At 62.4% G+C, this 217,858-nt stretch carries 241 protein-coding genes and 3 pseudogenes (2 of these 244 only partly in view); 132 read left to right on the top strand and 112 right to left on the bottom strand.

Going from position 1 to position 217,858, the window contains the following annotated elements; all coding sequences use genetic code 11:
• Positions 1 to 215, bottom strand: the 5' portion of a protein-coding gene (locus tag IVA95_RS17780; protein WP_346658021.1) for a putative glycolipid-binding domain-containing protein. The gene continues 412 nt to the left of window position 1, outside the view; only the first 215 of its 627 coding nucleotides appear in the window; the start codon lies at positions 213 to 215; its stop codon lies beyond the left edge, outside the window.
• Positions 216 to 327: 112 nt separating this feature from the next.
• On the opposite strand from IVA95_RS17780, the gene IVA95_RS17775 reads away from it, so the two are divergent.
• From IVA95_RS17775 to IVA95_RS17765, 3 genes are all read left to right on the top strand, one after another.
• Positions 328 to 678: a Lin0512 family protein gene (locus tag IVA95_RS17775; RefSeq protein ID WP_214490882.1), complete on the top strand. Its 351-nt coding sequence runs from the start codon at positions 328 to 330 to the stop codon at positions 676 to 678.
• 69 nt (positions 679 to 747) lie between these two features.
• Positions 748 to 2,463: a dihydroxy-acid dehydratase gene (locus tag IVA95_RS17770; RefSeq protein ID WP_247511632.1), complete on the top strand. Its 1,716-nt coding sequence runs from the start codon at positions 748 to 750 to the stop codon at positions 2,461 to 2,463.
• A gap of 109 nt (positions 2,464 to 2,572) precedes the next feature.
• Positions 2,573 to 3,082 (top strand): 2'-5' RNA ligase family protein, encoded by a 510-nt coding sequence (locus tag IVA95_RS17765; RefSeq protein ID WP_247511630.1) that lies wholly within the window; start codon positions 2,573 to 2,575, stop codon positions 3,080 to 3,082.
• Positions 3,083 to 3,123: 41 nt separating this feature from the next.
• On the opposite strand, the gene IVA95_RS17760 is transcribed toward IVA95_RS17765, so the two are convergent.
• Both IVA95_RS17760 and IVA95_RS17755 read right to left on the bottom strand, forming a co-directional pair.
• A complete protein-coding gene (locus IVA95_RS17760; RefSeq protein WP_247511629.1) occupies positions 3,124 to 3,759 on the bottom strand; it encodes an HAD hydrolase-like protein in 636 nt (211 codons plus the stop codon).
• A gap of 21 nt (positions 3,760 to 3,780) precedes the next feature.
• On the bottom strand, positions 3,781 to 4,653 hold the full coding sequence (locus IVA95_RS17755) for an SDR family oxidoreductase (RefSeq protein WP_247511628.1): 873 nt from the start codon (positions 4,651 to 4,653) through the stop codon (positions 3,781 to 3,783).
• A 78-nt stretch (positions 4,654 to 4,731) separates the two neighbouring features.
• Here IVA95_RS17755 and IVA95_RS17750 point away from each other — a divergent pair.
• Positions 4,732 to 5,447, top strand: a pseudogene (locus tag IVA95_RS17750) (glutathione S-transferase N-terminal domain-containing protein).
• Positions 5,448 to 5,479: 32 nt separating this feature from the next.
• On the opposite strand, the gene IVA95_RS17745 reads toward IVA95_RS17750, so the two are convergent.
• Complete coding sequence (locus tag IVA95_RS17745; RefSeq protein WP_247511627.1) at positions 5,480 to 6,097, bottom strand: TetR/AcrR family transcriptional regulator; 618 nt, start codon at positions 6,095 to 6,097, stop codon at positions 5,480 to 5,482.
• A 64-nt stretch (positions 6,098 to 6,161) separates the two neighbouring features.
• Here IVA95_RS17745 and IVA95_RS17740 point away from each other — a divergent pair, with 64 nt between their 5' ends.
• A complete protein-coding gene (locus tag IVA95_RS17740) occupies positions 6,162 to 6,575 on the top strand; it encodes a VOC family protein (protein ID WP_247511626.1) in 414 nt (137 codons plus the stop codon).
• A 75-nt stretch (positions 6,576 to 6,650) separates the two neighbouring features.
• A complete protein-coding gene (locus tag IVA95_RS17735) occupies positions 6,651 to 7,022 on the top strand; it encodes an ArsC family reductase (protein WP_247511625.1) in 372 nt (123 codons plus the stop codon).
• Here IVA95_RS17735 and IVA95_RS17730 read toward each other — a convergent pair.
• Positions 7,019 to 7,621, bottom strand: coding sequence for a PAS domain-containing protein (locus IVA95_RS17730; protein WP_247511624.1), 603 nt, complete (start codon positions 7,619 to 7,621; stop codon positions 7,019 to 7,021). The two genes, IVA95_RS17735 and IVA95_RS17730, sit on opposite strands and share 4 nt — an antisense overlap.
• Positions 7,622 to 7,995: 374 nt before the next feature.
• Between IVA95_RS17730 and IVA95_RS17725 the strand changes: the two genes are divergently transcribed.
• From IVA95_RS17725 to IVA95_RS17695, 7 genes are all read left to right on the top strand, one after another.
• Positions 7,996 to 8,751, top strand: coding sequence for an ABC transporter ATP-binding protein (locus IVA95_RS17725; protein ID WP_247511623.1), 756 nt, complete (start codon positions 7,996 to 7,998; stop codon positions 8,749 to 8,751).
• A complete protein-coding gene (locus IVA95_RS17720; protein ID WP_247511622.1) occupies positions 8,744 to 9,487 on the top strand; it encodes an ABC transporter ATP-binding protein in 744 nt (247 codons plus the stop codon). Before IVA95_RS17725 ends, IVA95_RS17720 begins: the two co-directional genes overlap by 8 nt.
• Positions 9,488 to 9,519: 32 nt before the next feature.
• Positions 9,520 to 10,740 (top strand): ABC transporter substrate-binding protein, encoded by a 1,221-nt coding sequence (locus IVA95_RS17715; protein ID WP_247511621.1) that lies wholly within the window; start codon positions 9,520 to 9,522, stop codon positions 10,738 to 10,740.
• 87 nt (positions 10,741 to 10,827) lie between these two features.
• On the top strand, positions 10,828 to 11,691 hold the full coding sequence (locus IVA95_RS17710) for a branched-chain amino acid ABC transporter permease (protein WP_247511620.1): 864 nt from the start codon (positions 10,828 to 10,830) through the stop codon (positions 11,689 to 11,691).
• A gap of 1 nt (position 11,692) precedes the next feature.
• On the top strand, positions 11,693 to 12,661 hold the full coding sequence (locus tag IVA95_RS17705) for a branched-chain amino acid ABC transporter permease (RefSeq protein WP_247511619.1): 969 nt from the start codon (positions 11,693 to 11,695) through the stop codon (positions 12,659 to 12,661).
• 152 nt (positions 12,662 to 12,813) lie between these two features.
• Complete coding sequence (locus tag IVA95_RS17700) at positions 12,814 to 13,458, top strand: DUF47 domain-containing protein (RefSeq protein WP_247511618.1); 645 nt, start codon at positions 12,814 to 12,816, stop codon at positions 13,456 to 13,458.
• 15 nt (positions 13,459 to 13,473) lie between these two features.
• A complete protein-coding gene (locus IVA95_RS17695; RefSeq protein ID WP_247511617.1) occupies positions 13,474 to 14,478 on the top strand; it encodes an inorganic phosphate transporter in 1,005 nt (334 codons plus the stop codon).
• Here IVA95_RS17695 and sugE read toward each other — a convergent pair.
• Entirely contained in the window at positions 14,470 to 14,793 is a 324-nt protein-coding gene (gene sugE / locus IVA95_RS17690) for a quaternary ammonium compound efflux SMR transporter SugE (RefSeq protein WP_247511616.1), read from the bottom strand. The genes IVA95_RS17695 and sugE overlap by 9 nt on opposite strands.
• Before the next feature lie 155 nt (positions 14,794 to 14,948).
• Here sugE and IVA95_RS17685 point away from each other — a divergent pair, with 155 nt between their 5' ends.
• The 7 genes from IVA95_RS17685 (at position 14,949) to IVA95_RS17655 (ending at position 21,958) form a co-directional block, all read left to right on the top strand.
• Positions 14,949 to 16,568, top strand: a complete 1,620-nt coding sequence (locus IVA95_RS17685; protein ID WP_247511615.1) for a peptide chain release factor 3 — start codon at positions 14,949 to 14,951, stop codon at positions 16,566 to 16,568.
• 270 nt (positions 16,569 to 16,838) lie between these two features.
• Entirely contained in the window at positions 16,839 to 17,564 is a 726-nt protein-coding gene (locus tag IVA95_RS17680) for a crotonase/enoyl-CoA hydratase family protein (protein WP_247511614.1), read from the top strand.
• 59 nt (positions 17,565 to 17,623) lie between these two features.
• Positions 17,624 to 18,181: a TetR/AcrR family transcriptional regulator gene (locus tag IVA95_RS17675; RefSeq protein WP_247511613.1), complete on the top strand. Its 558-nt coding sequence runs from the start codon at positions 17,624 to 17,626 to the stop codon at positions 18,179 to 18,181.
• A gap of 72 nt (positions 18,182 to 18,253) precedes the next feature.
• On the top strand, positions 18,254 to 18,856 hold the full coding sequence (locus tag IVA95_RS17670) for a hypothetical protein (RefSeq protein ID WP_247511612.1): 603 nt from the start codon (positions 18,254 to 18,256) through the stop codon (positions 18,854 to 18,856).
• Between the two features lie 87 nt (positions 18,857 to 18,943).
• Positions 18,944 to 19,528: an NnrU family protein gene (locus IVA95_RS17665; RefSeq protein ID WP_247511611.1), complete on the top strand. Its 585-nt coding sequence runs from the start codon at positions 18,944 to 18,946 to the stop codon at positions 19,526 to 19,528.
• A 1-nt stretch (position 19,529) separates the two neighbouring features.
• Positions 19,530 to 20,351, top strand: a complete 822-nt coding sequence (gene panB / locus IVA95_RS17660) for a 3-methyl-2-oxobutanoate hydroxymethyltransferase (protein WP_247511610.1) — start codon at positions 19,530 to 19,532, stop codon at positions 20,349 to 20,351.
• Positions 20,352 to 20,362: 11 nt separating this feature from the next.
• A complete protein-coding gene (locus IVA95_RS17655) occupies positions 20,363 to 21,958 on the top strand; it encodes a class I adenylate-forming enzyme family protein (RefSeq protein ID WP_247511609.1) in 1,596 nt (531 codons plus the stop codon).
• 8 nt (positions 21,959 to 21,966) lie between these two features.
• On the opposite strand, the gene IVA95_RS17650 is transcribed toward IVA95_RS17655, so the two are convergent.
• A complete protein-coding gene (locus tag IVA95_RS17650; RefSeq protein ID WP_247511608.1) occupies positions 21,967 to 22,824 on the bottom strand; it encodes a hypothetical protein in 858 nt (285 codons plus the stop codon).
• Positions 22,825 to 23,066: 242 nt separating this feature from the next.
• Here IVA95_RS17650 and IVA95_RS17645 point away from each other — a divergent pair, with 242 nt between their 5' ends.
• The 4 genes from IVA95_RS17645 to IVA95_RS17630 are packed head-to-tail and all read left to right on the top strand — an operon-like array spanning position 23,067 to position 26,956.
• Positions 23,067 to 23,720, top strand: coding sequence for a tetratricopeptide repeat protein (locus IVA95_RS17645; RefSeq protein ID WP_247511607.1), 654 nt, complete (start codon positions 23,067 to 23,069; stop codon positions 23,718 to 23,720).
• A 29-nt stretch (positions 23,721 to 23,749) separates the two neighbouring features.
• Entirely contained in the window at positions 23,750 to 24,268 is a 519-nt protein-coding gene (locus IVA95_RS17640) for a hypothetical protein (protein WP_247511739.1), read from the top strand.
• A gap of 55 nt (positions 24,269 to 24,323) precedes the next feature.
• Positions 24,324 to 25,706 carry a ribosome biogenesis GTPase Der gene (gene der, locus IVA95_RS17635; protein WP_247511606.1) on the top strand — a complete coding sequence of 461 codons (1,383 nt, stop codon included), beginning with the start codon at positions 24,324 to 24,326 and terminating at the stop codon, positions 25,704 to 25,706.
• Positions 25,703 to 26,956, top strand: a complete 1,254-nt coding sequence (locus IVA95_RS17630; protein ID WP_247511605.1) for a TCR/Tet family MFS transporter — start codon at positions 25,703 to 25,705, stop codon at positions 26,954 to 26,956. The genes der and IVA95_RS17630 overlap by 4 nt, the downstream gene beginning before the upstream one ends.
• Before the next feature lie 110 nt (positions 26,957 to 27,066).
• Here the strand turns inward: IVA95_RS17630 and IVA95_RS17625 are convergent, their stop codons facing one another.
• From IVA95_RS17625 to IVA95_RS17585, 9 genes are all read right to left on the bottom strand, one after another.
• Entirely contained in the window at positions 27,067 to 28,293 is a 1,227-nt protein-coding gene (locus IVA95_RS17625) for an ABC transporter substrate-binding protein (RefSeq protein ID WP_247511604.1), read from the bottom strand.
• A 353-nt stretch (positions 28,294 to 28,646) separates the two neighbouring features.
• Positions 28,647 to 29,387: an SDR family oxidoreductase gene (locus IVA95_RS17620; protein WP_247511603.1), complete on the bottom strand. Its 741-nt coding sequence runs from the start codon at positions 29,385 to 29,387 to the stop codon at positions 28,647 to 28,649.
• 151 nt (positions 29,388 to 29,538) lie between these two features.
• Positions 29,539 to 31,044 carry an amidophosphoribosyltransferase gene (purF, locus tag IVA95_RS17615; protein WP_247511738.1) on the bottom strand — a complete coding sequence of 502 codons (1,506 nt, stop codon included), beginning with the start codon at positions 31,042 to 31,044 and terminating at the stop codon, positions 29,539 to 29,541.
• Between the two features lie 32 nt (positions 31,045 to 31,076).
• Positions 31,077 to 31,706 carry a CvpA family protein gene (locus IVA95_RS17610; protein WP_213249979.1) on the bottom strand — a complete coding sequence of 210 codons (630 nt, stop codon included), beginning with the start codon at positions 31,704 to 31,706 and terminating at the stop codon, positions 31,077 to 31,079.
• 164 nt (positions 31,707 to 31,870) lie between these two features.
• Positions 31,871 to 33,340 carry a DNA repair protein RadA gene (gene radA, locus IVA95_RS17605; protein WP_247511602.1) on the bottom strand — a complete coding sequence of 490 codons (1,470 nt, stop codon included), beginning with the start codon at positions 33,338 to 33,340 and terminating at the stop codon, positions 31,871 to 31,873.
• A 104-nt stretch (positions 33,341 to 33,444) separates the two neighbouring features.
• On the bottom strand, positions 33,445 to 34,845 hold the full coding sequence (locus IVA95_RS17600) for an adenylate/guanylate cyclase domain-containing protein (RefSeq protein WP_247511601.1): 1,401 nt from the start codon (positions 34,843 to 34,845) through the stop codon (positions 33,445 to 33,447).
• A gap of 168 nt (positions 34,846 to 35,013) precedes the next feature.
• Complete coding sequence (locus IVA95_RS17595) at positions 35,014 to 35,898, bottom strand: prohibitin family protein (protein WP_247511600.1); 885 nt, start codon at positions 35,896 to 35,898, stop codon at positions 35,014 to 35,016.
• A gap of 132 nt (positions 35,899 to 36,030) precedes the next feature.
• The gene (locus IVA95_RS17590; RefSeq protein ID WP_247511599.1) at positions 36,031 to 36,753 is read right to left on the bottom strand and encodes a sulfite exporter TauE/SafE family protein; all 723 of its coding nucleotides are present in this window, start codon (positions 36,751 to 36,753) and stop codon (positions 36,031 to 36,033) included.
• 146 nt (positions 36,754 to 36,899) lie between these two features.
• Positions 36,900 to 37,628 carry an adenylate/guanylate cyclase domain-containing protein gene (locus IVA95_RS17585; protein ID WP_247511737.1) on the bottom strand — a complete coding sequence of 243 codons (729 nt, stop codon included), beginning with the start codon at positions 37,626 to 37,628 and terminating at the stop codon, positions 36,900 to 36,902.
• A gap of 160 nt (positions 37,629 to 37,788) precedes the next feature.
• Here IVA95_RS17585 and IVA95_RS17580 point away from each other — a divergent pair, with 160 nt between their 5' ends.
• Complete coding sequence (locus IVA95_RS17580) at positions 37,789 to 38,238, top strand: cupin domain-containing protein (RefSeq protein WP_247511598.1); 450 nt, start codon at positions 37,789 to 37,791, stop codon at positions 38,236 to 38,238.
• Positions 38,239 to 38,363: 125 nt separating this feature from the next.
• Complete coding sequence (locus tag IVA95_RS17575; RefSeq protein WP_247511597.1) at positions 38,364 to 40,628, top strand: fused MFS/spermidine synthase; 2,265 nt, start codon at positions 38,364 to 38,366, stop codon at positions 40,626 to 40,628.
• Between the two features lie 16 nt (positions 40,629 to 40,644).
• On the opposite strand, the gene IVA95_RS17570 is transcribed toward IVA95_RS17575, so the two are convergent.
• The gene (locus IVA95_RS17570; RefSeq protein ID WP_247511596.1) at positions 40,645 to 41,412 is read right to left on the bottom strand and encodes an exodeoxyribonuclease III; all 768 of its coding nucleotides are present in this window, start codon (positions 41,410 to 41,412) and stop codon (positions 40,645 to 40,647) included.
• Positions 41,413 to 41,461: 49 nt separating this feature from the next.
• Here IVA95_RS17570 and IVA95_RS17565 point away from each other — a divergent pair, with 49 nt between their 5' ends.
• Positions 41,462 to 41,683: a cysteine rich repeat-containing protein gene (locus IVA95_RS17565; protein WP_247511595.1), complete on the top strand. Its 222-nt coding sequence runs from the start codon at positions 41,462 to 41,464 to the stop codon at positions 41,681 to 41,683.
• Positions 41,684 to 41,899: 216 nt separating this feature from the next.
• On the opposite strand, the gene alr is transcribed toward IVA95_RS17565, so the two are convergent.
• Positions 41,900 to 43,129 carry an alanine racemase gene (gene alr, locus IVA95_RS17560; protein WP_247511736.1) on the bottom strand — a complete coding sequence of 410 codons (1,230 nt, stop codon included), beginning with the start codon at positions 43,127 to 43,129 and terminating at the stop codon, positions 41,900 to 41,902.
• Between the two features lie 54 nt (positions 43,130 to 43,183).
• A complete protein-coding gene (locus tag IVA95_RS17555) occupies positions 43,184 to 44,683 on the bottom strand; it encodes a replicative DNA helicase (RefSeq protein WP_213249998.1) in 1,500 nt (499 codons plus the stop codon).
• A gap of 566 nt (positions 44,684 to 45,249) precedes the next feature.
• On the opposite strand from IVA95_RS17555, the gene IVA95_RS17550 reads away from it, so the two are divergent.
• Entirely contained in the window at positions 45,250 to 45,456 is a 207-nt protein-coding gene (locus tag IVA95_RS17550; protein WP_247511594.1) for a hypothetical protein, read from the top strand.
• A gap of 20 nt (positions 45,457 to 45,476) precedes the next feature.
• On the opposite strand, the gene IVA95_RS17545 is transcribed toward IVA95_RS17550, so the two are convergent.
• On the bottom strand, positions 45,477 to 46,727 hold the full coding sequence (locus IVA95_RS17545; protein ID WP_247511593.1) for a cyclopropane-fatty-acyl-phospholipid synthase family protein: 1,251 nt from the start codon (positions 46,725 to 46,727) through the stop codon (positions 45,477 to 45,479).
• A 249-nt stretch (positions 46,728 to 46,976) separates the two neighbouring features.
• On the opposite strand from IVA95_RS17545, the gene IVA95_RS17540 reads away from it, so the two are divergent.
• The 3 genes from IVA95_RS17540 (at position 46,977) to IVA95_RS17530 (ending at position 49,172) form a co-directional block, all read left to right on the top strand.
• Positions 46,977 to 48,008 carry a hypothetical protein gene (locus IVA95_RS17540; protein ID WP_247511592.1) on the top strand — a complete coding sequence of 344 codons (1,032 nt, stop codon included), beginning with the start codon at positions 46,977 to 46,979 and terminating at the stop codon, positions 48,006 to 48,008.
• 97 nt (positions 48,009 to 48,105) lie between these two features.
• Positions 48,106 to 48,711 (top strand): TetR/AcrR family transcriptional regulator, encoded by a 606-nt coding sequence (locus tag IVA95_RS17535; RefSeq protein ID WP_247511591.1) that lies wholly within the window; start codon positions 48,106 to 48,108, stop codon positions 48,709 to 48,711.
• Positions 48,708 to 49,172: a PaaI family thioesterase gene (locus tag IVA95_RS17530; RefSeq protein ID WP_247511590.1), complete on the top strand. Its 465-nt coding sequence runs from the start codon at positions 48,708 to 48,710 to the stop codon at positions 49,170 to 49,172. Before IVA95_RS17535 ends, IVA95_RS17530 begins: the two co-directional genes overlap by 4 nt.
• Positions 49,173 to 49,211: 39 nt before the next feature.
• Here IVA95_RS17530 and rplI read toward each other — a convergent pair whose 3' ends face one another.
• From rplI to rpsF, 6 genes are all read right to left on the bottom strand, one after another.
• Complete coding sequence (gene rplI, locus IVA95_RS17525) at positions 49,212 to 49,811, bottom strand: 50S ribosomal protein L9 (protein WP_247511589.1); 600 nt, start codon at positions 49,809 to 49,811, stop codon at positions 49,212 to 49,214.
• Between the two features lie 55 nt (positions 49,812 to 49,866).
• Positions 49,867 to 50,838, bottom strand: coding sequence for a hypothetical protein (locus IVA95_RS17520; RefSeq protein WP_247511588.1), 972 nt, complete (start codon positions 50,836 to 50,838; stop codon positions 49,867 to 49,869).
• Positions 50,839 to 51,199: 361 nt separating this feature from the next.
• Positions 51,200 to 53,086, bottom strand: coding sequence for a TRAP transporter permease (locus IVA95_RS17515; protein ID WP_247511587.1), 1,887 nt, complete (start codon positions 53,084 to 53,086; stop codon positions 51,200 to 51,202).
• A 10-nt stretch (positions 53,087 to 53,096) separates the two neighbouring features.
• Positions 53,097 to 54,086 (bottom strand): TAXI family TRAP transporter solute-binding subunit, encoded by a 990-nt coding sequence (locus tag IVA95_RS17510; RefSeq protein WP_247511586.1) that lies wholly within the window; start codon positions 54,084 to 54,086, stop codon positions 53,097 to 53,099.
• A gap of 366 nt (positions 54,087 to 54,452) precedes the next feature.
• Positions 54,453 to 54,692, bottom strand: coding sequence for a 30S ribosomal protein S18 (gene rpsR, locus IVA95_RS17505; protein ID WP_002711478.1), 240 nt, complete (start codon positions 54,690 to 54,692; stop codon positions 54,453 to 54,455).
• Between the two features lie 5 nt (positions 54,693 to 54,697).
• Positions 54,698 to 55,168, bottom strand: coding sequence for a 30S ribosomal protein S6 (rpsF, locus tag IVA95_RS17500; protein WP_171579966.1), 471 nt, complete (start codon positions 55,166 to 55,168; stop codon positions 54,698 to 54,700).
• 336 nt (positions 55,169 to 55,504) lie between these two features.
• Between rpsF and IVA95_RS17495 the strand changes: the two genes are divergently transcribed.
• The 10 genes from IVA95_RS17495 (at position 55,505) to gmk (ending at position 64,726) form a co-directional block, all read left to right on the top strand.
• Positions 55,505 to 56,212 carry a TetR/AcrR family transcriptional regulator C-terminal domain-containing protein gene (locus tag IVA95_RS17495; protein ID WP_247511585.1) on the top strand — a complete coding sequence of 236 codons (708 nt, stop codon included), beginning with the start codon at positions 55,505 to 55,507 and terminating at the stop codon, positions 56,210 to 56,212.
• Positions 56,209 to 57,234 (top strand): fatty acid desaturase family protein, encoded by a 1,026-nt coding sequence (locus IVA95_RS17490; RefSeq protein WP_247511584.1) that lies wholly within the window; start codon positions 56,209 to 56,211, stop codon positions 57,232 to 57,234. Before IVA95_RS17495 ends, IVA95_RS17490 begins: the two co-directional genes overlap by 4 nt.
• 53 nt (positions 57,235 to 57,287) lie before the next feature.
• Complete coding sequence (locus tag IVA95_RS17485; RefSeq protein WP_247511583.1) at positions 57,288 to 57,914, top strand: LysE family translocator; 627 nt, start codon at positions 57,288 to 57,290, stop codon at positions 57,912 to 57,914.
• 111 nt (positions 57,915 to 58,025) lie between these two features.
• On the top strand, positions 58,026 to 58,979 hold the full coding sequence (gene fabD, locus IVA95_RS17480; RefSeq protein ID WP_247511582.1) for an ACP S-malonyltransferase: 954 nt from the start codon (positions 58,026 to 58,028) through the stop codon (positions 58,977 to 58,979).
• A gap of 22 nt (positions 58,980 to 59,001) precedes the next feature.
• Positions 59,002 to 59,739, top strand: coding sequence for a 3-oxoacyl-[acyl-carrier-protein] reductase (fabG, locus tag IVA95_RS17475; protein WP_247511581.1), 738 nt, complete (start codon positions 59,002 to 59,004; stop codon positions 59,737 to 59,739).
• 303 nt (positions 59,740 to 60,042) lie between these two features.
• A complete protein-coding gene (locus IVA95_RS17470; protein WP_008969609.1) occupies positions 60,043 to 60,282 on the top strand; it encodes an acyl carrier protein in 240 nt (79 codons plus the stop codon).
• Positions 60,283 to 60,378: 96 nt separating this feature from the next.
• Positions 60,379 to 61,644 carry a beta-ketoacyl-ACP synthase II gene (gene fabF / locus IVA95_RS17465; protein ID WP_247511580.1) on the top strand — a complete coding sequence of 422 codons (1,266 nt, stop codon included), beginning with the start codon at positions 60,379 to 60,381 and terminating at the stop codon, positions 61,642 to 61,644.
• 126 nt (positions 61,645 to 61,770) lie between these two features.
• Positions 61,771 to 63,054, top strand: a complete 1,284-nt coding sequence (gene mltG / locus IVA95_RS17460; protein ID WP_213250030.1) for an endolytic transglycosylase MltG — start codon at positions 61,771 to 61,773, stop codon at positions 63,052 to 63,054.
• A 127-nt stretch (positions 63,055 to 63,181) separates the two neighbouring features.
• Positions 63,182 to 64,069, top strand: coding sequence for a YicC/YloC family endoribonuclease (locus IVA95_RS17455; protein WP_247511579.1), 888 nt, complete (start codon positions 63,182 to 63,184; stop codon positions 64,067 to 64,069).
• A 3-nt stretch (positions 64,070 to 64,072) separates the two neighbouring features.
• On the top strand, positions 64,073 to 64,726 hold the full coding sequence (gene gmk / locus IVA95_RS17450; RefSeq protein ID WP_213250034.1) for a guanylate kinase: 654 nt from the start codon (positions 64,073 to 64,075) through the stop codon (positions 64,724 to 64,726).
• Between the two features lie 18 nt (positions 64,727 to 64,744).
• On the opposite strand, the gene IVA95_RS17445 is transcribed toward gmk, so the two are convergent.
• Positions 64,745 to 65,866, bottom strand: a complete 1,122-nt coding sequence (locus IVA95_RS17445) for a hypothetical protein (protein ID WP_247511578.1) — start codon at positions 65,864 to 65,866, stop codon at positions 64,745 to 64,747.
• 1,116 nt (positions 65,867 to 66,982) lie between these two features.
• Here IVA95_RS17445 and IVA95_RS17440 point away from each other — a divergent pair.
• The 3 genes from IVA95_RS17440 (at position 66,983) to IVA95_RS17430 (ending at position 70,270) form a co-directional block, all read left to right on the top strand.
• Positions 66,983 to 67,435 (top strand): hypothetical protein, encoded by a 453-nt coding sequence (locus tag IVA95_RS17440; RefSeq protein ID WP_247511577.1) that lies wholly within the window; start codon positions 66,983 to 66,985, stop codon positions 67,433 to 67,435.
• A 795-nt stretch (positions 67,436 to 68,230) separates the two neighbouring features.
• On the top strand, positions 68,231 to 69,121 hold the full coding sequence (locus IVA95_RS17435) for an SDR family NAD(P)-dependent oxidoreductase (protein WP_247511576.1): 891 nt from the start codon (positions 68,231 to 68,233) through the stop codon (positions 69,119 to 69,121).
• Positions 69,122 to 69,562: 441 nt separating this feature from the next.
• The gene (locus tag IVA95_RS17430; RefSeq protein ID WP_247511575.1) at positions 69,563 to 70,270 is read left to right on the top strand and encodes a GDSL-type esterase/lipase family protein; all 708 of its coding nucleotides are present in this window, start codon (positions 69,563 to 69,565) and stop codon (positions 70,268 to 70,270) included.
• Positions 70,271 to 70,469: 199 nt separating this feature from the next.
• Here the strand turns inward: IVA95_RS17430 and IVA95_RS17425 are convergent, their stop codons facing one another.
• Positions 70,470 to 70,691 carry a hypothetical protein gene (locus tag IVA95_RS17425; RefSeq protein WP_213250041.1) on the bottom strand — a complete coding sequence of 74 codons (222 nt, stop codon included), beginning with the start codon at positions 70,689 to 70,691 and terminating at the stop codon, positions 70,470 to 70,472.
• Positions 70,692 to 70,981: 290 nt separating this feature from the next.
• Between IVA95_RS17425 and IVA95_RS17420 the strand changes: the two genes are divergently transcribed.
• Entirely contained in the window at positions 70,982 to 71,173 is a 192-nt protein-coding gene (locus IVA95_RS17420; RefSeq protein WP_247511574.1) for a hypothetical protein, read from the top strand.
• Positions 71,174 to 71,522: 349 nt separating this feature from the next.
• Here the strand turns inward: IVA95_RS17420 and IVA95_RS17415 are convergent, their stop codons facing one another.
• Together IVA95_RS17415 and IVA95_RS17410 are read right to left on the bottom strand one after the other, a co-directional pair.
• A complete protein-coding gene (locus tag IVA95_RS17415) occupies positions 71,523 to 72,140 on the bottom strand; it encodes a hypothetical protein (protein WP_247511573.1) in 618 nt (205 codons plus the stop codon).
• A gap of 208 nt (positions 72,141 to 72,348) precedes the next feature.
• The gene (locus IVA95_RS17410) at positions 72,349 to 72,915 is read right to left on the bottom strand and encodes a LysR substrate-binding domain-containing protein (protein ID WP_247511572.1); all 567 of its coding nucleotides are present in this window, start codon (positions 72,913 to 72,915) and stop codon (positions 72,349 to 72,351) included.
• Between IVA95_RS17410 and IVA95_RS17405 the strand changes: the two genes are divergently transcribed.
• From IVA95_RS17405 to IVA95_RS17395, 3 genes and pseudogenes are all read left to right on the top strand, one after another.
• Complete coding sequence (locus IVA95_RS17405; RefSeq protein ID WP_247511571.1) at positions 72,824 to 73,024, top strand: DUF417 family protein; 201 nt, start codon at positions 72,824 to 72,826, stop codon at positions 73,022 to 73,024. The two genes, IVA95_RS17410 and IVA95_RS17405, sit on opposite strands and share 92 nt — an antisense overlap.
• Before the next feature lie 122 nt (positions 73,025 to 73,146).
• Positions 73,147 to 73,459 (top strand): annotated as a pseudogene (locus IVA95_RS17400) (carboxymuconolactone decarboxylase family protein); the annotation flags it as partial.
• A gap of 175 nt (positions 73,460 to 73,634) precedes the next feature.
• A complete protein-coding gene (locus IVA95_RS17395; protein WP_247511570.1) occupies positions 73,635 to 73,847 on the top strand; it encodes a hypothetical protein in 213 nt (70 codons plus the stop codon).
• 156 nt (positions 73,848 to 74,003) lie between these two features.
• Here the strand turns inward: IVA95_RS17395 and IVA95_RS38670 are convergent, their stop codons facing one another.
• Both IVA95_RS38670 and IVA95_RS38665 read right to left on the bottom strand, forming a co-directional pair.
• Positions 74,004 to 74,441 (bottom strand): LysR substrate-binding domain-containing protein, encoded by a 438-nt coding sequence (locus IVA95_RS38670; protein ID WP_346658020.1) that lies wholly within the window; start codon positions 74,439 to 74,441, stop codon positions 74,004 to 74,006.
• Entirely contained in the window at positions 74,438 to 74,971 is a 534-nt protein-coding gene (locus tag IVA95_RS38665; protein ID WP_346658019.1) for a LysR family transcriptional regulator, read from the bottom strand. Before IVA95_RS38665 ends, IVA95_RS38670 begins: the two co-directional genes overlap by 4 nt.
• 120 nt (positions 74,972 to 75,091) lie before the next feature.
• On the opposite strand from IVA95_RS38665, the gene IVA95_RS17385 reads away from it, so the two are divergent.
• Positions 75,092 to 76,147, top strand: coding sequence for a hypothetical protein (locus IVA95_RS17385; RefSeq protein WP_247511569.1), 1,056 nt, complete (start codon positions 75,092 to 75,094; stop codon positions 76,145 to 76,147).
• Positions 76,148 to 76,205: 58 nt separating this feature from the next.
• Here the strand turns inward: IVA95_RS17385 and IVA95_RS17380 are convergent, their stop codons facing one another.
• Positions 76,206 to 76,805 carry a TetR/AcrR family transcriptional regulator gene (locus tag IVA95_RS17380; RefSeq protein ID WP_247511568.1) on the bottom strand — a complete coding sequence of 200 codons (600 nt, stop codon included), beginning with the start codon at positions 76,803 to 76,805 and terminating at the stop codon, positions 76,206 to 76,208.
• 202 nt (positions 76,806 to 77,007) lie between these two features.
• Here IVA95_RS17380 and IVA95_RS17375 point away from each other — a divergent pair, with 202 nt between their 5' ends.
• Positions 77,008 to 77,388, top strand: a complete 381-nt coding sequence (locus IVA95_RS17375; RefSeq protein ID WP_247511567.1) for a tautomerase family protein — start codon at positions 77,008 to 77,010, stop codon at positions 77,386 to 77,388.
• A gap of 84 nt (positions 77,389 to 77,472) precedes the next feature.
• Here the strand turns inward: IVA95_RS17375 and IVA95_RS17370 are convergent, their stop codons facing one another.
• From IVA95_RS17370 to lptF, 7 genes are all read right to left on the bottom strand, one after another.
• Positions 77,473 to 78,531: an alcohol dehydrogenase gene (locus IVA95_RS17370; RefSeq protein ID WP_247511566.1), complete on the bottom strand. Its 1,059-nt coding sequence runs from the start codon at positions 78,529 to 78,531 to the stop codon at positions 77,473 to 77,475.
• Between the two features lie 25 nt (positions 78,532 to 78,556).
• Positions 78,557 to 79,423 (bottom strand): 16S rRNA (adenine(1518)-N(6)/adenine(1519)-N(6))-dimethyltransferase RsmA, encoded by an 867-nt coding sequence (gene rsmA, locus IVA95_RS17365; protein ID WP_247511565.1) that lies wholly within the window; start codon positions 79,421 to 79,423, stop codon positions 78,557 to 78,559.
• Complete coding sequence (pdxA, locus tag IVA95_RS17360; protein WP_247511564.1) at positions 79,420 to 80,451, bottom strand: 4-hydroxythreonine-4-phosphate dehydrogenase PdxA; 1,032 nt, start codon at positions 80,449 to 80,451, stop codon at positions 79,420 to 79,422. Before pdxA ends, rsmA begins: the two co-directional genes overlap by 4 nt.
• Complete coding sequence (locus IVA95_RS17355; protein WP_247511563.1) at positions 80,451 to 81,392, bottom strand: SurA N-terminal domain-containing protein; 942 nt, start codon at positions 81,390 to 81,392, stop codon at positions 80,451 to 80,453. The genes pdxA and IVA95_RS17355 overlap by 1 nt, the downstream gene beginning before the upstream one ends.
• A 72-nt stretch (positions 81,393 to 81,464) precedes the next feature.
• A complete protein-coding gene (locus tag IVA95_RS17350; RefSeq protein ID WP_247511735.1) occupies positions 81,465 to 83,861 on the bottom strand; it encodes an LPS-assembly protein LptD in 2,397 nt (798 codons plus the stop codon).
• Between the two features lie 98 nt (positions 83,862 to 83,959).
• Positions 83,960 to 85,057: an LPS export ABC transporter permease LptG gene (gene lptG / locus IVA95_RS17345; RefSeq protein ID WP_213250089.1), complete on the bottom strand. Its 1,098-nt coding sequence runs from the start codon at positions 85,055 to 85,057 to the stop codon at positions 83,960 to 83,962.
• Positions 85,054 to 86,223, bottom strand: coding sequence for an LPS export ABC transporter permease LptF (gene lptF, locus IVA95_RS17340; RefSeq protein ID WP_247511562.1), 1,170 nt, complete (start codon positions 86,221 to 86,223; stop codon positions 85,054 to 85,056). Before lptF ends, lptG begins: the two co-directional genes overlap by 4 nt.
• Before the next feature lie 348 nt (positions 86,224 to 86,571).
• Between lptF and IVA95_RS17335 the strand changes: the two genes are divergently transcribed.
• The 3 genes from IVA95_RS17335 (at position 86,572) to IVA95_RS17325 (ending at position 89,235) form a co-directional block, all read left to right on the top strand.
• Positions 86,572 to 88,074 carry a leucyl aminopeptidase gene (locus IVA95_RS17335; protein WP_247511561.1) on the top strand — a complete coding sequence of 501 codons (1,503 nt, stop codon included), beginning with the start codon at positions 86,572 to 86,574 and terminating at the stop codon, positions 88,072 to 88,074.
• 14 nt (positions 88,075 to 88,088) lie between these two features.
• Positions 88,089 to 88,541 (top strand): DNA polymerase III subunit chi, encoded by a 453-nt coding sequence (locus IVA95_RS17330; RefSeq protein ID WP_247511560.1) that lies wholly within the window; start codon positions 88,089 to 88,091, stop codon positions 88,539 to 88,541.
• Positions 88,542 to 88,698: 157 nt separating this feature from the next.
• On the top strand, positions 88,699 to 89,235 hold the full coding sequence (locus IVA95_RS17325; RefSeq protein ID WP_247511559.1) for a hypothetical protein: 537 nt from the start codon (positions 88,699 to 88,701) through the stop codon (positions 89,233 to 89,235).
• A gap of 219 nt (positions 89,236 to 89,454) precedes the next feature.
• On the opposite strand, the gene IVA95_RS17320 is transcribed toward IVA95_RS17325, so the two are convergent.
• The 5 genes from IVA95_RS17320 to IVA95_RS17300 all read right to left on the bottom strand — a co-directional run bounded on the left by IVA95_RS17320 (position 89,455) and on the right by IVA95_RS17300 (position 93,981).
• Positions 89,455 to 89,961 (bottom strand): SCO family protein, encoded by a 507-nt coding sequence (locus IVA95_RS17320; RefSeq protein ID WP_346658022.1) that lies wholly within the window; start codon positions 89,959 to 89,961, stop codon positions 89,455 to 89,457.
• 119 nt (positions 89,962 to 90,080) lie between these two features.
• Complete coding sequence (locus tag IVA95_RS17315; protein ID WP_247511733.1) at positions 90,081 to 91,202, bottom strand: MBL fold metallo-hydrolase; 1,122 nt, start codon at positions 91,200 to 91,202, stop codon at positions 90,081 to 90,083.
• Positions 91,203 to 91,405: 203 nt separating this feature from the next.
• A complete protein-coding gene (locus IVA95_RS17310; protein ID WP_247511558.1) occupies positions 91,406 to 93,268 on the bottom strand; it encodes an ABC-F family ATP-binding cassette domain-containing protein in 1,863 nt (620 codons plus the stop codon).
• 69 nt (positions 93,269 to 93,337) lie between these two features.
• Positions 93,338 to 93,511 (bottom strand): hypothetical protein, encoded by a 174-nt coding sequence (locus tag IVA95_RS17305; protein ID WP_247511557.1) that lies wholly within the window; start codon positions 93,509 to 93,511, stop codon positions 93,338 to 93,340.
• Positions 93,512 to 93,711: 200 nt separating this feature from the next.
• Positions 93,712 to 93,981, bottom strand: coding sequence for a sulfur globule protein precursor (locus tag IVA95_RS17300; RefSeq protein WP_213247734.1), 270 nt, complete (start codon positions 93,979 to 93,981; stop codon positions 93,712 to 93,714).
• 325 nt (positions 93,982 to 94,306) lie between these two features.
• Between IVA95_RS17300 and ndk the strand changes: the two genes are divergently transcribed.
• Complete coding sequence (gene ndk, locus IVA95_RS17295; RefSeq protein ID WP_225669291.1) at positions 94,307 to 94,729, top strand: nucleoside-diphosphate kinase; 423 nt, start codon at positions 94,307 to 94,309, stop codon at positions 94,727 to 94,729.
• 83 nt (positions 94,730 to 94,812) lie between these two features.
• On the opposite strand, the gene IVA95_RS17290 is transcribed toward ndk, so the two are convergent.
• Positions 94,813 to 94,980 carry a hypothetical protein gene (locus tag IVA95_RS17290; RefSeq protein WP_247511556.1) on the bottom strand — a complete coding sequence of 56 codons (168 nt, stop codon included), beginning with the start codon at positions 94,978 to 94,980 and terminating at the stop codon, positions 94,813 to 94,815.
• Positions 94,980 to 95,900 (bottom strand): non-homologous end-joining DNA ligase, encoded by a 921-nt coding sequence (ligD, locus tag IVA95_RS17285; protein ID WP_247511555.1) that lies wholly within the window; start codon positions 95,898 to 95,900, stop codon positions 94,980 to 94,982. The genes IVA95_RS17290 and ligD overlap by 1 nt, the downstream gene beginning before the upstream one ends.
• 801 nt (positions 95,901 to 96,701) lie before the next feature.
• Here ligD and IVA95_RS17280 point away from each other — a divergent pair.
• Complete coding sequence (locus IVA95_RS17280) at positions 96,702 to 96,941, top strand: hypothetical protein (RefSeq protein ID WP_247511554.1); 240 nt, start codon at positions 96,702 to 96,704, stop codon at positions 96,939 to 96,941.
• A gap of 129 nt (positions 96,942 to 97,070) precedes the next feature.
• Here the strand turns inward: IVA95_RS17280 and IVA95_RS17275 are convergent, their stop codons facing one another.
• The gene (locus IVA95_RS17275; RefSeq protein ID WP_213247808.1) at positions 97,071 to 97,343 is read right to left on the bottom strand and encodes a hypothetical protein; all 273 of its coding nucleotides are present in this window, start codon (positions 97,341 to 97,343) and stop codon (positions 97,071 to 97,073) included.
• A 1,180-nt stretch (positions 97,344 to 98,523) separates the two neighbouring features.
• Between IVA95_RS17275 and IVA95_RS17265 the strand changes: the two genes are divergently transcribed.
• The 7 genes from IVA95_RS17265 (at position 98,524) to IVA95_RS17235 (ending at position 103,551) form a co-directional block, all read left to right on the top strand.
• Entirely contained in the window at positions 98,524 to 98,919 is a 396-nt protein-coding gene (locus IVA95_RS17265) for a response regulator (protein WP_247511552.1), read from the top strand.
• Positions 98,920 to 99,162: 243 nt separating this feature from the next.
• A complete protein-coding gene (locus IVA95_RS17260; protein ID WP_247511551.1) occupies positions 99,163 to 99,399 on the top strand; it encodes a hypothetical protein in 237 nt (78 codons plus the stop codon).
• 22 nt (positions 99,400 to 99,421) lie between these two features.
• Positions 99,422 to 99,634: a hypothetical protein gene (locus IVA95_RS17255; RefSeq protein ID WP_247511550.1), complete on the top strand. Its 213-nt coding sequence runs from the start codon at positions 99,422 to 99,424 to the stop codon at positions 99,632 to 99,634.
• A 113-nt stretch (positions 99,635 to 99,747) separates the two neighbouring features.
• Positions 99,748 to 102,096: a xanthine dehydrogenase family protein molybdopterin-binding subunit gene (locus tag IVA95_RS17250; RefSeq protein WP_247511549.1), complete on the top strand. Its 2,349-nt coding sequence runs from the start codon at positions 99,748 to 99,750 to the stop codon at positions 102,094 to 102,096.
• Positions 102,097 to 102,319: 223 nt separating this feature from the next.
• Positions 102,320 to 102,634: a helix-turn-helix domain-containing protein gene (locus IVA95_RS17245; RefSeq protein ID WP_028346460.1), complete on the top strand. Its 315-nt coding sequence runs from the start codon at positions 102,320 to 102,322 to the stop codon at positions 102,632 to 102,634.
• 2 nt (positions 102,635 to 102,636) lie between these two features.
• Positions 102,637 to 103,101, top strand: coding sequence for an SRPBCC family protein (locus tag IVA95_RS17240; protein WP_247511548.1), 465 nt, complete (start codon positions 102,637 to 102,639; stop codon positions 103,099 to 103,101).
• Between the two features lie 33 nt (positions 103,102 to 103,134).
• Positions 103,135 to 103,551 (top strand): GFA family protein, encoded by a 417-nt coding sequence (locus IVA95_RS17235; protein ID WP_247511547.1) that lies wholly within the window; start codon positions 103,135 to 103,137, stop codon positions 103,549 to 103,551.
• A gap of 90 nt (positions 103,552 to 103,641) precedes the next feature.
• Here IVA95_RS17235 and IVA95_RS17230 read toward each other — a convergent pair whose 3' ends face one another.
• On the bottom strand, positions 103,642 to 104,598 hold the full coding sequence (locus IVA95_RS17230) for a LysR family transcriptional regulator (protein ID WP_247511546.1): 957 nt from the start codon (positions 104,596 to 104,598) through the stop codon (positions 103,642 to 103,644).
• A gap of 123 nt (positions 104,599 to 104,721) precedes the next feature.
• Here IVA95_RS17230 and IVA95_RS17225 point away from each other — a divergent pair, with 123 nt between their 5' ends.
• The 4 genes from IVA95_RS17225 (at position 104,722) to IVA95_RS17210 (ending at position 109,943) form a co-directional block, all read left to right on the top strand.
• Positions 104,722 to 105,678, top strand: a complete 957-nt coding sequence (locus tag IVA95_RS17225; protein ID WP_247511545.1) for a hydroxymethylglutaryl-CoA lyase — start codon at positions 104,722 to 104,724, stop codon at positions 105,676 to 105,678.
• Positions 105,675 to 106,892, top strand: coding sequence for a CaiB/BaiF CoA-transferase family protein (locus IVA95_RS17220; protein WP_247511544.1), 1,218 nt, complete (start codon positions 105,675 to 105,677; stop codon positions 106,890 to 106,892). The genes IVA95_RS17225 and IVA95_RS17220 overlap by 4 nt, the downstream gene beginning before the upstream one ends.
• An 80-nt stretch (positions 106,893 to 106,972) precedes the next feature.
• Entirely contained in the window at positions 106,973 to 107,968 is a 996-nt protein-coding gene (locus tag IVA95_RS17215) for a tripartite tricarboxylate transporter substrate-binding protein (RefSeq protein ID WP_247511543.1), read from the top strand.
• A gap of 7 nt (positions 107,969 to 107,975) precedes the next feature.
• Positions 107,976 to 109,943 carry an aconitase family protein gene (locus IVA95_RS17210; RefSeq protein WP_247511542.1) on the top strand — a complete coding sequence of 656 codons (1,968 nt, stop codon included), beginning with the start codon at positions 107,976 to 107,978 and terminating at the stop codon, positions 109,941 to 109,943.
• A gap of 23 nt (positions 109,944 to 109,966) precedes the next feature.
• Here the strand turns inward: IVA95_RS17210 and IVA95_RS17205 are convergent, their stop codons facing one another.
• A complete protein-coding gene (locus IVA95_RS17205) occupies positions 109,967 to 110,329 on the bottom strand; it encodes a hypothetical protein (protein ID WP_247511541.1) in 363 nt (120 codons plus the stop codon).
• A 301-nt stretch (positions 110,330 to 110,630) separates the two neighbouring features.
• On the opposite strand from IVA95_RS17205, the gene IVA95_RS17200 reads away from it, so the two are divergent.
• Positions 110,631 to 110,861, top strand: a complete 231-nt coding sequence (locus IVA95_RS17200; RefSeq protein ID WP_247511540.1) for a hypothetical protein — start codon at positions 110,631 to 110,633, stop codon at positions 110,859 to 110,861.
• A gap of 17 nt (positions 110,862 to 110,878) precedes the next feature.
• On the opposite strand, the gene IVA95_RS17195 is transcribed toward IVA95_RS17200, so the two are convergent.
• Complete coding sequence (locus IVA95_RS17195; protein WP_213247709.1) at positions 110,879 to 111,082, bottom strand: hypothetical protein; 204 nt, start codon at positions 111,080 to 111,082, stop codon at positions 110,879 to 110,881.
• Positions 111,083 to 111,216: 134 nt separating this feature from the next.
• On the opposite strand from IVA95_RS17195, the gene IVA95_RS17190 reads away from it, so the two are divergent.
• Positions 111,217 to 111,951, top strand: coding sequence for a Crp/Fnr family transcriptional regulator (locus tag IVA95_RS17190; RefSeq protein WP_247511539.1), 735 nt, complete (start codon positions 111,217 to 111,219; stop codon positions 111,949 to 111,951).
• 210 nt (positions 111,952 to 112,161) lie between these two features.
• Positions 112,162 to 112,377: a hypothetical protein gene (locus tag IVA95_RS17185; RefSeq protein ID WP_247511538.1), complete on the top strand. Its 216-nt coding sequence runs from the start codon at positions 112,162 to 112,164 to the stop codon at positions 112,375 to 112,377.
• 21 nt (positions 112,378 to 112,398) lie between these two features.
• Here the strand turns inward: IVA95_RS17185 and IVA95_RS17180 are convergent, their stop codons facing one another.
• The 5 genes from IVA95_RS17180 to IVA95_RS17160 are packed head-to-tail and all read right to left on the bottom strand — an operon-like array spanning position 112,399 to position 114,381.
• Positions 112,399 to 112,857 carry a DUF1801 domain-containing protein gene (locus IVA95_RS17180; protein ID WP_247511537.1) on the bottom strand — a complete coding sequence of 153 codons (459 nt, stop codon included), beginning with the start codon at positions 112,855 to 112,857 and terminating at the stop codon, positions 112,399 to 112,401.
• A 16-nt stretch (positions 112,858 to 112,873) separates the two neighbouring features.
• Positions 112,874 to 113,344 (bottom strand): DUF1801 domain-containing protein, encoded by a 471-nt coding sequence (locus IVA95_RS17175; protein WP_247511536.1) that lies wholly within the window; start codon positions 113,342 to 113,344, stop codon positions 112,874 to 112,876.
• A 25-nt stretch (positions 113,345 to 113,369) separates the two neighbouring features.
• A complete protein-coding gene (locus tag IVA95_RS17170) occupies positions 113,370 to 113,576 on the bottom strand; it encodes a hypothetical protein (protein ID WP_247511535.1) in 207 nt (68 codons plus the stop codon).
• Positions 113,577 to 113,629: 53 nt separating this feature from the next.
• Positions 113,630 to 114,061, bottom strand: a complete 432-nt coding sequence (locus IVA95_RS17165) for an SRPBCC domain-containing protein (protein ID WP_247511534.1) — start codon at positions 114,059 to 114,061, stop codon at positions 113,630 to 113,632.
• Positions 114,058 to 114,381 carry a metalloregulator ArsR/SmtB family transcription factor gene (locus tag IVA95_RS17160; RefSeq protein ID WP_213247700.1) on the bottom strand — a complete coding sequence of 108 codons (324 nt, stop codon included), beginning with the start codon at positions 114,379 to 114,381 and terminating at the stop codon, positions 114,058 to 114,060. Before IVA95_RS17160 ends, IVA95_RS17165 begins: the two co-directional genes overlap by 4 nt.
• Before the next feature lie 292 nt (positions 114,382 to 114,673).
• Between IVA95_RS17160 and IVA95_RS17155 the strand changes: the two genes are divergently transcribed.
• Positions 114,674 to 115,309: a class I SAM-dependent methyltransferase gene (locus tag IVA95_RS17155; RefSeq protein WP_247511533.1), complete on the top strand. Its 636-nt coding sequence runs from the start codon at positions 114,674 to 114,676 to the stop codon at positions 115,307 to 115,309.
• A 21-nt stretch (positions 115,310 to 115,330) separates the two neighbouring features.
• On the opposite strand, the gene IVA95_RS17150 is transcribed toward IVA95_RS17155, so the two are convergent.
• Positions 115,331 to 115,735 carry a four-helix bundle copper-binding protein gene (locus IVA95_RS17150; protein ID WP_247511532.1) on the bottom strand — a complete coding sequence of 135 codons (405 nt, stop codon included), beginning with the start codon at positions 115,733 to 115,735 and terminating at the stop codon, positions 115,331 to 115,333.
• Between the two features lie 221 nt (positions 115,736 to 115,956).
• Here IVA95_RS17150 and IVA95_RS17145 point away from each other — a divergent pair, with 221 nt between their 5' ends.
• The 14 genes and pseudogenes from IVA95_RS17145 to IVA95_RS17090 all read left to right on the top strand — a co-directional run bounded on the left by IVA95_RS17145 (position 115,957) and on the right by IVA95_RS17090 (position 126,055).
• Positions 115,957 to 116,328, top strand: a complete 372-nt coding sequence (locus tag IVA95_RS17145; RefSeq protein ID WP_247511531.1) for a hypothetical protein — start codon at positions 115,957 to 115,959, stop codon at positions 116,326 to 116,328.
• A 77-nt stretch (positions 116,329 to 116,405) separates the two neighbouring features.
• The gene (locus IVA95_RS17140) at positions 116,406 to 116,813 is read left to right on the top strand and encodes a FixH family protein (RefSeq protein ID WP_247511732.1); all 408 of its coding nucleotides are present in this window, start codon (positions 116,406 to 116,408) and stop codon (positions 116,811 to 116,813) included.
• Entirely contained in the window at positions 116,810 to 118,213 is a 1,404-nt protein-coding gene (locus tag IVA95_RS17135; RefSeq protein ID WP_247511530.1) for an efflux RND transporter periplasmic adaptor subunit, read from the top strand. Before IVA95_RS17140 ends, IVA95_RS17135 begins: the two co-directional genes overlap by 4 nt.
• Positions 118,210 to 121,398 (top strand): efflux RND transporter permease subunit, encoded by a 3,189-nt coding sequence (locus tag IVA95_RS17130; protein WP_247511529.1) that lies wholly within the window; start codon positions 118,210 to 118,212, stop codon positions 121,396 to 121,398. The genes IVA95_RS17135 and IVA95_RS17130 overlap by 4 nt, the downstream gene beginning before the upstream one ends.
• A gap of 98 nt (positions 121,399 to 121,496) precedes the next feature.
• Positions 121,497 to 122,054 (top strand): sigma-70 family RNA polymerase sigma factor, encoded by a 558-nt coding sequence (locus IVA95_RS17125; protein WP_247511528.1) that lies wholly within the window; start codon positions 121,497 to 121,499, stop codon positions 122,052 to 122,054.
• A complete protein-coding gene (locus IVA95_RS17120; protein ID WP_247511527.1) occupies positions 122,051 to 122,692 on the top strand; it encodes a DUF1109 domain-containing protein in 642 nt (213 codons plus the stop codon). Before IVA95_RS17125 ends, IVA95_RS17120 begins: the two co-directional genes overlap by 4 nt.
• Before the next feature lie 113 nt (positions 122,693 to 122,805).
• Entirely contained in the window at positions 122,806 to 123,060 is a 255-nt protein-coding gene (locus IVA95_RS17115; RefSeq protein WP_247511526.1) for a hypothetical protein, read from the top strand.
• Between the two features lie 135 nt (positions 123,061 to 123,195).
• A complete protein-coding gene (locus IVA95_RS17110; RefSeq protein WP_247511525.1) occupies positions 123,196 to 123,432 on the top strand; it encodes a hypothetical protein in 237 nt (78 codons plus the stop codon).
• A gap of 46 nt (positions 123,433 to 123,478) precedes the next feature.
• Entirely contained in the window at positions 123,479 to 123,610 is a 132-nt protein-coding gene (locus tag IVA95_RS38810) for a hypothetical protein (protein ID WP_256470230.1), read from the top strand.
• A 134-nt stretch (positions 123,611 to 123,744) separates the two neighbouring features.
• Complete coding sequence (locus IVA95_RS17105; protein WP_247511524.1) at positions 123,745 to 124,323, top strand: cytochrome c family protein; 579 nt, start codon at positions 123,745 to 123,747, stop codon at positions 124,321 to 124,323.
• 96 nt (positions 124,324 to 124,419) lie between these two features.
• Positions 124,420 to 124,506: pseudogene (locus IVA95_RS17100) on the top strand (DUF411 domain-containing protein); the annotation flags it as partial.
• A 2-nt stretch (positions 124,507 to 124,508) separates the two neighbouring features.
• On the top strand, positions 124,509 to 124,634 hold the full coding sequence (locus tag IVA95_RS38805) for a hypothetical protein (protein ID WP_256470216.1): 126 nt from the start codon (positions 124,509 to 124,511) through the stop codon (positions 124,632 to 124,634).
• Positions 124,635 to 124,786: 152 nt separating this feature from the next.
• Positions 124,787 to 125,278: a hypothetical protein gene (locus IVA95_RS17095; RefSeq protein WP_247511523.1), complete on the top strand. Its 492-nt coding sequence runs from the start codon at positions 124,787 to 124,789 to the stop codon at positions 125,276 to 125,278.
• A gap of 165 nt (positions 125,279 to 125,443) precedes the next feature.
• The gene (locus tag IVA95_RS17090; protein ID WP_247511522.1) at positions 125,444 to 126,055 is read left to right on the top strand and encodes a class I SAM-dependent methyltransferase; all 612 of its coding nucleotides are present in this window, start codon (positions 125,444 to 125,446) and stop codon (positions 126,053 to 126,055) included.
• Positions 126,056 to 126,120: 65 nt separating this feature from the next.
• Here IVA95_RS17090 and IVA95_RS17085 read toward each other — a convergent pair whose 3' ends face one another.
• Positions 126,121 to 126,750, bottom strand: coding sequence for a cation transporter (locus IVA95_RS17085; RefSeq protein WP_256470226.1), 630 nt, complete (start codon positions 126,748 to 126,750; stop codon positions 126,121 to 126,123).
• Positions 126,751 to 126,859: 109 nt separating this feature from the next.
• Between IVA95_RS17085 and IVA95_RS38800 the strand changes: the two genes are divergently transcribed.
• The 3 genes from IVA95_RS38800 (at position 126,860) to IVA95_RS17075 (ending at position 129,200) form a co-directional block, all read left to right on the top strand.
• The gene (locus IVA95_RS38800; RefSeq protein ID WP_256470215.1) at positions 126,860 to 126,988 is read left to right on the top strand and encodes a hypothetical protein; all 129 of its coding nucleotides are present in this window, start codon (positions 126,860 to 126,862) and stop codon (positions 126,986 to 126,988) included.
• A gap of 437 nt (positions 126,989 to 127,425) precedes the next feature.
• A complete protein-coding gene (locus tag IVA95_RS17080) occupies positions 127,426 to 128,499 on the top strand; it encodes an FAD-dependent monooxygenase (RefSeq protein WP_346658018.1) in 1,074 nt (357 codons plus the stop codon).
• An 89-nt stretch (positions 128,500 to 128,588) separates the two neighbouring features.
• Positions 128,589 to 129,200 (top strand): class I SAM-dependent methyltransferase, encoded by a 612-nt coding sequence (locus IVA95_RS17075; protein ID WP_247511520.1) that lies wholly within the window; start codon positions 128,589 to 128,591, stop codon positions 129,198 to 129,200.
• A 5-nt stretch (positions 129,201 to 129,205) separates the two neighbouring features.
• Here IVA95_RS17075 and IVA95_RS17070 read toward each other — a convergent pair whose 3' ends face one another.
• The 4 genes from IVA95_RS17070 to IVA95_RS17055 all read right to left on the bottom strand — a co-directional run bounded on the left by IVA95_RS17070 (position 129,206) and on the right by IVA95_RS17055 (position 134,046).
• Entirely contained in the window at positions 129,206 to 131,314 is a 2,109-nt protein-coding gene (locus tag IVA95_RS17070; protein WP_247511519.1) for a HAMP domain-containing methyl-accepting chemotaxis protein, read from the bottom strand.
• A 254-nt stretch (positions 131,315 to 131,568) separates the two neighbouring features.
• Positions 131,569 to 132,318 (bottom strand): carbonic anhydrase family protein, encoded by a 750-nt coding sequence (locus IVA95_RS17065; RefSeq protein ID WP_247511518.1) that lies wholly within the window; start codon positions 132,316 to 132,318, stop codon positions 131,569 to 131,571.
• A 44-nt stretch (positions 132,319 to 132,362) separates the two neighbouring features.
• On the bottom strand, positions 132,363 to 133,592 hold the full coding sequence (locus tag IVA95_RS17060; RefSeq protein WP_247511517.1) for a biotin/lipoyl-binding protein: 1,230 nt from the start codon (positions 133,590 to 133,592) through the stop codon (positions 132,363 to 132,365).
• Positions 133,585 to 134,046: a hypothetical protein gene (locus IVA95_RS17055; protein WP_247511730.1), complete on the bottom strand. Its 462-nt coding sequence runs from the start codon at positions 134,044 to 134,046 to the stop codon at positions 133,585 to 133,587. Before IVA95_RS17055 ends, IVA95_RS17060 begins: the two co-directional genes overlap by 8 nt.
• A 438-nt stretch (positions 134,047 to 134,484) precedes the next feature.
• Between IVA95_RS17055 and IVA95_RS17050 the strand changes: the two genes are divergently transcribed.
• From IVA95_RS17050 to IVA95_RS17040, 3 genes are all read left to right on the top strand, one after another.
• Positions 134,485 to 135,588 carry a TRAP transporter substrate-binding protein gene (locus tag IVA95_RS17050; protein WP_247511516.1) on the top strand — a complete coding sequence of 368 codons (1,104 nt, stop codon included), beginning with the start codon at positions 134,485 to 134,487 and terminating at the stop codon, positions 135,586 to 135,588.
• A 101-nt stretch (positions 135,589 to 135,689) separates the two neighbouring features.
• Positions 135,690 to 136,253, top strand: coding sequence for a TRAP transporter small permease subunit (locus tag IVA95_RS17045; protein ID WP_247511515.1), 564 nt, complete (start codon positions 135,690 to 135,692; stop codon positions 136,251 to 136,253).
• Positions 136,250 to 137,674: a TRAP transporter large permease subunit gene (locus IVA95_RS17040; protein ID WP_247511514.1), complete on the top strand. Its 1,425-nt coding sequence runs from the start codon at positions 136,250 to 136,252 to the stop codon at positions 137,672 to 137,674. The genes IVA95_RS17045 and IVA95_RS17040 overlap by 4 nt, the downstream gene beginning before the upstream one ends.
• 101 nt (positions 137,675 to 137,775) lie before the next feature.
• Here IVA95_RS17040 and ppx read toward each other — a convergent pair whose 3' ends face one another.
• The 4 genes from ppx to IVA95_RS17020 all read right to left on the bottom strand — a co-directional run bounded on the left by ppx (position 137,776) and on the right by IVA95_RS17020 (position 142,950).
• Positions 137,776 to 139,278 (bottom strand): exopolyphosphatase, encoded by a 1,503-nt coding sequence (ppx, locus tag IVA95_RS17035; protein ID WP_247511513.1) that lies wholly within the window; start codon positions 139,276 to 139,278, stop codon positions 137,776 to 137,778.
• A 12-nt stretch (positions 139,279 to 139,290) separates the two neighbouring features.
• Positions 139,291 to 141,489, bottom strand: a complete 2,199-nt coding sequence (locus IVA95_RS17030; protein WP_247511512.1) for an RNA degradosome polyphosphate kinase — start codon at positions 141,487 to 141,489, stop codon at positions 139,291 to 139,293.
• A 147-nt stretch (positions 141,490 to 141,636) separates the two neighbouring features.
• Positions 141,637 to 142,314 (bottom strand): DnaA/Hda family protein, encoded by a 678-nt coding sequence (locus IVA95_RS17025; protein WP_247511511.1) that lies wholly within the window; start codon positions 142,312 to 142,314, stop codon positions 141,637 to 141,639.
• A gap of 93 nt (positions 142,315 to 142,407) precedes the next feature.
• Positions 142,408 to 142,950 (bottom strand): CDP-alcohol phosphatidyltransferase family protein, encoded by a 543-nt coding sequence (locus IVA95_RS17020; protein ID WP_028346428.1) that lies wholly within the window; start codon positions 142,948 to 142,950, stop codon positions 142,408 to 142,410.
• Between the two features lie 149 nt (positions 142,951 to 143,099).
• Here IVA95_RS17020 and purM point away from each other — a divergent pair, with 149 nt between their 5' ends.
• The 3 genes from purM (at position 143,100) to IVA95_RS17005 (ending at position 145,619) form a co-directional block, all read left to right on the top strand.
• A complete protein-coding gene (gene purM / locus IVA95_RS17015; protein WP_247511510.1) occupies positions 143,100 to 144,173 on the top strand; it encodes a phosphoribosylformylglycinamidine cyclo-ligase in 1,074 nt (357 codons plus the stop codon).
• Positions 144,170 to 144,823 (top strand): phosphoribosylglycinamide formyltransferase, encoded by a 654-nt coding sequence (gene purN, locus IVA95_RS17010; RefSeq protein WP_247511509.1) that lies wholly within the window; start codon positions 144,170 to 144,172, stop codon positions 144,821 to 144,823. Before purM ends, purN begins: the two co-directional genes overlap by 4 nt.
• 64 nt (positions 144,824 to 144,887) lie before the next feature.
• On the top strand, positions 144,888 to 145,619 hold the full coding sequence (locus IVA95_RS17005) for a glutathione S-transferase family protein (RefSeq protein WP_247511508.1): 732 nt from the start codon (positions 144,888 to 144,890) through the stop codon (positions 145,617 to 145,619).
• A 63-nt stretch (positions 145,620 to 145,682) separates the two neighbouring features.
• Here the strand turns inward: IVA95_RS17005 and IVA95_RS17000 are convergent, their stop codons facing one another.
• A complete protein-coding gene (locus tag IVA95_RS17000; protein WP_171580371.1) occupies positions 145,683 to 145,886 on the bottom strand; it encodes a cold-shock protein in 204 nt (67 codons plus the stop codon).
• Between the two features lie 540 nt (positions 145,887 to 146,426).
• Between IVA95_RS17000 and IVA95_RS16995 the strand changes: the two genes are divergently transcribed.
• Complete coding sequence (locus IVA95_RS16995) at positions 146,427 to 147,386, top strand: autotransporter outer membrane beta-barrel domain-containing protein (protein WP_346658017.1); 960 nt, start codon at positions 146,427 to 146,429, stop codon at positions 147,384 to 147,386.
• Between the two features lie 134 nt (positions 147,387 to 147,520).
• On the opposite strand, the gene rnd is transcribed toward IVA95_RS16995, so the two are convergent.
• Complete coding sequence (gene rnd / locus IVA95_RS16990) at positions 147,521 to 148,669, bottom strand: ribonuclease D (protein WP_213247652.1); 1,149 nt, start codon at positions 148,667 to 148,669, stop codon at positions 147,521 to 147,523.
• Positions 148,670 to 149,383: 714 nt separating this feature from the next.
• Positions 149,384 to 150,856: a protein adenylyltransferase SelO gene (locus tag IVA95_RS16985; RefSeq protein WP_247511506.1), complete on the bottom strand. Its 1,473-nt coding sequence runs from the start codon at positions 150,854 to 150,856 to the stop codon at positions 149,384 to 149,386.
• Positions 150,857 to 151,048: 192 nt separating this feature from the next.
• On the opposite strand from IVA95_RS16985, the gene aspS reads away from it, so the two are divergent.
• Entirely contained in the window at positions 151,049 to 152,824 is a 1,776-nt protein-coding gene (gene aspS / locus IVA95_RS16980; RefSeq protein WP_247511505.1) for an aspartate--tRNA ligase, read from the top strand.
• 12 nt (positions 152,825 to 152,836) lie between these two features.
• Here the strand turns inward: aspS and IVA95_RS16975 are convergent, their stop codons facing one another.
• The gene (locus IVA95_RS16975; RefSeq protein ID WP_247511504.1) at positions 152,837 to 154,819 is read right to left on the bottom strand and encodes a hypothetical protein; all 1,983 of its coding nucleotides are present in this window, start codon (positions 154,817 to 154,819) and stop codon (positions 152,837 to 152,839) included.
• A 254-nt stretch (positions 154,820 to 155,073) separates the two neighbouring features.
• Between IVA95_RS16975 and IVA95_RS16970 the strand changes: the two genes are divergently transcribed.
• Together IVA95_RS16970 and IVA95_RS16965 are read left to right on the top strand one after the other, a co-directional pair.
• Entirely contained in the window at positions 155,074 to 157,383 is a 2,310-nt protein-coding gene (locus IVA95_RS16970; RefSeq protein WP_247511503.1) for an NADP-dependent malic enzyme, read from the top strand.
• A gap of 288 nt (positions 157,384 to 157,671) precedes the next feature.
• Positions 157,672 to 158,124: a DoxX family protein gene (locus tag IVA95_RS16965; RefSeq protein ID WP_247511502.1), complete on the top strand. Its 453-nt coding sequence runs from the start codon at positions 157,672 to 157,674 to the stop codon at positions 158,122 to 158,124.
• A gap of 7 nt (positions 158,125 to 158,131) precedes the next feature.
• On the opposite strand, the gene IVA95_RS16960 is transcribed toward IVA95_RS16965, so the two are convergent.
• From IVA95_RS16960 to IVA95_RS16930, 7 genes are all read right to left on the bottom strand, one after another.
• Positions 158,132 to 159,550, bottom strand: coding sequence for a TRAP transporter large permease subunit (locus IVA95_RS16960; protein WP_247511501.1), 1,419 nt, complete (start codon positions 159,548 to 159,550; stop codon positions 158,132 to 158,134).
• On the bottom strand, positions 159,547 to 160,140 hold the full coding sequence (locus tag IVA95_RS16955) for a TRAP transporter small permease subunit (protein WP_247511500.1): 594 nt from the start codon (positions 160,138 to 160,140) through the stop codon (positions 159,547 to 159,549). Before IVA95_RS16955 ends, IVA95_RS16960 begins: the two co-directional genes overlap by 4 nt.
• Before the next feature lie 75 nt (positions 160,141 to 160,215).
• Complete coding sequence (locus IVA95_RS16950) at positions 160,216 to 161,337, bottom strand: TRAP transporter substrate-binding protein (RefSeq protein ID WP_247511499.1); 1,122 nt, start codon at positions 161,335 to 161,337, stop codon at positions 160,216 to 160,218.
• 131 nt (positions 161,338 to 161,468) lie between these two features.
• Entirely contained in the window at positions 161,469 to 161,978 is a 510-nt protein-coding gene (locus tag IVA95_RS16945) for a dihydrofolate reductase (protein WP_247511729.1), read from the bottom strand.
• Positions 161,979 to 162,044: 66 nt separating this feature from the next.
• Positions 162,045 to 162,986, bottom strand: a complete 942-nt coding sequence (locus IVA95_RS16940) for a polysaccharide deacetylase family protein (RefSeq protein WP_213247637.1) — start codon at positions 162,984 to 162,986, stop codon at positions 162,045 to 162,047.
• Positions 162,987 to 163,141: 155 nt separating this feature from the next.
• On the bottom strand, positions 163,142 to 163,714 hold the full coding sequence (locus IVA95_RS16935) for a glutathione peroxidase (protein ID WP_247511498.1): 573 nt from the start codon (positions 163,712 to 163,714) through the stop codon (positions 163,142 to 163,144).
• Between the two features lie 73 nt (positions 163,715 to 163,787).
• Positions 163,788 to 165,353 (bottom strand): L,D-transpeptidase, encoded by a 1,566-nt coding sequence (locus tag IVA95_RS16930; RefSeq protein WP_247511497.1) that lies wholly within the window; start codon positions 165,351 to 165,353, stop codon positions 163,788 to 163,790.
• 347 nt (positions 165,354 to 165,700) lie between these two features.
• On the opposite strand from IVA95_RS16930, the gene IVA95_RS16925 reads away from it, so the two are divergent.
• Positions 165,701 to 166,249, top strand: a complete 549-nt coding sequence (locus tag IVA95_RS16925) for a CreA family protein (protein WP_247511496.1) — start codon at positions 165,701 to 165,703, stop codon at positions 166,247 to 166,249.
• Between the two features lie 51 nt (positions 166,250 to 166,300).
• Here the strand turns inward: IVA95_RS16925 and IVA95_RS16920 are convergent, their stop codons facing one another.
• Positions 166,301 to 166,594, bottom strand: a complete 294-nt coding sequence (locus tag IVA95_RS16920) for a hypothetical protein (RefSeq protein WP_247511495.1) — start codon at positions 166,592 to 166,594, stop codon at positions 166,301 to 166,303.
• 385 nt (positions 166,595 to 166,979) lie between these two features.
• Here IVA95_RS16920 and IVA95_RS16915 point away from each other — a divergent pair, with 385 nt between their 5' ends.
• The 3 genes from IVA95_RS16915 (at position 166,980) to IVA95_RS16905 (ending at position 168,292) form a co-directional block, all read left to right on the top strand.
• Positions 166,980 to 167,141, top strand: a complete 162-nt coding sequence (locus IVA95_RS16915; RefSeq protein ID WP_213247631.1) for a hypothetical protein — start codon at positions 166,980 to 166,982, stop codon at positions 167,139 to 167,141.
• A 44-nt stretch (positions 167,142 to 167,185) separates the two neighbouring features.
• Positions 167,186 to 167,614, top strand: a complete 429-nt coding sequence (locus tag IVA95_RS16910) for a hypothetical protein (RefSeq protein WP_247511494.1) — start codon at positions 167,186 to 167,188, stop codon at positions 167,612 to 167,614.
• Positions 167,615 to 167,842: 228 nt separating this feature from the next.
• Complete coding sequence (locus IVA95_RS16905) at positions 167,843 to 168,292, top strand: ester cyclase (RefSeq protein WP_247511493.1); 450 nt, start codon at positions 167,843 to 167,845, stop codon at positions 168,290 to 168,292.
• Between the two features lie 36 nt (positions 168,293 to 168,328).
• Here IVA95_RS16905 and IVA95_RS16900 read toward each other — a convergent pair whose 3' ends face one another.
• Both IVA95_RS16900 and IVA95_RS16895 read right to left on the bottom strand, forming a co-directional pair.
• Positions 168,329 to 168,589 (bottom strand): DUF6719 family protein, encoded by a 261-nt coding sequence (locus tag IVA95_RS16900; protein ID WP_247511492.1) that lies wholly within the window; start codon positions 168,587 to 168,589, stop codon positions 168,329 to 168,331.
• Between the two features lie 87 nt (positions 168,590 to 168,676).
• A complete protein-coding gene (locus IVA95_RS16895) occupies positions 168,677 to 170,182 on the bottom strand; it encodes a PLP-dependent aminotransferase family protein (protein WP_247511491.1) in 1,506 nt (501 codons plus the stop codon).
• A gap of 76 nt (positions 170,183 to 170,258) precedes the next feature.
• On the opposite strand from IVA95_RS16895, the gene IVA95_RS16890 reads away from it, so the two are divergent.
• The gene (locus tag IVA95_RS16890) at positions 170,259 to 170,984 is read left to right on the top strand and encodes a pyridoxamine 5'-phosphate oxidase family protein (protein WP_247511490.1); all 726 of its coding nucleotides are present in this window, start codon (positions 170,259 to 170,261) and stop codon (positions 170,982 to 170,984) included.
• Between the two features lie 54 nt (positions 170,985 to 171,038).
• Entirely contained in the window at positions 171,039 to 172,316 is a 1,278-nt protein-coding gene (locus tag IVA95_RS16885) for an ArgE/DapE family deacylase (RefSeq protein ID WP_247511489.1), read from the top strand.
• Positions 172,317 to 172,435: 119 nt separating this feature from the next.
• On the opposite strand, the gene IVA95_RS16880 is transcribed toward IVA95_RS16885, so the two are convergent.
• Positions 172,436 to 173,221 (bottom strand): cobalamin-binding protein, encoded by a 786-nt coding sequence (locus IVA95_RS16880; RefSeq protein ID WP_247511728.1) that lies wholly within the window; start codon positions 173,219 to 173,221, stop codon positions 172,436 to 172,438.
• Positions 173,222 to 173,344: 123 nt separating this feature from the next.
• Here IVA95_RS16880 and IVA95_RS16875 point away from each other — a divergent pair, with 123 nt between their 5' ends.
• Complete coding sequence (locus tag IVA95_RS16875) at positions 173,345 to 173,743, top strand: PaaI family thioesterase (protein WP_247511488.1); 399 nt, start codon at positions 173,345 to 173,347, stop codon at positions 173,741 to 173,743.
• A gap of 2 nt (positions 173,744 to 173,745) precedes the next feature.
• Here the strand turns inward: IVA95_RS16875 and IVA95_RS16870 are convergent, their stop codons facing one another.
• The 3 genes from IVA95_RS16870 to IVA95_RS16860 form a co-directional block, all read right to left on the bottom strand.
• On the bottom strand, positions 173,746 to 174,795 hold the full coding sequence (locus IVA95_RS16870) for a phenylacetaldoxime dehydratase family protein (RefSeq protein WP_247511487.1): 1,050 nt from the start codon (positions 174,793 to 174,795) through the stop codon (positions 173,746 to 173,748).
• 28 nt (positions 174,796 to 174,823) lie between these two features.
• A complete protein-coding gene (locus tag IVA95_RS16865; RefSeq protein WP_247511486.1) occupies positions 174,824 to 175,837 on the bottom strand; it encodes a carbon-nitrogen hydrolase family protein in 1,014 nt (337 codons plus the stop codon).
• A gap of 163 nt (positions 175,838 to 176,000) precedes the next feature.
• Entirely contained in the window at positions 176,001 to 176,954 is a 954-nt protein-coding gene (locus tag IVA95_RS16860; RefSeq protein ID WP_247511485.1) for a helix-turn-helix domain-containing protein, read from the bottom strand.
• A gap of 254 nt (positions 176,955 to 177,208) precedes the next feature.
• Between IVA95_RS16860 and IVA95_RS16855 the strand changes: the two genes are divergently transcribed.
• Complete coding sequence (locus IVA95_RS16855) at positions 177,209 to 177,841, top strand: GNAT family N-acetyltransferase (protein WP_247511484.1); 633 nt, start codon at positions 177,209 to 177,211, stop codon at positions 177,839 to 177,841.
• A 79-nt stretch (positions 177,842 to 177,920) separates the two neighbouring features.
• On the opposite strand, the gene IVA95_RS16850 is transcribed toward IVA95_RS16855, so the two are convergent.
• Together IVA95_RS16850 and IVA95_RS16845 are read right to left on the bottom strand one after the other, a co-directional pair.
• Positions 177,921 to 178,223, bottom strand: coding sequence for a hypothetical protein (locus IVA95_RS16850; RefSeq protein WP_057851384.1), 303 nt, complete (start codon positions 178,221 to 178,223; stop codon positions 177,921 to 177,923).
• Positions 178,224 to 178,365: 142 nt separating this feature from the next.
• On the bottom strand, positions 178,366 to 179,052 hold the full coding sequence (locus IVA95_RS16845; RefSeq protein ID WP_247511483.1) for a DUF2161 family putative PD-(D/E)XK-type phosphodiesterase: 687 nt from the start codon (positions 179,050 to 179,052) through the stop codon (positions 178,366 to 178,368).
• Positions 179,053 to 179,244: 192 nt separating this feature from the next.
• Here IVA95_RS16845 and IVA95_RS16840 point away from each other — a divergent pair, with 192 nt between their 5' ends.
• Positions 179,245 to 179,958, top strand: a complete 714-nt coding sequence (locus IVA95_RS16840) for a hypothetical protein (protein ID WP_247511482.1) — start codon at positions 179,245 to 179,247, stop codon at positions 179,956 to 179,958.
• Here IVA95_RS16840 and fabG (IVA95_RS16835) read toward each other — a convergent pair.
• Complete coding sequence (fabG, locus tag IVA95_RS16835) at positions 179,955 to 180,635, bottom strand: 3-oxoacyl-ACP reductase FabG (protein WP_247511481.1); 681 nt, start codon at positions 180,633 to 180,635, stop codon at positions 179,955 to 179,957. The genes IVA95_RS16840 and fabG (IVA95_RS16835) overlap by 4 nt on opposite strands.
• A gap of 258 nt (positions 180,636 to 180,893) precedes the next feature.
• On the opposite strand from fabG (IVA95_RS16835), the gene IVA95_RS16830 reads away from it, so the two are divergent.
• Complete coding sequence (locus tag IVA95_RS16830; RefSeq protein ID WP_028346392.1) at positions 180,894 to 181,094, top strand: hypothetical protein; 201 nt, start codon at positions 180,894 to 180,896, stop codon at positions 181,092 to 181,094.
• Between the two features lie 70 nt (positions 181,095 to 181,164).
• Positions 181,165 to 181,851: a hypothetical protein gene (locus tag IVA95_RS16825; protein ID WP_247511480.1), complete on the top strand. Its 687-nt coding sequence runs from the start codon at positions 181,165 to 181,167 to the stop codon at positions 181,849 to 181,851.
• Positions 181,852 to 181,863: 12 nt separating this feature from the next.
• Here IVA95_RS16825 and IVA95_RS16820 read toward each other — a convergent pair whose 3' ends face one another.
• The gene (locus IVA95_RS16820; RefSeq protein WP_247511727.1) at positions 181,864 to 182,610 is read right to left on the bottom strand and encodes a tyrosine-protein phosphatase; all 747 of its coding nucleotides are present in this window, start codon (positions 182,608 to 182,610) and stop codon (positions 181,864 to 181,866) included.
• A gap of 86 nt (positions 182,611 to 182,696) precedes the next feature.
• On the opposite strand from IVA95_RS16820, the gene IVA95_RS16815 reads away from it, so the two are divergent.
• Positions 182,697 to 183,014 carry an MliC family protein gene (locus IVA95_RS16815; RefSeq protein WP_247511479.1) on the top strand — a complete coding sequence of 106 codons (318 nt, stop codon included), beginning with the start codon at positions 182,697 to 182,699 and terminating at the stop codon, positions 183,012 to 183,014.
• Positions 183,015 to 183,108: 94 nt separating this feature from the next.
• Here the strand turns inward: IVA95_RS16815 and IVA95_RS16810 are convergent, their stop codons facing one another.
• Positions 183,109 to 183,309, bottom strand: coding sequence for a DUF2735 domain-containing protein (locus IVA95_RS16810; protein ID WP_247511478.1), 201 nt, complete (start codon positions 183,307 to 183,309; stop codon positions 183,109 to 183,111).
• Between the two features lie 570 nt (positions 183,310 to 183,879).
• On the opposite strand from IVA95_RS16810, the gene IVA95_RS16805 reads away from it, so the two are divergent.
• From IVA95_RS16805 to IVA95_RS16790, 4 genes are all read left to right on the top strand, one after another.
• Entirely contained in the window at positions 183,880 to 184,917 is a 1,038-nt protein-coding gene (locus IVA95_RS16805; protein ID WP_247511477.1) for a glutamine synthetase beta-grasp domain-containing protein, read from the top strand.
• A gap of 193 nt (positions 184,918 to 185,110) precedes the next feature.
• The gene (locus IVA95_RS16800; protein ID WP_247511476.1) at positions 185,111 to 185,815 is read left to right on the top strand and encodes a GrlR family regulatory protein; all 705 of its coding nucleotides are present in this window, start codon (positions 185,111 to 185,113) and stop codon (positions 185,813 to 185,815) included.
• Positions 185,816 to 185,821: 6 nt separating this feature from the next.
• Entirely contained in the window at positions 185,822 to 186,508 is a 687-nt protein-coding gene (locus tag IVA95_RS16795; RefSeq protein ID WP_247511475.1) for a substrate-binding domain-containing protein, read from the top strand.
• A gap of 32 nt (positions 186,509 to 186,540) precedes the next feature.
• Positions 186,541 to 187,365 carry a tetratricopeptide repeat protein gene (locus tag IVA95_RS16790; protein WP_247511474.1) on the top strand — a complete coding sequence of 275 codons (825 nt, stop codon included), beginning with the start codon at positions 186,541 to 186,543 and terminating at the stop codon, positions 187,363 to 187,365.
• A gap of 12 nt (positions 187,366 to 187,377) precedes the next feature.
• On the opposite strand, the gene IVA95_RS16785 is transcribed toward IVA95_RS16790, so the two are convergent.
• Positions 187,378 to 187,821: a DMT family transporter gene (locus tag IVA95_RS16785; protein WP_247511473.1), complete on the bottom strand. Its 444-nt coding sequence runs from the start codon at positions 187,819 to 187,821 to the stop codon at positions 187,378 to 187,380.
• Between the two features lie 152 nt (positions 187,822 to 187,973).
• Positions 187,974 to 188,186: a hypothetical protein gene (locus tag IVA95_RS16780; RefSeq protein ID WP_247511744.1), complete on the bottom strand. Its 213-nt coding sequence runs from the start codon at positions 188,184 to 188,186 to the stop codon at positions 187,974 to 187,976.
• Positions 188,187 to 188,191: 5 nt separating this feature from the next.
• Between IVA95_RS16780 and IVA95_RS16775 the strand changes: the two genes are divergently transcribed.
• A complete protein-coding gene (locus tag IVA95_RS16775; protein ID WP_247511472.1) occupies positions 188,192 to 188,896 on the top strand; it encodes a GrlR family regulatory protein in 705 nt (234 codons plus the stop codon).
• On the opposite strand, the gene IVA95_RS16770 is transcribed toward IVA95_RS16775, so the two are convergent.
• The 3 genes from IVA95_RS16770 to IVA95_RS16760 are packed head-to-tail and all read right to left on the bottom strand — an operon-like array spanning position 188,893 to position 192,467.
• Positions 188,893 to 189,093: a hypothetical protein gene (locus IVA95_RS16770; RefSeq protein ID WP_247511471.1), complete on the bottom strand. Its 201-nt coding sequence runs from the start codon at positions 189,091 to 189,093 to the stop codon at positions 188,893 to 188,895. The two genes, IVA95_RS16775 and IVA95_RS16770, sit on opposite strands and share 4 nt — an antisense overlap.
• Positions 189,090 to 190,193, bottom strand: coding sequence for a PepSY-associated TM helix domain-containing protein (locus tag IVA95_RS16765; RefSeq protein ID WP_247511470.1), 1,104 nt, complete (start codon positions 190,191 to 190,193; stop codon positions 189,090 to 189,092). Before IVA95_RS16765 ends, IVA95_RS16770 begins: the two co-directional genes overlap by 4 nt.
• A gap of 57 nt (positions 190,194 to 190,250) precedes the next feature.
• Entirely contained in the window at positions 190,251 to 192,467 is a 2,217-nt protein-coding gene (locus IVA95_RS16760) for a TonB-dependent siderophore receptor (protein ID WP_247511469.1), read from the bottom strand.
• A 756-nt stretch (positions 192,468 to 193,223) separates the two neighbouring features.
• Here IVA95_RS16760 and IVA95_RS16755 point away from each other — a divergent pair.
• Complete coding sequence (locus tag IVA95_RS16755; RefSeq protein ID WP_247511468.1) at positions 193,224 to 194,123, top strand: S1C family serine protease; 900 nt, start codon at positions 193,224 to 193,226, stop codon at positions 194,121 to 194,123.
• A complete protein-coding gene (locus IVA95_RS16750) occupies positions 194,120 to 194,497 on the top strand; it encodes a helix-turn-helix transcriptional regulator (protein WP_247511467.1) in 378 nt (125 codons plus the stop codon). The genes IVA95_RS16755 and IVA95_RS16750 overlap by 4 nt, the downstream gene beginning before the upstream one ends.
• A gap of 34 nt (positions 194,498 to 194,531) precedes the next feature.
• Here IVA95_RS16750 and IVA95_RS16745 read toward each other — a convergent pair whose 3' ends face one another.
• The 5 genes from IVA95_RS16745 to IVA95_RS16725 all read right to left on the bottom strand — a co-directional run bounded on the left by IVA95_RS16745 (position 194,532) and on the right by IVA95_RS16725 (position 196,234).
• Positions 194,532 to 194,756: a hypothetical protein gene (locus tag IVA95_RS16745; protein ID WP_213247583.1), complete on the bottom strand. Its 225-nt coding sequence runs from the start codon at positions 194,754 to 194,756 to the stop codon at positions 194,532 to 194,534.
• A 4-nt stretch (positions 194,757 to 194,760) separates the two neighbouring features.
• A complete protein-coding gene (locus IVA95_RS16740) occupies positions 194,761 to 195,267 on the bottom strand; it encodes a hypothetical protein (protein ID WP_247511466.1) in 507 nt (168 codons plus the stop codon).
• Entirely contained in the window at positions 195,264 to 195,488 is a 225-nt protein-coding gene (locus IVA95_RS16735; RefSeq protein ID WP_247511465.1) for a hypothetical protein, read from the bottom strand. The genes IVA95_RS16740 and IVA95_RS16735 overlap by 4 nt, the downstream gene beginning before the upstream one ends.
• A 16-nt stretch (positions 195,489 to 195,504) precedes the next feature.
• Entirely contained in the window at positions 195,505 to 195,687 is a 183-nt protein-coding gene (locus IVA95_RS16730; protein WP_247511464.1) for a hypothetical protein, read from the bottom strand.
• Between the two features lie 97 nt (positions 195,688 to 195,784).
• A complete protein-coding gene (locus tag IVA95_RS16725; RefSeq protein WP_247511463.1) occupies positions 195,785 to 196,234 on the bottom strand; it encodes a DUF2267 domain-containing protein in 450 nt (149 codons plus the stop codon).
• A 261-nt stretch (positions 196,235 to 196,495) separates the two neighbouring features.
• On the opposite strand from IVA95_RS16725, the gene IVA95_RS16720 reads away from it, so the two are divergent.
• Entirely contained in the window at positions 196,496 to 198,118 is a 1,623-nt protein-coding gene (locus IVA95_RS16720) for an ABC-F family ATP-binding cassette domain-containing protein (protein WP_247511462.1), read from the top strand.
• Positions 198,119 to 198,131: 13 nt separating this feature from the next.
• Here IVA95_RS16720 and IVA95_RS16715 read toward each other — a convergent pair whose 3' ends face one another.
• The 3 genes from IVA95_RS16715 to IVA95_RS16705 all read right to left on the bottom strand — a co-directional run bounded on the left by IVA95_RS16715 (position 198,132) and on the right by IVA95_RS16705 (position 201,831).
• Positions 198,132 to 198,500, bottom strand: a complete 369-nt coding sequence (locus IVA95_RS16715) for an avidin/streptavidin family protein (protein WP_247511461.1) — start codon at positions 198,498 to 198,500, stop codon at positions 198,132 to 198,134.
• Between the two features lie 101 nt (positions 198,501 to 198,601).
• The gene (locus tag IVA95_RS16710; RefSeq protein ID WP_247511460.1) at positions 198,602 to 199,576 is read right to left on the bottom strand and encodes a glycerophosphodiester phosphodiesterase family protein; all 975 of its coding nucleotides are present in this window, start codon (positions 199,574 to 199,576) and stop codon (positions 198,602 to 198,604) included.
• Positions 199,577 to 199,746: 170 nt separating this feature from the next.
• On the bottom strand, positions 199,747 to 201,831 hold the full coding sequence (locus IVA95_RS16705; RefSeq protein ID WP_247511459.1) for a HAMP domain-containing methyl-accepting chemotaxis protein: 2,085 nt from the start codon (positions 201,829 to 201,831) through the stop codon (positions 199,747 to 199,749).
• 158 nt (positions 201,832 to 201,989) lie between these two features.
• Between IVA95_RS16705 and IVA95_RS16700 the strand changes: the two genes are divergently transcribed.
• Positions 201,990 to 202,745 (top strand): NAD(P)H-binding protein, encoded by a 756-nt coding sequence (locus IVA95_RS16700; protein WP_247511458.1) that lies wholly within the window; start codon positions 201,990 to 201,992, stop codon positions 202,743 to 202,745.
• A 433-nt stretch (positions 202,746 to 203,178) separates the two neighbouring features.
• Here IVA95_RS16700 and IVA95_RS16695 read toward each other — a convergent pair whose 3' ends face one another.
• Positions 203,179 to 203,436, bottom strand: a complete 258-nt coding sequence (locus IVA95_RS16695; RefSeq protein ID WP_247511457.1) for a hypothetical protein — start codon at positions 203,434 to 203,436, stop codon at positions 203,179 to 203,181.
• Positions 203,437 to 203,587: 151 nt separating this feature from the next.
• Between IVA95_RS16695 and IVA95_RS16690 the strand changes: the two genes are divergently transcribed.
• Positions 203,588 to 203,893 (top strand): hypothetical protein, encoded by a 306-nt coding sequence (locus IVA95_RS16690; protein WP_247511456.1) that lies wholly within the window; start codon positions 203,588 to 203,590, stop codon positions 203,891 to 203,893.
• A gap of 19 nt (positions 203,894 to 203,912) precedes the next feature.
• Here IVA95_RS16690 and IVA95_RS16685 read toward each other — a convergent pair whose 3' ends face one another.
• Positions 203,913 to 204,347: a hypothetical protein gene (locus tag IVA95_RS16685; RefSeq protein ID WP_247511455.1), complete on the bottom strand. Its 435-nt coding sequence runs from the start codon at positions 204,345 to 204,347 to the stop codon at positions 203,913 to 203,915.
• Between the two features lie 154 nt (positions 204,348 to 204,501).
• On the opposite strand from IVA95_RS16685, the gene IVA95_RS16680 reads away from it, so the two are divergent.
• Entirely contained in the window at positions 204,502 to 205,290 is a 789-nt protein-coding gene (locus tag IVA95_RS16680; RefSeq protein WP_247511454.1) for an SDR family oxidoreductase, read from the top strand.
• Between the two features lie 106 nt (positions 205,291 to 205,396).
• Here the strand turns inward: IVA95_RS16680 and IVA95_RS16675 are convergent, their stop codons facing one another.
• Both IVA95_RS16675 and IVA95_RS16670 read right to left on the bottom strand, forming a co-directional pair.
• Entirely contained in the window at positions 205,397 to 205,555 is a 159-nt protein-coding gene (locus IVA95_RS16675) for a hypothetical protein (protein WP_213247558.1), read from the bottom strand.
• A 9-nt stretch (positions 205,556 to 205,564) separates the two neighbouring features.
• Positions 205,565 to 205,798 carry a hypothetical protein gene (locus IVA95_RS16670; RefSeq protein ID WP_247511453.1) on the bottom strand — a complete coding sequence of 78 codons (234 nt, stop codon included), beginning with the start codon at positions 205,796 to 205,798 and terminating at the stop codon, positions 205,565 to 205,567.
• A 248-nt stretch (positions 205,799 to 206,046) separates the two neighbouring features.
• Here IVA95_RS16670 and IVA95_RS16665 point away from each other — a divergent pair, with 248 nt between their 5' ends.
• Entirely contained in the window at positions 206,047 to 206,232 is a 186-nt protein-coding gene (locus IVA95_RS16665) for a hypothetical protein (protein WP_213247554.1), read from the top strand.
• A gap of 56 nt (positions 206,233 to 206,288) precedes the next feature.
• On the opposite strand, the gene IVA95_RS16660 is transcribed toward IVA95_RS16665, so the two are convergent.
• Both IVA95_RS16660 and IVA95_RS16655 read right to left on the bottom strand, forming a co-directional pair.
• The gene (locus IVA95_RS16660) at positions 206,289 to 207,392 is read right to left on the bottom strand and encodes a hypothetical protein (protein WP_247511452.1); all 1,104 of its coding nucleotides are present in this window, start codon (positions 207,390 to 207,392) and stop codon (positions 206,289 to 206,291) included.
• Positions 207,393 to 208,028: 636 nt separating this feature from the next.
• Positions 208,029 to 208,262, bottom strand: coding sequence for a hypothetical protein (locus tag IVA95_RS16655; protein ID WP_247511451.1), 234 nt, complete (start codon positions 208,260 to 208,262; stop codon positions 208,029 to 208,031).
• A gap of 323 nt (positions 208,263 to 208,585) precedes the next feature.
• Between IVA95_RS16655 and IVA95_RS16650 the strand changes: the two genes are divergently transcribed.
• The 4 genes from IVA95_RS16650 (at position 208,586) to IVA95_RS16635 (ending at position 210,662) form a co-directional block, all read left to right on the top strand.
• Positions 208,586 to 208,930 carry a hypothetical protein gene (locus IVA95_RS16650; RefSeq protein ID WP_247511450.1) on the top strand — a complete coding sequence of 115 codons (345 nt, stop codon included), beginning with the start codon at positions 208,586 to 208,588 and terminating at the stop codon, positions 208,928 to 208,930.
• Positions 208,931 to 209,271: 341 nt separating this feature from the next.
• Positions 209,272 to 209,862 carry an NAD(P)H-dependent oxidoreductase gene (locus IVA95_RS16645; RefSeq protein ID WP_247511449.1) on the top strand — a complete coding sequence of 197 codons (591 nt, stop codon included), beginning with the start codon at positions 209,272 to 209,274 and terminating at the stop codon, positions 209,860 to 209,862.
• A 149-nt stretch (positions 209,863 to 210,011) separates the two neighbouring features.
• Entirely contained in the window at positions 210,012 to 210,362 is a 351-nt protein-coding gene (locus IVA95_RS16640; protein ID WP_247511448.1) for a hypothetical protein, read from the top strand.
• Positions 210,363 to 210,482: 120 nt separating this feature from the next.
• Complete coding sequence (locus IVA95_RS16635; protein WP_028346363.1) at positions 210,483 to 210,662, top strand: hypothetical protein; 180 nt, start codon at positions 210,483 to 210,485, stop codon at positions 210,660 to 210,662.
• Between the two features lie 111 nt (positions 210,663 to 210,773).
• Here IVA95_RS16635 and IVA95_RS16630 read toward each other — a convergent pair whose 3' ends face one another.
• The gene (locus tag IVA95_RS16630) at positions 210,774 to 210,998 is read right to left on the bottom strand and encodes a hypothetical protein (RefSeq protein WP_247511743.1); all 225 of its coding nucleotides are present in this window, start codon (positions 210,996 to 210,998) and stop codon (positions 210,774 to 210,776) included.
• 124 nt (positions 210,999 to 211,122) lie between these two features.
• Between IVA95_RS16630 and IVA95_RS16625 the strand changes: the two genes are divergently transcribed.
• The gene (locus IVA95_RS16625) at positions 211,123 to 211,302 is read left to right on the top strand and encodes a hypothetical protein (RefSeq protein WP_247511447.1); all 180 of its coding nucleotides are present in this window, start codon (positions 211,123 to 211,125) and stop codon (positions 211,300 to 211,302) included.
• Positions 211,303 to 211,321: 19 nt separating this feature from the next.
• On the opposite strand, the gene IVA95_RS16620 is transcribed toward IVA95_RS16625, so the two are convergent.
• Positions 211,322 to 212,230 (bottom strand): 2-dehydropantoate 2-reductase, encoded by a 909-nt coding sequence (locus IVA95_RS16620; RefSeq protein WP_247511446.1) that lies wholly within the window; start codon positions 212,228 to 212,230, stop codon positions 211,322 to 211,324.
• 247 nt (positions 212,231 to 212,477) lie between these two features.
• Here IVA95_RS16620 and IVA95_RS16615 point away from each other — a divergent pair, with 247 nt between their 5' ends.
• Positions 212,478 to 213,062: a septal ring lytic transglycosylase RlpA family protein gene (locus IVA95_RS16615; protein WP_247511445.1), complete on the top strand. Its 585-nt coding sequence runs from the start codon at positions 212,478 to 212,480 to the stop codon at positions 213,060 to 213,062.
• Positions 213,063 to 213,131: 69 nt separating this feature from the next.
• On the opposite strand, the gene pdxY is transcribed toward IVA95_RS16615, so the two are convergent.
• On the bottom strand, positions 213,132 to 213,977 hold the full coding sequence (gene pdxY, locus IVA95_RS16610; RefSeq protein WP_247511444.1) for a pyridoxal kinase PdxY: 846 nt from the start codon (positions 213,975 to 213,977) through the stop codon (positions 213,132 to 213,134).
• A gap of 109 nt (positions 213,978 to 214,086) precedes the next feature.
• Between pdxY and IVA95_RS16605 the strand changes: the two genes are divergently transcribed.
• Complete coding sequence (locus IVA95_RS16605; RefSeq protein WP_213247535.1) at positions 214,087 to 214,356, top strand: DUF2312 domain-containing protein; 270 nt, start codon at positions 214,087 to 214,089, stop codon at positions 214,354 to 214,356.
• 531 nt (positions 214,357 to 214,887) lie between these two features.
• Positions 214,888 to 215,157 carry a hypothetical protein gene (locus IVA95_RS16600; RefSeq protein WP_247511443.1) on the top strand — a complete coding sequence of 90 codons (270 nt, stop codon included), beginning with the start codon at positions 214,888 to 214,890 and terminating at the stop codon, positions 215,155 to 215,157.
• A 301-nt stretch (positions 215,158 to 215,458) separates the two neighbouring features.
• Here IVA95_RS16600 and IVA95_RS16595 read toward each other — a convergent pair whose 3' ends face one another.
• Complete coding sequence (locus IVA95_RS16595; RefSeq protein WP_247511442.1) at positions 215,459 to 215,803, bottom strand: tRNA-binding protein; 345 nt, start codon at positions 215,801 to 215,803, stop codon at positions 215,459 to 215,461.
• Positions 215,804 to 215,970: 167 nt separating this feature from the next.
• Here IVA95_RS16595 and IVA95_RS16590 point away from each other — a divergent pair, with 167 nt between their 5' ends.
• The 3 genes from IVA95_RS16590 to IVA95_RS16580 all read left to right on the top strand — a co-directional run.
• Positions 215,971 to 216,615, top strand: coding sequence for an FMN-binding negative transcriptional regulator (locus tag IVA95_RS16590; RefSeq protein ID WP_247511441.1), 645 nt, complete (start codon positions 215,971 to 215,973; stop codon positions 216,613 to 216,615).
• 220 nt (positions 216,616 to 216,835) lie between these two features.
• Positions 216,836 to 217,582 (top strand): ROK family protein, encoded by a 747-nt coding sequence (locus IVA95_RS16585; protein ID WP_247511440.1) that lies wholly within the window; start codon positions 216,836 to 216,838, stop codon positions 217,580 to 217,582.
• Between the two features lie 201 nt (positions 217,583 to 217,783).
• A protein-coding gene (locus IVA95_RS16580) for a tripartite tricarboxylate transporter substrate-binding protein (RefSeq protein ID WP_247511439.1) crosses the window boundary here: on the top strand, positions 217,784 to 217,858 show its start. The gene runs 924 nt beyond the window's last position; only the first 75 of its 999 coding nucleotides appear in the window; it begins with the start codon at positions 217,784 to 217,786; the stop codon falls past the right edge of the window.

Here is a 217,858-nt window from a genome sequence, read left to right as displayed (position 1 = left end):
AGTCTCCATCGGTGGTCGAGGCGAAAGCCGCCGTCCTCCACGCAGATCACGGTCGATTCTGCCAAGACCACGTCAGCGGAAATATGGAGCATCAATCGCTCCAGGCCGGTGACGTCCGTTCGGCGCCAGAATAAGATCTCGGAGTCGCCTTGCAAGATTGATCCTCGAATTGGACTCAGACCGAAAACGATTTTAGCCGATATCGGTTCCTGCACGCACCTATCGGTGCGGGGTGCATTCAGATTAATCTTGCCTCGACTGTCGCTCGCGTGAAACGCCGACGGCTGATATGTCTCTCACTCGAACGAAAATAAGATAGGAAATGCCATGGCACGCGTGCGCTGTATCACCGAAATGGGCATGGGCGTCGACGTTCACGGACGCGATGCGACCAAAGCCGCCAAGCGCGCCGTCTCGGACGCCATCCGACACTCCAGTCTCGGCTTCTTCCGGATGCTCGGAAAGACCGCCAACGACATGTTCGTGGAGGTTACCGTCGCGGTGCCGGACCCGAGCGGGGTCGATACGGCAGCCGTTGCCAAGGAACTGCCGTACGGGACGGTGAACGTGACGGCGGTGAAGGGTGGGCTGGAAGTTCCTGCCGAGAGCGGAAGCGACTCTATCATCATCGCCAACGCTGCCGTGATTGTCAGTTTTGACGACGGCAAGACGGGCTGAATTCGTTTCAGTGCCAATCAGGCCGGACGCCAACGTCCGCACGATCAATCAGAAGATCTGGAGCACCCGATGACAACGCAGGACAGCAGCACCTATTGGAAGCGGTCGCGTGTCGAGTTGCGCGCCGCCGGATTTGATCCGGACCGCGCTGCGGAAACCAGTGCGGTGGTGACCATCGCCAGCGCTTACACCAACGCCCATCGCTGCAACAACCGCGTGCGCGCCATCACCGACCTCCTGGTCGAAATCCTTGCCGAGCGCGGCGGGCAGGGGTTGATCGTCGGGGCTCCGGCGGTATCGGATGCGCTGACACAGGGCACGCCGACGGCGGGCTATAGCCTCGCATCGCGCGATGTCGTCGCCGACTGTTTTGAGATCGGTCATTACGCGCACCACGGCGATGCGATGATCGTGATCTCTGGTTGCGACAAGACGGGAGCCGCCGCGCTGATGCCGCTGGCGCGGACGAATGCTTTCGGCCTCGTGCTCTATCCCGGCACCAGCACGCCGGGCCGCGTCTCCTTCGGGGCATGGGCGAGCAAGGGTAACAATCTGACGATCATGGATTACGCCGAGGCGCGCGCCGCCAACGAGTCCGGCCGCTTGTCCGCCGAGGAGCTGTTGGAAGTCGAGCGCAACGTGATGCCCGGCAGCGGCACCTGTGGCGCGATGTTCACGGCCAACACCATGAGCACGATCGCAGAATCAATTGGCATGATGCTGCCGCGCGGCGCCTCGCATCCCGCTGACTACAATGCCGGCAGCGATATTCACGCCGATGTCCGCGCCCAGGCCCGCGCCTCGGTCGAGGCCCTGTACCGGCTGATGCAAGCCGGCATCCGGCCACGCGACATCATGACCGAGCGCGCGTTCGAGAATGCGATCACGACCGTCTATGCGATGGGCGGCTCGACCAACATGTATCTGCATCTGCTCGCCGTCGCGCGCGAGGCCCAGGTGCCGATCACGATCGAACGCATCCAGCAAGTCGGCGAGCGCGTGCCGCTGCTCGCCAATTTGCAGCCGCACGGCCCCTTCGCGATGGGCAGCCTGCATGCGATCGGAGGCGTGCCTGTGGTCATGAAGGAACTGCTGCGCGCGGGCCTTTTGCATGGCGATGTTATGACGGTAACCGGCAAGACGCTGGCAGAAAATCTCGCCAATGTGCTGACGCTGGAGCAGATGCCGCCGCAGGAGATCGTTTTTCCGGTGTCGAAACCGATCGCGCCGGCGAACAATCACATCAGCGTCTTGAAGGGCAATCTCGCACCGGAGAGCTGCCTGCTCAAATTATCGGGCAAGACCCTCGAGAAGGGGCAATTTCGCGGCACCGCGCGCGTATTCGAGTCCGAGGCCGACACGATGGCCGCGATCCGCGCCGGCGAGATCGTGCCGGGCAACGTCATCGTCGTGCGCAATGTCGGCCCGGTGGGCGGTCCCGGTATGCCGGAAATGGTAATGCTGACCATTCAGTTGCAAGGACAGGGTCTCGGTGAGGACGTCGCGCTGATCACCGACGGCCGCTTTTCCGGCGTCTCGCACGGCATCCTGATCGGCCACGTCTCGCCCGAAGCCGCGCGTGGCGGGCCGATCGCCGCGGTGCGAGACGGCGACACCATTGTCATCGACCCAACCGCCCGCTCCGTGAATCTCGAAGTGTCAGCGGACGAGATCTCCCGCCGCATGGCCGGCTGGCGCGCGCCGGCGGCCGCTGTGCGACCGGGATCGGTACACGACAAGTACATCCGGCTGGTGTCGTCGGCGCACCATGGCTGCGTGCTGTGAGGCTGCGGGAACCTGCCGAACGAGTTGTATTCGGGCCTTGCCACAATCTTCTGTTCATGGTTTGTTCTGCGTTATCATGGACGAGTTTACAAGCTCTAGTAGTGGCCGATTGTTCCTCGCGGCTCTTCCCGACGCGGGCACAGCAGAGCGAATTCACCGGCTGGCGGGCGTGCTCAAGCGCGCCCATTGTCTGAACGGCAAGCTCATTGCGCCAGACCGGCTGCACGTTTCGCTATTTTCGCTGGGTGGGTTGCCGAACCGCCAGCTTTGCGCCGCCCGCGAGGCGGCCACGGAATTGCGGACCGAACCGTTCGAGGTCTCGTTCGATCGAACGGCAAGTTTCCGCGGGCGGCCGGGCAATCGTCCGTTTGTCCTGATTGGCGAGAAGGGATTGCGCCGGCTGCAGTCATTTCGGCAAATGCTTGGTGTCGCGATGGCGCGCAGAGGATTAAGGCGGCTCGCCAACACGAATTTCACGCCGCACGTAACGTTGCTATATGACGCGCGCAGCGTGGACGAGTATCCGATCGAACCGGTTGTCTGGACTGTGACGGAGTTCGTGCTCGTGTACAGCCAGAGGGGCCATCGGCATCTCGCGCGATGGTGCCTATGCGCGTGATAGCCACCGGCAGTGAAATGCAGCAAAAGCTCCCAGCGGCATTATTTCGCCGCAGCAAGGCTCTGCGTGATCTCCTCGATCGAGTTGAACAAATACGTTGGTCCTGCCGCTTGCAGCGCGGCGGGGATGGCATAGCCCCACGCTACCGCGCCCGAATCCATACCGGCCGCCTTCGCTGCTTCGATGTCGCGGATCTCGTCGCCGATGCAGATCGTGTGCGCCGGCTTCGTTTCGAGTATTCGCGCGACCCGTCGAAATTTCCAATGCTTGCCGAATACCGCGGCGCCGCAGTCGAACCGGGCAATCAGGGCGGTGGCGGGACCGAGCACTTGCCGGACGGAGGCCTCGCTGTCGGAGCTGACGATCGCGGTCTTGATACCGAAACGCTGAAGGTCGGTCAGCATCTCCGGAATGCCGGCAAACAGCGACGTCTCACTCGCCGCGGCGAGCTTGCGCTTTCGCATGTCGTTCACGATGGCTGGAAGCTGCCACATGGACACGCCAAGACGCGCCATGATTTCCCGCGCGGACAGCCCGCGCATTCCTTCCAGCTCCTCCGGCGTGACCGGTTTGAGATCGAAGCGTGCGATCGCGTCATGAAAGGAGGTGCGAAACCAGTCGATCGTGTCGGCAAGCGTGCCGTCGAAGTCGAAGATCGCAAGGCGATAGCGTGTCATGAGAGCCCAGCTTTCAGCGTATCACTTGTCGCCGCCGCTGAAATAGGCGGGCTTGCCGGTGGTCCACGTCTCGCCCCAGAGCTGGCCGCCGCCGTCGACGGTCAGCGTTTCGCCGGTGACGAATTTGGCTGAAGGACCAGCGAGAAAGACAGTGGCTTCGGCGACATCCCAGGGCGAGCCTGTGCGCATCATCGGGTTCGAGCGCGGGTAGGCAGCGCGGGCCTCCGGCGAATAGATGTTCCAGCCTTCGGTTTCGATCGCACCGGGCGCCACGCAATTGACCCGGATGTTCAGCGGCGCCCATTCGACTGCGACGGCGCGCGACAGCCCGATGACGCCGCTCCGTGCAGCAATCGTGTGCGCGATGCCGTAGAGGCCATGCGTCGTCACGACCACGATGTTGACGATGCTGCCGGGATACTTGTGGTCGCGCCAGCGCTGCGCGGCGGCCTGCATCATGTACCAGGTGCCGTTCAAATTGGTGTTGATGACCGCATTCCAGCCCTTCACGGAGAAATCGATCGCAGCTTGCGGAAATTGCCCGCCGGCGCTGTTGATGAGGCAGTCGACGCGGCCTTGCGCGGCCCAGATCGTATCGAACAGGGCGTTGACGGCGTCGGGCTCCCTGATGTCGGCGACATGCGCGGATGCCTTGAGGCCGCGGCCCGTCAATTGGGCGACGAGCGCGCCGAGCTTGCCGCCGTCGCGCCCGACCACGGCGACATGCGCGCCGAGCCGCGCGAACAGCCAGGCGATCGCCCGCCCGATGCCCCCGGCGCCGCCCATTACGACGGCGACGTGACCCTTCAGCGCATCGGTCGCGAACATGGTCGGGTGAGCCGCAAGCTCCTCATCAGTGAGGCCGAGCTTCGCCGGAGACGGTTGATCGGTCATGAACGGCGCGAACCCTTGTTATGTGCGGCATTGGCCGTACATTAGCCACGCAGCAACAACCATGCAAAACGAGTTTTGATGTCCGATCTTTCCGCCTTCCCGATCACCAAACGTTGGCCCGCCAAACATCCCGACCGCCTTCAGCTCTATTCGCTGCCGACGCCAAACGGCGTGAAGGTTTCGATCATGCTCGAAGAGATTGGCTTGCCTTACGAGGTGCATCTGGTCGACTTCAACAGGGACGACCAGAAGACGCCGGAATTCCTGTCGCTGAACCCGAACGGCAAGATTCCCGCAATTCTCGATCCCAATGGGCCGGGAGGAAAGCCGCTTGCGCTGTTTGAGTCCGGATCGATCCTGCAATATCTCGCGGAGAAGACCGGCAAGCTTCTACCAGCCGATCCGGCGCGGCGATACCAGACCATCCAGTGGGTGCATTTCCAGATGGGCGGGATCGGGCCAATGTTCGGGCAGGTTGGCTTCTTCCACAAATTCGCTGGCAAGGAGTTTGCCGACAAGCGGCCGCTCGAGCGTTATGTCGCCGAATCGAAGCGCCTGCTCGATGTGGTGGAGACGCATCTCGCCGGACGGCAATGGATCATGGACGACGAATAACCATTGCCGATATTTCCATGCTCGGATGGGTGCGCAACCTGATCGGCTTCTACGGTGCGCGCGATCTCGTCGCGTTCGACGACTTTAAGAGCGTATCGGCCTGGCTTGATCGCGGCCTGGCACGACCCGCGGTGCAGCGCGGGTTGGAGATTCCGAAGCGGCCACAAGCGGCCGGTTAACATCGATCGGCCGCGCGAGTGAGATGCCTCGTTCACGCGGACAGATGGCTGGTCGAGGTCGACCTCTCGGCGACAAGGCCATCCATCAGTTGCTTCAGCGCCATCTCGTAGTCGGAAAAGTTGCCGCCTGCAGCGATGGCGATAGCCGCCCGGTCGAAGGCCGCAGAGAGGATATTGACCACGGCGATGAGCGAGGTTTCGGGCGAGGGGCGGATCACAGCTTCCAGGCCCTCCAACAAAGTTCGGCGGCTATGTTTGGCGTCGATGGCATCGACGGTTTCAAAACCCAGAACGGCGGGCGCCTCGATCAGGATCAGGCGTGTTCGTCCTTCCTTCTGCATCGCGCGCAAGTACGCTGAAGCGCCCGCATGGAGCATCTGCATCGGAGCGTCCGTCGCCGAAGCAGCGTCCTCGATCTCGGCGGCAACAGCGGCGGACTCAGCCTCGACCAAGGCGAGATAGAGGGCCCTTTTATCCTCGAAATGATGGTAGACCGCACCCCGGGTCACTCCCGCTTGCGCGGCAATCTCGGGGGTCCCGGTGGCGGCATATCCCTTTGCGATAAAAAGTGTTTTGGCCGCTTCAAGCACCCTCCCGCGGGTGGTCGCGCTGCGGTCGATGTTGCTCCTGCGTCTTTTTACCACTTGCATGCATGCAGCCTGTATGTTTATAGATACGTACACACTGTATGTTTTTAGATCGCGGAGAACAAGGATGCAGATCACGAGCTATTACCCGGTGCTGATGGTCGACAACGTCGCTGCGACCTCTGCATTCTATCGAGCGCACTTTGATTTCGAGCCGGCGTTCGAGGCGGACTGGTACGTGCATCTGCGGTCGAAGGTGCAAGAGAACGTTGCCTTGGCGATCCTGGCGGGCGATCACGACACGATCCCCGCGAAAGCGCGCGGCACCACGCGCGGTGTTCTGATCAATTTTGAAGTTCAAGACGTCGATGAGGTCTACGGCAAGCTTCGTGCGGCCGGGCTGCCCATCCTGCTTCCGCTCCGCGATGAGCCCTTCGGTCAGCGGCACTTCATCACTGAAGACCCCAACGGCGTATTGATCGATGTCATCACGCCGATTCCACCATCCGCCGAGTACCTGGAATCTTATACTAGGAACTGAGCCGCTCCGGATGCAAAGAATCTGGCGACACCCTACAATAGGCGACCGAACTCCACGATTCTGGAATGAACCTGAATGCCCATCACCATCTACGGCATCAAGAACTGCGACACCATGAAGAAGGCGCGCGCCTGGCTCGACAACCACGGCGTGGCTTACGACTTCCACGACTACAAGCTTGCCGGCATTGGCAAGGACAAACTCAAGCAATGGTCCGACGATGTTGGCTGGGAAACGCTGCTCAATCGCGTCGGCACGACGTTCAAGAAGCTGCCCGACAGCGACAAGGAAGGTCTCAACGAGCGCAAGGCGCTGGCGCTGATGCTGGCGCAGCCCTCGATGATCAAGCGGCCGGTGCTCGACCTCGGCGGCAAGTTGCTGGTCGGGTTCAAGCCGGATATCTACGCGACCGAGGTCGCGTCGAAGCCGCGCGGGCGGAAGGCCTAATCGAATTCGAGTTCGTCGCCCGATGGAATGCGGCCGGGCGCGCGATGGAAGAGATCGCGGTCGATGATGGTGCGAAGCTTCGGCACCGGCAGTTTGTCGTTTCCGCGCATCAGATTCTTGATCTCGAAGCCGCCGTCCTCGCTGATGGTTTTCAGCGAAGCGATGATATGGGTGACGCTGCCGTCATCCGAGAACGGCAGCAACAGCCGCTCATAGGCGACGATTCGCCCGTAGATGTCGTCGATATTGGCGATGGTATAGGCAGGAAGGCGGCGCGCGATGCATTCATGATAGACGGGCATCACCATCGGAGCGAGCCTTGCGCCCAGATACTCGTCGAGATAGCGGCCCTTGCCGGTATTCCCATAGGCCGTCGACATCCGCGTGCCGTCGCTCTGGATGGTCAGGCGCGGCGGCTGTGGGCTGGTATCGACGGTGTAGAGTACAAGGTCGGGAAGTTCGTCCTCGATCCGTGCCGGCTGATATTCCGCCGTGCGTGGAATCGATTGGTCGCGGGCGTATAGCCGCAGCCAGGTGTTCAGCAGGTCGCGCTGCTTGATAGATTTGACGACCGACGGTCCGGCGCTTTCAAATTCCAAGACGGCAATTCCTACGCGATCTAAATCGCGAGATGATGCGCCTGAGGGGAAAATATTGTATGAAAGCGCGCCGGATTGCAGCAAAACACCGTTAACGATGGCTTGCCGGGCGCGAGATTACGGTTGAGCGCGGCTCGTGGCCCGCCGAGCCGCGCCGGCGGCACCATTCGACTTATTGCGCATCCGGAACCGCAAGCGCGCGGTTGGGCGTGGCAGCATTCCACCTTGCCTAATCCATCGCGTTGACGGCATATTCCGGCCGGAGGCGGCGGGCTCGGGACGGTTTCCAGGACGTCCAGGAGAGCCTGCCCGAACAGGGAAAAATTGGTCGCGCGCGGGCGAACTCGCGGAGACGGCTGACGGGGGAAATTTGTTTGGCTGAGGAGTTCATTCTCGAGACCCACGGATTGACCAAGGAATTCGCGGGTTTCTTCGCCGTTCGCGATGTCGCCCTCAAGGTGCGTCGCGGCAGTATTCATGCGTTGATCGGGCCGAACGGCGCCGGCAAGACGACGTGCTTCAACCTCTTGACCAAGTTCCTGAAGCCTTCTGCCGGGCAGATCCGGTACAAGGGACAGGACATCACCGCGATGGCGCCGGCCGATGTTGCCCGGCTCGGGCTGGTGCGTTCGTTCCAGATTTCGGCGGTGTTTCCGCATCTGACCGCGCTGGAGAACGTTCGTGTCGCGTTACAGCGCCAGCATGGCAGTTCGTTCGATTTCTGGCGCTCCAAGCGCGTGCTCGACCGATTCAACAGCCGCGCCCTCGACCTGCTGAACGACGTGGGCTTGAGCGAATTCGCCAATACACCGGCGGTCGAGATGCCCTATGGACGCAAGCGCGCGCTGGAGATTGCGACGACGCTGGCGCTCGACCCGGAAATGATGCTGCTCGACGAGCCGATGGCGGGCATGGGTCATGAAGACATCGACAAGATCGCAGCCCTGATCAAGCGCATCTCGGCGAGGCACACCATCCTGATGGTCGAACATAATCTCTCCGTGGTCGCCAACCTGTCCGACATCATCACGGTGCTGACGCGCGGTCAGGTGCTGGCGGAAGGCAATTATGCCGAATTGTCCAAGGACGAGCGCGTCAAGGAAGCCTATCTGGGGGCCGGTCATGCCTGAGTTGAAAATGGCCGAAGCCACCGCCAAACCGGCGGGCGCGGAGATTCTTTCCGTTTCCGACCTGCAGGCCTGGTACGGCGAATCCCACATCCTTCACGGCATCAACTTCAATGTGAAGGCGGGCGAGGTGGTGACGCTGCTCGGCCGCAACGGCGCCGGCAAGACCACGACTCTGAAGTCGGTGATGGGAATTATCGGCAAGCGTACCGGTTCGATCCGTTTCAACGGTCAGGACATCACCCGCGCCTCGTCCGACAGGATCGCGCGCCTGGGCGTCGCATTCTGTCCCGAGGAGCGGGGCATCTTCGCAAGCCTCGACGTGCGCGAAAACCTGCTGCTGCCGCCGATCGTGCGCAGTGGCGGGCTGTCGCTCGACCAGATATTCGAATTGTTTCCGAATCTGAAGGAGCGTCTCAATAGCCAGGGTACCAAGCTCTCGGGCGGCGAGCAGCAGATGCTCGCGATCGCCAGAATCCTGCGCACCGGGGCGCGCTTTCTGATGCTGGACGAGCCGACCGAAGGTCTGGCGCCCGTTATCATCCAGCAGATTGGTCACACCATTGCGCGACTGAAGTCGGAAGGCTTTACCATCCTGCTCGTCGAGCAGAATTTCCGCTTCGCCTCGACGGTGGCCGACCGCTACTACATCGTCGAGCACGGCAAGGTTATCGACGGTTTTGCGAATTCGGAGCTGTCGGCCAATATGGACAAGCTCCACACCTATCTAGGCGTTTAATCAGTACTGCACTCTGGATTAATGGAGATACTATGAAACATCGGATTTCAGCTCTCTTCCTCGGCACGGCTCTGGCGCTGGCCGCAGGCGGCGGCGCCATGGCGCAAGACAAGACCGTCAAGATCGGCGTGCTCACCGACAATTCCGGCCTTTACTCCGACCTCGGCGGCGCCGGCTCCACGCTCGCCGCCCAGATGGCGGTTGAGGATTCCGGCCTCGCGGCCAAGGGCTGGAAGATCGACGTCGTTTCCGCCGACCACCAGAACAAGCCCGACATCGGCACCACCATCGCGCGTCAATGGATCGACGTCGAGAAGGTCGACATCTTCGTGGATGTGCTGAACTCCGGCGTGGCGCTGGCGGTCAACAATCTGGTGAAGGAGAAGAACGCCGTCATGATCAATACCGGCGCGGCGACGTCGGACCTCACCAATGCACAGTGCTCGCCGAACACGATTCACTGGGTCTACGACACCTACATGCTCGCAAACAGCACGGGGCAGGCGCTGGTGAAGGCCGGTGGCGACACCTGGTACTTCCTGACCGCGGACTACGCTTTCGGCCACGCGCTGGAACGCGACACCGCCGCGGTCGTCGTGAAGTCGGGCGGCAAGGTAATCGGCACCGTCAGGCATCCCCTGAATTCGTCGGATTTCTCCTCGTTCCTGCTGCAGGCGCAGGCTTCCAAGGCGAAGATCATCGGCATGGCTAACGCCGGCGGCGATACCACCAATACGATCAAGCAGGCGTCGGAATTCGGCATCGTGGCGGGCGGACAGAAGTTGGCCGGGCTGTTGCTGTTCATCAATGACGTCCACTCCCTCGGCCTCAAAGTGGCTCAGGGACTGAACTTCACCGAAACCTTCTACTGGGATCTGAACGACGGCACCCGCGCGTTTTCCAAGCGCTTCTCCGAGCGCATGAAGAACAAGGCGATGCCGTCGATGGTGCAGGCCGGCGTGTATTCGGGCCTGATCCACTATTTCAAGACGATTGATGCCATGGGCGGCAATCCGCATGACGGCGTCAAGGTGGTGGCGAAAATGAAGGAAGCGCCGACCGATGATCCGCTGTTTGGCAAGGGCACGATCCGCCCCGACGGCCGCAAGCTTCATCCGGCCTACCTGTTTGAGGTCAAGAAGCCTTCCGAATCCAAGGGACCGTGGGACTATTACAAGCTGGTTGGAACGACCCCCGCAGATCAGGCATTCCGGCCGCTGTCGGAAAGCGTCTGCCCGCTGGTAAAGAAGTAATACGATCGCCCGCCGGCACTCGTGCCGGCGGGCGCCTTCTCGCGTCACAACGCGATTTGCGTCACAACGAGATCGAGTGCGAAGCCGATGCAAGCTCTTTACGCCCAGCTTTTGGTGGGGTTGATCAACGGGTCGTTCTACGCGCTGCTCAGTCTCGGGCTGGCGGTGATCTTCGGCATGCTCAACATCATCAATTTCGCCCACGGTGCGCTCTACATGATGGGCGCGTTCTGCGCGTATTTTCTGTTGAACATCGCCGGCATCGGCTATTGGCCGGCGCTGATCATCGCGCCCATAGCGGTCGGCATTTTCGGCATGATCCTGGAACGGACCATGCTGCAATGGCTCGCCGGCCTCGATCATCTCTATGGATTGCTGCTGACATTCGGATTGGCGCTGATTATCCAGGGCATCTTTCAGAATTATTTCGGTTCGTCGGGGCTACCCTATGCGATTCCCAGTGAACTGCAGGGCGGCATGAACCTCGGATTCATGTTCCTGCCGATTTACCGCGGCTGGGTGGTTGTCTTCTCGCTCGTGGTCTGCCTTGCCACCTGGTTCCTGATCGAGAAGACCCGGCTCGGCGCCAATCTGCGTGCGGCGACTGAAAATCCGACCCTGGTGCGTGCGTTCGGCATCAACGTGCCCAGGATGATCACGCTGACCTATGGGCTTGGCGTTGGCCTCGCGGCGCTGGCCGGCGTGCTGTCTGCGCCGATCAACCAGGTGCGGCCGCTGATGGGCGCCGACCTGATCATCGTCGTGTTCGCGGTGGTGGTGATCGGCGGCATGGGATCGATCATGGGATCGATCATCACCGGATTTGCGCTCGGCGTGATCGAGGGGTTAACGAAGTATTTTTATCCGGAGGCTTCCAACACGGTGGTCTTTGTACTGATGGTGCTGGTATTGCTGGTGAAGCCTTCTGGATTGACGGGACGGGCGGCCTGACATGACGGCAATGACGGACGACACATTAAAGGTAACCCCGCGCACTTTACGCGACGAGATGATCTTGTTCGTCATCATGGCGGCGTTGCTGGCGATCGTGCCCTTGACCGGCATCTATCCGTTCTTCGTCATGCAGGCGCTGTGCTTTGCTCTACTCGCCTGCGCGTTTAACCTTCTGATCGGTTATGGCGGTCTGCTGTCGTTTGGCCACGCGATGTTTCTGGGCACAGCAGGCTATTTTACGGCGCATGCGCTGAAGGTCTGGGGCTTTACGCCGGAGCTTGGAATTCTGTTCGGCACCGCTGGCGCGGCCGGGCTTGCCGTGATCACCGGCGTCGTCGCCATTCGTCGCCAAGGCATTTATTTCGCGATGATTACGCTGGCGCTGTCGCAATTGCTGTACTTCGTCTATCTGCAGGCGCCGTTCACCCATGGCGAAGACGGTATCCAGGGTATTCCGCAAGGCTATCTGTTCGGAATCTTCAATCTCGCGAAGCCGACGGTGCTTTATTACGTCATCCTCGCCGGGTTCCTGTTCGGCTTTCTGCTCATTTTTCGCACCATCAACTCGCCGTTCGGCGAGGTCCTGAAATCGATCCGCGAGAACGAGCCGCGCGCGATCTCGCTGGGTTACAAGACCGACCAGTACAAGCTTGTCGCATATATCCTCTCCGGGACCATCGCGGGCTTTGCCGGCTCGCTGAAGGTGTTCGTGGCGCAGAACGCCTCGCTCACCGACGTGCACTGGACGATGTCGGGTGAAATCGTGCTGATGACGCTGGTCGGCGGCCTCGGCACGGTGTTCGGTCCGGTCGTCGGGGCCTTCGTTATCATTGCCATGCAGCAATATCTGGCCGGTTTCGGCCAATGGGTGACGGTGATCCAGGGCGTTATCTTCGTGGCCTGCGTGTTGACGTTCCGCCGGGGCATCATCGGCGAGATCGCGCATTATTTCCGCCGATCCCTGTAAAAACGGCGGGTTTTGGCGCAGTTTTCGGCTTCACAAAGCGGTGGATGACCCGGTCCCCGGGACCCGCCGTCGCGCGCTTTTCCCTCGAATGGTCTATGACAGTTTTGTGACAGATCGCTCCGCGGCTGTTTCTGAACAACGGAAGATTACCCATGCTGCGTTGGTTTCGTGCCTTTTTGCCCAAGGAGGAGCGGTTTTTTGATTTATTTGCTCGCCACGCCCAGACGGTCGTGCAGGGCGCGCTGGCGTTGCAGGACATGATGCGCGGCGGCGAGGAGACGCCGGTATTCTGCCAGCGCGTCAATCAGTTCGAAAACGACGCCGACGGCATCACCCGCGAGGTCCTGACCGCCGTCCGCCGCACTTTCATTACTCCGTTCGACCGCGGCGACATCAAGAATCTGATCACGTCGATGGATGACGCGATCGACCAGATGCAGCAGACCGCGAAGGCGGTGGTGCTGTTCGAGGTCCGAACGTTCGAGCCTCCGATGCGCGAGATAGCCACGCTGTTGGTCGAGTGCGCCAATCTGGTCAGCCGCGCGCTTCCCCTGATGAAGTCGATCGGGAGTAACGTTGCAATGCTGACCGCCATCACGGAGGAAATCGGAAAACTGGAGGGCCGTATCGACGATCTCCACGATATCGGATTGAAGGAGCTGTTTCTCAAGCACCGCAACGGCAATTCGATGGATTTCGTCGTCGGCGCCGAGATCTACAAGCATCTCGAAAAGGTGTCTGATCGCTTCGACGACGTCGCCAACGAGATCAACTCGATCGTGATCGAACAGGTATAGGGCAGGGCCAATTCAGTGGACGCCACCCTGGCTTTTCCAATCCTGGTCTTCTTAATTGGCGTCGCGCTGTTGTTCGATTTCCTCAACGGCCTGCACGACGCCGCCAACTCAATCGCCACGATCGTATCGACCCGCGTGCTGCGCCCGCAATATGCGGTGTTCTGGGCGGCCTTCTTCAATTTCATCGCCTTCCTCTTCTTTGGGCTGCACGTCGCCAACACGATCGGCAAGGGAATCATCGAACCGGACGTCGTCGATGCGGCTGTGATCTTCGCTGCGCTAATCGGTGCAATTGTCTGGAACCTGATTACCTGGGGGCTTGGCATTCCATCCTCGAGTTCGCACGCGTTGATCGGCGGACTGGTCGGCGCCGGCGTGGCGAAGGCCGGGATTTCGGCCGCGGTCTGGAGCGGGCTGTCCAAGACGCTCTTGGCGATCGTGCTGTCGCCGCTGGTCGGGTTTCTGCTCGCGCTGGTGCTGGTTGCGATCGTATCTTGGCTGTCGGTGCGCTCGACGCCGTTTGCGGTCGATCGCGCCTTCCGCATTCTGCAATTCGTCTCGGCGTCGTTCTATTCGCTCGGCCATGGTGGCAACGATGCGCAGAAGACCATGGGCATCATCGCGGTGCTTTTGTATTCGCAGGGCTACCTCGGGGCGGATTTTGCCATCCCGTTCTGGGTCGTGATTTCCTGCCAGGCGGCGATGGGGCTCGGCACGTTGATGGGGGGCTGGCGGATCGTCCGCACCATGGGACTGCGGATCACCAAGCTGACGCCGATGCAGGGCTTTTGCGCCGAGACCGGTGGGGCTGCGACCCTGTTCATGGCCACCTATCTCGGGGTTCCCGTATCAACGACCCACACCATTACCGGCTCGATCATCGGGGTCGGCGCGGCGCGGCGCGTCTCGGCGGTCCGCTGGAACGTGGCGAGTTCGATCGTCTATGCCTGGGTAATCACCATTCCGGCGTCCGCGATTATCGCCGCGCTGACCTATTGGGCGGTGTTGTTGCTACGCTGATCCGGTGACGAGTTTGAGCCCGACAATACCGGCCACGATCAGTCCGATGCAGGCGAGGCGGGCGGCGGTCGCAGGCTCGCCGAACAGCGCGATGCCCAGGATTGCTGTTCCAACCGCGCCGATACCGGTCCATACCGCGTAGGCGGTTCCGATCGGCAGAGCTTTCACGGCAAGACCCAGCAGGATGATGCTGCCTGTCATGCAGGTGAGCGTCAGGACGGATGGAACGAGCCGTGTAAATCCCTCGGTATATTTGAGGCCAATCGCCCAACCCACTTCCATGAGACCGGCGACGAACAATACGATCCAGGCCATGACAACCCTCCGAACCAGGCAGGGTCGTCCCCGCGGATGAGCTGTGAAATCGGAAGGTCGTCCTTCCGCAGCCGATATGGGACTGGCTAGCAGCGTCCGCAACCACCAAATGAGGCTTGATTAGCCCGGTTTTCCCTGCCAAACGCTCGAGCCTCATGTCCGACATTGCCGTCACCGCCGAATCGCCGTCCCGATCGCCGCTTGCCGATGAAGTGGCGCGGCGGCGCACATTTGCGATCATCTCCCACCCGGATGCCGGCAAGACCACGCTGACCGAAAAGCTCCTGCTGTTCGGCGGCGCCATCAATCTGGCGGGGCAGGTCAAGGCCAAGGGCGAGCGGCGCAACACCCGTTCCGACTGGATGAAGATCGAGCGCGAGCGCGGCATCTCGGTCGTGACCTCGGTGATGACGTTCGAGTTCGAAGGCCTCGTCTTCAACCTGCTGGACACGCCGGGCCACGAAGACTTCTCGGAAGACACCTACCGCACGCTGACCGCTGTCGATTCCGCCGTCATGGTGATCGACGCCGCCAAGGGCATCGAGGCGCGCACCCGAAAACTGTTCGAGGTGTGCCGGCTGCGCGACATTCCGATCATCACCTTCATCAACAAAATGGACCGCGAGAGCCGCGACACGTTCGAACTGCTGGATGAGATCGAAAAAACATTGGCGCTCGACACCACGCCGATGACCTGGCCGGTCGGCCGCGGCCGCGACTTCCTCGGCACCTACGACGTCGTGAACGGCGGCGTGCGCCTGCTCGAAGGCGGCGGTGCCAAGACCGGCGCGACCGAGCAGATTGATATCGCCGATCTCGCCGGCCGCAACCCCAATCTCGACGTCGCCGAGATCAAGGATGAGCTCGCCCTGGTGTCGGAAGCCTGCAAGCCGTTCGAGCTGGAGGCGTTTCGCGAGGGCCACCTGACGCCGGTCTACTTCGGCAGCGCGCTGCGCAATTTCGGCGTCGGCGACTTGCTGGAAGGTCTTGGCAAGTTCGCGCCAGCGCCCCGCGCGCAGGACAGCAATTTGCGCAAGGTCGAAGCCGCCGAACCGCGCATGAGCGCCTTCGTGTTCAAGATCCAGGCCAATATGGATCCGAACCACCGCGACCGCATCGCGTTCGCGCGGCTCTGCTCCGGCAAGCTCAGCCGCGGCATGAAGGCGAAGCTGGTGCGGACCGGCAAAAACATGTCGCTGTCGTCGCCGCAGTTCTTCTTCGCGCAGGACCGCTCGGTGGCCGATGAAGCCTTTGCCGGCGATGTCGTCGGTATTCCGAACCACGGCACTTTGCGGATCGGCGACACGCTGACCGAAGGCGAGGACATCACCTTCGTTGGCGTCCCGAGTTTCGCGCCGGAAATCGTCCGCCGCGTGCGGCTGACGGATGCGATGAAGGCGAAGAAGCTGAAAGAGGCGCTGCAGCAGATGTCGGAAGAGGGCGTGGTGCAGGTGTTCCGGCCCCGCGACGGCGCACCGGCGCTGGTCGGCGTCGTCGGTCCGCTGCAGCTCGACGTGCTGAAGGCGCGGTTAGATGCGGAATATTCGCTGCCGGTGGAATTCGAGGTTTCGGAATTCCAGCTCGCTCGCTGGGTCTCGTCCGACGACCGCAAGAAGCTCGATGCCTTCATCGCGGCCAACGGTTCGGGCATCGCCGACGACGTCGACGGCGATCCCGTGTTCATGGCCAAGAATGAGTTTTACCTGGGCTATACCAGGGAGCGGGCCGAAGGGATCACCTTCTCCAACGTCAAGGACGTGAAGAAGAAGGCGTAGGGCGGCGCGTTCGCGCCAACCTCCGGCGTCGTCCTCCGCGAAAGCGGGGGACCCAGTACGCCGTGGCTTATCGGTAAATCACTGACGTCTCTGGAATAGTGGATCGTCCGGTCGAGCCGGACGATGACAGCCAGTGTGACGTTGGTCGCTCACCCCACATATGCATCCAGTGGATGCCTGCATGCATTCCGAGTCCGGAAAAATCGCTTGCGCCGCGATGTGGCGTGCAGAAGTATCCACTGGATGCTTATGAACAAAGGGAGACCGTCCATGAATGATCTCGCAACCTATTCCCGTTCCGGCCCAATCGGCACCATCGTGATCGACGACGGCAAGGCCAATGTGATGTCGCTTGCCATGCTCGACGCCCTGCATGCGGCATTCGACCAGGCGGAAAAGGACAAGACGGTGGTCATCCTGAAGGCCCGCGGTAAGCATTTTTCAGGGGGATTCGACCTCAACGTCTTCGCCAAGGGCAGCGCCCAAGACCAATATCTGATGGTGAAAGCGGGCGCGGAACTGGCCTTGCGCATCCTGTCGTTCTCGACGCCGGTGGTGGCGGCCTGCCAGGGCAACGCCTATCCGATGGGAGCCTTCCTCATCATGTCGAGCGACCACCGCATTGCCGCCGAGGGCGACTACCGGATCGGCATGAACGAGGTCGCGATCGGGCTCACGGTGCCGCGTTTTGCGATCGAGATCGCACGGCAGCGGCTGACGCCGGCCTATTTCAGCAGGGCGGTAATGACCGCGGAGATGTTCGGCCCAACGGAAGCCGTCACCGCCGGCTTCTTCGACCGCGTCGTTCCGGCGGATGCGCTGGAGCACAGTGCCGCGGAGACCGCGCAGGCGCTCGCCACGATCAACATGGCCGCCCATGCCGCCACCAAGGCGCGGGCGCGCGGGGCGGTGATCAAGATGATGCGCGACATGATCGACGAGGACATCACGCCGCAGTATGGCGAGGACCGTGTTGCCGGGCGGGCATCCGCCTGACGGAAAGCTTCGGCCGCCCGGCAGTGGCGTTGCATCTCACGCCTTTGTATGAAGGGGACATGACCGCAAAGCCGCGCCGGGCGACCTACCGCCACGGCAATCTGAAATCCGAAGCGCTGAAGGCCGCGACCCGCCTGGTCGCCTCGGCCGGCCATGAGCAGTTGAGCCTGCGCGAGGTCGCGGAGGCCGTCGGCGTCGCGCATCGCTCGCTGTACAATCATTTCGCTGACCGCGAAGCGCTGCTCGACGCGGTCGCGGCCGAGGCCTACACGCGGCTCGCCGCCATCCTCGTCAAGGCGGAGACGCCACAGGACTACACCGCGAAATATGTCCGCTTCGCGCTCGCCAACCGCGCGCTTTACGCCCTGATGACCAGCCGCCCGCACGCCACCATGAAGCACAATCCGCCGCTGCAGGCCGCGGTTCATAAGGTCATCGCCCAGGCCATGCGGATATTCTGCCAGGATATCGAAAGCCCGGCCGAGCGTCGCCGCGCGGTGATGAAGGTCTACATTACGCTCTATGGCGGCATTTCGCTCTATACAGCCGGCGTCCTCGACCAACCCAGCGAGAAGGCCCTAATTGCGGAACTATCAGCCATGAACGCAGGGATGTGATCACCGTCCGCCTTGATACGGGACGAAGCGCGCATCAGCTTAGTTGGGTCGCCTTTCAGGACTTTGGGCCGCATGTTCCGGTGCATCATTGTCTGCCTGATCACCACATTCATTGGGATGAGTGCCGCCGGCGCCCAATCACGGCGCCAGATCGACGCCACGCCGTTTTCGCACGCGCCCTGCAGCGTGCTCGACGGCCAGCCGTGCACGCCATCGTTCTGCAGCATATTCAACGATGGCCCGTGCATTCCCGAGATCGATTATCCCTACGGCCAGAACCTGCAACTCACGATCGAAACCGTGCCGCCGCAGGACCAGGCCGCGAAATACCGGAAGCCGGATCATGATCTCGATACGATCGGCGACCTCTTTGCGGCGCTGCGCTCCTGCTGGGCGCCGCCGCCTTCCGAGGTCGCGCGCGCGGGCATGCAGATGTCGGTTCGCTTCAGCTTCAAGCGCTCGGGCGAGATCATCGCGGCGCCCCGCGTGACCTATGCCACGGCAGGCGTTCCGGCCGACACCCGCGCGGCCTATCTCAACGCGATCAATGCATCGCTGGCGGCCTGCACGCCGTTGAAGTTTTCCGGCGGACTTGGCGGCGCGCTTGCCGGGCGACCGATCGCGATCCGCTACGTCGATAACCGCGATTTAGGCAAACAGGCGGAGAAGCCGTGACGGCAGCCGCGTGGCGCATTGCGCACCGAGCCCTTAAAATGATACGCGGATAATCTGGAAAACCAGCCGCGCAACGGGAGGCACGTCATGGGACTGCTGGTGTTGATCCTGGGCCTGATCCTGTTCTTCGGCGTCCACACGCTCACCACGCAGCGCAAGCTGCGCGCGCAGGTGATCTCCGCAACGGGCGAGAGCGGCTACAAGATCGGATACGCGCTGGCTTCGTTCGCTGGTCTGGCGCTGATCATCTGGGGCTTTGCGACGTATCGCGCGACGGGCTGGATCGACGTCTGGTATCCGCCGGTGGCGCTCAAGCACATCGCGGTCGCCCTGATGCTGCCCGCGATCATCATGGTGGTCGCGTCCTACATCCGCGGCCGGATCTATACGACGCTGAAACATCCGATGCTGACGGGCATCAAGCTGTGGGCGGCGACGCACCTGCTCGCCAATGGCGACCTCGGTTCGATCATCCTGTTCGGCTCGTTTCTCGCATGGGCGGTGTATGACCGCATTTCGCTGAAATATCGTTCCGACGCCGGCGCCCCGCCGATTCCCGTCGGCGGTCCCGGCAACGATTTGATCGCGATCGCGGTCGGTCTCGTCGTCTATCTGGCGCTCGCCTTCGCGTTCCATCCGGTCGTGATCGGCGTCCCCGTGGTTGGAGCCTAATATGTCTGTGCAATCTGCCATCAAGCGCAAAACGGCGCCGGACATCCGTGCGCGCAAGAACGGCGAGCCGATCGTGATGCTGACGTCCTACCATGCGCATACCGCGGCGCTGGTCGATCGACACTGCGACGTCATCCTGGTCGGCGATTCCCTCGGCAACGTCATGCACGGTTTCGAGACCACGGTGCCGGTGACGCTCGATATGATGATCCTGCAGGGCCATGCGGTGATGCGCGGCTCGAAGCATGCCCTCGTGGTGGTAGACATGCCGTTCGGCTCCTATGAGGCCTCGAAGGAGCAGGCGTTTCATTCCGCGGCGCGGATATTGAAAGAAACCCACTGTGGCGCGGTGAAGCTCGAAGGCGGCGTGCGCATGGCGGAAACCGTCGCGTTCCTGTCCGAGCGCGGCGTGCCGGTCATGGGCCACATCGGACTGACGCCGCAATCGATCAACACGCTCGGTTCGTTTCGCGCGCAGGGCCGCGACGAGGGCCGTTGGGATCCGATCCTGAAAGACGCCCAGGCGATCTCGGATGCCGGTGCGTTTTCGGTCGTGGTCGAAGCGGTCGCCGAGCCGCTCGCGCGCAAGATCACGGAAACCGTTGCCATTCCGACCATTGGCATCGGCGCCAGTGCGGCCTGCGACGGCCAGGTGCTGGTGCTCGAGGACATGCTGGGCCTGTCGCCGCGGACGCCGAAATTCGTGCGCCGCTATGGGAATCTCGGCCCCGCCATCGAAGCGGCGATCCAGGGCTACGCCAACGACGTGCGATCGCGCGCCTTCCCGGGACCCGAGCACGTCTACGAGATGAAGAAGAGCTGAGCGGGCGCGCCATGGACTGGTCCCAGCACTCCATTCCGGCGATGCGGCTCGAGCCGCGCTTTGGCGACCGAATCGTTCCGGTCTTTTGTGAACGGCCCAAGAGCATTCCGGCGATGGTGGCCGAAGCGGTTGCAACCAACCCGGATGGCGAGGCGCTGGTCTGCGGCGCTACGCGAATGACATGGCGCGAAGTGGCGCAGCAGTCCGCGCAAATCGCAGCGGGATTTCTGAAACTCGGCCTGCAGCGCGGCGACCGCGTCGCGCTACTGCTCGGCAACAGAATCGAATTCGTGCTCACAATCTTGGGCGCGGCCCATGCCGGGCTGGTGACAGTGCTGCTTTCGATCCGCCAGCAAAAGCCCGAGATCGCCTACGTGCTCACCGATTGCGGGGCAAAGTTCCTGATCCACGAGGCCTCGCTGGCCGACCGCGTGCCCGATGCGGGCGATATCCCTGAAGTCATGCATCGGATCGTAGTCGACGACGATCCGGCGCTCTCGCGTTTTTCCGAACTCGCTGACAACGCACCGCTGGTCGCACCAATCGAGGTCGGCGAAGAGGACACTGCCATGATCCTCTATACGTCGGGTACCACGGGGCGGCCAAAGGGCGCGATGCTTGCCCATTGCACCATCATTCATTCGGCCATGGTGTTCGTCTCGTGCCTGAAGCTCACTGCCGCGGATCGATCGATCGCCGCAGTGCCGCTCGGGCATGTCACTGGCGTAGTCGCCAACGTCATGACCATGGTCCGTTGCGCCGGCGCGCTGATCATCATGGCGGAGTTCAAGGCCGCGGAATATTTGAAGCTCGCCGCGCGCGAGCGCGTCACCTACACCGTGATGGTGCCGGCGATGTACAATCTCTGCCTGCTGCAGCCGGATTTCGACAGCTACGATCTGTCGAGCTGGCGGATCGGCGGCTTTGGCGGCGCGCCGATGCCGATCGCCACGATTGAGAAGCTCGATGCCAAGATTCCCGGCCTGAAGCTGATGAATTGCTACGGCGCGACAGAGACCACGTCGCCTTCGACCATGATGCCGGGCGAATTGACCGCAGGCCATATCGACAGTGTCGGCTTGCCTTGTCCCGGCGCGCAGATCGTCGTGATGGATGCCGAGGGCCGCGAATTGCCGCGCGGCGAGATCGGCGAAATCTGGATTCACGGCGGCTCCGTGATCAGGGGTTACTGGAACAACCCGAAGGCGACGGCGGAGAGTTTTACGGCCGGCTTCTGGCATTCCGGCGATCTCGGCTCGATCGACGAAGAGAATTTTGTCCGCGTGTTCGATCGGCAGAAGGACATGATCAACCGCGGCGGGCTCAAGATCTATTCCGCCGAGGTCGAGTCGGTGCTTTCAGGCCATCCCGACGTGGTCGAGAGCGCGATCATCGCAAAACCGTGCCCGGTGCTAGGCGAGCGCGTTCATGCCGTCGTCGTGACGCGGAATGCCGTTAGCGGCGAAGCGCTGCGCGCCTGGTGCGCCGAACGGCTGTCGGACTACAAGGTGCCGGAAACTATGGATCTGCGGACGGACCCGTTGCCTCGCAATGCCAACGGCAAGGTGATGAAGCGGCAGCTCCGCGAGGCTTTCACGGCGGGCTGAGCGGCGGCTTAGAGCTTCGGCGCGCTGCCTTTGGGCATCGCGCTCTCGCTATGACCGGCGGCGAGCGCGGCACTGTCGATCGTGGCGGCGCTGACGAGTTGCTTGACGTCCAGCAGAGTGAATTGCGCGATACCGACACGGTCGGCCAGCGTGCCCGGAACGAGCTGCACACTCAACACGCCATCGCAGTTCGCGCCCTTGGCCTCGGTCAGCATGGCGCCCGGTTCCTTGGCTTTGGCCTGCGCGCGCTTGACGACCGCCACGCAACTGCCGCGCACGGTGTCGCCGTTGAGCTTGACGGCGGCCCTTGGGTCGAGCGGCTTGCCGATCGCCTCGAGCGCGGTCGCTTCCTTGTACTTGCCGCCGACAGACATGATCGAGCCCTTGCGGTAGATGTAGTACAGATGTTGGTCGCCGACGATGGTCGGCACGCCGTATTTGCCCATGATCTCCTTGATCATATCCGCTTTCGACGGCTGCTGATCCGGTGCGAAGGTCAGGTTGCGGGCGACGAAATAGGCGCGGTTGGCGCTCGCGGGCGAGGAGAAGCTGGTCGAGAGCATCTCGCCGTTCTGTTTCGAACCGGCAGGGAGGCTGAAACTCAACGCGGAGACGTAGCTGGCACCGCCGAACTTCTGTTGCTGGATATCGGTCTTGGTGTCGGTACGTCCTTTGAACAGGGAATCAAAGGTGGCGCGCGCGAATTCGGCGTTCGATTCGGTCGAGATGCCCAAAATGTCGGGGCGCAGCTTGCCCGAGAATGCCGTTTCGGGCGCCTTCGGCTTGAAGTCTTCGGCCAGTGACGCTGCGGCCAGGGATACCAGGCCGATGGCAAGCAGCATCGAAACCAGCGCGTGGCGAGGCATGAAACACCTGAAAAAAGGGTAGGATCGACAATGGAAGCGGCCGGGATTACGCCAAGTTTTGAACCGCGATGTCAACATCGCCAGCCGATTTCGGAGGCGTTTGGGAGCCGCTGTTAACGCTTTGATCCGCCTCGCTTTGCCTTGCCACCGCCATATCGATAGGCTACGCCCCGGCGATGCGGGGATCGGCCGCGCGATACTGCTGCCGAAGTTGCGGTTCCTCGGGGATGGGATACCTTTAAGTGTCTGAATTATTTGATGAAGTAGACGAGGAGGTCCGTCGCGAGCAGCTCAAAAGGCTGTGGGACCGGTATTCGCTTCTGATCATCGCTGGCCTGATTTTAATCATCGCCGCCGTGGGCGGCTGGCGCGGCTACCAGTATCTGGAGGCCAAGAAGGCGGCCGAGGCGGGGGCGGCGTTCGACAAGGCGGTCGAGCTTTCGGAAGCCAACAAGCACGCCGAGGCTGAAGCAGCGTTCGCCGATCTCGTTGCGAAGGCGCCGTTCGGCTACCGCGTGCTGGCGCGGTTGCGCCTGGCGGCAGAGATTGCCAACCGCGATCCGCAGGCGGCGGCAAAGATGTTCGACGAGATCGCGGCTGACCGCAGCGTCGGCGTTGCCGAGCAGGATCTGGCGCGGATTCGCGCGGCCCAGTTGTTGTTGGAAAGCACCAGCTATCCCAACATGAAAGAACGCCTCGAAGCCGCTGCTGCGCCGGGCTCGACCTTTCGCCATACCGCGCGCGAATTGCTGGCACTGTCGGCCTGGCGTGCCAACGATGCCGCAGCGACGCGGCAATGGCTGGATATGATCGCCAATGACGGCGAAACGCCGCCGAGCCTGCGCTCGCGTGCCGAGGCCTTGCAAGCTCTGCTTCCGCCAGTCGCCAAGAGCTGACGGAGAACGAGTTGAGTGGGAAACCGACCATGCGCCGCCCGCAACGTTTGATCGCAGCCGCCATTCTCGTCGCGCTTTCCGGCGCACTGGCAGGCTGCGGCGGTGGCGGCTTGGGTAATTTCGATCCCACCGACATGCTCGATTTCCTCGACACCAAGAAGAAATTGCCCGGTGAGCGCAAGCCGGTGTTCCCCGAAGGTGTGCCGGGCCTTGAGCAGGGCGTGCCGAAGGATCTCTACAGGGGCGCCAACCAACAGGTTGAAGACCCGAACGCCCAGGCTGCCGCTGCGGCTCCGCCGGAAGAACTGAAATCGAAGCGTGGCGCGAAATCCAGGAGCAAGCAGGCCGCCGCACCCGCCGCTGCGGACCCTGACGCCGCGCCCGAGGAAGAGGGCAGCACGGCCGCCGCGCCGCCAGCCCCCAAGCCGGCCAAGATCGTGCGCAAGCGCACCACGGCTCCCCCGCCCGATCAATCGGCCGCGCCGGCGCAATCCTCGCAACGATCGGCTTTCCCGGCTCCGATGCCGAGCGGCAGTTTCTCGCGCTAATTTGTTGTTTTCGTTCGATTGACACGCCCTTCAGAAACGGGCGTTTGGATCATTTATGTCCTTTACGATCGCCATCATCGGCCGACCCAACGTCGGCAAGTCGACGCTGTTCAACCGGCTGGTCGGGCAGAAGCTCGCGCTGGTGGATGACGAGCCCGGCGTCACGCGCGACCGCCGCGAGGGCAGCGCGCGTCTCGGCGATCTCGAATTCACCGTGATCGACACTGCAGGCCTCGACGAGGGCGCCAAGGGCTCGCTCACGGCACGAATGCAGGAGCAGACCGAAACCGCGATCAGCCTGGCCGATGCGCTGATGTTCGTGATCGACGCCCGCGCGGGCCTGACGCCGAACGATCGCGCCTTTGCCGATTTCGCACGCCGCGCCAATAAGCCGGTGGTGCTGGTCGCCAACAAGAGCGAGGGCAAGCACGGCGAAATCGGCGCGATGGAATCCTACGCGTTGGGGCTCGGCGATCCCGTGCAGATTTCGGCCGAGCACGGCGAGGGCATGAGCGATCTCTACGACGCGCTCGCCGCACTGATGCCCGAGCCAGCAGAAGAGCGGGAAGAGTTCGACGACGACGATGTTATATCCGACGAGGATCTCGCCCAGCGTCCGATCCGCGTCGCCATCGTCGGCCGCCCCAACGCCGGCAAATCTACGCTAATCAATCATCTGCTCGGCGAGGAGAGGTTGTTGACCAGCGCCGAGGCGGGCACCACGCGCGATTCCATTTCGGTGGAGATCACCTGGCAGGGACGCGATTTTCGCGTGTTCGATACAGCGGGCTTAAGGCGGCGCTCGCGGATCGAGGAGAAGCTAGAGAAGCTGTCGGTGGCTGACGCACTGCGCGCGGTGCGCTTTGCCGAAGTCGTCGTGCTGACGATGGATGCGCAGAACCGGTTCGAGGAACAGGATTTGCGCATCGCCGATCTGATCGAACGCGAGGGGCGGGCGATCGTGCTCGCGGTCAACAAATGGGATTTGATGGAGCGCAAGCCGCATCTGATTTCGGCGCTGCGCCGCGATGCCGATCACTGGCTGCCGCAGGTGAAAGGTGCCCCCATCGTCGCCGTGTCCGGCTTGATGGGCGAGGGCATCGATCGCCTGATGACCGCAATCCAGGACGCCTACGCAGTCTGGAACAAGCGCGTGCCCACGGCCGCGCTCAATCGCTGGTTCGAGCAGGCAGTCGATGCCAACCCGCCGCCCGCCGTGTCGGGCCGCCGGCTGAAGCTGAACTATATCACGCAGCCCAAGGGACGTCCGCCGAGCTTCGTGCTGTTCTGCTCGCGGGCGGATGCCGTGCCGCAATCCTATTTGCGCTACCTCACCAACAGCCTGCGTGAAGCGTTCGACCTGCCGGGCACGCCGATCCGCATTACGCTGCGCGAAAAGGCCAATCCGTTCGCGCACAAGCGCAAGCGGCCCTCATGAGCGAACAGGCGTCCACCGCTGCTGCCGACGATACGCCGCCGGTGCGCAGCGGCGCGGCGGCCTTTATCTTCGTCACCATCCTGCTCGACATGCTCGCGCTCGGCCTGATCCTCCCGATCCTGCCCAAGATCGTGGAGAGTTTTGTCGACAACGACACCGCGACGGCCGCGCAGATATTCGGTTTGTTCGGCGCTGCCTGGGCGCTGATGCAGTTCCTGTTCTCGCCGATCCTTGGCGCGCTCTCCGACCGGTTCGGCCGTCGGCCGGTGATACTGCTATCGAATTTCGGGCTGGCGCTGGATTACCTGTTGATGGCGCTGGCGCCGTCGCTAACCTGGCTGTTTATCGGGCGAGTGATCTCAGGCATCACCTCGGCCAGCATCTCCACGGCCTTTGCCTATATTGCCGATGTGACGCCGCCGGAACGGCGCGCCGCAGTGTTCGGCAAGATCGGCGCGGCCTTCGGCGCCGGATTCATTCTCGGCCCCGCCATCGGCGGCCTGCTCGGCGGCATGGATCCGCGTCTGCCGTTCTGGGTCGCGGCAGGCCTGAGCTTTGCGAACGCGCTATACGGCTGGCTGATCCTCCCCGAGTCGTTGCGGCAGGATCGGCGCGCGCCGTTCCACTGGAAGCGCGCCAGTCCACTCGGCGCGCTGCACTTGCTGCGTTCCAACCGGATTCTCGCGGGATTGTCGCTGGCGAATTTCTTTGGCCAGGTCGCGCATGTGGTGCTGCCGTCCACCTTCGTGCTCTACGCCACCTATCGGTATGGCTGGGACACGACAACAGTGGGGCTCACGCTCGCGTTGGTGGGCGTGTGCGCCATGGTGGTGCAGGGTGCGGGCGTTGGGCCGATCGTCACGCGTCTTGGCGAACGCCGCGCGCTGCTGCTCGGGCTTGCCTGCGGCGGGCTGGGATTCTTCATCTATGGCGCGGCCCCGACCGGACCGTTGTTCTGGACTGGCATTCCCGTCATGGCGCTGTGGGGCGTGGCAGGCGCGGCGATCCAGGCCCTGACGACGCAGCTCGTTGCGCCGGATCAGCAGGGCCAGTTGCAGGGAGCGACCAACAGCGTCAACAGCATCGCCCAGATGGCGGGTCCGTTTCTGTTCACGCTGACCTTTGCTTATTTCATTAGCGATCAGGCGCCGGTGAAAATGCCGGGCGCGCCGTTCCTGCTAGCGGCAGCGTTGCTGGGGCTCGCGCTGGTGATCGCGTGGCGGACGTTGGCGATGACGCCCAAGCGCTGAATTGTAGGGTGGGCAAAGGTAGCGTGCCCACCACTTCTAGTCTCAAACCGGAGAGATGGTGGGCACGGCGCTAGCGCGCCTTTGCCCACCCTACGCGATCCGCTACGCCGTCACTTCTTCACCAGCGGACACTCGCTGGCCTCGAGCGGCTTGGCGGCATCTTCCGCCGAGATCGTGGCGATCTGCTTGTAGTAATCCCACGGTCCCTTCGACTCTTCCGGCTTTTTCACCTCGAACAGATAGGCCGGAATGAGACGGCGGCCGTCGGCGCGCAGCGGGCCCTTGCCGAACAGCGGATCGTCGGTCGGCAATTCCTTCATCTTGGCGACGACCTTGGCGCCGTCACGCGGATTGCTGCCGAGCGCTTCCATCGCCTTCAGATAATGCAGGATCTCTGCATAGAGGCCGGCGACGGTCATCGAGGGCATCGAGCCCTTCGGCGACAGTTTCTGGAAGCGCTTCGACCATTCGCGGGTGTTGTCGTTGAGATCCCAGTAGAAGGATTCCGTGAAGGTCAGGCCCTGCGCCGTCTTCAGGCCGAGCGCATGCACGTCGTTGATGAAGAGCAGCAGCGCGGCGAGCCTCTGGCCACCTGCGACGATGCCGAATTCGGAGGCCTGCTTGATCGAGTTGGTAGTGTCGCCACCGGCATTGGCTAGGCCGATGACCTTGGCCTTCGAGGACTGCGCTTGCAGCAGGAAGGAGGAGAAGTCCGAGGTGTTGAGCGGATGCCTGACCGCGCCCAAAACCTTGCCGCCGGTCTGGGTGACGACATTGCCGGTGTCACGCTCCAGCGCATGGCCGAAGGCATAGTCGGCGGTGAGGAAGAACCAGGTATCGCCGCCGGCCTTGGTCAGCGCCTTGCCAGTGCCGTTGGCGAGCATGTAAGTATCGTAGGTGAAGGAGATGGTGTTGGGATTGCAGGCCTTGCCGGTGAGGTCGGCGGTGGCGGCGCCCGAGTTGAGCAGCACCGAGTTCTTTTCCTTCACCAGATTGCTCACGGCGAGCGCAACGCCTGAGTTCGGCGTATCCGCGATCGCGTCCACCTTGTCGGCGTCGATCCATTGCCGCGCTATATTCACGCCGATATCGGGCTTGTTCTGGTGATCGCCGCTCACCACCTCGATCTTCCAGCCTTTCTTGGTAAGGCCGGAATCCTCGACCGCCATCTTGACCGCCGCCACCGAATTGGGACCACCGATGTCGGCATAGAGGCTCGACATGTCGTTCAACACGCCGATCTTGACGGTCTTGTCCTGGGCCAGTGCTGGCGTCGCGAGGGCGAGTGCGGCAAGCGCCGCGGAAGCGGCGAAGCGCAGGGCAATTCTAGTCGTCATGGTATTCCTCCCGAAATGTTGTTCGCCGGCTCTCTTTTCGGAACCTGCCAGCACCTTTGCGATAGTCCTTCTCGGAACCGCACGCAATGCACCTAACGTCGCGCGTCCCCGACGTCAGCTTGAACTTCTCATTTCGTAAAACCATTCCTTAACGAAGGTTCCATCTTTCCTGAACACCTGGATGGGGTTGTTCATGCGATCGCAGACATAGGGCAACCGTCGTTAGCGAGCTTCACGCAATGCACGGTGTTGGCGAATTCATGTCTCAACAAGCGGCTGAATGGATTGCCTTCCGCCTTCACTAAAGCTTCGGCCAAGTCGCTCCGCTTACAATGCGAGAGTTCGTAAGATGCTCAAGCCGGCGGATGAAAACTCATCAGCGTGCGCGTCTTGTAGTCGTAGAGCTTGCCGGTCTCGTTCCAGTCCGGCGCGCACATCGGCACGATGAATTCTGCCGCTTGCTCGGGCGTGTCCAGCGTCATCGGATCTTCGCCCGGAAACACGCTGGCGCGCATGCGGGTGCGGATAGGGCCGGGGCTGAACAGGTTGACGCGGAGTTTCGTGCTCGCGGTCTCGTTGGCCCAGGAGCGCACCAGCGTGTCCAGCGCCGCCTTCGAGGCCGCGTAGGGACCCAGATAGGCGTTCGCCTTGCTGGCGGCGCCGGAGGTCACGAACACGGCGCGGCCGGCGTCCGAGACTCTTAGCAGCGGATCCATGCAGCGGATGAGCTGGAAGTTCGCGGTGACGTTCACGGCCATCACGTCGTTCCAGGGCTTCAGCTCGATATGCCCGAGCGGCGAGGAGGGGCCGGCGACGCCGGCATTGCCGACGAGAATGTCGAGCTTGCCATGACGCTCATGCAGCGCCGCGCCGAGCCGCGCGATGCCGTCGAAATCGGTGACGTTGAGCGGCACCAGCGTGGCGCTGCCGCCATCCTTGCGGATCTCGTCGTCGAGTTCCTCAAGGCCGCCTTGCGTGCGTGCAACAGCGACAATATGCGCGCCGGCGCGGGCGAGCGCGCGCGCCGTGGCATAGCCGATGCCGCGGGAGGCGCCCGTGACGAGCGCAATGCGGGAGGCGAGGGGTTTGGTCATGTCGTGCCACTTTCGTCATGCCCGGACAAAAGCGCGAAGCGCGTCTTCGCGCCAGACGTCCCGGGCATCCACGTCTTTGCGGCGGGTTTTACAGACGTGGATGGCCGGGACAAGCCCGGCCATGATGGAAAAATGGGTTATTGGCCGCGCCTCAGCTCGCTTCCGCCAGCAGCGACAATTGCCGGGGCTGCGGCTCGACCTGGGTCTGGTCGGTGAGGTGGGTTGGATAGGCACCGGTGAAGCAATGGTCCGAGAATTTCGGATTGGCGGGGTCGCGTCCCGATTCTCCCATCGCGCGGTACAGGCCGTCGATAGACAGGAACGCCAGCGAATCCGCGCCGATGATGTCGCGCATCTCTTCCAGCGTATGGGTGGCCGCGAGAAGCCCGCCGCGGTCCGGCAGGTCGATGCCGTAATAGTCGGGATAGAGGATCGGCGGCGAAGCGAGCCGGAAATGCACCTCGCGCGCACCGGCGTCGCGCATCATCCGCACGATCTTCTTCGACGTGGTGCCGCGCACCAGTGAATCGTCGATCAGGATGATCCGCTTGCCCTCGATCGCGGCGCGGTTGGCCGAATGCTTCATGCGCACGCCGAGCTCGCGCACGCTCTGGGTCGGCTGGATGAAGGTACGGCCAACATAGTGGTTGCGGATGATGCCGAGCTCGAACGGCACGCCGGAATACTGGCTGTAGCCGACCGCCGCCGGTACGCCGGAGTCCGGCACCGGCACCACGACGTCGACCTCGACATGGCTTTCGCGGGCAAGCTGCGCGCCGAAGGCCTTTCTGACCTCATAGACCGAACGGCCGCCGACGATCGAATCCGGCCGTGAGAAGTAGATGTATTCGAAGATGCAGGGCCGCGGCGGCTTTGGCGGGAACGGCTTGTGGCTGTTGGCGCCCTTCTCGTCGAATACGATGATTTCGCCGGGCTCGATGTCGCGGACATATTTGGCGCCGATCATGTCGAGCGCACAGGTTTCCGAGGTCAGGATCGGACGACCGTCGAGATCGCCGAGCACCAGCGGTCGGATGCCGAGCGGATCGCGCGCGCCGATCAGCTTCTTGTTTGTCAGGGCCACCAGCGAATAGGCGCCCTCGATCGCGCGCAGCGCCTCGATGAAACGGTCGATGAAACGGTTGCGCTTGGACTGCGCAACCAGATGCAGGATGACCTCGGTATCGGTGGTCGACTGCATCATGGCGCCGCCCTTCACCAACTCGCGGCGCAGCGTCAGGCCATTGGTGAGGTTGCCGTTATGGCCGACCGCGAAACCACCGGCATTGAGCTCGGCGAATAGCGGCTGCACGTTGCGCAGGATGGTCGCGCCGGTGGTGGAATAGCGGACATGACCGACCGCCATGCTGCCGGGCAGGCGCTCGATCACCTCGCGGCGGGAGAAGGTATCGCCGACCAGGCCAAGGCGGCGTTCAGAGTGGAAGCGGCTGCCGTCGAAGGAGACGATGCCTGCGGCTTCCTGGCCGCGATGCTGGAGGGCGTGTAGTCCGAGCGCCGTGATGGCGGCGGCCTCCGGGTGGTCGAAAATGCCGAACACGCCGCATTCCTCGCGTAGCGTGTCGCCTTCGAGATCGTCCTGCAACTCGATGCCAAGATTTAGATCGAGTTGGCCGGCGGGATCGGAAGGGTTTTGCATCGCGTCCATCGCCTCTCTATTTTGGCCAGAAATTAGCGGCCCGCGGGTTTCTCGATCAGCTTTTTAAGGCTGTCGCGGGCAGGTTTACTGTAGCCATCGCCGGATGCAGGCGCTGCCTGGTCGGCGTCAGTTTGATCGTCTTCCGGTTTATTCTTCTTGAATCTCTTTAAGATGGTGTTCTCGGGGTCGTCAGGCAAGAGCGACATTAACCAATCCCCGGTTCCCTGCAGCACCACCCGGGATTTTGCACCGGTGATCCAGTCCGGCCGCTGCTTGTCCGGGACCAGCCAACTAAAGAACAGAAAGGCGACCACCACGATCAAAAGGCCGCGACCCAACCCAAACAAGAATCCAAGCGTGCGATCAAGCGCGCCGATCCGAGAATCCAGGATCATGTCCGAAATCCGCACCGTGATGACGGAGACCACGATCAGGGTGCCGATGAAGGTGCCGGCAACGACCACCACGGCCGCGATCGTCTCGCTGCCGAAATAGTCCCTGGCAGATGGCATCAACTTCGAGAAGGCATACAGCGTCACCAGCGCCGCCGCGCCCCAGGCCGCGATCGACAGGATTTCGCGCATGAAGCCGCGCACCATGGCGAGCAGCCCCGAAATCAGCATCACTCCGAGCAGGACGAGATCGAGTATCGTTATCGGCATCGGCTGGTCAGGTCCGCTCGTAAGTCCTTAGGCAGCGAATCGGCGGCTCGGCGTTCACCCCAACTGAGGGGCAGACGGCGCATCCCGCAAGGCCGGAAATCGTGCATCCCGCCCGCCTTTCGCGCGCGTTGTATAGCGGCGAGGGGCGGGCGCGTCACGCCGCTTTAGCTGTTTTCACGACGGAATCGCGCCGGTGTGGCATTTTTCTCTGCCGCACCCTCGCGACTGGCGTCCCGGTTGCCGCCCCCGGTGTTTTTTGGGCTGCCGCGCGCCGCGATTTCAGCCACCAGGCTGGTTAGTCCGCCGATGCTGTTCAGCGCAAGCCCGCTATCGCCGCCGACCTCTCCGCGCGCCGATTCGGGCAGAACGGCGCGGCCAAAACCCAGTTTCGCGGCCTCCTTCAATCGGGCGGAGGTCTGCGCCACCGGCCGGACTGCGCCGGAGAGCGAAATCTCGCCGAAATAGACCGCATCCGTCGGTAACGGCGCGTTTACCAACGAGGATACCAGTGCGGCTGCTGCCGCGAGGTCGGCCGCGGGCTCCTGGATCCGCAAGCCCCCCGCCACGTTCAGATAGACGTCGTAGCCGGACAATTTAACCCCGCAATGGGCTTCCAGCACCGCCAGCACCATCGACAGCCGGCTCGGATCCCAACCCACGACGGCCCGCCGGGGAGTGCCGAGCGTGGTCGGCGCCACCAACGCCTGCAATTCCACCAGCACCGGCCGGGTGCCTTCGATGCCGGCAAAAACTGCCGTTCCCGGGCTGCCCAGATCGCGTTCAGAGAGGAACAATTCCGAGGGGTTGGAGACTTCGCGAAGGCCGAGGCCCGTCATCTCGAACACGCCGATTTCATCGGTCGGACCAAAACGATTCTTCATCGCGCGCAAAATGCGGAAATGCTGCGAGCCTTCGCCCTCGAACGACAGCACGGCGTCGACCATGTGCTCGACCACGCGGGGGCCCGCGATCTGACCATCCTTGGTGACGTGGCCGACCAGAATGATCGCAGCGCCGGTTTTCTTGGCGAAACGGATGAGCGCCTGTGCCGAGGCGCGGACCTGCGTCACCGTTCCCGGCGCCGACTCCACCGTGTCGGTCCACATGGTCTGGATCGAATCGATCACGATCAGCCGCGGCACCGCGCCGTCGGACAGAGTCGAGACGATGTCCTCGACGGAGGTTTCGGCGGCGAGTTGCACCGGCGCATCCGCCAATCCGAGCCGCTCGGCGCGCAGCCGCACCTGCGCCACCGCCTCTTCGCCCGAAATATAGACCGCGCGGTGGCCTGCGCGCGCCAGCATGCTGGTGGCCTGCGTGAGCAGCGTCGATTTGCCGATGCCGGGATCGCCGCCGACCAGAAGCACCGAGCCACGGACAAAGCCGCCGCCGGTGACGCGATCAAGCTCGGCCATCCCGGAGGACAGGCGCGGGGCGTCATTGCTTTTTCCGGTCAGCGATTCCAGCGCAAACGTCCGGCCCTTGCGCCGGGAGCGCACCGACACCGGCACGCTTCCGGTCGTGTCCTCCTCGGCCAGTGTGTTCCACTCACCGCAGGACTCGCACTTGCCCTGCCAGCGATTATACGCCGCGCCGCAATTCTGGCAGACGAAGGAGAGGGTGGGTTTGGCCATGGAGGGGAAATAGCAGTCTCGGTGGAACGGGCGGCGACTCATAGCATGAAAAGAAGCTGAGGGGCGCGATGAGTGCCAAGGCATCCATCGCGCGATTCTGGGCGTCATGGAGCGACATTCGCACACGTCCAGATGCCAACCGGTTGCTCGAGACCACGAATGATCTGTGCCGGCTGCTCGACAAGCAACGCGAAGTCGGCGCTCGAGTTCGATTCGGCCCGGGCCTGCCGCACCAGTACGTCGCTGACGACGATGGCGCATCCGAATTCGCGGGTAAGCGACTCAAGCCGGCTCGCCGCATTCACGGTGGTGCCGATCACGGCGAATTCGAGCCGGTTGAGGCCGATATCCCCCAGCACGACCTGGCCATAGTGCAATCCAACGCTGACCTGGATCGGCGGCTCGTTGCGATCGTGCCGTTCTCTGTTCAATTCGGCGATCGAGGTGATCATACCCCTCGCGCAACGCAAGGCGCTCAGCGCGTCGGAATCGCCGGCGAACGGCGTGCCGAACGTCGCCATCAGGCCATCGCCGAGGTATTTGTCGAGCGTTCCGCCGTGCTGGAACACTTGCCTTTCCATTCGCTCATGAAATTGCCGCAGCGTGTCGATGACCTCTTTCGGGTCTCGTCCATCGGCGTAGGCGGTGAATCCCACGATATCGGCAAACAACACCGCGACGTCTTGGGTGCGAACCCGTGTCAGCGGCTCGTCATTGCCCGACAATTCATCGACGACATTGGGTGAAAAATAACGTGCCAGGTTGGCGCGCTCGCGTTCGATCCCGGCGTGGCTGATCAGCAGGGCGTTGGAGCGGCGTACCGCCAGCGCCAACGTCATGGCGACGATCAGGAATACCGTGATTTCCTGGAATCGCACGGGAATGCCGATCGCTGCGGGGTTGATGATGTCGAACATTCTGACGTCGGAGCCGACGGCGGCCCGCACGCGTTCCGAGAGCTCCGCATGGGTTTCGGGCTGCAGATAGGCCCAGCCGACGCCGATCGCCCATACGGCCGAGGTCCAGAATCCCATCGCGAATACCGTTCGCCACGAATAGGCAAGGGTCCCGGTTGCCAGGAAGACAAAGAAATAGATGAAAGTCTCGAACCGGAATTGCATGCCGACCGGCCAGTTCTCGGCACTGAACGGATTGGGCACGACGGTGAGGAAAGTAAGTAATGCAAGATCGCAAAAGATCAGGAAAAGCTCCGGCCGCGAACGGCCCACTTTGCCGACCTTGAGCTGGGCCCAGCCGATCACGGCAAAAAGGCCGAGCATCACGACGTAGTAAATCACGTCCCAGTTCGGGTTGATGATCGGCAAGGTAGTGGCGATCACTGCCAGCGCGACCCAGCGGGCCCGGACAGCGAGCAGCAGCCCTTGGCGCTTGCTCTCCGCAATGGCCGCTTCGGCGAATTTCTGGGTGTCTTGCTGGGCGTCGGTTCGCCCAGCGGCTTCGCTTCGGAGATTTGTGATATCGGCCGTTTCCACCAATCCGCTCAAGACACTCGTCCCCAAACTAAATGTATCGGATGATGCATCATGCCACGGCTCCCGGCGCCGTTCACGCCAGCATGATACCACCGGAGCGCGTGCGTCCTAGCCATTTGAAAAAGTGAAGTGCGCCGCTTCGACGTCCAACCAGGAATGCGCCCGCCACGCGATTCGGCTCTATTTCACCGATACGAACGGCACCGATGAGCCCGGCACCATCGTGGTCGGCAGCACGCCGTTCCAGCGTTCGGCCTGCACCAGTGTGACGAGGTTCGGGTTGGTGCCGAGCGCCTTGGCGCGCGCCTCGATGGCGGCGGCTTCCGCTTCGCCGGTCAGCTTGATGTTGGTCGCCCGTGCTTCGCCGTTCAGCCGCAGCGCGTCGGCCGCAGCCTGCGCCTCGGCGCGGACGGCGTTGGCCTTGGCGGTGGCCTGGGTGACGGTGATCTGAGCCTGCACCTTTTCGCGCTCGGCATTCTGCTGCAGCTTCTGCACCTCGACCTCGGCCAGCATGCGCTGTTCGATCGAGTGCAGATAGTTCGCGCTGAATTCGATGTTTTCGAGCTGGACGCTTTCGATCGTGATCATCGGATCGTCCTTCAGCGAAGCGGTGATGGCGTCCTTGATCGCGGAGTTCAGCGGCCCGCGCTCCTGGATCGCTTTCACGGCCGTGTAGCGGCCGAACACGATTTTGACCTGCTGGTTGACGGCCGGGCTGACCACTTGTTTGACCGCGGTGTCCAGCCCACCAAACTTGGCATAGAGATCGGCAACCTTGTCCGGTGAGGCTCGCAAGGTGACGCTGATCTTGAGGTCGGCCGGCTGCTGGTCGTAGGAATACGAATTCATCTTGTCCCAGGTATAGGTGAAGGTCTTGACGCTGACCTTTTCGACGCTGTCGATCAGCGGGACCTTGAAGCCAAGGCCTGGCTGCGCGGTGCCGATGACCGCGCCATAGCGCAGCTTCACGCCGCGCTCGGTCTGGTCGACGGTGTACCAGCTTCCCGCAGCGATGATGGCGACGACAATGATGGCGACGATGGCGCCGATGATTCCCCTGGGCATTTTAAGTCTCTCCAGACGTGGGTGATGCGAATCCATGTCCGGCATTGATCTGTGGTCACCTGCGGACTGGATGTGACACGCGTCACTTGGTCGGCCATTGATGGGGAATGGTTCAGGCGGTGCGCCGAATACTTACGAAAATGCCGTCCATAGCAGGGTGAGACCGGCGGCCAGCATGATGCCATCCATCAACAGCCGAAAGACGTCGGGCTGAAGACGCAGCACGAAGCGCTTGGCGATGAAGGCACCGAACATGAGGGAAGAGCCCGCAATCAGGCCCTTCAGAGCGATATCCGCCGTCAGCGCGCCGAAGCGTTCGAACGTGACCGACTTGCTCAGGTAAAGCCCGAGCGAGCTTGCGGCCTCGGTGGCGAGGAAGGCTCCCTTAGTTAGACCGTAAAACAGAAATAGTGGCACGCTGAGCGGCCCGGTCGAAACCACGATGCCCGTGAGATAGCCGATAACGGCGCCACCGACCGCCAGATGCCAGAGCTGCGCTTTGAGCTGATGGCCGGCCAGCCAGTGCCGAACCGGTACCATCGCGATGAGAAACAGGCCGATCGCGATGTCGACGGCGTGCGAGGGCAGCGCCAGCAACGTCCGCGCGCCAAGCGCGGCGGCGGGAATCCCCGTGGCCGAATAGGCGAGGCAGGCGCGCCAGTCGACCTCGCGCCACCAGGCGAGGATGCGCGACAGGTTCGCCATGACGGCGGCGACCGCCATGATCGGAACGGCTTCCTTCGGCCCATATTGATAGACCAGCACGGGCATCAGCATGATTGACGAGCCGGTGCCGACGATGCCCGAGATGATGCCGGCGACAAGGCCGACTGTGAGGACGAAGAGGAAGCCCAAGCTGCAGTCTTTCGCGATTCCCTGATGCCGACATCATGGTGGCAGCAGGCTCGGGTAGCGAGGTCTAGATATTACTCGGAAAGGAGTCGATCGTGCCAATCGAGGGAAGCTGCTATCGCGGTGACCAGGAGAACCGCCAGCTCACGCTAGGCGGCGTAGAGCTCGATCGGGACGTCGAATCCCTTGAGCTGAAATGCCTTCGACGGGCTGTCTTTCAAATCCGGTTGGGCGCGGTCAAACACCGCCTTTGTCACCAGGATCTGGTCGGCTTCTGCAACCGACTGGGCCCGGGAGGCGGTGTTGACGACGGTGCCGATCGCCGTCAGGTCCCGGTGAGATCGGCCGAACTCGCCAAAACTTAGTTCGCCGGAATGGATGCCGATGCCGATCCCCAGCTTGTCCGCGGTGAGGCCATGCGCTTCGACAAGCGTTTGACGCCGCTTGCGCCAGTTCGTCTGAATTTGCCGCGCCGCCAGCACGGCGTTTCTGGCATGCTCCTCCCGATGCAGGGGAAAGTTGAACACCGCCATGACAGCGTCGCCGATCGTCTTGTTGAGGAGCCCGTCGTGCTCCCAGATCGCGCCGGCGCATTCATCATAGAATGCGTCGAGCAGTCCTGAGACGGCATCGGCTGACTGCGATTGCGACAGGCTGGTGTAGCCGCGCAGATCGGCAAACATGATGGTTGCGTCGATGGTGATCTTGCGGGCCCGCATCACCTTCGTGAACATCAGTTCGCAGATGGTGCACGTATTGGGATTCATCCGGCTCGGACGAATGCCGAACGCGCGAAATGGCGCGGAGATCACGCCGCGAAGCGGCACCGGAACATGCATCTGCTCCCAGCACCCCTTGCAGAATCTTGCCTGTTGCAGAGCCGCCATTCTTCATCCGTACATTGCGCGTTTGGCTGGCTGGTCGATCCTACAGTCGGCCGCAGGTGCGGGCAAGGACGCCGCAGCGCACACCTGCCGGCTGACGGCGAGAGGCAAAGCTGCTAGGATCGCGGCAAAACAAGCAGAACGGAGGATCGCCATGGACGCTGCGACGCCGGCAAATGCGCAGACTGCAGACACGCATTCCCATCTGGTTCGACCCGACAGTATGGAGTGGCAGAAGACCCGCTTTCCCGGCTGCGAGGCCAAGACCCTGCTGTTCGATCGCAAAACCGGCCTGATGACCGCGCTGATGCGGTTCGCGCCCGGCGCGGTGTTGCCTGACCACGAGCACGTCAACATCGAGCAGACCTACGTGCTCGAAGGCTCTCTGGTCGACAAGGAAGGTCCGGCGAAGGGCATCGAATGCAAGGCCGGCGAATTCATCTGGCGCGAAGAGGGCAGCCGCCACGTCGCGTGGTGTCCACAGGGCGGGCTGATGCTCGCAATCTTCCAGGTGCCGAACAAGTTCTTCGAGGCCGATGGCCGCGTCATCGATGCTGCGGGCGAAGACTGGGACGCGGCGTGGGGTCACACGCGAAAGGGATGAGCGGGCTCGTCCTGCCCGGATCAAGGCGACGTTTACCATTGCGTCCGCCATTCCCGGCCATCTTTTAAGCCTTGTTTAGGGGCGGCTCGATACCGTGCTGGCAATTGCCGGTGCCGGAGATATCGATGTCGCTCTTCCAAGCTTCGGACCGGGTATCGCCTGCAGTCGATCCGCAGGCTGCCAGCGTCCGGCTGATGCCGTTGCTCTACGGGCTGACGCTGTTCGTCTCGGCGCTGCTTCTCTTCTCGATCCAGCCGATGTTTGCAAAGATGGTGCTGCCGAAGCTCGGCGGCGCGCCGGCCGTGTGGTCGGTTGCGATGGTGTTCTTTCAAACCGTGCTGCTGGCGGGATATGCCTACGCCCATTTCCTGAACCGTCTGCTGCGGCCCGGCCGGGCGGCGATGGTCCATCTGCTGCTGGTCGGGATAACGGCGATGACCCTGCCGATCGCCGTCGCGCCAGGATGGATAGCTCCGCCATCGGATGGAACGGCGCTGTGGCTGTTCGGATTGTTTGCGGTCTCGATCGGGCTTCCGTTCTTTACGCTGTCGGCCAGTGCGCCACTGCTGCAAAGCTGGTTTGCCGCAAGCGGGCACAGGCGGGCGAGCAACCCCTACGTTCTTTACGCAGCTTCCAACCTCGGCTCGTTTGCCGCGCTGTTCGCCTATCCCGCTATTATCGAGCCGATCCTGACGCTGAAGACGCAGACCACGGCTTGGTCCGTCGGATTTGCCGTGTTTGCCGTGCTCCTGGTTATCGCCGGCTTGTTTACTTCGCGTGCGGCGGCGATCGACGCGCAGGCCGGCCCGCTTGATGAAGGTAGCGCGAGCGCTGGCGAACGAATGCGTTGGGCCGCTCTGGCCGCGGTGCCTTCCGGCCTCGTCATCGCCGTCACCGCATATCTGACGACCGACATTGCCGCTGCGCCGTTCCTGTGGGTGGTCCCGCTGGCGATCTACCTGCTCACTTTCGTGGCCGTATTCCGCGAAAGGCCGTGGATCGCGCATGCCAATGTCGTCTGGCTTGTTCCGTTCGCAGTGGCGCCGCTTGCGGTGAGCCTGATCGGCGGCGATAAGGTGTTCTGGGTGACGATGATCATCCTCAATCTCGTCGCGTTCGCACTGCTGACGCTGATGTGCCACGGCGAACTCTACGCGCGGCGTCCGGCTCCGCAGCGGCTGACGGAATTTTACCTTTGCACCTCGTTCGGCGGGGTCATCGGTGGAGTGTTTGCGGGCTTGTTGGCGCCCCAGATATTCAACGGCAACTATGAGTACCCGATCCTGATTGCGCTGACGCTGTTGTGCATGCCCGGCGTCTTCACGAGCGGTTTCAGCAAGGCGGTGGCTGAACTTTGGCCGTGGTTGCTGCTGAGCGCGGTCCTGGCGGCCGTCTCGTGCGTCACCGCCGTACAGCTGCCCGCGACCCTGGAATTGCCATTTCAAGTTCTGCTCGCGCTAATGGCGGCAGCGATGCTGTTTCAACGGCAGCAGCCGATGCGCCTCTTCGGACTTGTCGTCCTGAGTTTTGCCATTACCGCGTTTTGGCGGCCGGGAATTGCGCCGATCGAGACGGCGCGCAGTTTCTTCGGTGTTCACAGGGTGGCCGAAATCGCCGACGGCAAGGCGCGCGCCCTCTATCACGGCACCACAATCCATGGCGCTCAACGCTTGCGCAACGAGGACGGCACGGCAGTCGACGGGGTGCCGACGCCATTGACTTATTATTATCCGGAAGGTGCGTTGGCCGAAGCGATCCGAGCCGCTCGCGCCGCCCATGGCGGCTTCGAGCACGTCGCCATCGTCGGGCTCGGCACGGGATCGCTGGCCTGCCACCGCAAGGCCGGAGAGCGCTGGGCGTTTTTCGAGATCGATCCGGAAGTAATCCGCATGGCTCGGGATCCAAATCTCTTCACTTTCCTGTCGAATTGCGCGCCGGACGCACCCGTCGTTGCCGGAGACGCGCGCCTGACGCTGGAAGCGTCACCCGATCGCTATGACTTGATCGTTCTGGACGCCTTCTCGTCTGACAGTATTCCGGTGCATCTGCTGACGCGCGAGGCGCTCGCGGGTTATCTCTCGAAGCTTTCCGACCGCGGCGTGATCATTGCGCATATTTCCAACCGCCACCTCGATCTCGCGCCCGTGGTGGCCAATGTCGCCTGGTCGCAGGGGTTGGTTACCTTTCTCCGCGAGGATGACCGCGCCGGCGATTTCATAACGACGTTCGCGGCCAATGCCCGCGTCGTCGTGATGGCGCGCGACGCGGGCGATACCGGACGTATTGCGGGTAGCTGGACGCCGTTACCCCCTGACCAGACAAGCGCGCTATGGACCGACGACTATTCCAACATTCTCGGCATCATGTTGCGCAGGAAGTTCGGCGGGTAGGAGAACTGCGGCCGCGCTAACTCAGGACGATCCATGCCGGCGCGTGGTCGCTGGCGCCTTCTTCTCCACGGACTTTCCGGTCCACGCCGGCCTCAGTCAGGCGCGGCGCTATTGACGGGCTCAGCAGCAGATGATCGAGCCGCAATCCGGCATCGCGTGGCCAGCGGTTGCGCTTGTAGTCCCAGAACGTGAACATCGGTTTAGACGGATGCAGCGTCCGGATCGCATCGGTCCAGCCTTGATCGACCAGCGCCTTGAACGCGGCGCGGCTCTTCGGCTGGATCAGCGCGTCCTTGTCCCAGGACTTTGTCGGGTAAATGTCGAACTCAGTCGGCGCGACATTGTAATCGCCGGCCAGCACCACGGGGATATCCTGCTTGAGCAGCTTGCCGGCGTGGGACCGCAGTCGTTTGAACCAGTCGAGCTTGTAATCGAATTTTGGCCCCGGCTGCGGATTGCCGTTCGGCAGATAGATGCTGGTGACGAGGATGCCTTTAATTGCGGCTTCGATATAGCGGGCCTCGACATCCCCATTGCCGGGGAGCGCGGTCCGGGTCAATACCGGCTCGGCATTCCGCGCCAGGATGGCGACGCCGTTCCAAGTTTTTTGTCCGCGCCAAACCGCGCCGTAGCCGGCTTTCTCGATTGTCCGAATCGGGAACTCGGCGTCGGTCGATTTCAATTCCTGCAAGGCAACGACGTCGGGCTTCGCCGCGCGCAGCCAGCGCAACAGGTTCGGCAGACGGCGGTTGATATTATTAATGTTGAAGGTCGCGATCTTCATGTAGAGCTAGCTGGGCATCACTGTGCTTCGCCTGACGCTTGGAGATTCCATGTCGAAACTACGCTTTGCCATTCTCGTGCTCGCCATTGGATGCTCCGGGTCCGCAGTTGCTCAAGCTGTCGAGCAGCGCGGCGCCTGCAAGACGGACTATGACAAATATTGCGCCGGTACGCTGCCCGGCGGCGGCCGTGTCGTCGCATGTCTGAACAAGCAGCATCACCAGCTCAGCGACGCCTGCAAGCAAGTGTTGGCTAGCCGGAAGAAACAGTAGGACAGGGCAACATGCCAGCATCGGGTTTGCAGCTGTTGCTTTGATTGTCGCGTCCTCGCAACTCGGAGGCCTTCAAGCCTGACTTCGTGAAGTCGTTCGGCGGCTGAGTGCCGTCCGCCGAACGCTGCGTTTTGGACGGTCCGATCGGTAGCGCTTGCAAATGGCCGGGGAGAACCGCGACAAGAAACGCCGCGAAGCAACACTTAAAAGCAAGAACTAGCTGGAAGGAGCAGTCGGCTCCGCTGACGGCGGAGCAGGGGATTCTGCAGTGGCATTGCCGCCCTTGTAAACCCGCGCATAGCGCTTGCCGAGGCTGGTCAGCACTTCGTAGCCGATGGTGCCGAAATGATGGGCGAGTTCGTCGGCCGTGATGCCTTCGCCGATCAGCGTCGCCCAATGGCCGCGCCGCACCGCATTCTTGTCGAGATCGGTGACGTCGACCGCCGTCAGGTCCATCGAAATCCGTCCTGCGATCGGGCAGCGCTTGCCGGCGACTATCACCTCGGCGCCTCGGGTGCCGTCATTGGCGCTGGCCGCGCGGAAATACCCGTCGGCATAGCCCGCGGAAACGACCGCTATTCTGGTCGGACGCCGCGCCGTCCAGGTGCCACCATAGCCGACGGTATCGCCGCGCTCGACGTTGCGGATCTGCACGATGCGTGCCTTCAGCTCGACGACCGGCTGCATCGGGTTGTCGGCTTCGGGCGTCGGATTGATGCCATAGAGAGCGCAGCCCGGCCGCACCAGGTCGAACTGGAATTGAGCGCCCAGGAAGATGCCGGACGAATTTGCCAGCGAGGCCGGGACGCCTGAGAACAGGCTTGCGATCTCGCGGAAGCCCGCGAGCTGCCTGGCGTTGGCGGGATTGTTGAGCATTTCCGCGGAGGCGAGATGGCTCATCACGAGCGTGATGCCGTGATCTCCAGCGTTGATGCGTGGGATGATGCCCTGCGCCTCGGTGACGGTGAGGCCAAGCCGGTTCATGCCGGTGTCGATGTGAATGGCAGCGCCGCCGGACCAGCCGGAACGGCGGCAGAACACGTCCCATTCGGCGAGTTCGTTGAGGTCGCCGATGACGGGCTTGCAGTCAAACTTGGCGTAGGCGTCGCCGGTGTTCTGGAAGAAGCCGCCGAGCACGTAGATGGCGGCCGCAGGCGCCGCGGCGCGAACCACGCGGGCCTCATCGAGGGTCGCGACGAAGAACGTCTTGCAGCCGGCGCCCGCGAGGGCGCGCGCGACCTGCTCGGCGCCGCAGCCATAGGCGTTCGCCTTGACCACGGCTGCGCATTCGGCCGGCACGGCCGTCTTCTCGAGCTTGCGCCAGTTGGCGACGATGGCGTCGAGATCGACCGTCAGCACGCCGGTTGCGGTCGCAAGCGCGGCCGCCTGGTTCGCCTCGGGCGAGAGCAGGGTGCCTTGCGGAATGGATTTGGGATCGGGGGCAATGTTCATGCCGCAGTTTTACGCGGCCAAACGCGGCGGTTCAACTGCGCCCGGCGCTCAATAGCCACGATCCGGCAGGCTGCCGTCCTGCGCCAGATCGCTGAACCGGGTGAACTGGCCCTCGAACTGCACTTCCACCGTTCCGGTGGGGCCGTGGCGCTGTTTGCCGATGATGATTTCGGCCTTGCCGTGCACCAGTGACATATCGAGCTGCCATTTTTCGTATTCGGGGGTGCCGATCCGCGGCTCCTTGTTAGCGAGGTAATACTCCTCGCGGTACACGAAGATCACCACGTCGGCGTCCTGCTCGATCGAACCGGATTCACGCAAGTCGGCCAGTTGCGGGCGCTTGTCGTCGCGGTTTTCCACCTGACGCGAGAGCTGCGACAATGCGATGATCGGAACGTTGAGTTCCTTGGCAAGTGCCTTGAGGCCCGTGGTGATTTCAGTCACTTCCTGCACGCGATTGTCCGAGCGCTTGCCCGAGCCCTGCAGCAACTGGATGTAATCGATGACGATCAGGTCGAGGCCCCTCTGCCGCTTCAGCCGGCGCGCACGCGCCGTGAGCTGCGAGATCGACAGACCGCCGGTCTCGTCGACATAGAGCGGCAGCGACTGCAGTTCGATCGAATAATCGCGGATCTTCTCGAAGTCGGCCTCGGTAATGCCGCCGCGTCGGATCATGCTGGAAGCGATGCTGGTCTGTTCGGCCAGGATACGGGTGGCGAGCTGTTCGCCGGACATTTCGCAGGAGAAGAAGCCGACGATGCCGCCATTGACGGTCTTCATCTTGCCATCGGCCTGAACCTCGGCGCGATACGCCTTGGCGATGTTGTAGGCAATGTTGGTGGCGAGCGACGTCTTGCCCATGCCGGGGCGGCCGGCGACGATGATCAAGTCGGACGCCTGCAGCCCGCCCATCTTGCTGTCGAGGTCGCGCAAGCCCGTGGCGATGCCCGACAGACTTCCGTCACGCTGGAAGGCTTTGGCCGCCATGTCGACGGCGGTCGTTAGCGCCTGCGAAAAGCGCTGGAAGCCGCCGTCATAACGGCCGGATTCGGCGAGTTCATAGAGCTGGCGCTCGGCGTCCTCGATCTGCGCGCGCGGGGCAAAATCCACCGGCGCATCGAAGGCGACATTGACCATGTCCTCACCGATCCGGATCAGGTCGCGGCGCAGCGACATGTCGTAGACCGTGCGGCCATAGTCCTGCGCGTTGATGATCGTGGTGGCCTCGGCCGCGAGACGCGCGAGGTACTGACCAACCGTCATGCCGCCGATATCGGTATCGGCCGGCAGGAAGGTCTTCAACGTCACGGGCGTTGCGACCTTGCCCATCCGGATCAGGCTGCCGGCGGTCTCGAAAATGGTCTGATGGATCGGCTCGAAGAAGTGCTTCGGTTCCAGGAAGTCCGAAACGCGGTAGAACGCGTCGTTATTGACCAGGATGGCGCCCAGCAGGCTCTGTTCAGCCTCGATGTTGTGCGGCGCGCTCCGATAGACCGGAGTTCCCGCGTCGGGAGCGAGCTTGAGAACGTTCGAATCAGTCAGAGCCATAGTTTGTAATGATCTTTAGGTTTTTGGTTTTTGTCAGGTCGCTTGCGGAAGTTGGGCAGCGATAAAGCGCCACGTGCAGGCGATCCGAAAGTCCGAGTAGGCCTTATGCCCGATTCACACAATGCCCCGTGTGAATCCTGAGCAGGCCCTTGACGGAGTTGGACCAGAAGCGGCGCCCGTCCGGGAGCGCTTTTGTGAAAATGCCAGGCAAGATCTTAGGGGAGTCTGAACCTTGGCGCGACTTGGGCCGACATATGCGAAGGCAGGAGGCGTTTCGAGCCCTTATCTTAAGCGTTGATCAAACCAGGATCAGATAGACGAACGCGAACAGGGCGGCAGCCACGCCGATGGCGATCAAGGCATAGTCGATCCTGATGTCGGAATCGAACGGGGCTGGGTAGGTATGCCGGCTCATGAGCGGAGATGTACGACGGACCGCCGATGGACTCTGTGAAGTAGATCACATCGGGTGTGATTTTCTTTGCTGCAGGATGGATTGGTTAGGAAATCGGGAACGGGCCGGCGATTTTCGAGTTGCCAGTTGCACCGACCAAAAGGAACAGGCGATGGGTCAGCGACTCCAGGAATGGCGATCGGCACGTGCCCAGCGTTTGTGGCTGTCGATGCTGATCAACGCCATGGAAGAGGTTTCGCGGCCGGAACGGCGTGACGAACCCTGTGATGCCCAGTTGCTCGCCGCGTTGCGAGCCCAGCTCGCCCGCCCGCCATTGGCCAACACGCTTTACGCCTCTGCCTATAGCCTGAGAAACTGACCCACTGCCTTTGCGACGGCCTATTCGCCGGCCAACTGCAGCCGCGGCTGCTTTCCGATTTCGATCCCGCGCAGCCTTGCTTCTTCCCGGGCGATGTAATCGCGCGTCATCGGCACAATTCCCTGACGCCTGGTGAGCTGGATCTGGAAATTCATCAGGTTCTGCTTCCGGAACGCCATTTCCGACGCCGCCAGATAAAATTCCCACATCCGCGCAAAACGCTCGTCATAAAGACGTACCGCCTCTTCTCGCCGCGCCATGAAGCGCTCCCGCCAGGCCTTGAGCGTTTCCGCATAATGCAGCCGCAGGATTTCGATGTCGCAGACCAGAAGGCCGGCTTTCTCGATCGCCGGGATGACCTCTGACACGGCGGGGATATAGCCGCCTGGGAAGATGTATTTCGTGATCCATGGGTTTGTCACATCGGGCCCGGTGGAGCGGCCGATCGAGTGCAGCACCATGATGCCGTTGTCGCTGAGAAGTTCGGCGCAGCGCCGGAAGTAGGTTTCATAGAAGTCGATGCCGACATGTTCGAACATCCCGACGGACACGATCCGATCGAACGGGCCGACGCTATCGCGGTAGTCGCTCAGCAGGAATCTTGCCGACCCCGTCAGGTTCTTCTCAGCGGCGCGGGCATTCGAGGCCTGCAATTGTTCCGACGACAGCGTGATTCCGGTAACATTGGCGCCCGTCATTTCGGCCAGGTAGAGACCAAGGCCACCCCAGCCTGAGCCGATGTCGAGCACGCGATCGCCGGGCCCAACGAGAAGCTTGGCAGCAAGGTGACGCTTTTTGGCGAGCTGGGCGTCGTCGAGCGTCATATCCGGCGCTTCGAAATACGCGCAGCTATATTGCCGGTCGGCGTCGAGGAAGAGCGAGTAGAGCCGACCGTCCAGATCATAGTGATGGGCGACATTGTTTTTCGCCCGGCCCCGCCAATTGAACTGTCTCGCGTGCCTACTGAAATAGCGCAGCCACCATTGCAGCTTGGCCCAGCGTGGCAGCATGTCGGGCTGGCCGAGCAGGATTTCGAGTGCGTCGGCGATCGAGCCGTCCTCGACCACGAACGAGCCGTCCATATAGGCTTCGCCAAGCGCCAGTTCGGGATTGAGAAGAATCCGGAGTTGCGTCCGCTCACTCAGGAACCGCACAGACACCGGGCGGCCGGTTCGATCCCCGCAGGTAAACTTTGCCCCGCTCGCGGACGTGAAATTCATCGTGCCGCGGCGAATGAACTGACCCAGGAAATAACGCAACAAACGATCCATCGAAGCACCAATGGAACGACCGGCCCGTTACACCAATGCACCTCGGAAAGGACGGTTCCATGTACACCAGGAACATCATAAGTATGGTGATGCCGCAGCGCTACTGCGTTGGAGTCAAAGCCGATATTCTCAAATGTGGCGATCACGCAGATGCGCAATAAGCCTGCTTCCATTCGCGTCATAATCGGCTAAAAGGTGGCCCGCGTTGTGCGACGCAGGCCGCGATTCCACGTCTGGAGAATGCAGGGAATGTTGAGCCGAGCGCTCAGTTTAGCGACGGTGATCCTGATCGGCTGCTTCGCAGCAGGCGTGGTGCGGGCGCAAAATCTCGACGCCGGCAAGAGCCCCTCCCAGATATTCTCCGGTACTTGCAGCGCGTGCCACAAGAGCCCGCGCGGCCTGTTGAAGAACACGCCGGTTTCGTCGTTGCCGGGCTTTCTGCGCCAGCATTATACCACCGGTTCCGACATGGCCTCGGTGCTTTCCTCCTACCTGATAGCCAATGGGGCTGCCGACCCCCGATATCAAGCTAAGGATCAGCCCAGGCAGAAGGACGGCAAGCAGGACGGAAGGTCGGATCAGCCCGACCGATTCGGCCGCCGGCAGCCGTCCCAGGAGGCTTCCCGGCCGGGTGCCGACGGAGCACCGCCGCAAGGCGAGGGCGCGCGTCCGGGCCGCGACGCGAAGCGGCTCGCACGGCCGCACACGGCGCCCGAGGCTGCTAAACCCGCCGATGGGCAGGTCACTACTGACAGCAAATCGGGTGTCAGACAGAAGCAGGGCAGGCGTGGCAGGCCCGCCGCCGAAGAACCGCCGAAAGCCGAGGAGGCCGCCCGCGGCGACGCCGCAAAGGAAGATGCGTCTCGGGATGCCGCCAAATCCGAAACTGCGAACCCCGGAACTGCCAAGCCTGATCTGGCCGAGCCTGATCGTGCCAAGCCTGATCCCACCAAGACCGATTCTGGCGGGCCCGATCCGGCCAAGCCTGATGCCGACAGGGCCGACTCCGCCAAGGGTGAGGCCGACAAGCCGGCCCCGGAGGCCGCGAAGCCGGCCGGCGAGAGCGGGTCCGAGACCGCCAAGATCAATGCTCCCAAGGAGAGCGCCGACAGCGAGCCGACCCCGCCCCGGCCTGACCCGGTGACGCCTGCGCCGTCAGCTCCCGCCGCGAACGTCCCTGAGCCCCACGCGACGGCACCCGCGACGTCTCCGTTGGTGACAGCGCCCGCAACGCCGGCGGCCGTGCCCGTCGGCCCTCCCGCGCCACCCATCTCGCGATAGGATCTCAGATTTCCAGATGCCGACCGGCGCCGTCGCTTGACCGTCGCTAGAGTATCACTCTAGAGTAGCGATCTAGTGGATCGAAAGGCGGCGCAGAGTGGCTACGGCACGGAACGATCTGCTGGCGGCGGGGTTGGCGGTTTTCGACCGCGATGGTTTCGAGGGCGCCACGGTGGCCGCCATCAGAACTCGCGCGCGAGCGTCCAACGGCAGCTTCTTCCATTTCTTCGGATCGAAGAAGGAGCTGGCCGGCACGCTGTTCCTGGAAATCCTCGCCCGTTATCACGCTGCCGTCGTAGCGGCGGTTGATGAATCTTGCGCCGCGCGGGAAGGCGTGGCTCGGCTGATCCGCGCACATCTGGACTGGGTCGTGAATTCCCGGCGCGAGGCGCGCTATCTCTTCGAGATTTCGCGCAGTGAATGGACCGAGCAGATCCGCGGCGCGCAACGCGCGCAGAATTCGCGCCTTGCGGAAGCCGTCGAACAATGGCGCGCGCCGCTCGTCGCGCGCGGCGAATTGCTGCCGATGACGTCGTTGGTGTTCTTCAGCCAGATCATCGGACCGGCCCAGATTTTTTGCCGCGCATGGCTGTCGGGCCGCGACCGCACCGATCCGCGAGAGCAGGCCGAAATCCTGATCGCCTGTGCCATCCGCGCGGTGGTTGCGCCCGATACGATCCACAGGCCCGGAGAAACAGTATGAGTGCGGATGACAATGCCGAGTTCGCGCCGATCGCGACCCGCATCCGCGATAATGTCGGCCGCCAGGGCTTTATGACCCACATCGGGGCGGAACTATCCGAGCTGACGCGTGGCACGTGCACGCTTGCGGTCGACCGCCGGCCCGAACTGCTGCAGCAGCATGGCCTGTTCCACGGTGGCGTTACGGCTTTCCTGGTCGACAACGCCACCACGATCGCGGCCGCGACATCGCGCGGGCAATCGGCGCTGACGGCGGAATATAAATTGAATCTGCTGTCGCCGGCGATCGGCGATCGGTTGATTTGTCGGGCGCGCGTGATCAAGCCCGGACGTCAGGTCGCCGTGGTTGCGGCCGACGTGTTTTGCGTAACCGATGGCGTCGAGAGGCATACCGCAACTGCGCTGGCCTCGATCGCAATGCTCGACGAGAAGGCGGCCGCCAGAATCTCAAGCCTGGCCTGATTGAGGCCGGGCTTGAGGTCTTCTAGAGCGATACGCTCGTTACTTCTCGGTTGCAGCCGGCACCGGCGCGACTTCCTCGTGCTGGGCTTCCGGATCGAAGAACTCGCCGGCGGCGGCGAGTGCCTCGGCGGCGGCGTCCTGGTCTTCCTGACGGGTCGAGATGTCCTCGCCGCGGTTGATGCGCTCGGCTTCATCGGCGCTGCGCGCGACGGTGACGCTGACGGTGGCTTCGACTTCCGGATGAACGGCAATCAAGACCTCGTGCTTGCCGATGGTCTTAATCGGGGCGTCGAGCAGGACCTGGCTGCGGTTGATGGTGACGCCGTCGGCCTCGAAGGAGGCGATGATGTCGCGAATGCTCACCGATCCGAACAACTGGCCGGATTCCGAGGCCTGGCGCAGCACGATCACGTTGCGCCCGTTGATCTTCTCCGCGACCTTGGCTGCTTCGCCCTTGGCCTTGAGATTGTTGGCCTCGAGTTCGGCCTTCATGCCGTCGAACTTGGCGCGATTCTCGGCGGTGGCGCGCAACGCCTTGCCGCGCTTGAGGAGAAAGTTGCGGGCAAACCCGTCTTTGACGCGGACGACCTCGCCCATCTGACCGAGCTTGACGACGCGTTCCAGCAAGATGACTTCCATTTTCGTTCTCCTTATTTCGTGTTCAGTCTCGAGTTTGGGGTGAATGGTTGGATTTTCAGGCTGCGGGCAAGGGCGGCGGCTTTCGGCGCAAGTAACGTTCGCGCAATCCAAAGATTGCTTCCGTAAGGCCGAGGGCGATCATCAGAACGACCGTCCATGGCAACAGCACCAGGATCCCGTAGGTGCAGCTCAGCAAAACCGCGCGGCTTTTCAGCGCCAGCGTTAACGTGTGAACGGCGGCAAGACCGACGAGCGCGTAAGCCATGAAGAGCGCGGCTGTCATGATCTGCGCCGCTATCGAAAATCCTCCGCCCACGAAACAGAATGCCAATGTTCCGCAGAGTGCTACGAGCGTCATCGGCGGCAACGCGGTGCTTTTCAAGTCTGGCCAGGGGCGACGCAGCCGGCCGGACATCGCTGATATCTTTGCGGCGAGCCAAAGGTTGAGCGTAAGCGTCGTCACGACGAGCATCGTCGACAAGCCCCGGAAGATCGTTACAAGCGCGTCAGCCAACCGCTCGATGTCGCTCGACGATAACCCCTCACGGCCAGAAAGAACCTTCGTCAGCCCGCTTCGCAGGGCCGCGGCGATGGCATCGGCATCCTTGCCGAAGACCAGCCACGACGCGATGGAGGACAGAATGGCAAAGCCGACGATCCAAAGCAGGATCCGTCCGATCGGATACCACTCGAGGTTTTCCACTGTAGGATTCGTGCTGTTGCCGGTTCCGACAGCCGCCGCTTGCCGTCCCAGCAACGCGAGATGGCCAAGCCACCAGGCTGGCAGCGCCACCGCAACCGCGAAAGCGACGCAGAAGCGCAGACCGAAAATTGCACCGAAGGCGGACGCCGCAGCGATGCCGCCGATGGTCGCGCTGAGCGGTCCCCAACTGAGTGCCGTCACCATCAGCGGTAACGGCGCCAACAAAGAGAGCAGCAATGAGATCGGCGCGCCCGAGACGATCGAGACGAACATCAGCGCCGACGCGCAGCCGGCCGCAAGACCAATGAGGATAACTGCGATCATCAGCTGTCCCGCTCCTTTCGAGCGGTTAGATAGAGGTCAGCAAAAATGCCGCCTTTACCAACTAGTTGGAGATTCGAGGGGAGCTGTCGGTACCAAGATACCGGAGCCCATCGTGCCCCTCAAAACGTTCACGGCCCGCTGGGGCCGTGATGACCGGCCTTTTAGATCAGTAGCATTGGTTGATCAAGGGTCCGTCGCCGGAACGTGCCGGCAAGTTCCCGGCGTTCATGCCTGTAGCGGCATGGTGTGTGACGTCCCGGGTCGATCCGGGCCTAGGCGTAGATCCGCAGAACGCCGAAGGCTACCGTGCCAATGATCAGCGCAGTAGCAATAAGCGTCAGCGCGGCCAACTGGGTGTGGGTCACGTGGTGGTTTCCGGTGCTATCGTTGGTCGTATCGTCCGTAGCTTTTGCACCAGCACGCCGATGCCAAGCAGGCCCAAGCCGATGACATCGGTGATAGCATTGGGGTCGATCAGCAGCATTGCGGCAACAAAGAAGAGCATCCGCTCGAACCACGTAGCAACACGCAGGAAGTAGCCTTCAAGACTGGCTGCGAGGGCAATGACGCCGATGGTGCCGGTCACCACCGCGCGAAGAATTTCCGGCCATGGCCCCTCGAACAGCAGCGCCGGGTTGTAAACGAAGAAGAACGGCACGATGAAGCCGGCGGCAGCGAACTTCATCGCCTGCAGGCCTGAGGCCCACAGGCCGGCGCCGCCGATTGACGCCGCAGCATACACGGCTAGCGCCACGGGCGGCGTCACTGCCGACAGGCAGGAGAAGTAGAACGCGAACATGTGCGCCGCCATGGGCTCGACACCGAGCTTCATGATCGCGGGCACGAGCAGCGCCGCCTGCATGATGTAGGCGGGAGTGGTAGGCATGCCCATGCCGAGAATGACGCCGGCGACCATCGTGATGAGCAGTGCGGGCAGCAATGAGCCATAGGTGAAGTCGATGAGAAAGGCCGTGAACCGCAGCGCCAGCCCGGTTTGCAGCACGATTCCGATCACGATACCGGCGGACGCACAGGCCATCGCCACCGGCACGGTTTGCACCGCCCCGTCGCGCAGGCCTTCGAGGCACGCGCGCCAGGTAAGCCCGGTCGAAGGCCGCAGCCACGAGATGCCGACCAGCGCGATCGTGGCGATGATCGCGCCATAGGTCGGCGTGAAGCCGTACAGCAGCAGCGTCAGCAGCACGATGACCGGCAGGAACAGGTGGCCCTGGCGCAGCATGATGTAGCCGAATATGGGCAGTTCCTCGCGCGGCAAGCCTTTGAGCCCCGAACGCACGGCGTTGAAATGGATCGCAGCGAACAGCGCTCCGTAATAGAAGAACGCGGGTATCGCCGCGGCGATCATCACCTGCGTGTAGCTGACGCCCTGAAACTCGGCCATCACGAACGCCGCTGCCCCCATGATCGGCGGCATGATCTGCCCGCCCGTGGATGCCACTGCCTCGATGGCGGCTGCCGCCTCCGGCTTGAAGCCGGTCTTCTTCATCATCGGAATCGCCAGCCAGCCATCGATCATGACGTTAGCGACAGCGGAGCCGGAGATCGTGCCGAACAGGCTGGAGGAGACCACCGCCACCTTGCCGGGGCCGCCGCGCGCGCCGCCGGCGATCGCGTTTGCGAAGTTCATGAAGAACTGGCCTGCACCGGATTTCTCAAGAAACGTGCCGAAGATGATGAAAAGAATGACGTAGGTCGCGGCCACCGTCATCGGCACCCCGAAAATTCCCTCCGTGGTGAAATAGGCCTGATCGATGGTGAGCTCGAGGCTGAGACCTCTGTGGTAGAGCCAGCCATACAGCCAAGGGTCCGCGAACCCGTAGAGCAGGAAGACGATTGCCACGATCGGCAGCGACGCGCCGATTGTGCGTCGCGTCGCCTCCAGAACCAATAGGGTGGCGGTAATTCCAACCGCCATGTCCATTCGGGTGAGCGACTCGGCGGTGGGAAAACGGTTCACGATGTAGTCGTAGTTCGCGAACATGTAGCCAATGCACGCGAGCGAAAGACCTGCCAGAGCGAGATCCTCCCACGGCACGCGACCCAGTGTTGCGTTCTTGCTGCGAGGCCACAGCAGGAACGACAGCACCAGGCTGAAGGCCAGCGTTATGTAGAGCAGGGCCTGCTGATCGGGCGCGTATACCGTCAGTCGCGCGTAAACGTGGTACACGGACATTGCGACGGCAACCACTCCGACGACCAGGCCCGCGTAGCCGGAGAGTTTGCGCACGGCACGCCCTCTACTGCTTGAGCAATCCAGCTTCGCGGTAGTATTTCTCCGCGCCGGGGTGATACGGCATGCCCAGGCTCTCAGCCATGTCGGACGCCTTCACGCCCTTCATTTCGCTGGTGACGTTACCGAACTCGTCCCGCCCTTCGACAATGGCTTTGGTGATCTTGTAGATCACGTCGGGAGACGTCTTGGAGGACGCAATGAGCACGGTGGGCGACTGGAAGGTTTGAACGGCCTCGGTCACGCCCTGGTCCTTGTAGGTCCCGGCCTTGATGGTGTAGCGGACAAAGCCCGAATTGAGCTTGCGCAATGCAGCGAATTCCTCGTCGCTGACGGGAAGCACCCGCAGCGGCATCGCCGAGCCAAGGTCCAGGACGAAAGATGCCGGCACCACGGTGAACCATCCGGCCGCCATCGCCTGCCGGTTCTTCACCGCTTCTGCATTTGATGACACCGGGCCGTAGCTCTTCGCGCCCAGGTCGTTCAGCGTCATGCCGTTCACTTTAAGCAGGTACTCCCAGCCGGCCGCCAGGCTGGTGTTGCCGCGTGCCGGCAGCGCCACCGGCTGCCCCTTTAGATCCTTGACACTTTTGATGTCGCTGTTCGCGGGCACCACCAACTGCCAGACGTTAGGATAGAAATTGGCGACGAAAAGGCCCTTGTCGGTGGCCTTGCCGGCGAACTGGCCCTCGCCCTTCTGGGCATCGGCCATGACGGTCGTCATGGACCAGCCGATATCGGCCTTGTCGTTGCGGATCTTCTCCATGTTGACGAGGGCCGCGCCCGGCTCGACCTGCACATTCAACTCGGGATATCGCTTGTTCACGACCTGCGATGCGGCCGCCGCCATCGGCGTCCAACTGCCGCCGGTCGGACCGGCGCTGAAGATGACATCGGTTTTCTGTTGAGCTTCGGCTGCGCCTGCCGCAGCGATGGTCAGCGCCGAAATAGCGGCCAGGCGTACGACTTGCCGCAGACCACGGATGTGGACGGACATCGTTTGCACTCCCTTTGGCGGTTGCGCTCGTTGGCGCCGCTTATTGGGGCTCGTGTCCGCACGTGGTCGGCGGTGACTTCGACACCCGTAGCATGCGGGAATTTGCCATCCGCTCCTGCTGCCGGGCAGCGTACGTGCCCGCCGCAGCGATTGTCAACGAGGTGTGCTTCCGACTACCGCAGCGCGCCTGGCGGAACGCGGGCGTTCAGACCCGACACCAACAGCCGGCATAGGATGCATTGCAATACGGGAAAACTGCGGGTTCGACGGGCGGTCAGAGGTCGTTTCGACCAACCATCGGCAGTCGGACCGCCTGGAAATGAAGAGCAGCGACCGGCGGCGCGAACGCCGCCGGCCGAAGATGTCTTAACGAATGACGTAGGGCAGCAGGCCGAGGAAACGCGAGCGCTTGATGGCGCGCGCGAGTTCACGCTGCTTCTTGGCGGACACAGCGGTGATGCGGCTCGGCACGATCTTGCCGCGCTCGGAGACGTAACGCATCAACAGCTTGGAATCCTTGTAGTCGATCTTCGGCGCATTCGGACCCGTGAACGGACAGGTCTTGCGGCGACGGAAAAACGGACGGCGTGCACCAGCTTCAGCCATGATTCTTACTCCTCTACCGCTGCTGCGTCGTCTTCACGCGGACGGCGCGGGCCACGGTCGCCGCGGAAGCCACCGCCTTCACGATCGCCACGGAAGCCGCCTTCGCGGTCGCCGCGGAAACCGCCGCCGCGATCGTCGCGCTCGCGGTCACGATCGGCCTTGCGCATCATTGCCGAGGGACCCTCCTCGTGCTCTTCGACGCGGACGGTGAGGTAGCGGATAACGTCTTCAGAGATCCGCTCCTGCCGCTCGATCTCGGTGACCGCGGCAGACGGCGCATCGATGTTCATCAGCACGAAGTGCGCTTTGCGATTCTTGTTCATGCGATAGGTGAGGGAGCGTACGCCCCAGTTTTCGGTCTTGGTAACCTTGCCGCCGAGCCCTTCGACGATGCCCGTCATCTGGGTGGTCAGCTCTTCGACCTGCTGGGTGCTCGCATCCTGGCGCGCGAGAAAAACATGCTCGTAAAGAGGCATGGGTGTCCTTTCCTAGTGTTGGCGCGGTCCCCGGCGGCAAGCCCTTCGAGGCCTTCGGAAAGGACTCGGGGATAAGCTCAGAAGGCGGAAGCACGGGACGACGGGCCAACTGGCCCTGCCACATCAATAACGCCTGCAAAGGTGAGATTGCTGAGACCGTCCGTTCAGCTCCCGGCCGGGATCCACGGATGCGCGGTTTATAAGGATTTTCAGCGTGCTGGCAAGGCTTCTTGAGCAGGCCTGAAAGGGAGTCCTGGCGTCAGCGCGGGAGGCGCAGGCCCAAGGGTTGACGTATTTGTTTGTACATCATACAAGTAACGGACCGGAGGGCAAACGATGGCTCCGAAGTCCGTTCAGACAGCGCCAGAAGCGCCCAGCGATCCCAAGCACGCCGCCCGCGCCACGCGCACGGCCGGGCGCCAGATGCGCTCGCGGCTGCTCGACGGCGCCAGCCAATTGTTTAAGGAGCGCGGCCTCGCTGGAACGTCGATCTCGGACATCGCGGCGGCGGCCGATGCCTTTCCGAGCCAGATCACCTACTACTTCCGCACCAAGGAAGCTCTGTTCGTCGAAGCTGCCTGCCGCGACATGCTGTACGTGGCGCGCGCGGCCGAGGAGGCGGCGTTGCAGGCCCGTACGCCGCACGACTACACGCGCGCGCTGGTCGAGACGGTCACGGCAACGGATTCGGTCGCCTTCTTTACCGAAGCCCTGACACTCACCCGCCGCCGGCAGGATCTCGCGCCGCTGGTGGAACGCACCATCGAGCGGCTGCACGGCGAGGGGATGCGCGCCTATGCCGGCCAGATCGAGCGGCACGGCTGGAAAAGCCTGCGCGATCCCGACGCCAGCTCACGGCGATTCTGGGCGCTGGCCATCGGCGTGATGGTGGAGGGCTACGCCATGGGCCGTTCGGCCGAGGAATTGTGCAGCGAGATGCTGCGCGTGCTGGGCGATCAGGCCACGACAACATCAGCGGCCGACAGCGCCAGACTGCGCCTGGTTGGCGACAACTATGAACCCGACGGGGAGAGATCAGCATGACCGCGCTTCGCATGCGTGCCCGCGACTTTCTGACCGAAGATCAACTGGTCGCCGTGCGCCAGCGCGTGACGTGGAAGGGTGCAGCCCTGATCGCGCATGCGTGGGCGCTGATATTGGGATCGATTGCGCTGGTAGCGTGGTGGCCCAATCCGCTGACCTTTCTGCTCGCGGTCGGCGTCATCGGCTCGCGCCAGCTCGGGCTCGCCATTCTGATGCATGACGGAGCGCATGGATGCCTGTCGGCAGATGAGAAAATCAACCTGACGCTCAGCCAGTGGTTCTGCGCCTATCCGATCTTCGCCGAGACCCGCGCCTATCGGCGCTACCATCTGCAACATCACGCGCGCACCCAGCAGGATGACGATCCCGATCTGATTTTGTCGGCGCCGTTCCCGATCACCAAGATGAGCTACCGCCGCAAATTCTTCCGCGATATCACCGGGCAGACCGGCTATCAGCAGCGCAAGGCCCAATTATTGAATGCGCTTGGCCCAAAGGAATGGCCGCTTGCGCAACGCGCCGCGCATTTTTGGGAAAAGCTCGGCCCGCAATGTGTCGTCAACGCCCTCATGTTCGCGGGCCTCGCCGCCGCCGGCGTATGGTGGGCCTATCCGTTACTGTGGCTGTTGCCGCTGCTCACCTGGCAGATGGTGATCACGCGTATCCGTAACATCGCCGAACATGCGGTCGTTCCCGACTCGAACGATCCTCTGCGCAATACCCGCACCACACACGCGAATTTCCTCGAGCGGCTATTCATTGCGCCGTATTATGTCAACTACCACCTCGAGCATCACCTGCTGTTCTACGTGCCCTGTTATAACCTGCCGCGCGTACACCAGATTCTCTTTCAAAGCCGGCATGCGGATCGCATGGAGGTGCAGCCGAGCTACGCTGCCGTGCTGCGGCTTGCGACCGCCAAGCCCGACCACGAGGACCGACCCGGCAAGTTGGTAAGCAGCGTACGCCGCGCGCGGGCCGGCGCCGAAGTCGGTGGCGACCAGGCGGCGGGCGGCTTCTAGTGCGCTGATCGATGGTGGTGTAGCTTCCGTCGGCGACCAAGCGGAGCCAACGAATGATCGATCCGACCACTTTGATTACATATGTCGCGGTCGTGCTCGGCTTTGTATTCATCCCGGGCCCCGCGACGCTTCTCACGGTTGCACGGGCGACGGCTTCAGGCACGACGGTCGGCATTGCCACGGGTGCCGGGATCGCGGCCGGCGACATGATTCACACCTTTATGGCGACCGTCGGCATCTCGGCGATCATTGCCGCTTCGGCGACGCTGTTCAGCATCATCAAGTATCTCGGCGCGGCCTATCTCCTTTACCTCGGCGTCCGTGCCGTCCTCGAAAGGACGCCAGTAAATCTTGCGGCCGGCGCACTGCTGATTTCAGCAGGAAAGGCATTCAGGCAAGCGATTTTGGCCGAGGTGCTGAACCCGAAGACGGCGCTTTTCTTCCTCGCGTTTCTCCCCCAGTTCGTACGGCCCGAAAATGGTTCGGTCATGCTTCAGCTCACGATTCTGGGGATCATCTTTGTCTTATTGGGGTTCGTCAGTACGGCGGTTTTTGCGCTAGGCGCCGGAAGCCTCGGGACCTTCCTCCGCCGCAATCCTGCGGTGCTGAAATGGCAGGGGAAGGCAATCGGCGGTCTCTACTGCGCTCTGGGTATCCGGCTGGCGCTACAAGAACGCTGACTGGCTCCGGCGCATTTATGATCTTGGCAACGGCCCGGCGATACCGCACCGCGGCTTGACATCCCGGCCTGCGTCAGTGTCTTACGGCCCCAATCTTACGAGGGAGCGCCGATGACGGCTGCATTTACATTTCCGGGGCAGGGTTCCCAGGCGGTCGGTATGGGCAAGGCCCTCGCGGAAGCCTTTCCGGCCGCGCGGGCGGTGTTCGACGAGGTTGATTCTGCGCTCGGCGAAAAGCTAACCGCGATCATCTGGGATGGCCCGGCCGAAACCCTCCAGCTCACTGAAAATGCCCAGCCGGCCCTGATGGCGGTGTCGATTGCCACGCTACGTGTGCTGGAGACCGAGGCGGGCTTTTCCGTTGGACGGGATGCGGCCTTTGTTGCCGGCCATTCGCTCGGCGAATATTCTGCGCTGGCTGCTGCCGGCAGCCTCAGCATCAGCGATACCGCGCGCCTGCTGCGCACCCGTGGTCTTGCAATGCAAAAGGCCGTACCGGTCGGCGCCGGCGCGATGGCGGCACTGCTTGGGCTCGACTATGACGCGGCGATGGCCGTCGCCACCGAAGCTGCCCAGGGGCAGGTCTGTCAGGCCGCCAACGACAATGGCGGCGGGCAGGTGGTGGTGTCCGGCGACAAGGCGGCAGTCGACCGCGCCGTGGAAATCGCCAAAGCCAAAGGCGCCAAGCGTGCGATGTTGTTGCCGGTATCAGCGCCTTTCCATTGCAAGTTGATGCAGCCTGCCGCCGATGCGATGGCAGAGGCGCTTGCAGGTGTGACGATCAAGACGCCGGCCTCGCCGCTGGTGGCGAACGTGCTGGCCGCGCCGATCACCGATCCCGACGAGATTCGCCGTCGCCTGATCGAGCAGGTCACCGGCACCGTGCGCTGGCGCGAGTCGGTGGCCTATATGGCGGCGCATGGCGTCACCCGGTTCTTCGAAATCGGTGCCGGCAAGGTGTTGAGCGGGCTGGTTAAGCGGATCGCCGACGGCGCCGTCGGTGTGGCGATCGGAGGACCCAACGATATTGCCGCCGCGAAGGGCGCATTGGCGGCGTCGGCCTAAAAGCTCCCGGAAGGAGACATTGATGTTTGATTTGACTGGCAGGACGGCGCTGGTGACCGGCGCGACCGGCGGTATCGGCGGTGCGATCGCGCAGGCGTTGCATGGTCGGGGCGCGACGGTCGCAATTTCCGGCACGCGTCGCGAGGTGCTGGATTCGGTTGCCGGCAAGCTTGGCGAACGTGTCCATGTGCTGCCGTGCAACCTTTCCGACAGCGCGGAGGTCGAGGCGCTGGTGCCGGCGGCGGAAGCCGCGATGGGGCAGGTCGATATCCTGATCGCCAATGCGGGCATCACGCGCGACAATCTTTTCGTCCAGTTGCGTGACGAGGATTGGGACGACGTCATCAACGTCAACCTGACGGCGACCTTCCGTCTTGCGCGCGCCGCAACCAAGCTGATGATGCGCAAGCGCTTCGGCCGGATCATTGCGATCACCTCGATCGTCGGCGTGACCGGCAACCCCGGCCAGGCCAACTACACCGCGTCGAAGGCCGGAATCATCGGCCTGATCAAGACGCTGGGTGCGGAATACGCCAAGCGCAATGTGACGGCCAATTGCATCGCGCCGGGATTTATCAAGACGCCGATGACCGACGCGCTCAACGACAAGCAACGCGAGACCATCCTGGCGAAGGTTCCTGCGGCGCGGCTGGGGACACCGGAGGACATCGCGGCGGCAGCCGTCTATCTCGCCTCCAACGAGGCGGGCTACGTCACCGGCCAGACGATTCACGTCAACGGCGGGATGGCCATGATTTGAGCGAGTTATTGCCCCGATCTATGCGGCCAACGGCCGTTTTCCGGGGCGGGTGAGGCTTGTAGTCAAGGCTTGGGAAGTATGGTAACCGAACCCCCGACGGATGGGCAAACAAGGCCATTGCAGGATTTTGAAACCCTGTATATTGGCGTGGCGACGCCTGCCGTTCGCCGGGGCTTTGTCGGCTACCACCGGGCCGAATCAAGACTATGCGCGACAGCGAAGGAAGTTTAACGACCACGATAGCTCGTAGCGTCTCTGTAGCGTCTTGGGGTCGGGTCCAATGGAACAAGCACGAGGTTAAAGATGAGTGAGATTGGCGAGCGGGTTAAGAAGATTGTGGTCGAACACCTCGGTGTTGAACCCGATAAGGTTGTCGACAACGCAAGTTTTATCGACGACCTCGGCGCCGACAGCCTCGACACCGTCGAGCTTGTGATGGCATTTGAAGAAGAGTTCGGCTGCGAGATCCCCGATGACGCCGCCGAGACGATTTTGACCGTCGGCGACGCGACGAAGTTTCTCGAGAAGAACGCTAAAAGCTGACGTCCCGGGCGGGTAGAGACAGAGCCGGACGGGCCGTCGTCGAACGGTCCCCCGGTTTCTTGTTTTGGGCCGCTGATTTCGGGCTGGAGTTTTGACATGAGACGGGTTGTCGTCACGGGGCTGGGCATGGTTACGCCGCTCGGCTGCGGCGTTGACACAACGTGGGCGCGTATCATCAACGGCCAGAGCGGCGCCAAGAAGATCGACACATTCGAAGTCGCCGATCTCGCCAGCCAGATCGCCTGCGTGATTCCCCGCGGCGACGGCTCTGACGGGACTTTCAATCCCGACCAGTGGATGGAGCCAAAGGAACAGCGCAAGGTCGACGACTTCATCATCTTTGCGATGGCTGCGGCACGCCAGGCGCTCGACGACGCCAACTGGCATCCCTCCACCGAAGAAGACAAGTGCGCCTCCGGTACCCTGATCGGCTCCGGGATCGGCGGCCTGTCCGGCATCGCCGAGACGTCGCTGCTGTTAAAGGAACGCGGGCCGCGCAGGGTATCGCCGTTCTTCATTCCGGGACGGCTGATCAATCTCGCTTCCGGTTATGTCTCGATCGAGCACGGCCTCAAGGGTCCCAATCATTCCGTTGTCACGGCCTGTTCGACCGGTGCGCATGCGATCGGCGACGGTGCCCGCCTCATTGCGCTGGGCGACGCCGACGTGATGGTCGCGGGCGGCACGGAATCGCCGATTTGCCGGCTGGCGATGGCTGGATTCTGCGCGGCGCGCGCGCTGTCGACCGGCTTCAACGAGGCGCCGCAAAAGGCCTCGCGCCCCTATGACAAAGACCGCGACGGGTTCGTGATGGGCGAGGGCGCCGGTGTTGTGGTGCTCGAGGAATATGAGCACGCGAAAAAGCGCGGTGCGCGAATCTATTGCGAAGTGATCGGCTATGGCCTGTCGGGCGACGCCTATCACATCACCTCGCCGTCGCCGGATGGTGATGGCGGCTTTCGCAGCATGAGCGCGGCGATCAAGCGCGCCGGCATAGCGGTATCGGATATCGACTACATCAACGCCCACGGAACTTCGACCCAGATCGGTGACGAGATCGAACTCGGCGCGGTGGAGCGGCTGCTCGGCAACGCCACCTCCAAAGTGTCGATGTCCTCGACCAAGTCGTCGACCGGGCACCTGCTCGGCGCTGCCGGTGCAATCGAGGCCATTTTCAGTATCCTTGCGATTCGCGATAACATTGCTCCACCCACTATCAATTTGGAAAATCCGTCGGTGCAAACGGCGATCGATCTGGTGCCGCAGACCGCGCGGAAGCGCGAGATTAACGTCGCGCTTTCGAATTCCTTCGGTTTCGGGGGGACCAACGCCTCCGTGATCGTTCGGCGCGTGGCCGACTAGCAAGTGTTTGGAACGACTCCACCGTTTTGCCGTATTCGGCGATGACTTCTACATGCGGGCGTATGCTATCGGCTGGGCAAGGGATTGCCGAGTCGCGATTGAACCGACAGGATTCAGGTTGCATCGATGAGTGAGAGGCCGCCCATTTCACCACGAAGTCCGCGCGCTGCGTTGGAGCCCGAGCAGGTGCCGCCGCCGCCGAAGCGGTCGGAGCGTGCCCGCAATCCATTCGTGGTGGTCGGCAACGCCATCTTCACCATCCTGATCATTCTGATGATCGGGGCGGGAGCGGTGTACTACTACGGCAGACAAATCCTGGAAACGCCCGGTCCGCTGAAGGAAGACAAGATCGTCAACATTCCCTCGCGTGCCGGAAAGCGCGACATCGCCGACGCGCTGCTGCGCGAAGGCGTGATCAACGTCAATCCCTGGGTGTTCATCGGCGGCGTGTTTGCCCTCAAGGCGAGCTCCGATCTCAAGCCCGGCGAATATTCCTTCCAGAAGAACGCCAGCCTGCGCGACGTCATAGCCACCATCGTCGAAGGCAAGGTGGTGCAGCACGCCGTCACTATTCCGGAAGGTCTGACCTCCGAACAGATCGTGGCGCGACTCCTCGACAACGACATCTTCGCCGGCTCGGTGCGGGAAATACCCCGCGAAGGCACATTGCTGCCCGAAACCTATAAATTCCCGCGCGGCACCACGCGCGAGCAGGTGATCCAGCGCATGCAGCAGACGCAAAAGCGGGTGCTCGCGGAAATCTGGGAGCGCCGCAATCCGGACGTCCCGGTCAGGTCGCTGGAGCAGCTCATCACGCTGGCCTCGATCATCGAGAAGGAAACCGGCCGGGCCGACGAGCGCAGCCGCGTCGCCGCCGTATTCGCCAATCGGCTGCGGCAGAGGATCAAGCTGCAGTCGGATCCGACCATCATCTACGGCCTGGTTGGCGGCAAAGGAACGCTGGGCCGGCCGATCAAGCGCTCCGAGATTACGCAGCCGTCGCCCTACAACACCTATGTGATCGACGGTTTGCCGCCAGGGCCGATCGCCAATCCCGGCCGCGCATCGCTCGAGGCAGCCGCCAACCCGGCACGCACGCGCGACCTGTTCTTCGTGGCTGATGGAACGGGTGGGCACGCCTTTACCGAGACCTACGACCAGCACCAGAAAAACGTTGCCAAGCTGCGGGCGCTGGAAAAGCAGATTCAGAACGACACCGTCGAGCCGTCCGAGGATGCGCCGCCGCCGACGGCGGCCGGAGCACCGGCCGATACCAATCCGACCGCAACCACGCCACGGCCGGCAGCGCCGGCGAAAAAGCCGCCCGCCCGTCCTGCGGCGCCCGCGACGGCGCCGGCCCGCCAGGGCGAGGCGCAGTCGACCACGACGCCGCCGGTGGTTCAGCGCTGACGCCGGCCGGTTCGAAGGCGTTCCTGGCTCGCAGCCGGAACGCAATTCCACTTTGGCGGAAATCGGCTTATGGTCCCGCCGTTCATTCCGAGTCTCGAAATCCCTGTCTTTTGGAGAGTGTTACGCGATGGCGCTATCGAGCATGACCGGTTTTGCCCGGAGTCACGGCGCCAGCGGCTTCTACACGTTCGAATGGGAACTGAAGTCCGTCAACGCCAAGGGCTTTGACTTGCGCTTGCGCCTGCCGCCCGGCTGGGACGAACTCGAGGCCTTTGCCAAAAAGCGCGCCGGCGAGGTGCTGTCGCGGGGCACGGTGTACGCCAACCTCAACGTCAAGCGCGCCAACGCGGTCTCGACCGTGCGCATCAATGAAGACGTGCTCGCCTCGATCGTGAAGGTCGCGGGCGTGCTCGCCGGCAAGATCGACGCGGTGGCGCCCAGCATTGACGGACTGCTCGGCATCAAGGGCGTCATCGAGGTCGTTGAGCCCGAAAGCGACGAGGCGGAGGACAAGGCGGCAAAGGATGCGGCGGCGGCCGCCTTCGAGCAGGCGCTCGGTCATCTCGTCGAGATGCGGCGCCGCGAAGGCGTGACGCTCGGGCAAATTCTGATCCAGCGCATGGATGAAATCGAGAGGTTGGCGAAAAAGGCCGAGGCCGCGCCCGGCCGCAAGCCGGAGGCGATCCGGGCGCGTCTGGCCGAGCAAGTGGCTGCGTTGCTGGAGACTTCCGAACGGTTCGATCCTGACAGGCTGAATCAGGAAGCGATCCTGATCGCAACCAAGGCCGACATTCGCGAAGAGCTCGACCGCATCGCCTCGCATGTCGCGCAGGCGCGCGAGATGATCGGCAAGGGCGGCCCGGTCGGGCGGCGGCTCGACTTCCTCGCCCAGGAATTCAACCGCGAGGTCAACACCTGCTGCTCCAAATCGAACGATCTGGAATTGACCCAGACCGGGCTCGAGATGAAAAACGTGGTCGAGCAATTCCGCGAGCAGGTTCAGAACCTGGAGTGACCGATGACGGCTGGTGGTTTCGACGGAGTTGAACGGCGCGGGCTGATGTTCGTGCTGTCCTCGCCCTCGGGCGCGGGCAAGACCACGTTGTCGCGCCTCCTGATCGAGCGGATGCCGGGTTTGAAAATGTCGGTGTCCGCCACCACGCGGCCGATGCGGCCGGGTGAAGTCGATGGCCGCGATTATTTCTTCGTCGACAAGCCCAGATTCGAAGCGATGGTCGCGCAGGGCGAATTGCTGGAATGGGCGACCGTGTTCGACAACCGCTACGGCACGCCGCGCGCACCGGTCGAGGCTGCCTTGTCGGCCGGGCAGGACGTGCTGTTCGACATCGACTGGCAGGGTACGCAGCAATTGCGGGAAAAGGCGCGCGCCGACGTCGTCAGCGTGTTCATCCTGCCGCCGTCGGCGGCCGATCTCGAGAAACGGCTGCACACGCGTGCGCAGGATTCGGATGAGGTCATTCGCGGGCGCATGAGCCGCGCGACCCATGAACTCAGTCACTGGGCGGAATACGACTACATCGTGGTCAATCACAACGTCGATGACGCGTTCGCCGAAGTGCAGTCGATCCTCAAGGCCGAGCGGCTCAAGCGCGAGCGCCGCACCGGCCTGACCGAGTTCGTTCGCAAGCTGCAGCGCCAGTTGGAAAAATAGCCGCCGCTTGGGCTTCGGTTACGTCTGCGCGCTGCGGGCGAGCCGGGCCAGCATTTCCGTAACCTGCTGATCGCGCTCTCGCTCCTGAGGGACACGCACTCGTTCTTGCGGCACACGGACTCGTTCTTGCGGTACCCGCACTCGCTCCTGAGGCGCGCGCACTCGTTCCTGCGGTACGCGGGCGCGCTCCTGAGGCACGCGGGGCCGCTCCTTGGGCACGCGGGTATGCTGCACAGGGCCGGCGCCGGCGTGCCGCAGCCGGACGTCTTCATCGTGGAACACCGGCGGCGCGGGACGCTTGGTGCGGGCCGCATCCCACATCGCGCGCCGCTTGCTTCGCATGGCGCGGCGCGCCCGCATGCGGCCGATCCTGACGATCGCGCTGACCGTGAGGCCGGCAAGCGCCAGCGCGGCCAACATGACCAGGAGCAGCATCTGCAGTGATGCGGTCGGCTTTGGCGGCGCCGCGTCCGCTGCGGCGAGCGCAACCTGATCTGCTGCGGGCTGCTGCACTTCGTCGGCCTGCGGCGGCTGGTTTGCGGGCGTGGCGGCGGCAGCGACTTGTTGATCGGGTGGGTTGGTCGAGGAGCTTGCGCCGGGAGCGTCGTTCCATCGCATGCTCGCCAGCGGCGCCGGTGCGAGCACGCTCGGCATGGCAGCGCCTGGTCCGTGCTGAGCGGCGGGCGCGGGAGCTGCGCCAGCCATTCGCGGCTCGGCTTTGTCCAGCGAACTTGCCGCTGCGCGGTTTTGCTGGGCAACCCATTCGGCGCGCGCGTCGTCGAACGATTTGCGCGTCTCCGCTCGCGCTGGCGCTTCAGCCGAAGGCGACGCCTGGGCCGGCGCGGACTCCGGCGGCGCGGCGCGCGCGAACTTGTCGTCAGTCTTCTCGCTCTCCTCGCGGAGATACCAGCATTTGCGTTTCGTCGCTCGATCGATGCGATAGTACCAATGGCTGCCCGAGGGGGTCGCGCCCTTCGGCGCCGACAGGCAATTGTCTGCTGCGGCCTGGTTCGCTTGCTTACCGGCTTCGACACCTTGCTCGGTCGACTGCGCGCGGAGATCCGTCACGGTGGCCAGATTTGCACCTGCCACGATACCGGCAAGCAGAGCCGGGATGAATTTCACGGAACGGTACGACATCTGCATCCCCGGCAACGCTACGCTATGCGACGCTTGATGCCCCCAATCTGGTCAGAGACTTGGGTCGCAATGAGCCGCAATTTCGGAGCGGATGGGGTATAATTGCGGCTCGCGCGCCGCCTCATATGTGGCGGCCTAAGCTATTGAAAACCCGACCCAAAACAGAGGTCTTTCTGCGGGTCGAAAGCGCTATTGTTTGGAAGCGTTCTAGCGTTCGGAACAGCGGTCCAATCGCGCGAATGAACCGGGAGCCGATGCGCTCGATAGATGCGGTCGGCGCTGGATACGACATGGCGCTCTCGCGGCGCGGGTAGCGCCCGAAGTTATGCATTGACGAAACCCTCGGGAAATAGAGGGCGCAGGGAAAGCCGGGTGCCCATGACACCCGCAGTCGTGCGCAAGAATGCACACGGTGGACCGCAGGTGCGCCGGAACACCCGGCTTTCCCAGCGCAGTGGTTTTAACGGCTTATGCCGCGTTCTCCCCGGAGCCGAATTCCTCTGGCCTCCGTCGCCGACGGATTGGCGATTGAGCGAAGCCCGGTTGGGCCCCGACAATCTCCATCGGCTTGACACCAGCAACGGGTACCAGGACCGCGCGGTTTTGCCGTCCACAGCTTCCCCGGGCCAAGCGCTTCGACCGGCCCGTATGCTGCCGGAAGAAGTTTTGGCCGAGGCGTTTAAGCGCCGGTCGTCTGCGCAGGCCGTGTTCGTTCACGGAAAGACCCGCCCTGCGAACACCTCTCGCGCCCGACGCTGCCGCGTCCACCGCAACCTGTCCCAACGTCAGTGACGCTGGCCAACGCCCCTCTAGCGGGACAGGATAGCGGGAGTTGTAGGTTTGATTTGGGTGACGGGTTAAGCGAAAAATTTTGAGCGGGAGTGAAATAAGTTTCTTGCCAGGTGGGGCAAATCAGTGGAAGGGCGGCGGAGAAAATCGGTGCAGCATAAAGCGGCGGTTAACTGCATTATCATTCGGGCAGCTTTTCCATAACGTCAGGTTTTGAACCAACGCGAACTGCGGCAAGGGGCCGGCCATTGGGTGGCTATGTTCAAGCTTGCGAAGCTTTAAAAAAAGTGGACATTCATCGCCGGATACAGGCGCAGAGCGGCGGAAATGACCGATCAGCTTGAACTTGCTACACTTCATCGGGTCGGCAGCACTAGTCCTTTGAAAAAGGCGAGGTATACATTCGACTTTGTCGTCAATGGAGCATCCCTCTTCAAAGCTACTGAGGCGTCCAGCCTTGATATGTGTGGGTGCCTTTCGGACCCGCGCTTCGAGCCTGAGGTCGCCGATCGCTTCAACGGCGGAATAGCAAGCCTGTTGACCTCAGATGTCCCCGTCGGGGGAGGTCACCGTGCGTCTCTGTTTGTTTGCTCCGAGTGTGGCGATCTCGCTTGTGGAGCTATCACCGTTCTTGTCGCGCGAAACGACCTTGTCGTGCAATGGTCTGATTTCGCATATGATAACGGATACAAGGCCGGAACCAAGCTTGCGCATGTGGGCCCCTTTGAGTTTGAGTGGGCCGCGTACTTGGCAGCAATCAGACGGGCAGATGCCGATTGAGGTGGCTCTTGGCCGACGCTGAAGCGCTGCCTCGAATTATAACCTCCGATTGCAGGTTAGATCGGACCAGCTTATCGGGAGGAAGCGCGCACTTTGAATTCCTCCCAATGACGGGACATCCATTCATCCTGTTCGCTCACCGTGCCGACCGCAGTGATATCTTCTACGGGATCGAACGTTCCAACCAGTTGATCTCTGCTCGATGCCGGTTCTCCGAACCTGTGCGCCCAGCACTTCCAAGCGCCAGCATCGCGCGACATGCCCGATGGGCAGACATTCGGTCGTGCTCCCTGACAAAGAGCGCGAAATCCCTCAGGTTCGATGACACGTCGAAACGCACGAAGGCACTCATACAAATCCGGTGCGTCGAAGTCGCGTTCTAGGCCGCCGACAGGCCAGACGACCGCGAGCCGGCAATATCTCGGTCTAGCTCTGTCAGCTTCAGCCAAACGCCGATCTTGTCACTTCCGGGCCGCTGAATGTTCAGCAGTATGATCTCTGGATCCATTTGCTTCGGTGCACTCAATTGAGACGTTATGGCTTCGTTGGCGTCGTTAGCAAATTCAGTGCACTGTCACCGCGATTTCGCGGTGAAATCGGGCATCTGGTGGTGGAACTGAAAGACGAAGCCCCGTGGGCGACCGGCCTGGGGAAGAACCCGAACGACTGACGTCCTCATCTCCCCACCTCATGCCCTTGGTAATCTGGCTTTGCTAAAGGGAAAATAGCGCCCCCAGCATTTGGTATCGCGGTCGCACGGAGGGGCGTTGAATCTCGTCGGAAGAGGATGGCGACATGACTGAACGAATTTCGTTGGAGGGGAAGGTCGCGGTTGTGACCGGGGCAGGCCGCGGGCTCGGGCGGGCATACGTTGAACTTCTCGCCGAACGCGGTGCCCGGGTCGTGGTGAACGACCTGGGGACCGACGTATCGGGGTTCGGCAAGGACTCGATGATCGCAGAACAGGTGGCCGACCTCATTCGGTCACGTGGAGGCGAGGCAATCGCGAATGACAGCGATGTTTCCACCCCTGAAGGTGGCAGTGACCTGATCGCGACGACCGTCGAACATTTCGGGAGAATAGACCTTCTCGTGAACAACGCAGGTATCTGCGGAAGCCAGCTATTCGAGGACGCCACACTTGACGATTTCGATCACTATTGGCGCGTGCACCTCGGCGGGCCGGTTAATACGGTGAAGGCTGCCTGGCCGTATATGGTCGCACAGCGCTATGGGAAGATCATCCTCACGACGTCAGTCAGCGGTCTGTTCGGACTGCGTGGCCAAGCCACTTATGCGGCGGCCAAGTGCGCAGTAGTCGGATTGATGCGCATTCTTGCAATTGAAGGTGCTGAGCATGGAATTCTGGTGAACACCATTTCGCCAGTCGGGTACACGAGGATGCACCCAGCCGCGGGATCCCGCTTGGCTGAAGCAGATGGAAGAGCCAGCATGCCGGTTGAGGCTGTTGCGCCAGCGATCGTCTGGCTGGCAAGCGATAGTTGTTCGGAGACGAACCGCATCTACAACGTGGCAGCCGGAGCAATCCAACGTATCGCTATCGTCATGGGACCCGGCTTCTACGATCCACATCTGACACCCGAGAGCATCGCCGAGAACTACGCAAAGATCGAATCGATCGAGGGCTTCTCCGAACCGAATGCGTTCGAGCCCAGCGGTGCGTAGATACGGATTCCTGGAACGGCGAAGTCTTGAGGAATTACGTTAGGTCATGGAGACGTCGACTGGTAGCAGACACGGTGCCCAAAGACTTTGTCGCGCAGCGCCGCCGGGTTCCTCGCCGGGCACTTCAGTTCTCGGGATTACGGTGACAGTGCACTTAATGGACGTTACGGCTTCTTCGGCAGTTAAGTGCACTGCCAGCGTATTTTAATTGTCGTGCCGCTGCCGGCGTCACACCCAATTCATTGCAACGATGTGAGACGCGTCGCTTCAGTCTTCAGCACGATACGCCCGACAATGAAGACTGTTTCATCGGAGGGACGACGGCATCACCGTACTGAAACCTATAGCGATCGCTTGCCTCCGGCTAGGCGATCTCGCCGTGGCGCGCTATTCTTCTTCTTCCACCCCACGTTGTCTCGGCTGCGAACAAACTGGTGACCCATGGACAGCGATCCCTCACGGACCCCGGTTGAGCCAATTCCATTCGAGCACGGCCTGACCCACTTTGCGGAGAGTCTCGCCCGAGGACAGGCCAAGATCGTCGCGATAGGCTCGTCGACGACGGCGGGTAGAGGCGATATCACGGCCTATCCGGGGCGCCTGCTGTCGTTCCTCCAGAACGGATATCCGAAGGCCAACATCGCCATGGTCAACAAGGGAATCGGCGGCCAGGAAGCGCCGATCGAACTTCAGCGGTTCGATACCGACGTCATCGCCGAGAGGCCCGATCTGGTGATCTGGCAGGTCGGAACGAATGCAGTCTGGCAAAGCCCGGACCAGCGTCCTCCCTCCTTCGACGAAATCACCAGCGCCATCCGCGAAGGACTCGTCAAGCTACGTGAGGAAACGCAGGCCGACGTCATCCTGATGGACCTCCAATATGTCCCGGCCGTGCTGACGCCGGCCAAGAAGGATAAAGCGATCGCGATGGTCGACGCGATCAGCGAACTGGCGCGGGACGGCGGCGTCAATGTGTTCCGCCGCTTCGCATTTATGAAGGGCTTGTATCAGGTTGAGCAGGTCTCGTTCGACCGGATGGTCGACCCGACGGATGAGCACAGGCTGCACGACAGCGACTGGGTCACGCACCGTGTGGCGTGGGCGATGAAGCTAGCGATCGTCGGCGGCGTCGATAAGGCAACACCATGACGAAGATTTTCGCCAGCGGGTGTGATGCTGATCCCGACTGACGGCATCCAAGAACGCGAGAAGAGCCCCAGCGCTTACCCTGAGGCCCTTCTTTTGCGGGAACGATGTCACCGGGGGAGTGCGACATCGCACCAATTTCTGACCTACCTACCGGTCGGTCCAGCATCCCAGCCGGACCCTACTGCCGTCGAGCGCGTGCTTAGTCGCAGATACGCTCGCGGATCCTGACGCGCTCACCAAAGCGGTTGGTGCGTTCGCGGATAACGATCCGACAGTCATCTCTGTAATCACGGTAGTAGGGGCGATCATAGCCGGGACCAACATAGACGCCGCCGGGACCGACGCCGAACTCGATAGCGTTGGCCGAGGCGATGGTTCCGACCGTAAGCAGTGTCGCAATCGTCAAGGCAGATAGCTTCATAGATACCTCCTCTTGTCGATCAGAATCAAAGGATTCGGAAAGCATTCGTTCCGCTTGGCGGAGATTTTGATGGCGTTGTCATCTTCGGTTCCGCCAAGGAAACATTGAAGCGAACCGTCTCGGTTTCGATCGCAATCGGCCATCGTGGTACCGGCAGAGCCCGTCGTTATTGTCGTACTCGATGCAGGTTTCACGCCAGTGGTTGCGAGCGGAGGAACTTGACGCCGATCTGAATGGTTGATCGATTTGTCTTCCGCACCCCTCCCGTTCCGTATTCGGACGAGGACACCATGACTTCACTTGCGAAACTTCTCACTCGGAAGCAGCAACTGCTGGCCAGGTTGGAGGAGGACCCGGGGCCCAATGAGCGCGCCGAACTGGAACGCATTTTGGAGAAAGTCGACGCAGCCTTGCATTCACTGGAGGCTGCGCCCAGCGACATCGCCGAGGATCATGACAGCCGTTCCAGGCCCGGCTGCTAAATAACAAGGCGACTTCGCTTTCCGCGGCCTGCAAGCCGATCCGGTGACAGCACTAGACTGCAATTTAGGATCGTCGCCTGCCGCGCGGACAAGGCCGCCGCCTGAACTAGAGCATGATGAAATTGGGTTTGATTGCGACCACGAAGAAGGTGCGCTCCCTCTCCCGCTTGCGGGGGAGGGCTGGGGTGGGGGTGTCTCCGCGGGCGACACTGCCCGAGTGGAGAGAGCCCCCACCCGGCGCTTTGCGCCGACCTAAGAGCGAGCTTCGCTCGTCTCGACTCCCGCAAGCGGGAGAGGTGAAGCGCGTCTGCGGCCAAATCGATCTAACCAAAAATCATCATGCTCTAGACTAGCCGTTTCGAACAAATCGGAATTGCTCGGTGCCACGTTCCTGAGGATCGGAGCTACGTTCAATCATACGGTAGCCCTGGTGCGCGGCGAGGAACGCCTGCGCCGGTACCCAATTTCGTTCGTACTTCACCAGCTTGTCGCTGGCGGTCGGCAGCCGTCCTGGGCCGTTATCGCTGAGGAATGACGTCTGCACCTCGCGCTTTTGCGCCTCGCCATCGCTGGTTGGAACGCGCTTCCACAGCATGACTGCGGGCCGTGTCGCGCAGAGAGATCTGACGGTCTCGATGGCATCGGGAACATACTGGATCGCACCATCTGAGTGCATAAGCTCGACATCTCCGAGCCAATCGGCAGCCTGTTCGATGTCGCTGAAGAACATCAGCCTGTCCGTTGCCAGTTCGAGAGCGCGGCGAGCCATAGCCTGAGTTTCCACGACCGCCCAGCGGATGTCGGGGTTCTGCAGACGAGCGAGCTTGTAATGCAGGCCAGCGCCACCGCCGAAATCGAGCACCGTCCTTATGTCAGACACGAGCGGCCAATCGCCTCTCGGCTCGTAGGCTACTGTCTTCCGGAAGATCGTATCGACCAGCTCTTCATTCTCATAGCCTTCGATCACTTGGTCCGGCGGAAAGAGCTTTCGCCTGAGACGTCCTATCAGGCTCATACGCGTTTCCTTTTGATAGCTGGTGGCACACCGAAGACTCCTGGACATGCTTTTGAAGGGGAATTCACCTAGCGCGGCTTCATTCCGAGTCTTGCGCCGCACATGCTGCCATAAGTGCACTGGCACCGTAAGTCCTCACCGTAAGTCAGTGCTTGTTCATCTAAGCGGAGCGGCCAACTCGCCCTCGCGGGGTGGCACGTTTCGGCAGATCGGCAATGCGTGCCTTGAGGCGTGGTGGCGCGAAGTCCAGGAAGGCGCGCAGCTTGACCGGCATGAAGCGATTGGGCGGGTACACGAAGCTGACGGGTATCGGCGGCGGCTCGAAATCTTGCAGCAGCAGCGCAAGCTCTCCGGATTTGACCGATTCCGCTACTTGATAGGAGAACACCGTTGCGATGCCCATGCCGCTGCGCGCGGCTTCGCAAGTCGATTCAAGATGATTCAACACCAGTCGCGACCGCACCGGTACGACGTAATCGATCTGGTCTTTCTTGAACGTCCATTCGGTTGGTGACTGCAACGGTACGAAACTGATGCAGTCGTGCTTGGAGAGGTCGTAAAGGGATCTCGGCATCCCGCGCGATTTCAGATAGGCCGGGCTCGCGCACAGCATGCGGCGGATTTCGCCGATCCGGATGGCGATCAGGCTGCTGTCGGCCAGCCCGATCTTTTCTGCAGCAGGCGGTCTTCTCTCGGCCGGACTCTTCGTCACCACGGTCAGCTTCATGATCTCGACGCCGGGCGTCGTAGTGCCGGAGCTCGGGCTGCCCGCGATCACGGTCGCGCCAGGGCAGTTCCTTCTGAAGGATGTCGGCCTGTTCGCCGCTTCCTTCTGAGTATTCGTCGACTCGCTCAAGGCGATGGTTCGCAGGTGAGCAGGCGCGCAGCGTCCTCGGAAGAAAGGGACTACTTCCGTTGAGCAACATTCGTCATCAAGGAGCAAGCAATGAGCAAGCGCGCCTACTGCCTCGACATGCACACGCGCGACCTGCTCAAGAAGGGAGAGAAGATCGAAAAACTCGCGCTGCTGCAAGCGTGGGCGGAAGCCGGCAATCTCTTCGACGAGCGCGAACGCGCCGCGCTTGCATGGGCCGAAACGGTGACGCGCGTCGCCGATACCGGCGTGCCGGATGACGCGTATCAGGCCGCGCGCGCCGTGTTCGAGGAGCGCGAGCTCGTGGACCTCACGATCGCGATCGGCCTGATGAATGCCTACAACCGCATGGCAATCAGTTTTTCGCAACACGCCGCAGGCGGCGCTCGGGAAGTAGGACCAGTCGCCGCATCCCATCCAGTGGCCATGATCGTCCCGGGAAGTGTACGGCACATCGCCTCTCGGCGAGGTGCCATCCTCTATTCCGCTTTTTCCCGAAAGTGTTATCATCCAATGGTCGTGGTACTCGCAAGGGATGTCGGTTGGCTTTGAGCACCCGGAGAGGTGGTGTCGTGGCTAAATTGGATGATCGCACGATGGCAAACATGGAAGTTGCGTTGGAAAAGGCCTGCCGCCGCTTTCCCAACGGCGGCGATCATGAAAGCCGCAAGTACATCGCCCGAAAGCTGATGCAGAGTGCGGAGGAGGGAAACACCACCCTGGGCGGATTGGACGTTGTCGCGCACCGGGCCGTTCAAGAACTGTCGAAGCCAAAGTCGGCATAACGATCCATCGCGCAAATGATCGCTGGCTTAGTGGCTCTTTGGAACGGGAAGCGTGGTCCGGATGAGCGAAGCGATATCCGGGGCCTTTACGTCCAGCGGTCCCGCATATCGCATGCGCCCATGCGGGCTACTTGCTTCGTGGCTCTTAGCTGGCGCCTACACAATCCGCTTGCCCGGCGTGCCCGCTGATCCCCTGGGATTGACGAACGGAGCGAGCAGGGTCTGCGGGTCCGATATCAGGTCGGGATGACCGCGCAGATGCTCGAGCATGAAATTCACGAAAGCCTTCACGCGAGCGGCTAGATGTTTGCGGCTGACATAGTGAACGAAGATGCGTGCGGGTTGTGACACGGATTCGGGCAACACCGGCCTTAAGGCCCCGGCACGAAACAAGGGAAGGACAAACGGAAGCGGAGCGAACACCAGGCCCTGACCGTGCACTGCTGCCGTGACCAGTGCGGGGATATCGTTTGCCAGGAAATTGCCGTTGATGGGCGGCGCTTCAGAGAGGTGTCCCGGGCCTAGTCTCCAGGGCACAGATTGAGAGTCCCGGCCGCGCAGCCGCAGACAATTGTGTCGCGACAAGTCGCTCACCGAGAGCGGAATGCCGCGCTCGCAAGATAGGAGGGTGCTCCGCACACGACAAAGTGCAACGGCGCAACCTCGCGCATCACCATGGTGCCGTCGCGTGCCTCGCCGGCGCGGATGCCAACATCGAAGCCTCCGGCGATCATATCGGTGACTGTATCGTCGAGATGCAGCTCCAGTTCGATGCCCGGGTAGCGGCGACTAAAGCCGGGAATAAGGGGCAACACGTAGACTCGCCCGAACGGCGACAGGCACGTCACTTTGAGCGCACCTGTCGGAGACTTTCCTCTTTCCGTGATGACCGACTGCGCATTTTCCAATTCGCGCAGCGGACCGCAGCAGCGCTCGTAGTAAGTCCGCCCTTCCTGTGTCAACGAGAGCTTGCGCGTGGATCGCTGCAGCAGACGCACGCCAAGTTGCCGCTCCACGTTCTTGCTTACGGCAACCGGCGTAACGCCCAACTTCTTGGCCGCGCCGGCGAAGCTTCCCGCCTCGACGGCACGCACGAAACCGACCACACCGCGGATGCTCTTCACGATCAGCCAATCCCAAACTTTTGGTTAGCAATGATAGGAGCCCGGCTGATCTAATCAAGGGTGCGTTTTGCTGCCAGTGTCCGCGCAGCGCAAACCGCAATCGAGCAAAGGTCCAACGGCATGAAGACTGTTTTGCTGGCCGCCGCGATGGCTTGTGCAGGGCTGCTCCTCGGCATGACGTTTCACGCCACAGCAGGGCTTGCAGGTGACAGCGTCGTCGGGACCACGACGCTTGAACTGCAGCACGCAGCAGCCGGCCGCAAGGTCATTACCGAGCTTTGGTTCAAGGCCGCTCCCGACGCAACGATCGAATGGTTCTCCCCGCGCGTGCCGCTGCGTCCAATCCCCATCGCCCGCAAGGCGGAGCCACAGCCAACTCCAGAGAAGCGCCCGCTGATCGTGGTTTCGCACGGCAACTGGGGATCGCGATTCTCGCAGGGCTGGCTCGCGCTTGAACTGGTCAAGGCTGGCTACGTGGTCCTCTCCACCTCGCATCCGGGAACGGTCGGCGACGATCAGACCGTCGCAGGCCGCTACCGCCTGTGGGACCGCCCTCGCGATGTGTCATTTGCCCTGGACGAGGTCTTCAAGAGCCCAAAATGGGCCGCGCTTGTCGATGCTGACCGTATCGGCTTCGTGGGCCACTCGTTCGGCGGTTGGACGGGCGTCAGCCTGGCCGGTGGCAGGTATGACCCCGCTCAACAAAGAGCCTTCTGTCAGGCAGCCGAGGACAAGGACTTCTATTGCCAGGGCACGCTCAAGGACGACATCGCAGGGGTGCCGGCGCAGGACGCGGGACAATCGTTCAAGGACGCGCGGATCAAGGCCTTCTACATCATGGGCACGGGGCCGGGGCAGGGCTTCATGCCCGACTCGCTCTACTCGATCAGCGTGCCGTTTGTGGTCGATACGGCGCAATTCGACGAGATCCTGGACCCGGTGTCGAATTCCACCAATCTGGCCCGGCAGATTCCGGGCGCTCGGGAGGTGGTGCGCGCCGTCGGGCACTTCGCCTACGTGCCCGAGTGCCGCTCGTTCATAGGCCCGATACTCACGCGCCTGGCGGGTCTGCCGCTGTGCGATGACCCCAAAGGCGTGGATCGCAGGCTCGCGCACGATGCGGTGGCACGCGAAGTCGTTACGTTCTTTGATGGGACTTTGGCGCGAGCGCCTTGAGGCCAAGCGGATGCGTATCGAGTTGTAAGTCGTATGAAAGGATCAAGCCTGGATCTGCCTAGCGGCTCTCCCTGCCGAGCACGAGATCGACCGTGTGCTTGGCAATCTTCCGAAGCTGGGCTTCATCGCTGAAGGCACGCTCCAGCACGGCCAATCCGCGCGTCACGGTGACGATGTGTAATGCGGCGATCTCGGGGGCTCCGTTGAACTCGCCACGCTTGATGCCCTCGGACAAAGCTTCCTGAACGAGACCGCTGATGCGGCTCATCAGGTCCGCGAAGGCTTTCCGCGCGTTTTCATCGAGCCCTTCACCTTCGGCCGATCCCAGCTCCATCAGTCCTCGCGTGGTAGGGCATCCGCGGGGCGGCGAGCCGGAACAGAAGTTCTTGATAGTCATGTCGAAAAACGCCGTAAGGCGCGCTCGCAACGTGCCAGAGCTGAGCGCCTTTTGAAGAGTGCTTAGATATTCGCCCGCATAGCGCTCGTAGGCGCAGAGAAACAGCGCTTCCTTGTTGCCAAAGGCATTGTAGAGACTGCCGCGCTGGACGCCCGCGTCGCGCGCGATGTCCGAGAGCTGTGTTCCACGCACCCCTTTGCGCCAGAATTGATCGAACGCGATGCGCAAGACGTCGTCGTGGTTAAACTCTCGCGGCCTCAAAATATCTCTCCTGTACTCTGAGGGTTCGGATCCCTGCGCGACGCGGCCAAATAGTATTTGACATAGCGTCAAGAATCGCTTCTAAACATCATGTCAAAAACTAATCGGCGTAGATAGCGTAGTTCGTCAATGGCGTGAACCACCGGTGCGGGTCCGCCATGGCCCGCCTCCGTGTGTTACCGGCTTTCGAAAGGGATCCGCGATGCCGCTCGTTCACGTCTCACTGCGCACCGGAAAGCCGGAGGTCTACCGGCAGGCGATCTTCGACAGTCTTTACCGCGCAATGCGCGAAACGCTAGGCGTGCCCGAAGACGACCAGTTCATGACCATCAGCGAGCATGAAGCGGCGAACTTCCGCTACGGCGCGTCTTGTTTTGGAATCACCCGGAGCGACGATGTCGTGTTCATCCAGATCACCGTGTTCAACACCCGCACGCCGGAACAGAAGAAGGCGCTGTTCCAGCGGACCGCGGAGCTGCTCGGCGAAAGCCCCGGCATCCAGCCGGAGAACGTGTTCGTGAACGTTCTCGAGGCCGCGAAAGAGAATTGGTCCGTCGGCCACGGCCTCGCGCAATTCGCTTAAGGCATGTGCGTGAAGGTGCAACGTCCGGCGATGCGGGGCGCGTCACCGCAATTCAATCCATTGCAGTGACATGCGTGCACCGCCTCAGTTCTTCAGCACGATACGTCCCACGACCTTGCCGGAGCGCAGTTCGTCGATCCATTTCTGGACGTCGGCCATCGGTTCCTCTTTCATCGGCGTCGGCTTGATCTTGCCGGCGCGGGCGAGTGCCATCAATTCCTTGGCCTCGGCGAGGGTGCCGACCATGAAACCTTCGATGGTCATGCGCTTGTAGACCCATTGCACCATCGGCAGGCTGAAATTGCCGCCCATCAGGCCGGACACCACGATCTTGCCGCCGCGTGCGACCGTCGCAACGGCGAATGCCATCGATTTCTCGTTGCCCGCGAAATCAACGACGCCGTCGAAGCCGCCCTCGGTCTCCTTCAGAATGCGCCTGATGATTTCGGGCTCGACCGGGTCGTAGGCGACGGCGGCGCCGTTCTGCAGCGCGGTCTCGCGCGCGGCGGGACTGAGATCGGCGACCGTGATGTTCTGCTTGAACATCGCCTGCGCGAACGAAAGCCCCATCATGCCAACGCCGCCGAGCCCGATCAGCAAAAGGTTGCGCTGCCGCGGACGGTCGACCAGCCGCTTCAGCGCGCCATAGGCGGTGACGCCCGAGCACATCAGCGTTGCGGCCTGATTGACGGGCAGCGGATCGTAATCCAGCAGATATTTGGCGTCGGGCACCAGCACGTGAGTGGCGAAGCCGCCATCGATCGAGACGCCGAGGAAGCGCTGCTTGACGCAGAGGTTTTCATCGCCATTGGCACAGTCGCGGCACTGGCCGCAGCCGATCCAGGGGAATACCGCCTGCTTCTTTCCGATCAGCTCTTTCGAGACATCGGGACCGACTTCATCGACGACGCCCGCGATCTCGTGCCCGAGCGTGAACGGCAGCGTCATGCCGCGCGTGGTGTCGAGCCGCTTGCCGCCGCCGAGATCGGCATAGCCGTCCTGGATGTGCAGGTCGGAATGGCAGAGCCCACAACGTTCGATCCGGACGAGGACTTCGCTGCCTTTCGGCTTCGGCGTGTCGACGATGGTTTCGCACAAGGGGGCATCGAACTTGACCAGCGACTGGCGACGCATCAGCGCCATGGCATCATCTCCTCGAGCGGTTTCTTCACGGCGTTTGAGTTTTTATGCTTCGTATATCGGTCAATTCGCGAGCCATGGCAACAAAGCCCGAAATCGGAATGGTTTCGGCGCGCCTGGTCGCGTCGATATGTGCGGCCTCGGCCAGGCGGGCCGGATCGACCGAGAGCGATTTCAGGCTCTGCCGGAGCATTTTCCGGCGCTGGCCGAAGGCCGCGGCCGCCACCTGCTCGAGGGCCCGGCGGTCACACGGCTCGGGTGTCTCGCGCGGCACCAGCCGCACCACCGAGGAGGTGACTTTTGGCTGCGGCACAAACGCGGCGGGGGAGATGTCGAACAGGATCTTGGTTTCAGTGCGCCAGTTGGCGAGCACCGCGAGCCGGCCGTAGGCCTCGTCGTTCTCTGTTGCGACGATCCGCTCGGCGACTTCGCGCTGAAACATCAGCACCATCATGTCATACCAGGGCGGCCATGGCTCGATCGAGAGCCAGTCCACCAGAAGCGCGGTCGCGATATTGTAGGGCAGGTTGGCGACGATTTTTGCCCGCTCGCCGCCGAGCATCGGGCGGGGATCGAAGCGTTGCGCGTCGGCATGCACGATGTCCAGCCGGCCGGGATAGCGCTTGGCGATGTAATCGAGCGGGGCCAGCGCGCGCTCGTCGCGCTCGACCGCGATGACGCGTTTGGCGCCGAGCGCCAGCAGCGCGCGCGTCAGCCCGCCGGGGCCGGGGCCGACCTCGATGATGGTGGCGCCTTCGAGCGGGCCGGCGGCGCGCGCGATCCGCGCGGTGAGGTTGAGGTCGAGCAGAAAATTCTGGCCGAGCGATTTGCGGGCCGACAGGGAATGTTCGCGGATGACCTCGCGCAGCGGCGGCAGATCGTCGATCGCGCTCATGCCGGTTTGGTCGTCGCCATGCGCGCGGCGAGCCGCAGCGCCGCGGCGAGACTCGACGGGTTGGCCTTGCCGGTGCCGGCAATGTCGAAGGCGGTGCCGTGGTCCGGCGACGTCCGGATGAACGGCAATCCCAGCGTGACGTTGACGGCGTCGTCGAATGCAATCGTCTTGATCGGGATCAGTGCCTGGTCGTGATACATGCAGATCGCGCAGTCATAGGTCTTGCGCGCCGCGGCGTGGAACATGGTGTCCGCGGGCAGCGGACCTCTGGCGTCGATGCCTTCTGCGCGCAGCGCTTCGACGGCGGGTGCTACGATATCGATATCTTCGCTGCCGAGCGAGCCGTCTTCGCCGGCATGCGGGTTGAGGCCCGATATTGCAAGGCGCGGCTGGGCAAGGCCGAAGTGGGCCTTCAGATCCGCAACCGCAATCCGGACCGTCGTGACGATCAGCTCGGCCGACAGCCGGGCCAGCGCCTCGCGCAACGAAAGATGGATGGTCACGGGAACGACCGCGAGCGCCGGCGACCACAGCATCATCACCGGCTGCGGCACGGGGCCGCCATCGGCGGCGAGCTCGGCGAGAAACTCGGTGTGGCCGGGATGGCGGAATCCGGCGCGGTAGAGCACACCCTTGGCGATCGGGTTGGTGACGACGGCGCCGGCGCGTCCGGTCCTGACATGGTCGACCGCATGGCGAATGGAGGCAAGCGCCGCGGTCGCGCTGGTCTGATCGGGCTGCCCGGGGCGCGCGGTCGCGATTTCGCCGGTCGCGACCACTGGCAGGGCTCTCGCAAATGCCGCGCTCGCTTCCTCGGGCACGGCGTCGGCGAGATCGACCGACAATCCCAGGATTTTCGCCCGCTCGGCGAAGAATGCGCGGTCGCCGAGCAGATAGAACGGCGGGAGGTCCAGCTCACCGCGCCGCCGCCACGCTTCAAGGGCGATGTCGGGACCGATGCCCGCAGGCTCGCCGGATGTCAGCGCGAGCGCCTTGGCTGGAGCCTCCGGCTTCGGATCCTCGGCCATCAACGATATTCGATCATCGCGGCTTTGCGGATGTCGGCCAGGTAAGCCTTCGACTTTGCCTCGTATTTCTGCGTGTACATCTTTTCCCGGATTTCTCGCTTCTTCGGCGTGTCGATCTTGGTCGGCTTGCGTTCGCACAATGCCACCATCTCGACGCCCTGTTTGGTGATTTCGGGCGGGGTCAAGCGACCGACCGGCGTCTTGTCCAGGAGTTCGCGAAGCGGGCCGGGAATGTCGGCCGAAGTCTTGGTGACGATGCCGCGGATCGCGGCATTCTGCATCGACTTGAAGTAAGAGTTGGCCTGCTCGCAGCTCTGGACGCGCTCGCGCAAGGACTCCGCCTCCTTGCGCCGCAAGTCGATCGCGCCTTGCGCCGAGCCGCGCGGCACGATCAGCACGATCGGCTGCAGCCTGTATTCGAACGCGTCCGTCTGGGCAGGTTCGCCGGCTTGCTGGGCGGCGTCGGCAACGTCTTTCTCGCCGACCTGGAGGCTCTCCTTGAAACGGCCGCGCACCAGGCTGCCCCAGACCATCTCGGCCTTGAGGCGGGCCTTCAGCGTTTCCGGCCGGACACCGGCGCTCTCCAGGGATTTGGTGAGCTGCTCGGGCGACAGCCGCATCCGCTGGCTCATGCCCGCATAGGCCTGATCGATATCGCTCGCCGTAGGGTCGACGCCGAACCGCTTGGCTTCCTTGACCTTCACCTTTTCGTCGATCAGTTCCTCGATCACCTCCTGCCGCGGCATCTGCTTCCGCGTGGTCAGGAAGTTGAGCTTGGTGCGCTGCTCGATATCGAGACTGGTGATGGGCTCGCCGTTCACCATCACCACCACGGACTGCGCTTGCAGCGGTGAAGCGCCGCCGGCCAGCACGGCAAGCGCGACGGCACCGCCAGCGATCAGAGACCAAAATCGGCGAGGAAGGAGCTTAATGGTCGTCATGGTCATGTCAGTCGTATCAACCAATTCGTACCGCGCGGCGCTGGGTACTCTCCGGCAAGATCGGGCCTCACGCTACTGAATGCCGCTGCTGCCCGAGGACGAGGACGTATTCGCAATAGTCCGCAGGCCGATCTGCACCATGAAAGCGTGATTGAGCACCGGCGGCGTCGTCCCGGCGGAGTAGGTATAGGACGTGACGTAGTTGGCGGCCAGCACGAAGCAATCGTCCACATAGCCGGCGCCGATGATGTACTGATTCAGCTTGTTGGCTTCAAGATCCCAGCGCGCGGCTCCCGAAACGACCCAGTTCGACGCCACCTTGAGGGATGCGCTGCCGAGCAGGCCTTCGCGCCGGGTCAGGTACCCGAGTTCCGGCTGGGCGGCATAGTTGCCGTACATCATGCTGACCGACCAGCGGTCGAACGAGGCGCGTCCTTCGGCTTCGAAACGATTGACGTTCATCGTCGCTTCATCCATGCGCGAGCGCACACTGAACGTATAGGTCCGGTTCGGCGAATAGTTGACGCGGGCGACGTAGTCGGAGCGGGTGTTCTGCAGGCCGGAATTCAGCGCCGTGTTGGTGGCGTCCGCCACGGCGAACGAGTTCAGGCCGAACAACTGGTAGGATTGGCCGAACAGCACATTGACGCTGCCGCCGCGATCGAACTGCGTGGTCGCCTGCACGCCGACATTGGCGCGGCCGCCGCCCTCGACGCGGTCGTAGCCGGAGAACTTGTCGATCGCGAACAGGTTGCTGGCGTCGAACACCATGCTCTGCGCGTCTTCGTTCGGCAGCCGGCCGGCGAAGGTCTCGTTCGGGCGAGCGATGATCTGCGCGATCGGCTCGATCGTGGTGGTGCCCCAAGGCTGAACGTTGATGAAGGGGTAGCGATATTCGAGGCCGACCGTCGGCATCAGGCGGACCGCCTGCGTGTCGCCCACGGGGAGGAAATTCGAAACGCCGGGCTGGTTCGAGATCGAGGCGTCGATGGCGTCGGCGCGCATGATCGCAAACGGCGTCCAGATCTGACCGATCGGATCGGTGTACGAGCGCCGCCACTGCGCTTCGGCCGTCAGCCGCGTGTAGGTGCCGGGCATGCCGCGCAGCAGGCACTGCGAGGGAATCCGGGCCAGCGGATCGGCCGATGCGGTGAGGCACAAGCCGTTGGTGTTGGCCAGCGTCGTGATCGGGTCGAAGGCCGCGGTCGTGCGCGAGAGACTGGTGAAGTTCGTCTTGTAGCTGACCTCACCGCCGAGGATCGGGTGGTTGATCACGTTGGAATAGTCGACGACCGGATGGATCACCGGCACCTTGTCTTGGTTCCCGGAGAAGGAGAGGTAATGGATCGTGCGCGCATCGAAGAAGCTGCGATTGCCAACACCGGTCAGATAGAGCTGTGAAATCGCTTCCGTCGGCAGGCTCAGGAACGAGCCCAGCGGATCCCTGTATTGGGCCAGCCGGTAGTCCGAGAAGAAATAATAGTCCGACAGCAGGACACCGTCCCAGCCCCAGACCCATTTGTCGTTGATGGCGAACTGGCCCTTGGTGTCGATGCCGCCGCGGAAGTCACGGTCGCCGGGCTGACCGGCGAACGCGCCGGGATCGAGCTGATTAATGCCGTAGCCGCGGATCTGGTACGAGCCGTTGATCAGCCGCTGACGGAACTCGCCCTGGAACAGCACGCCTTGCCGCGTCGTGAAGCGTGGATTGAACGTTGCGTCATAGTCCGGCGCGATCGCCCAGTAGAACGGGGTTTCGACGGCATAGCCATAGGTCGAGTTGGAGCTGTAGGCGGGCATCAGGAAGCCCGTCTTGCGCTTGACGGTCGGATCGGGCGTCGAAAAATACGGCAGATACGCCATTGGCACGCCGAAGAATTCGAGCTGCGCGTTCTCGAAGTACAGCATCTTGTCGGTCTGGTCATGGATGATGCGCGCACCCTTGACTTGCCACAGCGGGGGCTTCTTCGGATTGTCCTTGCACGGCGCGCAGGCGGTATAGACGCCGTTTTCGAACACGGTGTAATTGCCGGCGGAACGGTCGGCGCGCGTCGCCGCCATGCGCGTTTCGTCAGCCGTATCGACGCGCAGCGAGTCGACGAAACCGTCACGGTAGTCGTCGCTCAGATCCATGATGTTGGCGTAGGTGACTTTGCCTTCCGCATCCGTCAGGCGGATGTTGCCTTCCGCATGCAGCCGCTTCGTCTTCTGGTCGTAAATGACCTTGTCGGCCTCCACGCTGGTGCCGTTATAGAACATCTGCACGTTGCCGACTGCCGACACGCGCTGGTTGTTATAGTCGTAGTCGACCTCGACGGCTTGCACGAGCATTTTGCCGTCGTTGTTGACAGGGCGCGGCGGCGGCTTGGGCGGGCGCGGATTGTAGGTGAAGCTTTGCGCCGCGGCGGGAGCCGTCAGGGCAAGCTCGATCGTGCCGCCGAAAACCAGCCCGGCGAGCAGGGCAATCATGGGGGCGCCAACGGCGGCCAAGCGGGCTCGATAGCGGCGCACGGTGGTGCGCCGCCTGAACGCAGGCGACCTCAACTGGCGGGCGGCGACAACGGCCACTACCCGTCCTCCTGGTACAACAAGGCCAAAAAGCCGGTGAGGCCACCCACACAGACGGGCAACCACGCCGCAGCGATGGGATGCATCAACTCAGCCTTGCTCAAATCCTCAGTAACTTTCGATAGAACGTAGAGCAGAAAGCCCGCGCCCACGCCACTCAAAACCATCTTTTGCACGCCGCCCATCCGGAAGAAACGAAGGCTGACGGAAGCCGCCAACATCACCATTGCAGCCAGCAAAAACGGCTGTGCGATGAGCTTATGGTACTGCAGACGGTAGCCCGCGGTCGCGAAGCCGGAGCTTTCGGACGAGCGGATATAGCCGGGCAGTTGCCAAAAAGACACGGTTTCGGGGGTGGAGAAACTGTTGCGAACCTGGGCTGGGGTCAGGGTGGTTGAGAGGTAATAGTTCTCCTGGTCAACCGGAGGTTTATCCAGGGAGTATCTTCGTACCGATTTGAAGGCCCAGCGGCCCTCTTCGAGGGAGGCTTCGCGCGCCTCGATTCGCTCCTTGAACTGGAGATCGGTATCGAACCGGAACACGGTCAGCCCCGTCAGCCGGACACCCTGCTGCTCGCTGCGGGCTGCATTAATGATCGACTGGCCGTCGCTGTTGATCTGGTTGAGCCAGAAGCCGGATGCATCCTGAATGCCGCCGCCGGGCGCCGAGCCGAACAGTTCGGCCTCCATCCGCTTGGACAATTCGCGCAGGTTGGCCGACATCGGGTTGTAGGCAACAGTCGCCAGGGTGCCGAGGATGATCGAGCTTGCCAGCGCCGGCGAAATGAACTGCCAGGCGGATACGCCGGCCGCACGCGCCACCACCAGCTCCAGCCGCCGCGATAGCGCGAGGTAGCAGGTCATCGCGCCGATCAGTACACAGAACGGCATCAGCTTTTCGAGCAATTGCGGCACCCGGTAAAGCGACGTCTGCGCCACCGTAATCGCCGATGCCGACACCAGCCCGGATGTCTTGCGGACCATTTCGATGTAATCGACCAGCACGAGCAGCACGAAAATGCTCGCAAACACGCCCACCGCCGAGACCAGGAAGCGGCCGGCGAAGTAGCGCCCGAGCGTGTTGGTTACCATGCTCATGCGGTGGCGGGCCGTCCAAAGAGCCGAGCGAGGCGTGCGTTCGACCTGTTGATGGCCTCCATCAGCGCGGCCGGCGGCTCCACCACGATGCCGCCGATGATCATCCACAGGCCGACACCGATCGCGCCGAACAGCATCGAATACTGCACGAGAGCCATGCTCGGCGTCTTCACCGTCATCACCGAGCAGGCGAATCCCGCCATGCGCAGGCCGAACACCGCCAGGATGGAGCCGCCGATCGAAAAATTGCGGCTCTGGCGCGTGGTGCGAGGCGTGCCGAGGAAAGCAAACGTCAGCACGGCGAAGGCGAAGGGATAGACCGGCGCCAAAAAGCGGTCATGCAGTTCGGCGTGAACCTGTCCGGACAATTGCTTGAAAACCGGATCATCCTCCGGGGGCGAGATCAGCTCCCAGAGATAGCGTTCGCGAATCCCCAGTGCGACGTCGCGGCCGCGATTGGAGAATTTCGACATGTCGAACGCGTAACGAACGAACGCCACAAAGGCCGGATCGCGCTTTCCGGTCTCGAAACGTTCGAGATTGCCGTCTTCGAGCACCAGATAGGAGCCGCTCTCGTTCTTCAGCACCGTGCCGTGGTCGGCAATGATGGTGACGCGCTCCTTGGGATCGCGGCGGTCGTCGACGAAAATGCCGGCGAGCACGCCGCCCGGCTGGCGCTCGCGGATCCGAATCGTCAGGTTCTGGTCGAGCTGTGCGAAGCGGCCGGGCTGCAGGATATTCGTCAGCACGTCGGCCGTGATTTCGGCATCCCATTGCTTGATCCGGCGCATGCCGTCGGGCGCGAGATAAGATCCGATGAAGGCAACCATCAGCGCCACCACGCAGGTGGCATAGAAAAATGGGCGGAACAGCCGGAAAGGCGAGAAGCCGGCGGCGTTCATCACGATGATTTCAGAATCGGTAGCGAGCTTGTTCAGCGTATGGGAGATCGCGATCATCAACGCGATCGGGGCGATGATCAAAACCAGCGCCGGGATCACCAGGCTGGTGATGCCGAGAAAGGTGATGATGGTCTGGCCTTGGCTGGTCATCAGGTCGATGCCGCGCAATGCCTGCGTAATCCAGATCACGCCGGTGAGGCTGACCAGAACCAGCGCAAACGACGCGAGCGTCGTGCGGAAAATGTACCTGTCGATCGACCCCATCGTTACCGCACAATCCCACCCTAGCACGCCCAAAGGGCAGCTTCCGACCAATCCCTCTTTGAGGGTCCCCATTGGTCGGGCCGCCAATCGTCAGCCGTCTACATTCTCACTACCATCCCTTTGATCCGTCAACAAAATGGCCGGGCCGTGGCGTGCCCTCGATACGGTTAATAATTCGCCTCATGTGGCGTTGCGGCCACTGCAACGCTTGGCAGTGGCGCGGCAGACAGGCCATAGTGTCGAAAACATCAGGTCCCGAGCGATTTGGGCCGTTACCGAAGAGAACATTCCATAATGCGGGCCGATTCCGGCCCCGCAAGACAGCCCTGAATTCTGGAGGATTTACCCATGACCGACGCCGTCAAGGTCGGCTTTGTCGCTTTTTCCGCTCCGCCCCGCGGCGTTCTCGTGGTGTTTTGCGATGAGGCATTGAAGTTCGGCGAGGTGACGCGGAAGGCGCTCGGGAAGGCGGCCGATACGGTCAAGCGGGCGGCGGCTGCCAACCAGTTCAAGGGCAAGAGTGGATCGACGCTCGACATCCCGGCGCCGGATGGAATCAAGGCAGAGCGCCTGATCATCGTCGGCGTCGGCAAGGCGGCCGATATCAAGGAGAAGGATTTTCTCAAGTTCGGTGGGGTGACGGCGGGCAAACTCAACACCGCCAGCACAGCGGTCACTGTGATCGCCGAACTGCCTGAGGGGGCGATGCAGCCCGATTCGGCCGCCGCGATCGCGTCGGGCATCCGGCTGCGCGCGTATAAGTTCGACCGTTACAAGACGAAGAAGAAGGACGGCGAGAACGGCGCGATTCGCGCCGACGTTTCGATTGCCGTCGAGGATGTCGCCGCCGCGCGAAAGGCGCTTGCGCCCGCGTCCCATGTCGTTGACGGCGTGATCATTGCGCGCGAACTCGTCAATGAACCGCCGAACGTCTTGTACCCAATAGAATTCGCGCGCCGCGCGAGCCAGCTCAAGAAGCTCGGTGTCGATGTCGAGGTGCTCGATGTCAAGGCGATGAAGAAGCTCGGCATGGGCGCCTTGCTCGGCGTCGCGCAGGGCTCGACCCAGCCCGGCCGCACCGTGATCATGCGGTGGAACGGCGGCAAGAAGGGCGATCAACCCGTTGCTTTCGTCGGCAAGGGCGTCTGCTTCGATACCGGCGGGATCTCCATCAAGGGTGCCGCCAGCATGGAGGACATGAAGGGCGACATGGGAGGCGCGGCCTGCGTGGTCGGGCTGATGCATGCGCTCGCGGCGCGAAAGGCGAAGGTCAACGCGGTCGGCGCCATCGGCCTGGTCGAGAACATGCCCGACGGCAACGCCCAGCGTCCCGGCGATATCGTCACCTCGATGTCGGGCCAGACCATCGAAATCATCAACACTGATGCCGAAGGCCGGCTCGTGCTGGCCGACGTGCTCTGGTACGTGGCGAAGAAATTCAAACCGAAATTCATGGTCGATCTCGCAACGCTCACCGGCGCGATCATGGTCGCGCTGGGTACCGAATATTCAGGCATGTTCTCCAACAATGACGAACTGGCTGATAGGCTGAGCAAGATCGGAAATGAAACCGGCGAGCGCGTCTGGCGCATGCCGCTCGGTCCCGAATACGACAAGCTGATCGATTCGCAGTTTGCCGACGTGAAGAATACCGGCGGGCGCCACGGCGGCTCGATCACGGCCGCACAGTTCCTGCAGCGATTCGTCGACAACACGCCGTGGGCGCATCTCGACATCGCTGGAACCGCGATGGGCGCGCCGAAAAGCGACATCAACCACAGTTGGGGATCCGGCTACGGCGTTCGTCTGCTGGACCGGCTGGTCGCAGAATATTACGAAGCCACGAAATAACTCGGTTGCAGGCGATGACGGAAGTCCTGTTCTACCATTTGCAGGCCATGTCGCTTGAAAGCGTATTGCCGCCGCTGTTGGAAAAATCGCTCGAGCGCGGCTGGCGCGTGGTGGTGCAATCGACTTCGCCGGAGCGCACCGAGGCGCTCGATGCGCATTTGTGGACCTACAGCGACGATTCGTTCCTGCCGCACGCCACATGGCGCGCCGGCGATGCCCAGGACCAACCCATCATTCTCTCGATCGAGGAGAGCAATCCGAACGGGGCCAACGTCAGGTTCCTGATTGACAACGCGCCGTTGCCGGCCGACTGCGACAGCTACGAACGGGTAGTGTTGGTCTTCAACGGTGACGATGCCGATGCGCTGACGGCTGCGCGCGGGGCCTGGGCCGGTTGCAAGGCGCGGGGATTCGAGGTGACCTACTGGCAGACCGACGAGCGGGGCCGGTGGCAGCGGCGGCAATAGAGATGCTTGGAAAACTACCGATCCTTGGAAATTAGCGATCTCTGGGAATTAATGATAATCTGTGGTTTCGGCGCCGGACCTTGCGAGCAGCCATGGTCGTGCCGCAAAGTGATGGTCGGACAAGTGGTTACAGTAAGGGTGGGGGCCTGGGTTTAGCGTGCGACGCGGAACAATCAATCGAAAGCCACTGCTGACATTGTTGCTGCTCGGACCTGCGCTTGCGGGCTGCTCGGGTGCAGACCTGCTGTCGAAGGATGCGGACTGGTTTTCGCGCTCCGGACGCGTGTTCATCCGCAACGTCTCGATCGAAACGCCGCCGCTCACTCCGACCAAACCGGTCACGCCGGATGAACTCGTCAGTGCCGAGGGCGCTTGTCCCGGCATGGCAGCGCCGGGCACCGACGCCACCGCGCTGGCGAATGGCGCTGCGGGCAACCCGCCTCCATCGACGACGGGAACGGTGGCGCTCGGCCATACCGAATGCGACGTCGTGCGCGGCATCGGTGCGCCCGACAATGTCAGCCTTTCCAACAACCCGCGCGGCGACCGCGTGGCAGTCGTCAGCTATTCGCGCGGCCAGCGGGCCGGCATCTACACCTTCACCGCCGGACGCCTGACGTCGATTGAGCGTGCACCGGAGCCGGCGGCGCCGGCAAAAGGCGCAAAGCCGAAGAAGAAGCCGGCTGCGACGTAAGCTCTGCGCGCTTGCGCGCCTCGCGTTGGCTATAGCGTTTTCGAGCGAGGTAGATGCCGGTTAGCGTTAAGAAAACGCGTCAAAGCCCGCTACACTGATGTCCGAATTTACTTTCGCTTTCGGCGGCATAGCGGACATGGCCGGACTTGCCACTGGCTCGCCTCGATCGCGAATGGACCCGGAGCGGACGCGCGATTGCAAAGGACTTGGCCATAGACGTTATCTCTTTGTCCTATCGGAAAGATGCAGAGTGATCATTTCTATTATGCGATCGGCCGCGGTGCCTGACGGAAAGAAGCCGATATATTTCCCGCCTTTGTCGACCAAGCACACGAACGAAGAATGGTCGATGACGTAATTCGGGCCATCAGGCGGATGTTTGGCGTAGTAGACCTTGTAAGCGAGCGCCACGCGCCGAATCTGCTCCGCGTCGCCGGTTAGGCCGATTAGCCGCGGGTGGAACAGCGGCACGTACTCGGCGAGGTGCGCAGCGGTGTCGCGTTCGGGATCAAGGGTGATGAAGATCGGCTGGACCGCGTCCGCTCCGGCGCCTAATCCATCGACCGCCAGACCGATCTGCTGCAGATCGGTCGGGCACACGTCCGGGCAATAGCTGTAACCGAAGTAGATCAGCAGAAGTTTGCCGCGAAAATCCTCGTCCGTGCGCGGTTTGCCGGTGTGGTCGATCAAAGCGAACGGTCCGCCGATCGGGCCGCGGTTCCACATCAGGTCGTCCATCAGCCGCGCGGCCGAAGTCGCCTCGGACGACTGCACTCGCGACGACCGTCCTGGGCCGGCCAGCAGGAGACCGGCCGCGAGGCCGAGAAGGCGCCGCCGGGTCGCAATCACGCGACGCCGAAATTGAGCCGCGCCGCCGCCGAGGCCAGCAGCAGCTTGTCCGGCATGATCTTGCGCACGGAATCGACGAAGGTCAGGCCGCTACAGTGCATCGGCACTACCACGTCCGGCTCGAACGTCTTGAGTTCGCTGACGACCTGATCCGCATAGTCCGGCGTTGCGGGCCCTAGATGGAAGCCGCCGATCAGGGCGTGCAGCTTCTTGATGCCGGATACCTCCTGCGCCTGCCGGATGGTGTTGAGAATGCCGACGTGGCCGCACGAGGTGATGACGACGAGGCCGCGGTCCTTCACGTTGAAGCAGGTCGCGTGCTCGTGGGTATGCTCGTCCGGGACGATCTTGCCCTGCAGCTCCGCCGCGGTGAAATGGATGTACTGGGTGGCATCGCAGCCGAGCCCGTCCTTGATCCCGTACTCCACCATGGTGTTGGGCAAGACCTTCTCGATGCCGGAACGCCTGATCTGCCCGGTGGTGAAGGCGTGGCCGGCAATCACGGTCGGGTGCTCGCATAGAACAGTCGCAACCTTCTGAGCAGCTAGAGCGCGCCGGTCGAGCGTGCCGTAGTCGGTCAGTTGGCCCGGCGCCCCGGCCAGGCGATGGCAGAAATTGTCCTCTCCGCCGGCGTAGAGCTTCACGTCCGCCGGCAGTGCGCCACGGTACTTATCGAGGAATCCCATCAGGCCGCCGAAATGATCGAAATGGCCGTGGCTGAGGATCAAGGCGTCGACCTTCTTCACGTCGACGCCCATGATGCCCATGTTGGTGATAAGCACGTCCGGCGTGTAGCCGTAATCGAGCATCAGGGTGCGGAGCTCGTTGCCGCGCTGGGATTCGAGCCAGAGCGACAGGCCCCATTGGGTGTGAATCACATTCGGAAACCCCGTCTGGAGGGGAGTCGGCTGCACGCTCACGCCGTTGACCGTGCGGGGGCGCAGGAAAAGATCGTGGGTGGAGTCGACGAGCACCCTGATTGACAGCTTATCGACCATCGGCACCTCGATCGGTGCCGCCGAAGCGAATTCGACGCACATGAAGCCGCTACCCACCGCCGCCCCAGCGAGCGCCGCAGAGCCTGCGAGGAAGTCACGCCGTCCCAATATACGGGTCATGTCGGCCTCCATACTGTGCTTTGAGGCCCCCCCGACTGGCGCGCAGCATAACAAACTTCGCGACTGCCCGGAAGTCAGGCCCCACGCTGGGGCGGCCAAACGCTAACTTCCGGTTTTGGCACACCGCGTAACTTCGCTGCGCCGTGGAATTTGGTCGCTATCGGGTCAAGCAAGCCGTCCACGGCGATTTACGGGTTCATGGCCTAGCCCGCCGCTTCATCGTATTGTGAACTAGCTTCCAGCCAATCTTCCTCGGCGCGCCGCAGCGCGCTTTCGGCGCCGGCGCGCGCCTTGCTTAATTGGGCGGCCTGCTTGGGATCGCGGGTGAACAGATCCGGCAACGCGAGGGCAGTGTCGATCTTGGCGATGATGCCGCTGATCCGCTCGATTTCGGCCTCGGCTTCGGCGATCCGCTGCTTCAGCGGTGATCGCCTTTCGTTCCTGGCGCGCTCGGGCTTCACGCTTTCCTTGACACGCTCGCTGCCGCGCTCGCGCTTATCCCCGATCGACAATACCATTCGCCTGTAGTCATCGAGGTCGCCGTCATAGGTTGTCACCGTCTGATTGGCGACGACCCACAATTGATCGGCGCAGGATTCGATCAAATAGCGGTCGTGCGAGACCATGATGACGGCGCCGGGAAAATCGTTGATCGCTTCAGCCAGCGCCGCGCGGCTATCGATGTCGAGATGGTTGGTCGGCTCGTCGAGGATGATCATGTTCGGGCCGAAGAATGTGGCGAGCCCGAGCAACAGCCGCGCCTTCTCGCCGCCCGAAAGGCTCTTGACCAGCGTATCGCCGGCCTTTCCGGAAAATCCGATCGCGCCGGTGCGCCCGCGCACCTTGGTTTCCGGCGCATCGGGCATTAGCCTGCGAACGTGGTCGTAGGGCGAGGCATCGAGGTTGAGTTCGTCGACCTGGTGCTGCGCGAAATAGCCGACCGAGAGCTTTTCCGCCCGTGTGATCCGGCCCGAGAAGGGTTGCAGCTTGCCCGCCAACAGCTTGACCAGCGTCGACTTGCCGTTGCCGTTGGAGCCGAGCAGGGCGATGCGGTCGTCGGTGTCGATGCGCAGCGTGACGCGGCTGAGCACCGGCTTTTTCGGGTCGTAGCCGACCGAGACGTCGTCGACGGCGATGATCGGCGGCGATAGCATTTTCTCCGGCATCGGGAACGTGATTTCACGCACGTCCTGGGTCACCAGCGCGGTAACCGGCTTCATCCGCTCCAGCATCTTGACGCGGGATTGCGCCTGTCGGGCTTTCGAGGCTTTCGCCTTGAAGCGATCGACGAAGGCCTGCAGCCGCTTGCGCTCGTCGGCCTGGCGCTTGGCATGCTTGGCATCGAGCATCTCGCGCATCGCGCGCTGTTCCTCGAACGAGGAGTAGGTTCCCTTGTAAAGGGTCAGCTTGCCGCGATCGAGGTGCAGGATCTGGTCGACCGAGGTGTCGAGCAGGTCGCGGTCGTGGCTGATGACGATGACGGTGCGTGGATAGTTCGCAAGATGGTCTTCCAGCCACAGCGTGCCTTCGAGGTCGAGATAGTTGGTCGGTTCGTCCAGCAGCAACAAATCCGGCGCCGAGAACAGCGTCGCCGCCAACGCCACGCGCATGCGCCAGCCGCCGGAGAATTCCGAGCACGGCCGTGCCTGGTCCGCGGCGGAAAATCCGAGGCCGCTCAGGATTGCCGCGGCGCGCGCCGGCGCGGAGTGCGCGTCGATGTCGACCAGCCGGGTCTGGATGTCGGCGATGCGGTGCGGATCGGTGGCGGTTTCGGCTTCACGGAGCAGCGCGTCGCGCTCCAGATCGGCCTTCAGCACGACATTGATGAGACTCTCCGGGCCGTCCGGTGCCTCTTGCGCCAGGCTGCCGACGCGCCAGCGCGGCGGTAGCGTAATGCTGCCGGACTCGACCGGCAGGTCGCCCCGGATCGCGTGAAATAGCGTCGATTTGCCGACGCCGTTGCGCCCGACGAAGCCGACGCGAGCGCCCGGCACGATCTGCACTGTGCTGTTGTCGATCAGGAGCCGCCCGGCAATCCGGATCGAAATATCTGTGATGGAAAGCATGCGGGGTTGTCACCGGAGCCGGTGCCAAACGCAACTCATTTATCGGTCAAATCAGCTACCCAGCGGCCCTCAATGCAGCTCGTTGTCGCGGCGGCGCAGCTCTTCGACGAGGTCTCGTAGCCGCGGTGGCAGTTCAGTTTCGGGGCGCAAATTTTGCTGAAGCCGTTCGCCGATGGCGTCGCAGATCGATACGCATGTCTTGTGATCGATTAGTTCGAAGTCTCTGATGATTCGGCCATCCATCGGCGGTCTCTTGCCGAGTTCCACCTCGCGTCCTCGCGAGGCTGAATGATGATGGATCAAGTCACAGTCGCGAAATTGGTTTCCGTGCAGAGCCATGCATTCGCGTGCAAGTGGTCGAATCACGGCTGGCTGTTCGCTTCCGCGCAAAAAAGCCCCGGCGCGGCGGCCGGGGCGTCATTCAGGAGGAAGCTCAAACCAGCTCAGTAGCAGCGGTTCACCAGCCGCCAGCGCGGGCCCCAGGGGGTCGGAACCAGCCGCCGCACGTAACAGCCACCATAGCCACCGAAATAGGCAGGGCCGCCGATGATGACGCGCGGGCGCCAGCCGTGATGGTGATGATGCCAGCCGTGATGGTGATGATGATGGTGCCAGCCGTGACGCCAGCCGCCGGCCGAGGCCGATGTCGGCGCCAGCGCAGCCGCGCCCAGCGAAGCCGCGGCCACTGCAACGAGCGAGAGTTTGCGTAACATGATCGTCTCCTCAAGGTTTAGGCGCGGGGTGCGCGCCATCGGTGAGATCGCCTCCCGTAACGCGCCGGACCTCGCGGATGCGGGCCCGGTGTCCGATCGTCGGAAAGTCTACGGGCGCTGAGCTGAATGGCGGCGTGACGCAGGTTACAGAGTGGGTTCACCTTCCTGAAATTGCCGCAATCTTCGCCCCCACGGGGTGATGTGCCGCACGAAAGGGCGCCCAAAAGGGGTGGCAGACGCGTTACCGGGTGGCTTGCCGTCGCGAGGTGGCGCCGATATAAGCCCCGCAACTCTCCAACCGGCGTGTTTTGCAAGGACGTAAACAATGGCGATTGAACGCACTTTCTCGATCATCAAGCCGGACGCGACCGCGCGCAATCTGACCGGCGCCGTCAACGCGTTGATCGAGAAGGCCGGCTTGCGGATCGTCGCCCAGAAGCGCATTCGCATGACCCGCGAACAGGCGGAAACCTTCTATGCCGTTCACAAGGCGCGTCCGTTCTTCGGCGAACTGGTCGACTTCATGACCTCGGGCCCGGTCGTGGTGCAGGTGCTGGAAGGTGAGGGCGCTATCGCCAAATACCGCGACGTCATGGGCGCCACCGATCCGTCGAAGGCGGCGGAGGGCACGATCCGAAAGCTCCATGCTAAGTCGATCGGCGAGAACTCGGTGCACGGTTCGGACGCGCCGGAGACCGCTGCGATCGAAATCGCGCAGTTCTTTTCCGGTAACGAAATCGTCGGCTAATCGATCTCGCGGCGCACGTTGCGCCGCAGCGGCTTCTCGTCCGATAGGTCATTTTCAGTCGTGTCGGGTATGGCTTGGGGATTTCATTTTCCCCGCCATTGCCATACCGCCTCGTTGACCTTGTCACGATCGCGCCGCTGGTCCGGCGTCAGCCGCATGATGGGCTCGTGGATCGCAGCCGGGATTGTGAGTTTGCTGTCAGGCGGCTTCTCGGACCACTCCCACCATTGATCGAAGGCGTCCTTGGGCATCACAGGTCCTCGCGCAGGCCCTTGAAGAACGGATGCCGGACTTTGCCCTCGGCCGATTTGGCCCGGTATTCGACCTCCACCAGCAGCTCTGGCTCAACCCAGATGCCCTTGTGCGCGATCCTCTTGGTGTAAGGCTGGCTCTTGCGGATCAGCGGCGTGAGACGCTTGCGCAATTCGCCGGCCGAGGTCCTATCGAACCCGTGGTCGCACTTGCCGGCATAGACCAGGTCGTTGCCGCTGCGGCGGCCGAGATAGATGCCGTCCCAGTCATTGCCGTCGAGTGCAAAGCCCGCGATGGTCAGCGTCTCGCGTTGCGCGCAGGTCTTCTTGACCCAATCGTTGACGCGGCCGGAGATATAGCGGCTGTCGCGCACCTTGGAGACGACGCCTTCGAGCCCGACCTTGCAGGCGTGCGCGTACATCTCGCTGCCGTCGATCTCAAAACTTTCGCTGAACTGGACGTCGGTGCCGGCGATGGTTTTTCTCAGAAGCGCCTTGCGCTTCTGCAGCGGCAGCATCCGCAGGTCGTGGCCGTTCAGATAAAGCAGGTCGAAGGCAACCAGCACAATCCGTTTGGATTTTCCCTTCAGTTCGTTCTGCAGCACGGAGAAATCGGTGGTGCCGTCCTTGGAGGGTACGACGACCTCGCCGTCGAGGATCGCGCTGCCGGCAGCGACATGCCAGGCGTCGTCGGCGATCTTGCGCAATCGCCTGGTCCAGTCGTTGCCGCGGCGGGTGAAAACTTTGATGGCGCCGTTGGCGAGATGGACCTGTACCCGGTAACCGTCGAACTTGATCTCGTGAATCCAGCGATCGCCGCCCGGCACTCTCTCGGTCGAAGCGGCTAGCGCGGGCTCGATGAAGCCCGGATAGGGCGCCTTGGTCCCGATCGCCGCCGGCTTCTTGCGCTGAAACGCCACAATAAAAACTCCACGCCACAACGCGGATTCAAAGCGATTTAAAACCGTTGGTTCATTTCGATTGCCATTTTTTCCTGGCCGATCAGGGCCGGAACTCAGCAGTGCCAACCGGAATGGATCGCGGAAGGAAAAGGAAGCGGGAATGTAACGGCAACGGCCATCGGAGACCATCGCGGCCCGCGGCTAGTTGTGGTACGGGGCGTCAGTTAAATCGCGACCTTTATGCCTATCTATTGGCTGGACTGATATTCGACTGGAGTACCGTCGAGATGTCCGCTCACGACAATTCCGGCCATAGACGTGACTGCGAAGGTTGCGATCGCCAGAAGTAAGCCGATCCTTTTCAAAGCATGTGCATCCGCCATCGTACGTTCTCCTCCCTTAGGCAACGCGGTGGCCGCTGTCGGGTTGCCGCATTGCCGGTCTTTCCCGATTCATCGATAGAAAGATCGACGCGTCACAAAACGCATTGCCGAGTGGACACTGGACGAAGTCACGCGCGGATTGGCCGCCGCCGCAATTCGGAAACTTGAGCAGCAAAAGAACGCAGTTCACCCGGAACGGCGGGACTAAAAGCGGCCGCCAGTGAACTCAGTTCCCGGAACACCGTCTTCTTTCGTCCGTTTTATACATGTTAGAAGGAGGAGGAGATCATGCCAGTGCTACTGCTCTGGGCCGTCCCGACCGTCATCGTAGTCGGTGGTCTCGGCTATTATTTTCTTCGTGTAGTCCAGTAGTGGATTGCGGCGGCCCGCGCCGGGAAACCGGCCGGGCCTTTTCGCTATGTCGGAGGCGTTTCTAATGAAATGCGCTATCGCGGGAATGGCTGTACTCGCCACGTTGGTCGGGCCGGCTCTAGCAGATCCATGGAAAGACGAAAGCGGCAATGGCCGGTGGAGGCACGATCGTGGCGCTCACCGCGCCTACAATTACGACCGCGATTACAAGCAGGAGTTCTACCGAGGCCCCTGCAAGATCGAGCGCAAGTGGGAGCGCAACGGCGAATACAAAGAAGAAATGAAGTGCAAGGGCTACCGCTAGATTAGTTGAGCAGGCCCTTTAGGGTCGCTCTAATTTGCGCCCCGAAGTTGGGGCGGCTTCAGCCGTGCTGCGCCCCCTGCTCGTTGACCGCACTGCGAGAAATCTCACTCTACAATCAGGAGTAGTCAGTTAAGAGCCACGCTTCTCCCGCGCGTAAAGGTCTTTCGTAGCCTGTTCGGTGATCTGCTTTTCAGCGCGCGTCCTGCGTCTGTTGCGCATGATGCCGTAAGCCAGCACCAGACCGAGCACACCCGCGCCGATGAACCACAGTGCCACTGGAAGATGGGAGGCAGTTTCGACGGGCTGTCCTTGCGCCGCAAGCTCGCCCGGGAACAGGGTGAGGGCGGCCAGCATGGCTGCGAGTTTAGCAGTCGTTCGTTCGCCAGATGAAATCGAAAACATCTCATGATCCTCCGCGTGGAGAAGGATCAATTTCGGCCATCAGCCCAATGTTCCTGAAAGGCCCGGATTCGATCTCGGAACACGGACCCAATCACCTTGACACAGATGATTTATCACCCTGCCGTTCTTTTCCAAGGCGTTCTTCCGGCTCAGGTTGGCGCTTGCAGTCCTGGCGATGTAAGCCACTCTTGAATGTGTACGGCTGTCTCAGCCTGCCTGGCTTTCCGGATTAGCCGCTCCCGCGCGAGCCCCGGTGGGGTGCCTCGCGCTTCCTTTCGAAGACGTTTCGCCTCTTCGGTCAATCGCTCGACCAGTGATGTTGTTTGTTTGAATCGGCGGCGTCGTTGCATTCGCTGTTCCTTTCCTTGCAGGGAAGGCGGGAGCGCAACTGGCGTTCTCGTCATCGATAACTGCCGGATACCTTGCGGTGATGTGCAACAGCTTACGTTCTCTTACCGCCGCTGTCGGTGCAGTAGTGCACACTTCCCCCGGCTGGGGCCATCCTCATGCTGCGACATCTTCCGCGCTGTCGCCGCGCAACAGTTTCTCACCCATCACCTGCTAACAGTCGGTGCAAGACCCATCCATGGTGGTGCATCAGACATCGCCCTCTATGCCCGTTGGACTGCCTAACCTGCGGCGGCCATTTTCCGATTGCGAACGAGCAGCGCAGGAACGAAGTTCATCCTCCCGGTTTGAGTCGGCGCTGGCTGAGGCGCGTAACATGAACACCCCGGATGAAGACGTCGTACTGAGGGCCATTGAAGATGCCCGGCGCATCCTTGGGGAATACATCGCGCCGGAGCCGCCCGGGGACGTAACGCGGACGATAGAGCGGCTGTTAGCCGTTCTCGATCGAGAGGAGGTTGTGCATGCTCTCGATCGTATGACAAGGCGCCGAACGCATCGGCTCGTGGAACGAAACGGCCCCAGCGCCCAGCGGAAGAGCGTCGAGGCCGCGTTCCATGCTTCAGATGACCGGGGATGAAACCGGAAGCCTCAAATCTGACGCATGGGGGGACCGATGGTTCCAGTGGGACGGTGCCGCGCCCTCACTGCTTGCATTCGCCGTGGCTGATCAGACTTAAGTTCGGTTCTGAGCTCTTGTAGGAACAGAAACAGATCGCGCGTTCTTAGTCCTGCTCAGCGCCCCAAGGCGTGTGGCGCGCGGGAGACGGGCGTGCGGAACGAACCGATCGTGATCCTGGTCGTCGAGGATGATCAGTCGATCCAAAGTGTGATCGAAGAGGCTCTTTCGGACGGCGGTTTTGAAGTAGCGATTGCAGCCACCGGCGAGGAGGCGGTCACGCTTTTGCAAAATCGACAAGACGAGTACCGCGCCCTGGTGACAGATATCAATCTCACAGGCCGGTTCAACGGCTGGGAGGTGGCCAAGCGCGCCAGAGAGATGCATCCGCAGATGCCTATTATCTACATCACCGGCGCGGCCGCCGATCAGTGGGCATCAAACGGGGTGCCTGACAGCATCCTTTTGAACAAGCCCTTTGCTCCCGCGCAGATCGCGACAGCCGTCGCTCAGCTTTTGAATCAAGCCCCTCCTGCTGCGCAGCAATAAATCGATCACCTCATGACTTTTGTTATGGCGACTTGGCTACATCAGCCGCACGCTTTGAGCGTCACCGTCAGATCCCCCGGCAGTTGTCGGTGATGAGAACGCCAGTTGCGCTCCTGTCAATCCTCGAAGGAGAGCGTCTGGTGCGAAAAGTCCGTCAAATCGAAGCGGCGTCCCGTGTGATCGAATGGCTTTGGTCGCCGGTTGCGAGCGCCGTCAGCCCGCTTCGCCGGGAGGAATCACGCCATGAATGACATGGAGGCGCAACTCGAAAGGCTGCGCACCGATGCGGAGGATTGCGCATTGATCAGCAAGTTGGCGACCAATCCTCACAAACGTGAGTTGTTCGCAAGACTAGCCGATCACCTGGCCGTCCTAGCCGACGAGGTCGAGCGCGCGATTGGTGAGCGAGGTGGAAAACGCGAAGCTCAGGGAAGACGGACAGCATCAATGTCAACGTCGGCTGGGCAATTGTCAGAATAGAATCCGTCGAGTGAGGTACGGAATGATCAAGCTGGATCAGCGAACGGCTGCGAAGATGGGCGTCGCCCTGGAAGAGGTGTGCGGGGGTCTGCCGTATGGCGGTGACCACGAGACTCGCAAGCATATCGCCAGCCAACTCGTCAAAGCCGCAAGGCGAGGCAACGATACGCTGGAAGGATTGAAATCTGTTGCCGAGCGTGCGCTGCAGGAGTTATCGAGCTGCAAGTCTGCCTAACGCTGGCTAGCCGATGGGCCGGCATCCAGTGAGCGTGCATCCGCCGATAGATGCGGGTGCAGTGGTGGGCTAGCGATTTGCCTTTTCCGCCGGCTGGCTCCATACAGCTTCACATGACCGAGCTGTTATTGGGGCGTAGCCTCGACCGCCTTGAAGATGTGCGCTTCGTGCAGGGGCGCGGACGTTACGTCGCCGATCTCGCGGCGCCGGATGCGCTTCATGGCGTCCTCGTTCGCTCGCCGCACGCGCATGCACGCATCACCGCGATCAGCATCGAGGCGGCGCGCAGCATGCCTGGCGTCGCGGCCGTGCTCACGGGAGCCGAATTGGCATCCGACGATATCGGTCCACTGCCGTGCGCGGTGACCAGCATCCCGATGACCACGCCGCTCGTGGTGCCGCCCTATCATGCGCTGGCGCGCGGCGTCGTACGCCATGTCGGCGAGCCGGTCGCGTTCGTGGTTGCAGAAACCGCCGAAGCCGCGCGCGATGCCGCCGAGGCCGTCGTGGTCGACTATGAGCCGCTGCCGCCGGTCGTCTCGATCGCAGCGGCGATTCTGCCGGACGCGCCGTCGATCTGGCCGGAGGCTGCGGGCAACATCGCGTTTCAGTTCAACCGCGGCGAGATCAGCCCGGTGGAAGCGGCGATCCGCGCCGCCGCCCACGTCGTGGAATGCGAGCTGGTCAACAACCGCGTCGCCGCCGCGCCGCTGGAGACCCGCGGTGCGATAGGGGAGTTCGATGCCGCAAGCGGCCGGCTGCACCTGACCGCCTCGGCCGCCGGCGCCCACGCCATCCGCGATCTGCTCGCGGATCGTGTCTTTAGTGTAGGCCGAGACAAACTTCGCGTCAGCATTCCCGATGTCGGCGGCGGCTTCGGGATGAAGAACGTGCTCTATCCGGAATGGGTGCTGGTGCTGTGGGCGGCGCGCCGGCTCGGCCGTCCCGTCAAGTGGATCGGCGATCGCAGCGAGGATTTCACCGGCTCCGCGCATGGCCGCGACAGCATCATTAGGGCCCGTCTGGCCCTCGATCGCGATGGTCGCTTCCTGGCGCTCGACACCAAGGTGTTCGCCAATCTCGGCGCCTACGTCTCGACAGTGGCGCCGGCCGTGCCAACCATGGCGATGGCAAGCGCGATGGGCGGCGTCTACGACATTCCGCTAATCGCATTCGAGACCAAGGGCGTGTTCACCAATACGACGCCGGTCGATGCCTATCGCGGCGCCGGCAAGCCGGAGGCGAACTATCTGATCGAGCGCTGCATCGACATCGCAGCCCACCAGCTCGGGATGGATGCGCTGAAGCTGCGGCGCAAGAACATCATCCGTCGTTTTCCTTACAGCAGCGCGATGGGACTTTCGGTCGAGCAGGGCAGCTTTGCCCACGCGATCGATCACGCCGCCGCTGCCGCAGAGGGCTTCAAGGCGCGCCAGAGAAGTTCGCGCAAGCTGGGCCGGCTGCGTGGCCTTGGGATTGCCTGCTTTCTCGAAACAGCGCGCGGCCAGCCCAATGAAGTGGCTGAGGTGAGTTTCGGTGAGGACGGCTTGATCGACCTGAAGGTCGGCACGCATTCCAATGGCCAAGGCCATGAGACCACCTACGCCCGGATCGCGGCCGACGCGCTCGGCCTGCCGCTGGAGCGCTTCCGGTTTCGGCAGGGCGATACGGACGATCTTGATTCCGGCGGCGGCCATGGCGGGGCGCGCTCAATGCACCAGGGCGGCACCGCGCTTTTGATAGCGGCGGAAGGGCTGATCGAAAAAGCGCGGCGGCTTGCCGCGCGCCTGCTGCAGGCCGGCGTGGATGCGGTTCAGTATGAAGCAGGCCAGTTGCGCGTGGCTGCGACCGGGCAGGACATCAGCCTCGATGAGGTGGCGCGCGCTTCCTATCAGCTAGCCGGCGACGACTTCGCGCCCGGCCTGGCACACCGGGCGACCCATCTCTGCGATCGCTACACTTTTCCCAACGGCTCCCATGTCGCGGAGGTCGAGATCGATCCTGCGACCGGCGAGGTGAGGCTCGACCGCTACGTCATCTTTGACGATTACGGCCGCCTGCTCGATCCCCGCCAGACGCTGGGGCAGGTGCATGGCGGCGTGGCGCAAGGTATTGGGCAAGCGTTGTTCGAGCACGCGCTGTTCGATGCGGAGACAGGACAGATTCTATCGGGCTCGCTGATGGATTATGCGCTGCCGCGCGCAGGCGATCTTCCGTCGTTCGAGGGCGATCTCACGCCTGATTTTCCAAGCCGCGCCAACCGGCTCGGCGTCAAGGGAAGCGGTCAGGCCGGCGCCATCGCAGCACCCGCCACGATCATGAATGCCGTGATGAACGCGCTCGCGCCGCTCGGCGTGCGCCATCTCGACATGCCTGCGACGCCCTCGCGCATCTGGCACGCGATCCAGGCGGCAGAAGCGCGATCGCGTCAGCGCACGGACACGACGTCCGCCGATCAATAGTCCCAGTACACAGCCAGGCCTGGAATCCACAACCAGCCGCTGATGATTGCTGCGATGGCCTATGGAAGCGTGGCCGCAACAGCCATATCCGGTCGCGATCCGTTGCCAGTCCTGATCGACCGTCCCTCATCACAGCAAGGTGACGAATGACTTGATGGCGGGTTTGCCCGCTTGCTTGACATGCAGGTATTTACCTGCATATTGTGTTTATAGAGTGAGACCGATGCAGGCCGACAAGGTTTTCAAGGCGCTGGGCGACCCGACACGCAGAAAGCTGCTTGATCTTCTTTGTGAAAAGAACGGGCAGACGCTCGGTCAGCTTTGCGAAAACTTGGACATGGCCCGGCAATCCGCCACGCAGCACCTGGAAATCCTGGAGGCGGCCAATCTGGTGAGCACGGTCAGGCGCGGCCGCGAAAAGCTGCATTTCATCAACCCCGTGCCGCTTCATGAGGTTTACGAGCGGTGGGTACGGAAATTCGAACGACAGCGGCTCAGCCTGCTGCACGATCTTAAGAAAGAGCTCGAAGGAGAATAACAATGACCAAAGAGACGACCAGTTTTGTCTATGTGACCTACATTCGCTCGACGCCGCAAAAGGTGTTCGAGGCCATCACGAAGCCCGACATCGCGCGGCGCTACTGGGGCCACGAGAACGTCTCCGACTGGAACCCCGGATCCAAATGGCAGCACGTCCGTGCCAATGATCAGCGGACTGTCGAACTGGTCGGCAAGGTCATCGAGGTCTCGCCGCCGACCCGTCTCGTCATCACCTGGGCGAATGCGTCGCAGGCCTCCGATCCTTCAGCCTACAGCCGGGTGACGTTCGAGATCGAGGAATACGAGGAGATGGCCCGGCTGACGGTCACCCATGACGAACTCGAAGCCGGCAGCGGGATGGCGAATGGCATCAAGAAAGGTTGGCCGGTTGTCCTCGCCAGCCTGAAATCCTTGCTGGAAACCGGCCACGGCCTCGACGTCTTCGCCAAGCCGAAATCGGCCTGATCCCTTCAAGAGTCTGCCAGCGGGAGAATGACAATGACCAGGTCCTATGCCGGCGGATGCGCGTGCGGCGCGATCCGCTATGAAACGAGCAGCGAACCGATCTTCGAGAACCACTGCCAATGCCGCGATTGCCAGAAACGAAGTGGCACGGGGCATGGATCCTATCTGACCTTCCCCCAGCGAGCCGATGTGACGATTGCGGGCGAAGCGAAAGAATGGCGGGTGGCGGACGACAACGGCAATGAAAAGGTCCACGCCTTCTGCCCGACCTGTGGAACGCCGGTCTACCTCACATTCGTCGCCAAGCCGGAGCCGATAGCGGTCCACGCGACCAGCCTGGACGACCCTGGCCAATTCAACCCGGAGGTGGTCACATACACCATCCGCGGCCATGCGTGGGACACGATGGATCCTTCGTTGCAGAAATTCGAGCGAATGCCGCCCGGATAATCCCGCGGGCAGCCATCCGAAGCTGCCGACAATATCAGGTACGACAGCCCAGAGCTCGTGCTGCTGAGACTCGTATTGCAGGGGTCTGATCTAGATCGCGGCGCGCTTGCTCCGCCGGCCGTTTCCCTTAGCAGGCCATCGCCCTGCGCTGACGGCTGAGCGGACCACCTCGACCATTGTCTCGCGAACCTCGATGAACGCCTTGGTCCGCGGCCGGTCCGCCAGCGAAACCAGCGCGCACGAGCGCGTCAGCGGCGGATCGATGATGCGCCGTGCGTGATATTTCTTCGCCGCCAAGTCGGCGAGAACGGTTGCGCGGGAGAGGATCGCGCATCCTAAACCAGCCTCGAGCGCCATTCGCAATGCCGACAACGAATCGACCTCGAGCGTTTCGCTCGGCGTGATCTGATTGCGGAGAACCTGGGTCTGGATGATGGCCCGCGATGCCGGCATTGGCGTCAGTCCAACCACGCTTCGTTGCGGAATGGCGGAGAAGGCGATCGGACTGGATGATCGGCCGATCAAGCTCGGATGCCCGACGAGATAGAGGTCTTCCTCCTGCAGCCACTCGACGTCCAGGCGGGCATCCCGGGGCGGATTGTAGGTGAGTGCGAGATCGACCGTGCCTGAGAAGACGCGCTCGATCAGCGCCGGCGACAGCGCCTCGACGACCGTCAGGTGTACGCCAGGGGAATTTTTTCGCACCGCCTTCATGACGTCGAGCGCGACCATGGAGATCGCGGTATGGCTGAGGCCGAGGTAAACCGGACCGGTCGCGGCCTCATTGAAAGTCCGCACATCCTCTTCCGCCTTGCCGAGCGCCGAAAGCACGGCGCTGGCGTGCTCGTAAAGCCGTCGGCCGGCTGCGGTCAGCGCGATCCCGCGCGGCCTGCGCTCCAGCAGCTTGATGCCCAGATCGGCTTCGAGCGCGGCGACGTGATGGCTCAACGCCGACTGCGCGACGTTGAGCGCCTCCGCGGCCCGCGACAGCACGCCGGCATCGGCGATGGCGATGAAATAGCGAAGCTGCCGCAATCCAAGCGCCATAGAACCCGCCCTTGCCATCTAGTTTTTAGAACAAAATGATCTTCATGTTATATTTGTCAGATACCGATGCACACGGCAAGCTCGCCCGCAAACAACAAGGACGACCCGGAGGAGCGCCGGCGCATGGACCTGCCTGATAGCGTCGTCATCTGCGAGGAGGGGCCCCGCGAAGGCTTTCAGATCGAGCCGGGCCCGATCGCGACCGCCGACAAGATCGCGCTGATCGACGCGCTCTCCGCGTGCGGCCTTCGCCGGATCCAGATCGCCTCTTTCGTCAATCCCAAGCACGTCCCAGGTTGGGCTGACGCTGAAGCCGTAATTGAAGGATTCACCCCGCGGGAAGGCGTCGAATACTCCGCATTGTGGTTCAATGAGAGCGGCTTACGGCGCGCGCTGGCGTTCGGGGACAAGCTGACCCTTGCCGGGTTCATCTCGCTGAGCGCATCCGAGCCGTTCGCGATCAGGAACCTCAATCGGGACCGCGCCGGACAGGTCCAAGCCATGCGCAAGTATGTGCGCTTGCACCGCGAAGCCGGCGTGCCGATTGCGAAGATCATCGTCATGGCCGCGTTCGGCTGCAACTTTGCAGGCGACGTCTCGCCGGCAGAGGTCGTTGCGACGGTTTCGGACGCGCTCGCTATTGCGCGCGAAGCGGACATCGAGGTCCGCGACGTTGCGCTGGCGGATTCCATGGGCTGGGCCACGCCCAGGCGGGTCGCGGCAGCGGTCGGTGCCGTTCGCGAGCGCTGGGACGGCTTGCGGATCGCGCTTCATCTTCACGATACGCGCGGACAGGGCATCGCCTGCGCCTATGAGGGCTTGCGGCTCGGAGTCACGGCTTTTGATGCGGCGGTGGCAGGGCTCGGCGGCTGTCCGTTCGCCGGCCAACCCGGCGCGCCAGGTAACATCGCCACCGAAGAGCTCGCTTTGCTGTGCGAGGAGATGGGCATCTCTACCGGCCTGAATATCGAGGCGCTGATCGAGGCCGGGCGGCTTGCCGAACGGATCGTCGGACACCGGCTGCCGAGCGCAGCACTGCGATCGGGAACGCTCGCCGCATTCAGGAGGCGGGCAGCATGACGACTTCCTCCAGGCCGTTAACGGGACTGAAGGTGCTCGACTTCGGTCACACCATTATGGGGCCGTGCGCAGGTGTCCTGTTTGCTGATCTCGGCGCCGACGTGGTGAAGATCGAGCCGGCCGACGGCGATCCGACGCGCCGGTTGCCGGGTTTCGCCGCCGGCTTTTTTGCGACCTACAACCGCAACAAGCGTTCGATCGCGATCGACCTGAAGCGGCCCGAGGGACAGGCGATCGTGCATCGGCTGGTGAAGGACGCCGATATCGTGCTGGAGAATTTTGGTCCGGGCACCATCGAGCGGCTGAAGTGCAGTTGGGAGGATCTGCACAAGATCAACCCGCGTCTTGTGTACCTCTCGATGAAAGGCTTTCTGAAGGGGCCCTACGAGAACCGCGGTGCGCTCGACGAGGTGGTGCAGATGCAGTCCGGGCTTGCCTATATGACCGGGCCGCCCGGCCGGCCGCTCCGCGCCGGCGCGCCGGTCATCGACATTCTTGGCGGTGTGTTCGGCGTCGTGGCCGCGCTATCGGCACTGCGCGAGCGCGACGTCACCGGCGTGGGACAGAAGGTTGCGAGTTCGCTGTTTGAAAGCGCAACCTTCATGCTCGGCGCGGTCGTCGTCGGCAGCGCCGTCACCGGTGGGCCGATGCCGCCGATGCCGGCACGGAAAAATGCTTGGGGCGTATACGATGTTTTCACCGCCTCCGATGGCGGTCAGGTCTTCATCGGCTGCACGTCGGACGGACACTGGCAGCGCTTCTGCGACGCGTTCGGCTTCGATGATTGGCGCGATGATCCGAGGCTCGTTGGCAACGCCAATCGTTGCGAGGCGCGCGAGTGGATGCTCCCCGAACTGGAGCGGCGGATCACGAAACTGCCGCTGAACGAAATCCTCGAAAAGTGCGAGGCGGCGCGGGTCGCCTATTCGCGCGTGGGGCGGCCCGACGAATTGTCGACCGATCCGCATCTGCTTGCCCATGGCGGCCTGCTCGCAACTGCCGTATCGGCTTTCGGCGGCGGACCGCTGGTTGGAATTCCGGCGCTGCCGGTGGAGTTCGGTGAGGCCCGCGAACGGCCGGGCCTCGCACGCCAGCCGCCGCGGGTCGGCGAGCACGCCGATGAAATTTTGCAGGCGGCCGGATATTCGGCGCACGAAATTGCCGATCTGCGCGCGGCCGGTGTGCTGGGCGCGGCTGTGAGCGTGCCCGCATAGAAGCGAACAACAAGAAGCGAACAATGAAAAGAACAGTCCAACCGTCTTCATAACGCTAGTGGTCAGGGAAGAGGCGGAACATGATTTCCGACAGATTGTTTCGAGCGAAGGCACGTATTCTTGGCGGGGCAATCGCTGCGATCGCGCTGATGGCGATGGTGCTCAACGCCAACGCGCAACCATACCCGTCGCGGTCGATTACCATCCTGGTCGGCTATTCCGCGGGCGGACAGGCCGACGCGCTGGCCCGGACCATCGGCAAGCAACTTGGCGAGAACCTCAAAACATCCGTGGTCATCGAGAACAAGACGGGCGCCAACGGCATGATCGCGGCGCAGGCGGCGGCGCGCGCCGAGCCTGACGGATACACGATCCTGATGGTGACGGATGCGATGGTCACTATCGATCCACACCTCGCCACCAGCAACCATTTCGACCTTTCGACCGCGATGGAGCCGGTCGTCAACGTCGCGTGGTCGCCGCTTTTGCTCGCCGCGGCCAACAATGTGCCGGCGAATTCGGTTGCGGAGTTGGTCGCGCTGGGCAAGCAGAAGGCGCAGAATTTGAGTTTCGGCAGCTCCGGCAGCTCGACGCCGCACCGCCTCGCCGGCGAGATGCTGCAGAAATACGGCGGCTTCACCATGACCCACATTCCGTACAAGGGAACGGCGGCGTCAGTGAATGATCTCTTGGGCGGCCAGATCCCGCTGTTGTTCGGTGCACCCACGGCAGTGGAGCCGCTGGCTGCGGCCGGTAAGATCAAGCTGCTCGGCGTCACGTCAGAGAAGCGCTTCCCGTTGCTGCCCAACGTTCCCGCCATCAGTGAAACCTTCGCAAGGTTCAAGATCATCAGCTATATCGGGTTCATGCTGCCGAAGAAGACCCCGACGTCTGTCATCGCGACGTTGAACAAGGAAGTGAACCAGATCCTTGCTACCGACACGATGCGCGGCTGGCTGGACAAGCAGGGCATGGTCGCCGTTGGTGGCACGCCTGATGATTTCAAGCGCCAGATCGCGGTCGACTATCAAGCGCGGGGTGAACTTGTCCGCGCCCTCGGCATCACCGGCGAGTGAGCCTGTCATGGTCACGCCATCGAACGAACAGGTGCGATTTGACGGCCGTGTCTTGTTCCTCTCCGAAGACGCTGACGTCATGGAGAGGCAGTTGCGGGGTGAGGACGTTTCGCGAGCCGACGCATTGCCGCTGCGGAGCGACGTATCGACCGACGAGATCACGCCGGCCTGGATCTGCTATTACTATGACGAAAAGCTCGGGGAATATCCCCATATCGGGCTGAAATGCGGCCAGCGGTTGCCGGTCTCAGCAGGCAGCGTCAAAGCCGGTGGGTTCGGCATCACGGTAGCGGGGCGCCGATACGGCAAGGGCTCGTCGCGCGAGGCCAGCCCTTATGCCGAGTGGTGTGCCGGCATCCGGTTGGTGATCGCCGAGAGTTTCGAGCGCATCTACCGCCAGAACTGCCGTAATCTCGGCATCTACACCTCGACCGATTTCGGGCTGATCGAACGAATCCGCCGCGGCGAGAGCGTTCCAATCAGCGAGTTCACCCAAGGCGAGGACGAACTCACCGCCGAGCTCATTCGCCGGGGAGGGCTGTTCAAGCTGACGCGCGCACGGCAGAACGGATGGTCGCAAACCGTGCGTGCCGCGGCACCACGGCCGATGACCTATGCCGAAAAAATCATCGCGCGCGCTAGCGCAAGCGAGGCCGGAGCGGTGCGTCCCGGGGACGCAATCTTTGTCAGGGCAGACTGGCGCTACGCCCATGAACACGTGTCGCCGATGTGCATCAGCTTTCTCGAACGTGAGATGGGCAGCGGGATCACGCTGCATGATCGCGCCAGCATCGTCTGCTTCGGCGATCACTTGCCCTTCATCCACCGGAGCATGTCACCCGAACGGCGCGCCCGTGGTCTGCTCGAAGCGGCGCAGGCGCTGGCCAAGGTTCAAAAGCAATTCTGCGAGGCGCAGGGGCTGCGTTTGCACGGTTACCTTGCGGACCGCGACGGATCGGAAGGCATCAGCCACTCGATCATGGCCGAACGTTACGTGAAGCCTGGTCAACTGGTCGTCGGCACCGATTCCCATACGCCCCATTGCGGCGCCCTGGGTGCATTGGCATTCGGCATCGGCACCACGGAAATGGCGAATGCCTGGATGACGGGAGAGGTGCGCGTCGAAGCGCCCCGGATGTGCCGCGTGCGGCTCAACGGCCGGCTACCGGCCGGTGTTGAGGCAAAGGACATCGTCCTGCACTTGTTGCGGTTGCCCTATGTGCGCGAGGGAAGAGCCATTGGGCAAGTAATCGAATATTGCGGTGAAGCCTTGTCCAGCCTGTCCACGGATGAGCGGGCGACTCTGACCAATATGGTGGCGGAGATCGGCGGCTTCACCGGCATTGTGGTGCCTGACGAGGAGACGCGCCGCTTCTTGAAAGAGCGCCGTGACATCGACATGCAGCTTGAGCCCTGGATGTGCAGCGACGAGGGCGCTGAGGTGGCTCATCTCATCGATGTCGAATGCGACCGGCTCGAGCCGATGCTGGCGAGGCCCGGTGATCCCGGTCACGGCATCGCCATATCGGAATTGGCGGAGACAGTACGGATCGATATCGCCTATGGCCGTTCCTGCACCGGCGGCAAACGCGAGGATCTGTTGCATTACCATGCCGTGCTGCAATGGGCCGCGCAGCGCGGCATGCGGGTCGCTCCCGGCACCCGCTTCTTTCTTCAGTTTGGCAGCCAGGATGTTCGCGACTACTGCCTGCGGAGCGGGATGCTCGACGTGTTCAACCGCGCGGGCGTCGAGCTGATAGAGCCGGGATGCGGCGCCTGTGTGAACGCTGGTCCCGGCGTTTCCGAGCGGGCCGATCAGGTGACGGTGAGTGCCATCAACCGCAACTTTCCAGGTCGCTCCGGGCCGGGACAGGTTTGGCTGGCGAGCCCGTCCACCGTTGCGGCCAGCGCGATTGCCGGTCGGATCGTGAGCTTCGCAGGCTTGCGCGGAACGGTGGAGGAAACCAGGCGATAGGCGTCAGCGCCGAAAAGCCAGTCCTAGTACAGCCGCATCGGCAGCGGCAACTGGATGTCCTGATAGCGGCCCTCGTAGCGATCGACAAAATCCTGCAGGAAAAACGGAATATCGCGTAGCTGGAGGTCGCAGCGTCGCCGCAACTCGTGTGCGACCTCCGCAGAGGCGTCACGACACCACCCCCCGGCGACATTGAAAGCAACCACCCGGATCGGGTTGGTGTACTGGCCGGTGAGCAGGTCCATTACAACCGGCTCAAATCCCGTAGCCTCGGAACTGACCTCTGCCCAGACCTGGCCGTGTTCCACGGACAAATGCTCGACGATATAGACGTCGTGCTCGTCACTGTGGGGCACAATCGACGGACCCGAGCCGGCGTTACGCATCACCAACTCCCAGACTGCAGAACCGCGAATCAAGCTGGCTTTTTTTCAATTCGTTCCAAATTCGGCAGAGAGGCGAACGGCCGCATAGCGCGCCGCTGTCTTTGCTCTCGCTACCGCACATCGCGCGGCGGCGGCTCCATTCTGGCAGGAACATTTGGCGAGGTCATGACTTCCTTACTATGTCATGCAGCCAACACAGGAGACGGACATGGCGGTGAGGCAACCGTCCCGAAAGAAAGCGGCCGCGAAGTTCAAGGGCGTACGGATCGAAAAGAGCGCCCCACATTAAGGAACAGTCCGCATGCCGCGTTACTTCTTTAACGTGTATCACGACAGGGCTGAACTGGACGAGGAAGGCGAAGAACTGCCCGACCTGCAAGCCGCCTGGCGGGAGGCGACCGTGACGGCGGGGCAGATCATTCAGGATCTCGATGGAAGGCTGCGTCCGGGAAAGGATTGGCGGATGGAAGTCACCGACGAGTTTGCAAATCCGCTGTATGTCATTCACGTCTGCGCCGGCAAAACGAGATAGGCCGGAAGACCGCAGCGCTATTTCGGGCGCTGCAATCCAGGTGACGTCAACCAACGTTCGAGGGCGGCTGCCGACTCGGTTGCGACCGCCGCCCGTATCAGGCGATCACGCTCCTGTCCTGGAGGTGAGCCCTCGGCCTTTTCGCGGGCGCGAAAGGCAATTTGTTTGAGGCGCTCCTGAAGCGGAAGTGCCGGGCGGCTGCGATTGCGCTTTTTCTTCATGGACGGATCTCCTTGCTGGCTTCGACCCTTCCACGTTTGGGCAACCGCATCCTTAACCTTTGTTTGGAACCGGCATCGGGCAAGTTTTGTTTTCATCAGAGGCAGGAGATCATTCAATCGAACGGGACAGGCGCGTGGATCGGGATTCGGTGTTGGCAAGCTTGTTGCGGCGGCTCGATACCGTCTCGAAACTCGATCCGGCTGATATTGCCGCGATCCGTTCGCTTCCGATTGCCGTTCGCCACTGGGAAGGCGGAAGAGCCATCGTATCCGACGGCGAACGTCCGTCGGAATGCTGCCTGATCATCGAAGGCTTCTGTATCCGCTCCAAAACGACGGAGGCCGGCCAGCGGCAGATTCTCTCGATTCACATCCCCGGCGAGATTCCTGACCTTCAGAGCTTGCACCTGCACAGGATGGATCACGATCTCTCCACGCTGGTACCCTCGACGCTGGGGTTCATCAGCCATGCTTCGCTGCTCACCCTGACGCATGCGAGACCGAACGTTGCGGATGCGCTCTGGCGCGACACCTTGATCGATGCCGCGATATTTCGGGAGTGGATCGTCAATGTTGGGCAGCGGCCGGCGCCGGCCCGGCTTGTCCATATCGCGCTCGAACTTCGCGAGCGTCTCCTCGCAATCAGGGGAGGCACGGAGCCTGCCACGTTCGAATTCCCGCTTACCCAGGAGCAGATTGGCGAGGCGCTGGGCATCACGCCGGTGCATGCGAACCGCATCATCAGGCAACTGCGCGAGGACGGGATCGTCGACGTCAGCCGGGGGCAAGTGCGCGTGCTCGACGAAACAAGGCTCGCGGAATTGGCGCAGTTTGACGACCGTTACCTGCACCAGGATCCGGCCGCCTGAAGCGTCCGATCGTGCGGTGGCGGCGGTCCAGCCGCTGGTCCAGCCGCTTGGGTCGATCGGACGCAGCGATTTTGTTCGCGTCATTGGAACGATTCAAGCTCGGGAAAATTATGCAATCTGTGTCAGGGATAGACACATGAACTCGAGCGGCTGCCGATGCAGTGCCGTTTACATGGCGCATCGGCGACCGCTTTCTTTTAGCCGCGGGCCATGAAGGATTTTGCAAACGCGTCGTTCCCGCCCGAGGTCATCTCGGTGATGGAGCAGGCGCTTGACGCCGCCGTCGCGACGCTCCCGGAGCCCGTCCATTCCCACTACGTTCAAGTGATCGCGGAAGCGATCCTGCGCGCCGCTCACAGCGGAGAGCGTGACCCGGTTGTCCTGCAACGGCTCGCATTGCTGGAACTGCAGCTTCTTTCCCGGTAGAAGCGAGCCGCCTTCGTCTGCTCAAGCGCTCTTTGATTTCCGAGCACCGGCGGAACGAGCGGCTGCTCGTTTCGAGCTGTTCAGCGCCACGGCCTCGCGAATGAGCGCCTTCAACGCCTTTTCGTCGATCTTGTCGCCCTCGTGAAAATCGATGGCGCGCCTGGTGTTGCCCTCCAAGCTGGAGTTGAAGAGGCCTGACGGGTCCTCCAGCGAGGCGCCCTTGGCGAAGGTCATCTTCACGACCGCCTTGTAGGTCTCTCCGGTACAGATGATGCCGTCGTGCTCCCACACCGGAACACCCCGCCACTTCCACTCCTCGATCACTTCGGGGTCGGCCTGCTTGATGATGCTTCGGATGCGCGCGAGCATCTCGCCGCGCCAATCGCCCAATTCCTTGATTCGCGCATCGATGTGCTGAGAAGGAGAGCTTCCGCCTTTTCTTTCGCTCGCGCCGCTCTTCTTCACTGTTGCTTTCTTCATGGCTGTTGTCATTCGCTTACAATCGTTCGCCGGGCAATTGGCTGGCTTGCCTTATCCAAGCGGCGAGTTGGGCTTCATCAAGGTCGTCCTCATGGATGTCGAGATAGCGCACTTCCTTGTGCTTGGATTCGCCGGGTGGAAGAGGGCGCAGTGATGTTCCGCGGAAGAAGGTCACTTTGATGTACTTCGTGAAGCAGTGAAAGGCGAGGAACCAGCCGCCCTGATCCTCGACGCCATAAAAGGGCGTATTCCATTTGACCGCCTTGTGCACGCCGGGGACGGTGCGCACGATGAGCGCGTCGAGGAGGCGCCCAACGTCTCGTTTCCAACCCGGCATGGCCGCGATATAGGCCTGCACGGGAGCGTCGCCGTCTCCCTTTGCGATCTGAGGATTGCCGCCTGAGAGCAGGACGGGCTTTGCGGTAGCCTGCTTGGCGGCGGCCTTCTTTGCGATCTTCGCCGGCCTTCTCGACGTCGTTTGCGCCATTGTGTTAGCTCCTGTCGCCGGTACGTCAGCCACTGCGCCATTTGGCGGCGTAGGGCAGCACGAACATGTACAGGCCGGTGAACATCAGTAAAAAGAGCGGCGGCAATGGGGAGTATACCACCAGCGGGGAAGGCTCCCCCAGTCCCATGGCAATGAAATTGGCGACGACGGTCACCATGAAGGCAATCGACAGCCAGCGGTGAATCTGCCGAATCCACATGTTCCAGTTCAATGAGACCTCCTTTTGCAGACTTTTGCAGACGAGCCGGAGCGTAACGCGGCGTTTCAATCCGTCCGCGCCACGAGCTCTTCCAGCTTGGCGAAGAATTGCTGCCATCCAGCGTGGGCGCCGCCATAGGCCTGCTTCTGATCCGGCCGGAAACCGGTCTGCTCCATGCGCAGGAGGGTGCCTGTGGGCGTTGGCGTCAGCGTGAAAGTGACCACACTTTCTAGATTGAAGGCCGCATCGTCGTGCTTGAAATTCCAGGTGTAGGACAGCGTCTTGTTTGGCTCGATGGCGAGGACCTCGCAGTCCAGCACGCCGCCCCATTCGCCGCGAAGATTGAAGCGATGACCCACGGCCGGCTTGAAGTCGTTCTTCATCAGCCACTCCTCCATCAAGTGGGGTTGCGTGAGCGCGCGCCAGAGCTTTTCCGGCGGATGCGACATTTCGCGTTCGACGACGACGGTGCGAGTTTCGGCGGCGGTATTTGTCATTGGTCCATCCGTTTGAGCAGGTCTTCGAGGTTGTCGAACCGGTTCTGCCAGAAGCCATGCATCTGGCTCGCCCAGTCGATCAGCGGGGCGAGAGCGCCGAGCTGCGCGCTATAATGCGTCTGGCGGCCTTCGTGGCGGTCGCGCACCAGCCCCGCCTGTTTCAGAACGCCAAGATGCTTCGAGACGGCCGGTTGCGAGATCCCGGCCCGGGCCGTCAGCGCCCCGACCGTCTGCTCTCCTTCGCGGCACAGCCGCTCGAAGATCGCCCGACGGCTCGGGTCGGCGAGTGTTCTGAACAGCACATCATGAGCGTTGGGCATTCGAAATCGATAACTCGCTGGTTATTGATGATACATAACCGCCGGGATATGTGTTAGTCAAGCGGGAATGCAGAACGGCGTGGGCGATCTTCCGCGCCGCAAACGATGCAATTCGACGTCAGTAAGCTACCGCTGAACGCATGCCGTACAGGTTATGCATTATCTTTGGCCCGGTGCCCCTTCCTTGCGAAGCAGGGCTGCGGGTGCGAGCGCCGACGGCATGGTCGCTCGTTGTCGAGGACGAGAGGGATGACCACATGTTCAGCGTCACATAAAGCGAGGGGAGAGTCCTATGGGAGATGCCGGCCGGCAGGCCCATTGGGAAAACGTCTACACGACAAAGGCTGAGAACGAGGTTAGCTGGTTTCAGCAAAGCCCGGCTCCTTCGCTCGACTTGATCGTGCAGGCAGGGGCTACGAGCAAGTCGGCCATCATCGACATCGGCGGTGGGGCCTCGCGGCTGGTCGACAGTCTCGTCGAGCAGGGATTTGAGGATATCACCGTGCTCGATCTGTCCGCCGCGGCGTTGGCCGCTGCCAAGAGCCGCCTCGAGAGCCGCTTTGGCACCAGCGCCGAGCGGGTTAGCTGGGTCGTCGCCGACGCGACGACCTGGGAGCCGGTCAAGGCCTACGACATCTGGCACGATCGGGCGGCGTTTCACTTTCTCACCGACCCAGGCGATCGCGCCGCCTACATTGCGCGCCTCCAGCGGAGCCTGAAAATCGGAGGGCAGGCCATCATCGCCACCTTCGCGCCCGACGGCCCTGAAAAGTGCAGCGGCCTGCCGGTCGCGCGCTACGATAGCGAGAGTCTCGGACGGACGCTCGGCGCCGCGTTCAAGCTGATCCACGCGCAGCGGCACGAGCACGCGACGCCGTGGGATTCCCGGCAGGCTTTTCAGTTCAGCGTGTTCCGGCGCGAGGCCTGATCTGGACCCGCACTCGCCGTGCTAATGCGCCATGCCGCGTGAGACCTCCTGGCAAGCTTCCATGCAGCGGCGGCAGCTTTCCGCACAGATGCGGCAATGTTCGTGCATGGCTGCGTGCCTCTGGCATTCCTCCGCGCAAAGCCGGCAGGCGGCGGCGCAGACGCTGAGCATGCGGCGCATCACCTCGTCATCGAAACCCGTCCTGCGGGTCATGATGCGACCGGTGATGTTGCAGATATCGGCGCAATCCAGGTCAAGCCGGATGCACTGGGTCAGCTCCTGTACCATGCGCTCCGACAAGCAGGCGTCGGCGCAGGAGGTGCAGGTCTGGGCGCAGGAGTAGCACTCCTCGATGCAACGGATCACGGCGTCGCTGATCTGGCCCTGGACGGCCGGGTGGGTGCCAATCATTTCGCGGGCGTACATGGCTGGGCTCCTTCCTGAGGAAAGACCACCGCCGGGGCGGTCGCTAGCTCAAGTCGCAGCGTTGAAAAATGTTCTGGGCTGCCCGCTAGAATGAATTCGGGGTCGCGGGGGTTGATTCATCGCAATGCGGTCTTCGTCCGCCGGCATATGTTAAGCAAACCCGCGGTTTCGTGATGGAACTCCGCTTCCCATCAGGGGCCCGGCTGTGCGAGACTGGACCCGTGAAATACTCGATTCACCTTTGCCGGCTGCTGGCGACTTTTGTGATCGTCGGCCTCGTTCTCGCCCCGCTCACGGCGCGGGCGAATACGGGCGCCATGGCACCAATGGCCATGGCGGCGATGTCCCATGATGCAACCGCCATGTCGGACGACATGCCGTGTTGCCCGGAGAAATCCGCGCCGGTCGATTGCGACCAGTGCCCGTTGATGGCGCTTTGCGTATCCACGTTGCAGGCGCCGCTGCCGGCCGGCATTGCCGAAATCCAGCCCGTGACCCTTCGCACGCTGCTGCCCGGCAGCGATCCGGAAGTGGAAAGCCTCGGGTACTCACCTCTGCCAAAACCTCCCCGATCCCTGGTCCTTTCGGCGTAACGCCGGAGTCCCGCGGCGCCTTGTGGCGTCCGCGCCATGCCGCCATGGCGGCTGACCAGTAAATCGAGGACACCATGATGAAGGCTATTCAGTTTTCGCGCGGCCTGCGGGTTGCGCTGACCGGCGCTGCCCTGACATGCGCCGAGACCGTCGCACTCGCCGATATCAAGAACTACGAGTTCAAGCTCGTCGAGCCGGCCGTGAAGACCGGCCCCGACCAGACCATCGCCGTGAAGCTCATCGATAAGACGACCGGCAAAGCCATACCGGACGCAGTCATCTTCGCCACGCGGCTCGATATGGCGCCCGACGGCATGCAGGAGATGGTGACCAAACTCACCCCGCTGCCGGCATCGGAGCCCGGCACCTACCGGTTCAAGGCAAATTTCAGCATGGCCGGCCGCTGGCAATTGTCGCTCGGCGCCAAGGTGCAGGGTGAAACCGGGACGGTCGAAAACAAACTCATTATTCAGGCCGACAAATGAAATGGTCAGTCGTGATCGCCATCGTAACTGCCGCAATTGGGGCGGCGGCGGTGGCCGGAATTGTCGCGCGTCCATTCATCATGTCGGGTGGAGAGACCAAGCACGCCCACATCGTGGCGCGGGCCGAACCGGCTTCTGCTGCAATCTACTATCAGGACCCCGACGGCAAGCCGTTCTATTCGCTGACGCCGAAAAAGGCGCCTGATGGCCGCGACTACCGTGCCGTCCCGCCAGGCGCCGACATCAGTTTTGACGATCCGCCGCAGGAAAGCGCGGCGGCTCCGCCGGCCGACCGAAAGGTCAAGTATTACCGCAATCCGATGGGCCTGCCGGACGTTTCGCCGACGCCCAAGAAGGATTCGATGGGGATGGATTACATCCCCGTCTATGAGGGCGAGGACAGCGACGACGGATCGGTCAAGGTCTCGCCCGGAAAGATACAGCGCACCGGCGTCAAATCGCAGCCGGCCGCCACCCGCCCGATCCGGACGGTCGTGCGGGCGCCAGGCACGATCCAACTCGACGAGCGTCGAGTCTCAGTTATCGCGATGCGCGCGGAAACCTACCTGCAATCAGTTGCCGACGTCACAACTGGCACCTTTGTCAAGAAGGGGCAGCCGCTGATGCAGGTCTACAGTCCGGCAGTTTCCAGTGCGGCCGCAGAGTATGTGACGACATTGACGTCCAAGACTACGGCGGGCGAACCGTCCTACGGACGCGGTTCACGGCAGCGGTTGATGAACCTTGACGTGCCCGAAGCGATAATCAGCGAGGTCGAGAGAACGAAGGTCGTCCCGGTAACTGTCGCCTGGTCGGCCCCACGGGACGGCATCGTGCTGGAACGCAACGCCGTCGAGGGTATGCGAGCTCAACCGGGCGACGTGCTCTTCCGCGTCGCGGATACTTCGGTGGTCTGGGCGATAATTGACATAGCCGAACGCGATCTCGGCTCGCTTGCGGTCGGACAAAGCGTAACCGTGCGCGCGCGCAGCTTCCCGGGGCGGGACTTCTCCGGAAAGATCTCGGTCATCTATCCCCAGGTCAACCGCGAGACACGGACAGCCCGCGTTCGGATCGAACTCGCAAATCCCGATCTCGCATTGCTGCCGGACATGTATGTGGACGCGGACGTCGAGATTGGCGGCGCGGAGCCTGTTTTGGCCGTTCCCGACAGCTCGGTGCTCGATACGGGAGCGCGCCAGGTCGTTCTGGTCGACAAGGGCGAGGGACGATTCGAGCCCCGCGACGTCAAGATCGGCCGTCGGGGAGACGGACTGGTCGAAATCCGCAGCGGGCTGAAAGACGGCGAGCCGGTTGTGGTTGCGGCCAATTTTCTGATCGACGCGGAGAGTAACCTGAAGGCGGCTCTCAAGGGCTTAGCCGAGGGAGCTCAGCAATGATAGCCCGCTTGATCGCCTGGTCGGCGCGTAACCTGCTACTGGTGCTGTTCGGCACCGGCTTCGCTGCCGCGGCCGGCCTCTATGCGCTCGTCCATCTGCCGCTGGACGCCATCCCCGACCTCTCTGACACGCAAGTCATCGTTTACACGGAGTACCCCGGTCAGGCGCCGCAGGTCATTGAGGACCAGGTCACCTATCCCCTTACGACCGCGATGCTAACGGTACCGAAGTCGAAAGTCGTTCGCGGCTTCTCGTTCTTCGGCGTGTCGTTCGTCTATGTCATCTTCGAAGACGGCACGGACATTTATTGGGCGCGCTCGCGGGTGCTCGAGTTCCTGAACGCCGCGACCTCACGCATTCCCGCCGGCGTGACGCCGACCATCGGCCCGGATGCGACCGGCGTCGGCTGGGTTTACCAATATGCTATCGTGTCGAAGGAGCTGAACCTTTCCGACACGCGCACGATCCAGGACTGGAATCTGAAGTTCGCGCTCGCCAAGGCTGAAGGTGTCGCCGAAGTGGCAAGCGTCGGCGGCTTCGTCAAGCAGTACAATGTGATCCTCGATCCGCAGCGCATGCGCGATCGCGGCATCACCATGCAGAAGATGCGCGAGGCGATCCGCGCCAGCAATGCCGATGTCGGCGGCCGCACTGTCGAACTGTCCGAATTCGAATACGTCATCCGTGGCAAGGGCTACCTGAAGAGCATCAACGACCTCGGCAACGTCGTGCTGAAGGTGAGCAATGGCACGCCGGTGCTCGTTCGCGACGTGGCCCGGGTGGAGCTCGGCCCCGACGAGCGGCGCGGCATCACCGAACTGAACGGGGAGGGCGAGGTCGCAAGCGGCATCGTGCTGCAGCGCTTCGGCGTCAACGCGCTCGATGTGATCCAGAACGTCAAGAAGCGTTTCCAGGAGATCGCCAGTAGCCTGCCGAAATCGGTCGAGATCGTGCCGGTTTACGACCGCTCGAACCTGATCTACGCGGCCATCGACACGCTCAAGCACACGCTGTTCGAGGAAAGTGTCGTCGTTGCGCTGGTCTGCATCGTGTTCCTGCTGCACGTCCGCAGTGCGCTGGTTGCGATTCTGATGCTGCCGGTCGGCATATTGATGGCGTTCGGCGCCATGAAGCTGTTGGGGCTCGGCTCCAACATCATGAGCCTTGGCGGCATTGCGATCGCGATCGGCGCCATGGTGGATGCAGCAATCGTCATGATCGAGAATGCCCACAAGCACCTCGAACGAGCGGAGCCCGGAAAGTCCCGGGTGGCCATCCTGATCGAGGCGGCCGCGCAGGTCGGTCCGGCGCTGTTCTTCAGCCTCTTGATCATCACCGTGTCGTTCATGCCGATCTTCACGCTGGAGCAGCAGGAGGGGCGGCTGTTCAGCCCGCTGGCGTTCACCAAAACATTCGCCATGGCCGCCGCCGCGCTGCTTTCGGTGACGCTGGTGCCGGCGCTGATGGTGATCTTCATCCGCGGCAGAATTGTTCCTGAGCACAAGAACCCGATCAATCGCTTCCTGATCTGGATCTACCGTCCCGTCATCAAGGGTGTCTTGCGCGCCAAAACACTGGTCGTCCTGCTCGCACTCGCGATTCTGGCCGTGAGCGTCTGGCCGGCGCGCCAGCTCGGCACCGAGTTCATGCCCAACCTGAACGAGGGCACGCTGCTCTACATGCCGACGACATTGCCGGGCATCTCGATCACCAAGTCCGCCGAACTGATGCAGACCCAGGACCGGATCATCCGGTCATTTCCGGAAGTCGAATCCGTTTTTGGCAAGGCAGGCCGCGCGGCGACCGCAACCGATCCGGCGCCATCGGAAATGTACGAGACCGTCGTCAATCTCAAGCCGAAGCAGGAGTGGCGGGCGGGCGTAACGATCGACAGCCTGATCGCGGAAATGGACAAGGCCTTGCAGTTTCCTGGCGTCTCCAACGCCTGGACCATGCCGATCAAAGCCCGCATCGACATGCTGTCGACCGGCATCCGCACCCCGATCGGCGTCAAGGTGATCGGCACCGATCTGGTCGAGATCGACAAACTTGCCAAGCAGATCGAGCAGGTCCTGAAAGCGGTGCCCGGCACCTCGTCCGCCTACGCCGAGCGTGGCATCGGCGGCTACTATTTGGAGATCACGCCGGACCGCGAAGCGATGGCGCGCTACGGCATCATGGTCCAGGACGTCCAGGACACGATTGCAACGGCGCTTGGCGGGCAGACGGTCACGACGACGGTCGAGGGTCGCCAGCGCTTCTCCGTCAACATGCGCTACCCGCGGGATCTGCGCGACAATCCGAAGGCGATTGCAAGCGACGTGCTGGTGCCGATGCCGGCCGGCGGCGCCGTCCCGCTTGGCGAAGTCGCAAAGGTCGCGCCGGAGAGGGGACCGTCATCGATCCGCACCGAGAATGGCCAGTTGGCGACCTATATCTACGTCGACATCCGCGACCGCGATCTCGGCGGCTACGTGGCCGAGGCGCAGCGCGCCGTGCAAGCCAGCATCCAGTTTCCTCCGGGCTACTATGTGATGTGGAGCGGCCAGTACGAGTACCTCGAGCGCGCCACCGCAAGGCTCAAAATCGTCGTTCCCGCAACGCTGCTCATCATCTTCCTGCTGTTGTATCTCAACTTCCGATCGATCACCGAGACGCTGATCGTGATGCTGTCCTTGCCATTTGCGCTGGTCGGCGGATTCTGGCTGATGTGGTGGCTCGGCTTCAACCTTTCGGTGGCGGTCGCGGTCGGCTTCATCGCGCTCGCCGGCGTTGCCGCGGAGACCGGCGTTGTAATGCTGATCTACCTGAACCAGGCGCTCGCCGAAATCAGGACCCGCCGCGACGCTGAAAACCGGCCGCTGACGAAGCGCGATCTCTACGACGCCATCATGGAAGGCGCCGTGGAGCGCGTGCGGCCGAAAATGATGACGGTGGTAGCCATCATGGCCGGGCTGCTGCCGATCATGTGGAGCAGCGGCACCGGCTCGGAGATCATGCAGCGTATCGCAGTGCCGATGATTGGCGGCATGATCTCGTCCACGCTGCTGACGCTGATCGTGATCCCGGCGATCTTCGGACTCGTGAAGGGATTTGGGCTGAAGGATACGGGCGATTCCGCCAAGCCTCCGCAGTCGATCGCTTCCCCTGTCGCACCCCGAAAAGTTCCCGAGCTTGCTGAATGAACAAAGTGGACAAGGAACTCCCGGCCCCGGATTTTTTCGGCTCGATGCTGAGACTGTAACCAAATCCGCCGGATCGTCGAACTAACGAGATAGCAGGCATGGCGACCCTCGAAATCGAACTCAAGGCTCTCATGCTTGCGAGCCTGGCCGGTAACGCAGCGTCGCGCCGCTCGCTGCTCGATCGGCTGAGCCGCCGCCTGCGTGCCTATTACAAGGCCAAGCTCGTTGCGGTCGGCAGGGGAATGGCGGAGGCGGAAGATTTGGTCCAGGAAGCCATATTGGCGATCCACCTCAAGCGGCATACCTATGATCCGCGGGAACCACTCACGCCTTGGGTACACGCCATCGCGCGCTACAAACTAATCGATTTTCTGCGCCGGAGTCGCGCGTCGCTCGCCGAGGTGCCGATCGACGAGGCCGATGAGGTCATGGCACACGATGACAATGCCGACACCGAAAGCACGTATGATATTAGGCGGCTGATGGAGCGGCTGCCGGAAGGCATGCAATGCGCGATCGGAGCCGTGAAACTCGATGGGCTGAGCGTAGCTGAAGCCGCGAGGCGATGTGGTCTCTCGGAGTCGGGCGTAAAGGTAAATATTCATCGCGGGCTCAAAACACTCGCTGCGTTGATTGCCCGGGAAACGCGAAGATGAAGACGGATGATCTGGTTGCGCTTCTGAGCACGAACCTTGAGCCTGTCGACAGCAAGGCGGTTGTCCGAACGCTGTGTGTCGCAATTGCCGCGGCGGCGATCGCGGCCCTCGGCATAGCTTTTACCAGCCTAGGCTTCCGCCCCGACCTGACGACAGGTCACGCGCTGATCTATCTCACGATCAAGCTGACGTTCGCGATTGGGGTCGTCGGTCTCTCTCTGGTTTACTTGACGAGGCTGGCGCGTCCCGGCGGAGAACGAAAAATCTCGCCCCTCCTAGTCGCTGTGCCGTTTCTCGTCGTTCTGGTTCTTGCCGCTATCAGCCTTGGATCCGCACCCCAGTCGCATTGGGAGCGGATGATCGTCGGCGATGAATGGCTGGAATGCCTTCTCTCCATTCCGGTCATTGCGATCGTTCCCTTTGCCGTTTCAATTTGGGCCGTGCGAAAAGGTGCTCCCACCAATCTTTCGCGAGCCGGCGCGTTCGCAGGCCTCATCGCGGGAGGCGTCAGCGCCATGGCTTACGCGCTCCATTGCACCGACGATTCGCTGCCGTTCATTGCCGTCTGGTACGGCGGAACGATTGTGCTGTGTACGCTAGCGGGCGCAGCATTGGGACCACGACTGTTGCGTTGGTGAATGATGTAGCGGTGTTTTCACGTCAGCGTGAGCCTGTAACCGGCTGACAGTTGGCCCCGAACTCATGGTTGGAAGCGCACATCACGGCGCTTCCACAATCATGGAGCCGGAACATGTCAACCAAACACCTTCTCGCGATCTTCCTGCCGCTCGTGGCGGTCTCCGCGACTGCACAGGCAGGCTCGACCATTACCGATAAGAGCTACTGGCCAAGTGAGGCCATGCAGAGCACGCCGTTCAGGGCTAGCGCGCGAACCGACGCATATTCTGCGTTTGCCTACGATCGAGCAAAGTCGCGTTTTGAGCCCGCAACCACCAACAGCGGCGGATCGGCATTCCGTTATCAGGGCGGTCCGAAGGGCCGTTGATGTTGCGCGGGCGCAGTACCGCCGCGCGAGGGTAGCGGCCGACGCCCATTGACACGACCTGAAGCACAAGAGGTTGCGGATGATCATTTACCTTCCGCAATCCTCCGCGTTTCGCCGCGGAAAGAGAGCATTCCAATGACCTTATTCCAGCACGACGGCACACCGATGGGCGGGACCTCACTGAGCACCACTTTGGGCGATTATTTCGCCCGCTATCGGATGGTGCTGTATCTTGTCTTTGCAGCGGTGGTTTCCTTGAGTGTCGCCTGGAACTGGAGTTGGCTGACAGGCGCCGAGATATTTCGCATCATGGCGTCTCTGCCGTGCGCGTTCATGATGCTCATGTGCATGAAGCGAGCGGCGTGCAAGTAACCTCCAACAGGTGATTGCTCCTCGCGATATCTGAGGTGAGCGAATGATGGACAATATGATGCCTGGAATGATGTGGGGCATGGGGTTCGTCTGGTTATTGGTCGTGATCGTCTTGATCCTGGCGGCCGCGGCACTGATCAAGTATCTTCGCACCGGGAGCAAGGACGGTCGGCAATGAACAAACTCATTGTCATTGGGCTTTCGACGATTGCACTGTCATCTCCGTCGTTGGCCCAGCACGGCGACGCCGCGCGGGGCCAGCGGGATTTCGGCATGTGCGCGCCATGCCATTCGCTTGAGCCGGACCAAAACATGACCGGGCCGAGCCTTGCGGGTATGTGGGGACGGAAGGCCGGATCGTTGCCGAGCTTCGAACGCTATTCCGATGCCCTCAAATCCTCCGGCCTCATCTGGGACGATCGTTCGCTGGACGCCTGGTTGACCGATCCCGATCGCATGGTGCCGGACAATGACATGCCGTTTGACGGCATCAAGGATCAGCAGCGCCGTGCAAACCTGCTCGCCTTTCTGAAGGAAGCAACCAAACCGGGAGCCGCGCCGCAAATGAGCGCTCAAGGGCAAATGGGAGGCATGGGCGGGATGATGGGTGGAATGATGGGCGGCGGCCGCGTTCCCAATTTGAAAAGCCTGGAGTCGAACATGCAGGTGAAGACGATCACCTACTGTCGCGACACCTATCGGGTGACCACGGCCGATGGCAAGACCCGCGCCTTTTGGGAGCGCAATCTGCGCCTGAAAACCGATTCCGGAAAAGATGGTCCGCAAAGCGGTGCACCAGCGCTTGTGCCCGCGGGAATGATGGGTGACCGGGCAGACGTGATCTTTGCCGCACCGGAAGAGATCAGTAAGGCGATCGAAGCGCGATGCTGAGAGGCCTGGTATTGGCAGCCGGCGGCCTCGATATGCCGAGACCCCGGCGAAGCGCGTACTAATCGCGTACGAATGATGGCATTCTACAGTGATGCCGTCGACGGTCGTGTGCCGGTGGAGGTGGTGCGCAAGCTCTTGTCCGAGCGACCGGTGATTGCCGGGATTACGCTTCCAGGCATGCCGAGATGACGGTGCAGTTCGAAAGGGCGGGCAGCATCGCTGTGACGGTATCGATCAAAAAAGTCGGCGCCATGGGGCCCGGAAACATGGGTTCGATGAAGCAAACGCCCGACCACACAATGAAGAAATAGGCGCATGAAGCTTTTAGTGATCGCAGTCAACAAGCAAGGCAAGTACGTCGCTTTCCACCGCGCGCTCGATCGGGTGCGTGGGGAGGTCAAATGAGATTTGATCAAAATCGATCTCGGGGAGCCCGAGTGGGGCAAAGATGAGGAGAAGTGACATGAGCACCAGAACTCTTCTTTTGGCGTCAGTTGTTGTCGCGAGCGCTTCGGCGGTTATGGTCGAGCCGTCAACTGCGCAAAGTATGCACGGCCAGATGGGGCCAGGCATGATGCAGGGCATGGGCGAGCAGCCGAAGGGTCGAGGAATGACACAAGGGAGCATGGGTTCGGACATGATGTGCCCGATGATGCGATCCGGCATGATGCACGGCGGGATGATGGGTACTGAAATGATGGGCTCCGGTATGATGCGCAGCGGGACGAGCGCCTTGTTCGGATCGCGCGTCACGCCAGTGATGAATCTATCGGTCGACGACGTGCGCAGCTATCTTGCATCGCAGCTCGAGCACCTCCACAACAAGCGACTGAAGGTCGGAGACATTAACGCTGGGGATGGCACAATCACTGCCGACATCGTTACCGTCGACAATTCGCTCGTCCAACGACTGAAGGTCGATAGGCGCACTGGTGCAATAGCATATGAGAATTGACACTTGCGCGTATATGCTCGATCCGTGGTCGGCGAAATGCATGCCGGAACGCAATGCACGACTTGATGATGCGTGCAGGATGGGAAGAGCGATCAACAGAGGTAATGGGGTTTCGTAGGTCCTACGTTCCGCGCACAAGATCTCGGCGAACGCGGGCATAAATTGATGGCCTTCTATAATGACGTCATTCTGCCAAGGCTCTGCGATCTTGCGATGCGCAACAAACGCCTCGTGCCTTATCGCGAGCGCGTGATAGGCGCGACCGAGGGGCGTGTGCTTGAGATCGGAGCGGGCTCAGGCCGCAATCTGCCGTTCTATGGACCATCTGCGAAACAGATATTGGCGCTCGAGCCGTCTCCAAAACTTGTGGCCATGGCGCGTGGCGTTCCGCATCATGCGATACCCGTGACGTTCCTTGAGGCTTCCGCTGAAGGGATTCCGCTCGACGACGGCACGGTCGATACCGTCGTGACGACCTGGAGCCTTTGCACTATTCCGCAAGCCGACACCGCGCTCGGCGAAATGCGCCGTGTGCTTCGACGCGGCGGCAGGTTGCTCTTCGTGGAGCACGGGCTGGCGCCGGACCAGGGCGTTCGATGGTGGCAGGACCGGCTGACACCGGCATGGAAATCCATCAGCGGCGGCTGCCATCTAAACCGGCCGATCCAGCCGCTGATCGAAGGGGCGGGATTCGGAATTGATCGAATCGAGACCGGCTATATGCCCGGGCTGAAGCCGATGACCTTCATGTACGAGGGCCGCGCCCGGCCCAACTGACCCGCGTTCGCCGGCTCTACCGGGTGGGAGCAAGACGAGCAGAACCGGAAAGGAGGCCAGTCAAACTAGACCAAGCGAGCTCTCAATTCGGTGGTCGACTGGCGCACCACCAAGAATGCGCCTTGAAGCGCAAGGCCGGCCATCGAAGCGGCGACAATCACATCCGGCCAGCCGGTCCCGGTGCCAAACACGCCGAGCGCAGCAAGCAGCACTGCGAGATTGCCGAGCACGTCATTCCGTGTACAAATCCAAGCCGAGCGCATGTTGGCATCGCCGTTGCGATAGGCCCATAAAAGTCCGAACGACACGATGTTCGCCGCAAGGGCCGCGACGCCGACCGCACCCATGGCGAAGGCACTTGGCAGCGTGCCATGCATAGCGTGCCAAATTACCATACCGATCACCCACAAGCCGAAGGCTCCCATGGTGACGCCTTTGGCAAGCGCTGCGGACGCGCGATAGCGAAGCGCCATACCCACAACGAAAAGGCTGATGGCATAGTTCGCTGCATCACCGAGGAAATCTAGCGCATCGGCCTGGAGCGAGGCCGATCCAGCCGCAAGACCTGCGCCGATCTCGGCGAGAAACATGACGGCATTGATGCCAAGAACCGCGCAAAGAACGCGGCGGTAAGTCGGATCACCGCGATTCTGGTCGAGATTCAGGGGCGGCGGTATGCAACAAGCGTCGGCCATATGGGCAAGATAGGAGTTAGGCCCCGGTGACACAATCACAGGAAGGGGTTGATCGAATTGCGACGGCGGAAAACTAACCTCGTGTCTCGCGGTACCGATGATCGGCGGCATGATCTCCTCGACATTGCTGGCGCTGATCGCGATCCCGGCGATCTACGCGCTGGTGAAGGGGGCGGGGCTTGGAAAGGTGTCTGTGACGAAAGCGGAGCCCGGACCAGCGAGAGCCAGTGTAATCTAGGCGCTGTTTGCAACCGGGTTGAGGTGATCTCCTGGAGGTAGGTTCCCACCCCAATTTGTGACGCCTTTCACCGTCGCCCAAGAAAAGATCAGATAAGCTTGGTTTGCCCGAAGCGACTTGCGCGGGGCGTATGTGTCCGTCGATCCGTTTTAGATCCCATTTGACATACTCCGTCCCAGGAGGAACAGATGTCAGATCTTGCAAGAAGTCATGCCGTAGTTATTGGCGCCGGCATGGCCGGCCTTACGGCCGCTCAGGCTATCTCCAGGCATTTCCGGAAAGTCACGATCATCGAGCGGGACGTGCTTCCCGCCGAGCCCGCGCCGCGAAGCGGAACGCCGCAGGCCCAACATGCCCATATGCTGCTCGCGGGCGGGCTGAAGGCCCTGCAGACCTTGTTTCCGGGATTTGAGAATGATCTGGCGGAAGCCGGCGCCGTGAAGATCCGCACCGGCAAGGATATCCGGTGGGAGCGCCCCGGGTTTGATCCTTTTCCGATCCGCGATCTCGGCTTCGACATTTTCAGCATGTCGCGTCCACTGCTCGAAGCCGTTACTCGAGGACGCGTTCTCGAAACCCTGAACATCGGCATTTGCATGCGCTCCCGCGTGACCAAGCTTATCGCATCGCACGATACGATGCGGGTCGAGGCGGTCCGCTATGAAAGCGAGGATGGTCCTGCTGTCACGGTGGAAGCCGACCTGGTTGTTGAAGCCTCCGGCCGCTGCGGCCTGACGCTGCAACTGCTCGAAGAGCTTTCTTTGCAGAAGCCCGAAGAAACCGAGATCGGCATTGATCAGGCGTATGCGAGCACCATTGTAGAGCGGCTCGATCACAATGCCGACTGGCTGGGCAATATCGTCCTGCCGTCCGCACCCACCAGCAGCCGCGGAGCGTTCTTGTTTCCGATCGAGAAACAGCAATGGTTGCTTTCCATCGGAGGTAATCACGGCGATGCGCCTCCGGGCGACCGCGCGGCATTCATGGATTTCGTCAAGAGCATGCGCACTCCGACAATCTATGACGCGATCAGGGACGCCCGACCGCTGACTGATATCGTCCGCTATCAGCTGCCTTGCAGCACGCGGCGGCATTTCGAGCGCCTTGAATCCTTCCCGGCAGGGCTGCTCGCGATAGGCGATGCCATCTGCCGCTTCAATCCGGTGTTCGGCCAGGGCATGAGCGTGGCAGCACAGGAAGCCGTGATCCTGGACCGCTTGCTGGCGGAAGGTGTTCCGATTGAGCGCCTGGCGCGCGACTTCTTTGCCGCCATCCAGGACACCATCGCGACTCCGTGGGCCGTTGCCGTCACCGATTTCGTCTACCCGGCCACGCGTGGCGTTCGCCCCGCCGACCTCGCCCAGCGCCTGCAATACGGTGCAGCCTTGACCAGGCTCGCCGCTGAGGATCCCGAGGTGCACCGGCTGACCGCGGAAGTCTCACAGCTACTCAAACCGCAGGCGGCGCTTCGTGAGCCAGCGCTCGCGGCGCGCGTGATGTCGCTGATATAACAGGCAACGCGGCGAGGCCGCAGTGGACTTGTTACCGTCATTGCCGCTCGGCTCGAAAAGTGACAGGTTGCGCCCGAAGGAAATGAGCAATGGGCTTCTACAACGATGTCATCTTGCCGAGGGTTTGCGATCTCGCGATGCGAAACAAGCAGCTTCGGCCGTATCGCGAGCGGGTGATCGGCGCGGCCGAAGGTCGCGTGCTTGAGATCGGGATCGGTTCGGGCCGGAACTTGCCGTTCTATCGGCCGCCGGTGAGGGAGCTCTTGGCGCTGGAGCCGGCCCCGAAACTCATCGCAATGGCCCGCGACGCTCTACATCCGGGTACGCCGGTCAACTTCATCGAAGCTTCGGCGGAGGCCATTCCGCTCGATGACCGCAGCGTTGATACCGTTGTGACGACCTGGACCTTGTGCAGCATTCCGGATGCCGCCATGGCGCTCACCGAAATGCGTCGCGTGCTTCGCCCTGGCGGCAAGCTTTTGTTCGTGGAGCACGGCATGGCGCCGGACAGGAATGTGAGGCGATGGCAGGACTGGCTGACGCCGGCCTGGAAATGCATCAGTGGCGGCTGTCACCTCAACCGACCCATCAGCACGATGATCGAAGCTGCGGGCTTCAGGATCGATCGGGTGGACACCGGCTATATGCCTGGACCCAAGGCGATGACTTTCATGTACGAAGGCAGCGCTCGACCCAACTAGCCAGGCTATGCCGCGCGCACCTGGCCAAGAAACGCGTCGACCTGCTCGCGCAATTGCTGCGACTGCCGCGACAGGTTGCCGGCGGCGGCCTCGACCTGGCTTGCCGCCGCGCCGGTTGCTACCGCGCCCTCGGTGACGCCGCCGACATTGGCGGACACTTCCTGGGTGCCGGCCGCGGCCTGTTGCACATTGCGCGCGATCTCCTGGGTCGCCGCGCCCTGTTGCTCGATGGCAGAGGCGATGGTTGTTGCGATCTCGCTGATTTCGCCGATGGTCTTGCCGATCGCCTCGATCGAGACGACGGATTTCTGCGTGGCTCCCTGGATCGCGGCAATCTGGGAGGCGATCTCCTCGGTGGCCTTCGAAGTTTGCTCGGCCAGGCTCTTCACCTCGGCCGCGACGACGGCAAAACCCCTGCCGCTGTCGCCGGCACGGGCCGCTTCGATGGTGGCATTGAGCGCGAGCAGATTGGTCTGCGAGGCGATGTTGTTGATCAGCTTGACGATGTCGCCGATCCGCTGCGCCATCGCTGCGAGGCCCTGAATCTCGGCGTTGGTTCCCTGCGCTTCCTGCACGGCCTTTGCCGCGATCGCCGCAGACTGGCTGACCTGCCGGCTGATCTCGGTGACGGAAGCGGACAGTTCCTCCGTGGCGGTAGCCACCGTCTGCACGTTGCTCGACGTTTCCTGCGCGCCCGACGCCACGGCCGAGGTCTTGTTGGTATTTTCGGTTGCGACCGCTGCCATCCTTTCGGCGGTGGCGCGCATTTCGACGATCGATGTCGCGACGGCATCGAGCACGCGGGTGGCGCTCTGGTCGAAACCTGAAGTCAACGTCTCCATCACCTGTTGACGTTGCTCTTTCTTCTGTTGTTCCGCTCGCTGTTCGGCAGCCAGTGCGTTCGCCCTGACGGCATTGTCGCGGAACACCGCGACCGATCGCGCCATCTCGCCAACTTCATCAGCCCGCGCCAGCGCAGGAACGTCGATCGCCAGATCGCCGCCGGCAAGGCGCTGCATGGCGGCCGTCATGGCGGTCAAGGGGCGGATCACGCGCCGGGACAGCACCCAGATCGACCCCATGCCGACAACGATACCGAGCAGCGTGACGAGGGCAACGAGGATGAGTTGAGTTCTTGCCGCCGCAGCCTTGGCGGCCGCGTGGAGGTTGGTGACTTCGACCGCGGCATCCTTGATCCGGACGATGGATTCCAGCGCAGGGTTCGACGCGTCATACCATTGCTGGACCGTCATCGGATAGCCGGCGCCCGCGATGCATGCCTTGTAGACCGTATCGGTTTGGACCCTGAAATTGCCGAGGAAGTTTTGCTCGGCCGCGGCAACGGCAGAGACAAGCGGCGACGCCGCACCGGCGGTTAGATCGCGTATCGTCTGCCAGTTCGACTGCACCTGCCCGCGCCAGTTGGCGATGTCGCGCTGCTGCTCAGCCGATAGCGCGCGGCCGGCCGAGATGTTGCCGGCATGAACGGCGCGCTCGCGGCCGGCATATTCGCGCATCAGAAACGCGCTCTGCTTGATCATCGTAAGCTCGCCGACAATGGCGTCTTCCCTGCTGATCTCGCGCGAGGCTATGGTCCAGAGCGATTGAATCCGGGTCAGGAAGTCCGAAACAGTGGGGTACCAGGACTTCAGCAATTCGGCATCGCGCTGCTCCTTCGCAGACTGAAGGGCGGAATCGGCGCTGCGGCGGAACTGCTTGACACGTTCATAGGCCTGCTCGATTTCGGCAATCAGCTTCTTGCCGTCAGGCGTCGCGGTGGCGGCAATCTGCCGGAGCGCCGGGGCCAGCGCGGCATCGCCTTGCGAACGGCGCTTCTGGATCACTTCGCCGGTCTGAGCATTTGCCGGGGCAGGCGCCTGCAGGGCCGTATTGGTCTGACCACGTTCAAGCTGAATGTTCTCCAATCCTTTGAGCAGGTGATCGGCGTTTGCATTCACCTCGGCAACGCGGACGGCGGCCATGTAGCTGCGCCAGGCATCTGCGCCGGTAATGGCGCAGGAGATCAGGACCAGCACCGCGAGCACCCCGACGATGACGGCGAGGGTGGTTTTGACGGTGAGCGTGCCCGAAAGGGCCTCGCGCTTCGAATGCATGGGGATACCTTCCGGCTGGCGGCCCCTTGATGATGGCCTCTCCGTTCCTACCAGCCGGCCGTTACCAAGCCGCTAATCCTGGTGCGCCGGGTTGCAGTACCAAGGCTCTGTTTCAAAAGCCTTTTCGACATTTTCTGATACTAGTGCGTACGCGCCTCACACTCCAAGTTGCAGGCGCGAGCGGGGGTGCCGAACTGCGGCGCGGGGATGAAATCTTGGGTTCTCAACCGCAAGCTCCAGACCTGCCGGAGCTCTCAAGCGAAGAACTCCACCGCGCCCGTCTCAAGGTTGTACATCGCGCCAGTCAACTTGATCCCGCCCTTTGCCTCGAGCTCCGCAAGTACGGAGCTGTCCTTTCGGATATCGGCAACGGTCATCTCAACGTTCTTTCGCGCGACAGCATCTACGAAGCCGTAGTTCTTCGCCGAGCGCTCGCCCGTATAGGCCGTCGCCTCTATCGCGGGTCTGATCTTGGCCAGCAATCCCGTCAGATTGCCCAACTCGGCATTGTCGATTGCGCCCTTGATGGCGCCGCATGCCGTGTGGCCCATTACAAGCACCACCTTGGCGCCTGCCAATTTGCACGCGAACTCCATGCTGCCGAGGATGTCAGCATTTTTGACGTTCCCCGCAACCCGACAGTTAAAAATGTCACCGATTCCAAGGTCCATGATGACCTCCGCCGGCGCGCGTGAATCAATGCATGTCAGCAACACGGCCGCGGGATATTGTCCCTTGGCACTCGCTTTTTGCTCGCGAAGGTAATGACGCTCCTTCCTCTCGCCCATGCGAAAACGCTTGTTCCCGTTCTTCATCGCCTGGACAATTTGCTCGGGTGTCATCTTGTCGCGCAGCTCCTTCGTGAGAGCGTCTGCGCGTGCCCGATCTGCAAGGAAGATGCTGCTTCCGCTCACTGCGATCGCCGTTGCACCGCCCGCCACCTTGAGAAAATTTCTGCGGCCCAGGCAATTGCAGTCGAGAGGATGTCCGGATTTCTGACGCATGTCGCTCTCCCTTTTAGGAATTGCATCGTCAAGAAGCACGAAGTCTAGTGTCCGCTCAGCACCAGCGTTTTGACTGGAAGCAGCAGCGCCTGGATACGCAACAGCATCGCGTGAACAATTCCGATGGCGTCGACCGCATGCAGCGCGAGACCCTTGAGTGCACCGACCTCCTTTGAGGCGATCCGATCATGGTTGCTGGTATAGGCGTTGACGATGCAACTGCTGCCGGGCGTCACGTCCGCAAGGCCGCCCTGGTAGATGGGCTCCAGGAAGGTGACAATGGTGCCGGGAGCCCGCACCTGCTGCGGGTCGATGAGTTGCTCGCCGCCCCGGAACTGCCCCGCCGCGATGTAATCCTGCACGCCCGTGACTACCAGTGGAATAATTGTCCATGGCTTCGATATGCACGTGGCCTCGGCGACCATCCCGACCTTCATGACCTGCGCCTCGATTTGTCCGAAGCCGGCGGAAAGCACCCGTCCTGCGTTGGCCGGGATGAGAACGCCGGCAGGCCGCATCACGGGATTGACCATATCTCCCGCGCGCAACGTGAACTGTTCCACGCGCCCATCGACTCCGGCGCGAATGGTGGTCCTGTCCAGATCCACTTGTGCCTCGGCCAGCGCCGCCTCGGCGCTCGCCTTCTCCGCCGGGAGCAGTGCGGTTACCCGCGTCATCGCGGATTGTTTCGCAGCCGTTGCCGAATCAAGCGTGCCCTGACGACCGGCGAGCAGCACCTCGAGCTTTTCGATGTCGCGCTGGGGGACGATACCGGGATTGCGCTTCTGCAGTTCGCGCTTGGTGTCGAGTTCATCCGACGCCTGCTGATAGGCGCCCTTGGCTTCCTGGATCTGTCCTTCCGCCTTGAGAATATCGGCCTGCGCGGCCGGGACTGCGGCATCGACTTCGGCAATTTTGCGCCGGGCCCTTTCTAGTGCGGCTTCCTGCTTGGAACTGTCCAGCTTGAAGATCACGTCGCCCTTCTTGACGGGCGCGCTGAATTCGAGGCGGACTTCCGACACCCGGCCGTTGATTTCCGGAACGATCGGAACGGACCTGTAGAACAGAGTCGCCGTCGTAGTGGAGGGATGAAAGTAAAAGATGAGCGTGATCAGAGCGACGGTCAGCATCAGACAGGTAATGATGCCCCATCTGAGTTCGAACCACACCGAGTAGAATGTGATCTCTTTTCCGAGGCGCTTTCCCTGCCCGTAGCGGCGATAAAGATAGTCCGGCAGGATCGTCAACATGGAGCAGAGCAGCAGCTCAAGCATGGCTCGGCACCTCGCTCTTGGCAGTGCCGGCTTTCGTCTTATCTTGCACTTCGGCGGTGACCGCGTGAGCGGTGGCTTCACGGGTCGGCTCGATCGCTTCGTCGTCCGGCGGAACGCCGGCGATTTTTTCCACCGATCCCGCGATCCGGCGCAGAGGGGTGCCGAAATCGGGCAAATCAATCATGGCAAGCAGCAGCGCTGCGATCCAGAAAAGGTGGATGTGCGTAAACAGCGCCAGCAAGCCCAAAACCGCCACGATCTCGAATTGCAGCTTTTGCGACTTGTGCGCCATCCGCTCCGGCAAGCTATGCAAACGAAGGTAAAGATTACCGACCATCAGAACGGCCGCGATCAGCACGATGCCGACGACGACCATCAGGATATCGGTGTCACCGGGAGCGGTGATGAAACCAGGCAGCTGATGGGGCGCATTTGGATGAAGTGAATTGTTCATGACGAACTCCAATTCGAATGTGGCCAGCCTGGCAGGCGGCAATCGGTTTCGCCAGATGGTTGCATATTTGCACAATGCTTGAAGTTGGCAAGGCTGAACTGGCCGGCCAAACCATGGCCCGCTGGTCTTCAAGGTTTTGGCTGCTTCGTGCGCCGACACCTCGTTCGAAGGGGGCGCAATTTGATGAGATCAGCTCCGCACGATCGAGCCGGCGCGGCCGACGAGCCGCGCCAGTTGCTTGAGGCGGCTACCGACGCGGTCGGCACACAAGGTTTGAGTTCGCGCGCAGCATGCCGGCTCTGCTGCGGCCAGAAAGCAAGATGACAACTTGAGGCGATGGTGGCAGAATGGTGGCAGACGTGGTTTCAAGCTTGGCGACAACAAGAAACGAAGAAAAGCGATCGCCAAGGTCACGTCGTCCAAGGGAGGAGATAACTCATGAAACGCTTGTTTCTGGGATTGATCGCCGTTGCCTTGATCGCTTCGGCGTTTGTCGGATCCACTACAGTCATGGCGCAGACGAAGGTGCTGAAGATGCAGGCCACATGGCCGGCGTCGCTCACGCTCTATGATAACTTCACCTACTTCGCCGAGCGGGTGAACAAACTATCGGCCGGCGCGCTGAAGATCGAGACGATGCCCGCCGGCCAAGTCGTGCCGGCGTTCGAGGTGCTGGATGCGACCCACAAGAAGGTGCTCGACGGAGCGCATGCGTGGGCCGGCTACTGGACCGGCAAGAACAAGACCGCGATCCTTTTCACCGGCGGTCCCGGCGGCACGTTCGGCATGGACTTCATGGACGTGATGGGCTGGCTCTATCACGGCGGCGGCCTCGAGCTGTACAACGAGTTCTATCAGAAGGAGCTCAAGCTCAACGTGATCGTGTTCCCCATCCTGCCCGCAGGGCCGCAGGCGTTCGGCTGGTTCAAGAAGCCGATCCAGACGGTCGAGGATATGAAGGGCATGAAATGCCGACAGACCGGCATGGCCGGCGAAGTGTGGCAGGCGCTCGGCTTCACGGTGGTCAACATGCCCGGCGGCGAAATCATTCCCTCCGCGCAGCGCGGCGTGATCGATTGCGCGGAATGGGTCGGCGGCATCGAGGACATGCAGCTCGGCTTCCACAACGTCTGGAAGTACCACTATTCGCCCGGCTTGCATGAGAACGTGACTGTCGGCGAAATCGTGATCAACGGCGATGTGTGGAAGGAGCTCAGCGCGCAGCATCAGGAGATCATCAAGTCGGCGGCCAACGAGACGTTCCTCGTCTGGTGGACCAAGTGGCAGCGCCAGAACGCCGATGCGCTGATCGAGATGCAGCAGAAGCACGGCGTACAGATCCTGCGCACGCCGACGGAGATCCTGCTGGCCTTCATCAAGAAGTGGGACGAGATCGCGGCGGCCGAGAGCGCCAGGAACCCGTTCTTCAAGAAGGTGCACGACTCGCAGAAGGCCTATGCTAGCGCCGTGGTGCCGTACAAGCGGTCCTATTTCCCGCCATACTCCTTCATGGCGAACTACTACTTCCCCGTCGAGAAATAGGACTTGGCCGAGGGCGGCCGGTTTCAGCCGCCCCCATTCACGCGCAGCCGGGCTGCGTCGCGCCGCAAGGCGCGCCGCACACGTCGGCGGTAGGGGGAGGGATGGCTGAGACAACTGACAGACAGTCGCCGGTGCTGCTGGCAGCAATCCGGGTCATCGACGGCTTCACCGACCGGACCGGCACGATCATCTCGTGGCTGGCGGTGCCGCTTGTTCTGGCCGTCGCCTACGAGGTTACAGCTCGCTATTTGTTCAACGCGCCGACCATTTGGGCTTACGACGCGACCTACATGCTCTACGGCTCGCTGTTCATGCTCGGCGCCGCTTACGCGCTGCACAAGGGCGCTCACATCCGCACCGACTTTTTCTGGGAGAAGTTCTCCATCCGCAGGAAGGGCTGGATCGACACGATCTCCTATATCGTCTTCTTCTTCCCGAGCCTGATCATGCTGTTGCTGATCAGCTGGAACGAGTTTCACTACTCCTTTCAGATCAACGAGACTTCGGACCAGACACCGTGGCGGCCGGTGCTGTGGCCGTTCAAGTTCGTCGTGCCGTTCGCCTGCCTCTTGCTGCTGATCCAGGGCGTGTCCGAGTTGATCAAGAGCATCTACATGGTGCGCACCGGCGTCGAGCTCGAGCACAAGGAGAAGGTCAAGGTATGACCGCAGAAGCGCTCATCGGCCTCATCATGCTTCTGGTCCTGCTTGGAGCGATCTTCATCGGCGTGCCGATCTCGTTCACGTTGCTGTTTCTGGCCTTTGCCTTCGGTTACGTGGGCATGGGCGCGACGGTCTTCGACCTTGCCTACTTCCAGACCATCGGCCTGATGAAGGAGGAACTGCTGGCCGCCGTGCCGCTGTTCATCTTCATGGGCTTCATCACCGAGCAGGCGGGGCTCATGGAGCGCCTGTTTACGGCATTCCGCATGCTGCTTGCGCCGGTGCGCGGCGCACTCTTCCTCGTCGTCATCCTGACTTCGACCGTGTTCGCGATGGCGACGGGCATCGTCGGAGCAGCCGTTACCGTTCTTGGCATCATGGCCTCGCCGATCATGACGAAGGCGGGTTATGACGCCAAGCTTTCAGCGGGCACCATCACTGCGGGCGGCACGCTAGGCATTCTCATTCCCCCGTCGGTCATGCTGATCGTGATGGGGCCGGTGCTCGGAGTTTCAGTCGCCGATCTCTATGCCGCAGCCTTCGGGCCCGGCTTCCTGCTGGCCGGCATGTACATCGCCTATCTGATGGGCCGCGCCTTCGTGAATCCCAAACTCGGGCCGCCGGTGCCAATGGACGAGCGGATCTACTCGGCTTGGTATATTGCGCGCGAGGTGATCATCGGCACGCTGCCCCTGCTCGGGCTTATCACGGCAACGCTCGGCTCGATCATCGGCGGTCTTGCGACGCCGACGGAGGCCGCCGGCATCGGCAGCGTCGGCGCACTGATCCTGTCCATCGCATATCGCAGGTTCTCGCTCAGTGGACTGCAGCGTGCGCTGATCTCGACGATGGCGACGTCGAGCATGGTCCTGCTACTGGCGGTCACGTCGAACATTTTCGGTGCGGTGTTCGCCCGCCTCGGCTCGGCGCACTGGATCACCGAGACGATGCTCGGCCTCCAGTTGCCGCCCAGCCTGATGTTGATTGTCGTGCTGTTGCTCATTTTCCTGTTGGGTTGGCCGTTTGAGTGGCCAGCCATCATTCTGGTGTTCCTGCCGATCTTCTACCCCATTGTGAAGGGCATGGGCATCGACCTCATATGGTTCGCAGCATTGGTTGCGGTGGTGCTGCAGACGGCCTTCCTGTCGCCGCCGGTCGCCATGTCAGCGTACTATCTCAGGCAGGTGGTCAAGGGCTGGAGTCTCGCGACGATCTACGCCGGCATGTTCCAGTTCATGATCCTGCAGGTGATCTGTGTTGGGCTGATGATCGCCTTCCCCGGCTTTGCGACCTGGTTCCCGCACACGCTGAACGAGGCATCCCGCAGTCAGGTCATCCCCGAGGAGTATAAGAAAATCCTGGAACAGCAGAAGCGGGCACCGGGCCTGGAAGACGAAGACTGGCTCACACCAAAAAAGAAGTAGCTGGGTCTTGTGCGTGCCGAGTGACGTCCGCGGCTCCGAAAGCAAGCTGTGGCGGAAAGGGCGACAAACGGAAAGCGCGTTGTGAACGCTGCTTTTCCGTTTTACTTCCGCACGATCGAGCCGGCGCGCCCGACGAGCCGCGCCAGTTGCTTGAAGCGGCTACCGACGCGGTCGGCGACGAGATCGACCATGCGATGCTCAAACACCAGCATCAACTTGCGGCCCTGGGTGCGGAAGTGCGTCGCGGGCAACACGCCGGTGCGCGCCGCCGATATCAGATGCGCGACGCGGAAGGCCGCGCCGAGAACGCGGGCCCGCTCGTCCATTGCCGACGGCACCAGGTCGCGGACGCGCTCCGGCGGCTCGTTCTCTTCGCTTAAGCCCGCGTAGCGATAGAACACCGACAGCGCGACGAAGGCGCGGCCCTGATGGCTGATCGAGCCGTAATTGCCGTTGGTGATCAGGCTCAGCGTTTCCTCGCCGCGGTGGTCGGGATGCACCCGCCAGCCGATGTCGGAAAGCAGACAGGCGGCATGGCGCAGGCGGCGGTCCTCCTCGGTTTCGCGCAGCTTCACAACCCTCACCAACCGATCGGTCCATGCGACCAGTTCCTCGGCGTGGCGTGCGGAGCGCGACAGCAATCCGTTCAGGGTTTGGGCTGCGCAGATGAATCCGTCCTTGGCGCGCTCCGGCGGCGGCAGCATCTCGTAGAGCAGGCCTTCGCGGACGCCGAAGGTGGAAAACACGATCGTCTTCGGCTGGCCGACGCGGATGATGTATTCGAGCACCAGTGCCGCATAGGTTAGGAGCGGACGCCGTGCATCCGCGACGATTTCGATATCGGCGAGCATGTTGGCGGCCACCAGCCGGCGCAGGCGGCGGGCGAAATCGAGCGCGTCGGCGGCAGGTACTGAATAGCCGTGCATCACGCGCAGCGGATATCCGCTCTGGACGATGTGAATACGCGCCAGCGCGCGCCAGGTGCCGCCGACCGCATAGAAAGTGCGGCCATGGCCAGCCTTGAGTTGCGCGACGTTGGACAGATCATCGCGAACGATGCGCTCGGCGCGTTTCAGGGATTTGTCCGAGAGATCCTGCAGCGCCAGGCTTCCCAACGGCAGCGTGACGCCGTTGCGGACCCGGTTTTTCTGTACGTCGATCAATTCGAGCGAACCGCCGCCGAGATCGCCGACGATGCCGTCGGGATTGTGGATGCCGGAGACGACGCCGAGCGCGGAAAGCTTTGCCTCGCGCGGACCGGACAGGATCTGAATCGGCGTGCCGCAGATGCGCTCGGCCTTGGTGATGAAGTCGGGACCGTTCTTGGCGTCGCGGCAGGCAGCGGTGGCGATGGCGAAGACGCGGCTCACCTGCTGGATGCGGCACAGCGCCCGGAAACGCCGCAGCGCGGTCAGCGCCTTGGTAACGGCGTCCTCCGCCAACAGGCCGGTGCTCTGCACCTCGCGGCCGAGTCCGCACAACGCCTTCTCGTTGAAGATGGTGACGAGACTGCGCGCCATCGTCTCATAGACGACGAGACGAACCGAGTTCGAACCGATATCGATGACTGCGACGCTGGAAGCGCGCTTACGCGGCCGCTTCACAGCCAAGACCCCTTATGATGATTGCTGACGCTCGGTACGGCGCGTGAGGCGGCGCGGCGAAGATTCCTTGAGAGACTTTCCACGGCCTGAGAGACTCGGATTCGTCATGAAATAGTTGTGCAGGTTGAAAGGCTCTTCGCCTTTCGCGGCCTTCATACGCGTTGATGATCCATCCGGCAACAATTGCCAGCTTTGCTCTGTATCCTTCAGATTCGCGACCATGATCTGTTCGAGAACCTGCTGATGTACCGTGGGATTTTGCAATGGACAGAGGACTTCGACGCGGCGGTCGAGGTTTCGCGGCATCATGTCGGCGGACGAGATATACACAGCCGCCTTCGGCCCGGGCAGACCTTGCCCCATACCAAAGCAGTAGATTCGGCCGTGCTCCAGGAAGCGGCCGATCACCGATTTGACGCGGATGTTGTCTGATAGCCCGGGCAGGCCGGGCCGCAGGCAACAGATGCCGCGCACCACCAGTTCGATCGACACGCCGGCCTGTGAGGCCTCGTAGAGCGCGTCGATGATGTCGGGGTCGACCAGTGAATTCATCTTCATCCAGATCGCGCCCGGCTTGCCGTGCCTTACGTGATTGGTCTCGCCCTTGATGTGTTCGATAATGCGCTTGCGTAGCGTCAACGGCGACACCGCCATCCGCTCGATGTCGCTCGGCTCGGCATAGCCGGTGATGTAGTTGAACACCCGCGCCGCATCGCGGCCGATGATCGGATCCGAGGTGAAGTAGGAAAGGTCGGTATAGATGCGCGCGGTGACCGGATGATAATTGCCGGTGCCGGTATGGACGTAGGTCGTCAGGCTACCGCCCTCGCGCCGCACCACCATCGACAGCTTGGCATGTGTCTTCAGTTCGAGAAAGCCGTACACCACCTGCACGCCGGCACGTTCGAGATCGCGCGCCCAGCGGATGTTGGCTTCCTCGTCGAACCGCGCCTTCAGCTCGATCAGCGCGGTCACCGATTTGCCGGCTTCCGCAGCCTCGGCGAGCGCACGCACGATCGGCGAATTGCTCGAGGTGCGGTAGAGCGTCTGCTTGATGGCGACGACGTCGGGGTCGCGGAGGGCTTGCTGCAGGAATTGCACGACGACGTCGAAGGATTCGTAAGGATGGTGGACGATCAGGTCCTTCTGCCGGATCGCGGCGAAGATGTCGCCGCCATGGTCGCGCACCCGCTCGGGATGGCGCGGCACATAGGGCGTGAATTCGAGGTCGGGCCGGTCGAGCCGAGTGAGCTGCGAGAGCTCGTTCATGGCCAGCACGCCGTCGACCAGAAATACTTCGTCGTCGGCCGCCGAAAGCGCCTGGCGCACGAAGCCGCACAGCGCTTCCGGCATCTTGGCTTCCATCTCGAGGCGGATCACCGAACCCCGCCGCCGCCGCTTCAGCGCGGTCTCGAACAGGCGAACCAGATCTTCGGCCTCTTCCTCGATTTCGAGTTCGGAGTCCCTGATAATGCGGAAGGCGCCCTGGCCCTTGACGGTGTAGCCGGGGAACAGCCGGCCGATGAACATCCCGGTGGCTTGCTCCAGCGGGATCAGGTGCACCGTGCCGTCCTTGGTCGCCGGCATCCGGATGAAGCGGTCGATCTTGCCGGGCATGCGGATCAGCGCGTTCATCGCCTTGCCGTCGGAAGTTCGCAGCAATTGCAGCGCGATGGTGAAGCCTAGGCTCGGGATGAACGGGAACGGGTGCGCGGGATCGATCGCCAGCGGCGTCAGCAGCGGGAAAATGTTGCGGAGAAAGTGATCCTCGAGCCAGCCGCGCTCCGCCTTGGTGAAGTCGTGACCATCGACGAGCCTGATGCCGGCATCCGACAGGGTGATGCGCAGATCGCGCCAGATCGCCTGCTGGTCGGAAGCGAGTTCCGAAACCGTCCTGTTGATGAGAGTGAGCTGCTCGGACGGCGTCAGGCCATCGGGGCTGCGTTCGGCGATGCCTTCACGGACCTGCGCCTTGATGCCGGCGACGCGAACCATGAAGAACTCATCAAGGTTATTGGCTGAAATCGACAGGAATCGCACCCGTTCCAGCAACGGATGGCCCAGATTCACCGATTCCTCGAGCACCCGGCGGTTGAAATGCAGCCAGGATAGTTCCCGGTTGATGAATCGCTCCGGGCTCGCGGCGATCGTGGGCGGAGCCTCGGCAATCGGTTCTTTTTCTTTTTGTTCAACAGCTTGTACCAATTCCATAAGGCTTTGATCCATCGCGAACGAGGCAGGGCCGACTTTAAGGGAATGCGGCCCCCAGCATGTGATACGCCGATGACGTTTCAATGACATTGATGTTCCGTGCAGAGCCGGCGTCAAGGCGGCAGGACGCAGCAGGAGCTGCCCCGATCAGGCGTTGCGCAAGAGTTCCGCGGCCAGCGCCCGGGTGACCGGCCGGCCGAGCCGCAGCGCCTCGGTATCGAGGAGGTCAACCGCCTGGCGAGCAGCGGCATAGGAGCGCTCGATCCGGGTGGCGAGGTAGCTCACGACCGTCTCGTCGATGCTCAATTGGCGGTCCGCGCAGAATTTGACGATCAGGCCACGAAACAAGAGATCATCCGGCGGCAATAGCGAGACGACGGGTGCGGCGCGCAGCCGCGACCGGAGATCACGCAGTTCGATCTCGAACGCCGCCGGTGGAACGCGTCCGGTGATCAGGACGAAGGCCCCGTCCTCGCGCGCCAGGTTCAGGAGGTGAAACAAGGCGCGTTCGTCGAAGTCCGCCAGCCTCAGATCCTCGACCACCAGCGCCCCGGTGGCGAGTGCGCCGGGGACGGCCGCAGCGTTAAGCGCGTGCGCCGAGATCGAGCGCGCGCCCGCCTGTTCGGCCCAGATGGCGGCGAGATGGCTCTTGCCGGAGCCCTCCGGCCCCGCCAGCAGCATGATGCGGTTCGGCCAGTCGGGCCAGCTTTCGATCAGCGAGAGTGCGGCTTCATTGGCCGGACCCTCGAGGAAATTGTCGCGCGTCAAGCTCTCCGCATGCGGCAGCGCAAAGGCAAGCTGACGAGGTTGAACGCGAACTGCCACGCAAATCTCCAGGCCGGGATCTTCAGGCCATCATAGCTTTTCGAGCGAAATCGGCACCGATTCGCGAAGCAACGCGTCAAATGAACGAAAAACTTAGCGCGCTTCGATCGTGCTCATGTGCCGCACCCACTCGACGAGATAGAGCGAGACGGAAACCAAAGTAAAGACCGTAACAAAACCCATCAGGATCACGTCATAGGGCGCCGGCTTGAAGTTGAAACCGAGCGACGCCAGCACCAGCGCCGCGAACGCCACCTGCGCCACTGTGTTGAGCTTCGACACCATCAGCGGCTTCATCGGGATCGGCTTGTCGAACAGCCATGACACGATCACGGCCGTGACGATCATGATGTCGCGCGACACCACGAGGATGACGAGCCAGCGCGGCACCGCACCCCAGATGCCGAGCGCCACGAAGATCGAAACCAAAAGCGCCTTGTCGGCAAGCGGGTCGAGCAGGGCGCCCAGTTCACTCGACATGTTGAAGCGCTTGGCGAGAAAGCCATCGACGGCGTCGCTGACCCCTGCAATGACGAAAATCGCGAAGGCGATTTCCATCTGGCTGGAAACGATCGCCCAGACGATGACTGGCACCAGGATGATGCGCCCCAGCGTAATGATATTTGGAATGCTCAACTCGGTCGCTTCCCGGCTCCCGGCCTAGATCCGGCCCCTGGCGGGTTTAGCCGGCTGTTATCTACATAGTATATGCGCCGAGCGCTTGCGAGCCATTGCAGGATCGTGGAATTCCTCGTAACCAGCCGTCATCATACTGGAATTTGGGCATGAACGACCGCAAAAACGGGCTGACCTACGCGGATTCGGGGGTCGATATCGATGCGGGCAACCGCCTGGTCGATCTCATCAAGCCGATGGTGCGCGCCACCGCCCGGGCCGGCGCCGATGCCGAAATCGGCGGTTTTGGCGGCCTATTCGACCTCAAAGCGGCGGGTTTCAAGGATCCGGTGCTGGTGGCGGCGACCGACGGCGTCGGCACCAAGGTCAAGATCGCAATCGAGACCGGCCTCCATGGCGGTATCGGCATCGACCTGGTGGCGATGTCGGTCAATGACCTCGTCGTGCAGGGCGCGGAACCGTTGTTCTTCCTCGACTATTTTGCCTGCGGCAAGTTGGACCCCGAGGCCGCGGCGGCCATCGTGGCCGGCGTCGCCGAGGGCTGCCGGGAGTCCGGCTGCGCCCTGATCGGCGGCGAGACCGCCGAGATGCCGGGGCTCTACAAGGATGGCGATTACGACCTCGCGGGCTTTGCGGTCGGGGCTGCCGAGCGCGGCACGCTCCTGCCGAGCGCGGACATTGCCGTGGGCGACGCCGCGATCGGACTGGCTTCGTCCGGCGTTCACTCCAACGGCTTTTCGCTGGTCCGCAAGATCGTCGCACAATCCCGCGTGGCTTTCGATGCGCCGGCGCCGTTCTCGCCGGTCATGACGCTGGGCGGCGCGCTGCTGGCGCCGACGCGGCTCTATGTGAAATCCTGCCTCCGCGCGATCCGCGAAACGGGCGCGATCAAGGGGCTTGCCCACATCACCGGCGGCGGCTTCACCGACAACATCCCACGCGTGCTGCCAAAGCACCTCGGCGTCGGGATCGATCTGGCGCGGCTGCCGGTGCTGCCGGTATTCAAGTGGCTGGCGGAGCAGGGCGGCATCGCCGAACTCGAATTGCTGCGCACCTTCAACTGCGGCATCGGCATGGTCGCCATCGTCAAGCCTGATGCTGTCGAGAAAGTGACGGAGATCCTGACTGAAAGCGGCGAGACCGTCGCCTTGCTCGGCGAAGTGATCCCGGCTGCGGGCGAACATCGCGTGGTCTACAACGGCCATCTCGATCTCGCGCAATGAAGCGCCGGGTCGCCATCCTGATCTCGGGGCGCGGGTCGAACATGGCCGCGCTGATCGATGCGGCGAAGGCTGCGGATTTTCCGGCCGAGATCGTCGCCGTCATTTCCAACCGGGCCGATGCGCCCGGGCTGGAGAAGGCAGCCGCGAGCGGCATTCCGACGAGGGTCATCGAGAGCAAGCCGTTCGGCAAGGATCGCGCGAGCTTCGAGGCGGTCCTGCAGCGGACGCTGGAGGAAGAAAATGTCGAGTTGATCTGCCTGGGCGGATTCATGCGGCTGTTCACCGCCGAGTTCGTGCAGCGCTGGTACGGAAAAATGCTCAACATCCATCCCTCGCTGCTGCCATCCTTTCCGGGTCTCGATCCGCACGGGCAGGCGTTGCAGGCCGGGGTCAAGATCTCGGGCGCAACCGTGCACTTCGTGATTCCCGAAACCGACGCCGGCCCGATCGTGATGCAGGGCGCGGTGACAGTGACCGACGACGATACGGCAGAGACGTTGGCGCAGCGTATTCTCGGCATCGAGCATCGCATCTACCCCGAAGCGCTGCGCTTGCTTGCGAGCGGAAAGCTTCGCCTCGAGGGCGACATCTGCAAGGTCGCCGACGGAGCCGACCGCGATAGCACCCTGATTTCGCCGCGGACGATCTGATATTATCCGCCGGTGTGCGCGAACGAGCGCGGCGACCGCGCTCCGCAAGATACATCGAGGTTCCATGATCACCCTCTATGGCTCCGGGCCCAATTTCGGCCTTCCCGACGCAAGCCCGTTCGTGACCAAGGCTGAGACCTTGCTGCGAATGTCGAAACTGCCGTTCAAAAAGGCGCTGATGAGCTTTTCGAAAGCGCCCAAGGGCAAGATTCCCTACATCGAGGACGACGGCCAGTTGCTCGGCGACTCCACGCTGATCCGCTGGCATCTCGAAAAGAAATACGGCATCGATTTCGATCAGGGCCTTAGCGCCGAGCAACTCGCCATCTCCTGGGCCTTCGAGAAGATGGCGGAAGACAATCTCTACTGGGCGAGCGTCTACTTCCGCTGGATGATTGAGGACAATTTCCGCAAAGGTCCCGTCAATTTCTTCAAGGCGGTGCCGGCGCCGGTCAGGCCGGTCGTCGTTTCGATGATCCGCCGCCGCCTGCGCAAGACGCTGCACGGCCAGGGAATCGGCCGTCACTCCGAGGACGAGATCACCGCGATCGGAATCCGCTCGATCGACGCGATGGCGGCCTATCTAGGCGACAAACCGTTCTTCATGGGCAGGGAGCCCGCCGGCATCGATGCCACGATGTTTGCCTTCGCGGTCAGCGCGATTTGTCCGCTGTTCGAGTCGGATTTGCAGCGGGCGGCCGCAAGCCATGCCAACTTACGGCGGTATGTCGGCCGAATGACCGCGCGATTCTATCCGGAACTCCGCGAGATCGCTGGCTGCGAGGCGGCGGCGTGAATTCCAGGGCAAGGCGCAAACAAATCCCCCGGCGATGCCGGGGGTAATCAGCGTGGACGAAGTCTAGGTGACCTTGAGGTTTTCCGCTGATGTCTTGCCGCGGTTTTCGACAAGGTCGTACTCGATGTGCTGGTTCTCGTTGAGAGTACTGAGTCCTGCACGCTCGACGGCCGAGATGTGGACGAACACGTCCTTCTCGCCGACTGCCGGCTTGATGAACCCATAACCCTTGGTGGGGTTGAACCACTTGACGGTGCCCTTGTGCATCGCCATCGCCTGTCTCCAAGTTTGGTCTAGATACAAAAAAGACGCGGCCACGTTTTCCACGTGCCACGCCACAAACGGGCTTCCCGGTAGCTGCTAGATTTCCTGCTCGCGAAACGCACAGTCGAACGGCCTGAATCCGATTGCGCTTGGGATTGCAACACGAAATTTGGACGTTCGCAAGGTTCTGGCGGGCTTCCGGAAATCGTTCTCGTGTCGCGGGGCTGTGGCAGCCGAACCACAACAGCGCGTATTCAGCAGCGCGCCGATTGACCGGTTGCACGAACTAGGGGCAAATCGTTACGGTTTATCGGCATTTGCGCATTTTTCGGGCTGGCGCTTTCGCCCTCTGGAATGGACTACATGCGCGGCTCACGGCGGCCTTCGCGAGCATGGACAATCGGAACCGGGCAGGCGCTTGCATGTCTGGCCGCGATTGCGTTCGCTGTCATCTCCGCCATGTCCGCCGCCCACGCGCAATCGCCGACGCCCACGCCCACCCCGACACCCACGCCTTCGCCGACGCCTAGCCCGACTCCGACCGTGATCAATTCGACGGTCTCATCGGGCGCGACACTGACCAATCTCGGCAGCAATTTCCTGGAAAGGCTGGGCAGCCAGTCGAACAATGGCTTCAACCGCCTGCAGCGGACCAATCCGGGCGGCGGCGGCGCCTCCGAGAGCACGGAAGCGCCGCGCTACCGGACCTGGTTCGAAGGCTACGGCAACTGGACCAAGAACGGCGCGGTCGGCGATTTCGTCGGCGACAGCAGAAGGACCTGGGGCGGCGTGGCCGGGATCGGCGCGCGGGTGGCGCCGGGCATCAATGTCGGCTTTTCGGTCGACCAGAGCCGCTCGGCAATCGACATTCCGCTGGCGCTGCAATCGGCCACCATCGACCTCACTCAGTTGGGCTTCACGGCCTCGGTCGACAGCGGGCCGTGGACCTGGGCCAGCGCGGTCGTGCATGGTTTCGGTAACATCAATTCGCGCCGGGACACGGGGCTCGGGATTGCGACCGCCGGATACAATGCGCGGCTCGACGGCGTGTTGAGCGAGATCAGCTATTACTGGTCCAAGGACCAGGGCCGCGTCGTGCCCAAGGCCGCATTCGAATATGTGCGCGCGCGGACCGGATCACTGCAGGAGATCGGCGGCCTCGATCCCGTGGCGGCAACAGGCGCCACCGTGCAGCGTGCGCGGCTGCTGATCGGCGCGGAGATCGGCCACTACTGGATCTTCGACGGCAAGATTTTCGACCTGTCGGGCTACGGCAAGTTCGTCGATAATGTCGTGCAGAATTTCTCCGACATCACCGTCACCCTCGGCGCCCAAAGCCTCACGCTGCAGGGCATCGGCGAGAGCCGGTATGGTGCCGATGCCGGCGCCTCGGCATCGCTGAGCCTGACCAATACCGCACGGCTCTACGTCAACTACGACGCCAAACTCCGCGCCGCGATGCAGTCGCATCAGGGCACCGTGGGGCTTGAGTTGAAGTGGTAGCCCAGTTCGTGTCCCGGACGCGGCGCAGCACGCAGTGATGCGCTGCAGAGCCGGGACCCATGGCTCGCGGCATATGGACCCCGGATCAGCAGCGCACCGCTTCGCGCTGCGCAGCATCCGGGGAGCGCGAGAGTCTACGCCCGGTCGACCCGGATAACTCGGCCTTTTTCTATCGCGAGCGCCAGCCGGCCGTGCTTCAGCGCCAGCGCCGCTTCGCCGAACAATTCGCGGCGCCAACCGTGTAATGCAGCGACGTCGGCATGGTCGTCGGCGGCGATCTGGTCGAGATCGTCGACGGTAGCGATCACCTTGCTGGCGACGGCGTGGCGTTCGGACGTCATCCGCAGCAGCACTTTCAGGAGCTCGACGGTCGCGGCGCCATTCGAACTGCCGCGCGGTTTTTCGATCTTTGGCAAGGTGGAGTGATCGCGGGCGAGGCCGCGCTGCACGGCGGCGATGATGTCGCTGCCCCATTTGGAGCGGTCAAAGCCTTTCGGTAGCGAGCGCAGGCTGGCGAGACGCTCCAGTGAGGTCGGCGCGTGGGTCGCGATGTCGCCGACTGCGTCGTCCTTCAGCACGCGTGAGCGCGGCACATCGCGGCTTTGCGCTTCCTGCTCGCGCCAGGCCGCGACTTCCATCAGCACCGCAAGCTCCTTCGGCTTGCGGACCCGGCTCTTGAGCCGCTCCCAGGCGCGCTCGGGGTGGAAATCGTAGGTCCTTGGCGAGGTCAGGACTTCCATCTCCTCGCTGACCCAGTCGCTGCGGCCGCGCTTCTTCAAATCGGTGTCGAGGGCGGCAAAGACGTCGCGCAAATGGGTGACGTCGGAGATCGCGTAATGCATCTGCTCCGGCGTCAGCGGCCGGCGCGACCAGTCGGTGAAACGGTGGGTTTTGTCCGGCCGGTGGCCGGTGACGCGCTCGACGAGCTGGTCATAGGCGATGCTGTCGCCATAGCCCAGCACCATCGCGGCCACTTGCGTATCGAAGATCGGATGCGGAATGGTGCCGGACTGGTGCCAGACGATCTCGATATCCTGGCGGGCGGCGTGGAATACTTTCAGCACCGCCTCGTTGCCCATCAGATCGAAGAACGGCTTGAGGTCGATGCCGGGCGCCAGCGTGTCGATCACGACGGCTTCGTCCGCGCTCGCCATCTGCACGACGCAGAGCAGGGGGTAGTACGTCGTCTCCCGCAGGAACTCGGTATCGACTGTGATGACCTTGTGTTGGGCGAGCCGGGAGCAGGCGGCGGCGAGGTCGGAAGTGGTGGTAATCAGATCCATGAACAATCCATGACGCGTCGGACAGGCGTTCTGCCGAAAACGCTGATATGTCAAGGGTGTCGCGGAGGATTTGAGCCTTGCATTTGAGCCTGAGCACGGCTTTTTTGCGTCGTCTTGAGGGCCGGCGACGCCCGGCAACGCATGCGGCACGGTTTTGATCGGTCGACCGGGCGGCGGCGCTGTGTAGGATGGGTGGAGCGAAAGCGATACCCATCATATCGGGGTGACGGTGATGAGTTTCGCCAAGCTCAACCAATCTACGTGATCACTCGTAGCGCACGTGCCGCGACCGCCGACGGCCCGACGGGATCGCGAGCACGACGAGGCAGAGCGCAATCATCACCAGTCCCACGAATTCGAAAGCAAAGGCGTCCACGGCAATTCTCCCCAGTAAGCCGTTAGAATTGCGGGGCGCGCGTTGAGCGTTTGTTAATTTGTTGAACCGTGCAGGGAAGCGCGTCGTCGGATGGTGGATGGCTGCTTAAGGAGTTGGGTTAACGGCAGTGTGTAGGATGGGTTTCGCGAAGCGAAACCCATCAGCACCACGCGAGCTATTGATGGGTTTCGCTCTACCCATCCTACGGTTCTGTTTGGCGGGCCGTGAGCTCTCACCACGTCATTGCGAGCGAAGCGAAGCAATCCATGCGCCAGAAGGAGATAGATGGATTGCTTCGTCGCTGCGCTCCTCGCAATGACGTGGAAAGATCAGCGTCTTTACGTCCCGCAGAATGTCCGCAGCACGCGTTGGTCCGGTAGTGGCGGATCGGCGTAGGCCGCGAACTCGGGCTGATCCTCGTACGGCTTCGACAGCACCGTCAGCAATTCCTCGAACGGCGTATAGTCGTTGTTCACGGCGGCGGCGATTACGGCTTCGACGCGATGGTTGCGCGGGATGAACGCCGGATTCACCGAGCGCATTGCGGCCTGCCGCTCGGCGGCGGATTGCGGCTCGTCGGCGAGACGTTGGCGCCAGCGTGCGGCCCACTCGTCGTACGCGGCGGGATCGGTGAACTGATCGCGCACCTTGTTCTCGGCGGGATCACCCGCGGCATCAGTGAGGCGGCGGAAGGTGAGGGTGAAGTCGGCCTGGTTCTTCGCCATCGCGTCGAGCAGGTCCTGGATCAGTGCTTCATCGCCGTCGCGCGCGGCGAACAGGCCGATCTTTTTGCGCAGGCCGGCCTGATAGGCGGCGGTGAATTTGTCGGCAAATTCGCCGAGGATGAACTGCGCCTGTTCGATCGCCTTGTCCTGCTCGTCGGCAAACAGCGGCAGCAGGCATTCGGCGAGCCGCGTCAGATTCCACAGCGCGATGCGCGGCTGGTTGGCGTAGGCGTAGCGGCCCATCTCGTCGATCGATGAAAACACCTGCGCGGGGTTGTATTCGTCCATGAACGCGCAAGGGCCGTAGTCGATGGTCTCGCCTGAGATCGAGGTGTTGTCGGTGTTCATGACACCATGAATGAAGCCGACCAGAAGCCAGCGTGCGACCAGATCGGCCTGGCGGGCAACGACGCCTTCGAGCAGCGCGTGATAGGGACGCTCGGCCTTGGCGACATCGGGATAGTGCCTGGCGATGACGTGATCGGCGAGCTTGCGCACGCCGTCGGTCTCGCCGCGCGCGGCGAAGAACTGGAAGGTGCCGACGCGGACGTGACTGGCGGCGACACGCGTGAGCACGGCGCCGGGCAGCATGGTCTCGCGCATCACGTTCTCGCCGGTGATCACGGCGGCGAGCGAACGCGTGGTGGGGATGCCCAATGCAAACATCGCCTCGCTGACGATGTATTCACGCAGCACAGGCCCGAGCGCGGCGCGGCCGTCGCCCCGGCGCGAAAATGGCGTAGGCCCGCTGCCCTTGAGCTGGATGTCGCGGCGGACGCCGTCCTTGTCGATGACTTCGCCGAGCAGGATGGCGCGGCCATCGCCGAGCTGGGGCACGAACTGGCCGAACTGGTGGCCGGCATAGGCCATGGCGATCGGGTCGGCGCCCTCAGGCACGCGCTTTCCGGCAAGGATTTCCGCCCCTTCGGAGCTCTCCAGCACCTCGGGGTCGAGTCCGAGCTGGACAGCCAGAGCCCGGTTCAGCTTGATCAGTCGCGGGGCGGCGACCGGGGTAGGGGCCACCCGGGCGAAAAAATTCGCCGGCAGCGCCGAATAGGTGTTCTGGAACGGGAAATGAATGGTCATGGCTTAAAGATAGGCGCGGCCCCGGAATAGGCAAACGGTCCAGATGCGGGCTCGCCGAAATGGCGGTTTTGACCCGAAAACAGCCCCGCCATTGGTTGCCGCCCCCGGCTGCGTCGGGTAAACCCCTCCGCAACTTCGGGCCGGCTTTGGCCCCCGATTCTCAACCTCCGACATCTGTTTTTTGGGACTTCCATGCATCGCTACCGGTCACATACATGCGGCGCGCTCCGCGAGAGCGACATCGGGCAAACTGCCCGTCTTTCCGGCTGGTGCCACCGTATCCGCGACCATGGCGGCGTGCTGTTCATCGATCTGCGCGATCATTACGGCATCACCCAATGCGTGGCCGACCCGGATTCGCCGGCGTTCAAGGAAGTGGAAAAGTTCCGCTCGGAATGGGTGGTGCGGATCGACGGCAAGGTGCGCCGCCGCCCGGAGGGCACTGACAACCCGGAACTGCCGACCGGGAAGGTCGAGATTTACGTCAGCGAGATCGAGGTGCTGGGTCCGGCCGGCGAATTGCCGCTGCCGGTGTTCGGCGAGCAGGAATATCCTGAAGACATCAGGCTCAAGTATCGCTTCCTCGACCTTCGTCGCGAGAAGCTGCACCAGAACATCATGACCCGCGGCGCGATCGTCGATTCCATGCGCCGGCGGATGAAGGAGCAGGGCTTCTTCGAGTTCCAGACCCCCATCCTGACGGCATCCTCGCCGGAGGGCGCGCGCGACTTTTTGGTGCCGTCGCGCATCCACCCCGGAAGATTCTACGCGCTGCCGCAGGCGCCGCAGCAGTACAAGCAGCTCCTGATGATGAGCGGCTTTGACCGCTACTTCCAGATCGCGCCATGTTTTCGCGATGAGGACCCGCGCGCCGACCGCCTGCCGGGCGAGTTTTATCAGCTCGATGTCGAGATGAGCTTCGTCACGCAGGAGGATGTGTTTGCGGCGATGGAGCCTGTTGTCACCGGCGTGTTCGAGGAATTTGCCAAGGGCAAGCCGGTGACCAAAGGCTGGCCGCGGATTCCGTTTGCGGAAGCCCTGCGCAAATACGGCACCGACAAGCCGGACCTCCGCAACCCGATTCAGATGCAGGACGTCTCCGAGCACTTCCGCGGCTCCGGCTTCAAGGTGTTCGCGCGGATGCTGGAAGACCCCAAGAACCAGGTCTGGGCGATCCCGGGCGTAGGCGGCGGCAGCCGCGCGTTTTGCGACCGCATGAACTCGTGGGCGCAGGGTGAAGGCCAGCCCGGCCTCGGCTACATCATGTGGCGCGAAGGCGGCGAGGGGGCGGGTCCGCTCGCCAACAACATCGGTGGGGAGCGAACGGCTGCGATCCGCGACCAGCTCGGCATGAAGGAGGGCGATGCCGCCTTCTTCGTCGCCGGCGACCCGGAAAAATTCTGGAAGTTTTCAGGTCTCGCCCGTACCAAGGTGGCCGAGGAATTGAACCTGATCGACAAGGATCGGTTCGAACTCGCCTGGATCGTCGACTTCCCGATGTACGAGTACAACGAGGAAGACAAGAAGGTCGACTTCTCGCATAACCCGTTCTCGATGCCGCAAGGTGGACTGGACGCGCTCAACGGGCAGGACCCGCTGACCATCAAGGCGTTCCAGTACGACATCACCTGCAATGGCTACGAGATCGCCTCCGGCGGTATCCGCAACCACAAGCCGGAAGCAATGGTGAAGGCGTTCGAGATCGCGGGCTATGGCGAGAAGGACGTCGTCGAGCGTTTTGGCGGCATGTATCGCGCGTTCCAGTACGGCGCCCCGCCGCATGGCGGCATGGCGGCCGGCGTCGATCGCATCGTGATGCTGCTCTGCGGCACCACGAATTTGCGGGAGATCTCGCTGTTCCCGATGAACCAGCAGGCCGTGGATCTCCTGATGGGCGCGCCGTCGGAAGTCACGACCAAGCAGCTCCGCGAGCTTCACATCCGGCTCAATCTGCCGGACAAGGGGTAGGCACGCGACGACTCAGAGCGCCGTCGCGGCCTCCAGCCGAAACTGCGACAAGGCAATGAGCGGATCGGTCTGAAGCAGATGGAATAGCTGCATAGCCGGAACCTTGCCGAGCGGTGTAAGCTTGATCGTGAGGGTTGTCGCCGGCGTCTCGATGAAGCGCGCCAGCGAATCCACCAGTGCCTCTGCATCGGGATTACTGGCCGCCGTTTTGGCGCCGCTGTCCCTGACGTCCTTGACGATCGCCTGCCGCGCCGCGTCGCGGCTGATGTTTTGCATCCGCGCATAATGGGCGACCGCGCGATCAACGACACCGAGATCGCGCACCGTGAGTTCGATCCCGCCGGCCTCGATTTGCGTCGCCATGGCGGCTGCCTGAAGCGGATTGATCGAGAACACCTCGCGAGGCACGTTGGCGAGCGAAATTCTTGCCGACGCTTTCAGCATGCCACCAAGCTCGACCGTTGCCGGCTCCAGGACGAATGAGCGTGATGCTTCGGTCCACGCCGTACCGAGATCGAGATCGAGCGCCAACTTGTCGAGGCCCGCGGCAATCAGCATTCGCTGGCCGGGATGCGTCGCGTCGAGCGGACCGGACATCTTCGCGATCAGCCGTGCCTTGCTCGGAATCGGTCCGACGAACTGCCCCCAGTCCAAGCTAACGAGGTCGACATTGATCGGCTTGCCGGTGTTCTTGTAGGGGGCAGCGAAGCCCTTGAGCTCGGCGCCCTCGAGCAGCGCGATCATACCGAGCGCCTGGTCGGCCGGCGGCTGTTGCGTCGGGTTTGAGAACTGCGCGGTCATGCGCAACAAGCCGGCGATATCGACGCTCTTGAGCGCGAAGCGGGCGAGCTTGACCGGACCCTGCGGCGTACGGCCGTCAAAACCCTCGACTGCGAATTCGCCCGTCTTTCCGTTCTCCAGACTGAAGCGCATCGACGCGAGCTTGAAGCCGCCCTCCGGCATATCCATCGAAATGCCGCGTATCTCGGCGTTTCCGATGCGCACGCCCTCGTAGATTTTGGCCGCCCGCTCCATCATTTCGCGCGCCTGCGCCGGCGTGGGCTGGGCAGTGCCGGACGGTATCGTTGCCAGCAGCGCAGCCAACTGCAGCCGCGAGGGCCGCGCCCCGATATCGTCGGCCGTCAATCCCTCGATACGCACCGCCGGACCTTGCCCTGAGGTAATCGTATAGGCGCCGGCACTAATCTGCCGATAGACGCGGTAGTATTGGTCGTCATTGGCGCGCTGCGGATCGAGGATGGTTGCGGCGGCCAGTGTGTCGACGTCCTGCGCAGCGAGATTGGCCAGGTCTCCGGTCACCTTCTCGGGCTTGCCCTTCGGTTGCGTGGTCCCTGTGAATGTCATTCGGTCGATAGTGATAGCGGCGATCCTGCCTGCCTTCATGTCGCGCAGCGTAAGGTTGGAATAGGCGAATTCTCCCTTCCCCAGCGCCGGGTTTCCGGAGTTCATGGTGCCGGCAACGCTGGGTGCCGTGATCGAGGAGGCGGTGAGCGCACCAAACTGTTCGATAAGCAATCGATACAGGTCTATCGTCGACGAGGACGCGGGTGGCCGCGGCAGGCTTGCCGGACCGGAAAAATCCTTCGCCGCGATCCGCGGCACCTTGTAGGTAACTTGCCAATCTGCCCCTGCCGGCATGCTGGCATTGATTTCGACGTCGATCGCCTCGATCGCATCGGCCGAGAATCGCGTCGCATCCGGCTGACCGACGCCGGAGGCTGTGATGCTGGCAACCTTCACGCGAACCGGGGGCTGCGATGCCGATTCAGTCGCGATATCGTCTATCCTGAGCGTTCGGCTCTTCAAGTCGAACGACACCTTGCCGTGGCTTGCCTTGCCGCCGGTGGCTCTGATCTGCTCGAACGCGGCCTCGACCTCGCCCGCGATTCGATGCTGGGTGTAGAACTCGAAGCCGAAGAAGCCGCCCACCGCGATCACGACCGCGGCGACCAGACCCAGCAGTATCTTTACCATTAGTTGTGCTCCGGTCGCCGACGCGGCGGGGGCAGATTTGCCATATTGTCGGCCAGGGGAATGGGGTAGGGAGACGAATATGCTATCGGATTTGCTGCTCTGCGTCGATGAGCCCCTGTTGACGGCGGCGTTCTCGGATGTTGCATCCAAGTGGTCGCCCGTGCTTCACATCCCCCTCATTTTGCCGGAAAACTGACCCTGATCTGGAAGTATCAATAAGACAAGAGTTCGGGACCGGAAACGCGGGAGCCTACATGTCGTCCTATTCTGAAGATCTGCGTTCTGCGGCGCTCGCGTATCATCGGCTGCCGCGGCCCGGTAAACTCGAGATCCAGGCGACCAAGCCGCTCGCCAACCAGCGCGACCTCGCGCTGGCCTATTCGCCGGGCGTGGCGGCGGCCTGCACCGAAATCGCCAACAATCCGGCCGAAGCGGCGTCGCTGACTTCCCGCGCCAATCTGGTCGCCGTGGTCTCCAACGGTACCGCGGTGTTGGGGCTCGGCAATATCGGTCCCTTGGCGTCCAAGCCCGTGATGGAAGGCAAGGCGGTCCTGTTCAAGAAATTCGCCGGGATCGACGTGTTCGACATCGAGATCGCCGCCGACACCATCGAGCGCGTGGTCGAGACGGTAGCGGCGCTCGAGCCGACCTTCGGCGGCATCAATCTCGAGGATATCAAGGGACCGGAATGTTTTGAGATCGAGGCGCAGCTCAAGGAGCGCATGAAGATCCCGGTGTTCCACGACGACCAGCATGGCACGGCGATCATCGTCGGAGCCGCCATCGTTAATGGCTTGCTGTTGAACGGCAAGAAATTGCCCGAAGTAAAGATCGTCTGCTCCGGCGCTGGTGCTGCCGCGATCGCGTGCCTCAATCTGTTGGTATCGATGGGCGCACAGCGCAAGAACATCTGGGTCTGCGACATCGACGGCGTCGTGCATGAGGGGCGCAACACGCTGATGGACCGCTGGAAGGCGGTCTATGCGCAGAAGACGAACGCGCGCGTGCTGGCCGACGTGATCGGCGGCGCAGACATTTTCCTAGGTTTATCCGCGCCGAACGTGCTGACATCAGAAATGGTCAAGCAGATGGCGGACCAGCCGCTGGTGATGGCGCTGGCCAATCCGACCCCGGAGATCATGCCGGACGAAGCCCGGAAAGCGCGCCCCGACGCGATGATCTGCACCGGGCGTTCCGACTTTCCGAACCAAGTCAACAACGTCCTGTGCTTTCCGTTCATCTTCCGCGGCGCGCTCGACGTCGGCGCCACCGGGATCAACGAGGAAATGAAACATGCCGCCGTCGAAGCGATCGCGCAGCTCGCGCGCGATCCGCCGTCGGATGCGGTGGCGCAGGGATTTGACAGTGGTGAGACGCAAGGCTTCGGTCCGGGCTCGCTGATCCCGAGCCCATTCGATCCGCGGCTGATCCTGCGTATCGCGCCGGCAGTGGCGAAGGCTGCGATGGAATCCGGCGTGGCGACGCGCCCGATCACGAATTTCGAGGAATATACCGCGCTCTTGGAACGCTTCGCCTTCCGCTCCGGCCTCGTCATGAAGCCGGTATTCGCCAAGGCCAAGACCCAGCCGGTCCGCGTGATCTATGCCGAGGGCGAGGACCAGCGCGTGCTGCGCGCGACGCAGGTCGTGCTGGAAGAGAAGCTGGCGCGACCGATCCTGGTAGGGCGGCCGTCGGTGGTTGAAGCCAGGATCAAGCGGTTCGGCCTCTCGATCAAAGCCGGGCAGGATTTTGACCTCGTCAACCCGGAAGACGATCCGCGCTACCGCTCCTACGTGCAGACCTATATCGACGTGGCTGGAAGGCGCGGCGTCACGCCCGAGGCTGCGCGCACCGTGGTTCGCACCAACAACACCGTGATTGCCGCGCTGGCAGTGGTACGCGGCGAGGCTGATGCCATGATCTGCGGCGTCGAAGGCCGCTATATGAGCCATCTGCGCCATGTTCGTGAAATCATCGGCTTCCTGCCCGGCGTCAGCGATTTTGCAGCGCTGGCGATGATGATCACCAGCAAGGGGTCCTATTTCATCGCCGATACCCAGGTGCGTCCGAATCCGAGCGCCGAGGAGCTGGCGGAAGTGGCGTCGCTGGCGGCAACCCATGTCCAACGCTTCAACATGAAGCCACGCGTCGCCTTCGTGTCACATTCCGACTTCGGCAGTTATGATACGGACTCCTCGCGCAAGATGCGCCGTGCCACCGCGCTGTTGAAGGAGAAGCATCCGGAGCTCGAGGCCGACGGCGAGATGCAGGGCGATACCGCGCTCTCCGCCGCCGCGCGCAAACTCGTGCTGCCGCATTCCAACCTGGAAGGCGATGCCAACATCCTGATCATGCCGAACCTCGACACCGCCAACGTCGCCTACCAGATGATCAAGACGCTGGCGGATGCGCTTCCCGTTGGTCCGATCCTGATCGGTCCGGCACGCCCGGCGCACATCCTCACCCCGGGGGTGACGGCACGCGGCGTCCTCAACATGACGGCGGTCGCCGCCGTCGAAGCCCAGGAGCGCGCCGGCCGCCAGCAGCCAACATTGTTCGGATAGATCCCGTTTCAGATTGAATCAAAATCGGGATAGCCTCTTGTTCTGACGTATTTTCTTCAAGCGAAGCGCCGCCTGTCCCGGATCAAATCCGGGGCAGGCTTGTGCTTCAAAAATGCGATGATCAAGAAAGCGCCTTGGTTCTGCTTCTATAGGAATGTCTGGTTGGGGCGCGCGCAGGCTCCTGCGCGGATGGTTTCGATTTGAGCGTTTGAAAAGCGGAGACGAAACGCCCATAATCGTTTCGCGCCGCCTGCTATCTTTTGCATGCCATTCAGTGAGGCCGATCCCATGCCAGCGTTAGTCACCTTCGGGCGAGTCCTGTTCGCCGTCCTTTTCATGTACACGGGAGCGACCAAGCTCTTCGCTATACAGCAGACGGCGGACTTTATCGCATCCAAGGTGACCATTCCCGCGATGCTTGCGCCCTATACGTCGCAGCTCGAAACCATGGCCGGCATGCCGATGCCGCAACTACTGGCGGTCGGCGTCGGCGGTTTCGAAATCCTCGCCGGCCTGATGATCGCGGTCAATTTCGGCGCGCGCTTCTTCGCGATCCTCTTGATCTTCTTCGTGCTCGCGACAACCTTCTACTTCCACGATTTCTGGAATCAGCCGGCACCTGAGAATGCCACGACGTTGATCGAGGCTCTGAAGAACCTGTCGATCATCGGCGCCCTGTTCATGATCGCGGGCTACGGCAAGGGTCCGCGGCCGAACGAGCCGGCTTACGGGGACATCTAAACCGCGGTCAGAAGTTCCGGATCGCAACGCGCGGGCCATCGAGCGCTGCGGCCGCATTCGGCGGCGGCGCGACGTGCTCGATCTGCGCGGTGCGCGCTGCCATCCTGCGCGCCTGCAGCCATTGCGGGAACCACATCGCGATCGCAGGGAAGGCCAGCACCAGGACCACGCAGACGCACTGGATAACCATGAAGTCGGCCATGCCCCGGTAGATCAGCCTCAGGTTCCATTCCTTGACGACCTGCTTGAGATAGTAGGCCGACATGGCGACCGGCGGAGACAGGAAGGCGGTTTGCAGCACGACCGCGACGAGGCAACCGAACCAGACCATGTCGTAGCCCAGGCCCTTGGCCACCGGCGCCAGCATCGGTAGGAAGATGAACACGATGGCCGGCCATTCGAATGGCCAGCCGAGCAGGAATATCAGGCCCAGCAGCAGGGACATCGTGCCCCAGGCCGGCAACGGCGAGGCCAGCAAGGCATTGGTCATCCAGGTTGCGGTGCCGAGCCAGGAGAAGACCGAACCGAACACGTTGGAGGCTACCGCAAGGAGGAGCACCATGCTGGTCGTTGCAAGTGTGCCGTAGCAAGCATCCAGCAACCCGCGCCACGAGAACCGGCCGTAGGCAATGACGAGGACGATTGACCCCAGTGCGCCAAACGCCGCGGCCTCTGCGGCCGTTGTGATTCCGGCGAGGATGGCACCGAGCGTAAGGATCGTCAGCACTGCAATCGGCACAAGACCGACCAGACATTCCCACAGCACGATCCGCATCGAGTCGGGCCGGTCCTCGATCGGCACGGGCGGGCCGAGCTTCGGATTGAAGTGAGAGCGTATCAGGGTGTAGGCGATGAACATGGCGGACAGGAGGAAGCCCGGGCCGAAGGCGGCCGCATAAAGATCGATAATCGAGATGTCCAGCACGGGCGCCATGACGACCAGCATCACCGACGGTGGGATCAGGATGCCGAGTGTGCCGCCGGCCGCAATTGCGCCGGCCGACATGCGCACGTCATAACCCGCCCGGATCATCATCGGCCCAGCCATGATGCCTAGGAGTGTAACCGTCGCGCCGACGGTTCCGGCGGCGATGCCGAACAGCGTCGCGGTGAGGATGACGACCACGTAGAGCGCGCCATTGATCGGTGCAAACAAGTCGCGGAACGCCTTGAATAGTCGCTCCATCAGTCCGGCCTGATCGCAGATGAACCCCATCAGAATGAACATCGGAACTGCGACGAGTTCGTCCTGCTTCATGAGGCCAATGGTCTGCAGGTAGGCGAGGTTGAAGACCCGCTCGCCCATGCCAACGTAGCCGAATATCAGCGCCAGAAACAGCAGCGTGAAGCTGATCGGAAGGCCGATGAAAATCGCTCCCAGCATCACCAGGAGCATGACAAGTCCGAGAAGTTCGAGTCCCGTCATATCTCGATCTTTTCTCTGTGGACGAACTCGCGCCCGAACTGGATCTGGTACCAGCACTTCAGTACCTCGGACACGCCCTGGATCATGAGAAGAAGGGCTGCCAGGGGGATCGTGGCCCGGAACGGCCACATGATCGCGCGCCAAACGCTTTCCTGCGATCGTTCGCCGGTGTCGTAGGAGTGCAAGGCGTCGTCAATGCTGATCAGCATGAACGTGATCATGGCCGGATAGAAAAACAGCAGATAGGAGATCAGGTCGACGACGCCCTTTTTCCGCTCCGAGTAATTCTCCCAATAGATGTCGGTGCGAACGTGCGCGCCTTTCAACAGCGCATATGCGGCTCCGAGCATGAAGGCCGCACCATTGGCCATGAAGCTCGACTCATAGACCCAAACGGTCGGCGCGTTGAATCCATAGCGCATGACGACCTCGTACGAGATCGTCACCATCAGAAACAGCATCGTTAGAGCGATGAGCTTGCCGGTCACATCGGTGAAGCCGTCGATCGCCCGAATGATCCCGTAAAAAGCGCGCGGGAAGTCGCCGCCCGGATCGCCCGGCACCGAAGCACTGCTGGTGTCCGCCGACATGATCACTCCTCTTTAGACCATGCTGGCGTCCGGCGGTGCGGACGCCAGCAACTCCGCTTCATGCGGCAAGGGAGATCACTTCTTGGTCAGGTAGATCTTGTTCTTCCAGTAATACTCGCCGGCAAAGTTGTAGGGCGGAAACCAGGAGAGCTTGAACGGCACGATCTGTTCGGCATAGGCCTTCTGACTGTCGATCACCTTCTTGTAGAAGGGATTCTTTGCCGCGTGTTCGGCCTGGATCTTCTCCCACTCGTCGAGGAAGTTCTTCAGGATCTCGTCGGGCGTACGATGCATCTGGACGCCCATCTTGATCAGTTCCTGGCAAGCGTGCGCCGTCTCGCGGTTGAAGGCGAAGTTGCGCTGCGTCGTGGCGTAGACACTCGCCACCTTGATGATTTCCTGCAGGTCAGGCGTGAGCTTCTTCCAGACGTCAGCATTGATCATCAACTGGCCGCCGGTGACGGGCTCGTGCATTCCCGGCGTGTAGTAGTGCTTGGCGACCTGATGCAGTCCGAGTTTCTTGTCTTCCTCACAGTTGATCCATTCGGCGCCCTCGATCACGCCGCGCTCCATCGCCGGCACGATCTCGCCACCGGGAATGGTGACGACCGACACGCCGAGCCTGCCGTAGGTCTCCGCGCCGATGCCGTAGATCCGGTACTTCAAGCCCTTGAGATCACTAAGGCTGTTGATCTCTTTCTTGAACCAGCCCATTCCCTGTGGGTAGTCGGTCGGAATGGGAAAGCCGACGACGTTCAGCTTGAGGACGTCGCGATAGAACTCGTCGAGCAGCTTCATGCCGCCGCCGTCATAGTACCAGGCCCAGTAATCCGAGCCGTCCATGCCGAACAGCGGACCGTGCGACATCGGAATCGTCGCGGTGTTGCGGCCGAGGATATAGCCGAACGGTCCCATGCCGACATCGAGAACGTTCTTGGAAGTAGCGTCGAATACCTCGAACGGGGGCACGATCGCTCCCGCCGGCAGCGTTTCGATCTTGAGGCGTCCGGCCGTCATCTTCTCGACGGTCTCGGCCCAAAGCTTGAAGATGAGATGGAAGTTCGAGGATGCAGGGTGGGTCGATTGACCCTTCAGCACTAACGGCTTTTCGGCGGTTTGGGCCTGAACCGGCCCGGTCAAAGCAGTGACGAACCCAAGAGTCACCGCTGCAAGCATAGTTGAAGCGCGCCTCAACATGTTGTGGTCCTCCCGATGATGATGTTTGCTTTTCTTTTTCTTTTCAGGTTGGAACCATGCCCGCGCGCTGTCAAGCGATCTCTGGTCGCGGTTGGCTTACGGCGAGGTTGGTTGGACGAAAGAATGACGCATTAGGCGCCGCGGCGCCACGGCGTGACGGTGACCTCGTGCGCTGCATCAAGCGTCTGCGGCTCGCCGGCGCGCAGTCCGTGCTCGGCGAGGATTTCCTGCGGCGAGCGGGCTGGGACTCCGGGGAAACAGGGTTCGCCTCCGGGTAGCCGGACGTGCGGCGCTAGCGAAAGCCAGAACACGTCGTAGCGGTCCATGAACATGCCGAACACGCCGGGGCCGCCAATTACGGCCACGGTGCCAGTATCCACGCCTGCATGATGGCAGGCGGCTTCGAACGAAGCGCCCGCGGGATTCCACAGCGTAGCTTTCGGATTGGACGGATCGGGCCCGATCGCGTCTATCTTTCGCGTCAGGATGACACGCTTGCGCCGCGGCGAATTCGGCTGGTCCTCGTAGGAATTGCGGCCGTGCAGGATCAGATCGGCGCGGTCGAGGGCGGCGGTGAAAAACGCCTTGTCGCCCTCGAACTTCAATTCCTCCGGCATGACGTTGCGCGCGTCCGCCAGCATGCCGTCCGCGGAGACGATGACATAGCCTTCGATGCGCAGCGCCGGCACGGGGCGTGTCGCGCCGCGTTATTCCGAGATCGTCTGCACGACGCTGGAAACCGGACGCGCACTCACGGTCGGCAGCTTCAGGTCCTTGACGATGTCCTCGTCGTATTGCGCAATCGTCTGCACCGGCGTCTTGGCGCGCATCGCGACCACCTTGTAGCCGCCGGCCTTCAGCTTCTGCAGAAGCTCGGGTAGGGCTTCGGCGGTGTGCTTCTGGAAGTCGTGCATCAGGATGATGCCCTTGCCGTTCTTCTCGACCTTGCGCATCACGGTGTCGATGATCGTCTGCGCCTTGCTCGCTTTGAAGTCGAAGGAATCGAGATCGCAGGAGAAAATCCCGATGTTGCGTTCGCCAAGATAGGTGACCATCTCCGGCGGGTGCTGCAGCGCGGGGAAGCGGAAGAACGGCGCCGGCGCCTTGCCGCCGAGTGCCCATTTCACGGCACTAAAACCCTTTTCGATTTCATCCTTGCGCTGCTGCTCGTTCAGCTTCTTGTTGACGAGGGCGGCATGCGACCAGGTGTGCGATCCGATCGAGTGGCCGGCCGCCATCACCTGCTTGAGGATTTCGGGATAGTAGGTGGCGTGCTTGCCGATCGGGAAGAAGATGCCGGTGGTGCATTCCTCCGCGAGTGTCTTCAGGACCGCAGGCGTATTCACCGGCCACGGGCCGTCGTCGAAGGTCAGCACCACCTCCTTGTCGCGAAGGAAGTCGAGCTCCTTGAAATGCTCGAAGCCGAAGCCGGGACCGCCGGTCGTGTCGATCTCGACGGTGCGGCCGATGCCGAGTGCGTTGGGATTGTTACAAGGAGGACGGGTGGGGGCGGGCGCCGCTGCAGGGATCGGTGCTGGAGCCGCCTGCGGAGCGGCTACGCCTTTGGCGGGTGGTGTCTGCGACCACGCTGCGCTCGATGCCAGCAGCGAAATCGCGCCAGCAAAAATCATCCCTGCCCGAATGCGCATCTTGCTTTCCTTGTTCGAATCCCGCTCCCGGGTCGCGGCTTTTGCCGTGGTCCGGTCTGCCTCCATCCGTTAACGGACAGTACCTTAGATGGAGGGGGCGCGCCAACGCAACGGCTGTCACGACCCCCAGCCGATTTGTCCTCGATCGGGTTAATTCAGGAGTCGGCGAGTGCGCGTGCGATGGCGGTCTTTACCCGTGAATCCACGGGGTCGACGGATTGCGGGAATACGTCGGCGATATGGCCGTCGCGGCCGATCAGGTATTTGTGGAAGTTCCAGCGTGGAACATCCTTCGGCCGCGCCTCCGCCGCCCATTTGTAAAACGGATGCGCGTTCGGTCCCTTGACGACGGCCTTCGCGGCGATCGGAAAGGTGACGTGATGGCTCTGTGCCGTCGCGGTGATTTCGGTCGCGCCGCCCGGCTCCTGGGCGCCGAAATCGTTGGAGGGAACGCCGACGATCATCAGCCCGCGGCCACCGAACTCCGTCCACAATTCCTGCAGGCCGCGATATTGCGGGGTGAAGCCGCAGAGCGAAGCGGTGTTGACGATCAGGATCGGCCGGCCGGCAAATTCGGAAAGCCTGATGTCGCCGCCGGCCAATCCCGGAAACGAAAACGCGTAAGCCGTGATTCGGCTCATGCCGGCCTGCGCCAGGGATTGCCTGCTCGAGGCCATGCCTGCGATCGCGGCCAGCGCCGCAGTCATCACGCTCCTGCGGTCCATCATGAAAAGCCTCGGGCTGAGGTCCAACCGCACCAAGCGTAGCGCAAGGCGCAAGCATTCGCTCGTCAACAAGCCGTTATGGCTGGACCATGCGCAGCGGGACGATGAAGTCGGTGCCTTCGCCGGTTTCGCCGCCCGTGTTGATGCCGTGATCGGACACCACGATCGAGCTGCCGGTGGTCAGCATCTCGGCGATCCGCGCAATCACCTCGGGAGCGACGGCGATGCGGTCCAGCGCCTCCGCCGGACTGCTTGCCGCCGGCAATGGCTTTACCTCGCTTGGCGCTGCGCCGACCATCCTGCCGCGCGGGGCGGCACGATCGGTGCTATCGATTCGCGCAGCGTTGCGGGCCGCAACCGGCAGCGAGACCACCGACCAGCGCAACAGGTTGGGGTCGTTCTTGTCGGCCGCGACGGTAAAGACGTGCGTGCCCAGCGGCCGGTCGCTCGGCGCAATCGTCACCGGCAAATCGAACTGCGGCTTGAAATTCTCGCGGACGTACAGCTTGGAGTCCTTGCGGCTGACGAACACCGCGATCTGGCCGGGACGCCTGGGTGGTTCGGCCCTGGCGGCCTTCTCCGCACCGGGCAGACGTGCGTTATCCTTCTTGACCTCAGGCGCAACAACCGACGCAGCCGGCGTATCAGCGACCGCCTTGACGGGCTCGGCAGGCATGTCGGCGGCTTTGGTCTGCTCGAGCTTCGGCGCCTCAACTTTGGCTGGCTCCACATTGGCAATCGCTGCGGTCGTGGGCTCGCCGGATGCCGAGATAGCTGGCTCGGATTTAGGCGCGTCCGCCTTTGCCTCCGCGCTCGACGTATCGCTGAAAGGCTGGACCTTGGCTGCAGACGGCGTTGCGTCGGACATGGTCGCGACGGCGCTCGTCGGCAGCGCGCTGCCGGCATCCGCCGTGTGGGTCTGTTCGCGCAACGGCGCCGCGTGGCCGACGGTCGATCGGAGTTCGAGACTTGGCTCCGCATGGCCTGCGTCCGCGCCCTTGTCGCCCTTCACCGCGGGCGCATCGCTCGCGGGATCGTCTGCGATGAGCGGCGGCGGGACGACTTTCTGCGTCACCAGCAACGGGTGCGAGAAACTGGCAGGCGTGATCTGGCCGGGCGTGATGATGACGCGCGCCCCCATCCGGGTCCAGTTCCACATCTTTATGGCAAAGGTCGTCGGCATGCGAATGCAGCCGTGCGACGCCGGATAGCCGGGCAACACGCCGGCATGCAGCGCGATGCCCGACCAGGTGATGCGCTGCATGTAAGGCATCGGCGCGCCGCTGTAGATGTTGGAGCGGTGCATCTTGTGCTTCTGGATGATGCTGAACACGCCCATCGGGGTCGAATGACCCTTCATGCCTGTCGACACCGGGCTTTCAGCGAACAGCCCATTGGCGTCATAGACGCTAACCTTCTGCTGCTCGATCGAGACCGCGATGATCAGCGGCCCCTGCGGCTTGGCGTTGGTTTCCTTGATGGCCGCCTCGGTCTTGACTGACGGCCGGCGCACCTTCGGCCTGCGCGGCTGCACCGTCGGTATCGGCCGGTAATAATAGCCGGGGTCGGAATCCTGCCAGTAGAACATGGCGGCGGCATCGGCCTGGGAAGCGGCGGCGACGGTGCCGGCCGCGGTCAACATCGCAATCTGCCAAAATCGCCGTTTCGAAATCGTCGCGCCCGCAATACTCGCACTGAAAGCTCGATGCCCGCTCACGCGCATAATCCTCAAATCCAGATACTCGACTGTACCGTCCTGCTAATCGGTTGGTTGTCGCAGAGGCGAAAAGCGTTCACCAGCATAGGCCTTCTAATTGCAGCGCTTTTTCGCCCCAATCGTAGCAAAAAAGCCTCACATTCCGTTAAACGGCGCCTGCTTAATCAGACGCCATCCATAAGGCGGTACTGCGGCCTTACAAATCCTCCTGCAGCCTTCCTGTGCGGCCTTCCGCCACTACATAGACGCTGAGCCCTTCAGCGGAGATATCAATGACATCCAAGGCCATCGTTAAGTTTGACAGGAAGTGGAGAAGTCTGGCCTTGGTGGTGCTCGCGCTGACATTGTGGCAGGCAGGTCCGGCGTCGGCCGCGGACGAGCCCGACCTGATCTTTCGCCGCTCGACCGTCTTCAAATGGCTGAGCCCCAACGACAAGCTCGCCACCTACGCCCTCGACGATCCCGAGGTCGAGGGGGTGGCCTGTCACTTCACGGTGCCGGAAAAGGGCGGCTTCAAGGGCTGGCTCGGCCTCGCCGAGGAGGTCTCGGATATTTCGCTGGCGTGCCGCCAGATCGGCCCGATCAAGTTCAAGCATAGACTGGAGCAGGGCGACGACATGTTCCGGCAGCGCCGCTCGCTGTTCTTCAAGAAGATGCAGATCGTTCGCGGCTGCGACGCCAAGCGCAACGTGCTGGTCTACATGGTCTATTCGGACAAGCTGATCGAAGGTTCACCCAAAAACTCGACTTCCTCAGTGCCGATCATGCCTTGGGGCGCCACTGAGGCCGCGGTTCAGAAATGCGGTGAATTCATCCAGTAAGTCCGAGACCGGCCGGCATGGGAGATCGGATCCGGGATGAGGGCTTCGGGCTTACCGCTTGAGCGGATTGGGATATTGGCGGGCCTCCAGGCCGGGCCCGACCTTGCGGTCGCGGCAGCCGACCAGATGCACGAATTTTTGCGGCGCAGAGACATTGCCGCGAAATTCGCCGCCTTGTTGCGACATCGCGCCACAAAGGCTCACAGGATGCTCTGAGGCTTTTCCTTGGCGCTCTGTCTTCAGGGAAGGATTGATCCGCCCTTCGGAGCCGTTACTTCCAGACAAACTTTCAACCACCGGCTGGCCGGGTTTGCGGGTCGGGGTTGCACGGTTGCCATTGCCCACGACTGCTGTCCTTTATTGAGGAAGGGTCACAACGCATAGGCACACGGAAAGTTGCGTGGCGTTCGATTGAGTCGGCCGGATCGAAGCTTCGGTTCATCCGGTCTGCCAGCAAGCGAGGCGGTTCTCGTTCGTTGGGCGAGGGCCAAGACGGCCCCCAAATGGCCCGCTTGCGGAGTTCAGCCTGACCATTTCAAGTACGAGCGTCCCGGCTGAATTCATTGGGATTTTCCCGCTATTGTTTCGTCCGACAGGGCCGACGAAACAATTCTCCTGTGCGACGAAACCGCTTTTCGTTTTGGCGCAGATGTCTGGAAACAGCCGACAGTTATCAGGTGGCCAACGAGACGGCGGGCACCGCCGGCCACTGACAAGCGGAGACAGTCAGATGCGAACCATCAGCTTCATCCTCGCTTTGGCCTTCATTCTGGCTGGTCCCTCGATGGCTGGTTCTTCGGATCAGGGCCTGCCGGGGGTTGGCACCTTTGCTTATAACGGCTCGCCGGTTGCGGCCCCGGTGCCGCTATCGATGGTCGTGGCTGCCAACTGAGCGTAGCGGATCGTGTGCAAAGAGATCGCCGATAAAGGCTCGGTATGTTCGTACGCATCTGTTCTGCTGTAATCTTTGCGTCTCTTCTTCTCAGCGGCGCGGCGCAGGCCCAGGCCCAAGTTCAGGCCCAAGTCCTGGCCCAAGTCCAGTTTCAGCCGCCGCAGACCTCGTTCCGTTCCCTGTTCAAGGTGCCCGATCCGCGCGGCGAGTTCGTGCGGCTCTGCGCGCCCCATATGGTCGGACGTTGGGCACATCCCGAAACCGTTTGCGGCTGCCTGCACGACTACGCCGCCGCGACCGTGGAAGATGCCGATTTGCGCGAAGCGCTGCTGCGCGGCATCAGCGAGACCGGCGTGCCGACGATCGAAAGCGCGTGGGTGCCGGCGTCGAAGCAATCCGAGATCGGCCCGACCTTCACCAAGATCGCCAAGCCGACGCTGCAATGCATGTTCGAGCCGGCGACGAACCAGTGAAGTGAGCGCGGCTACCCAATCGGTTCGCGCCAACTGGTCGTATGACAAGCGCGTCCGGGTCGGATCGTTCGCTCATCTCGACAGCATCCTTCGACATTACACGATGAAGAGCGTCGGGAAGGACTCGTTCGCGCGCGAACGCAATGCGTTGTGGGGCGGGGTCGTGCCCAAATACAGAAGCTGCTAGGATCTGCTCGGCCTCGAAACCGATTGCACAAAGGAGCTGTCATGCGATCTCTTCTCATCGGCCTGATCGGCCTATTATCGCTGGCCATCTCTCCGGCATCCGCCGCAGATCCAACAACGCAGGAAGCCAACAAGAAGGCCGTGCTCGAATTCTACGATGCGGCGCTCAACCGGAAGGATTTCGACGCCGCCGCGAAGTTTTTCGGACCGCACTACATCCAGCACAACCCGACGGCGCCGGACGGCATTGAGGGCTTCAAGGCGTTTCTCGGGTTCCTGCGGGAGAAATTCCCGGACTCGCGGAGCGAGATCAAGCGCGCATTCGCCGATGGCGATTACGTGATCCTGCACGTCCACAGCGTGCGCGAGAAGGGTTCGCGGGGCCGCGCCATCGTCGACATTTTCAGGCTGGAGAACGGCAAGATCGTCGAGCACTGGGATGTCGTGCAGGACATTCCGGAGAAGGCCGCCAACAGCAACGGCATGTTCTAGCGCGCTTTCATTCTCACGCTCGCTGTCGCGCCGCCACTATCGCCTCTTCGTCCCCAGCCGCGGAATGCACTTGCGGGTGCGGAGCACGCCTGATGTCGTCATCTGCGAGCCCTGGACTTCCTTGATCTGTCCCGCCGGGCACGATCCATCATCGACCATGACGCGCTGGCCGAGTCTGAGGTCGACAATGTCCTGCTCGCGCGAGACCGTCTGGGCGAGGGCCGTCGTTGCGTAGCCGAGCACGCCTACGATCAATGCACCGATGACGAGATACGAGACTTTGCGATGGCCGCGCATTGGGTATTTCCGTTCGCGAAGTTGATGTGGGCATCGAGCTTAGTGACGCGCCCGCGATTCTGATAGAGTGCCGGCCGGCGCGAGTGGTCAAGTGGCGGCCTTCAGCCGTTTGACCTTGCCTGTTCCACCCTTGTTCGGTTTGCGACTTGCCTGCAGCGCGGCCAGCGATGATTTCGCCAGTCGCTCGGCCGACGCGATCAGTTGTGGCAGCGGATGGCCGGCAAATCCAAGGACATAGCCGGCAAGCGGGTGTGCGCGAAAATAAGTTTCCGCCAAGAGCCAGCCGGCGACACCGGCTTCGGCCTTTGCCTGCGCAGCAATACGGGGATCGGTCGACGGATCGAACTGCGCGACCAGATGCAGGCCCTGCGAGGGCACCGGCACTGACAGTCGCTTACCCGATGCGGTAGTCAGCGTCGACGCCAACACGTCACGCGCTTCGCGATAGATCGCGCGCACCTTGCGCAGATTGGCCGCGAACGCGCCGGAATTGAGCATGTCTGCGACCGCGCCTTCGAGCAGCGTGCCGGGAAAACGGTCGAGCGCGGCACGGGCTGTCGTCACCGGCCCGACCAGCCGCTCGGGCAGCGCGCAGTAGCCGATGCGCAATCCCGGGAAGAATGTCTTTGCAAACGTGCCCATGTAAATGACGCGGGAGAGGTGATCGATGCCGGCGAGCGACAGCAGCGGCGCGCCGTCGTAGCGGAATTCGCTGTCGTAGTCGTCCTCGAACACCAAGGCATCCGCATCCCTGGCCCAGTCGAGCAATTCGAGCCGCCGCGGCATCGACATCTGCACGCCGAGCGGAAACTGGTGCGACGGTGTCACATAGGCCGCGCCAGCCGAAGGAGCGAGGGCCCGGCCCCTTGCCACGATCAGGCCTGAGGTATCGACCGGCACCGAGATGGGACGCAGGCCACAATGCTCGATCGCCCTTCGCGCGGCGGGATAGCCGGGATCTTCGCACCAGATCGGATCGCCGGGCTTGAGGATCGCGCCCAGCACGATCCGCAGCGCATGCTGCGTTCCCGACGTCAGCATGATCTGGTCGGGATCGCAGCGCAGGCCGCGCGCCGACAGCAAATGATCGGCGATCGCGGCGCGGAGTTCGCGGCTGCCCCTGGGATCACCGTACTGCAGGTGCTCGGCGCCGAAGGCGCGCATGCGCCGGCCGGCAAACGCCCGGAAGCGCTGCAGCGCCCTTTCGTCGATATGAGTGCACCCGAGCGCCAGCGGACCCTGCTGCAGCGGCTCGATCGCGATCTTGGTCTTACGTGCGTCATGGACGCGGGCGGGAATGCGCGCGGCAACGAAGGTGCCGGAGCCGACGGTGGCTACCGCAAAGCCGTCCGCGATCAGCCGCTCATAGGCCGAGGTGACGGCGTTGCGACGAAAGCCCGTCTGCTTGGCCAGCGTGCGCGACGGCGGCAGCGGCTCGCCGGGTTTTGCGATCCCGCCCGTGATGGCGTGACACAGCGCCTGATAGAGCCGGTGCGGAGAGGAGGCGCCCGGCGTCACGTGCGGACCGGAAAGGTCGAGCGCCAGTTCTGGTTTGCGGCGTGCAGGCGGAGAATTGGTCGGAATTTTTCGCATGGAATTGGCACTATCGCAGACCAAATTGGCCGGTACAACTCTTAACGACCGCGCACCAAATCCAACAGGAGTTGCCGTGACCGACGCCGTGACCGCCGATACGTATCCGCTATCGCCGCGCAACCAGGTGAAGCGCCGGCATGATCGCGGCTTCTATGATCATGCCACGGTGCACGGCCTGCTCGATGCCTCGATGCTGTGCCACGTCTCCTATGTGATCGACGGCCAGCCCTATTGCACGCCGACGTTCTTCTGGCGGGAAGGGAGCAAGCTGTATTGGCATGGCAGCAGCGCCAGCCGCATGCTGCGATATCAGTCCGAAGGCCAAAGGGTCTGTCTCACGGTTGCGCATCTCGACAGCCTGGTGCTGGCCCGATGCGGCTTCAATCATTCGGCGGATTACCGCGCCGTGATGGCCTTCGGCACTGCCTATCTTGTTACCGATTCCGTGGAGAAGGAGCGCGCGCTGGTCGCCATGGTCGACCGCTTCTTCCCTGACCGCACCGCGAGCCTGCGACAAAGCACTGCGCAGGAGATCAAGGCGACGTCGGTGATCGCGATGGAAATCGAGCAGGCGTCCGCCAAGATCAGGTCGAAGGGCGTCGCTGACGACGACGAGGACTATGAGCTGCCTGTTTATGCCGAGCGTATTCCGGTCCGCACGGTGCTGGGCCGGCCTGAACCCTGTCCGCGGCTTCTCGACGGCGTTGAGCGTCCGGCCTCCCTGAGCGGCTATTCAGAAGGCCGCCTGCTCGAAGATGCATTGCGGGATGCGCATTTTGCGCATTACGCCGGCGGCTGAGATCGGGGTAGGGTGCGCATTCTGACCTTGCCAAATTCCGATTGGAGCTGCCGCATGACGACCGATACGCAACAGAAAATCCTAGATGCCGTCGACGCCGGCTTCGATGCGCAACTGGCGACGACGAAGGATTTCGTTGCGATCCCCTCGACCCGCGGCGCCGAAGGACCGTGCCAGGACATGATCGGTGATCTCCTGCGCCAGCGCGGCTATGAGGTCGACGACTGGCATATCGACGTCGAGGATCTCAGGGATCTGCGCGGCTTCGGCCCGATCGAGCATGATTTTTCCAAGGCGCGGACGGTGGTCGGCACGTATCGGCCGGCGACCAATGTCGGCAAATCGCTGATCCTGCAGGGCCATTGCGATGTGGTTCCGGCAGGTCCCCTCGACATGTGGGAGACGCCGCCGTTCTCGCCTGCCATCAAGGACGGCAAGATGTATGGCCGCGGCGCCTGCGACATGAAGTCCGGCACTATCGGCGCGCTCTATGCGCTGGATGCGATCAAGGCAGCAGGGCTGAAGCCAACGGCGCGCATCCATTTTCAGTCGGTGATCGAGGAGGAATCGACCGGCGTCGGCGCGCTCTCGACCTTGCAGCGCGGCTACCGCGCGGACGCCTGCTTCATCCCGGAGCCGACCGGCGAGACCATGGTGCGCTCGCAGGTCGGCGTGATCTGGTTTCGCCTGAAGGTGCGCGGCTTCCCGGTGCATGTATTCGAGGCCGGTGCCGGCGCCAATGCTATCATGGCGGCGTATCATCTGATCCACGCGTTGCAGAAGCTCGAGGCGGACTGGAACGAGCGCGCCAAGGCGGACCGGCACTTCAAGACGGTCGCCCATCCGCTCAACTTCAATCCCGGCATCATCAAGGGCGGCGACTGGGCCTCCAGCGTGCCGGCCTGGTGCGACGTCGATTGCCGCATCGCGGTCCTGCCGGGCTGGTCGATCGCCGAATGCCAGAAGGAGATTTTGGCCTGCGTCTCCGCCGCCGCGCGCGATCACAGATTCCTGTCCAACAATCCGCCGCAGGTCGAATGGTCGGGCTTCTTGTCGGAGGGATATGAGCTGACGAACTCGGCCGAACCGGAAGCCGCTTTCGCAAAAGCGTTCGGCGCCGTCTATGGCGGCGTGGTGCCGGACCGCGCGTTCACCGCGCTGACCGATACGCGGTTCTATGGATTGAACTACAACATCCCGAGCCTGTGCTTCGGCGCGAAGGGCGCCGCGATGCACGGCTTCAACGAGTATGTCGAACTGGACTCGTTGCGGAAGTCGACCAAAGCAACCGCGCTGTTCATCGCGGAATGGTGTGGGGTGGAGAAGGTGTGAGCCACCGTGTCCCGGACGCGGTGCAGCGCTTCGCGCTGCTCCGCAGAGCCGGGACCTGCCGCCGTATGGACCCCGGAATAGCAGCGCACCGCTCCGCGCTGCGCAGCATCCGGGGAACGTCAGCCAACAGGCCACAACGCCCTAACGATCGCGTCCAACCCATCCGTCAGCGCCGCCGGTCCCGGCTGCAGGATGATCGTCGACTTGATCTCCACGATGCGGTTGTTGCGCACGGCCGGGATATCGCTCCAGCCCGGACGCTGCCGGATGCGGTCCGGCACGACCTTCTTGCCGCACCATGACGCGAGGATCACGTCGGGGGCCGTGTCGCGCACGACATCAGGCGAGATGATCCGGTCCTTGGCGGCCTGCTGAAACCGCAGCTTCGGCAGGGCATCCTCGCCGCCCGCGATCTCGATCAGTTCGGACACCCAGCCGATGCCGGAGATCAGCGGATCGTCCCATTCCTCGAAATAGACTTTTGGCTTCGCTGCGGGCCGGGGAGCCGCGGCGACCTGCGCGAGGCGCTCTTCAAAGCCGCGCGCGAGTTGCTCGGCGCGCTCCGCCGCACCGACCATAGCGCCGAGCGTGCGAATCATCGCGAGGATGCCCGCAATGTCGCGCTGGTTGAAGACGTGGACAGCGACGCCCGCGCGCACCAGATCCGCGACGATGGCCGCCTGCAGGTCGGAGAAGGCCAACACGAGATCAGGCTCGAGCTCGAGAATCTTTGGAATATCCGCGGAGATGAAGGCAGCGACCCGCGGCTTCTCGCGGCGGACCTGTGGCGGCCGCACCGCATAGCCGGAGACGCCGACGATGCGGTCCTGCTCGCCGAGCAGATACAGCGTCTCCACCGTCTCTTCGGTCAGGCAGACAATTCGGCGGGGCGGGAACTGGCGCATGCCGATGATATGGCGGAATAACGCGGCCATGTCACGGCGGCCATTACCTCGGAGGTCATTGCCTGTTTTACCGGCAGCCTCCATTCTGTTCAGGAAGTTACGTCAAGAAAAGCCGGAGGACGAATGACGCCGCTCGAAAAGATCCAGTCGATGAAGATGCCGTTTGCGGAACTGAAGGGGGTAACCTTCACGGAAGCCGAAATGGATCGGGTGGTCGCCAAGATGCTGGTGCGGCCGGACCTCTGCACGCTGCGGAATACGATCCACGGCGGCGCGATTATGGCACTCGCAGATTCGGTCGGCGCTGCCGCGACCGTCATCAATCTGCCGGAGGATGCCAAGGGCACCACCACGATCGAAAGCAAGACCAATTTCATCGGCGGCGCTAAGGAAGGGACCACGGTGATTGCGACCGCAACGCCAGTGCACCGGGGACGCCGTACTCAGGTCTGGCAGACGCGGCTGGAGACCGAGGACGGCAGGCTGGTTGCGGTCGTCACGCAAACGCAGATGGTGCTTTAGCCTCAGGCCGCATCCACCGTCTGCACGGCGTTCAGCATTCCCGTTTGCGGATGACAATCCACATATTCGAAAAGCTGTTCGTCGGCGCGAGCGACGGTGACCTCGTGGTAGAGCCGCAGCTTCGCGGCAGGGCCGAGGGTCGATAGGTATTTCATGGCAGCGCCGAAAATCCTGACATGGGTCGGGTGCGATTCAGCCCACCGCTCCAGCGCCGAGAGGCTCTTCCACCAGCTCATGCCGTAGGACTTTTCGGCTCTCGCGCCCTCGGGGCCGATGACGGTCATGTAACGGTTGGCATAGCAGCCGATCGCTCGTCCCTGGTCGCGTAGGAAATCCATGCCTTCGCGCAGCACCGGTTCGACATCGCCGAGGTACATCTTGCGCTCAGTGGCCTCGGTATCGCCCCAATCCTGACCCGACCGTATCAGGCAGATATTGTCGTGCGGGATGATCCGGATGCGCGCGCCGTCGCGGATCGCGCGGGCCGAGCCCGAAGCCGCCATCTCGCTGGTTTGGGACAACGGCATGCGATCGCGCATGCCGCCCCAATAGGCGTGCTCCAACACCTCGCCGCTCATGCCATCGGCGAGAACGGCGACGCCTTCGGGTCTTCCGAGCGAAGAGAACAGCGTCTCATATCCTTCCACCGACGGGTAAAGCGCCTCAATGAAGGTCCCGAAGCCGTCATTCGTTCGCTGGCCGCCGGTCCAGCGCTCGCGCGCGGCCGAAAACCAGCGATCGAACTTTTGCCGCTCGTCCCAGTAGGCCACCGTGACGAAATTGGTGAAGCCGGCCTCGTCGACATAGCTCGCGCGGTCCCAATGGGACGGGCCGTCGGCGGCTGCGAAATCCGAAGCGAGCCGCGCCAACGTTTGCTCCGCGGCGATCGATGGCCCGCCACGGGTCTGGATGCCGAAATAGGCCATCACCACCCGCGTGACGCTTGGCTTGTGCCGCGCCACGAAGGACGGGTAGGGCGGCGTATAATCGTCGCCGACGCGGCGGTGACGCGTTCGCGCGGTTTGCAGATGCGCAGGTATTGCGGATTCCATGGGCCTGCTCCTTGTCAGAATGGAAGCGTCAAGCCTGCAGCCTGATTTCGCGCATGACCTCGGCATCGACGGGAAGCGAGAAATGCTCGACGCGGTTGGCGCGTTTGTTGTTGAGCAACAGCCGCGTGACGTCGGGCCTCGAATAGTGCCCGGCGGGATCGGCGGCATTCTTCGCAACCCCAATCATGCCGAGATCGATATCGGCATACAAAATACCTTCCTGGTCGGGCGGCAGTTTTTCGGCAAGCGAACTGCCGTCCGGCCCGTAGATCACGGCGTGGCCGCCGCCAGCATGCAGGAATGCGTGTTTTTCGGGAGTGTCGCAGAGTTCGTCGATCATGGCCTGTGAGACGACCGCGCAGGGACCGAGGAAGAAGCACGAGCCCTCGACCGCATAGACCTTGCTGGCGGCGTTATTGACCTCATGGCCAAGCGCATGCGCGAACGGATCGTACAGCGAAAAACTCGGCCAGGCACCGACATGCACCTGTTCGTTTTGGGCGTACATCGCGTATTTCGACAGCGGCTGCAGGTGCTCCCAGCAGCACAGTGCGCCGAGCCGTCCGACGTCGGCACGATCGTGAACCGCAAGATCGCTGCCGTCGCCTTCGCCGAACACGGTGCGTTCGGCATGGGTCGGCCGCAGCTTTCGGCGCTTGGCGATGGTCTCGCCATCGGGACCGATCAGCCATTGCGCGATATAGAGGCTTCCACCATCGCGTTCGGACAGCCCGAGCACGGCCGTTAGCTTGGCGCGCTTCACGGCTAGGCGGATCCTTTCCGCCTGCGGGCTGTCGAAGGCGAGCGAATTGTCAAAATAGCGCTGCACGAAACCGCGGCCGATCGCCCAGGCAGGTGCGCCAAGCCAGATCTGCCACGGATATCCGGGGATGAAGGTTTCGGGAAACGCGATCAGCTTGGCGCCGTTCGCGGAAGCTTCCTCGATCAGCTTGATGCTCTTCTCGACGGTCGCATCGAGATCGAGAAAGACCGGCGCCGCCTGAACCACCGCCACCTTGTATCTCTGATGAACCAGACCCATCGAACTCATCCTCTCGCGTTGAAGACCGGTGATCGCTGACGCCAGCCTACAGCCGTGGCAATGCGCACCGCTTGTCCGCGGCGGAACGAAAACTTGTCTAAACTGGCAGATGGTCGGGAGAACGCCGGACGCCCGCGGCGCGACAAGAAGGAAGGGCCGGGCGTTATTTGCCCGGCTGCTCGCGCCATTCGCGCGGCGAGATGCCGAAGCGCTGCTTGAAGATGCGGCTGAAATGGGCGAGGTCGTTAAACCCCCACGCGAAGGCGATCTCGCCGATGTGCCGGGCCTGGTGGGCCGGGTCGGCAAGATCACGCTTGCAGCGCTCCAGCCGCTGCGCCTGCACGTAGCTGCGGAACGAGGACTGTTCGGCGGCCATCAGATCGCTGGCATAACGGGGCGAGATTCCGACTGCGGCTGCAGCGCGCGGCAGCGATAATTCGGGATCGGAAAGATGCGTCAGGATGTGGTTCTTGAGGCGATAGAGCAGCGCCGACCGGTGGGCCGATTGGTCCGGCAAACGGGCATGCAGCCGGTCGGCAAGCGTCATCGCGAGCAGATCGAGCACCTGGTCGAGTAGGCGCGTTGCGGCGGCGGGATCAACCAGTTCGATGGTCTTGCTCACATTGCGTGCGAAATCATATATCAGCCGTTCGAGCGGACGATCGCCTGCAAACGTCGTCGCGGTGAGACTATCGAACGAGCCGACGCGCTGTTGCAGCAGTTTGCGCGGCATCTGGAAGATCGTCTGCGAAAAACTGTCGTCGAAGCGCAGCTCGTAGGGCCGGGTGGTATCGTAAATGACGAATTGTCCCGCCGAGACGACAGCCTCGCGGCCGTCCTGGAACACGCCGTTCACGCCGTTGTTGCCCAGCGCCATCAGCACGAAATCTTCGCTGGCGCGAGCTATTCGCGACGGCGTGCGGAATACCCGCTGTGCCGTGGAATCGACCTGCGTGAGCGCGATTTGCCCAATTCTGGATTGCGATACCGAGCCCCAAAACGCGCCGCGCATGTCCGATTTGCAGTCGAGCCCGACAAAGGTGTCGCACACGATGTCCTGCCATACCGCTAGTCGGCGGTCCGGAAGGCAAGAACTGGTGTCGAGCACGACAGCCACAATGGGTCTCCGCGACCATCCGGCGTGCTGCCGGGCTTGGCGTCTTCAAAAAGCAAGCTCCATGCCCAGTTTGCGCCGGGTGACGAACCTTAACAATTGGTTAATGGCGGGTCGGCTAAATTGCTGCAAATACTGCCATTATTTAAGGCAGTATACGGAGCAATCCGGTCTTGAAATCCATGCTGCGGCGCACAATATAGGTGATCTAGGGATTCGACGCCTCCTCGAGGGTTTTCTCAGAGGAGTTTTGGACTATGTACCTCACCGTTATTGCGGCTGCGCTTGCCGATAGCAGCGTGCGCACGCTGAGCCAGCAGGAAGAACTGCCGCTATTGCGCGATCACCTGCTGCGGCTCGACCGCACCAGCCGCCGCGACCGTTTCCATGGCTTCATGGACGACAGCTTCATCGAGCGCTACGCCGAGAAATGCGCCAATGACGGCACGACGATTATCGCCTTCTTTGAAAACGGCGTGGTTCGCGGAGCCGCGGAGCTGCATCCGCCGGACCAGTCACCGGATTCGCTTCCCGAGATCGCCTTCAGCGTCGAAGCATCGGTACGGCGGCGAGGCGTTGGCAGCATCCTGTTCCGCAAGCTGATCGCGGTGGCGCGGGCCAAGGGCTACAAGAGCCTGCGGATCACCACCGGCGCGCAGAACGAGGCGATGCGCGCGCTCGCCAGCAAGTTTGGCGCGCAGCTTGTCTTCCGCCACGGCGAATCCACCGGCACGATCGATCTGACCAAGTATGATCAGGCAGAACTTGCGACGTCCTGGATCGACAGCGTGCTGAAGGCGACACGTAAGGCCGCAGCTTTCAACCGCAGTTATCGGCTAATGCTGCTTGGTATGGCCGGGACCGCCCCGTCCGAGTGGGGCGCCTCTTAAGCCGATCCGTACGTTCGATCTCGAGAATTGCCCCAAACCTTGGGCAATTCTCTGCGCAATCAAGGTAATCGCCGGCTTGTCAGGTGCCGGTACGCTTGTCGTTGCCGAAGCGCCTGATGACACGGCGTTCGACCACGACCGAACGCTGCGCGCCTTGTTCGCCCGCAATGACGCGAGTGGCCGATCGCGCCAACGCACGGCCGGTCTTCTTCACTTCAGCCAGCACTTCCTCATAGGGCAGCCCCATCAGCGCGGCGGCGATTTCCGCCTGCTGCTGCTGATCGTCGGTGATCCCGACCGCGGCGAAGATTGCCTCCTCCAGCGTCGGCGGATCCCGCCGGACGCGTCGTGTGCCGTATTTCGTGTTCCAGTCTTCGCTCATGGGCGCCTCGCATCTGATTGCGGAGATACCTAGGTGCACCAATGTTGCATTGCAATATGAATTTCGCTCGGCAATACAGCCATGCGTCTAAAATCTCTCAAGTCTGGTAGCGCTGTACGGTTCGGTGTCACCGTGCTTGCCATTATGCCGAAGGATTGCCGGCGGCAGCCAGATCCAGCGGCTGTTGCGGCCAGCGCTTCAGCGCGGCATGGCCGGCATCAGTCAGCAGGTAGATGCCGCGCTCGGCGCGTTCGAACCAGCCATAAACGTTGTGCAGCAGGATTTTTCCGGCATCGGGAATCTCCGCCCGCAAATCCCTGACGCGCCGTGGCCCGTCGGACAGCGCGGAGGCACAGGCCAACGCCTGCTGGCGGTACGCCGTCATGATCGGCGCGCGCGTCGATCCGCCCATGACGGGATCGCCCTTGCGCTTCTGGTGCTCCGCGATCAGCCGCGAGCGCTTTTTGGGATCGCGGCGCGGCGCTGACGTCGGTGGCTTGACGAGCACTTCGACATCGCCGGTGCTGGTGACGGCGAGCATGCCGAAGCCAAGCCGGCGGCACAGGTTGCGATACCGCGGGTCGCTCTCGCGGCCCTTGCCGCGGGCGGATAATTTGGCTGCAAGCCAGACCTCGTCGGCAGCGCCGGCGCGATCGACCGCCTGCAGGATCAGTTCCAGGTTGAAGGAAAGCTTCAGTTCGCCGATCACCACGATCGGCGGGTCGTCGTCACTCAGTGCGACCAGGTCGCAGCCGCCGACCTCGCCCTTGACCGTGAAGCCGAGCTTTTCGAGGAAGCGTTTGACGGGAAGGTAAAGTGCGGTTTCCAAGGCAGGCTCCGGCGGCGCAGACGGCCGCGACTCAACATGCCGAGCCTAGCCCAATTCCGGCAAAGCGTTTGATCGGGTAGCCCCGGAGCGGCTATTGTCGGAGCGGGGACAAGGCTAGCGGTAATTTGAGGGAACCTGCGAATCGATCGTTCGCGGGCCAACAAGCATTTGCCGCTCCCACAGCGAGTAGGCGTGTTGCAAGGGCTATACAAATTCCGCTTCACCACGGCGCGCGGCATGGGCAGCGGCGTGATGTTCGCGACATCGGGCGGCAGGCTGTACGGCGGCGATTCCGGCTCTTGCTTTGTCGGCAGCTTCACCGAGGCTGACGGCATCGTCTCGTGCGAGGTCACGATGTCGCGCCATTATCACGATCCCAAATATGTTCCGATGTTTGAAGTCGAGCATGCCGTGATGAGCTTCACCGGCGCGCGCCGCGGCGAGGAAATTCATTTCGAGGGTGGCAGCGCGGCCTTGCCCGGCGTCCATTTCACGACTGTTCTGACCCCCATCGACGACGCCGATGCACCGCCGCCCGGCGCGGTCGGCCCTGACGCGATCGGCAACGGGCTCTATTCCATCCACATCCGCATGCTCGACGGGATCGATGCCGGCAACACCGGTGTCATGATGCTGCAGGACGGCCGCATCAGGGGAGGCGATGCGTTCTTCGACTATATCGGCGCGTACACGGCGGCGAACGGCAAATGGAAAGGCGAACTCGTCAACCGCGAGCATACCCCGGCCCAGGGCGAGCGGCCGGTGTTCGGCGGCCACGAAGTCGGCATCGGCTTTTCCGGCACCTACGACCGCGACGGCGCAGAAGGCGAAGCTACCGCGCTCGCCGGCAAGCGCAGCATCCGCTTCAAGGCGGTGCTGAGAAAACTGGTGGAGGTGGAGGGTTAAACCCTCCCATTCACCGGCAGCAGCGCGCCGGTGACGGCGCTGGCCGCGTCGCTGGCGAGGAACAGGATCACGTCGGCCAGTTCCTTCGGCGTCACCCATTTGGTGAAATCGGCTTTCGGCATGCTGGCGCGGTTGGCCGCGGTGTCGATGATCGACGGCAGCACGGCATTGACGGTGATCTTGCCCTTGAGCTCGGCGGCGAGCGCCTCGGTCAGGCGATGCACGCCAGCCTTGGAGGCGGCGTAGGCGCCCATGCCGGCGCCCGCCTGCAGCGCGCCCATCGCGCCGATATTGACGATGCGTCCGGCGCCCGACGCGGTGAGGTGCGGGATTGCCGCGCGCGAGGCGTTGAGCGCGGTCATCACGTTGAGCGCGTACATCCGTTGCCAGGTTTTGGGATCGCCTTCCGCCACCGTCTCGAAGGCAAATCCGCCGGCGATGTTGAGCAGCGCGTCGAGCTTGCCGAAATGCGCGGCCGCGGCGTCGATCGCCTTCTTGGCTACCGCCGCGTCGGTGAGGTCGACGCCGCCGAGTTCGAACAGATCCGCCGTGGCCGGAGCTTGGGTCGGTGCATGGTCGACGCTCGCAATCCTGGCGCCTTGCGCCAGCGCTTCGTCCACGATCACCCGGCCGAGCGCACCCAGCGCGCCCGTCACGACAATGACTTTTCCATCCATGAAGGGCCTCCGCATGCGGATGAGGGAGCGCACCCTATCAGGAGACTTTCAATCCAATGCGGCGAATTTCTGCATGACCGTCGTCTCGCCAGCCCAAATTGTCGCGGCCCCACGTCTGGCCGGAGGTAGCGAGCTACGTAGGATTACGCGAGACTACGGAATTGGGCGAAATCGATAAAATTTGCCGGAGTTCTGTAAGCCGTTTGCAGACTCCGTTCGATAGAACCGGACTCCAACAAAAAGGCAGGGGACTTTGTCATGGGTTTGCCGGATCATGGTTTACCGCTTGTTCAGCTTAAGGAGCAGCGGCGCGACCTGGTTGTAGCGCTGCAGAATCGCAGCGGTCCGGTCTCGAGCTGGGAATTGATGCAGATCGCAGCGATCCAGCAGGCGATCTCCGCGTTCGAGGACGTCATCGCCGATCTCGACGCCGAACTGGAAATGGAAGCGGCGGCCTGAGCCGGTAGCGCGCAGCTTTCCGGCAGCCACGGTCTGCTTTATGATTTGCGCGTGGCGGAAAGGATCGCGCATGCGCTACGCTCTCGCATTTCCAGTCGCTCTCATCGCATTGCATATTCAATCGGTGGCTGCCGCGCATGCGCAAGGCTGCGTCGCCGATCAACATGGCGGCCTTGTCTGCGGCGAGGGGAAGGCCGCGATGCGTGTCATCGCCGATACCACCTCGCCATCGAACAGCTATGCGTTCGCCTGGCGGACCGCGCAGGGCCTGCCGTCCGGCAGCGATACTCCCAACGACGTCGAGAACGTCCTGATCCGTGTCACCGATGGCGTGGTGCTCGCTACACTCGGCGGCAAGTATTGGGAGACTGGTGAGATGCGGGCGAACCGCTACGAGCTGATTGCGGCCTGGTCGCCGGACAGCCAGGCCGTCATCGAGGTCGCGAACAGCCGCTGGGACAGCGATTCCTTTGCCTATTACCGGATTGATGGAGCAACGGCGACCAAGCTCGATCTGCGTGCGCTCGTCGAGCCTGTCATGACGGCCAGGCTGCCGCCTCGAAATCGCCAGGATATTTCCTTCCGTGTGCATGAGGATCTGCCGGTGACACTCGATGCGCGCGGCCGCGTGCGCTTTACCGCGATGCTCTATGTGCCCAAGGGCGAAACCAGCAACGACTACAAGGTGCAGGTCAACGTCAGGGCGAGAGGCGGCAAGCTGTCTGCGCAGGTCGTGTCGATGCAGCGGGTAAGGTGAAGGCGGATCGGGTCAGTCCTGCAGATAGCGCGCTTCGAGATGGGCCCGTTCGGCTTTGCCGAGACCAAGGCCGTCGCGGAGATAGCTTTCGAGATCACCGTAGTCGGCGTCGATGGCCTCGAAGGCGGCGGCAAGGAACGAGGCCTGCACCGAGCCCAGCACCTGCTTGACGTTCTCGGGCAGGTCGCTGCTGTGATTGGGGTCTCTGCGGTAGAAGCGGTTGGTCAGGAGATAGTCTTCCGAGATAACGTCTTCGGAAACGCCGAGCGTATGCAGGATCAGCGCGCACGCAAAGCCGGTGCGGTCCTTGCCGGCGGTGCAATGGATCACCAGCGGCGCGCGATCTTCCAGCAAATGCGCAAACAGGGACCGGAAGTGCTGCGTGTTCCTCTGCACATAGCTGCGGTAGGAGTCGCGCATCACTTCGACGGCGTGGTCCGTCGACAGCGGCGTGCCGGCGGCCGCGATGGCGCGCAGCGCCGCGACCACCGTCGGCTCGACCGGCAGTGAATGAACGGTGATTTCGGGCATGCCGCACAGGGCGGCGGTGCGTTCCTCGGTGCCGCGAAAGTCGAACGCACTGCGGACGCCCAGCTCCCGCAGGACGCAGACATCGCCTTCGGTGAGATGGCCGAGATGGTTAGAGCGAAAAATCTGCCGCCAGCGTACGATCCGGCCGTCGCTTGTGGGATAGCCGCCGAGATCGCGAAAATTGCTGGCGCCGGCAAGATTGAGATGGCGGGCAGGGGAGTCTGACATCATGCAGCAAGGGTTCGGACGGAGGACAAGGGACGGGTGTCGTTCGGCCCCGTCTCGTCTATACTGAACTCGCAAGAGGGCGAAGCATGAATCGGCGGAACATCACGATTTTTGGCGCGGCGCTAGGCCTCGCCGCGGTTGCAACCATGCCGTCACAGGCGTCGGCGCAGTCCAGCTTCCGGAATTATCGTTGCGTCGACGGGTCGCAGTTCACGGTTGGATTTTTTCAATACGACAAGCGTGCCCATCTGCAACTCGACGGCAAGGCGGTGACGCTGCCCAAGCGCTGGGCCCTGTCGGGGGCGCGTTATCAGGGGAAGGGCGTGACCTTACGGATCACCAAAGCTGGGATCACCACGCTCAAGCACGCCAGAAGGCGGACCACGACGTGCGAGCAGACATGAAAAAGGGCCGAAACGATTTCGTCCCGACCCTTTTCTACTTCTTTCGTCCGCGCCTCGTTTGCTCGGCGCGTCCCTGCCAAACACCTCCCAGACATCAGTGATCCCGCTCGGTCTTGGCGTCTTCGATCGCCGCGGCGTGGTACCAGCTATCGCTGCAGTCCGCGAGGTTGACCGGCTGGGCCGCAAATTCGGTCACGGCTTTGGTCTCGCCATAGCGGCGTCCCCCGAGAGCCGCCCGGCCCCCGGCTGGGAATTGGTAGATCGTGGCTGACCCGTGATTCAAATTCGGATTCATCGTTGCAGTCTCCTTTTGTCGAGGCGCGAGCCTCCATGGTGCGCCCGACTCGTTCTCTAGTTGTTACGTAAGGCGATATTGTCGGTGCCCCGGGCGGGTGCAAGTGACCAAGAGAGCGGCAGGATTTGTCTATTTCGTAGGCAGTTTTGGCGGTGCATTCTGCGAGGCAGCGTTTGCATGACCAACGCCTGAGCCGACGGGATAGTTGCTCGGGTAAGTCGGCGTCCCGCTCGGGGGCCTCAAATGGGTGCCGCACCTTTAAGCGCTCAGCGGCAGGCAAACGAAAATGCCGGAGAAATGGGCTGGATTCGGCTCGCGAGCCAGCCGCCAGACTGCCCGATTTGCGGCCCTGCCGCGCTCCTATGTCGCAGCTTTTATTTCAGGCCGCCTCCGGTCGGCACTGTGGATGGCCGTTGCCGCGGTGCGGCGAGTGGCACGCTACGTGCTTAGTAAGAGGTGGCCTGACGTGGCCGGGTACACGCATGCGGAGACCTCCAGGGGGCTGGACGTCAAAATCCAGAATTCAAGGCTTTGGTTTCCCGCATTTCATAGCAACTCAAGAGAGGCTCAATGACCAAGTACAAGCTCGAGTATATTTGGCTCGACGGCTATACGCCGACGCCGAATCTGCGCGGCAAAACGCAGATCAAGGAATTCGACAAGTTCCCGACGCTGGAACAGCTTCCGCTGTGGGGTTTTGACGGTTCGTCCACCATGCAGGCCGAAGGCCACAGCTCCGATTGCGTGCTGAAGCCGGTCGCCGTCTATCCGGATGCTGCGCGTGAAAACGGCGCGCTGGTGATGTGCGAAGTCATGATGCCCGATGGCAAGACCCCCCATCCCTCGAACAAGCGCGCAACCATTCTCGACGATGAAGGCGCTTGGTTCGGCTTCGAGCAGGAATATTTCTTCTACAAGGACGGTCGTCCGCTCGGCTTCCCCTCGGACGGTTATCCGGGTCCGCAGGGCCCGTACTACACCGGCGTTGGCTACAAGAACGTTGGCGATGTCGCCCGCAAGATCGTGGAAGAGCATCTCAACCTCTGCCTCGCCGCCGGCATCAACCACGAAGGCATCAACGCCGAAGTGGCGAAGGGCCAGTGGGAATTCCAGATCTTCGGTAAGGGCTCCAAGACCGCTGCCGACCAGATGTGGATGGCTCGCTACCTGATGCTGCGCCTGACCGAGAGCTATGGCATCGATATCGAATTCCACTGCAAGCCGCTCGGCGATACCGACTGGAACGGCTCCGGCATGCACGCCAACTTCTCGACCAAGTACATGCGCGAAGTCGGCGGCAAGGAATACTTCGAGAAGCTGATGGCTGCCTTTGAGAAGAATCTCATGGACCACATTGCCGTCTACGGGCCGGACAACGACAAGCGTCTGACCGGCAAGCACGAGACCGCGCCCTGGAACAAGTTCAGCTACGGCGTGGCTGACCGCGGCGCCTCGATCCGCGTTCCGCACTCCTTCGTCAACAATGGCTACAAGGGCTATCTGGAAGACCGCCGCCCGAACTCGCAGGGCGACCCCTACCAGATCGCGTCCCAGATCCTGAAGACGATCGCGGAAGTCCCGACCGGCGCCAAGGCGGCCGCGGCCTAAGGGATTTGACGATATGACCGGGGCGCGCGCCCTGGGTGCAAAGCTGATCCGCCAAGGCACTGCCTTGGCGGATCATTACGTTTTGATGACACCGCTGCCTTGACAGGTTTGATTCAAATACGGCGGTTCAAAGCCGTTCCCCTGCATTATGAACCGCGCTAGACAATTAGCCGCGTTTGCCGGGGGCACCGCATTGTTTGAGGGATTTTACAAAGTCAGGTTTCAGCTTGGCGCTGCGGTCGGCCGCAGCGTGATGTATGCGCGCGATGGCAAGATGCTGGGCGGCAATTCGGCCTTCGCCCATATCGGTACTTACGAAAAACGCGACGATGGCGTCGATATCGTGATCCAGACCGTGCGCCACAATCCGGACCCGAATTACCGCGCGATGGCGGGGACCGACGATGCCACCCTGCTGGCGAAGGGCAGGGCAGACGGCAGCCTCTACCGCTTTGAAGGGGCCTTGAAGGAGTTACCCGGCGTGGCGTTCCATTCGGTGATGACGCCGCTCGAGCAGGAGGCCATCCCGATCGCCGGCAGCGTCGGCGAGGGCGGCATCGTCAACGGCCTCTATTCTATCCACGTTCGCCTGCTCGACGGCGTCGAGGGCGGCCTGACCGGCGTGATGCTGCTCAATGACGGTCGCATCCTCGGCGGCGACGCATCCTTCTACTATCTCGGCACCTACACCTCGGAGAATGGCCGCTGGAAAGGCCAGATCCTCAATCAGGAGCACACGCCCGCCATGGGCGAGAACCCCATCTTCGGCGGCCATGAAGTCGGCATCGGCTTTTCCGGCTCCTGCGACGAGCAAGGCGCGCTGTTGGAGGCGACTGCGCTCGCCGGCAAGCGCAGCCTTCGCATGACCGCAGTGCTCAAGCTGATGCGCCGGGTATAGTGGCCGATGGCTGATGCCGTGCGCATGCTCTCGACGCTGGCGTTGAAGGGCGCCGTGCAAGCCCTGGCCGGCCAGTATCAGGCGGCCGGAGGCGTACGCATAGACGCCGATTTCGCGCCCACACTGGCGCTGTTGGACCGGCTGCGGGCGGGCGAGGCCGCGGACGTCGTCATCCTGACCCGCGAGGGACTAGACGAGGTCGCGCGTGAGGGGCGGGTGGTCACGGAGACTTGCGTGGATCTGGCCCGCTCCTTCGTCGGCATCGCCGTGAAAGCAGGAGCGGCCCATCCCGATATCGCGACCGTGGCGGCGCTGCGCGCGACGCTACTCGGCGCGCGCTCGGTGGCGTATTCGCGGCTTGGCGCCAGCGGCATTCTGTTCGCAAAGCTGATCGAACAGCTCGGCATCGCCTCTGACATCAATGCGAGGGCGCTGATCATTCCGCAGGGCTTTACCGCTGAGAAGCTAGTGACCGGCGAGGCCGATCTCGCCGTCCAGCAGATCAGCGAGTTGAAGCAGGTCAGGGGCATCGAGGTGGTTGGAGCCATTCCACGCGAACTGCAAACGCCCGCGGTGTTTTCCGCCGGGCGCATGGTAGCGACCAAGAAGCCGGCCGAGGTAGACCGGCTGCTGCGATTTCTTGTGTCACCTGCAGTAGCACCGGCATTGCGCGAGAGCGGGCTCGAGCCTTGAATTTGGCGGCACGCCGACGCAACCTGCGCCTCATGAAGGGGATGTTGCGAGGCCTGCTGATTGTTGCTGTCGTCTCGGCCGCGGCGCCGACGCCGGCGGCTACGCAATCAGCCGACCTCGTGCTGTGCGATCGCATTGCTGCCGACCCGTCCGATCCCGACCGGCCGGCCGACGTGAGGGGGACAAACGAGATCGCGGCTTCCGATATTGCTACTGCCATCAGATATTGCAGGATTGCCGCGAACGCGTCGCGGCGCGCGATGTATCAGCTTGGGCGTGCCTACGCCGCCAACGGGCAAGCGGCCGAAGCAATGGCCGCCTGGCGCAAGGCGGCCGACAAGGGGTCGACTTCGGCGATGGTCGAACTCGGCGTGCTCTACGGAACCGGCACCGGCGTTGCGCGCGACGAGGCGCAGGCGCGAAAGCTGTTCGAGCGCGCGGCCCAGGCCGGCAATCCCCGCGGCGTCAGCAATCTCGCTGCCTTGGGTGGTGGAGACGCATCGGACCCGGTACGTGCGCGCGAACTGCTGTCGAAGGCGGCCGAGACCAATGCCGAGGCGCAGTATCAGCTCGGAATGATGCTGGCTGAAGGCAATGGCGGAACGAAGGACGATGCGGCGGCTCGCGCCCTATTCGAGAAGGCAGCCGCGCAAAACCATCCGGCTGCCCTGGAGCGCATGGGCGCCTTCGCGCAGGCGGGCCGCGGCGGACCAAAGGATGCGGAAACTGCCAAGGCCTACTATCAGCGCGCTGCCGCACTGGGCGATGAGGATGCGAAGAAAGCGCTGGAGCGGCTGCGCTGTCCCTACGCGATCAAGGACAAACGCGGAAACCTGGTAACGAATCTATGCTTCTGAGGCGGCCGACCATCATTCCCGGATCAACACGACGCCGGCTATCAGGAGGACCGCGCCCGCTAAACGCGCGGTGCTGAGGGGATGCGGCGTCAGCCCGAACGCGCCGAAATGGTCGAGCGTCACGGCAGCGAGCACCTGACCGGCGATGACCAGTGCAAATAGTGTCGCTGCGCCGAGCGAGGGCAACAACAGGATCGCCAGCAGGATGAACGCGGCGCCGAACACGCCGCCGGACCACGCATACCACGGCACATCGACTATTGTTTTCCAGGACGGCACGCGGTCGCGGAGTGCGATCACCGCAACGATCATAGTGATGAGACCGACGGCATAGCTGATCAGCCCCGCCCAGGCCGGCGAGCCCAGCGCCGTGCGCAGGTTGCCATTGAGCACCTGCTGGGTCGCGACGCTGACGCCAGCGCAGAGGGCAAGGAGATAGAGGAAGAAATGTTGCACGTGAGCCCCCCGTTCATTCCATGCCGGCCGAACGATCCCGGCATTGCAAGGCAAGACAACGCGAATAGCCGGAGCGGAACAAGGGGACCGCTAGGTCATTATTGCGGACGGGGCTCGCAAAAAAAGCGGTGCTGGCCATGATCCGAAAATTATCATCGGGCGAATACCGGCTCTATTCCCGCAAAATCAATCCGAAAACCGGCAAACGCCGTAATCTCGGAACCTTCAAATCGCGTGCTGCGGCGGAAAAGCACGAACGCGCCGTGCAGTATTTCAAACGGCACTGAAACTGCGGTAAAACGCGCGCTGGTTCCATCGTGGCGGTTGGTGCTAAGCCCGCCGGACGGTTCGATATTGCAGGACATTTTCGTTGCTCAACGGGCTTTACAAGGTCGAGTACGGCGTGGACGACGCGTTCGGCCGCAGCATCATGTGCATGCATAATGGCAAGCTGTTGGGCGGCAATTCTGCCTTTGCCCATCTGGGCACCTACCAGGAGACGGGTGACGAGATTATCGGCGAGGTCATCACCCAGCGCCACAATGACGATCCCTACTATAAGCCGCTGATGGATACCGACGTCGCTGCCATCAGCGTGCGCGGCAAGCTACAGGGCAACAAGATTCGTTTTGAAGGCAGCGCCGCGCCGCGGCCAGGTGCCTTGTTCTGGGCCGAGTTGACGCGGCTCGACGACGAGGCGCTGCCGCCGGTCGGCACCGTTGGGCCGGGCGGCATTGTCAACGGGCTCTATTCTCTTCAGCTCCGCGCGCTCGATGGTGTCAAGGCGGGCTTGTCCGGCGTCATGCTGCTGCTGGACGGCCGCATCCTCGGGGGCGACGCCTTTTTCTACTACCTCGGCTCTTATTCCTCGGCCGACGGCCGCTGGAAGGGCGAGATCCTCAACCAAGAGCATACGCCGGCAAAGGGCGAAAACCCCGTGTTCGGCGGCCATGAGGTGGGCATCGGCTTTACCGGCACCTGCGACGAAGCGGGGGCTGAGCTGGAAGCCATTGCGCTCGCGGGAAAGCGCAGCCTGCGGCTGGCTGCCACGCTCAAGCTGATGCGGCCCGCTTAGCCGCGCTTGCGCCGAGCGAAAAACCAAACGGTGAGGGCGACGGGCGCGCCCAGCGCCAACCAGGAAAAATAGCGGCCGGGTCCCTCGGACAACAGCGCGCTTAACAGCCCAGCGACCGACAGCACGCCGATCAGCAGCGGACCGCCGTACACGGTCCACCAATTGCCGCTGGATCGCGATTTGCGGGCGCCGGTCATTCGGACGGCTGCAACAAAGGCTGCCCTGCGAACGCGTGGCTGCGATGCTTGCGCCGTTTGACGACCCACAGATAGAGCCCGCTGCCGATCACGACGATCGTCATGATATCGAGCAGCGCCCAGATGATCTTCAGTGGCATGCCGCCATAGTCGCCGAAATGCAGCGGTTGCGAGACCAGCAGTGCCTTCAGATAGAGGGGAAGGTCGCGCGCATCGGACACGTCTCCGGTTTCGCCATCCAGCAGCACCGGTTTGAGGAGCCGCGACGTCAGTGGTGTGTCGCCACGCATGAACACGGCGAAATGATGCGAGCTCGTGAACGGCGTGCCCGGGAAGGCAACGAACGAGACATTCATGTCCGGCGCGGTCTTGCGTGCATTCTCTAGCGTCCTGTCGAGGGAAGCGAGATGCACCGGCGGTGGCTTGCCCGCGTAAGGCTTGACCATGTCAGCGAGTTCGTTGGCTTTCCACTGGCTCAGCATCACTTCCGCAAGCGTGTTGATGACGCCGGTGGCACCGGCTACCAGCGCCCATGCGATGGTCACCGCGCCCAGAAGATTGTGCCAGTCGAACCAGGCGATGCGGCGTGACTTGCCCCGGAGGGTGCCAAAGCTCAGGCGGCGCGTGAACGGCCAGTACAGCACGACGCCGGAGATGATCGCGACCAGAAACAGGAAGCCCATCGCGTCGAGGAACAGTTTGCCGGGCTGACCGGCAAACATATCGACATGGAGTTTGAGGAATATCAGCATCGGGCCGCCGCCGACCGAGCCGAGCGGCTTGGCGGTGTGCGCATCGTATGCCCTGAGCGTTGCCGCATCCGGATCGCCATCGACCTTGTTGTTAGTGAAGGCGATGATGTTGTTCGGCTCGTCCTTGTCCCACAGGATATACTGCAGGACCCGGCCGGGATCGTTCGCAAGTGCCGTGCGGGCGATCTCGTCAATGCTCCGTTTCACCGCGCCCGGCTGTGCGATCTCGGGCTTCGGATCGTAGCCGAGCAGCTCATCAATCTCGTGATGAAAGATCAGCGGCAGGCCGGTGACGCACAGCAGCAGCAGGAACAGCGTCGATATCAGGCTGCTCCAGGTGTGGACCACCGACCAGATACGAACCGTCCTCGCTTTCAGTGCTGCCTCCCTGCCGATTGCGACGCGTTACCATTTGTAGGCTAGGCTTGCCGTCACGCGACGGCGATCGCCGTAAAAACAGGAGGTCTCCGACGCGCAACTGGCGACATAAGTTTTGTCAGCGATATTGATAACGTTCAATGCCGCGCGCCAGTTTTGCCATTCGTAATGGATCGTCGCGTCACCGAGCACCACCGAAGGAACCACAAGTGTATTCGCGACATTGGCGAAGGACTTGCCGACGTAGCGCACGCCGCCACCAAAGCCAAAGCCCCTCAACGGTCCCTCCTGGAAGGTGTAGTCAGTCCAGACGGATCCAACCTGCTGTGGCGTGTTGGTCGGCGTCAGGCCGAGCAGCGCCGGATTCGCGTCCTTGCTGATAAAGAGATCGTAAGTGGTGAACGCGCCAACCATTTTCAGGCCAGGTCCGAGATTGGCTACGGCCTCCAACTCGAGACCGCGCGATGTGACCTCACCGGTCTGGTTCTGAAGAACCGGCGTGATGCCCGGGACTGTCGTCGGCACGTTTTGCCGCTTCAGATCGAACACGGCAATGCTGAAATGGCCGTTGAAGCCGTTAGGCTGAAACTTCAATCCGATCTCGGCCTGCTCGCCGGTTTCCGGCAGGAACAGTTGGTTCGAAGCGTTGACGCCGATGATCGGATTGTAGCTGGTCGCGTAGGCGACATAGGGAGCGAGGCCGTTGGCGAAATTGTAAATCAGGCCGGCACGGCCGCTAAACTTGCTGTCCTCGCGGTTGATCAGCGTGACGCCCGTCGGGCGATCGCCTTGGCTCGTCGATACCCAATCATTGCGGCCGCTCAACACCAGCGTGAAACCGCCGAACTTGATCTGGTCCTGAATATAGGTGCCGAGTTGATTTTGGGTCAGGAGGAAATTACGGAACGGCGCGCCCGTGAACGGTATGTCGCCGACACCGTAAACCGGATTAAACGCGTTGATCGAGGGCACGCCGCCAAAGGCAAAGATCTGATAGTCGTCGATCCGATAGCTTTTCAGATCGAGGCCAAACAGCATCGTGTGCTGCACGGGGCCGGTGTCGAAACGATACTCCAACTGGTTGTCCAGGTTGCCTTGGTTGGCGGTGTTCTTCGCATACCAATTGTAGCGACCAATGTCGCCGGTGGCGATGTTGGTATAGCTGTTGCCGACGAAACCGCGATAGGTGAGGTCAACATGCGCGTAGCGGGCATTCTGCCGGAATGTGACGCTGTCGGAGAGGTTGCGCTCGAATTGATAGCCGATCATCTCCTGTTCGCGCTTGAACGTATCGACACTGGGGTCGCCGACGAATAGTTTTGTCGGGATGCGGCCAAAGGGTGCATCGACCACCGTTCCGATATAGGGCAGGAAGTTAATGCCGCGCGTATCTGTCTTCGACGCTGAAGCCAGCACGGTGAACGTCGTGTCTGCATCCGGCTTGTAGGTGACGGACGGCGCGATGAAATAGTTATTGTCGGGCGTAAAGTCGACTTGCGTGCCGCCGTTCTGGACCTGGCCGACCACACGATAGAACAGTTTTCCGTTCTCCGGTTGCGTCGCAACCGGGCCGCCAAAATCGAAAGACAGATAGGCGTTGCCGAAATTGTTCACGCCGGTCTCGAGATAACGGATCGGCTCTGTTGGAGGCATCTTGCTGACGGCATTGACGATACCGCTTGGGCTGGAGCCGCCATACAGCACGGCGGAAGGACCGCGCAGCACTTCGACGCGCGCGAGATTGAACGGCTGCAGCTTCCAGCTCGCATAGGACGTGTAGAAGAGCTGCAGCCCGTCGAGGAACAGGCCGACATCGTCCGACTTGAAGCCGCGGATCAGGAACCAGTCGTTGCGCGTGTCGGCGCCGAATGTTCCGGCGACAACGCCCGGGGTGTAGCGCAGGATCTCGTCGAACTTACCGGGCTTCTGGTCGCGAATCTGCTCGCTGCCGATCACCGATAACGACTGCGGCGTCTCCATGATCGGCGTGTTGGTCTTGGTGCCCGCCATCGAGCGGCCGGCGACATAACCCTGGACGGCGCCGCGCGGGTTTTCGACGAAGCCGACGCCGCGTTGCGGCTGCGGTCTGTTGGATCGCGCTGCCTGCGTTGCACGCCTGTTTGCCGCCGCTGCGGCGATGCGGCGCGACGGCGAGCCTCTGGCGAGGCTACGACGACAGGAGGCAACGACTGTGCCCCGGATTGCGGCGAAGAGCTTGACTGCGCGAACGTTGGCTGCGGCCACAACGCCAATACGGACACGGTCGCCAACGCGGCGATCCGGAACAAATTACGAGACTTCAAGGTTCACCCCAAACCTGCGAGCACTCACGTCGCGCTTTCAGGAAGTTCAGCAGCGCAACTTGGTGACGCATACGCGAGGGATTACGATTCCTCTAATGGAATGGTTCTTAGAGAGGCTCTTAGAAAACTTCCAGCAAACGCGCGATGATTGATTGATCCGGCACCGACAGTCGGAAGCTGTGACACCGGAAAAGGCCGCAAATGCTGGTTCCACGGCGTGCGCGATGCGCGCGACAAATGCCCGCAATTCTGGAGCGCGTATTGCCATCGAATAGGAACAGGTGTTCTGCCTGAGGCATTAACAGCCTGAGCTGATGTTAGAAGGAAGCAAGTTCCGTCAGCGCATTTTCAAGATTGGCCGTCGGCCACTTGACGGCGAGGCTTATACTTGGAGATACCCGTTCAGCCATGACCCGAAATCGCGAGCCCAATGGCGTCGAGCCCGAGAAGTCGGAAGACGATATTCAGCGAGAGCAGCTCGGACCGCGCGGTGTGCCTGGCGCCCCCGATCCTGCGAGGATGACGCCTCAACGGGAGAAGAAGACGCCAAAGCACATCGATCCCGGACACACGGCATACTGCGAAGCGGGAAACGCTCGCGTTCGGGGCGAAGAACTCCCACGGCCTGCCCATCAGGCTAGTTCCCGAACGCGATCTGAACTCCCAGATTGGATTCAACCGATCCAGGAGTTCTGTCATGTCCGACCCGACCGCAGCTATTCTTCCGTCGCTATCCTCCGCTCTTGCCGATGTCGTCGCCCGGACAAAGTCTGCGATCGTCTCGGTGCATTCGCACCGCTCGCGGGCTTCGGGCTTCATCTGGAAACCCGGCCTGATCGTGACCGCTGATGAAGCGCTGGCCGATGAAGGTGAAGTCTCAGTCAAATTTGCCGACGGAACGATGCAGTCGGCCAAGATCGCAGGACGCGATCACACCACCGATATCGCGCTGCTGCGGCTTGACACCAAGAGCGATGCCGGTAGTACCGTCTCCAATATTGTTTCCGTCGCGCTCTCGTCTGCTGTTCCGGATCTGGGCTCGCTGATAGTCGTGGTTGCTGCCGAGCATGGCGTTCCTGCTGCGGCGCTCGGCGTTGTCTCGCTGATCGGGGGCCGCTGGCGCAGCCTTCGTGGCGGTGAGATCGATGCCAGGATCGAGCTCGACGTGCGGCTGCGCAGTAATCACGAGGGGGGACTTGCCGTCAGCGCTTCCGGCGAAGCGATTGGCATGGCAGTCCGAGGGGTGCGGCGCATTCTTGTGATTCCCGGCGCGACGATCGAGCGGATCGCGGGAAGGCTTGAAACCCACGGCCGGATTGCACGGGGCTATCTTGGGGTTGGATTGCAGCCGATCAAGCTCGACGATGGCGTCGGTGCGATGGTGATGAGTGTCGACAAGTCAGGTCCCGCGGCCGCCGCCGGTATCTTGCAAGGCGACGTGATCGTCGGCTGGAACAACGAGAAGCTGACCGGCGTACGCTCGCTGATGCAATCGCTTGGCCCGGACAGTATCGGAACGGTCGTCGACATTACGATTCGGCGCGCCGGCCAACCGGTGCAGGTTAAGCTCACGGTCGGCGAAAGGGCAGAAGCGTGAGCGAAGCGGCCTCACCGGTCATTGTGGTTGCTATCGAGATCGCCGATCCGGTGCTGGTGGACAGGCTCGCGTCGCTGCTCGGCGCCGTGTCCGGGCTTCGTCTGGCGGCGCCCGGAGAGGCAGCGACGGTCGCGCTCGTGTCACGGGACGCGCCGACGGTAGTCGACGCGCCCGATATCGATCTCACGCCACGCGAGCGCGACGTACTTGTCCTGATGGCCGAAGGCGCATCCAACAAAGCCATTGCGCGGCAGCTCGGAATATCCGTGCACACCGCCAAGTTCCACGTGGCTTCGCTGCTCGCCAAGCTCGATGCTACCGGCCGTACCGATGCGGTAGCGCACGCCGCGCGACTTGGTGTGATCAACCTGTAAATCTCCGCGCGTGCTCGACAGACAATCTCTCGTCTTATCCGCGGCCCCTGTTTGCGGCGTGGTCTTTCAACTGCTCGGTTTGGGACCATTTGCTGTCCTGGCCACGATCGCGCGAATGCTCGGCCTTGTCGCGGTTGGAAAGCACCGTGTTGTCGCCAATCAGGTCGTCCTGCACGTCTGTCATAGCGCCGGTCCCGGCGCCTTTGCCCTTCGCGCCAGGGCCGAGATGCTTGCCGTCTCCGTGTGCTCCACGTGTCATGATACTATCCCTCTGGCTTTTGAGGCTTGTGGCCCGACTGGCCCGGACGATTGTGCTTGTTGTGCTGGCTTTCCTGGTTGAGGCCGCCGCGGCTTACCGGAAATTCCGATTGGCGTGCTTCGCGCTTGATGGTTTTTGCACCACCAGTCTGTTGCGTGCGCGCGATCTCCTCCCCCATCTGTCTCGCGTCGGGGACATCAGGCCTCCTTTCAAGGATGCGCAATTGCTGCTCGTGCGTTTTCTTCCCCTGTAGCGGCATTCTGCGCGGGCCGCTGTCCCGATCGTTTTGCGGGGGTCCGCGGCGCCGATCGCGAACCTCCGCCTTGTCGATACCACCTTGCGGATTGGTATCGTTCTCGATGTCGCCCTCGAAAGTGTTAGCGCCCTCGAACTCCTCCAACTCGTCTGGCGTCACTCCTGCCATCGTCGTCCCCTTCGAGCCTCCGATCAGCGGGTTGCGAACAAGATCGACGTTGGTCGGTCTGTTCAGTTTCACGTGCTTGGTGCTCATGGCTTGACCTTTGAAGCGGGGTGGGTGCCGCCGCCCTTTCGTTCCGGCTCGTGAGTATGGTGGGTGTCATGCTCGCCTCCGCCGCCGGAAACCTGGCTGTGGCGGCGTTGCGGATCGTCAGCCGGCGGTTTCTTAACGTGCAGCGGCGCCTTGGCGTTCTCATGGGAAGCGCCCGGGCCGCCTTGGCGAATGCTCGCGGGCGTCTTGGTTGATGTCGACATGGTGCTCGCTCCTGGACTAGCGATCCTGCTGATAGCCCTGATGAGTCGTGTTTTGGGCGGTGTTGCCCTGTTGGCCCTGCTCACGGGGATTTTCAACGCGGCCGCGGCCCTTCCGAACTTCATGGGCATTGCCGGATTTGGGATCGCCGGTACCCTTGTGGCTTTGATTGTCCTGCGGCACGGGCGGAGGTCTGGTCATTGCTGGCTCCGGTTGGTGATTGCCTTTGTGCTGCAAGACAACGCCCGACGAACATCAGGGTTCTTGTCGATTTTCGGAACCGCGATCAGATGCCGCATCAGGCCGCCGATGAAACCCGGTTGTTACGGGGCCACAACGCCTGAACGTCTTCCGGAAGTGCGTGGCGCACCTTCTCGACCTGATTGGGGTCGACATGATGGTTCAGAACGCGGAACACCGCCTGGGCTGCATCTTTGGCATCGACCGGTTTTTGCGAACTTAGTTCTTCCGAGACGATGGAGAGAAACTCATCTGCCGATCGCCACGCCTTCGGCGTTTCACTCGGCCGCCATTGGTCGTAATAGGTGCCGCGCACCAATAGCGGAAGCTGCGCGCCCAAATGTGCGGCAAGATTAACTGGAACCCGGTCGCGGATGGTTCGCAACACCGAACCCAGAATATGCCATGCCAACTTGCGATCGCGCGGCAGCGTTGCCATCACTTCGTCCAACCACGTGTTGGTGATCTGGAGCGTTCTGTCGAATACTTCGAGACCTGTTGCGCTCATGGGAACTCTCCGTCAGTTCAATTGGAGATGACGGGCTAACGATGCTGGTACGGATCGGTTCGCAGCGCTGGAAGGTTTTACCGCCCATACGCGAGTTCATTCGGCCACCCGTATATGTCTCCTGGAATGCAGTTGCAGCGACAATCCAGAACGCCTTCAGGTAGCGTCGCTTGTTGCCGCGGGAATATTTCGGAACCGCTTCCACAAGCGCGCCAGATGTCCTAAGCAGCGGCCACAGCGATTTCCTCCCTTCAGGGCCCAATGATCCGTCTCGATAACGTCAGCAAGCAAGTCGGCCACCAGATCCTCTTCATCGAAGCCTCCGCAGCCCTTCAGAAGGGCGAGAAAATCGGCCTCGTCGGCCCGAACGGTGCGGGCAAGACCACGCTTTTCCGGATGATCTCCGGCCAGGAACTACCCGACGAGGGCCAGGTCTCGCTCGATCGAGGGATTACTATCGGCTATTTCAGCCAAGACGTCGGCGAGATGTCGGGCCGCAGCGCGGTCGCCGAGGTGATGGACGGCGCCGGGCCTGTCAGCGTCGTGGCAAACGAGCTCAGGGAGCTCGAGGCCGCGATGGCCGATCCGGATCGCGCCGACGAGATGGAAGATATCATCGCGCGCTACGGCGAGGTGCAGCACCGCTTCGAGGAGCTCGACGGCTACGCGCTTGACGGCCGGGCCCGCGAGGCGTTGTCGGGCTTAGGCTTCAGCCAGGAGATGATGGAGGGCGATGTCGGCGCGCTTTCCGGCGGCTGGAAGATGCGGGTCGCGTTGGCGCGTATCCTCTTGATGCGGCCTGACGTGATGCTGCTGGACGAGCCGAGCAACCATCTCGACCTGGAGAGCCTGATCTGGCTCGAGCAGTTCCTGAAGGGATACGAGGGCGCGCTGTTGATGACCTCGCATGACCGCGAGTTCATCAACCGCATCATCAATAAGGTCGTCGAGATCGACGGCGGCACGCTCACGACATATTCCGGCAATTACGAATTCTACGAGCAGCAGCGCGCGCTGAACGAAAAGCAGCAGCAGGCCCAGTTCGAGCGCCAGCAGGCGATGCTGGCGAAGGAGATCAAGTTCATCGAGCGCTTCAAGGCGCGCGCTTCGCATGCGGCGCAGGTGCAGAGCCGGGTGAAAAAGCTCGACAAGATCGAGCGCGTCGAGCCGCCGAAGCGCCGCCAGACGGTGGCGTTCGAGTTCATGCCGGCGCCGCGCTCGGGCGAGGACGTCGTCAGCCTGAAGAACGTCCACAAGGGCTATGGCAGCCGCACCATCTATCAGGGCCTCGATTTCATGATCCGCCGCAAGGAGCGGTGGTGCGTGATGGGCGTTAACGGCGCCGGCAAATCGACGCTGTTGAAGCTGGTGGCGGGCTCGGCCGAACCCGACGATGGCACGGTGGCGATCGGCGGCAGCGTCAAGCTGGGCTACTTTGCCCAGCACGCCATGGACCTGCTCGACGGTGAACGCACGGTGTTCGAATGGCTGGAAGATTCCTTTCCGCAGGCGGGACAAGGTTCGCTCCGCGCGCTCGCGGGCTGCTTTGGTTTCTCCGGCGACGACGTCGAGAAGAAGTGCCGCGTGCTCTCGGGCGGCGAGAAGGCGCGGCTGGTAATGGCAAAAATGCTCTACGATCCGCCGAATTTCCTGGTGCTGGACGAGCCGACCAACCATTTGGATCTCGCGACCAAGGAAATGCTGATCAATGCGCTGTCAGAGTTCGAGGGTACCATGCTGTTCGTGTCCCACGACCGGCATTTCCTGGCGGCGCTCTCCAACCGCGTGCTCGAGCTGACGCCGGAAGGCATCCACCAGTTTGGCGGCGGTTACACCGAATATGTCGCGCGCACTGGGCACGAGGCGCCGGGATTGCGGAGCTGAGACGACAGGCTTGTCACACCCGCTCGAACGTATCCGCGTTGGTGCTGATTGAACGCCACCAGTTTAGTTTTTCCTTCTTGCCGGGTGCACCTTCCGCCGACGCCCGGATCGCGCTGTCAACGACAACGAACCACATTGTTTCCATTTTTCCATCGCGCAGCAGGCCGGTGTAGGAGACCGCGGCATCTCCCGCCGCCGTTTCACCACCGGCGACAAAACTGATGCAATCGCCCTGATGGATACCGACGACGGGAATTTCCTGTCCGTAGAACCCGCTGTCTCTCAGCGCCGTTTTGAAGGTGCCGCTGATCCTGCGATTGGCGTCGTCGGTAATGTCGACAATGGAGCCGTATTGATTTCGCCATTTGCCTTTCCACGTCATGGGTGCATTCCCTTCCGCTAATGCCGGCCAAAACGACAGCAAGCGCGGGATGTTCCACTTCGCAGCGAGTCGGGTTCTCGGATTCCGCAAATCCACAAACGCTATTTGCGCGCGAGCGGGGCGATGGCCTGGATCTCATTGGTCCAGATGCCGCCGGAATAGTTTTTCGGCAACCGCGCGAACTGCTCCGGCGTATCGATGCCGGTCGAAAATTCGCCGCCTCGATATGGCCCGAGCACGAAGACTTCACTGTTGACGGCCGCCATGCGGTTCAGGAAACGGTCGGGCCAGCCCCAGAGCCATGGGGCGACGTTGATCGGCACCATCACCATCGCATTGTTGCAGGCCTGCGGAACGAGTCCGCTCCAGCCATAACCGATGTAGCCGACGAGGCAGCTCTTGATGGTCGAGCGCGAGATGGTTCGGACATCCGACAGGCGCCGGCGCACCATCTCGACCGGCTCATCGCCGCCATAGACCATGATCTGCACCCGGCGTTCGCTGGGAAGCTTGTTCAGCACGGCTGCCAGCTTCTCTCCCTCGGACGCGTCGCGGCTCTTGACGTTGATCAGGAGCCGCTGTTGCGGAAAGGCGGTCAGCACCTCGGCGAGTGTCGGCATCAGGCCGGTGCCCTTGCCGCGAAACGGAAAGCTCTTGCCTCCATCGGCTGTATAGCCATGGCCAACATCGAGCTTCTTCAAATAGGCCATGGAGTGTTCGCGCGTGACGCCGTGTCCGTTGGTGCGGCAATCCAGCGTCCAGTCATGAAACACCGCGAATTCACCGTCGGTCGTCGGGTGAACGTCGACCTCAACGATATCGGCGCCAGTGGCAAAACTGGCTCGCATCGATTCGATTGTGTTCTCCAGGTATTGATGCGTTGACGGCAGCATTCGCGCCGCCGTGCAGGTGTCGTTCTTCAGCTCGCGCTCGTTGAAGCGCTGGGCAATGCCGCGGTGCGCGAGCAGAACAGGCTTGCCCTCCTGATGGGCGGCGAGATGATTGGTGTTGTTGAGGTAGATGGCTGCGCCAAAGACGGCGATCGCCGCCGCCGCATACTTTAGTTTCTTGTTCAAGGCTCGCCCCTATGTAAGAGGCGCACTGGCTAGGCACAATTTCTGGTCGATTTGCGGCAGCGGATGCGGGGAGGCGCGGAACGCATGGCGCTGCGCATCGCGCGGCTTCTCGATTGCGAGCCGAATAGGGATTCGTCCGTTATGTCGGGTTCGCCGAGTGAGGAGCGAATTTACGCCGCACGCACCTCCGACAGGAAGCGGTTGACCTGCCCGGCGAGATCCTTGGACTGCGAGGACAACTGCTCGGCCGCGCCGAGCACCTGATTGGCGGCAGCGCCGGTGTCGTCGGCGGCCTTCTGAACGCCCGTGATGTTGGAATTGACTTCCTGGGTGCCGCGCGCGGCTTCCTGCACACTGCGGGAGATTTCCTTGGTCGCGGAGCCCTGTTCCTCGATCGCGGCGGCGATCGCGGTTCCGATCTGGTCGATCTCGGCGATCACGTTGGCGACGTTCTGGATCGCTGTCACCGTCTGGTCGCTTGCCGCCTGAATGGACGCGATCTGCTCGGAGATTTCGGTGGTCGCCTTGGCAGTCTGGCCGGCCAGCGATTTGACTTCGGAAGCGACGACCGCAAAGCCGCGGCCGGCATCGCCGGCGCGCGCGGCTTCGATGGTGGCGTTCAGCGCCAAGAGGTTGGTCTGCGCGGCAATGCTTTGGATCAGCGTCACGACGTCGCCGATCTTCTGCGCGCCCTCGGCGAGCGAGCGGGCGGTCTCGCCGGTGCGCCGCGCATTATCGACAGCGCGGGCGGCGATTTCGGTCGATTGCGCAACCTGGCGGCCGATCTCGGAGATCGAGGAGGTCAATTCTTCGGTGGCGCTCGCAACCGTCTGCACGTTGGCCGAGGTCTGCTCGGAAGCGGCGGCAACGATCGCTGCCTGGCGGTTGGTGGCGGTCGCTGTCGACGACATCGACTGCGCGGTGTCTTCCATGACGGACGAGGCGGCCGAAAGTCCGCCCACGAGTTCGGTGACCTTGGCTTCGAACGCGCGGGTGAGTTCGTCGAGCACCTGGGCGCGGCGCATCTTGCCGTCATTCTCCGCGGCCTTTTCGGCCGCAAGACGTTCCGCCTCGATCATGTTGTCCTTGAAGACGCGCACGGCTGACGCCATCGCGCCGATCTCGTCGCCGCGGCCGGCGCCGGCGATTTCACCTGAAACGTCGCCGCTGGCCAGCCGCGACATGGTGGCGGTGAGGTCGACGATCGGCCCGCAGACGCGGCGACGCACCATCACGATCAGCGTGGCGCTGGCGGCGACAACCGCGATCAGGCCTGCGAGCGCGATCAGGAAGCTGAAGCGCGCGGAGGAATAGGCGGTGCCGAGGATGTGCTCGGCGTTGTCGTAGAAGGCGTTGCGGACGTCGACGACGGCGCCGAGGCCCTTCTGGGATTCGGCGTAGAAGAAATCGACATCGTGCTCGTATTTGCCTGATGCGGCGCCTTCCTTGACGAGTTTCAGTTCGTTACCGAAACGACCGACATAGGCTTCGTTCATCTTTTCCAGCGCCGCGGCCACGTTGGGCGGCGTCGCCGGGTTGCCGCGCAACTCCTGTAGCGACATCAGGATCTGGTCAGCGCGGCCTTGAGAGCGGGAATATTCCATCTTTTCGGCTTCGGTGGCGGCGCGTTTGGCGCCAACGAGATTCTTGTGAATGCTGGCGTTGTAACCACCGACGTCGCGCAGGTTCCAGGCGATGTTGGCATAGACGGCCTGCCGGTAGGCATCGCCGTCGAGCTGCGCCATGCGGCGCACCTGCTCGTCGAGCAGCTTGGTGACGGCGGCGTTGAACACGGCATTGTCGGCGACGATCTTTCTGGCGGCATCCTTGCGCGCTTCGGCCGGGCCATCGATCGCCTTGTCGATGGCGTCGCGCAGGGCGTTGAATTTCACGTTCAGCTCGTCGATGCCGGTGCCGATCGCTGCGGCATCGTCGAGCCCGCCGGACAGGTTCTTGCGGACCGCGTTCATCTTGTCGCGCGCGGCGTCGGTGTTCTTGCGAAGTTTTTCGTTGAGTTCTTTCCGGATCGCCGGATCGACCGCGGGCGGGCCGTACAGGATGTTGGTCGAGAAGCCGCGCTCGGAGTTCATGTAGCGCGGGATGTCGCCGACGGCGCGCACCACCTCCAGCCGGCTCTGCGCGACCGAGACCTTGTCCATGGTCTGGTACTTCGAAACCGCCACATAGACGGCGAGCCCGCCGCCGACGGTGGAAAGCGAAACGATGGCAGCGGTGAGGAGGGTACCGATTTTCATGAATTTTAGGCCATTTGCGCTGGTACGGATGTGCGGACCACCAGTATAGGTGGTGCAAATTAATCCAGGGTTTACGGTCGCGCGTGTCACACCGGCCCGTTCCAGTTGGTCTTGGTGATGGCGCGTGGCCGCGGCCTTAGAGACGGAGGAGAGAGGAAATGAAGATCGTCATCATCGGCGGTACAGGTCTGATCGGTTCGAAATTGGCCCCGTTGCTCGCCTCGCGCGGTCACGAGGTGCTGCAGGCGTCTCCGAGCAGGGGCGTCAATGCCGTGACCGGCGAGGGGCTGCAACCGGCGCTCATGGGCGCCGACATTGTCGTCGATGTCTCGAATTCGCCCTCGTTCGAGGACGAGGCGGTGCTGCACTTCTTCGAGACTGGAACGCGCAACCTGATCGCGGCAGCTAAACAGGCCGGTGTGCGGCACTGCATTGCGCTGTCGATCGTCGGTACCGACCGACTTGAGAGCAGCGGGTATTTGCGCGCGAAGCTGGCGCAGGAGCGGCTGATCGAAAATTCCGGGCTGGCCTACACGATCCTGCGCGCCACCCAGTTCTTCGAGTTCGTCGGCGCGATCGCGGATTCCGGGCGCAGGGATGGCGAGGTCCACGTTTCCAGCCAGTTGATGCAGCCGTTGTTGTCCGACGAGGTCGCGGAAGCGCTGGCCGACGTGACGCTTGGAGAGCCCGCCAATGGCATACGCGAGGTCGCCGGTCCCGAAGCGGCGCCGCTTGCGGATTTCGTCGGCCGCTGGCTCCGCAAGCAGGGCGATGCCAGCAAGATCGTGGCGGGTGCGGACGTGCCGTATTTCGGCGCGCCACTCGCGTTGCGCACGCTGGTGCCGGACGACGGCGCACGCATCATGCCGACGCGTTTCGATGATTGGCTGGGTGGGGCTGTCAAAACGGCCTGAGCTGCCCGAGGTTATCATTTCCACGAAGGCGGCGTGTTGAGTACGCCGCGCTCCATCCACGTCATTGCGAGCCAACGGGTCGCGCGAATGCGCGCCTGATGATAGGCTCCGCAAAGCAATCCATCTTGCGCATGAAGTGACAATGGATTTGCTTCCGCCTTCGCTCTTCGAGCTACGGCGGACAAGTCGCTGCGCTCGCAATGACGGGGAGATAGCGACGCCCGCCACTGTCATCCCCGCGCAGGCGGGGATCCAGTACGCCGCGGCTTTTCGGTTCAATCACTGGCGTCTCTGGAATACTGGATCACCCGCTTTCCGCCTTCGCTCGTTGAGCTTCGGCGCACAAGTCGCGGGTGATGTGGCTGAATATCGAGCGGCCTTCCCGCGGCGGTTTGCACCGGAGGTCTGGCCGCATCAGTCACCAGCTAAGCACTCAGCGCGTTTCCTCGGCCGCGTTCTTCGATGCGGATTTCGGCTGCGGCGCCTTCGAACCCGTTTCCTGACAGGGCAGTTGTGTCCATGAGCCGTCGGCCGCCTGCTGATAGGCATGGCAGGAGGCGGGCGCTTCGCTCGTCTTTGCCGGTTGGGAATTCGTGTTGGAGTTCGTGTTAGAGTTCCTGGCGAGCGTCGGCGCTGCCAAAGTGAGGAGGGCGGCCGCCGAACCGAAGAAGATCGCTTGCCCTAACCGCATGGGAAATTCTCCTTTTCTCGAAGAGATGCCTTTTTCCTAAAAAGGATTGTGGAATTTTTTGGGAATGCTGATGGACGTACCGGCATTTGCTTAACGTTCCGCAAACGCCTGACGGCCGCCGACGCCCCGCAGCGCAGGACGGATTCTGTTCTTGAGCGCAGGAACCAGTTTCTTCGACCGTGCGTTGGCTTGGCATCATGCCGAAGGCACGGCCTCCATGCGTCGGGAAAAGTCTCTCTTCAATGCACTGCTCACCCATTTCCTGATGGGCGTGGCACTTGGACTATCGCTGGTCCTGTTGCTCGGCCTCATCGATGCCTTCCATGTCAGGGACCTCGTCGCCAAGAGCGACGCACCTGTTCAGACCACGGTGATGCTGGTGACGACCTACGGGCTCATGTTCGGCATCGGCGCGGCGCTGACCGGTTTGGTGCTGACGCTGGAAGACGAGAGCTGAGGTCGGACGGGCCGCCCGATCAGCGGCGCAGGCGGGCGATCGTGCCGGCGGTGATCTGCATGGCGACGCCGACCACCCATCCGGCCATGATCATCCAAATCCATGCCACATGCGGATCGTGGCGGAGCACGATGACGCCGACACAGGCGAACGCCGAGAACGCAGCGAGGAAGGTCCCGAGCGCGCCGAGCAGTTCCGGGGTGTCCACTTTGCCGACCCAGGCGTCATCGGTGGGCTGGCCATTCGATACGGTGACGGGCCGGGGCGGCGTATCGATGCCGAGATAAAAGCCGAGGGCGCCACCGATCATCATCAGCAGCAGGAAAGCCTGATTGGTGAGTGCGGCGTGGCTCGTTCCCACCAGAGCCGCCACAAACAACCCGCTTGCCGCGCCAGCCATGGCAAGCCCAAGGCGTTCCAGGACATGGGCGACTTTCCGAACGCGGGTTTGCATGACAGTGAGCCCGCCGGTTATGGAAGGGAGCTTAGGACGGTTTCAGGCAAGGTGGAAGCAACTTAGCGATGCAGATGGCGCGCCGAATTGATACAGCGCAAGATGCGGTCGGTCTGTAGAATTGGCTATGCCTGCTTCGATGGGAGACACGAACATGAGCCTGTTGGGTATGCCATTCGATCCTGCGCGCGAGGCGGCGCTCGTCACCGGCGCAGGCAACGGGATCGGCCGCGCGATCGCGCAGGCGCTGGTGGGCGAGGGCGTCCGTACCGTGTTTGCCGATGTGAACCGGGACACGGTCACGGCGGCAGCCAAAGCGTCGCCGCGGCCGGAACTGGCGGTACCCTGGGTCGGCGATCTTGCCGATCCCGCGGCGCGCGAGGCGCTGCTGGCGCAAGCCGCGTCTGCCGTCGGGCGCGTAACGCATTTCGTGCACAGCGCCTCGCCGCCGCGGCGCGAAGCCGATCATTTGCTCGGCGTCACCACGGAGATTTGGGCGCAGATGCACGCGGTGAATCTGGACGCCGGATTCCACCTCTCGCGCGAACTGGCGCGAAAGCTGATCGCTGACAAAACGCCCGGCTCGTTCCTGCTGCTGACCTCGCTGCACGCCGGCACGCCGCGAAACCTGCCGCATTACTCGACGGCGAAGGCGGGGCTTTCGATGCTGGTGAAGGAATTGGCCAAGACGTTCGGCCGCTTCAACATTCGCGTCAACGCGCTGGTGCCGGGCGCGATTGCGGCCGGCGGCTTCGTCGCCGATCCCGCGCTCGCAAGACACATTCCGCTCGGCCGGCTCGGTCAGGCCGATGATCTTGCGCCGCTAGCGCTGGCGGTGCTGTCGAACCGGATATCGGCCTATGTCACGGGCGCGGCGATCGTGGTTGATGGCGGGTTGTCGCTGACCAACTGGTTCGAGCCGCCGGAATTGGGAGATTTGTAATTCGTTGGGCGTAGCCCGGGTGGAGCGCAGCGTAACCCGGGATCAGCCCATCCGGTTGCGAGACCGTTCCCGGATTGCGCTTTGCTCCATCCGGGCTACGCAAATACTAAATGGCGCCGCCTTGATGCTTCGCGTGCCATTTCGGGCCGGGGCCGCGCATGTAGTGCAACTCGGGGCGATAAGGGTTGCGGGCGATGTCGATCAGCCCGAGCCATCGCGCGGCGATCAGATTCAGATATCGGAGAAGCGGTTGCATGGCCAGCATGGCGACCCCTTAATGCGGCTCGCCGAGCACGGACGAAAACGGCAGGGCGAAGATTTCGTCGTCGAGATCGTCGCTCGCATGCAGCGTCCAGTCGCGCCAGTCTTCCGGACCCTGCGCCGTGATCAGCGACTGCACGACGCGGGCGGCATGGTCGCGCGCCTCGGCCAGATTTCCGACGGCAATGCCACGCTGATCGATGCGTATGCCTTCGGAATTGGAGCAGTGGAAATAGACTTGTGCCATGTCCGACTCCCGCGTTGCGATTCACGCTGAAAAAAATAGCAGGCGAAGGAGCGACTTGATATTCGGGGAGATTGCGGACGGGATAATACGGGAGGTATCGCGACCACAGGTGGAACCGGCCAGTCAACTTGTCTGAAAATTATCGGTCATAGCGCGAGGAACGGGACTTTCGGTTCGGCCGTTTTCATCAGGAAGCCGCCACGATTGAATCGCTGCGGCGAGAACTGATGCAACCCCGGGAGAGCGACATGATGTCGGAAATGCAGATCCACACGATTGCACGCCAGATGATGGAGAAGCACGGCCTCACCGCGATCGCGCAAGCCGCACACAATGCGCAGGCTTGCGAGAGCAAGGGCGATACCGAGGAAGCCAGGGAGTGGCGTCATATCGAAGACGCCATGAAGCTGATGCGAGGGCCGCATCAGAGCTAGCGGATCCATCGCGGATGCGGCGCGGCCAGCGCGCAGCATCCGCGACACCCCATTACTTACCGTAGCGGCATCGGCGGGCGGACCACCGGCTCGCCGTCATCAGCCATGGTTTGCTGCGGCGATGCGGGCGGCAGCGGCGCGGTGCCAGCGGCTGGCGGCGGAGGAGGAACATAGGCGGCTTGAGCCGGTGGATAGTAAGCCGGCTTCGGCTTCCGGACCGGCGCGACGGGCGCATTCGCGGTTCGGGGCGGCGGCGGCGCGGCTGTTACCCTCGGGCGAAAATTCTGTTCGGGTCGGATCTCAGCGGCCCTTGCTTCCGAAGCTTTCATTTCGCCAGCCTTGGCAAATTCCCGCGCCATTTGCGCCTGGCTTGCCTTGAGCTGCGCGATGGTGGCTTTGAGCTCCTCGACCTGCTGGCCCATCGCGGCGAGATCCTGCGCCATCGATTGCAACTGGGTCGATTCCGCGGAGGGAGCGGCAGCGGCGGTCGCGGCGGGTTCGGATTGAGCCGGTGCTGCCGTTGCCGCCGGCTCCGCTGCGGCCTGATCTGTTGCGGCGGCGGGTGCGGCCGGCGGTTGCTCGGCGACGGCGGGCTTGGCCGCCGAAGGCAAGGCTGCCAGCACGAAGGGCGGCGCCCACTCGGCAGCCATCGCCTTGGCCTGATCGCCATAATGCTGCCAGCCGGCGGCAGCAATGGCGCCGACAAGGGCCAACAGCGCCATCACCGCGCGCTTCACCCAAATGGCTACTGGCCGCTCGCCGGCGAGTTTTAGGCCATCCAGCTTGATCTCCTCGCCCGGCCTGATGTTGTCGACCTCGACATCACGCATCTGGACATCGCGCAGGTCGGTGGCGCGAAACGTCGGTTCGACCTGCGGGGTCGGCGCGCTGACCGAAATCGCGGGCGCGACGTGAATCTGCGGCTTGGCCGCGGCTTGCACTTGCGGTGTTGCGGCGGCTTGGACTTGCGGCGTTGCCGCGACTTCAACTTGCGGCGCGACATGAACCTGCGGCGCTGCCGGATGGACTTGCGGCGCTACGGGAGGGGTGGCCGGATCGTGGGCCAGCGGCGGCGCCTTGTGGGCGTGCGCGGCCAGCACCGTTTCGATCGCAAAAACGTCGTGCGGATCAGCCTCTTTCAGTGTCGGCGTGGATTGCATTGGCGGTCCCTTACTCAGTCCAATGTCGCCCGGATAGGGGCGGCGAGCTTGCTCTGCTGTGTGGAAAACCTCTGCCCAGGCCGCCACACGGCCAGCGAGGTTTGACTAAAGCAAGGCGATCTCGTGGTGAGGTTGGGGCCGCGGTTGCCCCCCGCGGGCTGGAACCCGCCCCGTGAGATCATCGACAGAGTAGGAGCCTGGCGTACGCGCCTGCTTCGATGCGCTTGGCCAACTCGATGGCGCCGGCAGGGCCGTGCTGGACGGCGGTTGTCCCGCGATGATCTGGGAGGGGAAGAGCGATCCCGCACACGACCGCCGAAAGTTATTCGCCGATGCCAACGGTCTGCGCTTCCTGTCAACGGCCGGCGATTACCTCGGAATGGTGTTCGGCCATGGCGCCGAAAGCGCGAAAGGCATACGGAGGTTTCTGGACCTGGCGCAGAACGCGTCGGGTGCGCGGTCGGCCGCGCCTTAGGGGATAGCGCCTGCGGTGCCTGCCCGATGCCTGGCGTGCCACTTTGGACCGGGGCCGCGCATATAATGCCGCTCGGGACGATAACGATCGCAGGCGCGTTCGATCAGGCGGTGCCAACGCGTCATGATCGCATCCAGGCGGCGAAGCAGCACGGCAGCCTCTCAGTGCAGCTTGCCGAGCACGAAGGCGAAGGGCAGAACGAAGATCTCATCGTCAAGATCATCGCTGACATGTACGACCCATTCGCGCCAGTCTTCGGCGTCGCGCCCCATGATCATCGAGCGGACGATGCAGGCGGCGCGGTCGCGCGCTTCGGCGAGGTCGCTGACGGCTTCGCCGGATCGATCAATCCGGACTTCGCGGGAGTTTGAGCAGTGGAAATAGACCTGGGTCATATTGGCCTCCTGTTGCAGGCGATCTGCATTGTTGGTTGCAGGATAGCCGGACAAGGTTCTGGCACTCTGTGATTGAGATCACGGTCGCTGCTTAAGATTTTATTAAGACTGCAGTGGTCAAACTTTAGGCATGGAATCGCAGCGGAACCGGACCTTCCGAGCCGGCAGTTGCAAGAGAAGGCCGGCGGCGTAACGCCCGCCGGCCTTTTCTCTTTGCGACCTGCAGCAAATCGCCGCCGATATTCACGGCGCTGTGAATTCGCGTCCGGAACCAGCATCTTACCTCGCCCGTTCGCTCTTCATGTTCACATGGAGGATGAGCGATGACGAAACTGACACTGCTCGGCGCGGCCGCCATCCTGGCGATGGGGCTCGCGACGCCTGCGCTGTCGCAGGAAGCTACCCAGGAGCCCGGCATGATCGGGTTCAACTACCCGAACTCCGATTATCTGCTCGGCGGATACGGCGTGCGCACGCCGAGCCGCTATGACTACAGCTACTACTACGGGCCTCGCGCTTATTACGGCCCGCGCGTGTACTATCGCCCGGGCTATGTCGCCGGACCGGTCGGTTTGGCTGCCGGCGTAGCCGCCGGAACCGCAGCCGCGATCGCGGGTGCGCCGTTCGTCGATTCATATGCCTATTATGACGAGCCCGGTTATTGGTAGAGCCGGAGTAGCAACAACAAAAAAGCGGCCGCAAGGCCGCTTTTTTGTTGGCTGCTTGGCCCTTCATCGGGTGGCTGCGGCGTAGGACGACAGCAGCGCGAGGAAGATGATCGTGTTCAGCACGGTCGCGCAAAGGACGAGCGCGAGGCAAGGTCATCCTCAATCTATGCGGCAATCCGGAAAGATGCAGCTTTGTCCGGACATTATCAGGGGTCAATGAAGCTCGATCTTAGGTGTCGCGGGCGGACTCCAGGTTCATTCGAGGCGGCTCGGCCTTGCATGAGAAAGGCCCGCATGGTTCCAGTGTCATCATCCTCCAATGTCTTGAAGTTTGAGGTCTCATGAGCAACCGCATTCTCGTCCTTTACGGCTCCTACCGTTCCGACCGCATGGGCATTCGTCTTGCGCAGTTCGTCGTCGAGGGGTTTCGTGCGCGCGGCGATGATGTCGAACTGATCGACGCCAAGGTGATCGGCCTGCCGATGCTGGACCGGATGTACAAGGAATATCCGAAAGGCGGCGCGCCCGCGGCACTCGAAGAACTTGCCGGAAAGATCCGCAGTGCCGACGGTTTTGTGTTTGTAACGGGCGAATATAATTGGGGTATGCAGCCGGGGCTCAAAAATCTCACCGATCATTTTCTGGAAGAATGGTTCTGGCGGCCGGCGGCGATCGCGAGCTATTCGGCCGGCCGCTTCTCCGGCGCACGCGCCGCGCTTGCCTGGCACGGCACCCTTTCGGAAATGGGCATGGTGGTGATTTCGAGCTCGGTCGCGGTCGGGCCGATCGCGCAGACGCTAAGCGAAGATGGCAAGCCGATGGGCGAGGGCGGCAAGGCACTCGAACACGCGTTTCCGCGCTTTGCCGATGATCTCGTGTGGTGGATGGAAGCGGCACGGGCGCAGCGGGAGCGCAAGAAGCCGCCATACTGAGAGGCGCCTCGAATGAAGCGCAATGTTGGCGAAAACGCACCCACTTTTCGCCACGGCTGGACAGCAGATTGCGAATTGTCTGCCATCTCCCGCCTTTCTTGAGCTGCCGCAGGCAGCTCGTCCAATTGCTTCATGCACGGGTAGAATTGATGTCGCCAACGAAAGCGCGCTGCGGCCTGCTTGTTCTTGCGTTAATGGCCACGCTCTCCGGCCCGGCTGTCGCGCAGAATCTCGATCAGGGCAAACCGGCGTCGAAACTGTTTGCCGAAGGTTGCGCATCTTGTCATCGCAGCCCGCGCGGGCTCGCCAAGGGCCGCTTTCATCTGACGCTCTATCTGTTCCTGCAAAAGCACTATTCCAGCGGCGCGAGCTCGGCCTGGGCGCTGACCTCCTATCTGGAATCCATCGATAGCGGAAAGCGCGTCGCGGCGAAGCCACAGGCAGCGTCAGCCGCGTCGCGATCGTCGATGCGTCCGCCGGCGCCAGTACCGGCGCGATAGGCCGCGCGCGCTGCCATCGCTTGCTCACGGCAGCGCTGCGAAATCTCCCCGACGTGGCCATCTTTTCGACTTTTGCCGGCATAGCATCGTGAGCATGTTTGGTGGCGGGGAGTAATGACGATGGTAGTGGCTGAACTTCAGACCAAGGTCGAGAAGTACGAGAGCCGGGCTGGCAAGTGCGAAGCAAAGGCCAAGGAAGCCACGGACAAGGCACAGCAGGCCTTCTACGAGGGGCTGGCCGGCTACTACGCGAGCCTGGCAACGGATTTCCGGAAAATTCTCGAGAAGCGGACCGCGTAAACGGTACGTGGCGCGGATCAGCGAAGCGTAATCCGCCGATCGGTCGCGAACCAGCGGCGGGTTACGCCTTCGGCTAATCCGCCCTACGCTCTTGAGATGGCGTACGCGCGTTCACGCGCCGCCGATCGCGCGGGTGATCGTTCCGCCGCCGCCGCAATTAGGGCAGGGAGCGCCGCCGATGCGGCCCTTGCCGTGACATTCGGGGCAGATGTCGTCGCCGGTGCCGGGCGTTCCGGGAGCTGCTTCATCGCCGGGATTGAGCATTGAATTCGCCGCCTGCATCTGGGCGTTCGAGCGCTTTTTTGTGCTTTGCGAATTTTGCGCCTTGTTCCGCATGGTGCGTGCCTCCTTAAGAGATTTGCGACAACGCCGATGCGGGGAGGAGGTTGCGAGAGATGCGCAACCTTCGCGGCTGCGAAAGCGTTGGCATGGCATGACGGAACATCCGACGATGCACCCCATGACGGGCTTCAATCCATCCGAGCCCGCCGTCCTGCACGACCGTGCGAGCGACCAGATCATCACCTGGACAGGCGATGAGGCCGACGACTTCCGCCGCTCCAGCCGCGCGCGCGATGACGGCACGGTGGTGTGGCGGCAATATGTGTTCGACGGCTGGGGCAATGTGATGGGTGGGTGAGAAGACAGACGGCGTAGGGCTACGGCCGCCGCGATATCTCCTTACCGCGCTCCGCGAGCTTCACCATCACCTGCAGGGCCTGATTGGTCGGCGTCGCGATGCCGAGCTCGGCGCCCTTGCGCACCACATAGCCGTTGAGAAAGTCGATCTCGCTGGGCTTCTCGCGGGCGAGATCCTGCGCGGTGGAGGACATCTGGTTCGGCATCATGGTGGGGATGTTCAGGATATGCTCGATGAGGTCGTCTGCTATCGAGACGCCGCTTGCGCGAGCGACGGATATCGCTTCCTGCACTGCGCTTGTGACGACATCCCGCGTGCCTGCGACGTCCAGCATCGGTCCGTAGGAAATGCCGGCCACCGCAGACAGCGCGTTGAAGGCGCAGTTGATGATCAGCTTGCTCCAGAGCGTTTGGTCGATATCGTCGGCGATGGTGATGCGGACGCCAGCGGCCTGAAGCATCTCGGACAGCGCTGCGCTCGCGGCCGAGGGGCCGATGGCGAGGTCGCCGCCGCCGTGATGCCTGACATGGCCAGGGCCAGCCATCTCGCTGCCGACATAAACGACGACAGGAATGACGGCGTGGCCGATGACGGCATTAAGACGCTGCGCATTGTCGACGCCGTTCTGCAGGCTGAGCACGGATGTGTCCGGGCGCAGGTGTCCGACGAGCGAGCGCCCGGCCGCTTCGGTATCGGCCGACTTCACGCAGACCAGCACCAGATCGGGCGCGGCGAGGGCCGTCGTGTCGGTCGCGGCTTTGGCGGGCAGGTACTCCCTAAAACTCTTCGTGTCGAGCAGCAGGCCATGGGCGTTGATGGCGTCGACATGCGGCTGCCGGCCGATGAACGTCACGTCATGGCCGGCCTTGAGCAGCAATCCCCCGTAGTAGCATCCGACCGCTCCGGCACCGACGACTGCGACTTGCATGAGTGTCTCCTGATCGGCTGATGCGGTTCGAGTAGCTGATCCAAGCAGATGCCGCAATTCCAAGGCTGGCCTCGACCCGTTGGCTCATCCGGGCGATTTTCTGTGACACAATCACCACACTCGAACCGAATTGCGCTGAGGGAGCCATGCCTGATCGCGTCCGGCCACGCTTCCGCCCGGATTCAGGCCCGCGATTGCCGCGTGTTGGTTTTCGGCTTGGGCTGGGGCGCGAGCGGGGGATTGCAACATGTCTTCCATTGGCTGCACCAGTATTTCGTGCGTCGACGCCAAGGCAGGCCGTACTCAATTTGAAGCGCCACTAATCACGGCCGCGCGCGCGGGGAAATTCATACGGCTGCTTGCCGCCACGCTGGGAGCGGCATCGCTCGCGGCCTGCTCGCAGTCCTCGGTCGTCACCCAAAAATCCGAACTTCGCGCCAGCCGTCAGGCGTCGCTTACTCAGGATCGAACGACATCGTCCATGATGAAGAGGCGCGTGGCCGCCGTGAGAAACCACACGGCGTCGCGCAGGGATGCAGGCCGCGTCAAGACGGCCTCGCAGGGGGTTGCTAGCTTCTACACCGAGGGAACGAAGACCGCGAGCGGCGAAAAGTTCAACACGCTTGACATGACCGCCGCCCATCCGACGTTGCCGTTCGGCACCAAGTTGCGCGTGACCGACGTCGCGAGCGGCCGGTCGGTGACAGTACGGGTCAACGACCGAGGTCCCTATGTTCAGGGGCGCGTTGTCGACGTCTCCTATTCCGCGGCCGACGCGCTGGGAATGGTGGGGAAGGGTGTTGCAAAGGTCAAACTCGACGTCGTGGAGTAGCGGTAGGGCGGATTAGCGCAAGCGTAATCCGCCGATCGGGCAGGGATGAACGGCGGATTACGCCTCCGGCTAATCTGCACTACGGGCCTCGAACTTGCGCTGCGGACGCGTCAGCCACTCCGCGCTCTCGACGATGCGCATTTCCTCGGTCGCACGGGCTGCGGTGCATTCCAGTACCGCGAAGATGGCAGACGCTGCGTGGCTGAGCGCTTCCGGCGTGTCGGCGCCGCGGACGCGGGCAGCAACCAAGAGCGCGGCAAAGAGATCGCCGGTGCCGTTCGGGCTGATCGGAAGCTTTGGCGTGCGGACGCGAAAGGCTTGCGCGCGCTCGACGGCCAGCGTCTCGATGTCGCCTTCCGGCGTATCGGCCAGTTCGGCGCTGGTGACGACGACCGTCCCGCGCGCCATGAACGCGCGCGCTGCCTTCAGCACCTGATCGATAGTCGCGGCTTTCGTTCCGCACAGCCATTCGAACTCGAAATGATTGGGCGTGATGATATCGGCGAGCGGACACAGAAGATCGCGCACGAGCGACGGGATGTCGGCATGAACAAACAGGCCGCGGTCGCGATCCCCGAGCACGGGATCGCAGCAATAGTGCAGCGCGGGATTCTTCGCCTTGGCGCGCGCGACAAACTCCGCGACCACGTTGGCGTTGTCGGCCGAGCCGAGATAGCCCGACAGGATCATGTGCGCGCGATCTATCGCGCCGCGCTCCTCGATGCCGCGCAGGAGATCGGCGACGAGATCCGCATCGAGCACGCGGCCGCGGAGGGTCGGATAGCCCGGACGGTTGCTGAGCAGCGTGGTCGGCACCGCCACCACGTCGATGCCGTGCATCTGCATCGGAAACACCGCGGCGCTGTTGCCGACATGGCCGAAAGCGACCTGCGACTGAATCGAAATCACGTTCATGCGGATAAATCTGGGAATGCCGAATTGCCGGGGCGGGAACCTGCCGAGGTTAACACATTGGTTATTTGTTTGCGGGCATTTTCGCAGGTCTATTCAACAAAGAGGCACCATGTCTGACATCACCATTCCCGGCGGGCGGATTCGTTCTTTCGTTGAGCGGATCGAGAACATCGACAGCGAATTGCAGGAGCTGAACGAGCAGAAGAAGGAAGTATTTTCGGAGGCCAAGGGCGAAGGGTTTGATATCAAGATCCTCAAGGAGATCATCAAGCTGCGAAAGCAGGACCAGGACGAGCGCGACGAGCGCGAAAGCCTGCTCGATCTCTACATGCGCGCAATGGAAACCGCGCCGCCGGAGAAGGAAGCCAAGGCGGCGTGATGCTGCCGGCACATTCCTGAGTACGACTTTGCTTTTCGTATGGCCGGGCGTCCAAAGGACGGCGTCGCTTGCGCTCGCCTATGCCCGGCCATTCACGCCTTCTGCGAATCGTAAGCTCTATTGGCAGCGGAGCAAGCGGCACCCCTCTCCCTAACCCTCTCCCCCAAGGGGAGAGGGAACCCATCCATGTTGCGTCCCTAACGGTGCGGACCAAGAGCAGCCGTACGGTTCTGTCAGGTGAGCACGATCGGGGTGAGGTGAGCACGCAAGGCGGGCTCCCTCCCCCCTTGCGGGGGAGGGTTGGGGAGAGGGGTAAGCCACGAGCTCTGCCCTCTCATGCTGCGTAATCTGCCGCTCTCGCGATGAAGGCATCGCCAACGCGGCGAATCCACCGAACCTTCACGGCTGATCGTGCGACCAACGGCCGGTTCCGCATTCTATCCTCGCATGTGTGCATTGCAACAATGCGCTATTGCAGCGCAGCAAAATGACTACTAGGTCCCTATTCCAAGCTACCTATGGAGAATTGAAGTGAAGAAGATTTCCCTGTCCATCGCTGCCGCCGCTCTGCTCGCGATCCCGGGTGCAACCGGCGCTGTCGCGGCCGAGTTGCCGACCTATGAAAAGGCGGGCATGCCGGTTTCGGCCATGCAGGTTCAGGTGCTGGGCGCTGAAAACGTCCAGGAAGCATCGCCGGTCGCCGCGTCGGCCACGCCGTTTCAGCTCAGCGTTCTGACGCCGCGGAACAGGATCACGACCGCACAAGGCCAGATCGAAACCACCGGTCGCGCCGTTCGCTGAGCACAGCCGTTTGGTCGGCGCTTGAGCTGGCGCTAACCGAGCGCCTTGCCCCAAGTTTCAAAAGCCCGCGATGTCCTCGCGGGCTTTTTCGTGATGAGCGCGCTCTCCGCAGCACGCGCAAACAGGGAGCAAACGTGTTGTTAAGAATTGGCCCGCGCTGATTTGTGCGATTCCGATTCGTTCTTTGCGAACAAATTGGAGCGGATGGAGAACGAAGCTGTAGCGCTGCTTTCTCTCCTGACGCTGTCGCTATCTCATCCCGATTCTGTCTCATCGGTAAGTGCCCGCGTCACACGCGTTGTCAAAAGATCGGCTCGCCGATCGCAACCTCACTGCGCGGGCCGAGCACGATGACGTTGCCGTTCTCGTCCTTCGCGCCGAGGATCAGAAGTTCGGACGTAAAACCCGCGATATTCTTCGCACCGAGATTGCAGACGCATACGACCAGCGAGCCAAGCAGGGCCGCGGGCTCATAGTTCGTCACTTGCGCGCTCGACCACATGATCCTGTTAGCACCGACATCGACGCCGATCTTAAGGGACGGATTGCGTGCGCGGGGAAACGGCTGCACGTCGACGACCTTGCCGATCCGGATATCGAGGCGGGCGAAATCGTCGTAGCTGGCTTGGGGCTTTAGCGGGGGCATGTCGTAGGGCTCGATTGCTAAGTTGGATTTCAGGGACACGTGAGGAAGTCTCATATCGCAGTTGCCCTGCGGTTGGAACGTGCCGGCGCCTCGAGACCAGTTGGTGATGTCAGGCCGAATGGGCTAGCCTCAACGAAAGCCGATCATCCTCCAGCGAGCGCTTCGTCATGCACGTTCTTCGTCCCCAGTTTCGCATCGAGAAAAACCGCGCGCTGGCGTTTGCGGCCGAGCGCGGTTTTGGCGTGATCGTCGCCGCGGACGAGCGCGGCCCGCGCGCCTCGCATGTGCCGTTTGTGCTCCAGCGGCGCGACGATGGCGTGATCGTCCAGATCCACCTCACGGCCAAAAATCCGCTTGTTCAACTCGCCGACGGGGACAGGCGCTTCCTCCTGATCGTCTCGGGCGACGACGCCTATGTCTCCAACGACTGGTATGCCTCGCGCGACAACGTCTCGACCTGGCTCTACGAGGCCGTGCATCTTGCCGGCGTCGGCTACTTGCGTGAGCGCGACGAGAACCGCGCCCACGGCGACGCGCTGCTCGCGGTCGCCGAGGCGCGGCTGGTGAAACAGCCCTGGGACCTCGCGCAGATGGAGCCCACCAAGCGCGAGACCATGCTGGCCTCGATCCGCGTCATCGATCTCGTCGTCGATGAGATCGAGGGGCAGTTTAAGCTCAACCAGCACAAGAGCGATGAGGACCATGTGGCGGTGGCGAACCAGTTGGCGCGGGCGGAGGAGACGGGGAGTAGAAGGCTGGGGCAGAAGATGAGAGCGCTGCGGCCGGGGCTGAGCTATGATGCTGAGCCGTAGCGCAGATGAGCCAGCGGGTCGAGCACGGCATCCGTGCTACGCAAGCACAAAGCAAACGCGTTGTTAAGAATTGGCTCGTGCTGATTTGCACGATTCCGATTCGTTCTCTGCGAACGAAATGGAGTCGGATGGAGAACAAAGCCGTGGTGCTGTTTGTTTCTCCAACTCGGCAGAGTATCGGCTACACTTGTGCTCGTCCGACAGCACAGGGCGCAAATTCATGGTGAAGAAAGCCGGCAAACGTGCATCGCGACCCACGATCCTGGCGATCGACATCGGCGGTTCGCGCGTGAAGGTCATGACCGACAGAGAGCGAACCAGGCGCGCGTTTGCGTCCGGTCCCGACCTTTCCGCGAAAGTGATGGTAAGGAAGGTCAAGGCGCTGACGAAAGACTGGTCCTATGACGTCATCTCGATCGGGTATCCGGGGCCGGTGGTCAACAACCGGCCCTTGTCGGACCCTCACAATCTCGGTCTCGGGTGGGCCGGTTTCAATTTCGAAAAGGCCTTCGGCCGCCCGACGAAGGTCGTCAACGATGCGCTGATGCAGGCGATCGGCAGCTACCAAGGCGGCCGGATGCTGTTCCTGGGCCTCGGAACGGGTCTTGGCTCCGCGATGATCGTGGATGGCATTCTGGAACCGATGGAGCTAGCTCACCTGCCGTACCGCAACGGCAAGACGTTCGAGCAATGCGTCGGCGCCGCAGCCCTCAAGCGAATTGGCAGGAAGAAATGGCAACGCGCGGTCGATGACGTCCTGAAGCGTCTGCTCGCGGCACTGGAGCCGGATTACGTCATGCTGGGCGGCGGAAACACCGACAAGGTCGACAAGCTGCCGCGCAAGGTCCGCCTCGGCGCCAACACCAACGCGTTCGAGGGCGGATTTCGACTGTGGAAGAAGGGGGCGGTCAAACCGCCCGGCGTACGCCGATTAGCCGCGAGCAAACGTGGCGGCGGATTACGCTGACGCTCATCCGCCCTACGACTTGCTACATCGGCAGCCTTTTTGTTGAGATAAACGCACTTTGCAGTTTCGCGCGTACCTCATAAGCTGACGTCAGCCGAACGTGCCCCACCTCCGGTCAAGAGATCGAAAGACCGGAGGGAACGAGAAAAGAACAGCAGCAAAGCTGCGACATGGCACGTGGGCCTAAAGGGGAGGACACCGATGCCGCTGTCTATCGACCGACGTCGCGCACTCGCGACCATCAGCTCTCTTGTTGCCGCGCCGTTTCTGACGCCG

Source organism: Bradyrhizobium sp. 157 (assembly GCF_023073815.1).
Classification (GTDB): Bacteria; Pseudomonadota; Alphaproteobacteria; order Rhizobiales; family Xanthobacteraceae; genus Bradyrhizobium.
Note: the sequence above shows the minus strand (reverse complement) of the source record. Positions and strands in the feature narration are given on the sequence as shown.

What these genes read in the sequence shown, in the direction of transcription:
- IVA95_RS17775 (WP_214490882.1), top strand. Translation starts at nt 328, where the DNA reads ATGGCACGCGTGCGCTGTATCACCGAAATGGGCATGGGCGTCGACGTT.
- IVA95_RS17770 (WP_247511632.1), top strand. Translation starts at nt 748, where the DNA reads ATGACAACGCAGGACAGCAGCACCTATTGGAAGCGGTCGCGTGTCGAG.
- IVA95_RS17760 (WP_247511629.1), bottom strand. Translation starts at nt 3,759, where the DNA reads ATGACACGCTATCGCCTTGCGATCTTCGACTTCGACGGCACGCTTGCC.
- IVA95_RS17755 (WP_247511628.1), bottom strand. Translation starts at nt 4,653, where the DNA reads ATGACCGATCAACCGTCTCCGGCGAAGCTCGGCCTCACTGATGAGGAG.
- IVA95_RS17745 (WP_247511627.1), bottom strand. Translation starts at nt 6,097, where the DNA reads ATGCAAGTGGTAAAAAGACGCAGGAGCAACATCGACCGCAGCGCGACC.
- IVA95_RS17740 (WP_247511626.1), top strand. Translation starts at nt 6,162, where the DNA reads ATGCAGATCACGAGCTATTACCCGGTGCTGATGGTCGACAACGTCGCT.
- IVA95_RS17735 (WP_247511625.1), top strand. Translation starts at nt 6,651, where the DNA reads ATGCCCATCACCATCTACGGCATCAAGAACTGCGACACCATGAAGAAG.
- IVA95_RS17720 (WP_247511622.1), top strand. Translation starts at nt 8,744, where the DNA reads ATGCCTGAGTTGAAAATGGCCGAAGCCACCGCCAAACCGGCGGGCGCG.
- IVA95_RS17715 (WP_247511621.1), top strand. Translation starts at nt 9,520, where the DNA reads ATGAAACATCGGATTTCAGCTCTCTTCCTCGGCACGGCTCTGGCGCTG.
- IVA95_RS17710 (WP_247511620.1), top strand. Translation starts at nt 10,828, where the DNA reads ATGCAAGCTCTTTACGCCCAGCTTTTGGTGGGGTTGATCAACGGGTCG.
- IVA95_RS17705 (WP_247511619.1), top strand. Translation starts at nt 11,693, where the DNA reads ATGACGGCAATGACGGACGACACATTAAAGGTAACCCCGCGCACTTTA.
- IVA95_RS17700 (WP_247511618.1), top strand. Translation starts at nt 12,814, where the DNA reads ATGCTGCGTTGGTTTCGTGCCTTTTTGCCCAAGGAGGAGCGGTTTTTT.
- sugE (WP_247511616.1), bottom strand. Translation starts at nt 14,793, where the DNA reads ATGGCCTGGATCGTATTGTTCGTCGCCGGTCTCATGGAAGTGGGTTGG.
- IVA95_RS17685 (WP_247511615.1), top strand. Translation starts at nt 14,949, where the DNA reads ATGTCCGACATTGCCGTCACCGCCGAATCGCCGTCCCGATCGCCGCTT.
- IVA95_RS17680 (WP_247511614.1), top strand. Translation starts at nt 16,839, where the DNA reads ATGAATGATCTCGCAACCTATTCCCGTTCCGGCCCAATCGGCACCATC.
- IVA95_RS17675 (WP_247511613.1), top strand. Translation starts at nt 17,624, where the DNA reads ATGACCGCAAAGCCGCGCCGGGCGACCTACCGCCACGGCAATCTGAAA.
- IVA95_RS17670 (WP_247511612.1), top strand. Translation starts at nt 18,254, where the DNA reads ATGTTCCGGTGCATCATTGTCTGCCTGATCACCACATTCATTGGGATG.
- IVA95_RS17665 (WP_247511611.1), top strand. Translation starts at nt 18,944, where the DNA reads ATGGGACTGCTGGTGTTGATCCTGGGCCTGATCCTGTTCTTCGGCGTC.
- panB (WP_247511610.1), top strand. Translation starts at nt 19,530, where the DNA reads ATGTCTGTGCAATCTGCCATCAAGCGCAAAACGGCGCCGGACATCCGT.
- IVA95_RS17655 (WP_247511609.1), top strand. Translation starts at nt 20,363, where the DNA reads ATGGACTGGTCCCAGCACTCCATTCCGGCGATGCGGCTCGAGCCGCGC.
- IVA95_RS17650 (WP_247511608.1), bottom strand. Translation starts at nt 22,824, where the DNA reads ATGCCTCGCCACGCGCTGGTTTCGATGCTGCTTGCCATCGGCCTGGTA.
- IVA95_RS17640 (WP_247511739.1), top strand. Translation starts at nt 23,750, where the DNA reads ATGCGCCGCCCGCAACGTTTGATCGCAGCCGCCATTCTCGTCGCGCTT.
- der (WP_247511606.1), top strand. Translation starts at nt 24,324, where the DNA reads ATGTCCTTTACGATCGCCATCATCGGCCGACCCAACGTCGGCAAGTCG.
- IVA95_RS17630 (WP_247511605.1), top strand. Translation starts at nt 25,703, where the DNA reads ATGAGCGAACAGGCGTCCACCGCTGCTGCCGACGATACGCCGCCGGTG.
- IVA95_RS17625 (WP_247511604.1), bottom strand. Translation starts at nt 28,293, where the DNA reads ATGACGACTAGAATTGCCCTGCGCTTCGCCGCTTCCGCGGCGCTTGCC.
- IVA95_RS17620 (WP_247511603.1), bottom strand. Translation starts at nt 29,387, where the DNA reads ATGACCAAACCCCTCGCCTCCCGCATTGCGCTCGTCACGGGCGCCTCC.
- purF (WP_247511738.1), bottom strand. Translation starts at nt 31,044, where the DNA reads ATGCAAAACCCTTCCGATCCCGCCGGCCAACTCGATCTAAATCTTGGC.
- IVA95_RS17610 (WP_213249979.1), bottom strand. Translation starts at nt 31,706, where the DNA reads ATGCCGATAACGATACTCGATCTCGTCCTGCTCGGAGTGATGCTGATT.
- radA (WP_247511602.1), bottom strand. Translation starts at nt 33,340, where the DNA reads ATGGCCAAACCCACCCTCTCCTTCGTCTGCCAGAATTGCGGCGCGGCG.
- IVA95_RS17595 (WP_247511600.1), bottom strand. Translation starts at nt 35,898, where the DNA reads ATGCCCAGGGGAATCATCGGCGCCATCGTCGCCATCATTGTCGTCGCC.
- IVA95_RS17580 (WP_247511598.1), top strand. Translation starts at nt 37,789, where the DNA reads ATGGACGCTGCGACGCCGGCAAATGCGCAGACTGCAGACACGCATTCC.
- IVA95_RS17575 (WP_247511597.1), top strand. Translation starts at nt 38,364, where the DNA reads ATGTCGCTCTTCCAAGCTTCGGACCGGGTATCGCCTGCAGTCGATCCG.
- IVA95_RS17570 (WP_247511596.1), bottom strand. Translation starts at nt 41,412, where the DNA reads ATGAAGATCGCGACCTTCAACATTAATAATATCAACCGCCGTCTGCCG.
- IVA95_RS17565 (WP_247511595.1), top strand. Translation starts at nt 41,462, where the DNA reads ATGTCGAAACTACGCTTTGCCATTCTCGTGCTCGCCATTGGATGCTCC.
- IVA95_RS17555 (WP_213249998.1), bottom strand. Translation starts at nt 44,683, where the DNA reads ATGGCTCTGACTGATTCGAACGTTCTCAAGCTCGCTCCCGACGCGGGA.
- IVA95_RS17550 (WP_247511594.1), top strand. Translation starts at nt 45,250, where the DNA reads ATGGGTCAGCGACTCCAGGAATGGCGATCGGCACGTGCCCAGCGTTTG.
- IVA95_RS17545 (WP_247511593.1), bottom strand. Translation starts at nt 46,727, where the DNA reads ATGGATCGTTTGTTGCGTTATTTCCTGGGTCAGTTCATTCGCCGCGGC.
- IVA95_RS17540 (WP_247511592.1), top strand. Translation starts at nt 46,977, where the DNA reads ATGTTGAGCCGAGCGCTCAGTTTAGCGACGGTGATCCTGATCGGCTGC.
- IVA95_RS17530 (WP_247511590.1), top strand. Translation starts at nt 48,708, where the DNA reads ATGAGTGCGGATGACAATGCCGAGTTCGCGCCGATCGCGACCCGCATC.
- rplI (WP_247511589.1), bottom strand. Translation starts at nt 49,811, where the DNA reads ATGGAAGTCATCTTGCTGGAACGCGTCGTCAAGCTCGGTCAGATGGGC.
- IVA95_RS17520 (WP_247511588.1), bottom strand. Translation starts at nt 50,838, where the DNA reads ATGATCGCAGTTATCCTCATTGGTCTTGCGGCCGGCTGCGCGTCGGCG.
- IVA95_RS17510 (WP_247511586.1), bottom strand. Translation starts at nt 54,086, where the DNA reads ATGTCCGTCCACATCCGTGGTCTGCGGCAAGTCGTACGCCTGGCCGCT.
- rpsR (WP_002711478.1), bottom strand. Translation starts at nt 54,692, where the DNA reads ATGGCTGAAGCTGGTGCACGCCGTCCGTTTTTCCGTCGCCGCAAGACC.
- rpsF (WP_171579966.1), bottom strand. Translation starts at nt 55,168, where the DNA reads ATGCCTCTTTACGAGCATGTTTTTCTCGCGCGCCAGGATGCGAGCACC.
- IVA95_RS17495 (WP_247511585.1), top strand. Translation starts at nt 55,505, where the DNA reads ATGGCTCCGAAGTCCGTTCAGACAGCGCCAGAAGCGCCCAGCGATCCC.
- IVA95_RS17490 (WP_247511584.1), top strand. Translation starts at nt 56,209, where the DNA reads ATGACCGCGCTTCGCATGCGTGCCCGCGACTTTCTGACCGAAGATCAA.
- IVA95_RS17485 (WP_247511583.1), top strand. Translation starts at nt 57,288, where the DNA reads ATGATCGATCCGACCACTTTGATTACATATGTCGCGGTCGTGCTCGGC.
- fabD (WP_247511582.1), top strand. Translation starts at nt 58,026, where the DNA reads ATGACGGCTGCATTTACATTTCCGGGGCAGGGTTCCCAGGCGGTCGGT.
- fabG (WP_247511581.1), top strand. Translation starts at nt 59,002, where the DNA reads ATGTTTGATTTGACTGGCAGGACGGCGCTGGTGACCGGCGCGACCGGC.
- IVA95_RS17470 (WP_008969609.1), top strand. Translation starts at nt 60,043, where the DNA reads ATGAGTGAGATTGGCGAGCGGGTTAAGAAGATTGTGGTCGAACACCTC.
- fabF (WP_247511580.1), top strand. Translation starts at nt 60,379, where the DNA reads ATGAGACGGGTTGTCGTCACGGGGCTGGGCATGGTTACGCCGCTCGGC.
- mltG (WP_213250030.1), top strand. Translation starts at nt 61,771, where the DNA reads ATGAGTGAGAGGCCGCCCATTTCACCACGAAGTCCGCGCGCTGCGTTG.
- IVA95_RS17455 (WP_247511579.1), top strand. Translation starts at nt 63,182, where the DNA reads ATGGCGCTATCGAGCATGACCGGTTTTGCCCGGAGTCACGGCGCCAGC.
- gmk (WP_213250034.1), top strand. Translation starts at nt 64,073, where the DNA reads ATGACGGCTGGTGGTTTCGACGGAGTTGAACGGCGCGGGCTGATGTTC.
- IVA95_RS17445 (WP_247511578.1), bottom strand. Translation starts at nt 65,866, where the DNA reads ATGTCGTACCGTTCCGTGAAATTCATCCCGGCTCTGCTTGCCGGTATC.
- IVA95_RS17440 (WP_247511577.1), top strand. Translation starts at nt 66,983, where the DNA reads ATGACCGATCAGCTTGAACTTGCTACACTTCATCGGGTCGGCAGCACT.
- IVA95_RS17435 (WP_247511576.1), top strand. Translation starts at nt 68,231, where the DNA reads ATGACTGAACGAATTTCGTTGGAGGGGAAGGTCGCGGTTGTGACCGGG.
- IVA95_RS17430 (WP_247511575.1), top strand. Translation starts at nt 69,563, where the DNA reads ATGGACAGCGATCCCTCACGGACCCCGGTTGAGCCAATTCCATTCGAG.
- IVA95_RS17425 (WP_213250041.1), bottom strand. Translation starts at nt 70,691, where the DNA reads ATGAAGCTATCTGCCTTGACGATTGCGACACTGCTTACGGTCGGAACC.
- IVA95_RS17420 (WP_247511574.1), top strand. Translation starts at nt 70,982, where the DNA reads ATGACTTCACTTGCGAAACTTCTCACTCGGAAGCAGCAACTGCTGGCC.
- IVA95_RS17405 (WP_247511571.1), top strand. Translation starts at nt 72,824, where the DNA reads ATGGCGATCAGGCTGCTGTCGGCCAGCCCGATCTTTTCTGCAGCAGGC.
- IVA95_RS17410 (WP_247511572.1), bottom strand. Translation starts at nt 72,915, where the DNA reads ATGAAGCTGACCGTGGTGACGAAGAGTCCGGCCGAGAGAAGACCGCCT.
- IVA95_RS17385 (WP_247511569.1), top strand. Translation starts at nt 75,092, where the DNA reads ATGAAGACTGTTTTGCTGGCCGCCGCGATGGCTTGTGCAGGGCTGCTC.
- IVA95_RS17375 (WP_247511567.1), top strand. Translation starts at nt 77,008, where the DNA reads ATGCCGCTCGTTCACGTCTCACTGCGCACCGGAAAGCCGGAGGTCTAC.
- IVA95_RS17370 (WP_247511566.1), bottom strand. Translation starts at nt 78,531, where the DNA reads ATGGCGCTGATGCGTCGCCAGTCGCTGGTCAAGTTCGATGCCCCCTTG.
- rsmA (WP_247511565.1), bottom strand. Translation starts at nt 79,423, where the DNA reads ATGAGCGCGATCGACGATCTGCCGCCGCTGCGCGAGGTCATCCGCGAA.
- pdxA (WP_247511564.1), bottom strand. Translation starts at nt 80,451, where the DNA reads ATGGCCGAGGATCCGAAGCCGGAGGCTCCAGCCAAGGCGCTCGCGCTG.
- IVA95_RS17355 (WP_247511563.1), bottom strand. Translation starts at nt 81,392, where the DNA reads ATGACGACCATTAAGCTCCTTCCTCGCCGATTTTGGTCTCTGATCGCT.
- IVA95_RS17350 (WP_247511735.1), bottom strand. Translation starts at nt 83,861, where the DNA reads ATGATTGCCCTGCTCGCCGGGCTGGTTTTCGGCGGCACGATCGAGCTT.
- lptG (WP_213250089.1), bottom strand. Translation starts at nt 85,057, where the DNA reads ATGAGCATGGTAACCAACACGCTCGGGCGCTACTTCGCCGGCCGCTTC.
- lptF (WP_247511562.1), bottom strand. Translation starts at nt 86,223, where the DNA reads ATGGGGTCGATCGACAGGTACATTTTCCGCACGACGCTCGCGTCGTTT.
- IVA95_RS17335 (WP_247511561.1), top strand. Translation starts at nt 86,572, where the DNA reads ATGACCGACGCCGTCAAGGTCGGCTTTGTCGCTTTTTCCGCTCCGCCC.
- IVA95_RS17330 (WP_247511560.1), top strand. Translation starts at nt 88,089, where the DNA reads ATGACGGAAGTCCTGTTCTACCATTTGCAGGCCATGTCGCTTGAAAGC.
- IVA95_RS17320 (WP_346658022.1), bottom strand. Translation starts at nt 89,961, where the DNA reads ATGTGGAACCGCGGCCCGATCGGCGGACCGTTCGCTTTGATCGACCAC.
- IVA95_RS17315 (WP_247511733.1), bottom strand. Translation starts at nt 91,202, where the DNA reads ATGACCCGTATATTGGGACGGCGTGACTTCCTCGCAGGCTCTGCGGCG.
- IVA95_RS17310 (WP_247511558.1), bottom strand. Translation starts at nt 93,268, where the DNA reads ATGCTTTCCATCACAGATATTTCGATCCGGATTGCCGGGCGGCTCCTG.
- IVA95_RS17305 (WP_247511557.1), bottom strand. Translation starts at nt 93,511, where the DNA reads ATGGATGGCCGAATCATCAGAGACTTCGAACTAATCGATCACAAGACA.
- IVA95_RS17300 (WP_213247734.1), bottom strand. Translation starts at nt 93,981, where the DNA reads ATGTTACGCAAACTCTCGCTCGTTGCAGTGGCCGCGGCTTCGCTGGGC.
- ndk (WP_225669291.1), top strand. Translation starts at nt 94,307, where the DNA reads ATGGCGATTGAACGCACTTTCTCGATCATCAAGCCGGACGCGACCGCG.
- IVA95_RS17290 (WP_247511556.1), bottom strand. Translation starts at nt 94,980, where the DNA reads ATGCCCAAGGACGCCTTCGATCAATGGTGGGAGTGGTCCGAGAAGCCG.
- IVA95_RS17280 (WP_247511554.1), top strand. Translation starts at nt 96,702, where the DNA reads ATGAAATGCGCTATCGCGGGAATGGCTGTACTCGCCACGTTGGTCGGG.
- IVA95_RS17275 (WP_213247808.1), bottom strand. Translation starts at nt 97,343, where the DNA reads ATGTTTTCGATTTCATCTGGCGAACGAACGACTGCTAAACTCGCAGCC.
- IVA95_RS17260 (WP_247511551.1), top strand. Translation starts at nt 99,163, where the DNA reads ATGAATGACATGGAGGCGCAACTCGAAAGGCTGCGCACCGATGCGGAG.
- IVA95_RS17255 (WP_247511550.1), top strand. Translation starts at nt 99,422, where the DNA reads ATGATCAAGCTGGATCAGCGAACGGCTGCGAAGATGGGCGTCGCCCTG.
- IVA95_RS17250 (WP_247511549.1), top strand. Translation starts at nt 99,748, where the DNA reads ATGACCGAGCTGTTATTGGGGCGTAGCCTCGACCGCCTTGAAGATGTG.
- IVA95_RS17245 (WP_028346460.1), top strand. Translation starts at nt 102,320, where the DNA reads ATGCAGGCCGACAAGGTTTTCAAGGCGCTGGGCGACCCGACACGCAGA.
- IVA95_RS17240 (WP_247511548.1), top strand. Translation starts at nt 102,637, where the DNA reads ATGACCAAAGAGACGACCAGTTTTGTCTATGTGACCTACATTCGCTCG.
- IVA95_RS17235 (WP_247511547.1), top strand. Translation starts at nt 103,135, where the DNA reads ATGACCAGGTCCTATGCCGGCGGATGCGCGTGCGGCGCGATCCGCTAT.
- IVA95_RS17230 (WP_247511546.1), bottom strand. Translation starts at nt 104,598, where the DNA reads ATGGCGCTTGGATTGCGGCAGCTTCGCTATTTCATCGCCATCGCCGAT.
- IVA95_RS17225 (WP_247511545.1), top strand. Translation starts at nt 104,722, where the DNA reads ATGGACCTGCCTGATAGCGTCGTCATCTGCGAGGAGGGGCCCCGCGAA.
- IVA95_RS17220 (WP_247511544.1), top strand. Translation starts at nt 105,675, where the DNA reads ATGACGACTTCCTCCAGGCCGTTAACGGGACTGAAGGTGCTCGACTTC.
- IVA95_RS17215 (WP_247511543.1), top strand. Translation starts at nt 106,973, where the DNA reads ATGATTTCCGACAGATTGTTTCGAGCGAAGGCACGTATTCTTGGCGGG.
- IVA95_RS17210 (WP_247511542.1), top strand. Translation starts at nt 107,976, where the DNA reads ATGGTCACGCCATCGAACGAACAGGTGCGATTTGACGGCCGTGTCTTG.
- IVA95_RS17205 (WP_247511541.1), bottom strand. Translation starts at nt 110,329, where the DNA reads ATGCGTAACGCCGGCTCGGGTCCGTCGATTGTGCCCCACAGTGACGAG.
- IVA95_RS17200 (WP_247511540.1), top strand. Translation starts at nt 110,631, where the DNA reads ATGCCGCGTTACTTCTTTAACGTGTATCACGACAGGGCTGAACTGGAC.
- IVA95_RS17195 (WP_213247709.1), bottom strand. Translation starts at nt 111,082, where the DNA reads ATGAAGAAAAAGCGCAATCGCAGCCGCCCGGCACTTCCGCTTCAGGAG.
- IVA95_RS17185 (WP_247511538.1), top strand. Translation starts at nt 112,162, where the DNA reads ATGAAGGATTTTGCAAACGCGTCGTTCCCGCCCGAGGTCATCTCGGTG.
- IVA95_RS17180 (WP_247511537.1), bottom strand. Translation starts at nt 112,857, where the DNA reads ATGAAGAAAGCAACAGTGAAGAAGAGCGGCGCGAGCGAAAGAAAAGGC.
- IVA95_RS17175 (WP_247511536.1), bottom strand. Translation starts at nt 113,344, where the DNA reads ATGGCGCAAACGACGTCGAGAAGGCCGGCGAAGATCGCAAAGAAGGCC.
- IVA95_RS17165 (WP_247511534.1), bottom strand. Translation starts at nt 114,061, where the DNA reads ATGACAAATACCGCCGCCGAAACTCGCACCGTCGTCGTCGAACGCGAA.
- IVA95_RS17160 (WP_213247700.1), bottom strand. Translation starts at nt 114,381, where the DNA reads ATGCCCAACGCTCATGATGTGCTGTTCAGAACACTCGCCGACCCGAGC.
- IVA95_RS17155 (WP_247511533.1), top strand. Translation starts at nt 114,674, where the DNA reads ATGGGAGATGCCGGCCGGCAGGCCCATTGGGAAAACGTCTACACGACA.
- IVA95_RS17150 (WP_247511532.1), bottom strand. Translation starts at nt 115,735, where the DNA reads ATGTACGCCCGCGAAATGATTGGCACCCACCCGGCCGTCCAGGGCCAG.
- IVA95_RS17140 (WP_247511732.1), top strand. Translation starts at nt 116,406, where the DNA reads ATGAAGGCTATTCAGTTTTCGCGCGGCCTGCGGGTTGCGCTGACCGGC.
- IVA95_RS17135 (WP_247511530.1), top strand. Translation starts at nt 116,810, where the DNA reads ATGAAATGGTCAGTCGTGATCGCCATCGTAACTGCCGCAATTGGGGCG.
- IVA95_RS17130 (WP_247511529.1), top strand. Translation starts at nt 118,210, where the DNA reads ATGATAGCCCGCTTGATCGCCTGGTCGGCGCGTAACCTGCTACTGGTG.
- IVA95_RS17125 (WP_247511528.1), top strand. Translation starts at nt 121,497, where the DNA reads ATGGCGACCCTCGAAATCGAACTCAAGGCTCTCATGCTTGCGAGCCTG.
- IVA95_RS17120 (WP_247511527.1), top strand. Translation starts at nt 122,051, where the DNA reads ATGAAGACGGATGATCTGGTTGCGCTTCTGAGCACGAACCTTGAGCCT.
- IVA95_RS17115 (WP_247511526.1), top strand. Translation starts at nt 122,806, where the DNA reads ATGTCAACCAAACACCTTCTCGCGATCTTCCTGCCGCTCGTGGCGGTC.
- IVA95_RS17110 (WP_247511525.1), top strand. Translation starts at nt 123,196, where the DNA reads ATGACCTTATTCCAGCACGACGGCACACCGATGGGCGGGACCTCACTG.
- IVA95_RS38810 (WP_256470230.1), top strand. Translation starts at nt 123,479, where the DNA reads ATGGACAATATGATGCCTGGAATGATGTGGGGCATGGGGTTCGTCTGG.
- IVA95_RS17105 (WP_247511524.1), top strand. Translation starts at nt 123,745, where the DNA reads ATGACCGGGCCGAGCCTTGCGGGTATGTGGGGACGGAAGGCCGGATCG.
- IVA95_RS38805 (WP_256470216.1), top strand. Translation starts at nt 124,509, where the DNA reads ATGACGGTGCAGTTCGAAAGGGCGGGCAGCATCGCTGTGACGGTATCG.
- IVA95_RS17095 (WP_247511523.1), top strand. Translation starts at nt 124,787, where the DNA reads ATGAGCACCAGAACTCTTCTTTTGGCGTCAGTTGTTGTCGCGAGCGCT.
- IVA95_RS17090 (WP_247511522.1), top strand. Translation starts at nt 125,444, where the DNA reads ATGGCCTTCTATAATGACGTCATTCTGCCAAGGCTCTGCGATCTTGCG.
- IVA95_RS17085 (WP_256470226.1), bottom strand. Translation starts at nt 126,750, where the DNA reads ATGGCCGACGCTTGTTGCATACCGCCGCCCCTGAATCTCGACCAGAAT.
- IVA95_RS38800 (WP_256470215.1), top strand. Translation starts at nt 126,860, where the DNA reads ATGATCTCCTCGACATTGCTGGCGCTGATCGCGATCCCGGCGATCTAC.
- IVA95_RS17075 (WP_247511520.1), top strand. Translation starts at nt 128,589, where the DNA reads ATGGGCTTCTACAACGATGTCATCTTGCCGAGGGTTTGCGATCTCGCG.
- IVA95_RS17070 (WP_247511519.1), bottom strand. Translation starts at nt 131,314, where the DNA reads ATGCATTCGAAGCGCGAGGCCCTTTCGGGCACGCTCACCGTCAAAACC.
- IVA95_RS17065 (WP_247511518.1), bottom strand. Translation starts at nt 132,318, where the DNA reads ATGCGTCAGAAATCCGGACATCCTCTCGACTGCAATTGCCTGGGCCGC.
- IVA95_RS17060 (WP_247511517.1), bottom strand. Translation starts at nt 133,592, where the DNA reads ATGCTTGAGCTGCTGCTCTGCTCCATGTTGACGATCCTGCCGGACTAT.
- IVA95_RS17055 (WP_247511730.1), bottom strand. Translation starts at nt 134,046, where the DNA reads ATGAACAATTCACTTCATCCAAATGCGCCCCATCAGCTGCCTGGTTTC.
- IVA95_RS17050 (WP_247511516.1), top strand. Translation starts at nt 134,485, where the DNA reads ATGAAACGCTTGTTTCTGGGATTGATCGCCGTTGCCTTGATCGCTTCG.
- IVA95_RS17045 (WP_247511515.1), top strand. Translation starts at nt 135,690, where the DNA reads ATGGCTGAGACAACTGACAGACAGTCGCCGGTGCTGCTGGCAGCAATC.
- IVA95_RS17040 (WP_247511514.1), top strand. Translation starts at nt 136,250, where the DNA reads ATGACCGCAGAAGCGCTCATCGGCCTCATCATGCTTCTGGTCCTGCTT.
- IVA95_RS17030 (WP_247511512.1), bottom strand. Translation starts at nt 141,489, where the DNA reads ATGGAATTGGTACAAGCTGTTGAACAAAAAGAAAAAGAACCGATTGCC.
- purM (WP_247511510.1), top strand. Translation starts at nt 143,100, where the DNA reads ATGAACGACCGCAAAAACGGGCTGACCTACGCGGATTCGGGGGTCGAT.
- purN (WP_247511509.1), top strand. Translation starts at nt 144,170, where the DNA reads ATGAAGCGCCGGGTCGCCATCCTGATCTCGGGGCGCGGGTCGAACATG.
- IVA95_RS17005 (WP_247511508.1), top strand. Translation starts at nt 144,888, where the DNA reads ATGATCACCCTCTATGGCTCCGGGCCCAATTTCGGCCTTCCCGACGCA.
- IVA95_RS17000 (WP_171580371.1), bottom strand. Translation starts at nt 145,886, where the DNA reads ATGCACAAGGGCACCGTCAAGTGGTTCAACCCCACCAAGGGTTATGGG.
- rnd (WP_213247652.1), bottom strand. Translation starts at nt 148,669, where the DNA reads ATGGATCTGATTACCACCACTTCCGACCTCGCCGCCGCCTGCTCCCGG.
- IVA95_RS16985 (WP_247511506.1), bottom strand. Translation starts at nt 150,856, where the DNA reads ATGACCATTCATTTCCCGTTCCAGAACACCTATTCGGCGCTGCCGGCG.
- aspS (WP_247511505.1), top strand. Translation starts at nt 151,049, where the DNA reads ATGCATCGCTACCGGTCACATACATGCGGCGCGCTCCGCGAGAGCGAC.
- IVA95_RS16975 (WP_247511504.1), bottom strand. Translation starts at nt 154,819, where the DNA reads ATGGTAAAGATACTGCTGGGTCTGGTCGCCGCGGTCGTGATCGCGGTG.
- IVA95_RS16970 (WP_247511503.1), top strand. Translation starts at nt 155,074, where the DNA reads ATGTCGTCCTATTCTGAAGATCTGCGTTCTGCGGCGCTCGCGTATCAT.
- IVA95_RS16965 (WP_247511502.1), top strand. Translation starts at nt 157,672, where the DNA reads ATGCCAGCGTTAGTCACCTTCGGGCGAGTCCTGTTCGCCGTCCTTTTC.
- IVA95_RS16960 (WP_247511501.1), bottom strand. Translation starts at nt 159,550, where the DNA reads ATGACGGGACTCGAACTTCTCGGACTTGTCATGCTCCTGGTGATGCTG.
- IVA95_RS16955 (WP_247511500.1), bottom strand. Translation starts at nt 160,140, where the DNA reads ATGTCGGCGGACACCAGCAGTGCTTCGGTGCCGGGCGATCCGGGCGGC.
- IVA95_RS16950 (WP_247511499.1), bottom strand. Translation starts at nt 161,337, where the DNA reads ATGTTGAGGCGCGCTTCAACTATGCTTGCAGCGGTGACTCTTGGGTTC.
- IVA95_RS16945 (WP_247511729.1), bottom strand. Translation starts at nt 161,978, where the DNA reads ATGCTGGCGGACGCGCGCAACGTCATGCCGGAGGAATTGAAGTTCGAG.
- IVA95_RS16940 (WP_213247637.1), bottom strand. Translation starts at nt 162,986, where the DNA reads ATGCGCATTCGGGCAGGGATGATTTTTGCTGGCGCGATTTCGCTGCTG.
- IVA95_RS16935 (WP_247511498.1), bottom strand. Translation starts at nt 163,714, where the DNA reads ATGATGGACCGCAGGAGCGTGATGACTGCGGCGCTGGCCGCGATCGCA.
- IVA95_RS16930 (WP_247511497.1), bottom strand. Translation starts at nt 165,353, where the DNA reads ATGTTGACCGCGGCCGGCACCGTCGCCGCCGCTTCCCAGGCCGATGCC.
- IVA95_RS16925 (WP_247511496.1), top strand. Translation starts at nt 165,701, where the DNA reads ATGACATCCAAGGCCATCGTTAAGTTTGACAGGAAGTGGAGAAGTCTG.
- IVA95_RS16915 (WP_213247631.1), top strand. Translation starts at nt 166,980, where the DNA reads ATGCGAACCATCAGCTTCATCCTCGCTTTGGCCTTCATTCTGGCTGGT.
- IVA95_RS16910 (WP_247511494.1), top strand. Translation starts at nt 167,186, where the DNA reads ATGTTCGTACGCATCTGTTCTGCTGTAATCTTTGCGTCTCTTCTTCTC.
- IVA95_RS16905 (WP_247511493.1), top strand. Translation starts at nt 167,843, where the DNA reads ATGCGATCTCTTCTCATCGGCCTGATCGGCCTATTATCGCTGGCCATC.
- IVA95_RS16900 (WP_247511492.1), bottom strand. Translation starts at nt 168,589, where the DNA reads ATGCGCGGCCATCGCAAAGTCTCGTATCTCGTCATCGGTGCATTGATC.
- IVA95_RS16895 (WP_247511491.1), bottom strand. Translation starts at nt 170,182, where the DNA reads ATGCGAAAAATTCCGACCAATTCTCCGCCTGCACGCCGCAAACCAGAA.
- IVA95_RS16885 (WP_247511489.1), top strand. Translation starts at nt 171,039, where the DNA reads ATGACGACCGATACGCAACAGAAAATCCTAGATGCCGTCGACGCCGGC.
- IVA95_RS16880 (WP_247511728.1), bottom strand. Translation starts at nt 173,221, where the DNA reads ATGCGCCAGTTCCCGCCCCGCCGAATTGTCTGCCTGACCGAAGAGACG.
- IVA95_RS16875 (WP_247511488.1), top strand. Translation starts at nt 173,345, where the DNA reads ATGACGCCGCTCGAAAAGATCCAGTCGATGAAGATGCCGTTTGCGGAA.
- IVA95_RS16870 (WP_247511487.1), bottom strand. Translation starts at nt 174,795, where the DNA reads ATGGAATCCGCAATACCTGCGCATCTGCAAACCGCGCGAACGCGTCAC.
- IVA95_RS16865 (WP_247511486.1), bottom strand. Translation starts at nt 175,837, where the DNA reads ATGGGTCTGGTTCATCAGAGATACAAGGTGGCGGTGGTTCAGGCGGCG.
- IVA95_RS16855 (WP_247511484.1), top strand. Translation starts at nt 177,209, where the DNA reads ATGTACCTCACCGTTATTGCGGCTGCGCTTGCCGATAGCAGCGTGCGC.
- IVA95_RS16850 (WP_057851384.1), bottom strand. Translation starts at nt 178,223, where the DNA reads ATGAGCGAAGACTGGAACACGAAATACGGCACACGACGCGTCCGGCGG.
- fabG (WP_247511481.1), bottom strand. Translation starts at nt 180,635, where the DNA reads ATGGATGGAAAAGTCATTGTCGTGACGGGCGCGCTGGGTGCGCTCGGC.
- IVA95_RS16830 (WP_028346392.1), top strand. Translation starts at nt 180,894, where the DNA reads ATGGGTTTGCCGGATCATGGTTTACCGCTTGTTCAGCTTAAGGAGCAG.
- IVA95_RS16825 (WP_247511480.1), top strand. Translation starts at nt 181,165, where the DNA reads ATGCGCTACGCTCTCGCATTTCCAGTCGCTCTCATCGCATTGCATATT.
- IVA95_RS16820 (WP_247511727.1), bottom strand. Translation starts at nt 182,610, where the DNA reads ATGTCAGACTCCCCTGCCCGCCATCTCAATCTTGCCGGCGCCAGCAAT.
- IVA95_RS16815 (WP_247511479.1), top strand. Translation starts at nt 182,697, where the DNA reads ATGAATCGGCGGAACATCACGATTTTTGGCGCGGCGCTAGGCCTCGCC.
- IVA95_RS16810 (WP_247511478.1), bottom strand. Translation starts at nt 183,309, where the DNA reads ATGAATCCGAATTTGAATCACGGGTCAGCCACGATCTACCAATTCCCA.
- IVA95_RS16805 (WP_247511477.1), top strand. Translation starts at nt 183,880, where the DNA reads ATGACCAAGTACAAGCTCGAGTATATTTGGCTCGACGGCTATACGCCG.
- IVA95_RS16795 (WP_247511475.1), top strand. Translation starts at nt 185,822, where the DNA reads ATGGCTGATGCCGTGCGCATGCTCTCGACGCTGGCGTTGAAGGGCGCC.
- IVA95_RS16790 (WP_247511474.1), top strand. Translation starts at nt 186,541, where the DNA reads ATGAAGGGGATGTTGCGAGGCCTGCTGATTGTTGCTGTCGTCTCGGCC.
- IVA95_RS16780 (WP_247511744.1), bottom strand. Translation starts at nt 188,186, where the DNA reads ATGTCCTGCAATATCGAACCGTCCGGCGGGCTTAGCACCAACCGCCAC.
- IVA95_RS16770 (WP_247511471.1), bottom strand. Translation starts at nt 189,093, where the DNA reads ATGACCGGCGCCCGCAAATCGCGATCCAGCGGCAATTGGTGGACCGTG.
- IVA95_RS16755 (WP_247511468.1), top strand. Translation starts at nt 193,224, where the DNA reads ATGTCCGACCCGACCGCAGCTATTCTTCCGTCGCTATCCTCCGCTCTT.
- IVA95_RS16745 (WP_213247583.1), bottom strand. Translation starts at nt 194,756, where the DNA reads ATGACACGTGGAGCACACGGAGACGGCAAGCATCTCGGCCCTGGCGCG.
- IVA95_RS16740 (WP_247511466.1), bottom strand. Translation starts at nt 195,267, where the DNA reads ATGAGCACCAAGCACGTGAAACTGAACAGACCGACCAACGTCGATCTT.
- IVA95_RS16735 (WP_247511465.1), bottom strand. Translation starts at nt 195,488, where the DNA reads ATGTCGACATCAACCAAGACGCCCGCGAGCATTCGCCAAGGCGGCCCG.
- IVA95_RS16730 (WP_247511464.1), bottom strand. Translation starts at nt 195,687, where the DNA reads ATGACCAGACCTCCGCCCGTGCCGCAGGACAATCAAAGCCACAAGGGT.
- IVA95_RS16725 (WP_247511463.1), bottom strand. Translation starts at nt 196,234, where the DNA reads ATGAGCGCAACAGGTCTCGAAGTATTCGACAGAACGCTCCAGATCACC.
- IVA95_RS16720 (WP_247511462.1), top strand. Translation starts at nt 196,496, where the DNA reads ATGATCCGTCTCGATAACGTCAGCAAGCAAGTCGGCCACCAGATCCTC.
- IVA95_RS16715 (WP_247511461.1), bottom strand. Translation starts at nt 198,500, where the DNA reads ATGACGTGGAAAGGCAAATGGCGAAATCAATACGGCTCCATTGTCGAC.
- IVA95_RS16705 (WP_247511459.1), bottom strand. Translation starts at nt 201,831, where the DNA reads ATGAAAATCGGTACCCTCCTCACCGCTGCCATCGTTTCGCTTTCCACC.
- IVA95_RS16700 (WP_247511458.1), top strand. Translation starts at nt 201,990, where the DNA reads ATGAAGATCGTCATCATCGGCGGTACAGGTCTGATCGGTTCGAAATTG.
- IVA95_RS16695 (WP_247511457.1), bottom strand. Translation starts at nt 203,436, where the DNA reads ATGCGGTTAGGGCAAGCGATCTTCTTCGGTTCGGCGGCCGCCCTCCTC.
- IVA95_RS16685 (WP_247511455.1), bottom strand. Translation starts at nt 204,347, where the DNA reads ATGCAAACCCGCGTTCGGAAAGTCGCCCATGTCCTGGAACGCCTTGGG.
- IVA95_RS16680 (WP_247511454.1), top strand. Translation starts at nt 204,502, where the DNA reads ATGAGCCTGTTGGGTATGCCATTCGATCCTGCGCGCGAGGCGGCGCTC.
- IVA95_RS16675 (WP_213247558.1), bottom strand. Translation starts at nt 205,555, where the DNA reads ATGCTGGCCATGCAACCGCTTCTCCGATATCTGAATCTGATCGCCGCG.
- IVA95_RS16670 (WP_247511453.1), bottom strand. Translation starts at nt 205,798, where the DNA reads ATGGCACAAGTCTATTTCCACTGCTCCAATTCCGAAGGCATACGCATC.
- IVA95_RS16665 (WP_213247554.1), top strand. Translation starts at nt 206,047, where the DNA reads ATGATGTCGGAAATGCAGATCCACACGATTGCACGCCAGATGATGGAG.
- IVA95_RS16660 (WP_247511452.1), bottom strand. Translation starts at nt 207,392, where the DNA reads ATGCAATCCACGCCGACACTGAAAGAGGCTGATCCGCACGACGTTTTT.
- IVA95_RS16655 (WP_247511451.1), bottom strand. Translation starts at nt 208,262, where the DNA reads ATGACCCAGGTCTATTTCCACTGCTCAAACTCCCGCGAAGTCCGGATT.
- IVA95_RS16650 (WP_247511450.1), top strand. Translation starts at nt 208,586, where the DNA reads ATGACGAAACTGACACTGCTCGGCGCGGCCGCCATCCTGGCGATGGGG.
- IVA95_RS16645 (WP_247511449.1), top strand. Translation starts at nt 209,272, where the DNA reads ATGAGCAACCGCATTCTCGTCCTTTACGGCTCCTACCGTTCCGACCGC.
- IVA95_RS16640 (WP_247511448.1), top strand. Translation starts at nt 210,012, where the DNA reads ATGTCGCCAACGAAAGCGCGCTGCGGCCTGCTTGTTCTTGCGTTAATG.
- IVA95_RS16635 (WP_028346363.1), top strand. Translation starts at nt 210,483, where the DNA reads ATGGTAGTGGCTGAACTTCAGACCAAGGTCGAGAAGTACGAGAGCCGG.
- IVA95_RS16630 (WP_247511743.1), bottom strand. Translation starts at nt 210,998, where the DNA reads ATGCGGAACAAGGCGCAAAATTCGCAAAGCACAAAAAAGCGCTCGAAC.
- IVA95_RS16625 (WP_247511447.1), top strand. Translation starts at nt 211,123, where the DNA reads ATGACGGGCTTCAATCCATCCGAGCCCGCCGTCCTGCACGACCGTGCG.
- IVA95_RS16620 (WP_247511446.1), bottom strand. Translation starts at nt 212,230, where the DNA reads ATGCAAGTCGCAGTCGTCGGTGCCGGAGCGGTCGGATGCTACTACGGG.
- IVA95_RS16615 (WP_247511445.1), top strand. Translation starts at nt 212,478, where the DNA reads ATGTCTTCCATTGGCTGCACCAGTATTTCGTGCGTCGACGCCAAGGCA.
- pdxY (WP_247511444.1), bottom strand. Translation starts at nt 213,977, where the DNA reads ATGAACGTGATTTCGATTCAGTCGCAGGTCGCTTTCGGCCATGTCGGC.
- IVA95_RS16605 (WP_213247535.1), top strand. Translation starts at nt 214,087, where the DNA reads ATGTCTGACATCACCATTCCCGGCGGGCGGATTCGTTCTTTCGTTGAG.
- IVA95_RS16595 (WP_247511442.1), bottom strand. Translation starts at nt 215,803, where the DNA reads ATGCCCCCGCTAAAGCCCCAAGCCAGCTACGACGATTTCGCCCGCCTC.
- IVA95_RS16590 (WP_247511441.1), top strand. Translation starts at nt 215,971, where the DNA reads ATGCACGTTCTTCGTCCCCAGTTTCGCATCGAGAAAAACCGCGCGCTG.
- IVA95_RS16585 (WP_247511440.1), top strand. Translation starts at nt 216,836, where the DNA reads ATGGTGAAGAAAGCCGGCAAACGTGCATCGCGACCCACGATCCTGGCG.